Origin of the sequence: Bradyrhizobium sp. cir1, from assembly GCF_014198245.1 — a bacterium.
In the GTDB taxonomy this organism is placed as follows: Bacteria; Pseudomonadota; Alphaproteobacteria; order Rhizobiales; family Xanthobacteraceae; genus Bradyrhizobium.
On sequence record NZ_JACIHE010000009.1, the window covers coordinates 53419 to 268690 of the forward strand.

198 protein-coding genes and 3 pseudogenes (1 of these 201 cut by a window edge) are annotated in these 215272 nt (G+C 64.6%); 79 read left to right on the top strand and 122 right to left on the bottom strand.

What is annotated here, in order from left to right; genetic code table 11:
• Positions 1 to 76, bottom strand: the 5' portion of a protein-coding gene (locus GGD63_RS19565; RefSeq protein WP_183244805.1) for a hypothetical protein. It extends 284 nt beyond the left edge of the window; only the first 76 of its 360 coding nucleotides appear in the window; its start codon is at positions 74 to 76; its stop codon lies beyond the left edge, outside the window.
• Positions 77 to 259: 183 nt separating this feature from the next.
• Here GGD63_RS19565 and GGD63_RS19570 point away from each other — a divergent pair, with 183 nt between their 5' ends.
• Complete coding sequence (locus tag GGD63_RS19570; protein WP_011089440.1) at positions 260 to 484, top strand: hypothetical protein; 225 nt, start codon at positions 260 to 262, stop codon at positions 482 to 484.
• Between the two features lie 278 nt (positions 485 to 762).
• Here GGD63_RS19570 and GGD63_RS19575 read toward each other — a convergent pair whose 3' ends face one another.
• Entirely contained in the window at positions 763 to 1419 is a 657-nt protein-coding gene (locus tag GGD63_RS19575; RefSeq protein WP_183244807.1) for a glutathione S-transferase family protein, read from the bottom strand.
• A 179-nt stretch (positions 1420 to 1598) separates the two neighbouring features.
• On the opposite strand from GGD63_RS19575, the gene GGD63_RS19580 reads away from it, so the two are divergent.
• Complete coding sequence (locus tag GGD63_RS19580) at positions 1599 to 2822, top strand: polyhydroxyalkanoate depolymerase (RefSeq protein WP_183244808.1); 1224 nt, start codon at positions 1599 to 1601, stop codon at positions 2820 to 2822.
• A gap of 3 nt (positions 2823 to 2825) precedes the next feature.
• On the opposite strand, the gene GGD63_RS19585 is transcribed toward GGD63_RS19580, so the two are convergent.
• The 8 genes from GGD63_RS19585 to GGD63_RS19620 all read right to left on the bottom strand — a co-directional run bounded on the left by GGD63_RS19585 (position 2826) and on the right by GGD63_RS19620 (position 12542).
• Positions 2826 to 6200 carry an adenylate/guanylate cyclase domain-containing protein gene (locus GGD63_RS19585; protein ID WP_183244810.1) on the bottom strand — a complete coding sequence of 1125 codons (3375 nt, stop codon included), beginning with the start codon at positions 6198 to 6200 and terminating at the stop codon, positions 2826 to 2828.
• Between the two features lie 314 nt (positions 6201 to 6514).
• On the bottom strand, positions 6515 to 7030 hold the full coding sequence (locus GGD63_RS19590; RefSeq protein WP_183244811.1) for a hypothetical protein: 516 nt from the start codon (positions 7028 to 7030) through the stop codon (positions 6515 to 6517).
• Positions 7031 to 7441: 411 nt separating this feature from the next.
• The gene (locus tag GGD63_RS19595; RefSeq protein ID WP_183244812.1) at positions 7442 to 8410 is read right to left on the bottom strand and encodes an arginase family protein; all 969 of its coding nucleotides are present in this window, start codon (positions 8408 to 8410) and stop codon (positions 7442 to 7444) included.
• Positions 8411 to 8414: 4 nt separating this feature from the next.
• Complete coding sequence (locus GGD63_RS19600; protein ID WP_183244814.1) at positions 8415 to 9227, bottom strand: amino acid ABC transporter ATP-binding protein; 813 nt, start codon at positions 9225 to 9227, stop codon at positions 8415 to 8417.
• The gene (locus GGD63_RS19605; protein ID WP_183244815.1) at positions 9227 to 9946 is read right to left on the bottom strand and encodes an amino acid ABC transporter permease; all 720 of its coding nucleotides are present in this window, start codon (positions 9944 to 9946) and stop codon (positions 9227 to 9229) included. The genes GGD63_RS19600 and GGD63_RS19605 overlap by 1 nt, the downstream gene beginning before the upstream one ends.
• A gap of 4 nt (positions 9947 to 9950) precedes the next feature.
• The gene (locus GGD63_RS19610) at positions 9951 to 10610 is read right to left on the bottom strand and encodes an amino acid ABC transporter permease (protein WP_183244817.1); all 660 of its coding nucleotides are present in this window, start codon (positions 10608 to 10610) and stop codon (positions 9951 to 9953) included.
• A gap of 63 nt (positions 10611 to 10673) precedes the next feature.
• Positions 10674 to 11531 (bottom strand): transporter substrate-binding domain-containing protein, encoded by an 858-nt coding sequence (locus tag GGD63_RS19615; RefSeq protein WP_183244818.1) that lies wholly within the window; start codon positions 11529 to 11531, stop codon positions 10674 to 10676.
• A gap of 45 nt (positions 11532 to 11576) precedes the next feature.
• The gene (locus GGD63_RS19620) at positions 11577 to 12542 is read right to left on the bottom strand and encodes an agmatinase (RefSeq protein WP_183244819.1); all 966 of its coding nucleotides are present in this window, start codon (positions 12540 to 12542) and stop codon (positions 11577 to 11579) included.
• Between the two features lie 159 nt (positions 12543 to 12701).
• Here GGD63_RS19620 and GGD63_RS19625 point away from each other — a divergent pair, with 159 nt between their 5' ends.
• Complete coding sequence (locus GGD63_RS19625; protein WP_183244820.1) at positions 12702 to 13613, top strand: LysR family transcriptional regulator; 912 nt, start codon at positions 12702 to 12704, stop codon at positions 13611 to 13613.
• A 24-nt stretch (positions 13614 to 13637) separates the two neighbouring features.
• Here the strand turns inward: GGD63_RS19625 and GGD63_RS19630 are convergent, their stop codons facing one another.
• Genes GGD63_RS19630 through GGD63_RS19655 form a run of 6 tightly spaced genes read right to left on the bottom strand, consistent with a single transcriptional unit; the run spans position 13638 to position 21373 of the window.
• Positions 13638 to 15506, bottom strand: a complete 1869-nt coding sequence (locus tag GGD63_RS19630) for an ABC transporter ATP-binding protein (RefSeq protein WP_183244821.1) — start codon at positions 15504 to 15506, stop codon at positions 13638 to 13640.
• A gap of 9 nt (positions 15507 to 15515) precedes the next feature.
• Positions 15516 to 16442 carry a glyoxylate/hydroxypyruvate reductase A gene (locus GGD63_RS19635; protein WP_183244822.1) on the bottom strand — a complete coding sequence of 309 codons (927 nt, stop codon included), beginning with the start codon at positions 16440 to 16442 and terminating at the stop codon, positions 15516 to 15518.
• A 13-nt stretch (positions 16443 to 16455) separates the two neighbouring features.
• Positions 16456 to 17784 (bottom strand): FAD-binding oxidoreductase, encoded by a 1329-nt coding sequence (locus tag GGD63_RS19640; protein WP_183244823.1) that lies wholly within the window; start codon positions 17782 to 17784, stop codon positions 16456 to 16458.
• A gap of 40 nt (positions 17785 to 17824) precedes the next feature.
• Positions 17825 to 18700 (bottom strand): ABC transporter permease, encoded by an 876-nt coding sequence (locus tag GGD63_RS19645; protein WP_183244824.1) that lies wholly within the window; start codon positions 18698 to 18700, stop codon positions 17825 to 17827.
• Between the two features lie 3 nt (positions 18701 to 18703).
• Positions 18704 to 19654, bottom strand: coding sequence for an ABC transporter permease (locus GGD63_RS19650; RefSeq protein ID WP_183244825.1), 951 nt, complete (start codon positions 19652 to 19654; stop codon positions 18704 to 18706).
• 27 nt (positions 19655 to 19681) lie between these two features.
• Positions 19682 to 21373, bottom strand: a complete 1692-nt coding sequence (locus GGD63_RS19655) for a peptide ABC transporter substrate-binding protein (protein ID WP_183244827.1) — start codon at positions 21371 to 21373, stop codon at positions 19682 to 19684.
• A 219-nt stretch (positions 21374 to 21592) separates the two neighbouring features.
• Here GGD63_RS19655 and GGD63_RS19660 point away from each other — a divergent pair, with 219 nt between their 5' ends.
• From GGD63_RS19660 to GGD63_RS19670, 3 genes are all read left to right on the top strand, one after another.
• The gene (locus GGD63_RS19660) at positions 21593 to 22225 is read left to right on the top strand and encodes a cupin domain-containing protein (protein ID WP_183244829.1); all 633 of its coding nucleotides are present in this window, start codon (positions 21593 to 21595) and stop codon (positions 22223 to 22225) included.
• 135 nt (positions 22226 to 22360) lie between these two features.
• Positions 22361 to 24235: an ATP-binding protein gene (locus GGD63_RS19665; protein WP_183244830.1), complete on the top strand. Its 1875-nt coding sequence runs from the start codon at positions 22361 to 22363 to the stop codon at positions 24233 to 24235.
• A 159-nt stretch (positions 24236 to 24394) separates the two neighbouring features.
• A complete protein-coding gene (locus tag GGD63_RS19670) occupies positions 24395 to 25042 on the top strand; it encodes a hypothetical protein (protein ID WP_183244831.1) in 648 nt (215 codons plus the stop codon).
• A 62-nt stretch (positions 25043 to 25104) separates the two neighbouring features.
• Here GGD63_RS19670 and GGD63_RS19675 read toward each other — a convergent pair whose 3' ends face one another.
• The gene (locus tag GGD63_RS19675) at positions 25105 to 26130 is read right to left on the bottom strand and encodes an AraC family transcriptional regulator (protein ID WP_183244832.1); all 1026 of its coding nucleotides are present in this window, start codon (positions 26128 to 26130) and stop codon (positions 25105 to 25107) included.
• Positions 26131 to 26319: 189 nt separating this feature from the next.
• Between GGD63_RS19675 and GGD63_RS19680 the strand changes: the two genes are divergently transcribed.
• The 4 genes from GGD63_RS19680 (at position 26320) to GGD63_RS19695 (ending at position 30602) form a co-directional block, all read left to right on the top strand.
• Positions 26320 to 26769: a cupin domain-containing protein gene (locus tag GGD63_RS19680; RefSeq protein WP_024339447.1), complete on the top strand. Its 450-nt coding sequence runs from the start codon at positions 26320 to 26322 to the stop codon at positions 26767 to 26769.
• 105 nt (positions 26770 to 26874) lie between these two features.
• Positions 26875 to 28365: an NAD(P)/FAD-dependent oxidoreductase gene (locus GGD63_RS19685; protein ID WP_183244833.1), complete on the top strand. Its 1491-nt coding sequence runs from the start codon at positions 26875 to 26877 to the stop codon at positions 28363 to 28365.
• Positions 28366 to 28456: 91 nt separating this feature from the next.
• Entirely contained in the window at positions 28457 to 29530 is a 1074-nt protein-coding gene (locus GGD63_RS19690; protein ID WP_183244834.1) for a hypothetical protein, read from the top strand.
• An 88-nt stretch (positions 29531 to 29618) separates the two neighbouring features.
• Positions 29619 to 30602: an NAD-dependent epimerase/dehydratase family protein gene (locus tag GGD63_RS19695; RefSeq protein ID WP_183244835.1), complete on the top strand. Its 984-nt coding sequence runs from the start codon at positions 29619 to 29621 to the stop codon at positions 30600 to 30602.
• Positions 30603 to 30935: 333 nt separating this feature from the next.
• Here the strand turns inward: GGD63_RS19695 and GGD63_RS19700 are convergent.
• Positions 30936 to 31150 (bottom strand): annotated as a pseudogene (locus GGD63_RS19700) (amino acid ABC transporter substrate-binding protein); the annotation flags it as partial.
• Positions 31151 to 31378: 228 nt separating this feature from the next.
• On the opposite strand from GGD63_RS19700, the gene GGD63_RS19705 reads away from it, so the two are divergent.
• Both GGD63_RS19705 and GGD63_RS19710 read left to right on the top strand, forming a co-directional pair.
• Positions 31379 to 32572 carry an efflux RND transporter periplasmic adaptor subunit gene (locus tag GGD63_RS19705; protein WP_183244837.1) on the top strand — a complete coding sequence of 398 codons (1194 nt, stop codon included), beginning with the start codon at positions 31379 to 31381 and terminating at the stop codon, positions 32570 to 32572.
• Between the two features lie 13 nt (positions 32573 to 32585).
• Positions 32586 to 35738 carry an efflux RND transporter permease subunit gene (locus tag GGD63_RS19710; RefSeq protein WP_183244839.1) on the top strand — a complete coding sequence of 1051 codons (3153 nt, stop codon included), beginning with the start codon at positions 32586 to 32588 and terminating at the stop codon, positions 35736 to 35738.
• 305 nt (positions 35739 to 36043) lie between these two features.
• Here GGD63_RS19710 and GGD63_RS19715 read toward each other — a convergent pair whose 3' ends face one another.
• Positions 36044 to 37216 (bottom strand): MFS transporter, encoded by a 1173-nt coding sequence (locus GGD63_RS19715; RefSeq protein ID WP_183244840.1) that lies wholly within the window; start codon positions 37214 to 37216, stop codon positions 36044 to 36046.
• A gap of 61 nt (positions 37217 to 37277) precedes the next feature.
• Here GGD63_RS19715 and GGD63_RS19720 point away from each other — a divergent pair, with 61 nt between their 5' ends.
• Entirely contained in the window at positions 37278 to 38126 is an 849-nt protein-coding gene (locus tag GGD63_RS19720; protein ID WP_183244841.1) for a helix-turn-helix transcriptional regulator, read from the top strand.
• Positions 38127 to 38340: 214 nt separating this feature from the next.
• Positions 38341 to 39693, top strand: a complete 1353-nt coding sequence (locus GGD63_RS19725) for a malonyl-CoA decarboxylase (protein ID WP_183244844.1) — start codon at positions 38341 to 38343, stop codon at positions 39691 to 39693.
• 475 nt (positions 39694 to 40168) lie between these two features.
• Here the strand turns inward: GGD63_RS19725 and GGD63_RS19730 are convergent, their stop codons facing one another.
• From GGD63_RS19730 to GGD63_RS19755, 6 genes are all read right to left on the bottom strand, one after another.
• Positions 40169 to 40456, bottom strand: coding sequence for a GIY-YIG nuclease family protein (locus GGD63_RS19730; RefSeq protein WP_183244846.1), 288 nt, complete (start codon positions 40454 to 40456; stop codon positions 40169 to 40171).
• 194 nt (positions 40457 to 40650) lie between these two features.
• Positions 40651 to 41820: a D(-)-tartrate dehydratase gene (tarD, locus tag GGD63_RS19735; protein WP_183244848.1), complete on the bottom strand. Its 1170-nt coding sequence runs from the start codon at positions 41818 to 41820 to the stop codon at positions 40651 to 40653.
• A 163-nt stretch (positions 41821 to 41983) separates the two neighbouring features.
• Positions 41984 to 42226 carry a DUF3297 family protein gene (locus tag GGD63_RS19740; RefSeq protein WP_029674077.1) on the bottom strand — a complete coding sequence of 81 codons (243 nt, stop codon included), beginning with the start codon at positions 42224 to 42226 and terminating at the stop codon, positions 41984 to 41986.
• A gap of 11 nt (positions 42227 to 42237) precedes the next feature.
• Positions 42238 to 42714 carry a glutathione peroxidase gene (locus GGD63_RS19745; protein ID WP_183244849.1) on the bottom strand — a complete coding sequence of 159 codons (477 nt, stop codon included), beginning with the start codon at positions 42712 to 42714 and terminating at the stop codon, positions 42238 to 42240.
• A gap of 2 nt (positions 42715 to 42716) precedes the next feature.
• Positions 42717 to 44117 carry an amidase family protein gene (locus GGD63_RS19750; protein ID WP_183244851.1) on the bottom strand — a complete coding sequence of 467 codons (1401 nt, stop codon included), beginning with the start codon at positions 44115 to 44117 and terminating at the stop codon, positions 42717 to 42719.
• Between the two features lie 265 nt (positions 44118 to 44382).
• On the bottom strand, positions 44383 to 44640 hold the full coding sequence (locus GGD63_RS19755; RefSeq protein WP_183244853.1) for a DUF6894 family protein: 258 nt from the start codon (positions 44638 to 44640) through the stop codon (positions 44383 to 44385).
• 262 nt (positions 44641 to 44902) lie between these two features.
• Here GGD63_RS19755 and pqqA point away from each other — a divergent pair, with 262 nt between their 5' ends.
• From pqqA to GGD63_RS19790, 7 genes are all read left to right on the top strand, one after another.
• Positions 44903 to 44983: a pyrroloquinoline quinone precursor peptide PqqA gene (gene pqqA / locus GGD63_RS19760; protein WP_007595659.1), complete on the top strand. Its 81-nt coding sequence runs from the start codon at positions 44903 to 44905 to the stop codon at positions 44981 to 44983.
• A 130-nt stretch (positions 44984 to 45113) separates the two neighbouring features.
• Complete coding sequence (gene pqqB / locus GGD63_RS19765) at positions 45114 to 46043, top strand: pyrroloquinoline quinone biosynthesis protein PqqB (RefSeq protein ID WP_183244855.1); 930 nt, start codon at positions 45114 to 45116, stop codon at positions 46041 to 46043.
• A 20-nt stretch (positions 46044 to 46063) separates the two neighbouring features.
• Entirely contained in the window at positions 46064 to 46819 is a 756-nt protein-coding gene (gene pqqC, locus GGD63_RS19770) for a pyrroloquinoline-quinone synthase PqqC (RefSeq protein WP_210315885.1), read from the top strand.
• Between the two features lie 24 nt (positions 46820 to 46843).
• On the top strand, positions 46844 to 47155 hold the full coding sequence (gene pqqD / locus GGD63_RS19775) for a pyrroloquinoline quinone biosynthesis peptide chaperone PqqD (RefSeq protein WP_183244858.1): 312 nt from the start codon (positions 46844 to 46846) through the stop codon (positions 47153 to 47155).
• Positions 47152 to 48345 carry a pyrroloquinoline quinone biosynthesis protein PqqE gene (pqqE, locus tag GGD63_RS19780; RefSeq protein ID WP_183244860.1) on the top strand — a complete coding sequence of 398 codons (1194 nt, stop codon included), beginning with the start codon at positions 47152 to 47154 and terminating at the stop codon, positions 48343 to 48345. Before pqqD ends, pqqE begins: the two co-directional genes overlap by 4 nt.
• Positions 48335 to 49321, top strand: a complete 987-nt coding sequence (pip, locus tag GGD63_RS19785; protein WP_183244862.1) for a prolyl aminopeptidase — start codon at positions 48335 to 48337, stop codon at positions 49319 to 49321. The genes pqqE and pip overlap by 11 nt, the downstream gene beginning before the upstream one ends.
• Positions 49322 to 49343: 22 nt before the next feature.
• Entirely contained in the window at positions 49344 to 50021 is a 678-nt protein-coding gene (locus tag GGD63_RS19790; protein WP_183244863.1) for a DUF4286 family protein, read from the top strand.
• A 27-nt stretch (positions 50022 to 50048) separates the two neighbouring features.
• On the opposite strand, the gene GGD63_RS19795 is transcribed toward GGD63_RS19790, so the two are convergent.
• A complete protein-coding gene (locus tag GGD63_RS19795; RefSeq protein WP_183244864.1) occupies positions 50049 to 50489 on the bottom strand; it encodes a hypothetical protein in 441 nt (146 codons plus the stop codon).
• Between the two features lie 319 nt (positions 50490 to 50808).
• On the opposite strand from GGD63_RS19795, the gene GGD63_RS19800 reads away from it, so the two are divergent.
• From GGD63_RS19800 to GGD63_RS19810, 3 genes are read left to right on the top strand one after another with little or no spacing between them, the layout of a single operon-like run.
• Positions 50809 to 52608 carry an FAD-dependent oxidoreductase gene (locus GGD63_RS19800; RefSeq protein ID WP_183244865.1) on the top strand — a complete coding sequence of 600 codons (1800 nt, stop codon included), beginning with the start codon at positions 50809 to 50811 and terminating at the stop codon, positions 52606 to 52608.
• Positions 52578 to 54425, top strand: a complete 1848-nt coding sequence (locus tag GGD63_RS19805) for a 2-oxoacid:acceptor oxidoreductase subunit alpha (protein ID WP_183244866.1) — start codon at positions 52578 to 52580, stop codon at positions 54423 to 54425. The genes GGD63_RS19800 and GGD63_RS19805 overlap by 31 nt, the downstream gene beginning before the upstream one ends.
• Entirely contained in the window at positions 54422 to 55477 is a 1056-nt protein-coding gene (locus GGD63_RS19810) for a 2-oxoacid:ferredoxin oxidoreductase subunit beta (protein WP_183244867.1), read from the top strand. The genes GGD63_RS19805 and GGD63_RS19810 overlap by 4 nt, the downstream gene beginning before the upstream one ends.
• An 82-nt stretch (positions 55478 to 55559) precedes the next feature.
• On the opposite strand, the gene GGD63_RS19815 is transcribed toward GGD63_RS19810, so the two are convergent.
• Positions 55560 to 56132 (bottom strand): STM3941 family protein, encoded by a 573-nt coding sequence (locus tag GGD63_RS19815; protein ID WP_183244868.1) that lies wholly within the window; start codon positions 56130 to 56132, stop codon positions 55560 to 55562.
• A gap of 211 nt (positions 56133 to 56343) precedes the next feature.
• Between GGD63_RS19815 and GGD63_RS19820 the strand changes: the two genes are divergently transcribed.
• From GGD63_RS19820 to GGD63_RS19845, 6 genes are all read left to right on the top strand, one after another.
• Positions 56344 to 56964, top strand: coding sequence for a hypothetical protein (locus GGD63_RS19820; protein ID WP_183244869.1), 621 nt, complete (start codon positions 56344 to 56346; stop codon positions 56962 to 56964).
• 97 nt (positions 56965 to 57061) lie between these two features.
• On the top strand, positions 57062 to 57511 hold the full coding sequence (locus tag GGD63_RS19825) for a DsrE family protein (protein WP_183244870.1): 450 nt from the start codon (positions 57062 to 57064) through the stop codon (positions 57509 to 57511).
• Positions 57512 to 57760: 249 nt separating this feature from the next.
• Positions 57761 to 58084 carry a helix-turn-helix transcriptional regulator gene (locus tag GGD63_RS19830; RefSeq protein ID WP_183244871.1) on the top strand — a complete coding sequence of 108 codons (324 nt, stop codon included), beginning with the start codon at positions 57761 to 57763 and terminating at the stop codon, positions 58082 to 58084.
• Positions 58081 to 58500 (top strand): SRPBCC domain-containing protein, encoded by a 420-nt coding sequence (locus GGD63_RS19835; protein WP_183244872.1) that lies wholly within the window; start codon positions 58081 to 58083, stop codon positions 58498 to 58500. Before GGD63_RS19830 ends, GGD63_RS19835 begins: the two co-directional genes overlap by 4 nt.
• 41 nt (positions 58501 to 58541) lie before the next feature.
• Entirely contained in the window at positions 58542 to 58754 is a 213-nt protein-coding gene (locus GGD63_RS19840) for a hypothetical protein (protein ID WP_183244873.1), read from the top strand.
• Complete coding sequence (locus GGD63_RS19845) at positions 58751 to 59191, top strand: DUF1801 domain-containing protein (protein WP_183244874.1); 441 nt, start codon at positions 58751 to 58753, stop codon at positions 59189 to 59191. The genes GGD63_RS19840 and GGD63_RS19845 overlap by 4 nt, the downstream gene beginning before the upstream one ends.
• A gap of 233 nt (positions 59192 to 59424) precedes the next feature.
• Here GGD63_RS19845 and GGD63_RS19850 read toward each other — a convergent pair whose 3' ends face one another.
• The 4 genes from GGD63_RS19850 to GGD63_RS19865 all read right to left on the bottom strand — a co-directional run bounded on the left by GGD63_RS19850 (position 59425) and on the right by GGD63_RS19865 (position 65185).
• Positions 59425 to 60963, bottom strand: coding sequence for a SpoVR family protein (locus tag GGD63_RS19850; protein ID WP_183244875.1), 1539 nt, complete (start codon positions 60961 to 60963; stop codon positions 59425 to 59427).
• Complete coding sequence (locus tag GGD63_RS19855; RefSeq protein WP_183245000.1) at positions 60960 to 62237, bottom strand: YeaH/YhbH family protein; 1278 nt, start codon at positions 62235 to 62237, stop codon at positions 60960 to 60962. The genes GGD63_RS19850 and GGD63_RS19855 overlap by 4 nt, the downstream gene beginning before the upstream one ends.
• A gap of 19 nt (positions 62238 to 62256) precedes the next feature.
• Positions 62257 to 64200 (bottom strand): PrkA family serine protein kinase, encoded by a 1944-nt coding sequence (locus tag GGD63_RS19860; protein ID WP_183244876.1) that lies wholly within the window; start codon positions 64198 to 64200, stop codon positions 62257 to 62259.
• A gap of 298 nt (positions 64201 to 64498) precedes the next feature.
• Positions 64499 to 65185, bottom strand: coding sequence for an STM3941 family protein (locus tag GGD63_RS19865; RefSeq protein ID WP_246785564.1), 687 nt, complete (start codon positions 65183 to 65185; stop codon positions 64499 to 64501).
• A gap of 297 nt (positions 65186 to 65482) precedes the next feature.
• On the opposite strand from GGD63_RS19865, the gene GGD63_RS19870 reads away from it, so the two are divergent.
• From GGD63_RS19870 to GGD63_RS19895, 6 genes are read left to right on the top strand one after another with little or no spacing between them, the layout of a single operon-like run.
• Positions 65483 to 68332, top strand: coding sequence for a bifunctional transaldolase/phosoglucose isomerase (locus GGD63_RS19870; protein ID WP_183244877.1), 2850 nt, complete (start codon positions 65483 to 65485; stop codon positions 68330 to 68332).
• A gap of 13 nt (positions 68333 to 68345) precedes the next feature.
• Positions 68346 to 69344: a phosphogluconate dehydrogenase (NAD(+)-dependent, decarboxylating) gene (gene gnd, locus GGD63_RS19875; RefSeq protein ID WP_183244878.1), complete on the top strand. Its 999-nt coding sequence runs from the start codon at positions 68346 to 68348 to the stop codon at positions 69342 to 69344.
• 28 nt (positions 69345 to 69372) lie between these two features.
• Positions 69373 to 70884, top strand: coding sequence for a glucose-6-phosphate dehydrogenase (gene zwf, locus GGD63_RS19880; RefSeq protein WP_183244879.1), 1512 nt, complete (start codon positions 69373 to 69375; stop codon positions 70882 to 70884).
• Complete coding sequence (gene pgl / locus GGD63_RS19885; protein WP_183244880.1) at positions 70881 to 71630, top strand: 6-phosphogluconolactonase; 750 nt, start codon at positions 70881 to 70883, stop codon at positions 71628 to 71630. The genes zwf and pgl overlap by 4 nt, the downstream gene beginning before the upstream one ends.
• The gene (locus GGD63_RS19890; protein WP_183244881.1) at positions 71617 to 72159 is read left to right on the top strand and encodes a gluconokinase; all 543 of its coding nucleotides are present in this window, start codon (positions 71617 to 71619) and stop codon (positions 72157 to 72159) included. The genes pgl and GGD63_RS19890 overlap by 14 nt, the downstream gene beginning before the upstream one ends.
• Positions 72156 to 72968 (top strand): HAD family hydrolase, encoded by an 813-nt coding sequence (locus GGD63_RS19895; RefSeq protein ID WP_183244882.1) that lies wholly within the window; start codon positions 72156 to 72158, stop codon positions 72966 to 72968. The genes GGD63_RS19890 and GGD63_RS19895 overlap by 4 nt, the downstream gene beginning before the upstream one ends.
• Before the next feature lie 205 nt (positions 72969 to 73173).
• Here the strand turns inward: GGD63_RS19895 and GGD63_RS19900 are convergent, their stop codons facing one another.
• A complete protein-coding gene (locus tag GGD63_RS19900) occupies positions 73174 to 74973 on the bottom strand; it encodes a glycoside hydrolase family 15 protein (RefSeq protein ID WP_183244883.1) in 1800 nt (599 codons plus the stop codon).
• A 30-nt stretch (positions 74974 to 75003) separates the two neighbouring features.
• Positions 75004 to 76965 carry a 4-alpha-glucanotransferase gene (malQ, locus tag GGD63_RS19905; protein ID WP_183244884.1) on the bottom strand — a complete coding sequence of 654 codons (1962 nt, stop codon included), beginning with the start codon at positions 76963 to 76965 and terminating at the stop codon, positions 75004 to 75006.
• A 204-nt stretch (positions 76966 to 77169) separates the two neighbouring features.
• Between malQ and GGD63_RS19910 the strand changes: the two genes are divergently transcribed.
• From GGD63_RS19910 to treY, 6 genes are read left to right on the top strand one after another with little or no spacing between them, the layout of a single operon-like run.
• Positions 77170 to 79116 (top strand): maltotransferase domain-containing protein, encoded by a 1947-nt coding sequence (locus tag GGD63_RS19910; RefSeq protein WP_183244885.1) that lies wholly within the window; start codon positions 77170 to 77172, stop codon positions 79114 to 79116.
• An 11-nt stretch (positions 79117 to 79127) separates the two neighbouring features.
• The gene (treS, locus tag GGD63_RS19915) at positions 79128 to 82421 is read left to right on the top strand and encodes a maltose alpha-D-glucosyltransferase (protein WP_183244886.1); all 3294 of its coding nucleotides are present in this window, start codon (positions 79128 to 79130) and stop codon (positions 82419 to 82421) included.
• A complete protein-coding gene (gene glgB / locus GGD63_RS19920; protein WP_183244887.1) occupies positions 82414 to 84561 on the top strand; it encodes a 1,4-alpha-glucan branching protein GlgB in 2148 nt (715 codons plus the stop codon). Before treS ends, glgB begins: the two co-directional genes overlap by 8 nt.
• A 3-nt stretch (positions 84562 to 84564) precedes the next feature.
• On the top strand, positions 84565 to 86643 hold the full coding sequence (glgX, locus tag GGD63_RS19925; protein ID WP_183244888.1) for a glycogen debranching protein GlgX: 2079 nt from the start codon (positions 84565 to 84567) through the stop codon (positions 86641 to 86643).
• Positions 86640 to 88391, top strand: coding sequence for a malto-oligosyltrehalose trehalohydrolase (gene treZ / locus GGD63_RS19930; RefSeq protein WP_183244889.1), 1752 nt, complete (start codon positions 86640 to 86642; stop codon positions 88389 to 88391). The genes glgX and treZ overlap by 4 nt, the downstream gene beginning before the upstream one ends.
• A gap of 1 nt (position 88392) precedes the next feature.
• Positions 88393 to 91179, top strand: coding sequence for a malto-oligosyltrehalose synthase (gene treY, locus GGD63_RS19935; protein WP_183244890.1), 2787 nt, complete (start codon positions 88393 to 88395; stop codon positions 91177 to 91179).
• 3 nt (positions 91180 to 91182) lie between these two features.
• Here treY and GGD63_RS19940 read toward each other — a convergent pair whose 3' ends face one another.
• Positions 91183 to 91500: a polyhydroxyalkanoic acid system family protein gene (locus GGD63_RS19940; protein ID WP_183244891.1), complete on the bottom strand. Its 318-nt coding sequence runs from the start codon at positions 91498 to 91500 to the stop codon at positions 91183 to 91185.
• Between the two features lie 179 nt (positions 91501 to 91679).
• On the opposite strand from GGD63_RS19940, the gene GGD63_RS19945 reads away from it, so the two are divergent.
• Positions 91680 to 91844, top strand: a complete 165-nt coding sequence (locus GGD63_RS19945; protein WP_018318514.1) for a DUF3309 family protein — start codon at positions 91680 to 91682, stop codon at positions 91842 to 91844.
• Between the two features lie 121 nt (positions 91845 to 91965).
• Here the strand turns inward: GGD63_RS19945 and ligD are convergent, their stop codons facing one another.
• Positions 91966 to 94626, bottom strand: a complete 2661-nt coding sequence (ligD, locus tag GGD63_RS19950) for a DNA ligase D (RefSeq protein WP_183245002.1) — start codon at positions 94624 to 94626, stop codon at positions 91966 to 91968.
• A gap of 118 nt (positions 94627 to 94744) precedes the next feature.
• On the opposite strand from ligD, the gene GGD63_RS19955 reads away from it, so the two are divergent.
• Positions 94745 to 95626, top strand: a complete 882-nt coding sequence (locus GGD63_RS19955) for a Ku protein (protein ID WP_183244892.1) — start codon at positions 94745 to 94747, stop codon at positions 95624 to 95626.
• A gap of 120 nt (positions 95627 to 95746) precedes the next feature.
• Here the strand turns inward: GGD63_RS19955 and GGD63_RS19960 are convergent, their stop codons facing one another.
• The 6 genes from GGD63_RS19960 to GGD63_RS19985 all read right to left on the bottom strand — a co-directional run bounded on the left by GGD63_RS19960 (position 95747) and on the right by GGD63_RS19985 (position 104105).
• Positions 95747 to 96436 carry a response regulator gene (locus GGD63_RS19960; protein WP_183244893.1) on the bottom strand — a complete coding sequence of 230 codons (690 nt, stop codon included), beginning with the start codon at positions 96434 to 96436 and terminating at the stop codon, positions 95747 to 95749.
• Positions 96433 to 99156: a sensor histidine kinase KdpD gene (locus GGD63_RS19965; RefSeq protein WP_183244894.1), complete on the bottom strand. Its 2724-nt coding sequence runs from the start codon at positions 99154 to 99156 to the stop codon at positions 96433 to 96435. The genes GGD63_RS19960 and GGD63_RS19965 overlap by 4 nt, the downstream gene beginning before the upstream one ends.
• A gap of 237 nt (positions 99157 to 99393) precedes the next feature.
• Positions 99394 to 99999, bottom strand: coding sequence for a K(+)-transporting ATPase subunit C (locus GGD63_RS19970; RefSeq protein ID WP_183244895.1), 606 nt, complete (start codon positions 99997 to 99999; stop codon positions 99394 to 99396).
• A 58-nt stretch (positions 100000 to 100057) separates the two neighbouring features.
• Positions 100058 to 102175 (bottom strand): potassium-transporting ATPase subunit KdpB, encoded by a 2118-nt coding sequence (kdpB, locus tag GGD63_RS19975; protein WP_183244896.1) that lies wholly within the window; start codon positions 102173 to 102175, stop codon positions 100058 to 100060.
• Between the two features lie 24 nt (positions 102176 to 102199).
• Positions 102200 to 103903 (bottom strand): potassium-transporting ATPase subunit KdpA, encoded by a 1704-nt coding sequence (gene kdpA / locus GGD63_RS19980; protein ID WP_183244897.1) that lies wholly within the window; start codon positions 103901 to 103903, stop codon positions 102200 to 102202.
• Positions 103904 to 104015: 112 nt separating this feature from the next.
• Positions 104016 to 104105: a K(+)-transporting ATPase subunit F gene (locus tag GGD63_RS19985; RefSeq protein ID WP_038965694.1), complete on the bottom strand. Its 90-nt coding sequence runs from the start codon at positions 104103 to 104105 to the stop codon at positions 104016 to 104018.
• Positions 104106 to 104716: 611 nt separating this feature from the next.
• Between GGD63_RS19985 and GGD63_RS19990 the strand changes: the two genes are divergently transcribed.
• From GGD63_RS19990 to GGD63_RS20035, 10 genes are all read left to right on the top strand, one after another.
• The gene (locus GGD63_RS19990) at positions 104717 to 105181 is read left to right on the top strand and encodes a hypothetical protein (protein ID WP_183244898.1); all 465 of its coding nucleotides are present in this window, start codon (positions 104717 to 104719) and stop codon (positions 105179 to 105181) included.
• A 69-nt stretch (positions 105182 to 105250) separates the two neighbouring features.
• The gene (locus GGD63_RS19995; RefSeq protein ID WP_312013328.1) at positions 105251 to 105484 is read left to right on the top strand and encodes a hypothetical protein; all 234 of its coding nucleotides are present in this window, start codon (positions 105251 to 105253) and stop codon (positions 105482 to 105484) included.
• 132 nt (positions 105485 to 105616) lie between these two features.
• The gene (locus tag GGD63_RS20000) at positions 105617 to 105871 is read left to right on the top strand and encodes a hypothetical protein (protein ID WP_183244899.1); all 255 of its coding nucleotides are present in this window, start codon (positions 105617 to 105619) and stop codon (positions 105869 to 105871) included.
• A 24-nt stretch (positions 105872 to 105895) separates the two neighbouring features.
• A complete protein-coding gene (gene dapA, locus GGD63_RS20005; RefSeq protein WP_183244900.1) occupies positions 105896 to 106813 on the top strand; it encodes a 4-hydroxy-tetrahydrodipicolinate synthase in 918 nt (305 codons plus the stop codon).
• Positions 106814 to 106840: 27 nt separating this feature from the next.
• Positions 106841 to 107236: a hypothetical protein gene (locus tag GGD63_RS20010; RefSeq protein WP_183244901.1), complete on the top strand. Its 396-nt coding sequence runs from the start codon at positions 106841 to 106843 to the stop codon at positions 107234 to 107236.
• A 111-nt stretch (positions 107237 to 107347) separates the two neighbouring features.
• Positions 107348 to 107539 (top strand): hypothetical protein, encoded by a 192-nt coding sequence (locus GGD63_RS20015; protein WP_183244902.1) that lies wholly within the window; start codon positions 107348 to 107350, stop codon positions 107537 to 107539.
• Positions 107540 to 107556: 17 nt separating this feature from the next.
• The gene (locus tag GGD63_RS20020; protein WP_183244903.1) at positions 107557 to 107949 is read left to right on the top strand and encodes a hypothetical protein; all 393 of its coding nucleotides are present in this window, start codon (positions 107557 to 107559) and stop codon (positions 107947 to 107949) included.
• A gap of 90 nt (positions 107950 to 108039) precedes the next feature.
• Positions 108040 to 108168: a hypothetical protein gene (locus GGD63_RS40615; RefSeq protein WP_283811970.1), complete on the top strand. Its 129-nt coding sequence runs from the start codon at positions 108040 to 108042 to the stop codon at positions 108166 to 108168.
• 301 nt (positions 108169 to 108469) lie between these two features.
• Positions 108470 to 109105 (top strand): uracil phosphoribosyltransferase, encoded by a 636-nt coding sequence (gene upp / locus GGD63_RS20030; protein ID WP_183244904.1) that lies wholly within the window; start codon positions 108470 to 108472, stop codon positions 109103 to 109105.
• 48 nt (positions 109106 to 109153) lie between these two features.
• A complete protein-coding gene (locus GGD63_RS20035) occupies positions 109154 to 110728 on the top strand; it encodes an AMP-binding protein (protein WP_183244905.1) in 1575 nt (524 codons plus the stop codon).
• A gap of 33 nt (positions 110729 to 110761) precedes the next feature.
• Here GGD63_RS20035 and GGD63_RS20040 read toward each other — a convergent pair whose 3' ends face one another.
• A complete protein-coding gene (locus tag GGD63_RS20040) occupies positions 110762 to 111928 on the bottom strand; it encodes an acyl-CoA dehydrogenase family protein (protein ID WP_183244906.1) in 1167 nt (388 codons plus the stop codon).
• 182 nt (positions 111929 to 112110) lie between these two features.
• Between GGD63_RS20040 and GGD63_RS20045 the strand changes: the two genes are divergently transcribed.
• From GGD63_RS20045 to GGD63_RS20055, 3 genes and pseudogenes are all read left to right on the top strand, one after another.
• On the top strand, positions 112111 to 112614 hold the full coding sequence (locus tag GGD63_RS20045) for a MaoC family dehydratase (protein ID WP_409334080.1): 504 nt from the start codon (positions 112111 to 112113) through the stop codon (positions 112612 to 112614).
• Entirely contained in the window at positions 112614 to 113465 is an 852-nt protein-coding gene (locus tag GGD63_RS20050) for a CoA ester lyase (RefSeq protein ID WP_183244908.1), read from the top strand. The genes GGD63_RS20045 and GGD63_RS20050 overlap by 1 nt, the downstream gene beginning before the upstream one ends.
• A 21-nt stretch (positions 113466 to 113486) precedes the next feature.
• Positions 113487 to 113688: pseudogene (locus tag GGD63_RS20055) on the top strand (helix-turn-helix domain-containing protein); the annotation flags it as partial.
• Positions 113689 to 113728: 40 nt separating this feature from the next.
• Here GGD63_RS20055 and GGD63_RS20060 read toward each other — a convergent pair.
• The gene (locus tag GGD63_RS20060) at positions 113729 to 114148 is read right to left on the bottom strand and encodes a hypothetical protein (protein ID WP_183244909.1); all 420 of its coding nucleotides are present in this window, start codon (positions 114146 to 114148) and stop codon (positions 113729 to 113731) included.
• A gap of 565 nt (positions 114149 to 114713) precedes the next feature.
• Positions 114714 to 115505 carry a fumarylacetoacetate hydrolase family protein gene (locus tag GGD63_RS20065; RefSeq protein ID WP_183244910.1) on the bottom strand — a complete coding sequence of 264 codons (792 nt, stop codon included), beginning with the start codon at positions 115503 to 115505 and terminating at the stop codon, positions 114714 to 114716.
• Positions 115506 to 115709: 204 nt separating this feature from the next.
• Between GGD63_RS20065 and GGD63_RS20070 the strand changes: the two genes are divergently transcribed.
• From GGD63_RS20070 to GGD63_RS20085, 4 genes are all read left to right on the top strand, one after another.
• The gene (locus tag GGD63_RS20070; protein ID WP_183244911.1) at positions 115710 to 116609 is read left to right on the top strand and encodes a LysR substrate-binding domain-containing protein; all 900 of its coding nucleotides are present in this window, start codon (positions 115710 to 115712) and stop codon (positions 116607 to 116609) included.
• 181 nt (positions 116610 to 116790) lie between these two features.
• A complete protein-coding gene (locus tag GGD63_RS20075) occupies positions 116791 to 117087 on the top strand; it encodes a hypothetical protein (RefSeq protein ID WP_183244912.1) in 297 nt (98 codons plus the stop codon).
• Between the two features lie 216 nt (positions 117088 to 117303).
• Positions 117304 to 117522, top strand: coding sequence for a hypothetical protein (locus GGD63_RS20080; protein ID WP_183244913.1), 219 nt, complete (start codon positions 117304 to 117306; stop codon positions 117520 to 117522).
• Positions 117519 to 117695 (top strand): hypothetical protein, encoded by a 177-nt coding sequence (locus tag GGD63_RS20085; protein WP_183244914.1) that lies wholly within the window; start codon positions 117519 to 117521, stop codon positions 117693 to 117695. Before GGD63_RS20080 ends, GGD63_RS20085 begins: the two co-directional genes overlap by 4 nt.
• Positions 117696 to 117731: 36 nt before the next feature.
• Here the strand turns inward: GGD63_RS20085 and GGD63_RS20090 are convergent, their stop codons facing one another.
• The 11 genes from GGD63_RS20090 to GGD63_RS20140 all read right to left on the bottom strand — a co-directional run bounded on the left by GGD63_RS20090 (position 117732) and on the right by GGD63_RS20140 (position 129038).
• Entirely contained in the window at positions 117732 to 118067 is a 336-nt protein-coding gene (locus GGD63_RS20090; protein WP_183244915.1) for a hypothetical protein, read from the bottom strand.
• Positions 118068 to 118256: 189 nt separating this feature from the next.
• Positions 118257 to 118748: an Hsp20/alpha crystallin family protein gene (locus GGD63_RS20095; RefSeq protein ID WP_183244916.1), complete on the bottom strand. Its 492-nt coding sequence runs from the start codon at positions 118746 to 118748 to the stop codon at positions 118257 to 118259.
• A gap of 76 nt (positions 118749 to 118824) precedes the next feature.
• The gene (locus tag GGD63_RS20100) at positions 118825 to 119286 is read right to left on the bottom strand and encodes an Hsp20 family protein (protein ID WP_183244917.1); all 462 of its coding nucleotides are present in this window, start codon (positions 119284 to 119286) and stop codon (positions 118825 to 118827) included.
• Between the two features lie 214 nt (positions 119287 to 119500).
• Positions 119501 to 120991: an amidase gene (locus GGD63_RS20105; RefSeq protein ID WP_183244918.1), complete on the bottom strand. Its 1491-nt coding sequence runs from the start codon at positions 120989 to 120991 to the stop codon at positions 119501 to 119503.
• 16 nt (positions 120992 to 121007) lie between these two features.
• Positions 121008 to 121805 (bottom strand): xanthine dehydrogenase family protein subunit M, encoded by a 798-nt coding sequence (locus tag GGD63_RS20110; RefSeq protein ID WP_183244919.1) that lies wholly within the window; start codon positions 121803 to 121805, stop codon positions 121008 to 121010.
• Between the two features lie 11 nt (positions 121806 to 121816).
• Positions 121817 to 124204: a xanthine dehydrogenase family protein molybdopterin-binding subunit gene (locus GGD63_RS20115; RefSeq protein WP_183244920.1), complete on the bottom strand. Its 2388-nt coding sequence runs from the start codon at positions 124202 to 124204 to the stop codon at positions 121817 to 121819.
• A 2-nt stretch (positions 124205 to 124206) separates the two neighbouring features.
• The gene (locus tag GGD63_RS20120) at positions 124207 to 124692 is read right to left on the bottom strand and encodes a (2Fe-2S)-binding protein (protein WP_183244921.1); all 486 of its coding nucleotides are present in this window, start codon (positions 124690 to 124692) and stop codon (positions 124207 to 124209) included.
• Between the two features lie 27 nt (positions 124693 to 124719).
• A complete protein-coding gene (locus tag GGD63_RS20125) occupies positions 124720 to 125826 on the bottom strand; it encodes an ABC transporter ATP-binding protein (RefSeq protein ID WP_183244922.1) in 1107 nt (368 codons plus the stop codon).
• Between the two features lie 7 nt (positions 125827 to 125833).
• Positions 125834 to 126724: an ABC transporter permease gene (locus tag GGD63_RS20130; protein WP_183244923.1), complete on the bottom strand. Its 891-nt coding sequence runs from the start codon at positions 126722 to 126724 to the stop codon at positions 125834 to 125836.
• Positions 126721 to 127611, bottom strand: coding sequence for an ABC transporter permease (locus GGD63_RS20135; RefSeq protein ID WP_183244924.1), 891 nt, complete (start codon positions 127609 to 127611; stop codon positions 126721 to 126723). Before GGD63_RS20135 ends, GGD63_RS20130 begins: the two co-directional genes overlap by 4 nt.
• A gap of 77 nt (positions 127612 to 127688) precedes the next feature.
• A complete protein-coding gene (locus GGD63_RS20140; protein WP_183244925.1) occupies positions 127689 to 129038 on the bottom strand; it encodes a PotD/PotF family extracellular solute-binding protein in 1350 nt (449 codons plus the stop codon).
• Between the two features lie 195 nt (positions 129039 to 129233).
• Between GGD63_RS20140 and GGD63_RS20145 the strand changes: the two genes are divergently transcribed.
• Positions 129234 to 130754, top strand: a complete 1521-nt coding sequence (locus GGD63_RS20145; protein WP_312013329.1) for a hypothetical protein — start codon at positions 129234 to 129236, stop codon at positions 130752 to 130754.
• Between the two features lie 9 nt (positions 130755 to 130763).
• On the opposite strand, the gene GGD63_RS20150 is transcribed toward GGD63_RS20145, so the two are convergent.
• Positions 130764 to 132062 (bottom strand): MFS transporter, encoded by a 1299-nt coding sequence (locus tag GGD63_RS20150; RefSeq protein WP_183244926.1) that lies wholly within the window; start codon positions 132060 to 132062, stop codon positions 130764 to 130766.
• A 516-nt stretch (positions 132063 to 132578) separates the two neighbouring features.
• Here GGD63_RS20150 and GGD63_RS20155 point away from each other — a divergent pair.
• Genes GGD63_RS20155 through GGD63_RS20165 form a run of 3 tightly spaced genes read left to right on the top strand, consistent with a single transcriptional unit; the run spans position 132579 to position 136348 of the window.
• The gene (locus tag GGD63_RS20155; RefSeq protein ID WP_183244927.1) at positions 132579 to 133793 is read left to right on the top strand and encodes an ABC transporter substrate-binding protein; all 1215 of its coding nucleotides are present in this window, start codon (positions 132579 to 132581) and stop codon (positions 133791 to 133793) included.
• A gap of 8 nt (positions 133794 to 133801) precedes the next feature.
• Entirely contained in the window at positions 133802 to 135535 is a 1734-nt protein-coding gene (locus tag GGD63_RS20160) for an FAD-dependent oxidoreductase (protein WP_183244928.1), read from the top strand.
• Positions 135536 to 135553: 18 nt separating this feature from the next.
• A complete protein-coding gene (locus tag GGD63_RS20165; RefSeq protein WP_183244929.1) occupies positions 135554 to 136348 on the top strand; it encodes an IclR family transcriptional regulator in 795 nt (264 codons plus the stop codon).
• 183 nt (positions 136349 to 136531) lie between these two features.
• Here the strand turns inward: GGD63_RS20165 and GGD63_RS20170 are convergent, their stop codons facing one another.
• From GGD63_RS20170 to GGD63_RS20200, 7 genes are all read right to left on the bottom strand, one after another.
• On the bottom strand, positions 136532 to 137311 hold the full coding sequence (locus GGD63_RS20170; protein ID WP_183244930.1) for an SDR family NAD(P)-dependent oxidoreductase: 780 nt from the start codon (positions 137309 to 137311) through the stop codon (positions 136532 to 136534).
• A 37-nt stretch (positions 137312 to 137348) separates the two neighbouring features.
• Positions 137349 to 138053 (bottom strand): GntR family transcriptional regulator, encoded by a 705-nt coding sequence (locus tag GGD63_RS20175; protein WP_246785565.1) that lies wholly within the window; start codon positions 138051 to 138053, stop codon positions 137349 to 137351.
• A 108-nt stretch (positions 138054 to 138161) separates the two neighbouring features.
• Positions 138162 to 138905: an aspartate/glutamate racemase family protein gene (locus GGD63_RS20180; RefSeq protein ID WP_018641179.1), complete on the bottom strand. Its 744-nt coding sequence runs from the start codon at positions 138903 to 138905 to the stop codon at positions 138162 to 138164.
• 10 nt (positions 138906 to 138915) lie between these two features.
• Positions 138916 to 140181: an FAD-binding oxidoreductase gene (locus tag GGD63_RS20185; protein ID WP_183244932.1), complete on the bottom strand. Its 1266-nt coding sequence runs from the start codon at positions 140179 to 140181 to the stop codon at positions 138916 to 138918.
• A 3-nt stretch (positions 140182 to 140184) separates the two neighbouring features.
• Positions 140185 to 141846 carry a thiamine pyrophosphate-binding protein gene (locus GGD63_RS20190; protein ID WP_183244933.1) on the bottom strand — a complete coding sequence of 554 codons (1662 nt, stop codon included), beginning with the start codon at positions 141844 to 141846 and terminating at the stop codon, positions 140185 to 140187.
• 129 nt (positions 141847 to 141975) lie between these two features.
• Entirely contained in the window at positions 141976 to 142329 is a 354-nt protein-coding gene (locus GGD63_RS20195) for a RidA family protein (RefSeq protein ID WP_183244934.1), read from the bottom strand.
• 11 nt (positions 142330 to 142340) lie between these two features.
• Entirely contained in the window at positions 142341 to 143258 is a 918-nt protein-coding gene (locus GGD63_RS20200) for an NAD(P)-dependent oxidoreductase (protein WP_183244935.1), read from the bottom strand.
• Positions 143259 to 143471: 213 nt separating this feature from the next.
• Here GGD63_RS20200 and GGD63_RS20205 point away from each other — a divergent pair, with 213 nt between their 5' ends.
• Positions 143472 to 144308 carry a transporter substrate-binding domain-containing protein gene (locus tag GGD63_RS20205; protein ID WP_183244936.1) on the top strand — a complete coding sequence of 279 codons (837 nt, stop codon included), beginning with the start codon at positions 143472 to 143474 and terminating at the stop codon, positions 144306 to 144308.
• Between the two features lie 130 nt (positions 144309 to 144438).
• On the opposite strand, the gene GGD63_RS20210 is transcribed toward GGD63_RS20205, so the two are convergent.
• The 6 genes and pseudogenes from GGD63_RS20210 to GGD63_RS20235 all read right to left on the bottom strand — a co-directional run bounded on the left by GGD63_RS20210 (position 144439) and on the right by GGD63_RS20235 (position 151557).
• Positions 144439 to 145119 (bottom strand): metallophosphoesterase family protein, encoded by a 681-nt coding sequence (locus tag GGD63_RS20210; protein WP_246785566.1) that lies wholly within the window; start codon positions 145117 to 145119, stop codon positions 144439 to 144441.
• A gap of 71 nt (positions 145120 to 145190) precedes the next feature.
• A complete protein-coding gene (locus GGD63_RS20215) occupies positions 145191 to 146108 on the bottom strand; it encodes a hypothetical protein (protein WP_183244937.1) in 918 nt (305 codons plus the stop codon).
• A 36-nt stretch (positions 146109 to 146144) separates the two neighbouring features.
• Positions 146145 to 147410, bottom strand: coding sequence for an MBL fold metallo-hydrolase (locus GGD63_RS20220; RefSeq protein WP_183244938.1), 1266 nt, complete (start codon positions 147408 to 147410; stop codon positions 146145 to 146147).
• A gap of 390 nt (positions 147411 to 147800) precedes the next feature.
• Complete coding sequence (locus GGD63_RS20225) at positions 147801 to 148547, bottom strand: metallophosphoesterase (RefSeq protein ID WP_183244939.1); 747 nt, start codon at positions 148545 to 148547, stop codon at positions 147801 to 147803.
• A 150-nt stretch (positions 148548 to 148697) separates the two neighbouring features.
• A pseudogene (locus GGD63_RS20230) lies at positions 148698 to 150194 on the bottom strand (carboxylesterase/lipase family protein).
• A 22-nt stretch (positions 150195 to 150216) separates the two neighbouring features.
• Entirely contained in the window at positions 150217 to 151557 is a 1341-nt protein-coding gene (locus GGD63_RS20235) for an MFS transporter (protein ID WP_183244940.1), read from the bottom strand.
• Positions 151558 to 151763: 206 nt separating this feature from the next.
• On the opposite strand from GGD63_RS20235, the gene GGD63_RS20240 reads away from it, so the two are divergent.
• Positions 151764 to 152414, top strand: a complete 651-nt coding sequence (locus GGD63_RS20240) for a TetR/AcrR family transcriptional regulator (RefSeq protein WP_183244941.1) — start codon at positions 151764 to 151766, stop codon at positions 152412 to 152414.
• 143 nt (positions 152415 to 152557) lie between these two features.
• On the opposite strand, the gene GGD63_RS20245 is transcribed toward GGD63_RS20240, so the two are convergent.
• The 6 genes from GGD63_RS20245 to GGD63_RS20270 form a co-directional block, all read right to left on the bottom strand.
• Positions 152558 to 153343: an ABC transporter permease gene (locus GGD63_RS20245; RefSeq protein WP_183244942.1), complete on the bottom strand. Its 786-nt coding sequence runs from the start codon at positions 153341 to 153343 to the stop codon at positions 152558 to 152560.
• The gene (locus GGD63_RS20250) at positions 153340 to 154152 is read right to left on the bottom strand and encodes an ABC transporter permease (protein WP_183245006.1); all 813 of its coding nucleotides are present in this window, start codon (positions 154150 to 154152) and stop codon (positions 153340 to 153342) included. The genes GGD63_RS20245 and GGD63_RS20250 overlap by 4 nt, the downstream gene beginning before the upstream one ends.
• Before the next feature lie 68 nt (positions 154153 to 154220).
• Positions 154221 to 155267 carry an ABC transporter substrate-binding protein gene (locus tag GGD63_RS20255; protein WP_183244943.1) on the bottom strand — a complete coding sequence of 349 codons (1047 nt, stop codon included), beginning with the start codon at positions 155265 to 155267 and terminating at the stop codon, positions 154221 to 154223.
• Positions 155268 to 155289: 22 nt separating this feature from the next.
• A complete protein-coding gene (locus GGD63_RS20260) occupies positions 155290 to 156597 on the bottom strand; it encodes an FAD-binding oxidoreductase (protein WP_183244944.1) in 1308 nt (435 codons plus the stop codon).
• 14 nt (positions 156598 to 156611) lie between these two features.
• Positions 156612 to 157328 (bottom strand): HAD family hydrolase, encoded by a 717-nt coding sequence (locus GGD63_RS20265; RefSeq protein WP_183244945.1) that lies wholly within the window; start codon positions 157326 to 157328, stop codon positions 156612 to 156614.
• A 36-nt stretch (positions 157329 to 157364) separates the two neighbouring features.
• Complete coding sequence (locus GGD63_RS20270) at positions 157365 to 158447, bottom strand: ABC transporter ATP-binding protein (protein WP_183244946.1); 1083 nt, start codon at positions 158445 to 158447, stop codon at positions 157365 to 157367.
• A gap of 211 nt (positions 158448 to 158658) precedes the next feature.
• Between GGD63_RS20270 and GGD63_RS20275 the strand changes: the two genes are divergently transcribed.
• Positions 158659 to 159597 carry a LysR family transcriptional regulator gene (locus GGD63_RS20275; protein ID WP_183244947.1) on the top strand — a complete coding sequence of 313 codons (939 nt, stop codon included), beginning with the start codon at positions 158659 to 158661 and terminating at the stop codon, positions 159595 to 159597.
• Between the two features lie 133 nt (positions 159598 to 159730).
• On the opposite strand, the gene uxuA is transcribed toward GGD63_RS20275, so the two are convergent.
• The 6 genes from uxuA to GGD63_RS20305 form a co-directional block, all read right to left on the bottom strand.
• Entirely contained in the window at positions 159731 to 160921 is a 1191-nt protein-coding gene (gene uxuA / locus GGD63_RS20280) for a mannonate dehydratase (RefSeq protein WP_183245007.1), read from the bottom strand.
• A gap of 13 nt (positions 160922 to 160934) precedes the next feature.
• The gene (locus GGD63_RS20285; RefSeq protein WP_183244948.1) at positions 160935 to 161984 is read right to left on the bottom strand and encodes an L-idonate 5-dehydrogenase; all 1050 of its coding nucleotides are present in this window, start codon (positions 161982 to 161984) and stop codon (positions 160935 to 160937) included.
• Positions 161981 to 163387, bottom strand: coding sequence for a TRAP transporter large permease (locus GGD63_RS20290; protein WP_183244949.1), 1407 nt, complete (start codon positions 163385 to 163387; stop codon positions 161981 to 161983). The genes GGD63_RS20285 and GGD63_RS20290 overlap by 4 nt, the downstream gene beginning before the upstream one ends.
• Before the next feature lie 4 nt (positions 163388 to 163391).
• Positions 163392 to 163970, bottom strand: a complete 579-nt coding sequence (locus tag GGD63_RS20295; protein WP_183244950.1) for a TRAP transporter small permease — start codon at positions 163968 to 163970, stop codon at positions 163392 to 163394.
• A gap of 130 nt (positions 163971 to 164100) precedes the next feature.
• Entirely contained in the window at positions 164101 to 165060 is a 960-nt protein-coding gene (locus GGD63_RS20300; RefSeq protein ID WP_183245008.1) for a sialic acid TRAP transporter substrate-binding protein SiaP, read from the bottom strand.
• A gap of 88 nt (positions 165061 to 165148) precedes the next feature.
• Positions 165149 to 165964, bottom strand: coding sequence for a FadR/GntR family transcriptional regulator (locus GGD63_RS20305; protein WP_183244951.1), 816 nt, complete (start codon positions 165962 to 165964; stop codon positions 165149 to 165151).
• A 139-nt stretch (positions 165965 to 166103) separates the two neighbouring features.
• Here GGD63_RS20305 and GGD63_RS20310 point away from each other — a divergent pair, with 139 nt between their 5' ends.
• Together GGD63_RS20310 and GGD63_RS20315 are read left to right on the top strand one after the other, a co-directional pair.
• Positions 166104 to 167588: a mannitol dehydrogenase family protein gene (locus GGD63_RS20310; protein WP_183244952.1), complete on the top strand. Its 1485-nt coding sequence runs from the start codon at positions 166104 to 166106 to the stop codon at positions 167586 to 167588.
• A gap of 110 nt (positions 167589 to 167698) precedes the next feature.
• Entirely contained in the window at positions 167699 to 168106 is a 408-nt protein-coding gene (locus GGD63_RS20315; protein ID WP_183244953.1) for a nuclear transport factor 2 family protein, read from the top strand.
• Positions 168107 to 168173: 67 nt separating this feature from the next.
• Here GGD63_RS20315 and GGD63_RS20320 read toward each other — a convergent pair whose 3' ends face one another.
• A complete protein-coding gene (locus GGD63_RS20320; RefSeq protein WP_183244954.1) occupies positions 168174 to 168890 on the bottom strand; it encodes an HAD family hydrolase in 717 nt (238 codons plus the stop codon).
• A gap of 152 nt (positions 168891 to 169042) precedes the next feature.
• Here GGD63_RS20320 and GGD63_RS20325 point away from each other — a divergent pair, with 152 nt between their 5' ends.
• Together GGD63_RS20325 and GGD63_RS20330 are read left to right on the top strand one after the other, a co-directional pair.
• A complete protein-coding gene (locus GGD63_RS20325; protein WP_183244955.1) occupies positions 169043 to 169891 on the top strand; it encodes an SDR family oxidoreductase in 849 nt (282 codons plus the stop codon).
• 120 nt (positions 169892 to 170011) lie between these two features.
• Positions 170012 to 171280: a serine hydrolase gene (locus GGD63_RS20330; RefSeq protein WP_183244956.1), complete on the top strand. Its 1269-nt coding sequence runs from the start codon at positions 170012 to 170014 to the stop codon at positions 171278 to 171280.
• Positions 171281 to 171334: 54 nt separating this feature from the next.
• On the opposite strand, the gene GGD63_RS20335 is transcribed toward GGD63_RS20330, so the two are convergent.
• Complete coding sequence (locus GGD63_RS20335) at positions 171335 to 172222, bottom strand: dienelactone hydrolase family protein (RefSeq protein WP_183244957.1); 888 nt, start codon at positions 172220 to 172222, stop codon at positions 171335 to 171337.
• 629 nt (positions 172223 to 172851) lie between these two features.
• On the opposite strand from GGD63_RS20335, the gene GGD63_RS20340 reads away from it, so the two are divergent.
• Positions 172852 to 173430, top strand: coding sequence for a MarR family winged helix-turn-helix transcriptional regulator (locus tag GGD63_RS20340; RefSeq protein WP_183244958.1), 579 nt, complete (start codon positions 172852 to 172854; stop codon positions 173428 to 173430).
• Positions 173431 to 173447: 17 nt separating this feature from the next.
• Here GGD63_RS20340 and GGD63_RS20345 read toward each other — a convergent pair whose 3' ends face one another.
• Complete coding sequence (locus tag GGD63_RS20345) at positions 173448 to 174392, bottom strand: hypothetical protein (protein ID WP_183244959.1); 945 nt, start codon at positions 174390 to 174392, stop codon at positions 173448 to 173450.
• Positions 174393 to 175215: 823 nt separating this feature from the next.
• On the opposite strand from GGD63_RS20345, the gene GGD63_RS20350 reads away from it, so the two are divergent.
• On the top strand, positions 175216 to 175986 hold the full coding sequence (locus GGD63_RS20350) for a response regulator transcription factor (protein ID WP_183244960.1): 771 nt from the start codon (positions 175216 to 175218) through the stop codon (positions 175984 to 175986).
• A gap of 209 nt (positions 175987 to 176195) precedes the next feature.
• Here GGD63_RS20350 and GGD63_RS20355 read toward each other — a convergent pair whose 3' ends face one another.
• The 37 genes from GGD63_RS20355 to motA form a co-directional block, all read right to left on the bottom strand.
• The gene (locus GGD63_RS20355) at positions 176196 to 176654 is read right to left on the bottom strand and encodes a hypothetical protein (protein WP_018641232.1); all 459 of its coding nucleotides are present in this window, start codon (positions 176652 to 176654) and stop codon (positions 176196 to 176198) included.
• Entirely contained in the window at positions 176651 to 177163 is a 513-nt protein-coding gene (locus GGD63_RS20360) for a flagellar biosynthesis protein FlgN (protein ID WP_183244961.1), read from the bottom strand. Before GGD63_RS20360 ends, GGD63_RS20355 begins: the two co-directional genes overlap by 4 nt.
• Positions 177164 to 177204: 41 nt before the next feature.
• Positions 177205 to 177681 carry a rod-binding protein gene (locus GGD63_RS20365; protein WP_183244962.1) on the bottom strand — a complete coding sequence of 159 codons (477 nt, stop codon included), beginning with the start codon at positions 177679 to 177681 and terminating at the stop codon, positions 177205 to 177207.
• Positions 177678 to 178097 carry a hypothetical protein gene (locus GGD63_RS20370; protein ID WP_183244963.1) on the bottom strand — a complete coding sequence of 140 codons (420 nt, stop codon included), beginning with the start codon at positions 178095 to 178097 and terminating at the stop codon, positions 177678 to 177680. The genes GGD63_RS20365 and GGD63_RS20370 overlap by 4 nt, the downstream gene beginning before the upstream one ends.
• Before the next feature lie 6 nt (positions 178098 to 178103).
• Complete coding sequence (fliR, locus tag GGD63_RS20375; protein ID WP_183244964.1) at positions 178104 to 178856, bottom strand: flagellar biosynthesis protein FliR; 753 nt, start codon at positions 178854 to 178856, stop codon at positions 178104 to 178106.
• A complete protein-coding gene (gene flhA / locus GGD63_RS20380; RefSeq protein WP_183244965.1) occupies positions 178853 to 180934 on the bottom strand; it encodes a flagellar biosynthesis protein FlhA in 2082 nt (693 codons plus the stop codon). The genes fliR and flhA overlap by 4 nt, the downstream gene beginning before the upstream one ends.
• Before the next feature lie 73 nt (positions 180935 to 181007).
• Positions 181008 to 181274, bottom strand: a complete 267-nt coding sequence (gene fliQ, locus GGD63_RS20385; protein WP_018641238.1) for a flagellar biosynthesis protein FliQ — start codon at positions 181272 to 181274, stop codon at positions 181008 to 181010.
• Entirely contained in the window at positions 181271 to 181684 is a 414-nt protein-coding gene (gene flgD / locus GGD63_RS20390) for a flagellar hook assembly protein FlgD (protein WP_183244966.1), read from the bottom strand. The genes fliQ and flgD overlap by 4 nt, the downstream gene beginning before the upstream one ends.
• A gap of 15 nt (positions 181685 to 181699) precedes the next feature.
• Positions 181700 to 182110, bottom strand: coding sequence for a flagellar biosynthesis repressor FlbT (flbT, locus tag GGD63_RS20395; protein ID WP_183244967.1), 411 nt, complete (start codon positions 182108 to 182110; stop codon positions 181700 to 181702).
• On the bottom strand, positions 182110 to 182454 hold the full coding sequence (gene flaF, locus GGD63_RS20400) for a flagellar biosynthesis regulator FlaF (protein WP_183244968.1): 345 nt from the start codon (positions 182452 to 182454) through the stop codon (positions 182110 to 182112). Before flaF ends, flbT begins: the two co-directional genes overlap by 1 nt.
• A gap of 67 nt (positions 182455 to 182521) precedes the next feature.
• Positions 182522 to 183568: a flagellar hook-associated family protein gene (locus GGD63_RS20405; protein WP_183244969.1), complete on the bottom strand. Its 1047-nt coding sequence runs from the start codon at positions 183566 to 183568 to the stop codon at positions 182522 to 182524.
• Positions 183569 to 183571: 3 nt separating this feature from the next.
• Positions 183572 to 185047: a flagellar hook-associated protein FlgK gene (flgK, locus tag GGD63_RS20410; RefSeq protein ID WP_183244970.1), complete on the bottom strand. Its 1476-nt coding sequence runs from the start codon at positions 185045 to 185047 to the stop codon at positions 183572 to 183574.
• Between the two features lie 34 nt (positions 185048 to 185081).
• Positions 185082 to 186314 carry a flagellar hook protein FlgE gene (locus GGD63_RS20415; RefSeq protein WP_183244971.1) on the bottom strand — a complete coding sequence of 411 codons (1233 nt, stop codon included), beginning with the start codon at positions 186312 to 186314 and terminating at the stop codon, positions 185082 to 185084.
• A 90-nt stretch (positions 186315 to 186404) separates the two neighbouring features.
• Complete coding sequence (locus GGD63_RS20420; protein WP_183244972.1) at positions 186405 to 186986, bottom strand: transglycosylase SLT domain-containing protein; 582 nt, start codon at positions 186984 to 186986, stop codon at positions 186405 to 186407.
• A complete protein-coding gene (locus GGD63_RS20425) occupies positions 186937 to 188256 on the bottom strand; it encodes a flagellar hook-length control protein FliK (RefSeq protein WP_183244973.1) in 1320 nt (439 codons plus the stop codon). Before GGD63_RS20425 ends, GGD63_RS20420 begins: the two co-directional genes overlap by 50 nt.
• The gene (locus tag GGD63_RS20430; RefSeq protein ID WP_183244974.1) at positions 188253 to 189446 is read right to left on the bottom strand and encodes a chemotaxis protein; all 1194 of its coding nucleotides are present in this window, start codon (positions 189444 to 189446) and stop codon (positions 188253 to 188255) included. Before GGD63_RS20430 ends, GGD63_RS20425 begins: the two co-directional genes overlap by 4 nt.
• The gene (locus GGD63_RS20435; protein WP_183245009.1) at positions 189443 to 190750 is read right to left on the bottom strand and encodes a MotB family protein; all 1308 of its coding nucleotides are present in this window, start codon (positions 190748 to 190750) and stop codon (positions 189443 to 189445) included. The genes GGD63_RS20430 and GGD63_RS20435 overlap by 4 nt, the downstream gene beginning before the upstream one ends.
• 8 nt (positions 190751 to 190758) lie before the next feature.
• Positions 190759 to 191442 carry a hypothetical protein gene (locus tag GGD63_RS20440; protein ID WP_183244975.1) on the bottom strand — a complete coding sequence of 228 codons (684 nt, stop codon included), beginning with the start codon at positions 191440 to 191442 and terminating at the stop codon, positions 190759 to 190761.
• Complete coding sequence (gene fliF / locus GGD63_RS20445) at positions 191439 to 193067, bottom strand: flagellar basal-body MS-ring/collar protein FliF (protein WP_183244976.1); 1629 nt, start codon at positions 193065 to 193067, stop codon at positions 191439 to 191441. The genes GGD63_RS20440 and fliF overlap by 4 nt, the downstream gene beginning before the upstream one ends.
• 296 nt (positions 193068 to 193363) lie before the next feature.
• Positions 193364 to 194311, bottom strand: coding sequence for a flagellin (locus GGD63_RS20450; RefSeq protein WP_183244977.1), 948 nt, complete (start codon positions 194309 to 194311; stop codon positions 193364 to 193366).
• 276 nt (positions 194312 to 194587) lie between these two features.
• A complete protein-coding gene (locus GGD63_RS20455; RefSeq protein ID WP_183244978.1) occupies positions 194588 to 195523 on the bottom strand; it encodes a flagellin in 936 nt (311 codons plus the stop codon).
• Between the two features lie 263 nt (positions 195524 to 195786).
• Positions 195787 to 196527 (bottom strand): flagellar type III secretion system pore protein FliP, encoded by a 741-nt coding sequence (gene fliP, locus GGD63_RS20460; RefSeq protein WP_080135275.1) that lies wholly within the window; start codon positions 196525 to 196527, stop codon positions 195787 to 195789.
• The gene (locus tag GGD63_RS20465; RefSeq protein ID WP_183244979.1) at positions 196524 to 196967 is read right to left on the bottom strand and encodes a flagellar basal body-associated FliL family protein; all 444 of its coding nucleotides are present in this window, start codon (positions 196965 to 196967) and stop codon (positions 196524 to 196526) included. Before GGD63_RS20465 ends, fliP begins: the two co-directional genes overlap by 4 nt.
• A gap of 42 nt (positions 196968 to 197009) precedes the next feature.
• On the bottom strand, positions 197010 to 197705 hold the full coding sequence (flgH, locus tag GGD63_RS20470; RefSeq protein WP_183244980.1) for a flagellar basal body L-ring protein FlgH: 696 nt from the start codon (positions 197703 to 197705) through the stop codon (positions 197010 to 197012).
• Positions 197706 to 198464, bottom strand: a complete 759-nt coding sequence (locus GGD63_RS20475) for a MotE family protein (protein WP_183244981.1) — start codon at positions 198462 to 198464, stop codon at positions 197706 to 197708.
• Positions 198465 to 198531: 67 nt separating this feature from the next.
• A complete protein-coding gene (flgI, locus tag GGD63_RS20480) occupies positions 198532 to 199662 on the bottom strand; it encodes a flagellar basal body P-ring protein FlgI (RefSeq protein ID WP_183244982.1) in 1131 nt (376 codons plus the stop codon).
• Positions 199659 to 200135, bottom strand: a complete 477-nt coding sequence (flgA, locus tag GGD63_RS20485; protein WP_183244983.1) for a flagellar basal body P-ring formation chaperone FlgA — start codon at positions 200133 to 200135, stop codon at positions 199659 to 199661. Before flgA ends, flgI begins: the two co-directional genes overlap by 4 nt.
• Before the next feature lie 13 nt (positions 200136 to 200148).
• Complete coding sequence (gene flgG, locus GGD63_RS20490) at positions 200149 to 200937, bottom strand: flagellar basal-body rod protein FlgG (RefSeq protein WP_183244984.1); 789 nt, start codon at positions 200935 to 200937, stop codon at positions 200149 to 200151.
• Between the two features lie 18 nt (positions 200938 to 200955).
• The gene (locus GGD63_RS20495; RefSeq protein WP_183244985.1) at positions 200956 to 201285 is read right to left on the bottom strand and encodes a flagellar hook-basal body complex protein FliE; all 330 of its coding nucleotides are present in this window, start codon (positions 201283 to 201285) and stop codon (positions 200956 to 200958) included.
• Between the two features lie 2 nt (positions 201286 to 201287).
• Entirely contained in the window at positions 201288 to 201704 is a 417-nt protein-coding gene (flgC, locus tag GGD63_RS20500) for a flagellar basal body rod protein FlgC (protein WP_183244986.1), read from the bottom strand.
• 11 nt (positions 201705 to 201715) lie between these two features.
• A complete protein-coding gene (gene flgB, locus GGD63_RS20505; RefSeq protein WP_183244987.1) occupies positions 201716 to 202117 on the bottom strand; it encodes a flagellar basal body rod protein FlgB in 402 nt (133 codons plus the stop codon).
• 64 nt (positions 202118 to 202181) lie between these two features.
• Positions 202182 to 203267, bottom strand: coding sequence for a flagellar biosynthesis protein FlhB (flhB, locus tag GGD63_RS20510; RefSeq protein WP_183244988.1), 1086 nt, complete (start codon positions 203265 to 203267; stop codon positions 202182 to 202184).
• A gap of 13 nt (positions 203268 to 203280) precedes the next feature.
• On the bottom strand, positions 203281 to 204321 hold the full coding sequence (locus GGD63_RS20515; protein ID WP_183244989.1) for a flagellar motor switch protein FliG: 1041 nt from the start codon (positions 204319 to 204321) through the stop codon (positions 203281 to 203283).
• Positions 204322 to 204323: 2 nt separating this feature from the next.
• The gene (gene fliN / locus GGD63_RS20520; protein ID WP_018641265.1) at positions 204324 to 204698 is read right to left on the bottom strand and encodes a flagellar motor switch protein FliN; all 375 of its coding nucleotides are present in this window, start codon (positions 204696 to 204698) and stop codon (positions 204324 to 204326) included.
• Positions 204699 to 204774: 76 nt separating this feature from the next.
• Positions 204775 to 205089, bottom strand: a complete 315-nt coding sequence (locus tag GGD63_RS20525) for a hypothetical protein (protein ID WP_183244990.1) — start codon at positions 205087 to 205089, stop codon at positions 204775 to 204777.
• Entirely contained in the window at positions 205070 to 206011 is a 942-nt protein-coding gene (locus GGD63_RS20530; RefSeq protein WP_183244991.1) for a flagellar motor switch protein FliM, read from the bottom strand. Before GGD63_RS20530 ends, GGD63_RS20525 begins: the two co-directional genes overlap by 20 nt.
• On the bottom strand, positions 206008 to 206904 hold the full coding sequence (motA, locus tag GGD63_RS20535) for a flagellar motor stator protein MotA (protein ID WP_183244992.1): 897 nt from the start codon (positions 206902 to 206904) through the stop codon (positions 206008 to 206010). The genes GGD63_RS20530 and motA overlap by 4 nt, the downstream gene beginning before the upstream one ends.
• Positions 206905 to 207047: 143 nt before the next feature.
• Between motA and GGD63_RS20540 the strand changes: the two genes are divergently transcribed.
• From GGD63_RS20540 to GGD63_RS20555, 4 genes are all read left to right on the top strand, one after another.
• Complete coding sequence (locus GGD63_RS20540) at positions 207048 to 207836, top strand: DUF1217 domain-containing protein (protein WP_183244993.1); 789 nt, start codon at positions 207048 to 207050, stop codon at positions 207834 to 207836.
• Positions 207837 to 207839: 3 nt separating this feature from the next.
• On the top strand, positions 207840 to 208568 hold the full coding sequence (flgF, locus tag GGD63_RS20545; protein ID WP_183244994.1) for a flagellar basal-body rod protein FlgF: 729 nt from the start codon (positions 207840 to 207842) through the stop codon (positions 208566 to 208568).
• A 48-nt stretch (positions 208569 to 208616) separates the two neighbouring features.
• Positions 208617 to 209942, top strand: a complete 1326-nt coding sequence (gene fliI / locus GGD63_RS20550; RefSeq protein WP_183244995.1) for a flagellar protein export ATPase FliI — start codon at positions 208617 to 208619, stop codon at positions 209940 to 209942.
• Between the two features lie 833 nt (positions 209943 to 210775).
• Positions 210776 to 211423, top strand: a complete 648-nt coding sequence (locus GGD63_RS20555) for a MarR family winged helix-turn-helix transcriptional regulator (protein WP_183244996.1) — start codon at positions 210776 to 210778, stop codon at positions 211421 to 211423.
• Positions 211424 to 212560: 1137 nt separating this feature from the next.
• Here the strand turns inward: GGD63_RS20555 and GGD63_RS20560 are convergent.
• Entirely contained in the window at positions 212561 to 214144 is a 1584-nt protein-coding gene (locus GGD63_RS20560; protein WP_183244997.1) for a porin, read from the bottom strand.
• Between the two features lie 511 nt (positions 214145 to 214655).
• Here GGD63_RS20560 and GGD63_RS20565 point away from each other — a divergent pair.
• A complete protein-coding gene (locus GGD63_RS20565) occupies positions 214656 to 215135 on the top strand; it encodes a MarR family winged helix-turn-helix transcriptional regulator (RefSeq protein WP_183244998.1) in 480 nt (159 codons plus the stop codon).
• The last annotated feature ends 137 nt before the right edge of the window (positions 215136 to 215272 follow it).

A 215272-nucleotide genomic window follows, 5' to 3' on the forward strand; every position in this document is an offset into this window, starting at 1 on the left:
GCGCGCGGAGCGGTGCAACCGCCAGCGTGGCGAGCAGCAACGTCAGGAAATAAACGCCGGCGCTTCGAAGCGGCATGCGGGTTCCTCGGCAAATAATCACGGCAATGTGCGCCGATTGTGCGCAGCGGCGAGAGGCTACCACACTCGCACCGCATTCTCGCGTTGAGCTTGGCATGTTCCCCCTGGGACGGGGAGCAGTGAACCGCGCGCGAAGGAAGTGGGCGCTCTTTCGCGGCTTTGTTTAGGGGAGATTTTTACAATGGCAACCCGCGATAGACGTCTGGCGGAATTCGACGGCGCCGGAGAACCGCCACCCGGCCTGCCGGTCGAAGTGCTGTGCGAGGATCACAGCGGAACGTATCAGCTGCCGTTCGCCTGCCGCTATGTCGAAGGACGCTGGCAGAACCACGAGGCCGGCATCGCGGTCGAGGCGACCGTCATCGGCTGGCGCCTGCCGCGCGTGAAGCACTCCGGCGTCGCCTGACCGCGCTTATGTTCCAAAATGCGACGGGGCCGCGCTCCGCCTTAACGAACGGAACGCGGCCCGAACGAATCACGTCCGAATCAGCTGAGCGGCCCCGTACGCGGCTGTTCACGGCTAGATATCGAAACCGACCCGCGCGGCCATACAATATCTGCGTACCATAAGGGCCGCCTCGTCCCGTGACGAGCGCCAAAAGTTAACGGCTTCAATGACATGGCTGCCAAGGGCGGCGGCGTGAGGCCTCGCTCCCAAAACAGGCAGGGCGACGCCGCTCCTGCCTAATATTCGACCTCGAGCTCCTCGATCTCGGCCGGCTCTTCCTTCGCCGCCGCGATCCACTCCTTCATCTCGGGCATGGCCATGATGGTCTCGGCATAGGCCTTCAAGCTCGGCTCGAGCTTGACGTCATAGGTGACGAAGCGCGTCACGACGGGCGCGTACATCGCATCCGCCATGGTGCGCCGCTCGCCGAACAGGAACGGGCCGCCCGACTTCTCCAGGCAGTCGCGCCAGATGAACCAGACGCGATCGATGTCGGCCTGCGCGCGCGACCAGATCTTGAAGCCGGGGAAGTGGCCCTTGAGATTGACCGGCAGCGATGCACGCAGCGTGGTGAAGCCGGAATGGATTTCGCCGCAGATCGAGCGGCAATGGGCGCGCTGAACGCGGTCATCAGGCAGCAGCCCGGCTGACGGCATCACCTCGTTGAGATACTCCGCGATCGCCAGCGTATCCCACACCACGGCGCCTTCGTGCCGCAGGCACGGCACCAGGATCGACGACGACAGCAGGAGGATCTCCGCGCGCGCCGACGCATCGTCCGGCGCGGTCACGACTTCCTCGAAATCGAGCCCGGAAAATTTCGTCAGCAGCCAGCCACGCAACGACCAGGACGAATAATTCTTGCTGCTGATGGTCAGTGTCGCTTTCGCCATATGGCCCCTTCCCTCACGCCTTTGACCCACACCCCGCCCGACCGCGGACGTGCTCATTCGCTGAGCTTCCCCGTGTCCTCACCCCGCTACAGGAGCAAGCGATGTGCCAATTTTGCGGGCGGTTTGACTCCCGTCTGGCTTCGATATTGCATGACGGCACGGGACGGGGGCATTTCAGTATGATGTCGATGTATTATCAAGCCTTTCAGAACCAAATGGATCTGACGGCGCCGTGGCGGGCGGGAGCCTCGTCCGCGCTGAAATTCCTCAATCTGGTGCCCCAGGGCATGTCGGACCAGGTGGTCGGCCGGCTCTCGGCGGCGCTGGAGCTGATCTCGCGCTCCACCCTCAGCTATGACCGCCCGGCCTACGGCATCGACAGCGTCATGGCGGGCAACCGCGAGGTCGGCGTCCGCGAGGAGATCGCCTATGCGACGCCGTTCGGCTCGCTGCTGCATTTCAGGAAAGACGGCGTTCCCGAGCAGCCGCGCATGCTGCTGGTGGCGCCGATGTCAGGTCATTTCGCAACGCTCCTGCGCGGCACCGTGAAGACGCTGCTCCAGGACCACGACGTCTACATCACCGACTGGCACAATCCGCGCGACATTCCGCGCAGCGAGGGCCGCTTCGGGCTCGACGACTACACCGAGCATCTCATCGACTTCCTGGGACAGCTCGGCCCGCGCCCGCACATGGTCGCGATCTGCCAGCCCTCGGTCTCGGCACTCGCGGCCGCCGCGATCATGTGCGAGGACAATCATCCGTCGCGGCCGGCGACGCTGACGCTGATGGCAGGTCCGATCGACACCCGCATCCAGCCGACCAAGGTCAACGACTTCGCCAAGAGCAAGCCGATCGAGTGGTTCGAGCGCAACTTGATCAATTACGTGCCGATGCAGTGCCGCGGCGCGCTGCGCAAGGTCTATCCCGGCTTCGTGCAACTCACCGCGTTCGTCTCGATGAATCTCGAGCGCCACATCAAGCAGCATCTCGACCTCGCCAACCACATCGCCAAGGGCGAGAAGGAGAAGGCCGCGACGATCAAGACCTTCTACGACGAATATTTCGCCGTGATGGACCTGCCTGCGGAGTTCTACATCGAGACCGTGCGCGACGTGTTCCAGGAGCACCTCTTGCCGCAAGGCAAGCTGATGCACCGCGGCCGTCCCGTGAACACCAGGGCCGTCAGCCGCATGGGGCTGATGACGGTCGAGGGCGAGAAGGACGACATCTGCTCCATCGGCCAGACCCTCGCGGCACAAGACCTCTGCACCGGCGTGCGCGCCTATCGCCGCGTCCATCACATGCAGGCCGGCGTCGGCCATTACGGCGTGTTCTCGGGCAAGCGCTGGAACAACGAGATCTATCCGCTGCTGCGGGATTTCGTGCACGTCAATTCGTGACCGTCATCCCCTGCCCCAAGACGGCAATCCAGGGGAAACGGCACGGGCCTCATGCTCTTGCCTGAGCAGCTCTTTCGCTTCCACGAATTCCGGAAGATTTCGTTCCGCCTCGAATTCAGCGAGCACGGGAGCGAGCACTTCGGATATCGCACCGGCTCGGCCATTTGCCTTGTGCAGGCGTGCAAGTTCAAGGGCGCTGCGCAGCTCGAAAGTCCTGGTCTGCTGGCGTCGCGCGATGTCCAGCGCTCGCTTGAGGGCGTCTTCGGAACTGGATTCGTCCGAAGGGTCATGGCGCGATAAAAGCCTACCGCGGACACGATGCAGCTCGGCATCAAGCCAATGCTGGCCGGATTGTCCGGTCCCGGCGATCAATTCGTCCAGGATTTCCAGCCCGGTCTCGACTTCGCCCACCTCTGCATTCGCCAGGGCAACATGCATCCCCCAGAACGGTTCGCAGAGGTAGCAATCGTTCTCGTGCAGGAAGGTCCAGCCGTGACGCATGTCCGCCAGTCCGGCCATTCGGTCGCCGGCACGCCACTTGGCGAGGCCATTCAGGTAGGTGCCCGCGGCCACGTACAGCGGCATCGTGTGGTCGCGCGCGAGACCGAGCGCCAGGATCGTCTCTGTTTGCTGCAACATGCCGCCGCACACCCCATCGAACACAGCGCGATGAACCAGCGCATTGGCCTGGGACAGCGCCCGTTTTTCTCCCGGAGCACCCACCGCTTCCGCGGCAAGCTTGCGCGCACGAGCGATGCTCCCGAGCGGCCAGAGCACCAGGGCAAGAAATCTCATGATCACGAACGGCAGATCCAGCGCAGAAGCCCTGAAGGTCGCGGGATCGGGTTCGGCACCATAGATCGCCAGCGCCTGCTCAAGATGCGTTCTCGCATTCACGTAATCGCCTTCGAACCAGCAGGTGACGCCGCCCGTCCAACGGGCGACGACGGCGGCCACCGGCGAGTCCGGTCGTCGATCGGCCGCGCTCCTGATGGCGTCCGCCAGCTCCCGCATCGGAGCGAGTTCGCCGTGTGTCAGGCAGGCATTGAAGAGCCCCGAATGCACCGGCGCAAGTTCAACGGGATCATCGATGCCGGCTGCGAACTGGCGCGCACGCGTCCATGCCGCGACCGTTTCCGGAGCGCTGTGGCCGAGGCTGCCCCGCAAGGCACGGCCATATGCGATTTGAAGATGCAGCCTGCTCATCATCCAGCGGGGCTCGTCAGGCAACTGATCGGCGATCGCAATGGCCTTGCCAAGATGCGCGATCGCCTCGGAATAGGCCGAACGCTTCAGCGCCTGCTGGCCCGCCTTGCGCCACCATTCGAGGGCGACCTCGCTCAGCCCCGCCTCGGTGAAGTGATGCGCCAGAACTTCCGGCTCGGTCTCGGCGACGGCTGGAAACTTCTCGCGCAGGACATCGCCAATTCGTGTGTGAAGCAGCTGCCGTTTGCTCTTGAGCAGACTCTCATAGGCCGCTTCCTGAACGAGGGCGTGCTTGAAACTGTAATATGCTTCGGGCGGCGTCCCACGACGCAGCAGCAGTTCGGCCTCTTCAAGTTGTCCCAGCGCAGCGCTCAGCGTCAGATCGTCGCGTCCCGCCACCGTTTTCAGCAGCGCATACGAGAAGTCGCGGCCAATGGCGGCGCCTATCTGCGCCACCTCCTTGACCGGAGCAAGCCGGTCGAGCCGCGCCATCAGCGAATCCTGCAGCGTCGCAGGGATAGCAAGCGGCGGGAGCGGACTATTCAGGCGGTAGCGCCCGGCATCTTCGACCAGCAGCCCGGACTCCAGCACCATCTTGGTCAACTCCTCGACAAATAGCGGGACGCCATCGGTCTTATCGATGATCTGCTTCATCATCTCGCGTGGCAGCTGGCGACCGACGACCACCTGCTCGACCAGCGCGCGCGTGTCCTGCCGATCGAGCCGGTCGAGCCGCAACAGACTGACGTTGGCAAGGCCCGACCAGGACGGTTCGAACTCCGGCCGGGATGTCAGGAGCACGAGTATCGGCAGTCCCCTGATCCGATCGACCGCGAGATCGAACAGTTCAAGTGTCGTGGCATCGGCCCAATGCATATCCTCGCAGATGATCAGCAGCGGCTGGTCTCGCGCCAATCCCTCGAGCTGATCGAGAAGGGCGGCAAATGTCTGTCGCCGCTGCTGCGCCGGGCTCACGCCGAGGGGCGGGCAATGGTCGCCGGTCGGAATCGAAAGCAGCGCCGCAATGAGCGGTGTTGCCCGGGCGACCTGCTGGGTTCCCAGCGCCAGCATGGCCTCGAGCTTGTCGAGCTTTTGTTCTGGCGTGTCGTGCGAGCGGATTCCGGCGGCGCGCTCGAGCTGCGCGACAAAGGGATGAAGCGCACTGTTGGTGTGGTAAGGCGAACACTGGTATCGCACGCGACGGTGCGTTCCCAACGAGGGGCTTTCGGACAGCGTTGCCACAATGCGCGACTTGCCGATGCCCGCTTCGCCGGAAATCAATACGATCTGGCCCCGGCCCTGCCATGCCTCCCGCTGGCGCGAGAGAATGAATTCGATCTCGTCCTTGCGGCCGACGAAGCCGATCGAGCGCGCGGCGCGGACCGCCTCGAAGCGACTCTCCGATGCGGTCGCTCCTTCCACTGCCCAGACCGCGATGGGTTCGCCGATCCCCTTGACCTCGCGGCGGCCGAGATTGCGAAAGGTGAAGAGATCGCCAAGCAGCCGGCGCGTCGATGAAGCAACGACGACCGCTCCCGGTTCCGCCAGGCTCTGAAGCCGAGCGGCGAGGTTCGGTGTATCGCCGATGGTTGCGTGCTCCTCTGATGCATCTCCGCTGATGAGGTCGCCGACCACCACAAGGCCGGTCGCAATTGCGATCCGCAGTTCAACCCGTTCGCCGGCACCTGTCTCGAGCTGGCGAACCGCAGCGACAATATCGAGACCCGCTCGCACTGCGCGCTCCGCATCATCTTCGTGGGCGCGCGGATAACCGAAATAGACGAGTATTCCGTCACCGACGAACCTGGCTATCCTGCCGTCATAGGCGGCAATGACGCGCGCGCATGCGGCGCGGTAGGCCCGGATCACTTCCCACAGATCCTCGGGATCGAGACGCGCCGAGAGCGCAGTCGAGCCGACCAGATCGCAAAACATCACGGTGAGGTGGCGCCGCTCGGCGTCATGAGGAGGTGCCGGCGACGCGATCAACGCGGCTGGATCGAGCTCGGCAATGGCACGCAGCATCTTGCGGCGATGACCGAGCAGGACTCCGAGCTTGTCAAAGTCCTCATCCATCAGTTCGGGGAGGATGCCCACGTCGATCCCATTTTGGGCAAAACGCTCCGCGTATTGCCCAAGCCCCAGCTTCTCGAGCCACTCCGCAATCTGCATGGCTCCACCGTTCTTTTGGCTGGCGGTTAGCAGAATTTTGGACCACGGCCGCGCGGAAACAATATCCCAACGCCACCATGATGGCACGTCCTGTTTGTTGTGCGAAAATCTAGGTTACTCGGTACCGTACGGTTTCGTACCGAAACACTGCTCGATGCGAAACGGCTGCGCTACCAAACATCGCAGGCGTGCAGCGTTGGACGGCAGAGGTTGCGATGAGCCGTCACCGCTCACTCCAGACCTGAACCGAACCAACACTGCGGCTTGCGCTCACGTACGACGCCAAATGGACGTTTTCAGTGAGCGCACTTCCTTCATTGCTCGTTCGTGGGTGCATCGTGGCTGCGAGCCATCGTGCCCGCCGCAACTTGAAGCGAAGAACCAACCACCCAACAGCCGGCAACAAAGCCTATCAGGCCGTTAGGCAGATTTTGATCAAGGACAAGGATGCTGACGGACAGAGTTGCGGCAATCGCCGCGCTGAACGTTCCAGCCGCACTCATGATCTCAACCGGCTCGGAACCATTCCATTCTTCCGAGATGCTCGATTTCGGCCTCCGCGCGAGATTGCCGGACAAATCAATACCGACATAGTAGCTGAGAGCTCCATAGAGCATTGTTATCGGCACGATCCAGCCGCTTTCAAACAGTTCGCCTTTCTGACGCAACAGGGTCGCACCCACGTAGAGGCCACAAGAGGCCCCAACGGCTGCCAGCCCAATTCTTTCAAGAAGGTGGGCCGACTTGATCAGACTGGAACGGGCGATCCGAAGACTGCCGACGTGCTTTGTTAAGGAAAAGGTGTTGGAAATTGCGCTGCTTATCTTCATTGGGGGCTCCTTCTGAGTAAGTAGCAGCCTACCGGCCGACCCCGGATAGAGGCTGCCAGGACGCGCTTCTCGATGCCCTTGATTCCAATTTCTGAAAGATCTGTGCTGAGTGATGGGGCTGGCTTGCTCGTAAGCAAAACGAGGAGCCAATCCAAAGCTGCGAGCACGCGGCTGCGCAGGCATTGCATCTCACCCGCGTTCGTCAATGAGGTCCGGGTGCGGCAATTTCTTGCGGGAGTGGTAGTTCATATAGAGAGTGATGGAGTATGAAGCGGTTCACATATCGCTGTTTTCCTGTCGCTCCATCCGGTCACGATTTCCGGAGCGCAAGTCTGCATTGTCGCGATACTCGGGAGCGCAGCAGCGAAGCTGAAAGGCGCCGTCAGCGTCTCCCATTCATGATGTCCTGCTTCAAGCGGCGCGACGGGCGCTGCGGCGGGCTGCCCAGCGCGGCTGGGCGCAGATGTGGCCGAGGAATTCGACGACGGTCAGCGCGCCGAGATAGGCGGTGACACCGGTGCCGACATCGAGCGGCGGGTTGACCTCGACGAAGTCGAAGCCGGCGATATCGTGCCGCTCGGCAATCGCCTTCAGGCTGTCGCGCAGCTCGACATAGCTCATCCCGTTCGGCTCGGCCGAGACGCAGCCCGGAACCAGCGACATGTCCATGGCGTCGACGTCGATGCTGACATAGACGCGTGAATTGGCCGGCAGCAGAGCGGCGATCCCCTCCGCGCCGATCCGCCGGAATTCGCCCATCGGGATGATCCGGTTGCCGCCGGCGATCACCTCCTCGACCTGCGCCGGCGAATGACGCAGGCTACGGATGCCGACCTGGGTCAGACTGAGCGTGTTGTCCATGCCGGCGATATGGCGAAAGGCATGGCTGTTGGTGATGGTCAGGTCGTTCTCGAACGGCGCGTAGTCCGTGTGTGCGTCGAAGTGGATGACATGCAGCTTCTCCTCGAAGGCGCGAAACACCGGATAGGTGATCGAATGATCGCCGCCGAGCACCACGGGAAGTGCACCGCGATCGAGAATCCCGCGCACCATGGCGGTGATGTTCTCGAAGGTGCGCGGTGCATTGGCCGGATGGATATCGACATCGCCGACGTCGGCGATCAGGCCCTGCGACATCTCCTCGACCAGATATTCGCGCCGGGTCTCCGGATCATAGTAACCCTGGCCGCTGCCGTAGAAGCGCAGCGAGTGCTCGCGCAGCGCGCGCGGCGCAAGGCGGCTGCCCGGCATGAACGGCGAGCCCTCGTCGAAGGGCACACCGAGCACGGCAATGGCCGCCTCGAGCATGGACAAATCCTCGCAGATCCGCGAGCGCAGGAAGGACGGGATCCCGACATAGGGCCGGTTGACGCGAGGCATGGCATTACTCCGTGGGGTTGGCTGTTGTTCTGACGATGCGATGGTCCGTCCGCACCAGATCGAGAAAGCTCTGCAGGCGCGGCTCTTTCGGCGCAGCAAGGATGTCGCGCGCCGGCCCCTCCTCCAGGATGCGGCCGCGGTCCATGAAGGCGATGCGATCGGCGAGGCTCGCCGCAAAGCCGATTTCGTGGGTGACGACCAGCATGGTCATGCCGATATCGGCGAGCGTGCGCAGCACGGCGAGCACCTCGCCGACCAGCTCCGGATCGAGCGCCGAGGTGGGCTCGTCGAACAGCATCAGGGCCGGATCCATGGCCAGCGCGCGGGCGATGGCCACCCGCTGCTTCTGGCCTCCGGAGAGCGCGTGCGGATGGCGATCCATCCGGTCGGCAAGACCAAGCCGCATCAGCAGCTCCGCACCGCGCCGCGTCGCTTCGTCCCGCGACCGGCCGAGCACCACGGTCTGCGGCCGAACCACGTTTTCCAGTGCCGTCATGTGCGGCCAGAGGTGGAATTGCTGGAAGACGATGCCGACTTGCGGACGCAGCGCGTCGATCTGCCGGCGGCTGTGGCGGCGTACCACGCCACCCGGCATCAATTCGCGCCCCAACGGCTTGCCCGCCACCTCGATGAAGCCATCGTCGGGTTGCTCGAGCCAGGTCAGACAGCGCAACAGGGTGCTCTTGCCGCATCCGCTCGGGCCGATCAGCGCGACGATCTGCCCCGCATGGACGTCGAGATACACCTGGTCGAGCGTGGTGACGCCGTGAAAGCGCTTGGTCAGGTTGGAGACACGGAGGACGGGCACAGCGCTCATCACGTCCTCCTGGCCACCAGCGAGAGATAGCGGTCGGCGATCCGGTTGCGGCTCACGGCCTCGGCCTGCACGGCCCCGACCCGGCGTTCCAGCCGCCGCGATGCCTCCGCGATGGCGGCCGCGATCAGCCAGTAGATCGAGGCCACGGCCGCAAACACCTCGAAGGGAGCGAAGGTGTTTCCCTGCACCACGAGGCTCTGATAGGTGAGCTCCGGCACCGTGATGGAGGACAGGACGGCCGACTCCTTCATCATGGTCAGCGTCATGTTCGTGGACGGCGGCACCAGGGCGCGCAGGATCTGCGGCGCCACCACATGCCACATCGCGTTCGCCGGCGACATGCCGATGGCGCGCGCGCTTTCGAACTGGCCGCGCGGCAAGGCGAGAATCGCAGCACGCACGATCTCGGCATAATAGGCGCTGGCGAACAGCGCGAGTGCCACGGTCCCGACCAGGGTCGCCGGCAGCCGGATGCCCCAAAACGGCAGGCCGTAATAGACGACAAAGAGAATGATGATGAAGGGAATGTTGCGCAGGATCTCGACATAGAAGCCGGCGACGAGCCGCGGCAGCCAGCCCGGCGTCAGCGCGATCAAGGCGACCGCAATTCCCGCGGCATAGCCCAGCAGCAGGGCTGCAACCGACACCTGGAGGGTCAGCCACGCACCTTGCAGGAGCAGCGGCCAATAGTCGACCAGTATGGCGGGATCGAAGTGCATCGCGCTAGGCTCGTGCCGCGGCGAAGCGTCTCTCCGCCAGCCTGCCGGACAGGCTGATGGCGAGATTGATGACGAGGAACACGAGCGCCGAACCGATCATGGTCTCGAACGGCCGATAGCTGGAGCTCGCGATCTGCTGCGACGTGCGTAGCACGTCGACGACGGTGATGACCGACAGAAGCGCGGTGCCCTTCACGACGATCGTCGCCTCGTTGATCAGCACCGGCACGATGCGCCGGAACAGCTGGGGCAGCACGACCTTGAGCCAGATGGCATGCGGCGGCAGTCCGAGCGCCGTCGAGGCCTCGATCTGACCAGCGTCGATGGTGGCAAGGCCGCCGCGCATGCTCTCGCTGACGAACACCATGCTGTTGAAGGCGATGGCCGAGACGCCGGCCACTTCGGGCGAGAGGTCGAGACCGACCGCCGGAAGCACGTAATAGGCGATGAAGATCTGGATCAGGAGCGGCGTGCCACGCACGAAACTGATGACGACGGCGATGCACGCATTGACGGCGGCGATCTTCCGGGAACGGACGATCGTCAACGCGGTGCCGAGCACAAGAGCCAGCAGCATGATGATGACCGCCAGCCGCAGGTTCACGGCCGCAGCGCTGATCAGACGGGGCAGGATCGACAACAGATAATCGAGCTTGAAGCCCATGATACGGGCCTTTCCTGTCGGAAGATGCCTGGTCCCGCCGTTACCCTTTGGTCGTCGCGCCGGCTACATGGCCCCGGGCGGCAGATAGTCCTTGTCCGGGATCGTCATCTCGAAGCCGAACCACTTCTTCTGAAGCGCCGCGAGGCGTCCGTCGTCGCGCATCTTGCGGATCACCCCGGAAATGGCGTCGCGCAGATCCTTGTCGTCAGGCCGCGTCACCCAGGCGAGATAGGGGTGTACGCCGTCCTGAGGGATCGGCGCCATCAGCTCGAAGACGTCGGACTTGTCCTTGACCAGCGCAGCAAGACTCGGCAGCGGCTGGAGCACGGCGTCGACCTCGCCATTCGCAAGCGCCACGTAGCTCTCGGGGTAGGCGGTGAAGAGCTTCAGCTCCTTGAAGCCCGTGCCGCCCGCGGCCTTCAGCCTGGCATCGAGCGCACGCGCAACCGGTTCGGTCGACGAGGCCAACTGGGTTGCGACCACCTTGCCGTTGAGGTCTTCCACCTTGGCGATCTTGTCGCCCTTGCGCTTCATGGCGTAAGGCAAACCGTCGGCGATCGGCATGGTGTAGGCGTAACGCTTGGCGCGCTCCGCATTGATGCCGACCGTGGTGGCGACAAAATCGAACTTGCCGGCCAGCACACCCGGCAGGATGCCCTGCCAGGGCAGATCGAGCTGGTTCAGCTTCTTGACACCGAGCCCCTTGACCACCTCGGCGAGGATGTCGGATCCATAGCCGATGATCTTGCCGTCCTTGACGAATTCGAACGGCGGAAAGGCAGCCTCCGTGCCGACCGTCAATTCGCCGGTTCGCTTGATCTTGCCCAGCGTCGTCTCGGCGAAGGCTGGCCGGCTCACGACCAGCGCGAGGCAGGCAGTGCCGGCCAGGATGCCGAATATCGTGCGATTGGTCTTCCGCATGGCTGATCCCTCTATTTGTCTGTGGTCGCAAAGCATGCCGGCGCCTCAGGCGGGCGGCGCGTCGAAATAATTCGCCCTCACCGCCGCGCCGATCAGATTCACGATCAGGCGGCCGACCGTGATGCAGGTGATCATGTTGACGTCGATGGATGGCGTGATCTCCACGACGTCCATGCCGACCACGCGCCCCTTGCGCACGAGGCCATGGATGAGTTTGCGGACTTGATGGAAGGTGAGGCCGCCCGGCGCCGGCCCCTCGACGGCAGGCATCACGCTGGGATCGAGGCCATCGGCGTCGATCGTGATGTAATACTGGCCGCCCTCCGGAATCCGCTCGAGCACCGACTCCATGCCCTTGTCGTGCACCTCGAAGGCCGGGATGATGTTGGAGCCGTAGGCTGCCGCCGCCTCGACCTCTTCGGGCCGCGCGCTGCCCGACGAGCGAATGCCGATCTGAAAGATCTCGCCGATATGGGGCATCTCGGAGGCCCGCCGGATCGGACTCGAGAGGCCGTCGCGAACGCCATTCACCTCGTCGCGCCAGTCGATATGGGCATCGACCTGAACCAGTGTGATCGGGCCGTGGCCCTTGAAGGCGCGCAGGATCGGGATCGGAATGCCATGGTCGCCGCCGATCGTGATGGGCATGGCGCCGGCGGCAAGGATCTTGCTTACCGCTTGTTCGGCCCGAGCAGAGTGGCTGCGGAGATCGGTCATGTCGGCAGGCACGTTGCCGACATCGACCACTTTCAAAGCGCGTCCGCCGTAGATCGGGCCACCGACGTCGAAATCGTAGCGCTCCAGGCTGCGACAGATGCGATCGGTGACCGAACGGACGGCATCGGGTGCCTTCGACTGGTCGTTGGTGATCGCGGCGGCATCGTAGGCGCTGCCGTAGGGAATGCCGAGGATGGCAATGTGTGCGTCGAGAGCGTCGAGATCGGTGCAGATTGGCGACCAGAGCAGGCTCTGGTGCTTGAGAGAAGGCGGCACCGTCAGGGGCAAAGCCATACGTCCTCCAGATCACAGCAGGTTGGTCTTGCCGAACAAATCGGCATCTGGCCGCCGGGCGATCGGTCTGCGCATTGCCCGGATGTTCAGCGACGGTAACGCGGACCGGACGGCGGGCGGAATGACGTTTCCCGAAACCATGCTTGCAGGAACCGCAACATGAAGCACGTCCCACCGGCGCCCGTTCCGCCGCTCACCGAGAGCGATCTCAGATTGCTGCGCATCTTCCGCGCCGTCGCCGAAGCGGGCGGGCTAACCGCGGCGGAGGCCCAGCTCGGGATGGAGCGATCGACCATCAGCCGGCATCTGCTCGCGCTGGAAACGCGCCTCGGCAGCAGGCTGTGCTTTCGCGGCCCTTCCGGGTTCGAGCTGACCGATTTCGGCCACCGGGCCCTGCTCGCCAGCATCGTGGCCTGCGACGCGCTCGAAATGGTGCATCACGAGCTCAATCTGGCCAGGAACATCCTCTCGGGCGAACTGAAGATCGGCATCGCCGACAACTGCCTGTCCAATCCGCAGTGCCGGTTAGCGGGCACGCTGGCCCGGTTTCGCGCCGCCGCCCCCGACGTCACCCTGAACGTTGCGATCGGCCTGCCGGGCGCGCTCGTCGAGGACGTGCTGGAGCGGCGACTGCATCTTGCGATCAGCGGCCAGCCCGCCATCAACAGCAAGCTCGAATACGTCTCGCTGTTCACCGAGGAGTTCCGGCTCTACACGGCGGCCGCCAGGCCGCTTGCGCTCGACGACTTGCGCGACGGCGTGGTTCTGGTGACGCGGACAAACGATCGACGCACGCAAAATCTCGCGCGACGGCTTCACATCAAGCAACATGCCGTCGCCTTCGGGCTGGAGGCGGTCGCGACAATGCTGGTCGGCGGCGGCTTCGTCGGCTTCCTGCCGACACATTATGTCGAGATGCTGAGACCGATCCATCAATTAGCGGAGGTCGCGGGCGCCGAGGCGTTCCGCTACACGACCCAGTTCTCGCTGATCTCGGCGATCAATCGTCCCCTGCCGCCGAGCGGCCGGCTGCTGACCAGATTACTGACCGATCCACAGAGCGCGAGCTGAGGCGTCGCGCTCTGTCGTCTTCTTTCAGGACCATTCACCCCCATCCCAGACCTGCACGACGTGGCCGGGCGACGCTTCGCGATACTGCCGGCGAGGCGGCTGGTAATCCGGCGCGCGCACCGGGCTTCTGATCTCGTCGTTGGAGGCCTCGCGCTTCGTGCCGCGACGCGAGGGGTCTGGCACCGGCACGGCGGCCATCAGCTTTTTCGTATAGGGATGCTGCGGATTGCCGAACACGGAAGCGCGCGGGCCCATCTCGACGATCTCGCCGAGATACATCACCGCGACGCGGTGGCTCATCCGCTCCACCACCGCGATGTCGTGGGAGATGAAGAGATAGGCGAGGCCCATGCTGGCCTGGAGGTCGAGCATCAAATTGACGACCTGCGCCTTGACCGAGACGTCGAGCGCGGACACCGCCTCGTCCGCGACGATCAGCTTCGGCCCGAGCGCGAGCGCACGCGCAATGCAGACGCGCTGGCGCTGACCGCCGGAGAATTCATGCGGGAAACGCGCGGCCATGTCGGCGGAGAGACCAACACGCACGAGCAGGTCGGCAACCTTGTCGCGGGCCTGTGCAGCCGTGGCGAGCCCGTTGGCGAGCAGCGGAGCCGCAATCGCCGTGCCCACCGACATGCGCGGATTGAGGCTCGCGAACGGATCCTGGAACACGATCTGCATGTGCTTGCGAAAATCGCGCAAGGTGTGGCCGTTCATGGCGAGCACGTCCTTGCCGTCGATCAGGACCGTGCCGCTGTCGGGCTCCGTCAGCTTCAGGATCGAGCGGCCCGTCGTCGACTTGCCGCAGCCGGATTCGCCGACCAGCGCCAGCGTCTCGCCGGCGCGCAAGGTGAAGGAGACGTTCTCGACCGCGTGGACGCGGCCCGAAACTTTTCCGAACAAGCCCGAGCGGATCGGAAAGCGCGTCGTGAGATTGGCAACTTCGAGCAGCGGCCGCTCGGCGGTCGAGACCGTATCGGGCGTCTCGATCGGCTCGTCCGAAGTGCCCGTCACCTTGTCGACGATGGGAAAACGCATCGGCCGCCGACGTCCGTCCATCGAGCCGAGGCGCGGCACGGCGGCGAGCAGCGCGCGGGTGTAGGGATGCGCGGGGGCTGCGAAGATGCGCGAGGTGGCATCCGTCTCCACCGCCTGCCCGCCATACATCACCACCGTGCGGTCCGCGATCTCGGCGACCACGCCCATGTCGTGGGTGATGAAGAGGATCGACATCCCCTGCTCCTGCTGAAGCTCCTTCAGCAATTCGAGGATCTGGGCCTGGATGGTGACGTCGAGCGCGGTGGTCGGCTCGTCCGCGATCAGGAGCTTCGGCTTGCAGGCCAGCGCCATCGCGATCATCACGCGCTGGCGCATGCCGCCGGAGAAGCGGTGCGGATGCTCGTGGAAGCGCGACTTCGCCGCCGGGATGCGGACGCGGTCGAGCAGGCGGATGGTCTCGGCCTCCGCCGCCGCGCGCGACAGGCCGCGATGCTGGATCAGCGCTTCCGCGATCTGGAAGCCGATCGTGAGCACGGGATTGAGGCTCGTCATCGGCTCCTGGAAGATCATGGCGACGTCGTTGCCACGAATATCCGTCATGCTCGCTTCCGGCAGCGACAGCAGGTCGCGGCCGGCAAGCGTGACGCGGCCCTCGATCCGGCCGATCTCCTTCGGGACGAGCCGCATGATCGAGAGCGCAGTGACGCTCTTGCCCGAACCGGACTCGCCCACGATCGCCACGGTTTCCCGGGGCGCGATGTCGAACGAGACGTTGCGGACGACGGGAACCCACTGCCGCTCGAGCATGAAAGACGTGGTCAGCCCGGCAATCGACAGCACCGGCGCCTGCGCCTCGGCAACGATCTGGTCGGATGCGTTTGCGCCGATGCTCATGCGAAAACCCTAGTAGCCGCGATCACGGTCGACACGTCCCGGCAAGGCCTCGCCGCGGCGGTGACGCGCGATGGTATCGAGCACGTAATCGACCGCCGTTTCCGGCTTCGTCGTGCTGGCGATGTGCGGCGTCAGGAGAATGCGCGGATGGCTCCAGAACGGATGGCCTGCAGGCAGCGGCTCGGGCTCGGAGACGTCGAGCACGGCAGCCGACAGCCCCCCGCTGTCCAGCGCCGCGATGAGATCAGCCTCGACCAGATGCCCGCCCCGCCCGACATTGAGCAGCCGCGCCCCACGCGGCAGGCGCGCGAACATTTTTGCGTTGAGGATGCCGCGCGTCTCCGAGGTCAGCGGCAGCAGACAGACCAGAATGTCGGTCTGCCCCAGGAAATCCGGCAAGGCGTCCGCGCCCGCATAACAGGTGACGCCGTCGATCTCGCGCGGCGAGCGGTTCCAGCCGAGCAGAGAGAAACCGAACGATTTGAGCCGTTCGAGCACGGCCTGACCGAGCAGGCCGAGGCCCATCACGCCGACACGCCGCTCGCTCGTGTACGTCGCCGGAAGCTCGCGCCAGACTTGATCGCGCTGCTGGGCGATGAACTGCACGAGATCGCGATGCAGCGCCAGCACCGACATGCAGGCATATTCGACCATGCGATCGGTGATGCCGGGCTCCATCATGCGGACCAGCGGAACATGCGGCGGCAACTTGGTGATGTCGAACTGATCGACGCCGGCACCGACCGAGAAGACCAGCTCGAGATTGGGGAACGTCGCCGCGATGTTATCAGGGGGCACCCAGGTCACGAGATAGCGCACCTGCGCGGGATCGCCGATGTCGGGCCAGAGCCGGAACGGCATGTCGGGCGCGCGCTCCGCGAAGAAGCGAGCCCACTCCGCGCCGCGCGCCACGTTGGCCTTGTAGAGAACCGTCATGTCACGCGCATCCTCAAAACGGGCTGACCGGCGCGAGCCGGCGACCGTCGATCATGCGCTTGTGGCTGTAGGCCGCAGGATCGACCAGCGGCGTCGAGCCGGTCACGATATCGGCGGCGAGCTTGCCGGCCGCCGGGCCAATGCCAAAGCCATGGCCGGAGAAGCCGGTCGCGAGGAAGAAGCCCGGCAGCGCATCGACCGGCGAGATCACGGGAATGGTGTCCGGCGTGCAGTCGATCGTGCCGCCCCAGGCTTCCGCAACCTCGATGTCCTTGAGCTCGGGGTTGGACTTGATCAGCGCTGCCAGCGCCGAATTGACCAGCGACATGTCGGGCGCGGGATCACGTACACGCTCGGTCTCGAACGGCGACGGCTTATCAAAACTCCAATTCGTGCCGCGCATGAGCTGGTCGAAGAACGACTTGCCGAACGACATCTTCAATCCGTTGCGGCGATGCAAATAGGTCGGCCAGAACGTCCAGGCGTACCGCAGCAGATCGGGCGACAGCTCGACCGTGCCGCGGTTGCGCAGCGCCAGCGTGAAGCCGCCGTCGAGGCGGCGGCGGATGCAGTAGAAGTCGGTGCCGAGCGCGCCCAAGGTGATCTCCGGCGCCGGCGTGGTCCGGCATGCGGTGGCATTGACGAGGCCGATCGGCAGCTCGATGCCGTGACGGCGGCAGAACAGCGATGACCATGCGCCGCCCGACAGCAGCACGGACTGGGTGCGAATGGTGCCCTTCTCGGTGACGACGGCGCTGACCCGGCCGCCGGTCGTTTCCAGCCCGCGCGCGGCGCAGCCCTGATGAATGGTCACGCCGTGCTTGCGCGCGGCGGTGGCGAGCGCGGGCACGGCCATCGACGGCTCGGCGCGGCCATCGCTCGGCGTGTGCAGGCCGCCGACCCATTTGTCGGCATTGCCCGGCATGCGCTCGGCGACCTCGGCCGGCGTCAGCACGGTGGAGTGGACCTGCTGCTCGCGCGCGATCGCGGCCCAGCGCTCCCAGCCGGCCAGCTCGTCCTTGCTCTTGGTGAGGAACAATACGCCGGTGCGGCGGAAGCCGGCATCGACGCCGGCGTCGTTCTGCATGTCCTCCCACAGCCGCAGCGCCTCGCGGGCAAGCGGGATTTCCTCACGTGCGCGGCCCTGCTGGCGGCACCAGCCCCAATTGCGGCTCGACTGCTCGCCGCCGACATGACCCTTCTCGACGAGGGCGACGGAATGGCCCTTCTTCGCCAGATGATAGGCCGCGGACACGCCGATCACGCCGCCGCCGATGACGACGACGTCCACCTGCGCCGGCAGGCGTTCGTCGCTATTTATACGGTTGAGCGGCGGGGACATGGGGCACTCCTGGCATTCATTTCGGTCGAGTTCTTGCTCGTCATGGGATGTTCATCCGCGGATCGAGCGCATCGCGCAGCCCGTCGCCGAGGAAATTGAAGCTGGTCACCGCGAGCGTGATGGCGACGCCCGGCACGATCGCGAGCCAGGGCGCGCTGGTGAGATAGATCTGCGCGTTGTTGAGCATGTTGCCCCAGCTCGCGGCCGGCGGCTGGATGCCGAAGCCGAGATAGCTGACATAGGATTCGAGCAGGATCGCCTTGGCGACGTTCAGCGTCGCCGCCACCACGATCGGCGCGATCGCATTGGGTACGAGCTCGCGGAACATGATGCGCAGGTTCGACGACCCGAAGGCGAGCGCCGCCACGGCAAACTCGCGCTCGCGCAGCGATCGCACCTGGGCTTCGACGACACGGGCAACGGCCATCCAGGCGGTGGCCGCGATCAGCACGGTGGTGGTGACGAGGCCGGGCTCGGTGAGCGCCGCGAGCGCGAGCAGGAGGAAGATGGTCGGAAAGCACAGCACGGCATCGACAAGCCGCATCAGGACCGCGCCGACGGCGCCGCCATAGAAGCCGGCGAACGCGCCAACCATGATACCGATCGCCATCGCCATCACCATCGCGACGATGCCGATCGAGAGCGAGACGCGCCCGCCCATCATCAGCCGCGCCAGCACGTCGCGACCGAGCTCGTCGGTGCCGAGGATATGCGCGCCCGACAGCGGCGGCGCGAACCGCTTCATGATGTCGATATAGGTGTCGTCGAACGGCAGGAGATAGGGACCGAGCGCCGAGCCGAGGACGAGGACGAGAATGATCACCGCGCCCGCAAGCGCAAGACGATGACGGCAAAAGCGCCGCCACGCGGCCTGACCGGGCGTGCGCTGGACAGTGGAGAGGACCGCAGTCGCCATCGCCTAGCCCACCCGGATGCGCGGATCGACGACGGCATAGAGGATGTCGGCGAGCAGCGAGCCGATCAGCACCATCGTCGCCGAAAACATCAGGATGCCCATCACCACGGGATAGTCGCGGTAGCCGATGGAATCGAGGAACAGCCGGCCCATGCCGGGCCAGGTGAACACGGTCTCGGCGACCAGCGCGCCGCCAAGCAGCGTCGGAAACTGCAGGCCCGCCACGGTGATCATCGGCAGCAGCGCATTGCGCAATGCATGCACCGTGAGGATGCGCCACTCCGGCATGCCCTTGGCGCGCGCGGTGCGGATGTAGTCCTGGTTGATGACCTCCAGCATCGAGGAGCGCATGAAGCGCCCCCACATCGCGGTCTCGACCAGCGCCAGCACCATGGCCGGCGCAATCAGATGATGCACGAGGTCGAGGAAGGAGCCGTCGCCGATGGTCTGCCGGTTGCCGGCAGGCAACCAGCCGAGCTTGACCGAGAACACGTAGATGGTGACGAGGCCGAACCAGAAGGTCGGGATCGACAGCGCGATCATGGCGCCGACGGTAGCGAGCGTATCGAACACCGAATAGCGGCGCAGCGCGCCCAGCACGCCGATCCAGCAGCCGAGCAGCACCGCGATGATGGTTGCCGTCGCCATCAGCTCCAGCGTCGCCCCGAGATGCGAGGAGATCACCGACAGCACGGCCTCGCCATCGCGATAGGACTTGCCCCAATCGCCCTTCAGCATGCGGCCGAACCAGTCGAGGTACTGGATCGGCAGCGGCCGATCGAGGCCAAGCTGCCTGGTGACGCGGTCGAGATCCTCCTGCGTCATCTGGCCGGAGACGGCAAACTGCGAGAGCGGGCCGCCCGGCGCCAGATGCAGGATGGCAAAGCCGATCGCCGAAACGATCACGAGCAGCATGATCGCCTGCGCCAGGCGATTGGCGACGTAGCGGGCCATCTCAGGCGATCCAGCCGGCCTGAGACATCAGGCCCAATACCATTCGCGCATGTTCCAGCTGTTGATCGACATGTTGATGTTGGGACGGAAGCCTTGCAGCCCCTCCTTGATGCCCTCAGCGATGAAGCTTTGAAACAGCGGCAGGATCGCGAGGTCGTTGCGGATGAGCTTTTGCAGCTCGCCATAGGTCGCCTTGCGCTGCGCCAGGTCGAATTGCTTGGCGCCTTGAGAAAGCAGCCGGTCGGCCTCCGCACTCTGATATTGATAGGTGTTGTAGCCGCGGCCGCCCTTGGCGGGAATGGCACCGGAGCCGAAGCGCGGCGTCACGTCGGGGTCGCTGCCCAGCATGAAGTTCACGCCGACGATCACCGAATTGAACTTCGATTGCTGCCAGAAGTCGCCCCAGATCACGGCCGCCGGCATGTTGTTGACGCGCATCGTTGCGCCAATGGCCCGCCAGTCCTGGATCAGGAGTTGCTGGCACTGCTCGCGCACGGCGCTGCCCGCCGTCGTCGAATTGGTGAATTCGAGCTTGACGCCGCCCTTCTCGCGAATGCCGCTGGAGCCGCGAACCCAGCCCGCAGCGTCGAGCAGCGCATTGGCCTTGGCAGGATCGTATTTGTGCTGCGGCAGCCCCTGCTGGAACGACCAGGCCTGCTGCGGCACGAAGCTCTCGGTCTGCGTCGGCAGGCCGTAATAGAGCGCATCGATGATCGCCTGCTTGTTGATGCCGAGATAGAGCGCCTCGCGCACGGCACGGTCGGCGAAGGGACCAAAATCCAGGTTGGGCGCGATATGCTCCACCGACGAGGTCGAGGAGACGAAGATCTTGCGGCCCTTCAGCGTCTTCGCCTCCTGCACGAAGTTCGGCAGGATGCCCGCGAGGCCGGTGTAGTCGACCTGGCCGGTGCGGAACTGCGTGTAGAGCACGGTGAGATCAGGGATGTATTTGAAGACCACGCGTTCGACGTACGGCCCCTTGCCGTGATAGCCGGTGTGGGCATTCAACTGGATATGATCGCCAGGCACGCGCTCGGCCCAGCGGAACGGGCCGGTCCCCACCGGCGCGTTGTGGAACGGCGAGGCATTCGGATCGGACACCTTCTCCAGGATGTGCTTGGGCACGATGAAGGTGAACGAGGCCAGGATCGACATGTAGGGCGAATAGGGCGCTTCCATCCGCCAATGGATCTCGTCGGGCGCCACGACGGTGATGTCCTTGACGAGGCTATGGCCGACCCGGCTGCGCGCGCGGAAACCGGGATTGTTGATCAGCTCGATGGAGAATTTGACGTCCTCCGCCGTGAACGGCGTGCCGTCGTGCCACTTCACGTCGCTGCGGAGCTTGATCTTCCAGGTCAACCCGTCGGCCGACAGGCCGCCATTCTCGAGGGTCGGGACTTCGCGGGCGAGGTCGGGAACGAAATTCCCGTCGGGGTCGATGTACCAGAGCGGCGAAAACACCTGCCACCAGATGCCCTGATCGACCTCGATGCCCGGCATCAACGGATGGAAGACGGTCGGCTCCTGCGACAGCGCCGCGATCACCTGGCCGCGCGGCTTGCTCGGCGGGCTGGTCGGGCGCTCGGTCTGCGCGAAGGCGTTGCCCCCGAGGCTCCATCCCGCGGCCGCGCCGGCGCCGAGCTGGAAGAATTGACGGCGATTCGGAACACCGAGATGCACTGCCCCAACGCCGAACTTGCCGGTGTCGCCTGCCATGACCCACTCTCCGTTGTCGCACGCGGCACCGTCTCCCGCGCCCCCGAGACCCCGGCAAGGGACAAGGAGTGGGCTTTAGTGCTTCTAAATTTTTCGATCAAAAGTTCACCATGACTAAATACAGCTGTCAATCGCATTGCTAGTATGCGCGACCTTTTCACTGTGACTGAACCTCGGACCGACGCGGTCCCGGGGTGAGACGATGCATGGGAGAGCGACATGAATGGTCGCGGCGATACGAACGGCACCAAGGACGCCCCGGCGAACGAGGCCGACGATGCGGTCGACCAGCGCCTCGGCGAGACCGTGCGGCTGCTGCGTCAGCGCGCCGGGCTCTCGATCCAGGACGTCGCCAACAAGACCGGCCTCTCCAACGGCATGATCAGCCAGCTCGAACGCGCGCGCGCCATGCCGTCGATCCGCACCCTGCGCCTGCTCAGCATCGCGCTCGACGTGCCGATCTCCTACTTCTTCGAGACCAGCGAGCCCGGCGACGTGCAGCGCTACATCGTGCGCAAGAACGCGAGGCGCCTGCTGCGCCTCACCGCCAGCGGCGTCGTCAAGGAAGCCCTCACCCCCGACGGCAAGGGCCAGCTCGAGTTCTACGAACTCACGCTCAATCCCGGCGCCTCCTCAGGCACCGACTTCCTCCAGCACACCGGCGAGAAGGCGGGCTACATCCTGTCGGGCAGCCTGCGGCTGTGGCTCGACAACCAGGCCCATCTGCTGGAGGCCGGCGACAGTTTCCGCTTTCCGAGCATCGTGCCGCACATGTTCGACAACCCGACCCAGCAGGTGGCGCGAGCAATCTGGGTGACGACGCTGCTCCAGACCGATTCGCCGGCAGGTTGAGGCACGCGCACTGTTCCCGGCGTCCCCGGTGCCGCAAATTGACCCTCGACGGAGAGCCGGGCAGTCTGTAGCTGACATGATGCCGGCTCGTCGACGGCGCGGCGGGCGGTCCGCGGCTGACGTCTTTGGTGTGACATGAAACTCAGGGGGCTTCTGACACTCGCGATGGCCGCGCAGCTCGTCGTGACCGCCGCAGCCCTCCTCGCCTCCTATGCCGTGACCGGAACCGCCGGCGGCTTCGGCACTCCCCAGCTCATTGCCCTGCTCGCAAGCGCCGCCATTGCGGCGCTGATCGCGCGTCTGTGCCTGCGTGCGATCGAGACGACGCAGCACAAGCAGGCTGCCGCAGCCCTGGCGGATCAGACGAAGGCCATCGCCGAGAGCGCGCAGATGACGCAAGCCATCATCAAGACCGCACTCGACGCCTTCGTCCAGACCGACGAGCGCGGCATCGTCCTGGAGTGGAGCTTCCAGGCCGAAGCCCTGACCGGATGGACGCGCCACGAGGCCATCGGCGCCGACGTCGTCGACCTCCTCGTCGCCGAGCCGCTCCGGGCCGGCTTCAGGCAACGCATGATGCGGCTGTTGCCGGAACTGTCGCACGCGCCGATCGGCATCCGCTTCGAGGCGAGCCTGCTGCACAGGAACGGCGGCGAGATCCTGATCGAGGCGTCCAGCACGGCACTGCGTCTCGGGGGGCGCCAAATCATCAACACCTTCGTCAAGGACGTCACGCAGAAACGGGCCGCCGAGGAGCAGCTGATCCAGGCCCAGAAGATGGAGGCGGTCGGGCAGCTCACCGGCGGCATCGCGCACGAATTCAACAACATGCTCACCGTGATCACCGGCACGATCGAGATCCTCGCCGACGCCGTGAAGGACAATCCGCCGCTTGCGACCATCACCAAGCTGATCAGCGAGGCCGCCGACCGCGGTGCCGCGCTGACATCGAGCCTGTTGTCCTTTGCCCGCAAGCAGGCGCTCCAGCCGGCCGAGATCGACGTCAACGAGCTGCTCGAGGAACTGGCCAGGCTGCTGCTGGCGACCTTCGACAAGAAGATCGAGATCGTGACGAAGCTGGACGCCAATGCCTGGCTGGCTTTCGCCGATCGCGGTCAATTGAGCTCGGCGCTGCTCAACCTCGCCATCAACGCCCGCGACGCGATGCTCGACGGCGGCAGACTGTCGCTGACGACACGCAACGTCGTGTTCGGCGTCCGCGAGGCCGTGGCGGTCGGCGCCGGCTATGCCGGCGACTATGTCGAGATCGAGATCGCCGACACCGGCACGGGCATTCCGCAGGCCATTCTCGAACGCATCTTCGACCCGTTCTTCTCGACCAAGGAGGTCGGCAAGGGCACCGGGCTCGGGCTCAGCATGGTGTTCGGCTTCGTCAAGCAGTCCGGCGGCGGCATCAAGGTCGCCTCCACCGAAGGACGCGGCACGACGTTCACGATCTACCTGCCGAAAGCCGAGACCAGCACGCTTCGCCCGGCCGGCTACGACGAGCGCAAGGTCGTGGGGGGCAAGGAAACCATCCTCTGCGTCGAGGACGACCGCGACGTCCGCCAATACGTCACGGTGCAGCTGGAGAGTCTCGGCTACAAGGTCATCCCAGCCGCCAACGCCACCGAAGCGCTCGCCATCGCGGCGGAAGGCAAGGCGTTCGACCTGCTGTTCACCGATATCGTGATGGCCGGCGGCATCAATGGGCGCGAGCTCGCCGAGCAGATGGTGGCCGCGCGGCCCTCGCTGAGGGTGCTGTTTACCTCCGGCTACGCTTACGACTCGCCGCACACGCAGGGCCACGCCACCATGGGCGCGCCGCTGCTGACGAAGCCGTACCGCAAGGCCGAGCTCGCCCGCATGCTGCGCCGCTCTCTCGACACTGCCGTCGATTCCGCGGGCGATGCGATCCCGACGCCCTACTCGGTGGAGGCGGACGTCGAGGGCTTTCTGCGTAGGCAGGCGGCCGAAGACAGCGGCAGCACGCGATCGCGAAAGACGTAGATTTCAGTTGGCCGGCCGGACCGAGCCAATGATGGCTCATGCACAATTCTCTTGCAACCTGCGCGAGCAGCCTGAATATTGTCTGACCCGGACAACCATTTCAGAGCCAGACGTTTTCAAAAACCTAAGCCTTACTCGGCATCATTCGAGGACCAGCCGATGGCGGACGCCACAAATCAACAATTCAAAGAGCAGACGCCGAACACCTACAAGTGGGCACTGGGAGCAAGCGGCGTGGTCGCAGTCGCGACAACAGCGGCGCTGTCCGTAGCCCCTGAAGTCGCGGGTTACGCTATGGCTGGCCTGATGTTCTTCATCTTGCTGATGTTCATTGTCGTCAACTTGGAGATTGGGACCACTGCCAATACCAATCCCCTTGCGCAAAATGCGCGGCTTCAGGTGAAGGTCTTGTCCTGGTTTGCAACCGTTGCTCTCATCCTAGGAGCGACATCGATCATGTCGTCGATCCTGCTTGGATGGCCACTACAAATATCGATTGCCCAAGACACGGGATCGAAGAAGTACCTCGATTCCATCAAGCGCTATGACCTCCCGAAAAGCAGCATCGAGCGAATTGCGGCCGGCGTCTGGCAGGAAAGACTTTTGAGGGATAATTCCGTTCTCTACACATACACGGAGACGAGCTTCACGCCGCAATTCCTGACATTGTGGGACGACAAGCGAAACGTAACGGTGCGAGTTCCAACGCGGGGCGGCATGCTGGAATGGTCCATCAACGACAAATTTAAGGACTGCGACGGCGAGTATTGCTGGGGCGATGTCAACCAGGCCACGATGTTCAGATGATGATGGATCGTCCTTGTCTCTCGCTTTTCGACAAAATATTGATCGGGACGCCGGCGTTTTCTCTAGCTCATCCTCCGCCGCAGCGTGGCCGACGGCGTCTCGCCGAATTTTTCGCGGTAGGCGCCGGCCATGCGGCCGAGATGGGTGAAGCCGAGATCGAAGGCGATCTCGGTGATTGAGGCGTCGGGCGCGGCCTGCCCGAGCCGCGCGTGCAGGCCGGCAAGGCGCATGTCGAGCAGCATCTGTGAGATCGAGATGCCGAAGTGACGGCGGAAGCCGAGCTGGAGCGCGCGGATGCCGATGCCGGAGGCGCGGGCAAGCTGTACGAGGTCGAGCGGCTCGCCGGCATTGTCCTCAAGATGGTCGCGCGCGGCGCGGAGCGCCCGCGGCAGCCGCTCGGCTTGCCCCGAGAACGTCCGGATAGCATCCGACAGGCCATGACGCTGCCCATTGAGGAGGAGATCGAGCAGCGCCTCGCGCCAATCGGCCATTGCGACCGGTGACATCCTGCCGGACGGCCCGAGGCGCTCGGCAATCAGCATCAGCTCGGCAAGGCCGGTTTGCAGGCGGCGCCCGGAGGACGTGTCCAGGTCGATCGCAGCATCGAACTCGACCGCGCCAGCCGCCCTGCCCGACAGCGCCGCAGCACGCTGCTCGACCATGCGGCGGTCGAGCAGCAGGATCGCCTGCGCGCAGTCGCTCCACGCCATCCGGGTCGGGATGGTCGGCGACAGCAGCGACGCCGTCCGGCCTGGACTTGCATCGAGCTCACCGGCACCGGCACGTATGCGGGCCGAGCCCGTGAGCGGGACCTGCACCAGGAAGAAGCGTTCGAGGCAGCCGGGATCGATACTGACCGATCCGCCATAGGCGACGTAGTTGATGGAAAAGCCGTCGAAGGCCGCGCAATTGTGCCGGGCCGAGAAACCGGCCGCACGCGGCCGTGACGGTGTCAGATCGTGCGGGCAGAAGATGCGCCCGATCTGCTCGGCCGCTTCGTCGACATCGTCAGTGGTGACGCGGGCGAAATCCGCAAGCCGTTCGGCTGCAGACGTCCTTGCGCTCATTTCCTGCACGGCTGCGGACATCGTCGACCACGCTTCGCGTCACGGAATTGCTTTAAGCCTATAATAGTTCCTCAAACGCGAAAAGGGCCGCAAGGCGCAAAATCGTCGTGCTGCATGGCAATAGCCGCATCCGGATTCGTTTAGCGGATAGACAGGCGGCCCATGGCCGGCCGAAGCTCCGTCCCCGCCGGAATCCATGAGGAGCAAGCCATGACTGCACTCGAAAAGGGCATTACCGCCAACGGCACGGGCTATGGCGGCAAGAGCTGGAACATCCTTGGCCAGGTCTATTTCCCCAAGGCCGTCACCGATTCCACCTTTGCGTTCGAGACCAACAGCGATCCCGGACAGTTCGTGCCGGTGCACATCCACCCGACCCAGGACGAGTTTATCCTGGTGCAGGAAGGCACGCTCGACCTCAAGCTCGACGGCCAATGGGTCAAGGCCCATGCCGGCGACCTCGTGCGCATGCCGCGCGGCATTCCGCACGGCTATTTCAACAAATCCGACAAGCCGTGCCGCGCGCTGTTCTGGGTCTCGCCGATGCAGAAGCTGGAGGCGCTGTTCAATCAGCTGCACAATCTGACCGACCCTGCCGAGGTCGTACGCATCTCGGCGCTGCACGAGGTCGACTTCCTGCCGCCCGAGGCCAACGACTAGGCGGCAGCCTCCCCGACCACCTTCATCTGCCTGCAGGCCCTGCCGGCCGCGCTTTGCGGCCGAACGTGGCCGCTTGCGCGAAACAAATCGATTGCGAGCAATCCCATGGTCAGCCCAAAACATGTCTGCGTGATCGGCGCCGGCGTCTCCGGCCTCGCCGCCGCAAAAACGTTCGCGGCCCGCGGCCACCGCGTCACCATCGTCGAGCGCAGCGGCGATCTCGGCGGCGTCTGGGAGCCGGCACGTTCCTACCCCGACGTGCAGACCCAGAGCCCGAAGCACCTCTACCGCTACACCGATCGCGCCATGCCGGACGCCTATCCGGAATGGCCGACCGGACCGCAGGTCCACGCCTATCTCGCCGACTACGCCAGGAGTTTTGGCCTCGACCGCATGCTGCGCCTCGACACCGAGGTCGCCGGCATGGCGCGGCGCGCCGACGGCAGACCGGGCTGGACACTGACCCTGGCGAGCAAGGACGGCACCACGAGCGAAGACTTCGATTTCGTCGCGGTCTGCACCGGGCAGTTCAACGAGCCGCGCGAACTGCATTGCCCGGGCGAGAATGGCTTCCTGGCGCAGGGCGGCCAGATCCTGCATTCGTCGAAATATGGGGATCCGGCGCTGGCGAAAGGCCGCCGCGTCGTCGTGCTCGGCGGCTCGAAATCGGCGACCGACATCGCCGTGAACGCGGTGAAGTCAGGCGCGCGCGAGGTCACCATCGTGATGCGCGAGCCGGTCTGGCGCATCCCCTATTTCATCGGCGGCCTCGTCAACTTCAAGCGCATTCTCTACATCCGCGCGCAGGAGGAGATGTTCCCGGGCTGGGGCGCCAGCGCGATGGCAAGGCTTGCGCACCGCATTGCCGCGCCGCTGGTCTGGGCCAATTGGCGCGGGCTGGAGAGCCTGCTCAAGACGCAGCTCAAGCTCAAGCAGTGCAAGATGGTGCCGACGGAGCGCATCGAGGATGGCGTCAACTGCTCGGTGCCGATCGCAACGCCGGGCTTCTATCCGATGGTCGCCGACGGCCGCATCAAGGCGGTGTTCGGCACGTTCGATCATTACGAGGGCGACACGATCGTGATGAGCGGCGGCGAGCGCGTCGGTGCCGATGTCGCGGTGCTTGCGATCGGCTACAAGCTCGGCGTGCCATTCCTGCCGACGGCATATCGAGAGAAACTGGTCGATCCCGACGGGCAGTACCGGCTCTATCGCCTGATCGCCAATCCTGATGTGCCGGAGCTCGGCTTCGTCGGCTTCAACTCCTCGTTCTGCACCGTGCTCTGCGCCGACCTCGCGGCCAACTGGCTGGTGCGCTACGCCGACGGCCAGCTCGCGAACCAGCCGACGGCGCAGGCGATGCGCGACAACATCGAGATGATGCTGCATTTCAAGCGCGTCGAGCGGCCGGCGGCCGGCGTCTATGGCGGTCTCTGCGTCGCGCCCTATCACTACCGGCATTTCGACGAACTGATGGCCGATATCGGCACGAAGGAGCAGAAGCGCGGCGGACTTGCAGGCCGCTTTCAGCCGCCGGACGCGGATGCCTATGCCAAGTTCCTGGCGACCGCGCCGGAGTACCGGGCGGCGGGATGAGATCGGAGAGCCCGATTTGCGGCTCGCCAGACCACGGGTTTGATGTTTACGATCCCATCGCCAACGAATCTCCTGCGCATGGGAACCCGTCATGGGACGACGATGTCACGCCGCGACAGCCGTGGCGGTGCTTGGGCTGATCCTCGCGACACCCATCGCGAGCCAGGCGCAAGCACTGACGCCTGCGCAATTGGAAGCGCAAGCCGCATACGATCGTTCGCTCAGCGACTTCAAATCGATCCTGGCCGAACGGCGACGCCAGATCGAGACGAAGCAGCCGCTGCCGAACCTGCCGGGCCAGGCGCTTTACCTCGCACGCGTCGCCATGATCAGCGCATACAAGGATCTCACCGACGCGATGCCGTCGCGGATCGGCAAGCCGAACAAGTTCGGGATTCCGCCGGCCTATTTCGATGCCGCGATCGAGCCGCTGGTCGACGAATACGCCGACATCTTCGAGATCATGGAGGCGCCGCCCGCAAGTGCGCAGAATTCGCCGACGCCGTTCAAGGACGTCGTCGATCTCGGCACTGCGATTGCACGCGCCAAGGGGCTTTCGGATGCTGACGCCAACGCCGCGGGCCTCATCAGCCTGGGACTGTTCTATGCGGAGACCAACGGCAAGCAGAACGTCCGCAATGCGCGCTCGAACACTTATATGGGCAGCTTTCAGACCGGCCCGTCCGAGGACCGCAACGGCCAGCACAAATGGGAGGCGATCAAGGGCACGATCGCGGCCGCCGATCCCGCATTGATCGCGCACGACGACAGGGAAGAGGCCCGGTCCCGCGGCACCGATCGCCGCTTCAATCACTGGACCAATGTGCGCGACGGCCTCATGAATGCGCATGCGGAGCTGTTTGCCGAGATCCCCGCGATCGTGAAGACGCTGCCCGATCCGATCGAGCAGATGAAGCTGTTCGAGCTGATCCAGATCATCCCGACGCCGACGCGGGCCGCGCTGAGGTCCGGCGACCTCCTGAACTACAGGGTGTCGAGCCCGACGATCATGAAGCACCTGCGCAACAACAGCATCTTCGCGTTCGGCAAGGCAGACCGGGCGCGAAGCTCGGCCAGCTTCCGCGAGATTTTGGCCGCGATGTGGCTGTTCAAGCGGAAGTTCGACAAGGCGATGGTGAAATACGCGGAGATCAAGCCGCGCTGAGGAAGCGGGTTGCAACTGCTACGGGACGTCGTAGGCTCCCACTCCTTCGTCATCGGGAAGGAAGCGCCACGATATCATCGGCCATCTCATGCGCCTGCTAATCCTCGGCGGCAGCCAGTTTCTCGGGCGCGCGGTCGCCACCCATGCCTGCGCGGCCGGGCACGACGTGACTTGCGCAGCCCGCGGCCTCGCAGGACCGATCGCGGCGGGCGCCCGCTTCGTGATGATCGACCGCGACACCGTCGACGGGCTTGCGCCGCTTGCGGGCGGGACGTTCGACGCCGTGGTCGATGTCTCGCGTCATCCCGGTCAGGTCCGCCGCGCGGTGGCGGCGCTGAAGCGACCGGGCGTGCACTGGACCTTCGTCTCGACCGTCAGCGTCTATGCGGACAATCGCACGCCCGGACAGCGCGCCGACACGGCATCGCTCCGCGAGCCCGTCACGGCGGATATCGAGCACAGCACCGACGCCATCTATGGCGCCGCCAAGGTCGCCTGCGAACAGGTGGTCGGCAACGACGCCTTCATCTGCCGGGCCGGCCTGATCGTCGGGCCGGAGGATCCGACGGGACGGTTTTCGTACTGGCCGGCGCGACTGGCGCGCGGCGGCGAGGTGCTGGCACCGGGATCGCCTGAAGACGCCGTCCAGTTCATCGATGTGCGCGATCTCGCGCAATGGATCGTGCATGCGGCAGAGATCGGCCTGACCGGCATCTATGACGGCATTGGGCCGGTTCGCACGCGCGGCGAAGTTCTGGCCGAGTGCGCATCCGCGCTGAACCCGTCCTGCAAGTTCACCTGGATCGATCGCACCTTCCTTGAAGCGCACGACGTCCGGCGCTGGGCCGGTCCGCGGTCGCTGCCGATGTGGCTGCCCCTGCCCGACTTCGCCGGCTTCATGACGCGCGACACCTCGCCGGCGCGGAAGGCCGGGCTGACCTCGCGACCGCCAGCGGTCACCGCGCGCGATACGCGCAGCTGGCTCCGCACCAGCAAGGGACCTGTCGTCGGACTTACAGAGGATGAGGAGAAGGCCGTGCTCGCCGCGTGGCATGCGGGCAAGGCGAGCTAGTTCTCCGGCTTGCGAGCTGATCGCGTTCGACGGCAAGGCGCTGACCAGAACGTCCACCCTCAAGCTGCAGGTGAGCCCCGCGGGCATCAGAACCGCGGAGGCCATGAGGTCTGCGAAGTTGCGCGGCCGCTCGCTTCCAAAGAAGTTGGATGAAAAGCTCGCCCGCGGCCGATCCTTCGAGACGCCCGCCTGCGGCGGGCCCTCAGGATGAGGTCACGTTCTGCGGCGAAACATTAGACCTCATGGTGAGGAACCCGCCAAAGCGGGGCGTCTCGAACCATGCAGGCCGGGCACGTTCGGCGAGCTCTCAGCTGTTCTTGTGCGACCGCCCGCCTACTCGGTGCGGATCGGGGTGTCCGTCAGGCCGTTGTCGTCATAGCCTTGCGCAGGGTGCCGTTCGTCACCGCTTCGTTCATGAATTTGCTGGCGAAGGCCAGCGCCTGGCTGTGGCCGAGCGGGACAGCGACGGCGGTCACCGTCTTCTTGAAGGTCTCGTCGAGCACGCGCGTCCCCGGAATCTTCTGCACCATCTTGTTGAGCTGATCACGCTTCTCCTCACTTTTCTTCTTTCAACTGCTCCGCCTCTGGCACGCGGCCTTTGACACAATTCTGGTCGATCGTGCGCTCGGTGGAAAGCGATTTGTCATGACAAACCTGTCAAAGGCCACGGCGCGGTTTGCAGTGCAAGGCCCGTGACTGCCATGGCTATGGTGTTCCACGGCCGGGCGTTTGTTGGTAGCCTGCCGCACCGACAGACAATAATCGGGGACCACCGAATGACCTCAGCGAATCCCGCCTCGCTCGTCCATCGCAATGGAGCGTGGAGACATGTCGGACGGGCGCTGGCCGCCGCGAGCGCCGTGATCGCGCTCGCCGGCTGCGAGGACAAGAACACCTTCGTGGCGCCGCCGCCGCCCAAGGTGGACGTGGCGACGCCCGTGCAGCGGCCAGTGACGCGCTATGTCGAGGCCACCGGCAACACCGCGCCGATCAAGAGCGTGGATCTCGTCGCGCGCGTGCAGGGTTTCCTGCAATCGATCGACTATCAGGACGGCAGCTTCGTCAAGCAGGGCACCCAGCTGTTCACGATCGAGCCGGAGACGTACAAGCTCAAGGTCGAGCAGGCGAAGGCCGCGGAGGTCGGCGCGCAAGCCACGCTCAAGCAGGCCGAAGCCGATTACAAGCGGCAGGTCGAGCTGGTGCAGCGGCAGGCGGTCTCGCAGTCCACCCTCGACACCTCGACATCGACCCGCGACAACGCCCAGGCCAATCTCCAGCAGGCCCAGGTCAATACCAGGCTCGCCGAGGTCAATTACGGCTACACCAACGTGACCGCGCCGTTCGACGGTATCGTCAGCGCGCACCTGGTCTCGGTCGGCGAGCTCGTCGGCGTCTCCTCCCCGACCCAGCTCGCGACCATCGTCGCCATGGACCCGATCTGGGTGAACTTCACGGTCAACGAGCAGGACGTCCTTCGCATTCGCGCCGAAGCGGCCCGGCGCGGGCTGACCGTCGCCGACCTCAAACAATTGCCGGTCCAGGTCGGCCTCCAGACCGAGACCGGATATCCGCATGAAGGCCACCTCGACTACGTCTCGCCGACCCTCAACACATCGACGGGCACGCTCGCGGTGCGCGGCGTCGTGCCCAACGACAAGCGGGCGCTGCTGCCCGGTTATTTCGTCCGCGTCCGCGTGCCCTTCGAGCAGGAGAAGAGCGCCCTGCTCGTCCCCGACACCGCGCTCGGCAGCGACCAGGGCGGCCGCTATCTCCTCGTCGTCAATAACGACAATGTCGTCGAGCAGCGGAAGGTGCAGATCGGGCCGACCGACAACGGCCTGCGCGTGATCGAAAGCGGGCTGAAGCCGGACGACCGCGTCGTGATCGCAGGGCTTCTGCGCGTGATCCCGGGGCAGAAGATCGACCCGCAGGTGACGAAGATCGAACAGCCGCAGGCGTCTGCCAAGTGAGGGGCCGCCAGCCATGATCTCAAAATTCTTCATCGAGCGGCCGGTCCTCTCGAACGTCATCGCGCTGCTGATGATCCTGATCGGCGGCGTCGCGCTGTTCAACCTCGCGATCGCACAATACCCCGACGTGGTGCCGCCGACGGTGCAGGTCACCACGCGCTATCCCGGCGCCAGCGCCAAGACCGTGATCGACACCGTTGCCTTGCCGATCGAGCAGCAGGTCAACGGCGTCGAGGACATGCTCTACATGCAGTCCTACAGCGGGTCCGACGGCACCTACACGCTGACCGTGACCTTCAAGATCGGCACCGACCTCAACTTCGCGCAGGTGCTGGTGCAGAACCGCGTCTCCAGCGCGCTCTCGCAGCTGCCGCAGTCGGTGCAGAACCAGGGCGTCACCGTCCAGAAGAAATCGACCTCGATCCTGCTGTTCGTGACGCTGACCTCGCCGGACGCGAAGTATGACAGTCTCTACCTGAGCAACTACGCCACCATCAACATCCGCGACGAGCTCTCCCGCCTGCCCGGCGTCGGTAACGTCACGGTGTTCGGCGCCGGCCAGTATTCGATGCGGGTGTGGCTCGATCCCAACAAGCTGCAGGTCCGTGGCCTCGTGCCGCAGGACGTCATCAACGCAATCCAGCAGCAGAGCCAGCAGGTCTCCGCCGGCCAGGTCGGCGCGCCGCCGACGCCGCCGGGCCAGGCGTTCCAGTACACGCTCAATGTCAACGGACGGCTGGACGACACCACCCAGTTCGAGAACATCATCGTCAAGACAGGCACCAGCGGCGACGTCACGCGCGTGCGCGACGTCGGCTGGGTCGAGCTCGGCGCGCAGACCTACAGCCAGATCTTCTCGCTCAACAAGCAGCCCGCCACCGGCATCGGCGTGTTCCAGTCGCCCGGCGCCAACGCGCTCCAGGTCGAGCAAGCCGTCGAGAGGAAGATGGCGGAGCTCGCCAAGCGCTTCCCGGAGGGCATCAAATACGACACGCCGTTCGACACCACCAAATTCGTCGAGGCCTCGGTGCACGAGGTCTACATGACGCTGATCGAGGCCGGCCTCCTGGTGCTGGTCGTGATCCTTGTTTTCCTGCAGGACTGGCGCGCGATGCTGGTGCCGGCGACGACGGTGCCCGTCACCATCATCGGCGCCTTCGCCGCGATGGCGGCGCTCGGCTTCACCATCAACATGTCGACGCTGTTCGCGATCGTGCTCGCGATCGGCATCGTCGTCGACGACGCCATCGTGGTGGTGGAAGGCGCTGCGCACAATATCGAGCAGGGCATGAACGGCCACGACGCCGCGATCAGGGCGATGGACCAGCTGTTCGCGCCGATCGTCGGCATCACGCTGGTGCTGATCTCGGTGTTTTTGCCGGCCTCGTTTCTCGCAGGCCTGACGGGTCGCATCTACTCGCAATTCGCGCTGGTGATCGCGGCGACCGCGCTGCTGTCGGCCATCAACGCTGCGACCTTGAAGCCGACGCAATGCGCGCTGTGGCTACGGCCGGCAGTGCCGCCGGAGCAGCGCAACTTCTTCTACCGCGGGTTCAACAACGTCTATAACCGGGTCGAGCGCGGCTATACGCGGCTGATCACCTTCCTGGTCCGGCACGCCACGGTGTCGGTCGCGGTTGCCCTGGTGCTGATCGGGATCGGCGGCTACGGCCTGTCGCGGGTGCCGACCGGCTTCCTGCCGATCGAGGACCAGGGCTACCTGATCGCTGCCATCCAGCTGCCCGACGGCGCCTCGCTGGAGCGGACCCAGAAGGTGCTAGACAAGGCCGCCGACATCATCAAGGAGGCGCCCGGCGTCCAGCAGGTCATCACCATCGCCGGCATCTCCGCGCTCGACAGCAGCGCGAGCCTTGCCAATGCCGGCGTTGCCTACATCATCCTGAAGGACTGGGAGGCGCGCAAAGGCCCCGGCGAGGATCTGCGCTCGCTGGTCTTTGGCCTCAACGACAAGCTCGCTGTGATCATGGAGGCGCGCACCATCGTGCTGCCGCCGCCGCCGATCCAGGGCATCGGCAATGCGGCCGGCTTCTCGATGCAGGTCGAGCTGCGCGACGGCAACAACGATTTCGCCAAGCTGCAGGCGATCACCGGGGCGATGGTCTCTAACGGCCAGAGCCAGAGCGCGCTGCAGCGCGTGCAGTCCTCGTTCCGCTCCTCGGTGCCGCAATTCAACGTCGAGATCGACCGCATCAAGACCCAGACCCTGCACGTCACCACCGACCAGGTGTTCTCGGCGCTGTCGACCTATCTCGGCTCGTCCTATGTCAACCAGTTCAACAAGTTCGGCCGCGTGTTCCAGGTCTACACGCAGGCCGATCCCGCCTTCCGCGTCACCGAGCGCGACATCGCCAACATGCAGGTGCGCAACTCGAACGGCGACATGATCCCGATCGGCACCGTCGCGACGATCACGCCGGCGACGGGTCCGTCGCTGATCAGCCTCTACAATCTCTATCCCTCCTCGACCATCATCGGCCTGCCGGCGCAGGGCTACTCCTCCGGCCAGTCGCTGAAGCTGATGGAGGAGATCGCGGACAAGACGCTGCCGCCCGGCACCGGCTATGAATGGACCGCGATGTCGTATCAGGAGAAGGCGGTCTCGAACCAGATCTACTGGGTATTCGGTCTCGCGATGCTGCTGGTCTATCTCGTGCTCGCCGGCCAATACGAGAGCTGGTACGCGCCGATCTCGGTGATCCTCGCCGTGCCGCTGTCGCTGATCGGGCCGATGCTGATCCTGAGCGGCCTCAAGATCGACAACAACCTCTACTGCCAGATCGGCCTGATCCTCCTGATCGCGCTGTCGGCGAAGAACGCCATCCTGATCGTCGAGGTCGGTCTCGAGCTGCACGGCCGCGACGGCAAGCCGATCCTGGAGTCGGCGATCGAGGCGGCGCGCGCCCGCTTCCGCCCGATCCTGATGACGTCGTTCGCCTTCATCCTCGGCGTCGTGCCGCTCGTGCTCGCGACCGGCGCCGGCGCCAGCGCCCGCAAGTCGATCGGCATCACGGTGTTCTCGGGCATGCTGGCCTCGACCTGCCTTGCGGTGCTGTTCGTGCCGGCCTTCTTCGTGGTGGTGCAGCGCTTCGAGAACTGGCGCGCGTCGAAGAAGGCACCGAAGGCGGTGGCGGAGGTGAAGCCGTAGGTTTTCCGCCGGCTCAAACAAAAATGCGAAAACAACCCCATGCACAGTAGGGAGGGGGTTGAAAAGCTTGAGAAAACTTCGGTGTCCCCGAAACGACTTGCTCCGTCGGGCAAAACACTGGCAGAATGTCATCGTCGGCAGGCGTCAGGGGAGGCGCCCATCTCTTCTGTCATTCCGGGGCGCGCCGACAGGCGCGAGCCCGGAATCCATCGGGCGGCAGAAGCTGCGGGTAAATGGATTCCGGGCTCGCCGCTACGCGACGCCCCGGAAAGACGATGTGGCGCGAGCCGCCCGCCTCACTCCCCTCACGCCACCTGCGGCGTCCGGATCTCGCGGGGCAGGATCAGCGCGGCGGCGATTGCGAGCAGGCAGAGTGCGGCGAAGGCGTGCAGCATGGTGACGAAGCCGCCCTGCTCGTAGAGCCAGGCGACGAGCCCGACGGACGCGCCGGCCGCGGTGAAGCCGACGAAATAACGCACGGCATAGGCGCGCGAGCGCCACTCTTCCGTGGTGTACTTACCGACCATGGCGTCGTTCACCGTGACCTGCCCGAACGCGCCCATGACGATGCCGATCGAGACCAGGATCAGCGGCAGGTTGGTCAGGCTGGCGGCCAGATACAGGAACGGCGCCAGCATGAAGGACAGCGGCAGCGCCACCGTCTTCAGCGAGTAGCGGTCGAGCAGCCGGCCGATCGTGTACTGCGTCATCGCGCCGAACACGTAGACGCAGGCCGCGATGACCCCGAGCAGCGCCGGGCTTTTGGTGAGATCGGCGAGCCGCTCGGCGAACAGCTTTGGCAGCGCCACGGTGACGGCGTTGAAGGTCGTGGAGATCGCGATCACCACGATCAGCAGCCCCAGGATCACGCGCCACATGTCCTGTTTTGCCACTCGCGCCTGCGCTGCCGCCTGCTTCGAGCCCTTGCGGTCCTCGTGCACGACACTCATCGCGAAAACGATGCCGATCAGGACCGTGACCAGGCCGGGAACGATGAACGCAAAGCGCCAGCCGAGATACTGGCCGATCACGCCGGTCACCAGCGCCGAGGAGGCCACGCCGAGATTGCCCCAGACGCCGTTGATGCCCATCTCGCGGCCGAGCCGGTCGGCATAGGACACGATCATGGCGGTGCCGACGGGATGATAGATCGAGGCGAAGATGCCGATCGCGAGCAGCGCGGCGCCGAGCTGCACGGGCGTCTGCACGAAGCCGACCGTGATCATGGAGGCCCCGATGCCGACGAAGAAGATCAGCATCATGTGGCGGCGGCTCCAGCGGTCCCCGAGCCAACCGGTGAGCAGCGAGCCGGCGCCGAAGGCGATGAAACCGGGCGTCGCGTAAGGCAGCAGCTCCGAATAGGCCATGCCGAGCGCCGGCCCCATGATGATCACGGCGGCGGCGAAGATCAGCATCGAATAATGGTCGATGAAATGGCCTGCGTTGACGAAACTGATGACCCGGCTGGGGCTGTTCATTCCCGAATCCTCTCCTGCTCCGAAATGAGTTATATGTCCTCCCCATGACGGGGTGCCGCCAATGACTGTCTTGGAAACGCCAATCCTGCGGGAGGTCCGGAGCAACCATCGCTCGCCCGCGGGCGTGCACCTGGTCGCGCGCGACTATCCCAAGGGCATGCGGATCGATCCGCATTTGCATCGCGAGGCGCAGCTGATCTACGCGGCACGCGGCACCATGCAGGTGACGACGCCCGGGGGACGCTGGCTGGTGCCGCCGGACCGCGCGGTCTGGGTGCCGGCCGGGCTGGAGCACGCCCTCGACCTGCTCGCCGACATCGAAATGCGCACGCTGTATTTCGACCTGTCCTGGCTCAAGCGCGAAAAGCGCTATGAGGGATTGACCAGGGAATTCGTGGTGCGGGTGTCGCCGCTGCTCAATCAGGCGATCCTGGCGCTGTTCGACGCGCGCAACACGGAAGAGCGCACCGAGCTGCTGGTTCGCCTGGTGATGCTGGAACTGCACCAGGCCGAGGATTCCGCGACCTTCGTGCCGCTGCCACGCGAGCCGCGCTGCCGGCGCGCCGCTATGATCGTGCTCGACGATCCCACCGGCCTGCACGATATCGACACCCTGGCGCGCGAGGTCGGAACCTCCGCGCGGACGCTGTCGCGGCTGTTCTCGAGCGAAACGCAGCTGAGCTTCAAGAGCTGGTGCCAGCGCGCCCGCATTGCAGCCGCAATCCAGCTTCTGTCGACGGATGCCAGCGTGTCGGTGAAGCAGCTCGCGACCCAGCTCGGCTACGCCAGCGTGCCGGCATTCTCTGCGGCGTTCCGCCAGGTGACGGGGCGGACGCCGACGGAGTTTGCCACACACACGGTGTCATCGCCCGGCTTGACCTGGCGATCCAGTACTCCGAGACGGCTGTGATTGAATCGATGGGCCGCGGCGTACTGGATGCCCCGCCTGCGCGGGGCATGACAGCTTTCGTGTGGCTTCGGCGCGGCTCCCCCGGCATGACACCATTCTCCAAACGCACCGCCCAACTAAAGATGCCGCATTCGCCTGCTTGATTGTGATCGGCTTGCGCCTAAATCCCGTGTAAGCTTCCCGCACCGCACAAACCCGGATTCGAAAAGCCCAGATGGCCAACGCCTTCTTCTCCGACCTGCTCGCCACGATCTCCGAGCGCGGCCGCACGCTGCTTCGGCGCGGCGAAGGTTCTGACACCAAACAGGACGCCGACGGGCTGATCGAGCTCTGCGGCGCGCTGCTGTCGGGCCGGGGCGAAGCCTCAGGCACGGCGATGGCGCGCGAGGTGCTCGATCTCTACAGGGATCTGGATGCGGCGGGACGCCGCGCCTTCTTCGAGGCGCTGGTGCGCGATTTCGGCCCGGACCGGGAACGCCTGTCCCAGGCGATCGAGAAATGGCGCGCCGAGCCGACCGACGAAGACGCAAGCTCGCTGCATTTCGCCTCGGAGCCGCGGCGGCAGGAGCTGATCCGCCGCCTCAACCGGGCGCCCGGCGGCACCGGCGATCTCGTCGCCATGCGCGCCGATTTGCTCGGCATGATGAACGGGCACACCGATCTCGCCGCGCTCGACCGCGACGTCTCGCATCTCCTCTCTTCGTGGTTCAACAGGGGGTTTCTCGTGCTGCGCCGGATTGACTGGTCGACCCCGGCCAACATCCTCGAAAAGATCATCCGTTATGAGGCCGTGCACGAGATCAGCGACTGGGACGATCTGCGCCGCCGCATCGATCCGGTCGATCGCCGCTGCTACGCCTTCTTCCATCCGGCGATGGTCGACGAGCCGTTGATCTTCGTCGAAGTGGCGCTGACCGAAACCATCCCCGGCGCGATCGCGCCGCTGCTCGCGGTCGACCGCCAGTATCTGCCGATCGAGCGCGCGCGCACCGCCGTGTTCTACTCGATCTCCAACACCCAGCGCGGCCTTGGCGGCATCTCCTTCGGCAGCTTCCTGATCAAGCAGGTGGTCGAGGAGCTGCGCCGTGAGCTGCCGAAGCTCGACAGCTTCGTGACGCTGTCGCCGGTGCCGGGCTTCATGCCATGGGTGAAGCAGGACAAGGACCTGCCGCTGTCGGACGAGGACCGCGAGGTGCTGAAGCGCCTCGACGATCCCAAATGGTTCGAGAGCCCCGAGACGACAACGCTGCTCCGCGGCGTCCTGGAGCCGCTCGCCGCCTACTTTTTCCTGAAGGCGCGCACGCCCAAGGGCCGGCTGATCGATTCCGTCGCCCGCTTCCATCTCGGCAACGGCGCGCGTCTGGAGCGCATCAACTGGCTGGGCGACCTCTCGCCGAAGGGCCTGCGCGAGTCGGCCGGGGTGATGGTCAACTATCTCTACCGCCTCGACGACATCGAGAAGAACCACGAAGCCTACGCCAATGACGGCGAGGTCGTGGCCTCCAGCGCGGTGAAGAAGCTGCTCAAGGGCGAAGGAAGGCGGCTGCTGGACATGCGGTTGTCGTAGGGGCGCCTGCTCGCGCCACATCGTCATTGCGAGGGGCCCTTGCGACGAAGCAATCCAGACTGCTTCTGTGGAAAGACTCTGGATTGCTTCGCTGCGCTCGCAATGACGGAGTGTGTTGCAGCAGCTCGTGTACTCCAACCTGCCGTTCGCCGGGGACCAGGGCGCCTGCAATGGCGCTCGCTGCCTCCACCGTCATTGCGAGGAGCGCTTGCGACGAAGCAATCCAGACTGTCTCCGCGGAAAGACGCTGGATTGCTTCGCTGCGCTCGCAATGACGACGTGTGGGGCGGCAGCTTGAGTACCCCAAACTTCCGTTCGCCGCGGATCAGGACGTCAGCAACGGCGCTCGCTCTCTCCACCGTCATTGCGAGGAGCGCTTGCGACGAAGCAATCCAGACTGACTCCGCGGAGAGACGCTGGATTGCTTCGCTGCGCTCGCAATGACGGAGTGTGTGGCAGCCACCTGCCCCTGGAGTCAGATCAGCGTCTCGTACAAATCCATCCAGTCTGGATTGAGGCTCTCGATGAGGGCAAGCTTCTTCGCCCGGCTGCCACCCTTGATCTGCTTCTCGCGCGCAATCGCGTCGGCCATGGTCGCGTGCAGTTCGTACCAAACGAGGAGCTTGCACCCGTACTTCGACGAAAAGCCCTTCACCAATCCCTCGCGATGCTCGAACGCGCGGCGCGGCGGACTGGAGGTGACGCCCGTGTAGATCGTCCCGTTGCGGCGGTTGGCGAACATGTACACGCAGGGCTGCTTCATGATCGTACTCGGCTGAGGATAGCCTCTACGATATCACAACCAAGAGATGACTGCGAGGATTTCGCCACCTCGTCATTGCGAGGAGCCCTTGCGACGAAGCAATCCAGACTGCCTCTGCGGGAAGACTCTGGATTGCTTCGCTGCGCTCGCAATGACGGAATGGGTGGCGCGGACGTCGCGCTCCAACGATGCTCCTACTCCGCCAGCGCCTTCATCTCCTTGTAGAGATCGGACTTGCCTTCGAAGCCGATGCCGGGGAGATCCGGCATGGTGATGTGGCCATTTTCCACGCGGACGCCGTCGGGGAAGCCGCCGTAGGGCTGGAACAGGTCGGGATAGCTCTCGTTGCCGCCGAGGCCGAGGCCGGCGGCGATGTTCAGCGACATCTGATGGCCGCCGTGGGGGATGCAGCGGCTCGGTGACCAGCCGTGGGTTTTCAAAACTTCCAGCGTGCGCTGGTATTCGCACAGGCCATAGGACAGCGCGCAGTCGAATTGCAGCCAGTCGCGGTCGGGACGCATGCCGCCATAGCGGATCAAATTGCGGGCGTCCTGGTGGCTGAAGAGATTCTCGCCTGTCGCCATCGGGCCGGGATAGAATTCGGCGAGCGCGGCCTGCAGCGCATAGTCGAGGGGATCGCCGACTTCCTCGTACCAGAACAAGGGATAGTCGCGCAGCATCTTGGCGTAGGCGATGCCGGTCTCGAGGTTGAAGCGGCCGTTGGCATCGACGGCGAGCTGCGCGTCCTTGCCGATCTCTTCCAGCACGGCCTCGATGCGCTTACGGTCCTCTTCGATCGGCGCGCCGCCGATCTTCATCTTCACGACGTTGTAGCCGCGGTCGAGATAGCCGCGCATTTCGCCGCGCAGCATCGAGAGAGCCTTGCCGGGATAGTAATAGCCGCCGGCGGCGTAGACGAAGACGCGCGGATTGGCCGTGACGCCGTGGCGTTCGGCGAGCAGGCGGAACAGCGGCTTGCCCGCGATCTTTGCCACCGCGTCCCACACCGCCATGTCGATGGTGCCGACCGCGACCGAGCGCTCGCCATGGCCGCCCGGCTTCTCGTTGGTCATCATCGCGGCCCAGACCTTGTCGGGGTCGAGATTGTCGCCGGCTTCATCGAGCAGCGACTTCGGATCGGCCTCCAGGATGCGCGAGGCGAAGCGCTCGCGGAGCAGGCCGCCCTGCCCGTAGCGGCCGTTGGAGTTGAAGCCGTAGCCGACGACGCGCTTGCCGTCGCGGACGACGTCGGTGACGACAGCAACGAGGCTCGTCGTCATCCTGGTGAAGTCGATATAGGCGTTGCGGATCGGGGAAGAGATCGGTTTTGTGATCTCGCGGACGTCGACGATGCGGACGGACATGGGGATAGCCTTTTCTTTCGTCATTGCGAGCGCAGCGAAGCAATCCAGAGTGCTACTCGCGGAAATAGTCTGGATTGCTTCGTCGCAAGGGCTCCTCGCAATGACGAGGCGAGAGAGTGCGCCCCTCGCAAAGACGAGGAGACAGCGGCGCGGCCAGCTCAAACTATTTCTTGTCGCGAAAATACGGCTCGACCGGACCATGCACCTTGATGGTCAGCGGATTGCCGTGGCGGTCCTTGGCGTTCCCTGCGGTGACGCGGACCCAGCCTTCGCTGATGCAGTACTCCTCGACATTGGTCTTCTCGATGCCCTTGAAGCGGATGCCGACATCGCGCGCCAGGATGTCCGCGTTGTAGTACGGGCTGTTCGGGTCGACCGAAAGGCGGTCCGGAAATTCGTCGCTCATGATTGTCTCGCTCACAACAGGGTCTCGATTTGGTGCCGCAATCCTTCGGGCCGGGCGGTCGGCGCGTAGCGCGCGATCACCTTGCCGGCACGGTCCACCAGGAATTTGGTGAAATTCCATTTGATGGAAGCGCCTAGCAGGCCGGATTGCTGACGTTTCAGGTACTCATACAGGGGATGCGCCTTCGGCCCGTTGACGTCGATCTTCTCGAACAGGGGGAAGGTGACGTCGTAATGGGTCGAGCAGAATTCCTGGATCTCGCTCGCCTGCCCCGGCTCCTGCGCACCGAACTGGTTGCAGGGAAAACCGAGCACCGAGAAGCCCCGCGGCGACAGATCGCGATAGAGATCTTCCAGGCCGCGATATTGCGGCGTGAAGCCGCATTTGCTCGCGGTGTTGACGATCAGCAGCACCTGTCCCTCGAACCGGCGCATCGGGACCTCCTCGCCGGCAAGCGAGTTGGCCTTGAAGTCGTAAATCGCAGGCATCGCTAGCCCACGGGGTCGATCGGCGACGGCGGCACGCCGCCGGCCTCGATCGCTTCGCCTGCGAGCAGGCAGAGGTCCTCGCGGTAGCGGCCCGACACGATGTGCACGCCGACCGGCGCCTTGCCGACGAGGCCGGTGGAGACCACAAGGCCGGGCAGGCCCATGAACGGAATCGCAATCTGAGGCAGCTGCGCTTCCCAGACACGCTTGAAGGACTCGTCGTCCTCGAGGTCGAGGTGATCGGGGAACGGCAGTTCGCCGGAGACCGGCGTCAGCAGCACGGCATATTTTTCGAAGAACAGCATCCAGTCGCGGGTGAACGTGGCTCTTCGGGTCAGCGCCTTCGCGAAGTCCGCCTGATCCATCGGCGTGACCCTGCTGCGATTGCCGCGCAGGCACGCCAGCGCGCCGGGATCGCCCTCGCGTTCGGCCATTTCCAACTGCGCATCAAAGCCGTCACCGAGCCACAGCTTGATCTGCCACTCGACCGCTTCGCGCATCGGCGGGGTGTTTTCGATCACATCGACGGTCCAGCCGGCGCGCTCCAGGCGCTTGCCGGCATCGGTCACCGCGGCCTTCACGTCCGGCGTCGTGGCAAGGCCATCCGGGTTGAGGCAGAGCGCGGCACGCTTCGGCCGCGCGGGACCTTGCAGTGGCACCGGCACATACCAGGGATCGCGGATGTCGCGGGCCGACATCGCTTCGAGCGAGATACGTAGATCGTTGACGGTGCGGGCCAGCGGGCCCGACACCGCCATGATCTGCGGCCCGATCGGGCGCTCCGGCAGCACCGGGTTGAAGGCGGGGATGCGGCCCAAGGTCGGGCGCAGGCCGTGCACGCCGCAGGCATAGGCGGGGTAGCGGATCGAGCCGGCAATGTCGGTGCCATGGGCGATGTGGCCGATGCCGGCCGCGACCGCCGAGCCGGCGCCGCCGGAGGAGCCGCCCGGCGTCAGCGAGGCGTCGCGCGGGTTCTTGGTGTCGCCATGGACCAGATTGGTGGTGAACCAGCGATAGGAAAAGGCCGGGCAATTGGTGCGGCCGAGCAGAATGGCGCCCGATTTCCGGAAATTGGCGACCACCGGATTGTCCTCGCGCGCGATCAGGTCGCGCTGCAGCTTGAGGCCGTTGGTGGTGGCAAAGCCCTCCTGGTCGACATTGGCCTTGATGGTGACGGGCACGCCGGCGAGCACGCCGGGATCCTCGCCCCTGGCAATTGCGGCATCGACGGCGTCGGCCTGCTTGAGCACATCCTCCGGGCGGTGGTCGATCACCGCGTTGAGGGCGGGGTTGACCGCGTCCAGGCGGGCGAGGCCGGCCTTGGCCGCCTCCCGGGCGGACACCTTCTTGGATTTGACGAGGGCGGCGAGGTCGGCGGCCGACAGGCGCCAGAGATCTTGCATGGCTTGCTCCGTATGACCGGCGTCTTTTAGCGCCGGGAACGCGGCAAAGCCATGCGGATTTCGCAGGGGCGAAGGGCGGGTTTGGCGAGGGCTGGTGCCTCATTCTCCGTCATTGCGAGGAGCTCGCGACAAAATTGCGAAGCAATTTTGCGCTGATGCGACGAAGCGATCCAGACTGCCTCCAGGGAGGGATTCTGGATTGCTTCGCTACGCTCGCAATGACGGAGGAGAGAGCGGCGGCGCCCCTTACCCGACCGTGCCGCCTCTAATGCCGCGTCGCCGATTGGTCCGGCATGTCCAGCAGCGCCTCGGTGAAGGGAAACTCCAGCACGATCTCGCCGTCGGCGTCGGTGACTTCGATGACCGCCTCGAGCAGCGCCGGCTGGGTTCCTTCCGACTTCAGGACCTCCAGGATCATCTGGCGGGCGACCTCCCAGGCGCGATCGGGATTGCGCAGGTCCTCGCCGTCAGGATCCACGATCAATTCGTCGCCGATACGGGTGTTGAAGAAATATCTGGGCATGCCTGATCCAATGGGGTCGCCTGTCGTCGATTGGAAGCCGTTTCATACTCACAACTGGTTTATCCCGACAGGGATCACGACCTATCGACTATTTTACGTATGTCATCCGCTCGTCTTTACGGCCGCAATACGATTTCTTTGCAATGCAACAATTCCGCCGGCCTACTACCTAGGTCGGGAAAATTTCACTGGCGAACTTTTCCGCCCGCATTAATTTATCGGCGGGCGGATACGTCCCGAATTCACGAAAATGGAGAGCCAAATGGCCTGGAAAGCCCCGAAGATCGTCGAAGTGCCCTGTGGCATGGAAATCAACATGTATGTGAGCGCCACCCGCAAGTGAGCGGCTGGCGAGTTTGCGTTCTGCGCAGGTGGTTCTTTCGGTCACGATAGGTTTCTGGCAGACAGAAACCTTGTCCGAAACTGTCTCGGCCTGAGATCCACCTCGCGACGTTCCCTCCAGGAGACGGATCATGCTTCGCGTCGTCGTCCTGGGCGCCGGGGCCGGCGGCGGAGTGCCGCAATGGAATTGCGGCTGCGAGGGCTGCCGCGCGGCCCGTGCGAATGGACATGAGCTCCATCGAACCCAGGCCTCGGTTGCCTTCAGTGGCGATGGCGAGCACTGGTTCCTGATCAATGCCTCGCCAGATCTTCGCCAGCAATTGAACGCCACGCCGCAACTGCATCCCAAGGCGGGCGCGCTGCGCCATACGCCGGTTGCGGGCGTGATCCTGACCAACGGCGAAGTCGATGCCGTGGCCGGCCTGCTGTCGATGCGCGAAGGCTCGCCCTTCACGGTCTATGCGCATGAGAAGGTGCTGGCTATCCTTGCCAGCAACAGCATCTTCAACGTGCTGAACGAGAAGAACGTCAAGCGCCAGCCGGTTGGCATCGGCGAGCCGTTCGAGCCGCGGCTGCCCGACGGCGCACGCTCAGGGCTCGAGGTGCTGCCATTTGCCGTGCCCGGCAAGTCGGCCTGGTATCTGGAAGGCAAGGCCCATCCGGGCGGCGCGACCGGCGACGGCGACACGCTGGGCCTCAAGATCACCGACAAGGCCACCGGCAAGTGCTTCTACTTCATCGCCGCCTGCGCCGAGGTCACCGACGCGCTCAGGGCCGAGATCGACGGCGCGGCGCTGGTGTTCTTCGACGGCACGGTCTGGCAGGACGACGAGATGATCAGGGCCGGGCTCGGCCACAAGACCGGCAAGAGCATGGGCCATGTCGCGATGTCCGGCGCCGACGGCGCGATCGCGCGGCTTGCCGACCTCGATATCGACAAGAAGATATTTCTGCATATCAATAACTCGAATCCGGCGCTGCTGCCCGCCTCGCCGGAGCGAAAAACGGTCGAACAAGCGGGTTGGCAGATACCTGGGGATGGAACGGAGATCGTGCTGTGAATGCCGCGTCAACGACTGGAATGACTGCGCTCTCGATCGGCAAGGACATCAGGCTCACGAGCGCCGAGGAGCTCGAGGCGACGCTGCGCCATATCGGTGCGACGCGCTATCACAGCCTGCATCCGTTCCATAAGCTGCTGCACGGCGGCAAGCTGAACAAGGGCCAGGTGCAGGCCTGGGCGCTCAACCGCTACTATTACCAGAGCACCATCCCGATCAAGGACGCGGTGGTGATCTCGCGCTTCCGCGACCGCGCCACGCGCGTGGAATGGCGCCACCGCATCGAGGACCATGACGGCAACGTCGGCTCCGAGGGCGGCATCGAGCGCTGGCTCAAGCTGACCGAAGGGCTCGGGCTCGACACCGCTTACGTGGAATCGACCGAAGGCATCTTGCCGGCGACGCGGTTCGCGGTGGAGGCCTACGTGCACTACTGCCGCGAAAAGAGCCCGCTGGAGGCGATCGCGTCCTCGCTCACCGAGCTGTTCGCGCCAAGCATCCACGAAGAGCGCATCGCCGGCATGCTGCAACATTACGACTTCGTCAATCCTGACACCATGAGCTACTTCAAGCGCCGCCTGACGCAGGCGCCGCGCGATGCCAATTTCGCGCTCGACTACGTCAAGACGCACGCCACGACGCCGGAGCAGCGCGCGCAGGTGTGCAACGCGCTGATCTTCAAGACCAACGTGCTGTGGGTGCAGCTCGATGCGCTCCAGCATGCCTATGTCGAGGGCCACATTCCGCCGGGTGCATTCGTGCCCAAAGAAAACTAAGAAGGCGAGTTAAGAGGAACAGCGATGGCCGGGCCGCGTCATATCAGCGTCAGCGAGGCAAGTCGCCCCGTGCTGCCGCGGCATGCCAAGCTGAAATATGACGACACGCGGAAGGTCTGGGTGATCCTCGCGCCGGAGCGCGTGCTGGCGCCGGACGAGATCGCGGTCGAGGTCCTGCAGCTCTGCAATGGCGAGCGGAATGTCGGCGACGTTTCCGATCAATTGGCGGCGAAATACGCCGCGCCGCGCGAGGCGATCCTGGCCGACGTCATCGCCATGCTGCAGGATCTCGCCGACAAGGGCTTCCTCACCGAGGCCCGGGAGAAGGCGTCATGAGCGACGTACTCGGCAACATCCCGCCCGGGACCAGCGACAGTCTTGCCGTGCTGGAGAAGCAGCGCTCGACGGCGGAAACGTTCGGCATCCCGCTCGCGGTGTTGCTCGAGATCACGCATCGCTGCCCGCTGCAATGCCCCTATTGCTCCAACCCGGTCGAGCTCGACCGCTCGGGCAAGGAGCTGACCACGGACGAGTGGAAGAAGGTGCTGAGCGAGCTCGCCGAGATCGGCGTGCTCCAGGTGCATTTCTCCGGCGGCGAGCCGACGGCACGGAAAGATCTCGTCGAGCTGGTCAAGCATGCCAGCGACGCCGGCCTCTATACCAACCTCATCACCTCGGCCGTGCTGCTGACGCGCGAGAAGCTCAGCGATCTCGCCGACGCCGGGCTCTGCCATGTCCAGATCTCTTTCCAGGGCGTCGAAGAAGGTTTGGCCGACCGCGTCGCCGGCTACAAGAACAGTCATCGCAAGAAGCTCGAAGTGGCGAAATGGACGCGCGAGCTCGATTTGCCGCTCACCGTGAACGCGGTGATGCACCGGCAGAACCTGCACCACTTGCCTGACATCATCCAGATGGCGCTCGATCTCGATGCCGACCGGCTCGAGGTCGCCAATGTGCAATATTACGGCTGGGCGCTGAAGAACCGCGCCGCCTTGATGCCGACGGTGGCGCAGTTAGATGAGTGCACCCGCCTCGTTGAGGAGGCGCGCGAACAGCTGAAGGGCCGGCTGACCATCGACTACGTCGTGCCGGACTATTACGCATTGCGGCCGAAGAAGTGCATGGGCGGCTGGGGCCGGCAGTTCTTCAACATCTCGCCCGCCGGCAAGGTGCTGCCCTGCCACGCCGCCGAGAGCATCACCGGGCTCGATTTCGAATCGGTGCGCTCGAACCATTCGATCGCCTGGATCTGGCAGAACTCGGAGGCCTTCAACCGCTATCGCGGCACCGGCTGGATGAAGGAGCCGTGCAAATCTTGCGAATTCCGCGAGATCGATTTCGGCGGCTGCCGCTGCCAGGCCTTTGCGCTGACGGGCGATGCCGCCAACACCGATCCGGCCTGCGCGCTGTCACCGCTGCACGAGACCATCTTCAAGCAGGCCGAGCGCGAGGCCGAGGGCGAGACCAACCGCTTCCTGTATCGCAACTTCGCCGGCGGCACCCTGGAACCCGAGAATGACGCCTGACGCCGACGCGGCCAGCTCGGTCAGGCGTGCCGATCCCTTTGCGCCGTTGACCTCCGACATGCTCGATGTCGGCGACGGTCATGAGCTCCATGTCGAGAGCATCGGCCGCGCCGACGGAATCCCCGCGGTCTATCTGCATGGCGGGCCCGGCAGCGGCTGCCAGCCCGATCATCGCCGGCTGTTCGATCCCGACCGTTTCTGCGCGGTGCTGTTCGACCAGCGCGGCTGCGGCCGCAGCCGTCCCAAGGGATCGCGCGCGCACAACACCACGGCGCATCTCGTCGCGGACATGGAGAAGATCCGCGAGAAGTTCGGCTTCGAGCGCTGGATCGTGGTCGGCGGCTCCTGGGGCGCGACGCTGGCGCTGGCGTATGCGCAGGCGCATCCCGAACGGGTTTCAGGCATTGCGCTGCGCGCAACCTTCCTGGGCACGCGGGCCGAAGTCGTGACCGCGTTCACCTCGCGCCTGTCGCAATTCTATCCCGCGCTTTACGAGGATTTCCTCAGCGTGCTGCCGCTAGAAGAGCGGGACCGGCCGGTGGACGCCTATTGGCGCCGCATCCTCGATGCCGATCCTGCCGTGCATGGACCGGCGGCGAAGGCCTGGCACGACACCGAGCGCACCTTGTCCGAGCACAAGCCTGCAAAGACACGGCTCGATCTCGCCTCGCTGAACGTCTGGCGCACATTGCCGGCGACCCCGTTCATGGAAGCGCATTATTTCGTCAACGACAGCTTCATGACCGAGAACCAGCTGTTGCGAAATGCCGGCCGGCTCAAGGACATTCCCGGCATCATCGTCCAGGGCCGCTACGATCTGCTGTGCCCGCCCGAGACATCGCATGCCCTTACGAAAGTCTGGCCTGGTTCCGAACTTCGCATCGTGGAAGAAGCCGGGCATTCGCTCTATGATGGCGGCGTGAGGGACGCGGTCATGAAGTCGATCGCGGACCTTGCGTCGAAGGCCGCGCGCTGAGGCGCAATAACAGGACAACAAAATGCCGCTCGCCGGGAAAGGCATGTTGCTGACGTCGATGAACATCGACGTTTCAGATGAGGCCGAGTTCAATCGCTGGTACGATCGCGAGCATCTGGAAGAGCGCGTCGCGATCGAGGGTTTCCTGGAAGCGCGGCGCTATGTCGCGCACGCCGCCAATCCCAAATATCTCTGTCTCTATTCGACCGCGACGCTCGACGTGCTCGACAGTCCCGCCTACAAGGCGCGGCTCGCCAATCCGACCGACTGGTCGCGGCAGACCATGGCGCGTTTCAAGGACATGCTGCGCGTGGTCGCGCGCATCACGATCAGCGCCGGCACCGGACGCGGAGCTGCGCTCGGCATGGTGCGGCTGCGGCCGACGCCTGACAATGCCGCACCTTGGCGTGATGCACTGCAGGAAAAGCTGGCGCCGGAAAAGCACGACGGCATCATCTCGATGCATCTGCTCGAGAGCGAGCCGGAATTGTCGGGCGCAGCGCCTGAGATTCCGGCAGTGCGCAACGAAGGTGCACGCGACTGGTTCGTGCTGATCGACGGCATCCATGTCGGTGCGGTCTCGGCGGTCATGGCCGAGCGCTTCACCGGTCCCGCCGCATCACCCTTCCCGCCTCCCGTCTCGGTAGGCACCTACTGCCTGACGTGGGACCTCGCAAAGAGCGACATCGCGCGCGGCTGATCTCGCGCAATCGCGCCCAAGGTCCAGCTAGTTCAGGCGCTTGGGATCGCCTCGCTCGATTTCATTCACGTACTTTCGAGCTAGCTGCCTAATCTTCTGGCTGGCCCATTTTGAATCTCTGACGTCCGAAAGCAGGCCTTTCAAGGTCGCTTTTTCTGCTGCCGCAAGGAACGAGACCCAAACCATCGCAAGATCAGTCCATTGGCGTGATTTAGCATTTAGTGCGGACCCGATGAGTTTGGCGAACGGAAAAGGCGTCACTGCGCTTGCGCTGCGAGCTATCTGGTCGAGCGCAGCCTTTACCTCGGAGAAGGGTCGCTCCAGCAACACCCAAACTCGATAGAAATCGTTGATTTCCTCGAGACGAAACTCTCTACCGTCGGCCCTTATTACCCAAGCGCCCGCTTCGGTGAGGGCAATGCTTAGCCCAACATCAATCTCAAACTCGGTCGACACAGATCGATCCATCACGCGCCCCCGTGACGAAGAAAATTGAAGCCCGGATTGCATCATCCGGCGCTGATGGTACGTCGGCATACAGTAACACCGTCCACATTCGCAGGCGCAACATATTGCACCGCACGCACTGCGCGCGCGGCGCGTTAATGCTGTGCACGCGCAGCTCCCATGAAAGCGGGAAACCGCAAAACTTTGCCGTTGTACTTCGGAGCGGTTCTAATAAGCTAACCCAATGACGTCATTCAGAAACCAGATCGACGCGCGTTAAGCGTTCGCCAAGCTCAAGAAAAGGCCGCGGGGTCTTTGGGCCTGCGCGGACAGGGTAGGAATGAAACCGACCGATATTGCGGCCCCCGACTACTTTCACAAAGTGGTCGATTGCCAATGGGCCTGTCCTGCACACACCCCGGTTCCCGAATACATCCGACTGATCGCACAAGGCCGCTACAGCGACGCCTACATGATCAATTGGAAATCGAACGTGTTTCCCGGAATCCTGGGACGCACCTGCGATCGTCCCTGCGAGCCGGCGTGCCGTCGCGGACGCGTCGAGGAAAATCCGGTGGCGATCTGCCGCCTCAAGCGCGTCGCTGCCGACTTCAAGGACGACATCAAGCAGCGCCTGCCCCGGCCTTCACCGAGGAACGGCAAGCGCGTCGCGCTCGTTGGTGGCGGTCCCGCGTCGCTGACGGTGGCGCGCGATCTCGCACCGCTAGGCTATCACTGCACCGTATTCGACGGCGATCCCGAAGCCGGCGGCATGATGCGCTCGCAGATCCCGAAATTCCGCCTGCCCAATTCGGTCATCGACGAGGAGACCGGCTACATCCTGGGTCTCGGCGTCGACTTCAAGGGCGGCCATCGCATCGAGAGCATGAAGTCGCTGCTCGCGGAGAAATACGACGCGATCTTCGTCGGCTCCGGCGCGCCGCGCGGCCGCGAGCTCGACATTCCCGGCCGGAAAGAGGCCGCCGCGAACATCCATATCGGCATCGAGTGGCTGGCCAACGTGTCGTTCGGCCATGTCGACAAGATCGGAAAGCGCGTCATCGTGCTCGGCGGCGGCAACACCGCGATGGATTGCTGCCGCACCGCTCGCCGGCTCGGCGGCGAGACCGTCAAGGTGGTCGTCCGCTCCGGCTTCGAGGAGATGAAGGCCTCACCCTGGGAGAAGGAAGACGCGCTCCACGAGGACATCCCGATCCTCAACTACATGGTCCCGGTGGCTTTCAAGCATGTCGCCGGCAAGCTGATCGGCGTCACCTTCCAGAAGGTGAAGGCCGAATACGATGCCAAGGGCCGGCGCAACCTGGTGCCGTCGGGCGAACCGGACGAGACGATCACCTGCGACGACGTGCTGGTCGCGGTCGGCCAGGAGAATGCCTTCCCCTGGATCGAGCAGGATTGCGGCATCGAGTTCGACAAATGGCATATGCCCAAGGTCGATCCCAAGACCTTCGCCTCGACCAATCCAAAGGTGTTCTTCGGCGGCGACGCCGCCTTCGGGCCGAAGAACATCATCTGGGCGGTCGCGCACGGCCATGACGCCGCGCTGTCGATCCACAAGATGCTGTCGGGGGAGGACATCACCGAGCGCCCGCTGCCGGAGGTGCAAATCTCCTCGCAGAAGATGGGCATCCACGAATGGAGCTATGACAACGACATCTCCAACGACAAGCGCTTCAAGGTGCCGCATCGCGACAAGGTGATCGCGCTGAAGGACATCCGCGCCGAGGTCGAGCTCGGCTACGACGTCAAGCTGGCGCTTGGCGAAGCCGAGCGCTGCCTGAACTGCGACGTGCAGACCGTGTTCTCGACTTCGCTCTGCATCGAGTGCGATGCCTGCGCCGACATCTGCCCGATGGACTGCATCACCTTCACAGGCAACGGCGAAGAGAGTGACCTGCGCCAGCGCCTGAAAGCGCCCTCGCCCCATCCGGACCAGGACCTCTACGTCTCCAGCGACCTCAAGACCGGGCGCGTCATGGTCAAGGACGAGGATGTCTGCCTGCATTGCGGGCTGTGCGCCGAGCGTTGTCCCACCGGAGCCTGGGACATGCAGAAATATTTCATCGAGATGACTCACGCAGGTTCGACATGCCCGACAAGAAGCCGATCAGCAGCGTAAACGACTTCGTCGTCCGCTTCGCCAACGTCAACGGCTCGGGCTCGGCCAGCGCCAACGAGATGTTCGCGCGCGCGATCCTGCGCCACGGCGTGCCGGTGTCCCCGCGCAACATCTTCCCGTCCAACATCCAGGGCCTGCCGACCTGGTACGAGGTGCGCGTGACAGAAGAAGGCCATCTCGGCGCCCGCGGCGGCGTCGACATGATGGTGGCGATGAACCCGCAGACCTGGGACAAGGACGTCGCCGGCATCGAGCCCGGCGGCTATCTGTTCTACGATTCCACCAAGCCGATGCCATCGACCAAGTTCCGCGACGACATCACCGTGATCGGCGTGCCGCTGACCGCGATCACCAACTCGACCTATACCGATCCGCGCCAGCGCCAGCTGTTCAAGAACATCATCTATCTGGGCAGCCTCAGCGCGCTGCTCGACATGGACCCGAAGCTGATCGAACAGCTGATCGGCGAGCAGTACAAGGGCAAGGAGAAGCTGCTCTCCTCCAATATCCACGCGCTGCATCTCGGCCGCGACTGGGCGCTGCAGAACCTGAAATGCCCGATCGGGCTCAGGGTGAAGAAATCCGACAAGGTCGGCGACCGCATCTTCATCGAGGGCAACAGCGCCGCCGCGCTCGGCGCCGTCTATGGCGGCGCCACCGTGTGCGCGTGGTATCCGATCACGCCGTCCTCGTCGGTGGCGGAGGCTTTCACCGCCCATTGCAAGAAGTACCGGCACGATCCTGAAACCGGCAAGGCGAAATACGCCATCGTGCAGGGCGAGGACGAGCTGGCTTCGATCGGTATCGTCATCGGCGCCTCCTGGAACGGCGCGCGCGCCTTCACCGCGACCTCGGGCCCCGGCATCTCGCTGATGACGGAGTTCATCGGCCTCTCCTACTTCGCCGAGATCCCGGCCGTGATCATGAACATCCAGCGCGCCGGCCCCTCCACGGGCATGCCGACCCGCACCCAGCAATGCGACATCATCGCTTGCGCCTACGCTTCACACGGCGACACCAAACATGTGCTGCTGTTCCCGGAGGATCCGGCCGAAGCCTTCGAGTTCGCGGCCGCCGCCTTCGATCTCGCCGAGCGACTGCAGACCACGATCTTCCTGATGCTCGACCTCGACATCGGCATGAACCACCGGCTCTGCCGTCCGCTGAAGTGGGACGATGCGCGGCAATATGACCGCGGCAAGATCATGACCGCGGAGATGCTGGAAGAGGGCCGCGACTTCGGTCGCTATCTCGACGTCGACGGCGACGGCATTCCCTACCGCACCTATCCCGGCACGCACCCGACCAAGGGCTCCTATTTCACCCGCGGCACGTCGCGCGACCGCTATGCGCGCTATTCCGAGGAAGGCACGGTCTACGCGGACAACATGCAACGCCTGGTGCGCAAGTTCGAGACCGCGCAGGATCTGGTGCCGCGGCCGCTGCAGGCCAATGCGGAACGGCCGACCAAATATGGCGTGATCTATTTCGGCTCGACCTCGCCGGCGATGGACGAGGCGATCGGCCTGCTGGAGGCCCGTGGGCATCAGCTCGACCGCCTGCGCATCCGCGCCTTCCCGTTCCACTCGAGCGTGGCGAGCTTCCTCGCCGAGCACGACTTCGTCTACGTCGTCGAGCAGAACCGCGACAGCCAGCTGCGCCAGCTCATCGTCAACGAGAACGGCATCGATCCCGTCCGGCTCGTTCCGATCGTGCATTACGACGGCACGCCGATCACTGCCCGTTTCATCGCAAAAGCCATTGGCGACCACCAGGATCACCTCAAGGTGACCCCGCTCCGCAAGGCCGTATCATGACCTATATTGCCAAACCGAAATTCCATCATCCCGGCCTGAAGAAGAACGAGCTCGGCTACACGCATCGCGACTACGAGGGCAAGATCTCGACGCTGTGCGCCGGCTGCGGCCACGATTCGATCACGGCCTCGATCATCGAGGCCTGCTACGAGCTCTCGATCGAGCCGCATCGAGTGGCCAAGATCTCCGGCATCGGCTGCTCGTCGAAGACGCCGGACTATTTCCTCGGCAATTCACACGGCTTCAATTCCGTGCACGGGCGCATGCCCAGCGTGCTGACCGGCGCCAACCTCGCCAACCGCGACCTGATCTATCTCGGCGTCTCCGGCGACGGCGATTCCGCCTCGATCGGCTTCGGCCAGTTCGCGCATTCGATCCGGCGCGGCGTCAACATGACCTACATCGTCGAGAACAACGGCGTCTACGGCCTGACCAAGGGCCAGTTCTCGGCGACGGCCGACCGCGGCTCGAAAAGCAAGAAGGGCGTCACCAACACCGACAACGCCATCGACCTCGTTGCTATCGCGCTGCAGTTGGGCGCAACCTTCGTGGCGCGCTCGTTCTCCGGCGACAAGAGCCAGCTGGTGCCGCTGATCGCAGCTGCGATCGGCCACAAGGGCGCGTCCTTCATCGACGTCATCAGCCCCTGCATCGCCTTCAACAACCACGCCGGCTCGACCAAGAGCTTTGACTATGTCCGCGAGCACAACGACGCCGTGAACCGGCTCGACGTGCTGGTCGGCCGCGATCCGATTGCCGTCGACTACGCGCCCGGCACGGTGCAGGTGGTCGAGCAGCATGACGGCAGCAAGATCGCGCTGCGCAAGATCGACGCGGACTATGATCCGCATGACCGGTTAGGGGCTCAGACCTTCCTCGCGAGGCACGCGGCCAAGGGCCAGATCGTCACCGGCTTGCTCTATGTCGACCCCGATGCCGAAGACCTGCACGAGCATCTCAACACGGTCGAGACCCCGCTCAACACGCTGGAAGCGGACACGCTCTGTCCGGGCTCGGCGGTGCTGGACAAGATCAACGCCAGCCTGCGGTGAGGCACCGTGTTGTTACCTCTTCCCGTCGGGGAGAGGTGATCGAGACCGAGGCCGACACTGGTTCAACCAAAACACACGGGCTTTAATGGGCAGGCTCGGGCTCAGCTGCGGCGCGACCCGAATATGGCAGCCGGCCGGCCGTCCAGTATTGCCTGCAGGTCTCGAACAGCGCTTCACCGTCCATGGTCAGGCCGCCCGCATTGACGAGCACGCCGTCCGCGCCAACCGGCTTGTTCACCAGCGACAAGACGCGCTTCAGAAAGCCGCCGGCGAACCGATCGGCGAGAAAAGGATCGAGCTGGAGCACCACGATCCTCTGGGAGCGATACCGCCAAATCGAAATGTCCCGCACCGATCTCCAGGCGATGGTGTCGTCGGCGAGCCTGGTGTCGCGAATGCCGACGCGGGTGATGAAGAGGACCGGCTCCCTGGAGGAGATCAACGTCCAGAGCGTCTTACAGGTGGCCAGGCCGAAAAATACGACGCCGAAATCGCAGAGTACGATCTGGAACGTGGTGATGTCCTTGACGTAGTGCCAGTTGAACGCGAGCGCTGCACAGAGCAGCGTCAACACCAGGCCGGCCCCCAGGAGCCTGAGCAGCCGCGCCACGGAATAGCCGATCGCAAGGTTGGGCAAGTTCTGACTTACGGACATTTTGACCGCCACCAGCCATCTGCAGCAACCAGGGGCTTACCAGCGCCCTTCCTTCCAACTGATTAAGGTGGGAACCTTGCGCGAGGCTGCCCCCGCAAGGCGTGCGGCCAGGAACGCTTGAACGCAACGCTTCCCGCCCGCGACTAAATGCCAGTCGGCTGCCACCCCGCGCGTTGCGGATGGACGACGGTTCACAGGCCCCGGTGCGATCATGAAACTTGCTGTTTTCGTTGCGACGATCCTTGCCGCATTCGCCGGTGCCGCCCACGCCCAGGACGACGTCCATATCCGCGAAGCCACCAAGGCCGAGGCCGAGGCCTTCAGCGAGCGGGTGTTCGCCGGTCCGCCCGGCAGGAAGCTCTATGCCTGCTTCGTCCGCCGTTACGATGCCGATCACCTCGCGCGGCATCCGAAGCAGAAGGTCGCTTCGATGAAGCTGCTGATGTCGGCCGAATACGACAACGAGGTCAAGGATCTCCGCTATTCCTTTCGCCTGGGCTTCAAATACCGCCACCGCTCCGGTGATTTCGATTCCAGCGGTTCGTGCAGCCACGCCGTGTTCGAAGACAGCGGCAACGAGGTTCGTTTCGGCTGCGGCGTCGACTGCGAGGGCGGCGGCATCGGCGTGGCGCTGTCCAAGGACGACAAGTCGGCGATCGTGCGGCTCGAACGGGTCAGGGTCTGGCAGAACAACAAGCCCGATGACGACGCCGAACAATCGCTGGTGGGCGGCGCCGACGACAGGGTCTTTCGGCTCGACCGGGTCGACAACGGCGAATGCGCTTCGCTGGTGACCGACCGCAAGGAACTCGCGGCTCTCCGCCACAAATGATATCTGTCCGGCAAGTCAGGCTTAGTCGTTATTTGCGCATGATCTTTCCGGAAAACCGCTTCGCACTTTTCCGGATCATGCTTTTCGGGAGATTGCCATGAACCGCCGGAACATCTTGTGGAGCGCCATCTCGGCCTTGGGCGCTGCGTTTGGCGCCTCCCGCGCGCACGCCGCGACGGAAACCGGCGCCGGCAGCAAGCTGAAGGTCGTCTATCACCTCAGCGACGCCGAGAAGGTCAATTTCGTGCTCGGCAACATCCAGAACCACATCGATGGCGTTGGTGGACCGGCGAACGTGACGATCGCGCTGGTGATCCACGGGCCGGCGCTGAAGGCGTTTCACTGGGCGCAGGCCAACCCCGACGTCAGCAAACGCGTCGGCGATTTCTCCAAGGACGGCGTCGAGCTCGCCGCGTGCGGCAACACCATGAAGGCGCAGAACGTCACGCTGACGGACCTGCTGCCGGGCTTCGTCAGCGCGGAGAAGGGCGGCGTGGTCAGGTTGGCCGAGCTGCAGTCGCAGGGGTACCTGTATTTGCGGCCGTAGGGTTGTGCGGCGGCGCCGCGGGCTTCGTCATTGCGGGCGCAGCGAAGCAATCCAGAATCTTTCCGCGGAGGGATTCTGGATTGCTTCGTCCATCAGCGCAAAATTGCTTCGCAATTTTGTCGCGAGCTCCTCGCAATGACGGCGGAGGGGAGGCGCGAGCGTGACTGCCATATCCACCCCTTAGCACTTGACTTACCCATAACCCAACGGTTATGAATTGATCCATAACCTTCGAGTTATGGATTACCCATGTCCGCCGCCCACGACCTCCTGTTCAGGACGCTCGCCGATCCGACCCGGCGGGCGATCTTCGAGCGGCTGTGCCGCGAGGGCGAGCAGACGGTCGGGGCACTAACGCTCCGATCCGGCGTTTCACAGCCGGCGGTCTCGAAACATCTCGGCGCGCTGAAGCAGGCGGGCCTCGTGCGCGACCGCCATGAAGGACGCCAGACCCATTACAGCGCGCAGCCCGGCGCGCTCAACCCGCTGATCGACTGGACCGGCCAGATGGCCGGGTTCTGGCAGAACCGGCTCGATGCGCTGGACGATCTCCTGAAGAGGATGGACCAATGACTGAAACACGTTCCGTCGTCGTCGAGCGCGAATTCGCCTTTCCGGCCGAACGGATCTGGCGCGCGTTGACGCAGCCGCATCTGATCGAGGAATGGCTGATGAAGAACGATTTCAAGCCCGTGGTCGGTCATCGCTTCAACCTGCGCGGTGAATGGGGCGGCGTGCTGGACTGCGAGGTGCTCACCATCGAGCCGCAGAAGACGCTCGCCTACACCTGGAATTTCTCGCATGAGGACGCCGCCTTCGATCTGAAAAGCGTCGTGACCTTCACGCTGACGCCGACGGGCGCGGGCACGCATCTGCGCGTCGAGCAGGCGGGCTTCAGCCCAACGCAGAAGCAGGCTTATGGCGGCGCGCATGCCGGCTGGAAGCAGTTCTTCGCGAGACTCGACGAGCTGCTGGCGCGGCCGGATTGAGCGCAACCCTTTCGATCATTGCAGAGGAGATCCCGTTGCACATGCGGATTCGACAAATCCATCGCTGGCTGTCCGTCGCCTTCACCCTCGCCGTCATCGCGAACATCGTCGCCATGACCATGCAGCTCGACGCCGCCTGGATCGGCTTCCTGGCGCTCGTCCCGCTGATCCCGCTGCTCGCGACCGGGCTGTATCTGTTCGCGCTGCCGTATCTTGGCCGGCGTGACGATGCGCACAGCGAGGCGAGGTCATGAAGAAGGCGGTGGCGGCGAAGAAGAGCAGCGTGAAGCAAGCGGACGGAGCGTCGGCCTCAAAACTGATCGACGGCAGGATCAGGGAGCTCGGCGACTGGCGCGGCGAGACGCTGGCGCGGATCCGCGGCCTGATCAAGCAGGCAGATCCTGACGTGGTCGAGGAATGGAAATGGCGTGGCGTTCCCGTCTGGGAGCACGACGGCATCATCTGCACCGGCGAGACCTACAAGGAAGTGGTGAAGCTGACCTTCGCCAAGGGCGCGGCGCTGGAGGATCCGACCGGCCTGTTCAATTCCAGCCTCGACGGCAATGTGCGGCGCGCGATCGATCTTCGCGAAGGCGAAAAGGTCAACGAGAAGGCGTTGAAGGCGCTGATCCGGGCGGCGGTGGAGCTGAATGCGTCGAAGGAGAAGTCAGCCAAGAAGCGGCCGGCGTAGAGCACTTTAAGTCAGTGCAAATTCCTGGCGGCGGTCGGAGCAAGCGCCTCGTCCTTCGAGACGACCGCTTCCAGCGGTCTCCTCAGGATGAGGCTAAGCGGCATCTCCGACTGTCGAAATTACGGCCGCACACTCCGTCCTCATCCTGAGGGCCCGCCAAAGGCGGGCGTCTCGAAGGACGAGCCGCGGGCGAGCTATCCGCCACGTCGACGCTGCAGCCGTAGTCAGCCGCCTCAGGCGACCGCCGCCGGGATCGGGCGCGGGCTCACGACGTATTCGCGCAGGACCTTGTCGTTGGCGTCGACCTCGATCAGCGCGACGTCGTAGGTCCAGAGATCGGCGAGGTGCTGGAGCACCCGCTTGGCGTCGGTCTCGTTGAGCTGCGCGCCCTTGATGACGTGGTGATGCAGGATCAGCCGGCGATCGCCGGAGAGATCGACGTCGACCACCTCGATATTGGCGTCGATATACCCGACATCATGCTGCCGCGCCAATTCGCGCCGGACGCGGCGGAAGCCGCGCTCGTCGTGGATGGCATCGACGCGGATGCCGGCGCGCTCCTCGGGATCGTCGTGGAGATGGAACATGCGGAAGTGGCGCATCAGCCTGGGGCTCAGGAACTGGCCGATGAAGCTCTCGTCGCGGTAATTGGCCCAGACGTCGCGCAGCACGCCCATCACGTCGTTCTTGCCGGCGATGTCGGGGAACCATTCGCGGTCCTCGTCTTCCGGCCTGGTGACGATACGTTCGATGTCCTGCATCACGGCGAAGCCGAGCGCATAGGGGTTGAAGCCCGAGAAGCGCGGATCGTCGAATTCGGGCTGGAACACCACGTTGGTGTGCGACCCCAGGAATTCGAGGAAGTTGCCGTCGGTGATGCGGCCCTGCTTGTGCAGCTGGGTCATGATGCGATAGTGGACGTAGGTCGCCGTCCCCTCGTTCATCACCTTGGTCTGGCTCTGCGGATAGAAATATTGCGCGATGTGGCGGACGATGCGTAAGAGCTCGCGCTGCCAGGGCGCCAGCCGCGGCGCGCTCTTCTCCAGGAAATAAAGCAGGTTTTCCTGCGGCAGGCCGAGCAGCTTGCGACGCCGCTCGATGCTGAGCGCCGAACGGCTCTTGCTCTTACCGGCCGGCACGGTGCGCCAGAGATCGTTGAAGACCTCTTCCTCATGCTGGCGCCTGCGCCCTGCCCGCTTCTCTTCGGCGCGCAGGTCCAGCTTCTTCTTGCCGGGATAGCGATCGATGCCGTGCGACATCAGCGCATGCGCGGCGTCGAGCGTACGCTCGACCTCGGCGCGGCCGTAGCGCTCCTCGCACTGCATGACGTAGTTCTTGGCGAAATCGAGATAGTCCAGGATGCCGTCGGCGTCGGTCCACTGCTTGAAGAGGTAGTTGTTCTTGAAGAAGTGATTGTGGCCGAAAGCTGCGTGCGCGATCACCAGCGTCTGCATCGTCGCCGTGTTCTCCTCCATCAGGTAGGAGATGCAGGGCGAGGAGTTGATCACGATCTCATAGGCGAGGCCCATCAGGCCCTTGCGGTAGGAGGCCTCGTGGAACGCAAAATGCTTGCCGAAGGACCAGTGCTTGTAGAACAAGGGCATGCCGACCGACGAGTAGGCGTCCAGCATCTGCTCGGCGGTGATGACCTCGATCTGGTTTGGATAGACGTCGAGGCCGAGATCCTTCAACGCCACCTCCTCGCAGGCATCGGTGATGCGCTGCAGGGTACGGAAGTCCCAATCCGCGCCTTCGAACAATCGTTCCGTCATGGAGCGGCTTTCTCCTGAGCAGTTTCGCGGCGCTGGAACAGGTCGTGGAACACCGGGAAGATCTCGCTGCGCTCGGAGACCTTGCGCATCGAGAGCGGTGCGCCGCTGTTGCGCAGGCGCTCGTAAAGGGTCCAGAGCGAGGAGTCGGAGAGATCGAAGGCGCTGCCGCCGGATTCCCCCACCTCGAGATAGGCAAAGAACTGGCAGACCGGCAGGATCTTGTCGGTCAGCAGCAGGCCCGTGAGCTCACCGTCGGAATAGGAATTGTCGCCGTCGGAGGCCTGCGCGGCGTAGATGTTCCAGTCTGCGGGATTGAAGCGCTCGCGCACGATCTCGTGCATTGCCTGCAGCGCGCTGGAGACCAGCGTGCCGCCCGAGGCCGGGCCGTAGAAGAAGGTCTGCTCGTCCACCTCCTCGGCGCGGTCGGTGTGACGGATGAAGACGATCTCGACATGCTTGTAGCGGCGCTTCAGGAACACGTAGAGCAGCATGTAGAAGCGCTTGGCGAGGTCCTTCATGTGCTCGGACATCGAGCCGGAGACGTCCATCAGGCAGAACATCACGGCCTGCGCGACCGGCTTCGGCACCATCTCGAAGCGGCGATAGCGGATGTCGAGCGGATCGATGAAGGGAATGCGCTTGGACTTCGCCTTCAGCCTTTCCAGCTCGGCGACCAGCTCTGCCCGTTCATCCTCGTCGGTGCAGGCGGCGATCGCCGCCTCCAGCTCCTCGATCTCCTCCTTGCGGGGGCGCTTGAGCGCGATGCGGCGCGCCAGCGCAAGCCGGACAGTCCGGCTGACCGAAATGTTGGCGGGCGAACCTGACGTTGTATAGCCGGCGCGCTGGATGCCCTCGCTCTCGGTCTGCGCGATCTTGCGCTTGGCGAGATCCGGCAGCTCGAGATCGTCGAGGAAGAGGTCGACGAATTCGTCGCGGCTGAGGACGAAGCGGAAGGCGTCCTCGCTGTCGCCTTCGCCCGGACCGGAATCCTTGGCGCTGCCCTGGCCGGAGCGCTGCAGATAGTCGCCCTCGATGAACTTCTTGTTCCCGGGCAGCACCATATCCCGCGTTCCGCCTTCGCGGCGGAAGCGCGGCTCATGCATCCCGTCCAGCGGGATCGTGACCTCACCACCCTCCAGGACGTCCTTGATGTCGCGTTCCTGCGAGGTCTTCTTGACGGCGCCCTGCACCAGGGATTTGGCCCGACGCAAGAACCGCTGCCGGTTCTCAAGACTCTTGCCGCCTGGATTCAGGCGCCTGTCAATAATGTGAATGGCCACTTTCCCATCCGCCTCAACCGGCCTGCTTCACGCGCATGTACCATTCGACGAGCCGGCGAACCTGACGCTCGGTGTAGCCGCGCTCCACCATGCGTGCGACGAACTCGCCGTGCTTCTTCTCCGTCTCGCCGTCCTTCTTCGACCCGAAAGAGATGACCGGAAGCAGGTCCTCGACTTGGGAGAATATCCGCTTTTCGATCACGTCGCGAATCTTCTCGTAGGAGGTCCAGGTCGGATTCTTGCCGGCATTCTGTGCCCTGGCCCTCAGTGAAAATTTGACGACCTCGTTCCGGAAGTCCTTGGGGTTGGCGATCCCCGCCGGCTTCTCGATTTTCGTCAGTTCCTGGTTCAAAAGCTCGCGATCGAGCAGCTGGCCGGTGTCGGGATCCTTGAAATCCTGGTCCTCGATCCATGCATCGGCATAATCGACGTAGCGGTCGAACAGATTCTGGCCGTAATCCGAGTAGGATTCGAGATAAGCTTTCTGGATCTCGTTGCCGATGAACTCGGCGTACCGCGGTGCCAACTCCGCCTTGATGAACTCCAGGTAACGTTTCTCGGTTTCCTCCGGCAGCTGCTCGCGGCGGATCGACTGCTCGAGCGCATACATCAAGTGCACGGCATCGGCGGCGACCTCCTGCGGATCATGGTTGAAGGTCGCAGCCAGGATCTTGAAGGCGAAGCGGGTGGACACGCCGTCCATGCCTTCGTCGACACCGGCGGCATCCCGGTATTCCTGGACGCTGCGTGCCTTGGGATCGGATTCCTTCAGGCTTTCGCCGTCGTAAACCCGCATCTTGGCGAACACCGTGGAATTCTCGTGCTTGCGCAGGCGCGACATCACCGAGAACCGAGCCATCGTTTCCAGTGTCGACGGCGCGCACGGCGCAGACGCCAACTCCGAACCCTGGATCAGCTTCTCGTAGATCTTCTGCTCTTCGGTGACCCGCAGCACGTACGGCACCTTGATCACGCAGATGCGGTCGATGAAGGCTTCGTTGTTCTTGTTGGCCTTGAAGCTCGCCCACTCCGCCTCGTTGGAGTGCGCGAGAATGACACCGGTGAACGGGATCGCGCCGATATTCTCGGTGCCGATGTAGTTGCCCTCCTGCGTTGCGGTGAGCAGGGGGTGCAGCATCTTGATCGGCGCCTTGAACATCTCGACGAATTCAAGGATGCCCTGGTTGGCGCGATTGAGGCCGCCGGAATAGCTGTAGGCGTCGGGATCGTTCTGCGCGTAGGTCTCGAGCTTGCGGATGTCGACCTTGCCGACCAGCGACGAGATGTCCTGGTTGTTCTCGTCACCAGGCTCGGTCTTGGAGACCGCGATCTGGCGCAGCCGCGACGGCTGGATTTTTGCGACCCGGAACTGGGAAATGTCGCCGCCGAAGGCTTCCAGCCGCTTGTAGCACCACGGGCTCATCAGGCCGGTGAGGCGCCGGCGCGGAATGCCGTACTTCTCTTCCAGCATCGGCCCGAGATTATCGGGATCGAACAGGCTGAGCGGGCTTTCAAACACGGGCGAGAGTTCATCGCCGGCTTTGAGCACGTAGATCGGCTGCACTTCCATCAGCGACTTGAGCCGCTCGGCGAGCGAGGATTTGCCGCCGCCGACCGGGCCGAGCAGATAGAGGATCTGCTTGCGCTCTTCGAGGCCCTGCGCCGCGTGCCGGAAGAAACCGACGATGCGCTCGATGGTTTCTTCCATGCCGTAGAAGCCGGCGAAGGCCGGATAGGTGCGGATCGTGCGGTTCAAAAAAATACGGCCAAGGCGTGGGTCCTTGGCCGTGTCAATCGTCTGCGGGTCGCCGATCGCTGCTAGCAGTCGCTCGGCCGCGTTTGCGTATTTCATGGGATCGCTTCGACACGATTCCAGATATTCCGCCATCGACATGTCGTGCTGGCTTCTCGCCTCGAACGACCGAGCGAAAGCGTTGAATAGAGAATCGTTGTACATGATCCCTCTCCGCGTGAGTTCCGCTACAAGCTGAAACGAAAGCAGTTACCGGACCGTTCCTCAGGCCGTTTCGAATCAGCGTGAGCACATGACGATCATTGGACACCCGGGAGCCGACTCCACGCAACGCACAACGTAGGCAACCGGGTGAGTTACGAACAGGCACCTGCCTGTTATTTATGCGAATCTATGTATATCTTCGCTCATTTCCAGAAAATGTCACTCGGCCGCCACATCCGGGCATTACCGGGGATCAGCTCATCCGGCGGTGCAGCATAGCCGTCTGCCGGCGGCAGCTTTATGACGCTTGTACGGCCAAGCCTTGTGCACCTGAGCTTTGTGCGCCTGGGCCTTGCGTGCCTTGATCGCGGTCTCGCCGCAATGCGGTGCGTGCATCGCTGGCGGCATGGCACTCGCAGCAAGCGCGCAGCAATGTGTCAAAATCGGTCGCCAGCCCCTCGGTGGAGATGACGATTCGATCGTCCTGCGCGCCACGCGACGTCGCCCGGCTCCTGCCGCGAATACAGGAGAGCTGGCGCTGCAATGCAGGCGTCGGCGTCAGCACGATCATCCTGTGCCCGCGGCGCTCCTCGGTCGAAACGTCCGCGATCGACTCCCACAGCAGAAATTCATTACCGATGCGGAGATCGCGGATGCCGTAGGGGGTGACGATCACCACCGGCCCACGTTCGCCGGGAAGCTGCCAGATCAGCCAGCCGGTAATCAGGCCGAACACCGCAACGCCGGCATAGCCGGCCAGCGTGTCGTACTCGCCGAGGCCGTCCCACCAGTCGAAGGCAAGGCTCGCGCTGAACAGTATCATCGCGAAACCCGCAGCGACCAGCAGCCGCAAGCGCGTGGCGCATCGGTTGATTTCGAGATCGTGGGCCGCATCGACGTGCACGGTCGGTACGACCGATTGCGGGCTTTCGGAGACGGCGGAAGAAGGGCCGTCAGGATGTCCGTGCATGCTTTCCCCCAGCATGGCCGTACGCGACCGAGCCACAAAGAATCAGGCGTATCGGAATCCACTGACGACCTGCTGTGCAGCGGCCGACAGACGTTACGCAACGAGACCTCGGCCGAACCTTTCCCGGCCAACGACCTTTTACGCAACACCGCCACTGCCGCCTGGATCGCCATGATCGCGACGGAGTTACACTGAGAGTATGACGCTCATACCCTTGATTGGTTCCCTCCCGGGAGCATGTACGCTACAGGATAGCGCGTCAGGACCGGCGCGGAAACCCCTCGCCCGCAGGCTTGGAGAGAAATAAGCATCATGAATCCCGTCAAAGAACTGGAAAAGCACGGACAAGCCGTCTGGCTGGACTTCCTCGCCCGTGGCTTCATCGCCAAGGGCGACCTGAAGCGGCTGATCGACACCGACGGCGTCAAGGGCGTCACCTCCAACCCCTCGATCTTCGAGAAGGCGATCGGCAGCTCGGACGAATATGACGCCCCGATCGGCAAGGCGCTGAAGCGCGGCGACCGGACCGTGGCCGACCTGTTCGAGGCCGTCGCGATCGAGGACATCCAGAATGCCGCCGATGTGCTGCGCCCGGTCTATGACCGCCTCAAGGGCGGCGACGGCTATGTCAGCCTGGAAGTGTCGCCCTATCTGGCGATGGACACTGCCGGCACCGTCGCCGAGGCGCGCCGGCTGTGGAAGGACGTGGGCCGCAAGAACCTGATGGTGAAGGTGCCGGCGACGCCGGAAGGCCTGCCGGCAATCGAGACGCTGATCGGCGACGGCATCAGCATCAACATCACGCTGCTGTTCTCCAAGGCGGTCTATCTCGAGGTTGCGGAGGCCTATCTGGCTGGTCTCGAAAAATACGTCGCCGGCGGCGGCGATCCGTCGCACGTGGCCAGCGTGGCGAGCTTCTTCGTCAGCCGCATCGACTCGATGGTCGACAAGCAGCTCGACGAGAAGATCGCACGCGCCAACGACCCATCCGAAAAGGAGCGGCTCGCCGCGCTGAAGGGCAAGGTCGCGATCGCCAACGCCAAGCTCGCCTACCAGGACTACAAGCGCCTGTTCTCGGGTCCCCGCTGGGAGAAGCTTGCCGCCAAGGGCGCCAAGCCCCAGCGCATGCTGTGGGCCTCGACCGGCACCAAGAACAAGGACTACAGCGACGTCCTCTATGTCGAGGAGCTGATCGGCCCCGACACCATCAACACCATGCCCCCGGCGACGCTGGATGCGTTCCGCGACCACGGCAAGCTGCGCGACAGCCTGGAAGAGAATGTCGACGACGCCCGCCGCGTGCTGGAGGAGCTGGAGCGCTCCGGCATCTCGCTCGATGCGATCACCGAGGAGCTGGTCAAGGACGGCGTCAAGCTGTTTGCGGACGCCGCCGACAAGCTCTACGGCGCGGTCGCGCACAAGCGCGCCACCGTGCTCGGGCCGGCGCTCGACCGCCAACTTCTCTCGCTCGGCGACGGGCTCGGCAAGGCTGTCGCCAAGAGCACCGAGGAATGGCGTGCCTCCGCCAAGATCCGCAGGCTCTGGCAGCGCGACAAGTCGGTCTGGACCGGCACCGACGAGGACAAATGGCTCGGCTGGCTCGACAGCGCCGCCAAGGCCGACGTTGCCGACTACGAGGACTATGCGGGCCGCGTGAAGGGCCAGAAATTCTCCGACGCCGTTGTGCTCGGCATGGGCGGATCGAGCCTCGGACCCGAGGTGCTGGCCGAGACCTTTGGCAAAAAGCCCGGCTTCCCCAAGCTGCATGTGCTGGATTCCACCGATCCCGCGCAGGTGCGGGCGATGGAGGCGAAGATCGACCTCGCGAGCACCGTGTTCATCGTCTCCAGCAAGTCCGGCGGCACCACCGAGCCGAACGCGATGAAGGACTATTTCCATGAGCGCGTCGCGCAGGCGGTCGGCCCCAAGGTGAAGACCGGCCACCGCTTCATCGCGGTGACCGATCCCGGCTCGTCGCTGGAGAAGGCGGCGAAGAAGCTGAACTATGCCCGCATCTTCCATGGCGAGCCCTCGATCGGCGGGCGCTATTCGGTGCTCTCGCCGTTCGGGCTGGTGCCGGCGGCGACCGCCGGCATCGACGTCAAGACCTTCATCAAGCACGCGCTCTCCATGGCCCGCTCCTGCGGACCGGACGTGCCGCCGTCCGAGAACCCCGGCGTGCAGCTCGGCCTTGCCATGGGATTGGCCGCGCTCGACGGCCGCGACAAGGTGACGATCCTGTCGTCAAAGAAGATCGCCGATTTCGGCGCTTGGGCCGAGCAGCTGATCGCGGAATCGACCGGCAAGGAGGGCAAGGGCCTGATTCCGATCGACGGCGAGCCGCTGGGCGATCCCTCTTCTTACGGCAACGACCGGTTCTTCATCGACATCCGCACCGAGGGCGAGGCGGACGCGCCCCATGATTCCAAGCTTGCCGCGATCGAAGCGGCCGGCCATCCCGTCGTGCGCATCGTCATGAAATCGATCGACCATCTCGGCCAGGAGTTCTTCCGCTTCGAGATGGCCACGGCCGTGGCGGGCTCGATCCTCGGCATCAACCCGTTCGACCAGCCCGACGTGGAAGCCGCCAAGATCAAGACCCGCGAGCTCACGGCGTCGTTCGAGAAGACCGGCGCGCTGCCGGACGAACAGCCCGTGGTCAGCACGGTCGAGGCCGATCTCTACACCGACGAGGCCAATGCCACGGCGCTGCGCGCCGCCGGCGCCAATGGCGATCTCACCTCCTGGCTCAAGGCGCATCTGTCGCGCTCCAGCGAGGGCGACTATGTCGCCCTGCTCGGCTACATCGCGCGCGACAAGGCCACCATCGATGCACTCCAGGCGATGCGGCTCGAGGTGCGCGAGAAGCGGCATGTCGCGACCTGTGCCGAGTTCGGCCCGCGCTTCCTGCACTCCACGGGCCAGGCCTACAAGGGCGGGCCCGACAGCGGCGTGTTCCTCCAGATCACGGCCGACGATGCCAAGGATCTGGCGGTGCCGGGCCAGAAGGCGAGCTTCGGCGTGATCAAGGCGGCGCAGGCGCGCGGCGATTTCGACGTGCTCACCGAGCGTGGGCGGCGCGCGTTGCGTGTCCACCTGAAGGGCGGGCTCAAGAAAGGTCTCGCGGCGCTCAATGCCGCGCTCAATGACGCACTGAATTAAGGGAATCTCTCACATGCAACTCGGCATGATCGGCCTCGGCCGGATGGGCGGCAACATCGTTCGCCGGCTGATGCGCCAGGGCCATTCGACCGTGGTCTACGACAAGGACGCCAAGGCCGTGGCTGGCCTTGCTGCGGACGGCGCAGTCGGCTCGGCGACGCTGGAAGAGTTCATCTCCAAACTCGAGCGGCCGCGCACGGCGTGGGTGATGCTGCCGGCCGGCCACATCACCGAGACGACGATCGACACGATCGCGGGGGTGATGCAGGAAGGCGACGTCATCATCGACGGCGGCAACACGTTCTGGCAGGACGACGTCCGCCGCGGCAAGGCGCTGAAGGCGCGCGGCATCCACTATGTCGACGTCGGCACGTCAGGCGGCGTCTGGGGCCTCGACCGCGGCTATTGCATGATGATCGGCGGCGAGAAGCAGGTGGTCGACCGGCTCGATCCAATCTTTGCTGCGCTCGCGCCCGGCGCCGGCGACATCCCGCGCACCGAAGGACGCGAGGGACGCGATCCCCGTATCGAGCAAGGCTACATCCATGCCGGCCCCGTCGGCGCCGGTCACTTCGTCAAGATGATCCACAACGGCATCGAATACGGCCTGATGCAGGCCTATGCCGAAGGTTTCGACATTCTCAAGAATGCCAATATCGAGGCCCTGCCGGCGGATCATCGCTATGATTTCGATCTCGCCGACATCGCCGAAGTGTGGCGGCGCGGCAGCGTGATTCCGTCCTGGCTGCTCGACCTCACCTCGACCGCACTCGCCGACAGCCCGCTTCTGTCGGAATATTCGGGCTTCGTTGAGGATTCCGGCGAAGGGCGCTGGACCGTGAATGCCGCGATCGACGAGGCCGTGCCGGCCGAAGTCCTGACCGCGGCGCTCTACACACGTTTCCGTTCCCGCAAGGAACACACCTTCGCCGAAAAAATTCTCTCCGCGATGCGTGCGGGTTTCGGCGGCCACAAGGAGCCGAAGCAGCCGGGCGCTTCGAAACCAAAGTAGCCAGCAACAAAGCGAAGGCCGACAATTCGTGACAAAAGACCCGCAAGCAAAACAGAAGCCGGAAAATTGCGCCTTCGTCATCTTTGGTGTCACCGGCGACCTCACCCATCGCCTGGTGATGCCGTCGCTCTACAATCTGGCGGCCGAGCATCTGTTGCCTGAGAAGTTCTGCGTCGTCGGCGTGGCCCGCAAGGGCCAGTCGGATGACGAATTGCGCAACAGCCTGCTGAAGGGCCTGCGCCAGTTCGCGACCCGTCCCGTGGACGACGACATCGCCAAGAAGCTGCTGGAATGCGTGACCTTCGTCGAGGCCGATCCGAAGGATCCGCCTTCCTTTGATCGCCTGCGCGAGCATCTGGATTCGCTGGAATGCGCGCAGGAGACCGGCGGCAACCGGCTGTTCTATCTGGCAACGCCGCCCGCCGCGTTCGCTCCGACCGCGCGCGAGCTCGGCCGCACTGGCATGATGAAGGAGAACGGCGCCTGGCGGCGTCTCGTGATCGAAAAGCCGTTCGGCACCGACCTCGCCTCGGCGCGTGCGCTGAACGGCGAGCTGCTGAAGATCATGGACGAGCACCAGATCTACCGGATCGATCATTATCTCGGCAAGGAGACGGTGCAGAACATCCTGGTGCTGCGCTTTGCCAACGGCATGTTCGAACCGATCTGGAATCGCAACCACATCGACCACATCCAGATCACGGTGGAAGAGAGGCTCGGTGTCGGCCATCGCGGCGGTTTCTACGATGCAACCGGCGCGCTGCGCGACATGGTGCCGAACCATCTGTTCCAGCTGATGTCGCTGGTCGCGATGGAGCCGCCCGCGCGTTTCGACGCACATTCCGTGCGCTCCGAGAAGGCCGACGTGCTTACATCGATCCAGCAGCCCAGCCGGGAAGAGGCGCTGAAGAATTCGGTGCGCGCGCAATATCTCGCTGGCCGCAGCGGCGACGACGAGATCACGGACTATCGCAAGACCGAGGACGTCAAGCCCGACAGCACCACCGAGACCTTTGTCGCGCTCAAGCTGATGATCGACAATTGGCGCTGGGCCGGCGTGCCCTTCTATTTGCGCACCGGCAAGGCGCTTGGTCACAAGCGCACCGAAGTCGCGATCAAGTTCAAGCAAGCGCCGCTGTCGATGTTTTCGGGCACGGACGTTGACCGCCTGTCGCAGAACTTCCTCACCATCGGCATCGCACCGACCGAGACCATCGAGCTGCAGTTCAACGCCAAGATCCCGGGGCCGAGCATCACCATCGACGGCGTCGAGATGAAGTTCCGCTACGGCGACTATTTCCGCGCCGATCCCTCGACCGGCTACGAGACGCTGATCTACGACTGCATGATCGGCGACAACATCCTGTTCCAGCGCGCCGACGGCATCGAGGCCGGCTGGCAGGCGGTGCAGCCGTTCCTGGACGCCTGGAAGCAGGCCGGCACCAACGGCATCGAGACCTATGAAGCCGGCAGCGACGGCCCCGCTTGCGCCGACGAGTTGCTCCGGCGCGACGGGCGAAGCTGGCGGAAATTTTCGTGATGGCGGCCGGACAACCGAAGCTGATCGTCGCGGCCGATGCCGAGGCGCTGGCGCAGGCCGCGGCCGAACGAGTGATGGCGCGGATCGGCGCCAATCCCGGGCGTATCGCGATCTGCCTCACCGGCGGGTCGGGCCCGAAGAAGCTCTATCAATTGCTTGGCAGCGACGCCTGGCGCGGCAGGATCCCATGGGAGCGCGTGCACTGGTTCATCGGCGACGAGCGGTTCGTGCCCGAAAGCGATCCTCTCAACAACATGGCGGTCGCGCGGGCGACATTTCTCGATCGCAATGCGCTCCCCGGCCATATCCACCCGATGCCGACCACGGCCGAAAATCCCGATGCCGGTGCGGGAGCCTATGCGCACGAGCTGCAGGCCTTCTACGGCGCAGACCGGCTCGATCCGGCGCGGCCGCTGTTCGACGTGGTACTGATGGGCGCTGGCCCGGACGGCCACACCGCATCGCTGTTTCCCGGCTATCCCGAGATCGAGGAGACCCGGCGCTGGGTCATTGGCGTCCCCAAGGCCAATGTCGCGCCGTTCGTGCCGCGGGTCTCGCTCACGCTGCCTGCGCTGGCCTCCTGCCGCGAAATGCTGTTCGAGATTGCCGGGCACGACAAGCAGCCGATCTTGACGCGCCTGCTCAATGGCGAGAATCTGCCGGCCTTACGCGCGCGCTCGAATGGTGAGACCGTCTGGCTGGTCGATAGGGCCGCGCTTCCGGAGGAAATTCGTGGGCCGCGTTGAAGCACCTTGTGCGTTGATCGTGATGGGCGTGTCGGGTTCGGGCAAGAGCACGGTTGCAGGCGCACTCGGCGAGCGGCTCGGCTGGCGCTTCGAGGACGGCGACAGCTTCCATCCCGCCAGCAATGTCGAGAAGATGCGGGCCGGCCATCCGCTCACCGACGAGGACCGCTGGCCCTGGCTCAACGCCATCGCCGACGAGATCGAGCGGGTGTGCGGACGCGGCGAGCATATCATCATCGCCTGCTCGGCGCTGAAGCACACTTATCGTGACGTGCTGCTGCGCGGACGCAGTGACGTCCGCTTCGTGTTCCTGAAGGGTACGAAAGAGCTGATCGCCGAGCGGCTGGCGCAACGCAAGGGCCATTTCATGCCGCCCGGGCTGCTGACGAGCCAATTCGACACGCTGGAGCCGCCCGAGGCGGGCGAGCATGTTATCACCGTCTCGATCGACGAGACCGTCGAGGCGATCGTGGACGGCATCGTACGACAATTGAAACTGGGCGGCGCAATACCCAAGGTTCTGCCATGATCCCCATCTCACTCGTGGTCTCCGACGTCGACGGCACGCTGCTGACCAAGGACAAGACGCTGACCGACGGGGCACGGAACGCAGTACAGCGGCTGCACAAGGCCGGCATCGGCTTCACCATCACCTCCAGCCGCCCTGCGATCGGCATGCGTTTCCTGATCGAGCCGCTGGCGCTGTGGCTGCCGGTGGGCCCGTTCAACGGTTCCTCGATCGTCGATCCCGAGATGCGGCCGGTCGAGCAGCATCTGATTCCGCCGGGCGCCGCCGAGCGGTCCCTGCAGATCCTCCGCGACTACGGCGCCGACATCTGGCTGTTCACCACCGACCAATGGTTGATCGACAATCCCAGCGGTAAATACGTCGCGCACGAGCGGCACACGATCCGCTCCGACCCCGCCATCGTGACGGACTTTTCGCCCTACCTCGCAAGCGCCTGCAAGATCGTCGGCGCCAGCGCCGATGCGGCCGGGCTCGCAGCTTGCGAGAAGGCGATGCAGGAGGCGCTCGGCAGCGAGGCCACCGCGGTGCGCTCGCAGACCTACTATCTCGACATCACGCCGCCTGGCTTCAACAAGGGCACGTTCGTCGAGGCCATGGCCAGGCGCCTCGACATCTCGACCGACGCCGTCGCCACCATCGGCGACATGCAGAACGACCTCGCAATGTTCCGCGTCAGCGGCACCTCGATCGCCATGGGCAACGCCGCCGACAACGTCAAGGACGAGGCGACCCACGTCACCGCGAGCAATGAGCAGGACGGTTTTGCCGAGGCGATGGAGATGATTTTGACGCGGAATGGGGTTGGCTGAGGTTTGATAGCCTAAGCACTGGAAGAGCGAGCCTGCGGCCATCCTTCGAGACGCCCGCCTGCGGCGGGCCCTCAGGATGAGGTCTCGTTTCGCGGCGAAATATCAGACCCTCATGGTGAGGAGCCCGCCAAAGCGGGCGTCTCGAACCATGCAGGCCGTGTCCGTCCGGCAGCCGCTCTAAAGTACCCGCAGGGCTGGCCCATCACTACTGCGACCGCTGCATCGCCGGCTTCTCGCTGCGCTGCCTTGCCGCCGACAAATTATGTGCGGTGTTGATCAGCGCGATGTGGGTCAGCGCCTGTGGGAAATTGCCGGTCTGGCGGCGGGCCACGGAGTCGTATTCTTCGGCGAGTAGCCCGACGTCGTTCGCAACGCCGATCACGCGGTCGAACAATTCCTGCGCCTTGTCGAGATTGCCCGACAGCACATAGGCATCGGCCAGCCACAGGCTGCAGGCGAGGAACGCGCCTTCGAGCAGCGGCTGTCCCGCAGGCAGCTCGCGCGGATCGTGCCGCAGCACGAAACCGTCGCGCATCAGGCATCTCTCGACGGCGGCGATGGTGCCGCAGATGCGCGGGTCCGACGCCGGCAGGAAGCCGACCCCCGGCAGCAGCAGCACGCTGGCATCGAGCAGCTTCGTGCCGTAGGACTCGACGAAGGCGTTCTCCTCCGCGTCAAAACCGTTGTTGCAGACGTCGCGATGAATGGCTTCGCGCAGGGTGCGCCAGTGCAAGAGCGGCGCCTTGAAGCCGAAGGTCTCGGCGCTCTTGATGCCGCGGTCGAAAGCGACCCAGCTCATCACTTTCGAGAAAACGTAATGCTTGGCCTGCCCGCGGCGCTCCCAGATGCCGTGGTCGGGCCGGTCCCAGACCTCGGCGAGATGGTTGAGCACGTTGCATTCCAGCGCCCAGCTCTCCTCGTCGAGCTGCAGCTTGGCCATGCGCGACTGGTGGAAGGCGTCGATCAGTTCGCCGTAGACGTCGAGCTGGAGCTGCGCATGCGCGGCATTGCCGACGCGCACCGGCTGCGCGCCCTCGTAACCGGCGAGCCAGGCCGCCTCCCATTCCAAGAGCCGCCGCTGACCCCAGATGCCGTACATGATCTGCATGTTCGACGGCGAGCCGGCGGCGGCGCGCAGCAACCAATTATGCCAGGCCGAAGCTTCCTCGGTGTAGCCCGAGTTCATCAGCGCCAGCAGCGTGAAAGTGGCATCGCGCAGCCAGCAGAAGCGGTAATCCCAGTTCCTGCTGCCGCCGAGCTTTTCCGGCAAGGACGTGGTGGGCGCCGCGACGATGCCGCCGGTGGGGCCGAAGGTCAGCGCCTTCAGTGTGATCAGCGAGCGCATGATCAGATCGTGATAATCGCCGTCGCGGGTGCAAGGGCGGCACCAATCCTGCCAGAAATTCTCGGTCTCCCTAAGCGCGAGCTCAGTATCTATCGGTCCGGGAGGATCGAGATGCGAGGGACCGTAGGTCAGCACGAAGGGCATGGTCTCGCCTGCCCTCACCTCGAAGTCCGACACCGTGGTCAGATCCTCGCCGCGGGTCTTCGCCGGCGTGCGGAGCACCGTCATGTCCGGGCCGCAAATCGCGAGCAGGGAATGATCGATCCGTCGCACCCAGGGAATATCCACGCCGAAGCCGAAGCGGATGATGAGCTCCATCCGCATCTCGACCTTCCCGCTGACGCCGCGAACCAGACGCACGATGTCGGACGCCTTGCCGCGCGGCGGCATGAAGTCGATCAGCGCCACGGTGCCGCTTTTGGTCTCAAACCGCGTTTCGAGGATGAGGGTATTGCCGAGATAGCGGCGCGACGTCGCGGTGACGTCCTCGCTTGGCGCGACCAGCCAGCGGCCGTTCCGGCGCGTGCCGAGGATCGCGGCAAAGCAGGCGTCAGAGTCGAAGGCCGGCCAGCACAGCCAGTCGATCGAGCCGTTGCGCCCGACCAGCGCCGCGGTCTCGCAGTCGCCGATCAGCGCATAGTCCTCGATCCTTTGCATCAATGTCGTACGAGCCTGGGAAGCCCCGGCGTTTCAACTCCCGCCGGTCAGCGAACGTTCCCGCGTCGCAGCCTTCAAAGCCGCGAGATCGACCTTGGAGGCGATCTTGTCGAGCGTAACAGGAAGGCGCTGGCGCCAGTTCGGATGCTCGTCGATCGTGCCGGGAATGTTGGGCTGGTCGATCACGCCGAGCAGGTCCTCCATGGACACCGCGAGCAGCCGCGAGGGCGTGCGCGACAAGAAGGCGAGCACCGAATAGAGGTCGTTGGCGACGATGCCGTTCTGGCGCAGGATCTGGTCGAGCATGCCGAGCGCATCCCAGCGCGCCTGGTCATCCTCGCCGGGGTCTAGCCCGAGCGAGCGCTTCATCTTGAGATCGCTGAAGGAGCGCCAGCCCGCATAGGTGCACAAATCATGCGTGTTCAGCGTCACCAGAGCGTTGGGCCGGTAATGGTCGACATTGCGGAAATGGCCGGCGTCGTCGCGCTCGAACATCATGACGAGGTAGGACCAGATGCCGAAATCCTGCATGGTCTCGCGAAAGCCTTCCGGCACGGTGCCGAGGTCCTCGCCGATCACGATGCATTTGTGGGACGCGCTCTCGCGCACCACCGCGGCGAGCAGCGCCTCGAACGGCATCTGCACATAGGCGCCGTTGTCGGGCTTGAAGCCGCGCGGCACGAGGTAAAGCCGCTTCAACCCGAGCACGTGGTCGAGCCTGATGGCGCCGGCGTGGCGCATCGACGCCGCCAGCATGTCGGCGAACGGCACGAAGGACTGCGCCTCGAGGCCGCCGGCATTGAAGCCGGCGAGGCCCCAGTCCTGGCCGACGGTGTTGAGCACGTCGGGCGGCGCGCCGACGGCGAGGTGGCGGGAAATCGCGGTCTGCTCGTTCCAGGCATCGAAGCCGTTCGACTGCACGCCGACGGCGACGTCGAGATAGAGCCCGACGCGCATGCCGAGCTGGCCGGCCAGCTCCTTGGCGGCATGCAATTGGCTGTCGGCCGTCCACTGCACGAATTCGACGAACTCGACCTCGCGCCGGTCAGGCCCGTTGCGCAGCTCGGCGCATTTGGCTGCGTCCGGCTGTTGCCATTCGGACGGCCATTCCCACCACGGCCGGTTGAAGCGATGCCGCAGCACCTCGAAACAGGCAAAGCGGGACAACAGCGGCGCGCGGGCGGCGCGGAAGGCGTCAAACTCCTTGCGGCGCGCCGCGCTCGCGCTCCTCACGAAGCTGTTGAAGGCAGCGCGCAAGGCCAGCCATTTCAGCGCCGCCATGTCGGCATAGGGCACGCGGTCGCCTTCGCGCAGCCGCGCGGCGGTTGCGGCCGCATCGGGGACGAGATCGGCGGAATATTCCGGGATCGCCTCAACGTCGATATAGAGCGGATTGAGAAACAGCCGGCTGTTCGGCGAATAGGGGCTGCAATCGGCCGGCTGGTCGTCGAACAAGACGTGCAGCGGATTGAGGCCGACTCCGTCGGCGCCGAGTTGCTTAGCGAGCCGGACGAGACCGGCGAGGTCGGTGAAATCGCCGATGCCCCAATTGCGGTTCGAGCGGACGCTGTAGAGCTGCACGGCGAGCAGCCAGCCGCGGTCGAAATCACCGCCGAAGGCGCGCTCGGGCGCCACGATCATCGGCACCTCTTCGCTCACGCCCCCGGCATCCGTCAGCGTCAGGCGGTGATAGCCGAGCGGCAGGCCGTCGGGCCAGGCAATGACCGGCTCGCTCGTCTCGCCTTGCGCGATCACATTGCCGTTGCCGGAGATTTTCCATTGCAGCGGCGGCGTCCCGGTTGCCGCCAGTTCGGTGCGCGGATGCCCCAGGGCGCGGACCACGACCGGCCCGCCGACGAAGCGGTAGACCCGCTTCTCCGGCAGGGCATCGAGGATGGATTTGAGCGCCTCCGGCGCGGTGACCCGCAGCTTGCCGAGGGCGTCGATGAATTCGGATTGAACGCCCTTGATCCGGGCTTGAGCTAAAAGATCCATTCGGCACGCAGCTTGCAGGCCATGGTTTGGCCGGGGGCATCGATTTTAACGAGGTCGCGGAAGAGGTTAGTCAGGGGTAACTCGCAAACTGCGCTTGCCGTTCCCCAGGGAACCAATGACACACAAGCGGCTTTCTATAATGGTACCAAGCGTAGGTTCCCGACAAGGGAAACGGGCTCCTGCTTTCTTGTCAATGGCATCACCGTGAACAAGACAATTCAAACTGTCGAAAGTGCCGCAGCCGGCAGCGCTTTCCTCATCGAAGACGTCTATCCCCTGATCGACGGCGGCCGCTTCGCCGTGAAGCGGATCGCGGGTGAACCTATCGAGGTCTGGGCCGACATCTATCGCGACGGCGACGCCGTGATCGCCGCCGCGCTGATCTGGCGCCGCGAACAGGACCGCGAATGGCGGAGCGAGCCGATGACCCCTCACGGCAATGACCGCTGGTGCGGCGCGTTCACACCCATTGAGCCCGGCCAATATGTCTACGCGATCGAAGCCTGGACCGACGAGTTCGCCACCTGGTCGCACGCCGTCGCGCGCAAGCAGCGGAGCGGGGCCGATGTCAGCCTCGATGCGATCGAGGGCGCCGGGCTCCTGACCAAGGCGCATGGCGCGCGGCAGGACGCCGCAGCGGTCATCATCAAGCGATGCGAGGATTACCTCGAGACCGGCGACGTTACGCCGCTGCTGGCAACCGAGCTCGGCAAAGCCATGGCCGAGAGCCAGTCGCGGCCCGACCTGACGCGCTCGCCGCTCTTCCCGCTGATCGTCGACCGCAACAAGGCGCGCTTCGGCGCCTGGTACCAGATGATGCCGCGCAGCCAGAGCGAGGTCCCCGGCCAGCACGGCACGCTCCGCGACTGCATTGCACGCGTGCCCGACATCGCCGCGATGGGCTTTGACGTGCTCTACTTCACGCCGATCCACCCGATTGGCCACACAAGCCGCAAGGGCCGCAACGACGCGCCGGTGGCGAGCGAGGGCGATCCCGGCTCGCCCTATGCGATCGGCGCCGCCGAGGGCGGGCACGATGCGCTGCATCCCGAGCTTGGCACGATCGAGGACTTTCGCGCGCTGGTCGCCACATGTCTCGAGTACGGGCTCGAGCTTGCGCTGGACTTCGCCGTGCAGTGCTCGCCGGACCATCCCTGGCTGACGCAGCATCCGGAATGGTTCAAGTGGCGGCCGGACCGCTCAGTGCGGACGGCGGATGGGCCCTATTCGGACATCGTCATCCCCGATTTCGGCTGCGTCGATCGCGCCGGGTTGTGGAATGCGTTTCGCGACGCCCTGCTGTTCTGGATCGACCATGGCGTCACCATCTTCGCCATCGACAATCATGACACCGCGCCGCTTCCGTTCTGGGAGTGGCTGATCGGCGACATCCGCCGCCGGCATCCCGAGGTGATCCTGTTCTCCAAGACGTTTGCACGGCCGAAGCCGATGAAGGGCCTCGCCAAGCTCGGCTTCGCGCAGTCCTTCAGCTATTTCCCCTGGCGCACTTTGAGGTGGGAGCTGGAACAGTATCTCGGCGAGCTGACCCGTTATCCCGAGCGGGACTTCTACCGGGCGAACCTGTTCGTCAACACCGCCGACCTCTTGCCCTATCATCTCCAGAGCGGCGAGCCCTGGATGTTCAAATCGCGGCTCGCGCTGGCCGCGACGCTGTCGGGCAATTACGGGATCTTTGGCGGGTTCGAGCTGCTGGAGCACGAGGCGGTTCCCGGCCGCGAGGAATATCTCGATTCCGAGAAGTACCAGGTCAAGACGCGCGACTGGAACAGGCCCGGCAACATCAAGCCCTGGATTGCCGCGCTCAACCGCATTCGCAACGACAACGCGGCGCTGCAGCAGACCGCGGCCTTGCGCTTCCTCGGCATCGAGGATGGCGAGACGATCGCCTTTGCCAAGGAGGCGGATGATCCCGCAAACACCGTCGTCGTCGTGATTGCGCTCTCGCGCCATGCGCGCGAATTCTGGCTGCCGCTCGGCGACCTCACCGTTGACGCCGATGGACAGCGACACCATGTGACGGCACTCGAAAACCTTCTCACCGGCGAGCAGTCCCGCATCGAATGGGGCGGGATCAGGTTGCGTATCGATCCCGACCGCGATCCGGCGCTCTTGTTCCGCTGCCTGGCGTAAGGGGGCACGCCATGAATGTTCTGTCTTCCGTCGACACCAAGAAGGCCGAGGCTGCCGAGGTCGTGGATGAGCTCTGGTACAAGGACGCGATCATCTACCAGCTCCACGTTAAGGCCTTTGCCGACAGCAACAATGACGGCATCGGCGACTTCGCCGGGCTGACCGAGAAGCTGCCCTATCTCCAGGAGCTCGGTGTCACCGCGCTGTGGCTGCTGCCGTTCTATCCCTCGCCCGGTCGCGACGACGGCTACGACATCGGCGACTACGGCGCGGTCAATCCCGATTTCGGGACGATGAAGGACTTCAAGCGCTTCATCCAGGAGGCGCAGAAGCGTGGCCTGCGCGTCATCACCGAGCTGGTCGTCAACCACACCTCGGACCAGCACAAATGGTTCAAGCGCGCACGCCGCAGCCATCCGGGCTCGAGCGCGCGCAACTGGTATGTCTGGAGCGATACCGACCAGAAATACCAGGGCACCCGCATCATCTTCACCGACACCGAGAAGTCGAACTGGACCTGGGATCCGGAGGCCGGCGCCTTCTACTGGCACCGTTTCTTCTCGCACCAGCCCGACCTCAATTTCGACAATCCGCGCGTGGTCAGCGCCATCATCCAGGTGATGAAACGCTGGCTGGATGCCGGAGTCGACGGTTTCCGGCTGGACGCCATTCCCTATCTCTGCGAGCGCGAGGGCACCTCGAACGAGAACCTGCCGGAGACGCATGCGATCATCAAGCGCCTGCGCCAGGAGCTGGATTCCTATTCGAAGGGCAAGCTGCTGCTCGCCGAAGCCAATCAATGGCCGGAGGACGTGCAGGAATATTTCGGCCGCGGCGACGAATGCCACATGGCCTACCACTTCCCGCTGATGCCGCGCATCTACATGGCGATCGCGCAGGAGGACCGCTTCCCGATCACCGACATTTTGCGCCAGACGCCGGACATCCCGGCGAGCTGCCAATGGGCGCTGTTCCTGCGCAACCATGACGAGCTCACTCTGGAGATGGTCACCGACGTCGAGCGCGACTATCTCTGGACCACCTACGCCAACGATCCGCGCGCCCGCATCAATGTCGGCATTAGGCGGCGCCTCGCGCCGCTGATGGACAACGACCGCCGCAAGATCGAGCTGATGAACTCGCTGCTGCTGTCCTTCCCGGGAACGCCGATCATCTATTACGGCGACGAGATCGGGATGGGCGACAACATCTATCTCGGCGACCGCAACGGCGTGCGCACGCCGATGCAATGGAGCCCGGACCGCAATGGCGGCTTCTCGCGCTGCGATCCGGCCCGGCTCTACGCGCCGCTGATCATGGACCCGGTCTACGGCTATGAATCGGTGAACGTGGAGGCGCAGTCGCGCAGCCTGTCGTCGCTGCTCAGCGCCACCAAGCGGCTGATCTCGGTGCGCAAGTCGACGCTCGCCTTCGGTCGCGGCTCCATGACCTTCATCCGCCCGGCCAATCGCGCCGTGCTGGCCTATGTCCGGCAGTATCGCGACGAGGTGATCCTCTGCGTCGCCAACCTCTCGCGCGCGGCGCAGGCGACCGAGCTCGATCTGTCGCCGTGGAAGGACCGCATTCCGCAGGAGATGCTTGGACGGACGCGCTTCCCGGCGATCGGCGAATTGCCCTACATGATCACGCTCGGGCCTTACGGCTTCTACTGGTTCCAGCTCACCGAGCGCGACAAGTCCGAGCCGGTGACGCCGCGCGCGGTGCCCGAGTTCGAGACGCTGGTCGTGCCGGTCAATTCGAACTGGGTGTCGCTGGCACGCGAGCGCGGCGTGTTCGAGCGCGACGTGCTGCCGGGATTTTTGGCAAGGACACGCTGGTATCCGGAGCACAATCCCAAGCACATCAAGGCCTCGCTGACCTCGGCGGTGCCTTTCAGCGATATCGGCGACAACAGGCCCTGGATCGCATTCTTCGAGACCACGCGGGACGACGTCACGACGCGCTACGTGCTGCCGATGCAGATCGAATGGGTACGCTTCGACCGCGAACGCTTCAACCCGAAGGCGCTCGCCGCTGTCCGCCAGGGTGCGCGCGAGGGCACGCTGCTGGACGTCGCGACCGAGCAGATCTTCATCGGCCTGTTCCTGCGGGGTCTGTCGCAAAACCTGGTGGTGGACGAGAACGATCTGCGGCTCGAGTTCAAGGCGACCAGCCGGTTCGCCGACTACACCATCAAGGAGCCCGAACGCATCCGCGCGATCGAGCAGTCCAACAGCACCGCGCTCGTGGACAACCAATATGTCGTCAAGATCTATCGGCAGCTCGAAAGCGGCACCAGTCCCGAGATCGAGATCGGCCATTATCTCACCGAGGTGGCTCACTTCGCCAACACGCCGGCCCTGCTCGGCAGTGTCGAGCTGGTCGAGGACGATCGGCACAGCGCGCTCGGCGTGCTGCATGCCTTTGTCGAGAACCAGGGCGACGGCTGGACCGTCACCACCGGTTATCTCGATCGCTATATCGACGAGCAGCGGGTCTCGCCCGCGGGCGAGGCGCCGCGCGAGACCCAGGAGCAGGCGCCCTATCTGCACTTCATCGCGCAGATCGGCCGGCGGCTTGCCGAGTTGCATGTCGCCCTGGCCGCGGCAAAGCCGGACAATCTCGCTCCGGAGCCGCTCGGCTCCGAACATGCCGGGCGCTGGGTCTCCGACCTCAAGGCGCGGGCCGAGCGCGTTTTCGACCACCTGGCCAACAGCCGCGACGGCCTGCGGGAGGCGGACCGGCCGCTGATCGACCAACTCGGCGCAGCGCGCGCGGCCCTGCCCGACCACCTCAATGCACTATTGCCTTCCGGGATCGGCGGGTTGAACATCCGTCATCATGGCGACTTCCGCCTCGGGCAGACTCTGATCGTGAAGGACGACATCTTCATCATCGACTTCGACGGCAATCCGCGCCGGCCGCTGGCCGACAAGCGGCGCAAGCTGCCTGCCGCGCGCGACGTCGCCGGCATGATCCGCTCGATTGATCTTTCGGTTAACGTGGCCATCAATCGCGCCCTCACCGGCGCCTCCGACGAACAGGACCGGCTTGCGGCCGCGCTCGGCGAATGGCGCGAACGCGCCACCACGACGTTCCTGCACGCCTATCGCGAGGCCATGACCGACCGGCGGCTATGGCCGGAAGATCCGCAAGGTGCGCAAGGCCTGTTAAGGTTTTTCCTGCTTGATCAAGCGTTCGACGACGTAGAGTACGAACTGTCCCACCGGCCCGAGGGGCTCCATGCGCCGCTGGCCGGACTGCTTCGCATTCTGTCCAGTGCCGAGAGCGAAGCCCATGCCTAAACTGCCAGCCGAAGCCTACGCGATCATCGAGGGCCGCCACTCCGACCCCTTCCACTATCTCGGGCTGCATCCCGAGGGCGGCAAGAGCGTGGTGCGCGCCTTCCTGCCCGAGGCCACCAATGTCGAGGCGGTCGGCGAGCACGGCGAGGTCGCGCCGCTCGACCGCGTTCATGACTCCGGCCTGTTCATCGGAGCCCTGCCCAACGGCTCGAAGCACTACCAGCTGCGCGCGAAATTCGGCAACAACATCGTCGAGTTCGAGGATGCCTACCGCTTTCCGCCGATCCTGACCGATTTCGACCTCTATCTGCTCGGCGAAGGCACCCACCAGCGCCTCTACGACAAGCTCGGCGCGCATCCGATGCGGCTCGACGGCGTCGACGGCATCGGCTTCGTGGTGCTGGCGCCGAATGCGCAGCGCGTATCCGTGGTCGGCGATTTCAACTTCTGGGACGGGCGGCGTCATCCGATGCGGGTGCGCGGCAGCGGGTACTGGGAACTGTTCATCCCGCATGCGAAGATCGGCGATCACTACAAGTTCGAGATGATCGGCCCGCATGGCCATCTGCTGCCGCTGAAATCCGATCCGCTGGCGTTTGCGAGCGAGGTGCGGCCGAAGACCGCCTCGATCGTGCTCGACGAGGCGCATCTGCCGCGGCCGCGCCCGGCGCCCGACGGCATCAACGCGCTGTCGGCGCCGATGTCGATCTACGAGGTCCATCTCGGCTCGTGGCGGCGCAAGGGCAACAATGAATGGCTGACCTATCGCGAGCTTGCCGAGCAACTGCCGGCCTATGCCCGCGACATGGGGTTTACGCATCTCGAATTCCTGCCCGTGAGCGAGCATCCGTTCGACGGTTCATGGGGCTATCAGCCCACCGGCCTCTATGCCCCGACCAGCCGGTTCGGCAGCCCTGAGGATTTCGCCGCGCTGGTCGATGCCTGCCACCGCGAAGGCATCGGCGTGCTGCTCGACTGGGTGCCCGGCCATTTCCCCGACGATCCGCACGGGCTCGGCAGTTTTGACGGCACTGCGCTCTATGAGCACGCCAACCCGCTCCAGGGCCGCCATCTCGACTGGGGCACCCTGATCTACAATTACGGCCGCACCGAAGTGACGAACTTCCTGGTGTCGAACGCGCTGTTCTGGATGGAGCGCTACGGCATCGACGGCTTACGCGTCGATGCGGTGGCGTCGATGCTCTATCTCGACTACAGCCGCCCGCCCGACGCGTGGATTCCGAACCAGTATGGCGGCCGCGAGAACATCGAAGCAATCAACTTCCTGCGCCGCTTCAACACGGAGGTCTTTGCCCGCTTCCCGCAGGCGACCACGGCCGCCGAAGAATCCACCGCATGGCCGCAAGTCTCGCGCCCGGTCGAATTCGGCGGACTCGGCTTCGGCTACAAGTGGAACATGGGCTGGATGCACGACACGCTGAACTACATCAGCAAGGATCCGATCCACCGCAAATATCATCATGGCGAGATCCTGTTCGGCCTGCACTACGCGTTCTCGGAAAACTTCATCCTGCCGCTGTCGCATGACGAGGTCGTGCACGGCAAACGTTCGATCCTGGGACGCATGCCCGGCGACGAATGGCAGCGCTTTGCGAATTTGCGGGCCTATTACAGCTTCATGTTCGGCCACCCCGGCAAGAAGCTGCTGTTCATGGGCGCCGAGATCGCGCAGAGCCGTGAATGGAATCACGACCAGTCGCTCGACTGGCACCTGCTCGAATACAAGGTCCATTCCGGCATCCAGTCGCTGATCCGCGACCTCAACCGGCTCTACCGCGCGGTACCGGCGCTGCATCAGATGGACTGCGACCAGGCCGGCTTCGAATGGCTGATCACTGACGATGCCAACCGCAACGTGTTCGCCTGGTTGCGCAAGGGCTTTGACGAGCACGCGCGGTGCCTCGTGATCGTCAATTTTTCCCCCAATGTCTATCGCAACTATCGCGTTCGCGTGCCCCTGGCCGGCAAGTGGAAAGAGGTGTTCAATTCCGACTCCGCCCATTACGGCGGTAGCAATGTCGGGAACATCGGCGAGGTTCAGACCGTTGACGGCAAGACGCCCGAGCTCCGCCTCACCATTCCGCCGCTCGCCGCGATCTTCCTCGTTCCGGAAAGCTGAGATATGCGCCTGACCGCCGGATCGCCCGCACGCCTCGGCGCAAGCTGGGACGGACGCGGCACCAATTTTGCGCTATTCTCCGCCAACGCGCAGAAGGTCGAGCTGTGCCTGTTCGACACGCAAGGCCGCCGCGAGCTCGAGCGCATCGAACTGCCGGAAAAGACCGAGGACGTCTGGCACGGCTATCTCAACGACGTCTCGCCCGGCCAGCTCTACGGCTTCCGGGTGCACGGCCCCTATGAGCCCGAGCACGGCCACCGCTTCAATGCCAACAAGCTGCTGCTCGACCCCTATGCAAAGCGGCTCGCCGGGCGGCTGGTCTGGAGCGATGCGCATTTCGCCTACCGCACCGGCTCGCCGCGCGAGGACCTGTCGTTCGACCGGCGCGACAATGCGCGCGGCATGCCCAAGGCCGTCGTGGTCGACGAGACCTTCAACTGGGGCCGGCGCGAGATCCGGCCGAACATTCCGTGGGAAGACACGATCATCTACGAGGCCCACGTCAAGGGCCTGACGCAGAAGCGCGACGACGTGCCGCCGAACCTCCGCGGCAATTATGGCGGCCTGTCCTCGCCGGCGATGATCGAGCACCTGAAGAAGCTCGGCGTCACCACGATCGAGCTGCTGCCGATCCACAGCTTCGTCGACGACCGCATCCTGGTCGAAAAGAAGCTCGCCAATTACTGGGGCTACAACACGCTGTCCTTCTTCGCGCCGGAGCCGCGCTATGCCCAGGACAATGCGCTCGATTCCTTCCGCACCACGGTCGCGCGCCTGCACGATGCCGGCATCGAGGTGATGCTCGACGTCGTCTACAATCACACCGCCGAGGGCAACCACCTCGGCCCGACGCTGTGCTATCGCGGCATCGACAATGCCTCCTATTACTGGCTCAACCGCGAGAACCCGCGCTACTACGACGACTTCACCGGCTGCGGCTCGTCGGTGAACCTCACCCATCCGCGGGTGCTGCAGATGGTGATGGATTCCCTGCGCTACTGGGTCGAGGTCTGCCATGTCGATGGCTTCCGCTTCGATCTCGCCACCACGCTCGCGCGCGGGCCGAACGGTTTTGACCGCGGCAGCTCGTTCCTGACCGCGATCCGGCAGGATCCGGTGCTGGCCGCCGTCAAGCTCGTCGCCGAACCCTGGGACCTCGGCCTCGGCGGCTACCAGGTCGGCGCATTCCCCTCGCAATGGTCGGAATGGAACGACCGCTATCGCAGCGCCATGCGCCGTTACTGGAGCGGCGAAGGCAGCCTGATCGGCGACATCTCCAGCCGCATGACGGCGTCCTCCGACCTGTTCAACCACGACGGAAGGCGGCTGCGCGCCAGCATCAACCACATCACCGTGCACGACGGTTTCACGCTCGCCGACCTCTTCAGCTACAACGAGAAGCACAACGAGGCCAATGGCGAGGACAATCGCGACGGCTCCAACGACAACCACAGCAACAATTGCGGTGTCGAGGGACCGACCGACGATCCAAAGATCCTCGTCCTGCGGCGGCAGCTTCGCAGGAACGTGCTGGCCTGCCTGATGCTGGCGCAGGGCGTCCCGCTGATCCTCGCCGGCGACGAGGTCGGCAATTCGCAGTCCGGCAACAACAACGCCTATTGCCAGGACAACGAGGTCGGCTGGGTCGGCTGGGACAATCTCGGCGCGGAGGGCGAGGACATGGTCGATTTCGTCGCTCAACTCGCCGACATCCGTCGCCGCTTCTCGCAGCTTCGCAGCCATCGCTGGCTCGACGGTCGCCCCAAGGACGGCATCTCCTACGGCGCGCTGTGGCTGACGCCTGAAGGTAACGAAATGACGGAGAGCGACTGGACATTCCCGGATGGGCGGTTTCTCTCCTATGTGATGGGCCCGATGGAACCGGGCGGGGCTGCGATCTTTATCGTCCTGAACGCCGCGCCCGAAGAGATCGCATTCAAATTGCCCGAGATGACCGAATACAAGAGCTGGCAGCAGATCCTGAACACGACCGATGCCAAGCTGAACACCATCGACTTCCCGTCCGGAAGCGACAGCAAGGCGCCGCCGCGCTCCGTGCTCGCCTTCGCGGGGGCGCCATGAGACCATCCTTCGGGGCGCGGCCGACGAAAGACGGCGTGTCGTTCCGGCTGTGGGCGCCCGGCGCGCGCCGCGTCGATCTCCTGCTCGACCGCAGGCACGCGATGCAGCGCCGGCGGGATGGCTGGTATGTCGCCGAGATCGGCGGCCTCCCCCCCGGCAGCCCCTACAAGTTCAGGATCGACGACGAGATCGACGTGCCTGATCCGGCCTCCGCATTCCAGCCCGAAGACGTCTTCGGCCCGAGCGAGGTGATCGATCACGACGCCTTCGCCTGGCGCGCGCACGACTGGCGCGGCCGGCCCTGGGAAGAGACGGTGCTGATCGAGACCCATGTCGGCACCTTCACCAGCGAAGGCACCTACCGCGCCATGATCGACAAGCTCGATCATCTCGCAGCGACTGGAATTACCGCGCTGGAATTGATGCCACTGGCCGATTTCGCGGGCCGCCGCGGCTGGGGCTATGACGGCGTGCTGTGGTATGCGCCCGACAGCGCCTATGGCCGTCCCGAAGATCTGAAGATGCTGATCGACGAGGCCCACCTGCGCGGGCTGATGGTTTTCCTCGACGTCGTCTACAATCATTTCGGCCCGGAAGGAAACTACCTCGGCCGCTATGCGCCGATCTTCTTCACCGATGCGCATACGCCCTGGGGCAGCGCGATCGACTATCGCGTGCCGCAGGTGCGCGCCTTTGCGGTCGAGAACGCGCTGTCCTGGCTGACCGACTACCGCTTCGACGGCCTGAGGTTGGACGCCGCCAACCACATCATGGCTGTCCCCGGCGAACAATCGATGCTGCAGGACCTCAGCGTTGCCGCCGGCGAACTCGCCAAGGCGACGGGGCGGCACATCCATCTCGTGCTGGAGAACGGCGACAATCGCGCCAGCCTGCTCGACGCCGCACAGGAGCCGCCGAACGGAAAATATCGCGGACAGTGGAACGATGATTATCACCACGTCTGGCACGTGATGCTGACCGGCGAGCTCGCCGGCTACTACGGCGACTACCAGACCCCGCGCATGGATCTCGCACGCGCGCTTGCCTCGGGCTTCGTCTATCAGGGCGAGATCTCGGAGTTCTGGGGCAAGAAGCCGCGCGGCGAGCCGAGCGGCCAGTTGCCGCCCGCAACCTTCGTCAATTTCCTGCAGAACCACGACCAGATCGGCAATCGACCGCTCGGCGACCGGCTCGAGAGCCTGGCATCGCCGCAGCAGATCGAGGCCGCGCTTGCGGTGACCCTGCTCGCACCGATGGTGCCGATGCTGTTTCAGGGCGAGGAATGGGGCTCGAAGGTCCCCTTCCCGTTCTTCTGCGATTTCCAGGGCGGCCTTGCCGATGCCGTGCGCAAGGGCCGCAAGCAGGAATATGGCTGGGCCTATGAGAAATACGGCGACGAGGTGCCCGACCCGCTCGATCCGGCAACGCTGGAATCGGCTGTGCTCGACTGGACCGGCCGCACGCCGGAGCAGAATGCGCGGCTCGCTTTGGTGCGTGACCTGCTCGCGCTCCGCCGCAAGGAGATCATGCCGCGCTTGAAGGGCGCAAGCTTCGGTGATGCGGAGGCGGCCGACAACGGCCTGCTCAGCGCGCATTGGCGCATGGGGGACGGCACGACGCTGCGCCTCGTCGCCAACCTGTCGGATCACGAGATCACTTCCACCGTCAGCACGGGCGCGCCGATCTGGGGCGGCGCGGCCGGTGATCGGCTTCCGCCCTGGTCGGTGGTCTGGCGCCTCGGAGGTTGACATGCCTCCCGCCATTCCGCTTGCGACCTACCGGCTCCAGCTCACCGCGGATTTCGGCTTCGACAAGGCTACCGAAGTCATCCCATACCTGAAAGGGCTCGGGATCACGCATCTCTATGCCTCGCCGGTGATGAAGGCGCGCAAGGGCTCGACGCATGGCTACGACACCGTCGATCATAGCCAGCTCAATCCCGAGCTCGGCGGCGAAGCCGGCTTCGCGCGACTGAGCGAGGCGCTCAGGCAGCACGACCTCGGCCTCATCATCGATTTCGTGCCCAACCATGTCGGCGTGCATTTCGCCGACAATCCCTGGTGGCTCGACATGCTGGAATGGGGCCAGGCCTCGCCGCACGCGGCCGCCTTCGATATCGACTGGGATCTGCTGCCCCACCGCGCCCGCGGCGGCGTGCTGCTGCCGATCCTCGGCTCGTCCTATGGCGATGCGCTCGAGCGTGGGGAGATCGAGCTGCGTTACGATCCCGATGAGGGCAGCTTTTCCGCCTGGTATTTCGAGCATCGCTTGCCGATCGCGCCCGAGCGCTATGGCGAAATCCTGCGCATGACCGTGAAGGAGGCGAACGCCGCCGAGACGGACGCCGGCAAACACCTGCTCGCGCTTGCGGCGCGCTACACGGGATTACGCCGCCCCAATCGCAAGGAAGCGCCGGGCTTCAAGGCCGAACTCAAGGAGATCGCGGGCGCCGCCGACATCATCAGCCGCGGTCTTGCCGCCTATCGTGCCGCCAAGGACCGTCCCGCGCAGACGCTGGCGCTGCATCACCTGCTGGAGCGCCAGAACTACAAGCTCGGACACTGGCGGCTCGCCTCCAGCGACATCAATTATCGCCGCTTCTTCGACGTCAACGGGCTCGCTGGCCTCCGCGTCGAGGACCCCGGCACCTTCGCCGCCACGCACCGGCTGGTGAAGCAGCTCGTCGCCGACGGCAAATTGCAGGGCATCCGCCTCGATCACATCGACGGCCTGCGCGATCCCGCGCAATATTGCCAGCGGCTCCGCCGGCTGGTGCGTGATGCGCAGGGCAAGACGAAACCGTTCTATACGCTGATCGAGAAGATCCTGTGCGAGCACGAGAAGCTGCCGCATTTCGCCGGCGTCCAGGGCACCACCGGCTATGAGTGGATGAACGTCATCACGCAAGTGCTGGTCGACGCCAAGGGGCTGGAGGCGCTGGACGAGACCTGGCGCCAGATCAGCAACCACCCGCCGCGGCTTGCGCCTTACGTCAAGGAGGCCAAGCGGCGCGTGCTGGAGACGCTGCTGACCAGCGAATTCACTGTGCTGACGCGCCTGCTCGCGCGCATCGCCAACGGACACTATTCGACGCGCGACTTCTCAGCCGACAGCCTGCGGCAGGCGCTCGAACTCTACGTGCTGCATTTCCCGGTCTATCGCACCTATCTCACCACGGCCGGGGCGACGGCGCACGACCGCAAGCTGATCGAGGACACTATCGCGCGCGCCCGCGCCGAATGGTTCGCCGCGGACGAAGGCATCTTCGACTTCCTGCGCGATGCCCTGACCATGGATCTGCTCAAGCCCGGCCGGCCCCCTCACAGCACGCCGCGCGTGCGCCGCTTCGCCCTGAAGGTGCAGCAGTTCACCGGGCCGATGATGGCAAAGTCGCTGGAGGACACCGCGTTCTACCAGTTTCATCGGCTGCTGGCGCTGAACGAGGTCGGCGGCGATCCCGCGAGCGCCGGCCTCACCGTTCCCGCCTTCCATGAGGCGATGCGCGCGCGCGCCAGGGAGTGGCCGCAAGGAATGACGGCGACCGCCACCCACGACACCAAGCGCGGCGAGGACGCCCGCGCCCGGATTGCGGCGCTCAGCGAGATTCCCGGCGAATGGACCAGCGCGGTGTCGCGCTGGAAGGTCCTGAATGCGCCGCATCTTGCGCTTCACGTCAATCTGCGCGCGCCGTCGGCGACGTTCGAATACATGCTCTACCAGACCCTGCTCGGCGCATGGCCGCTGCAGGGACCGGCTGATGCCGGTTTCGTCGAGCGCATTCAGGCCTATGCACTCAAGGCCGCGCGCGAGGGCAAGGAGGAGACGAGCTGGCTCAACCCGCACCAGGGCTATGAGAGCGGCGTCAAGAGCTTCATCGGGAAGATCCTCGATCCCGCGCTGTCCGGCGAATTTTTGGAGGCGCTGCAAACCCTGGCCCGCCGCATCGCGCTGCTCGGCGCGCTGAACTCGCTGAGCCAGCTCACGCTCAAGGCGACGCTGCCGGGCGTGCCCGACTTCTACCAAGGCACCGAATTCTGGGACCTTTCGCTGGTCGATCCCGACAACCGCCGCCCGGTGGATTTTGCCGCGCGCGATACCGCGCTGGCGTCACTGCAAATACCGGACTGGAGCGGGCTGACCAGGACCTGGCCGGACGGCCGGCTCAAGCTCGCCTGGACGCGGCACCTGCTCAGGCTGCGCAACGCGCTCGCCGACGTTTTCGCGCAAGGCGATTACCAGCCGCTGGAGGTGCGCGGCGCGCATGCTGACCACGTCATCGCGTTCGCTCGCCGCCGCGGCCGCGCTGCGGCGATCGTCATCGTCGGACGCCAGTTTGCACCGTTCACGCAAGCGGGCCGCGAATGGCCAGCCCCCGAAGGCCTCGACGCGACCGTCGATATCACGGGTTATGCCGCGGCGGGACTTGCGGGCAACGCGCTGCCGATCGCACAGGCTTTCCGTGATTTTCCTGCGGCCGTCATCGAGGCTCGCGCAGCAAGCACCATCAGGCCTGCGCGGCAGCGCGTAAGCGCCTGAAACTCACTTTCCGTCGTCCTTGGTGAGCAGCAACTGCCCGCGCTTCCTGATGGTCGCCTGCGCCATCTCGGCAAAGCGCTGCAACAGCCACGGCAAGACCACCTGAACCTTGACGTGATCGTCGGCGACGTCGACCTGACCGGTCGCGATCTGTCCGAGCGCGCGGATGCGGAAATTCATGCTGTCGCCGCTCCAGCGCTCCTCCTCGACCTGCAGCACGGGAATGCTGGCCGCCGCGCGGCCAAGCCCGCTCTTGAGCCGGCGCACTGCCTCTTCGCGGCCGAGACGGTGCGGAATGGAAACGACAAGCGGTGCTGACATGGCCCTGCCCTGCGCTGATTCATCCTCACTTAGTGATTCCGGCCGCAACGATAAAGGTTCCATGCAACTTGCACCTGTCGCCCCGTTTCAAAACCGGAACTTTAAAACCTGCGGCAAGTTGCCCTCGCACACGGGACAGGTGCAAACGACCCTTTCCACAAGGGCTGGAGGAGACTCGCATGTCAATCGGCACGATCATTCTGATCATTCTGGTCATCGCCCTGCTCGGCGGCTTCAGCGGCATTGGCGGCGGCCCGTTCTACGGCACCGGTTATTACGGCGGCGGCGGCCTCGGGCTGGTCATCGTCATCCTGTTGATCCTGCTGCTGATGGGACGGATCTAAGACGAGGACTCGTAGGGTGGGTTAGCACGCGGCTGCGCGAAGCGCAGTCCGCTGGCGTAACCCACCACTTCTGTCTCTGCGGAAACCAAAGAGGTGGGTTACGCCTTGCGGCTAACCCACCCTACTTCTTCCCCGCCAGCTTCTTCATCGCCACCTTGATCGACACCGCCGCATCGTCATAGCCCTCCCAGGCCTTGGACCGTCTTAACAGGCCCGGCACGGTCCGTAGCGTATACTTCTTCGGATCGAGATCGCTCTTCACCTGCGCCCAGGTCACGGGCATCGACACGGTCGCACCGGCGCGCGCGCGCGGCGAAAGCGCGGCAACCGCGGTCGACATGCGGTCGTTGCGGAGATAGTCCAGGAAGATCTTTCCGTTCCGCAGCTTCTTCGACATGTTGAGCAGATAGCGCTCGGGGTCGTCATCGGCCATCCACTGGCAGATTCCTTGCGCAAACGCCTTGGCCTCCTTCCAGCTCACCTTGTCGCGCGCGCCATGGAGCAGCGGCACCACCACATGGAGCCCCTTGCCGCCGGTGGTCTTGCAAAAGCTCTCCATGCCGACATCGGCGAGCCGCTGCCGCATCTCCTTGGCCGCCTCGACGACGTCGGCAAAGTCCACGTCCGGCGCCGGGTCGAGATCGAACACCAGCCGCCCCGGCGTGTCATAGGCATCAGGCGCGCAATTCCAGGGATGCAGCTCGACACCGCCGATCTGCGCGACTGCGGCCAGTCCCTCGACACGATCGATCTGCAAATACGGCTTGCGATCGCCGGAGACTTTTGCGAGCTCGAGCAGGTTCGAGGTGCCCTGCATGGCATGACGCTGGAAGAACTTTTCGCCGCCGATGCCGTCGGGCGCGCGCAGGATCGAGCATGGGCGTCCCTTCAGGTGCTCGATCATCCAGCTTCCGACCGCTTCGAAATAGCGCGCGAGATCGAGCTTCGTCACGCCCTCGCCGTCGCCGTCGTTCGGCCACAGCTCCTTGTCCGGTTTCGAGATGACGACGCCCATCACTTCCGCGGTGCCGGCGTCCTTGGATCGCTTCGCGGTCTTCGCAGCGCGCTTCCTGGTCGAGGGTTCGGCGAGCGCGGTATCGACCGGCGTCTCGGCCTCGACCTCCTCGGCGGGCTTGTCCTGCCGCAAGCCCTTGAACGCGGCCTGGCGGATATTGCCGTCGGCGGTGAAGCCGGCAAATTCGATCTCGGCGACGAGCTCCGGCTTCAGCCAGTGCACCTCGCGCGTCTTCTTCGGAGCATTCTTGCCGCCGAAGGGACTCTCCTTGCTCTCCATCGCCTTCAGAGAGGGCATGATGCGCCTGACCTTGTCGGCGCCAAAGCCGGTGCCGACCATGCCGACAAAGGCGAGATGATCACCGCGATGCACGCCGGCCATCAGCGAGCGGAATTTGCCGTTGGTGGTCTTGTAGCCGCCGATCACGACCTCGTGGCCGGCGCGGCATTTGGCCTTGGTCCAGCTTTCGGTGCGGCCGGAGCGATAGGGCGCGTCGAGCTTCTTCGACACCACGCCTTCCAGCTCGAGCTTGCAGGCCGATTGCAGCACCGCCTCGCTACCGCTCTCGAAATGCTCGACATAGCGGATCTGCGCCGACTTGCGCTTGCGCGGCTCCAATAGCTCCTTGAGCCGCGCCTTGCGCTGGCCGAGCGGCAGCCGACGGTAGTCCTGATTTTCCGCGAAGAGGAGATCGAACGCGAAGAAGATGAGATCCTCGGTCTTGCCGTCCGACAGAGCGGCCTGGAGCGAGGAGAAATTCGGCGCGCCGTTGTGATCGAGCGCGACGATCTCGCCGTCGATCATGGCATCCGGCAGCGAAGTCGCCTCCTTCGCGATCGAAGCGAACTTGTCGGTCCAGTCCAGGCCCTTGCGCGTCTTCAACGTCGCCTCGCCGTCCTCGACCCGGAGCTGCACCCGGTAGCCGTCGAACTTGATCTCGTGGCACCAGCCATTGCCGGCCGGCGGCCGCTCGACCGGCGTGCAGAGCTGCGGCGCGACGAAATCCGGCATCGCCGAGACCTTCTTGGCATTCGTGGCCGTCGTCGTCTTCTTTCCCGTCTTTCCGGCCTTCAACGCCGTGCGCGGCGCCGGCTGCAAGGTCCTGCCTTTCGTCTCCTCGGTCCGATTGGACTGCCAGACCGCATCCGCCTTGGCCTTGCCCTTCGCCAGCATGAATGGCTTCGGCGCGCGGCCCTTGCCTTCGGCGATCTGCTCCATGGCACGGCCGGAGGCGACCGACTTGTCCTCGTCGAGAATGTCGTTGTCCGCGCCCTCGCGGGCGTACTCGTCGCGATGCTTGATCAGCAGCCAGTTGGTGCGCTTTTCGCCGCCGCGGTTGCGCATGCGCACAAGCACCCAGCTGCCCTGCAGCTTGTCGCCGTGAAGCGTGAACTTGAGGTCGCCTTTCCTGAAGCCCGCTTCCGGATCTTCCGCCTCCCACGTGCCGCGGTCCCACAGCATCACTGTGCCGCCGCCGTACTGGCCTTCCGGAATCGTGCCTTCGAAATCGCCATAGTCGAGCGGGTGATCCTCGACCTCGACCGCCAGGCGCTTGTCGTGGGGATCGAGCGAAGGCCCTTTCGTCACGGCCCAGGACTTGAACACGCCGTCGAATTCGAGCCGGAAATCGTAATGCAGACGCGTCGCATCATGCTTCTGGATCACGAAGCGCCGCCGGTCCGATGGCGCCACCGCGGTCTTGCCGGATGGCTCAGGCGTCTTCTCGAAGTCACGCTTCCGTCGGTAGGTGGAGAGTTTTTGCAGCACGACCGGTCCCGCTTCTCTTTTGGTTTTCAAAGCCTATCACGGCAAAAGTCCCACCCGGAACCAAAACCCGATGGCGAGGTTGGAGTTCCAAAACCTCTTGAAAACGCTGGAGAATGGAATGGCTCCCCGTGCCTATTGGAAGGGAACGCTGAAGCTCTCGCTGGTCAGTTGCCCTGTCGTGCTCTATCCCGCGACGACTGCGGCCGAGAAGACCCGGTTTCACATGATCAACCGCGAGACCGGCAATCGTCTCAAGCAGCAGATGGTCGATATCGAGACCGGCGACGTCGTCGAGAGCGACCAGAAAGGGCGCGGCTACGAATTGCGCAAGGGCAAGTATGTGGAGGTCGAGCCGGAGGAACTCGAGGCGGTGCAGATCGAGAGCAATCACACCATCGACATCGAGAGTTTCGTGCCGAGCGAGGAAATCGACCAGCGCTATCTCAACCATCCCTATTACATCGCGCCCGACGGCAAGGCCGCGATCGACGCTTTCGCGGTGATCCGCGATGCCATGAAGGATCAGGATCGCGTGGCGCTCGCCAAGATCGTGCTCACCAACCGCGAGCACATCATCGCGATCGAACCGCTCGGCAAGGGCCTGCTCGGCACCACGCTGCGCTACCCCTACGAGCTCCGCGACGAGGACCAGTTCTTCGACGACATCAAGAGCCCGAAAATCACCAAGGACATGGTCGAGCTCGCCGGTCACATCCTGCACACCAAGGCCGCGCATTTCGATCCCGCCAAGTTCAAGGACGAGTACGAGAACGCGCTGAAGGCGCTGGTCAGGCGCAAGGCGAGCGGCAAGACGATCGAGCTGCCCGAGCCGGAGGAGCGCCCGAGCAACGTCGTCAGCCTGATGGATGCGCTGAAGCAGAGCCTGAAGGGGCGCAGCAGGAAAACGTCGGCCAAGTCACACGCGCGCCGCGCAACGGGGCGGCAGCGCAGTGCGCGGAAGACGCACCGGGCAGCGGCGAGGCATCGGAAGGCGGGTTAGCACGTCATTCCGGGGCGATGCGAAGCATTGAGCCCGGAATCCATCATGCCAAGCGTGACGAGCGGAGATATGGATTCCGGGCCCGCGCCAAGGGGGCGCGTCCCGGAATGACAACGGGGCCTAATCCCCCGCCTTCAGCCGGTAGCCGATCCCCGTCTCGGTCAGCACATATTGCGGACGCTCCGGATCGGCTTCGATCTTTTGCCGGAGCTGGCGGACATAGACGCGTAAGTATTGCGCGTCGGTCAGCTCGTCCCAGAGCTCCTTGAGCAGGAATCTGTGGGTCAGAACCTTGCCGGCGTGCTGCACCAGGACGCGCAGGAGCTCATATTCCTTCGGCGACAGTTTGACGTCGCGCTCGCCGACCTTGACGATACGGCGTACGAGATCGACCGAGAGATCGCCGGTGCGAAACACCGGGCGCTCGCCCTGGACCTGGAGCTGGTGGCGCAGCGCAGCGCGCAGGCGCGCCAGAAGCTCGTCCATGCCGAACGGCTTGGTCAGGTAATCGTCGGCACCGAGATCGAGCGCCTGCACCTTGCCGGCCTCGTCGCCACGGCTCGACAGCACCACAATCGGCACGGCCTCGTTACGGGCCCGGATGGTGCGCAGCAGCTCATGGCCCTGGATGTCGGGCAGGCCGAGATCGAGGATGATCAGCGCGGGCTCTTCGGCGAGCTTTTCCAGCGCCGACTTGCCGTTTGGTGCTTCCAATATCTCATAGCCCTGCGTCGTCAGTCCCATCCGCAACAATTTGCGGATCGGCGGCTCGTCGTCGATGACCAGGACCTTGATCGCGGCGGCACTCATGCGGCGGTATCCAATGCGTGGGTCTGGGCCGGAACCGGCAGACGGATGGTGAGGATCGCGCCGCTCCGGTCATTGCGGTTGGCGGCCGAAATCGTGCCCCGCATCGCTTCGACGAAGCCGCGGGAGATCGCGAGCCCGAGGCCCGTGCCGGGACGGACATGATCGCCCTTCTGCGCACGGTAGAACTTGTCGAACACGCTCTCGAGCTCGTGGGGCGGAATGCCCTCGCCTTCGTCGGCAACCTCCACCACCACCTGATCCCGCTCGCGCCGGCTCCGGATCGAGATGGTGGTGTCGGCCAGCGAATATTTCGCCGCGTTGTCGAGCAGGTTGAACAGCACCTGCTCGAACAGCACCGCATCCAGCTGCAGCATCGGCAGATCGGCGGCCAGCACCAGCTCGACCTTGTGGGCGGTCAGGATCTTGCTGGCGCGGCGCAGCGCGCTGCCGATGATCTCGCCGAGATCGTGCAATGCCGTGTTGGGCACGATGGCACCGGATTCGAGCTTTGTCATGTCGAGGAGATTGGCGATGAAGCGGTTGAGCCGCTCGGATTCGTCGATGACGGTTGCGAGCAGATCGCGCTTCTCGGTGTCGGACAAGGCACCGGCGAGATCGCGCATGGTCGAGGCCGCGCCGAGCACGGAGGCGAGCGGAGTCTTCAGGTCGTGCGAGATCGAGGTCAAGAGCGCCGAGCGCAGCCGCTCGGATTCGACGGTGCGCTTGACGCGATCCATATCCTCGACCAGCAGCACGCGCTCGATCGCGAGCGCGCCCTGGTCGACCAGCGCATCCAGCAGCCGGCGCTGATCCGGCGTCAGCAGCGGGCCGGTGCGGTCGTTGTCCATGCCGATGACGCCGATCAGGCCGCGCCCGGTGCGCATCGGCAGGAACAGCCGCTTTGCGCCGGGCAGCGTGTCCGATCCGCGACCGGCCGGACGATCGTTGCTCCAGGCCCAATTGGCGGCGGCAAGATCGGCCTGATCGAGTTCATCCTCCGGCGGATAGCCGGATTTCACCATCAACAGCCCCTCTTCCGGCAGCAGCAGCACCACGCGGACCTTCAACATCAGCGCGATCTGGTAGGCCGTCGCCCACAGCACATCGTCGAGCGTGGCCGTGCCGGCGAGCTTGCGGCTGAAAGCATAGAGCTGCTCGGTCATCCTGATCCGGCCGATCGCCGCATCGGCCTGCGTGCGCACGCGCGCCGCGACATTGGAGACCAGCATCGCAACCACCGTGAACAGGACAAAGGCGGCGACGTTGGTCGGATCGGTGATCGTGAAGGTGTAGATCGGCGGGATGAAGAAGAAGTTGTAGCAGAGCGACGCCGCCACCGTCGCCAGCAGGGATGGCCACAAGCCGTAGCGCACGGCCACTGCCACGACCGAGGTCAGCAGCACGAGATCGACGTTCTCGATGCCGAAATAAGGCTGGATCAGCTCGGCGGCACCAAGACCTACCAGCACGATACCGAGCGCCTTGAGATAGGGCAGCGGATTGAACGGCTCGGATCGCGCTGCGGTCTGCACCGCCGTCTTGGGCACCGCCTCTGCGGAGAGCTCGTCGCCGGGGATGACGTGAACGCTGATGTTGCCCGCGCGGCGCACCAGATCATGCACCACCGAGCCGCGCGTCATCTCGAACCAGCGCGAGCGGGTCGACTTGCCGATCACGATCTGGGTGACGTTGTTGGCCTGCGCGAAATTGATGAGGTCGTCCGCGATGCGGCGGCCGACGGCGGGAATGGTCAAGGCCTCGCCGCCCAGCGATTCCGCGAGCCGCAGCGTATCGGCGAGGCGATCGCGCTCCTCGTCGGACAATTGCAGGGATCGCCGGGTCTCGATCGAGATCGCGGTGAATGGCGCATGCAGCCGGTCGGCCAGCCGCTTAGTATAGCGCACGAGGCCTGCGGCACGCGGATCCTCGCTGACACAGACCAGGATACGCTCGCCCGCGGCCCAGGGGCCGGCGATCGCATTGGCCTGCATGTGGGTGAGCAGCTGCTCGTCGACCCGTTCGGCGGTCCGCCGCAGCGCGAGCTCGCGCAGTGCCGTGAGATTGCCTGGCGAGAAATAATGCTCCAGCGCCCGCTCGGCCTGCTTGGGCACATAGACCTTGCCCTCCTTCAGCCGCTGGATCAGGTCGTCGGGCGTGAGGTCGATCAGTTCGATCGCATCGGCCCGGTCGAACACCGAATCCGGTACGGTCTCCCGCACCCGCACATGGGTGATCTGGGCGACGACGTCATTGAGGCTTTCGATGTGCTGGATATTGACGGCGGTGTAGACGTCGATGCCGTGCGACAGCAGCTCCTCGACGTCGAGATAGCGCTTGGGATGGCGGCTGCCAGGTGCATTGGTGTGGGCGAGCTCGTCGACCAGCGCGATCTTGGGGCGGCGCGCGATCACGGCGTCGAGGTCCATCTCCTCGACCGTCTGGCCGCGGTAATCCAGCCTCTTGCGCGGGACCACTTCCAGTCCCCGCACCAGCGCCTCGGTCTCGGCGCGGCCATGGGTCTCGACGAAGCCGACCACGACGTCGATGCCGGCCTTGTGCCTGGCGTGAGCGCTCTGCAGCATCTCGTAGGTCTTGCCGACGCCGGGTGCGGCGCCGACGAAGATCTTCAGCTTGCCGCTCGCGCTTTCCTCTCGGCGCGCAGCTTCCAGCAGCGCCTCGGGAGACGGACGTTGTTCGGGATCGCGGCGCTCTCGGACCATCGGGGCGGTTACGGCTCGTTAGGTTGTTCGCCTGCCTCTTCGCCTCTCCCCGCCTGCGGGGAGAGGCCGAAATTCAAGTGCAGCTTGAATTTCGGGTGAGGGGGAGCCTCCACGAGTCCAAATGTCACCGTCCTTGCGGAGACTCCCCCTCACCCCAACCCTCTCCCCGCAAGCGGGGAGAGGGAGAAAAAGGCTTCGCCCCGAATATAACCATCCGGGCACTGCGAGCCTAGACCGCTACTTGGCGGCGGCGCGATCGAGCGCGAGGTTCAATGCCAATACGTTAACGCGGGGTTCGCCCAGCAGGCCGAGCAAACGGCCCTGAACGTTGGCAGCCACGATCTGCTTCACCGCGTCCTGCGGCATATTCCGGGCCTTGGCAACGCGCGGCACCTGGAATTCGGCGGCTTCCGGTGAGATGTCGGGGTCGAGGCCGCTGGCAGAAGTGGTGACCAGGTCGACCGGCACCGGCGCATTCGGGTTCTCGGCCTTGAGCTTGTCCACATCCTCCTTCAGCCGGTCGGCCAGCGCCTTGCTGGTCGGGCCGAGGTTGGAGCCGCCCGAATTGGCGGCGTTGTAGGGCGCCGAAACCGTCTTGGTCGAATCATTCGGGTCCGGGGCCAGCGTCGCCGAGGGGCGGCCGTGGAAGTACTTGTCCTCCTTGAACTCCTGCCCGATCAGGGCGGAGCCGATCACCTTGCCGTCCTTCTCGATCAGGCTGCCCTGTGCCTTGGCGGGAAACAGCGCGCCGGCGATGCCGGTCATGGCGAGCGGGTAGGCCAGGCCCGTGATGGCGGTAAGCACCAGCAAGAGGACGATGGCGGGGCGGATTTCTCTGAGCATGTTACGTCTCCTAAGTCTTCGTCATCGTGCGGGGCGCCGTGCGTCCCGCACGTGACGATCAAGCCAGGTGCAAGGCGGTCACGACGAGGTCGATCGCCTTGATGCCGATGAAGGGAATGACGATGCCGCCAAGCCCGTAGATCAAGAGGTTGCGGCGGAGCAGCGCGCCGGCACCGACGGCGCGATAGGCGACGCCCTTCAGCGCGAGCGGGATCAGCGCAATGATGATCAGCGCGTTAAAGATGATCGCCGACAGGATTGCGCTCTGCGGGCTCGACAGGTTCATGACGTTGAGCACGTTGAGCTGGGGGTAGAACGCCAGGAACATCGCCGGGATGATCGCAAAGTACTTGGCGACGTCGTTGGCGATCGAGAACGTGGTCAGCGCACCGCGCGTCATCAAGAGCTGCTTGCCGATCTCGACCACCTCGATCAGCTTGGTCGGGTTGGAGTCGAGGTCGACCATGTTGCCGGCCTCGCGGGCGGCTTGCGTGCCGGTGTTCATGGCGACGCCGACATCGGCCTGGGCGAGCGCCGGCGCGTCATTGGTGCCGTCGCCGCACATGGCCACCAGCTTGCCCTTGGCCTGCTCGTCGCGGATCAGCTTGAGCTTGTCCTCGGGGGTTGCCTGCGCCAGGAAGTCGTCGACACCGGCCTCGGCCGCGATGGCCGCGGCAGTCATTGGATTGTCGCCGGTGATCATGATGGTGCGGATGCCCATGCGGCGGAGCTCGGCGAAGCGCTCGCGAATGCCACCCTTGACGATATCCTTGAGCTGGACGATGCCGAGCAGCTTGCCGTCCTTGGCGACCGCCAGCGGCGTGCCGCCGGACTTCGACACTTCGTCGGCAATGGCCTGGATCTCGCGGCCCAGCTCGGAAAGTGCGGCAGGCTGCATCGCCCGCGCCGCGTTGCCGGAAGCAATCGCGGTCGGAGCGCCGCCACCGACATAGTTCAGCATGGCGTCGACCGCGCCCTTGCGCACCGAAGAGCCGCCGGCATCGACGCCGCTCATGCGGGTCTGCGCCGTGAACGGGATGAAGGTGGCCCCCAGCTCGGCCATATCGCGGCCGCGGATGCCGTATTTCTCCTTGGCCAGCACGACGATGGAGCGGCCTTCGGGGGTCTCGTCCGCGAGCGAGGCGAGCTGGGCAGCGTCCGCCAGCTCCTGCTCGGTGACGCCGCGCACGGGGCGGAAGGCGGTCGCCTGCCGGTTGCCGAGCGTGATGGTGCCGGTCTTGTCGAGCAGCAGCGTGTCGACGTCGCCTGCGGCCTCGACTGCGCGGCCCGACATCGCCAGCACGTTGAAGCGCACCAGGCGGTCCATGCCGGCGATGCCGATCGCAGACAGCAGCGCACCGATCGTGGTCGGGATGAGCGTCACGAACAGCGCGACCAGCACGATCACCGAGATCGAGCCGCCGGCATAGGCCGCGTAGCTCGGGATGGTGACGGTTGCGAACACGAAGATGATGGTGAGCCCGGCGAGCAGAATGTTCAGCGCGATCTCGTTCGGCGTCTTCTGCCGCTCGGCGCCCTCGACGAGCTTGATCATGCGGTCAATGAAGGTCGAGCCCTGCGCCGCGGTGATGCGGACACGGATCCAGTCGGACAGCACCTGCGTGCCGCCGGTCACCGCCGAGCGGTCGCCGCCGGATTCGCGGATGACAGGCGCGGACTCGCCCGTGATGGCGGCTTCGTTGACGGAAGCAACGCCTTCGACGACTTCGCCGTCCGAGGGGATCGTGTCGCCCGCCTCGACCAGCACGAGATCGCCGACCTTCAGGCTCGTGCCGGGCACAAGCTTGTAGTTGCGGCCAGAGCCGCTCAGGAGCTTGGCCTGGCTCTCGGTCCGGGTCTTGCGCAACGTCTCGGCCTGCGCCTTGCCGCGGCCTTCGGCCACGGCTTCTGCCAGGTTGGCGAACAGCACGGTAAACCACAGCCAGAGGATGATCTGGAAGGTGAAGCCGAGATGCTCGCCGCCAGTAACGAGGTCGCGCAGGAAGATCACGGTGGTGAGCGCGGCCACAATCTCGACCACGAACATCACGGGGTTCTTGATCATGGCGCGCGGATCGAGTTTTGCGAAGGCGGCGCCGAATGCCGGCACCACGATCTTGGGATCCAGCATCGCCGAGACCGGCATGCGCTTGTTGGGTTTATGGACTGGTTCCATGGAGGTCACTCCGAAAGAGCTGGATCAGAAGACGTTGCCGGCGTTCATCGCCAGATGCTCGACGATGGGGCCGAGCGCGAGCGCGGGGAAGAAGGTCAGGCCGCCCATGATCAGGATGACGCCGACGACGAGGCCGACGAACAGGCCCCCGGTGGTCGGGAACGTACCCATCGACGGCGGGATGGATTTCTTGGCGGCGAGCGAGCCCGCGATCGCCATCGCCGGGACGATCATCAGGAAGCGGCCGACGAACATCGCCGATGCGCCCGTCAGGTTATAGAACAGGGTGTTCCCGGTCAGACCCGCGAAGGCCGAACCGTTGTTTCCGGTCTGCGAGGAATAGGCATAGAGCACTTCCGAGAAGCCGTGCGGACCCGCGTTCGCCATCGAGGCAACGCCCGTGGGAAGCACGACCGCCACGGCCGACCAGCCCAGGATCATCAGCGGCAGGATCAGGATCGCGAGCATCGCCATCTTGACTTCCCGCGCCTCGATCTTCTTGCCGACATATTCCGGCGTGCGGCCGACCATCAGGCCTGCGACAAAGATCGCGAGCACGACGAACAGCAGCATGCCGTACATGCCGGCGCCGACGCCGCCGACGATGATCTCGCCGAGCTCAATGTTGATCAGCGGGATCATGCCGCCGAGCGCGGTGAAGCTATCATGCATGGCGTTCACGGCGCCGCACGAGGCGGCGGTGGTGATCACGGCGAACAGCGAGGAAGCAACAATGCCGAAGCGGACTTCCTTGCCCTCCATGTTGCCGCCGGTCAGCCCCAGCGCCTGCAGCGTCGAGGTGCCCTGAGCTTCCGCCCAGTAGGCGACGGCAACGCCCGCGATGAACAGCACGCCCATCACGGCGAGGATCGCCCAGCCTTGGCGCTGGTTGCCGACCATGCGGCCGAACACGTTGGTGAGCGCCGCGCCGAGCACGAAGATCGACAGCATCTGCACGAAGTTCGAGAGCGCGGTCGGGTTCTCGAAGGGATGCGCCGCATTGGCATTGAAGAAGCCGCCGCCATTGGTGCCGAGCATCTTGATCGCAACCTGCGAGGCAACCGGGCCGACCGCGATGGTCTGCTTGGCGCCCTCGAGCGTAGTCGCTTCGACGTAGTCCCCAAGCGTTTGCGGCATGCCCTGCCAGACCAGGAACAGCGTGAACACGACACAGATCGGCAGCAGGACATAGAGCGTGCAGCGGGTCACATCGACCCAGAAGTTGCCGACCGTGCGCATGGACGCGCGGGAAAAGCCGCGGATCAGGGCAACCGCTAGCACGATGCCGGTCGCCGCCGACAGGAAGTTCTGATGCGTCAGGCCGACCATCTGGACGAGATAGGACAGCGTGCTTTCGCCGCCGTAGTTCTGCCAGTTGGTGTTGGTGATGAAGGAGATCGCGGTGTTGAAGGAGAGATCCTCGGCGACCGCGGACTGCCCGGCCGGATTGAAGGGCAACATGGCCTGCAGCCGCATCAGCCCATAGATGATGAGGAAACCGCCGACGTGGAACAGGAGCATCGCGACCGTGTAGGTCACCCAATGCTGCTCGCGCTTCTCATCGACGCCGGAAATCCAGTAGATGCCGGCTTCGATGGGCCGCAGAACCGGCGACAGGAACGTGCGCTCGCCGTTGAAGACGCGCGTCATGTAGCCGCCGACCGGCTTTGTCAGCGCGACGATGATCGCGCAGTAGAGAATGATTTGGAGCCAACCGATCACAGTCATGGCATTAACCCTTCAAGCATTGTGTCCGGCGCAAAAGCGGCAGGAGCAGCGCAAGCAGGCCAGCGACGAGCACGGCGTCGGCCAGCAGCAATTCAAGTAGCAGCAGCACGGGTCAGAACCGCTCGGGCCGCAGCAGCGCGTAGGTGAGGTAGAACAGGAGGCCGAACGAGACGGCGCCGGCGAGCGCATAATCGAAGATCATGGTATGCTCCGTCACAGCCGTTCGCAGGCGTAGGTGTAGCCGATCGCAAGGGCGAACAAAGCGAAGCCCAGCGCCAGCATCAGAATGTCCATCATGGAGATGCTCCTCAATACGAGACGATATCCGGCATTGCCTGTCTCTGGATTCCCGGTCGGCCGCTTGCTGCGAGCAAATGCAACACGTGTCTCCCCGACCGGGAACTTCACCGCGCTGAAGTGCCATTGCGCACATAGGTTTTCGAGGTGAGGCCTCTGGCGACGTTATAGGAATCTCATAAAGGCCGGGACGTCGTGCCATCCTGCATGTGACACCGACGGCGCATTCCGGGAGCACGCCCCTGGCAGGCGGTGCAGCGACGCAATTCACCGACGGCTTTGCCGCCCGTTGATACGGCAGGCCGCAGCCCAGGTCTTTTCAAAACGCCCTGCTTCTATAAGCCTCCACCTTCGGCGGAGACGACAGTCGAGACTCTGTCGGTCTTACCCGGAAGAATCCGGGCACTTATGACATCCCTATATCTCTCGCCCGCTCCTCATCTCGCTTTCAAATGTCCTTCCCGCCATCTTGGAGAGGCCGGCCGACTGACCGACGCCAATTCCAGGAGGCCTGACATGACCGCGGTTCTGCGACACAACGATCCACCGTCGCTCGGCAGCCGCTTGCGCAATACGCAGGCGATGACGCGACCGCTGATGCTCGATATCGTCAAGGCGTGCCGGCGCTTCCCGTCGCTGGGCCGGAGCGAGCGCACGGCGCGCGTCATGCGCCTGATCGATGCGGAAGCCTGGACCGATGCGGCGCTGGCACTGACGGAACTGGAGCTGCCGATGTGGCGGGTCCGCCGCATCGCCTATGACGAGGGCGAGTGGCACTGCGCGCTCTCGCGCGAGCGCGAGCTGCCGGATTGGCTCGATGCTGCCGTCGAGGGATGCCACGGCGACCTGGCGATCGCCCTGCTCTCGGCTTTCGTCGAGGTCCAGGCGCTCGCCGCGGAAGCGTCGCGGCCGAGCGTTCCCACTGTGCGCCCTGCCCCGGATTCGCTCTACGAGCCGGTTGCCTGCGAGAACTTCAGCTAAGCCAGCCGGACAGGTTCGCTCCTTGCCGCGCAACCGTCGAACACATCGCGGGCCCTGAGCCCGGCGCGGGTGATCGCGCGCTTCGCCGTGCGCGTCGTCCTGCTCGGAGCCTTTGCAGCGTTCGGCAGCATCGGCTTCGGCCGCAGCCTCGCCACCCTGCTCTGGATGTCGACCATCCTCTGCGTCGCCGTCGCGTTTTTCAGGCGCGAGCAGCTGTTTGGCGCCGTTCTCAATCATTGGGACGAATGCGCGGCATTCGGCGCGCTGTTCGCGCTGGTTCACCTTGTCAACGAGCAAGGCTGAACAGGAAGCTTTATGAGCTTCCTATGAGATCGCCACAGCGCCTCACTCGAAATCATATTCGCTTGAACAGATATTGATCGAACGGTTGCGAGCTCGCGCCCGCCACCGCTGTCAATCGGAAGGAATACATCCGTGAAACTCGTCGAACCTCCCTCGTGCAGTTCCCCTTCAACCATCGTCTTCATCGGCCGCAACCGCAGGGGACAATGGGTTGCGCAGGAGCAGAACGGCCTCTATGGCGGCCTGTTCGTCAGCCGCGCCCAGGCTGTCAAATACGCACTGTTCGAGAACGGACAGCATCCTGAGACCATCGTCGAGCTGCCGCGAGAGCTCGAGCTCGACATGGGCAGGCGCCCCGACATCATCGTCTCGCAGCGCGCCGCCTGAGCCGGCGCCAACAGGCGACATACCATGTTCATCCCTCCCTCAGCCTGGTTCACCGGCTTCATTCCGGACCTGCCGACGCCGTTCAACGCGGCTGACGCGATCGATGTCGAGGCGTTCGCCGCGCTCTGCGAGCGCCAGGTCGCGGCCGGTGTGCCCGCAATCGTTGTCTGCGAGACGGCCGGTGAGGCGCCGACGCTCTCCCCGGCCGAGCAGGAGCTCATCATCCGCACCGCGGTCGAGGCTGCCCGCGGCCGCGTGCGGATCGTCGCAGGCGCGATGTCGAATGCCACCAGCCACGCCATCGAACTTGCGCGGCGTGCGGAAGCGGCTGGCGCCGACGCCGTCATGGCGGTGGTGCCCGCCTACAACAAGCCGATGCAGGAGGGCATGCTCGCGCATTTCCGCGCCATCGCCGGCGCGATCGGCCTTCCCGTGATCCTGCACGACGTTCCCTCTCGCACGCTGCGCCCGCTCGCCGACGAAACGCTTCTGCGTCTCGTCGAATCCCGCCAGTTCGTCGGCCTGTGCGACGCAAGCGCCGACATCACCCGCCCGATGCGCCTGAACCGGCTGCTGCCGGCCGGCTTTCGCCTGCTCTCGGGCGACGACGTCACCGCCTTCGGCACCATCACAAGCGGCGGCGACGGCGCGATCTCGGAAGTCTCCAACATCGCCCCCGATCTGTGCCGCACGATCTTCTCGCAGGTCAGGCAAGGCCGCCTGCAGTCGGCACGATACCTGCACAAGCGCCTCATCCCACTCATCGCCTGCCTCTCCAAGGACAGCCCGGCGGCGCTCAAGAGCGCCCTGAGCGTGCTGGGTCTGATGTCGCCGGCGACAAGGCTGCCGATCGTGCCGCTGGACGCGGCCGCGCACAGGGAGCTGGTGCGGGCCTTCGCCGCGATCGCCGACGAGGAGCTGATCGACAGCGTCGGCGCCTGAGGCCCCGCGCTGCCGTTCGGATATCGCATGCAACCGTCAGTCGAAGACCATCACAGGCTGCTCTGCGCCTGGCAGCTGGCAGTGCTGCGCTTTGCCGTAACGCGAAGCGATTCCGACCGGCTCAATGTTGCCGCGCTCGCGGCTGAGCTCGACCGTCTCGGCGACCGGCGCAGCGGCGAGGACTCACTGCACTTCTTCCGGCGCACCAGCTCCCATCTCTGCGCGGCCATCTGCGGCCAGCGGCAGGACGCGGAGACGACCTTGGACTGCTTCTGCAAGCAGATCGACGAGCCGCGGCTACAGCTAGCCTTCGCCGCCGCCGTCGGGCTCGCGCGATCGAAGCCGGCACGATCCAAACCACAGCCGAAACGCGCCCCGAATCTCTTCAGGGGACTGCCAGCGCGACCGCCGGCGCTCTTATGACATTCCTATACAGTGAGCGCCGCGCTCATCTCGCAATCTTACGCGGCGATGGCCATCATGGAAGGCGACTGATGCGGCCGTTCCACCGCACCACAGACAAGGACTTCCACGATGTCGATGCTGACACATAGCTTTGACCGGCCCTTCGGTGAGGCCGAACGCCCGTCGCGAATCTCGCAGGCGCGCAAGGCCCAGCTCAAGCGCATCGCCCTGCAGGGGCTCGCCCTGCTCTCGATGGGCAGCGTGCTCACTGCACTGATCGCGCTGAGGACGGCAATCTATGTCTGGCACCTTCATGCCTGAGCGGCCCGGAGGCCACCATGACCTTGCAGATGTGTGAGGAGGCCGCCATGGCCGCAATTGCCCTTCAGGCCTCCCGTCACTGCCCCGACAACAGGCAGGAAGCGGCGGCGACGCTCAGGCCGCTCGATCCGGATGTCGTCAGTGCCGCCATCCCCGCCTTCTTCATTGGACGCAACCGCGCCGGCCTCTGGGTGGCGCGCGAAGCGAATGGACGCGTCGGCGGTCTGTTCCTGTTCAAGAGCTCGGCGGTGGACTTCGCCAATCGCCAGAGCGCGCCGGCGCGCTGCGCCCTGGTATTCCCCATCGAAACCTTCGAGCTCGACGTCGAGAACCGCGGCAATCCGCTGATCGTGCTGGCAGAGAGAACCATGCGACTCCTTGCGCGCTTGACCACGAGGCAGTCGACATGATCGAGCTCAAGATCGCCGTCCTGGTTGCGCTGGTGAGTGCACTGCTGCTCGGCATGCGCCTCAGTGCAACGCCCGCCTCGGACAAGTAGCGTGCAGCTGCTCAAGGGAAATCTCGAGCACGCCGTCACCACGACGATCCTGACCATGACACTGAGCATGGTTTGGGGCGCGATCCTGACGATCGTGATTACGGTGATCGCGCGCGGGCTCGGCGCCTGACCCTTACCTCTTCTCCGCCTCGATCAACCGCGCCAGTTCCGTCGCGGTGACCTCGATCCGCCGGCCGCTGCGCTCGACACGAGCCTGGATCAGCGCACCCTGCAGCGCCGACGTGCAGAGCACCGCGAGCGCTTCCGCCCGCCGTCATGCGGGCGGCGATCGACCGTGAATTGACCATGGCTGCCTATGGGGCAAGCAACCGGGCGCGCAGCGCGGTCGCGATGCCTGCCTGAGCCCCGTATCCCGCGGAAAACGCCCGGCCGATCTGGCGCACTTTCACGGAACCGTGTAGAGCGGTTTCATGAGCATCAGCACCGTCAATGTCGTCGCCCACCCCCTGGTCCAGCACAAGCTCTCCCTGATGCGGGAGAAGGACCGCTCGACCAAGAGCTTTCGCGAGATCCTCAACGAGATCGGGATGCTGCTGGGCTACGAGGTGACGCGCGACCTGCCGCTGGAGCTGGTCGAGATCGAGACACCGATTGCGGCCATGCAGGCGCCGAAGATCGCCGGCAAGAAGCTTACGCTGGCGCCGATCCTGCGCGCCGGCGTCGGCTTCCTCGACGGCATGCTGGCGTTGATGCCCTCCGCGCGCATCGCCCATATCGGACTCTATCGCGACCCCGAGACATTGCAGGCCGTGGAATATTACTTCAAGGCGCCGCAGGACCTGTCCGACCGCACCGTGATCCTGATGGATCCGATGCTGGCGACCGGCAACTCGGCCTGCGCCGGCGCGTCCCTGCTCAAGGACCGCGGTGCCCGCGACATCCGCTTCGTGTGCCTCTTGGCTGCGCCCGAGGGCATCGCGCAGTTCCAGAGCGAACACCCTGACGTGCCGATCTGGACGGCCGCGATCGACGAGCGGCTCAACGACCACGGCTATATCGTGCCGGGCCTGGGCGACGCCGGCGACCGGATGTTCGGCACCAAGTAGACGGCCATCAAGTAGACAGGTTTGCGCGATCGGGTTACTCCGGTTGCCATGAGCGCCGACGACTTTTCGCTGCAATCGCTGATCCGGATCGAGGACGCCGCCGATCCCGCCCTCGTGTTCGACGGCGTGCCGGTCTCGCGCGCGGAATTTGAGGGGAAAATCGAGCAGACTGCGGCCTGGCTTGCCGCGCAGGGTATCGGCAAGGGCGACGTCGTCGCGGTCTGGCTGGTCAACCGAATCGAGTGGATCGCGCTGCTGTTCGCCGCCGCCCGCCTTGGCGCCGTCGCTGCCGCCGTCAACACGCGCTACCGCAGCGCCGAAGTCGCGCATCTGCTTCGCGTTTCCGGCGCCAGGCTGATGGTGGTCGAGGCCGCATTCCGCTCGATCGATTTTGCCGCCATTCTCGCCGATATCGCCAGGACCGAGGTACCCGCGCTGCAAAAGCTCGCAGTCGTCGGCGCGGACGCGATCCCGGCACACTGGCCCTGCGTGCGGTTCGATGCGTTCGAGGAGCCCCATCCACCAGCTCCGCCGATCCAGGATGACGTCGACCTGCCCGTGCTGCTGTACACCACGTCAGGCACGACCAAGGGGCCGAAGCTCGTCGCGCATTCGCAGCGGACGCTGACGAGCCACGCCGTCTCTGTCGCCACGGCGCTCAAGCTTTCGCCGCAGCGTCATTCGCTGCTGGCGATGCTGCCGTTCTGCGGCACCTTTGGGATGACGAGCCTGCTCGGCTTCATCGCAGCGGGCGCGACCATCCATGTGCTCGACGCCTTCGAGGCCACTCCGGCGCTGAAGATCCTCGAAGCGCAGAAGATCACCCATTCCTTCGGCTCCGACGAGATGTTCCGCCGCATTCTCGCCCTCACCGACGCGCCACGGCCATTTCCGCATCTCGAAGTCTGCGGCTTCGCCGCGTTCCAGCCCGGCTGGCGCGAGTTCGCCGCAGCGGCCGAGGCTCGCGGCCTGCCGCTGTTCGGCCTCTACGGCTCGAGCGAGGTGCAGGCGCTGTTCTCGATTGGCCGCGCCAGCGACGCCTTCGCCGATCGCATCGAGGGCGGCGGCTGGCCGATGTCAGCGCAGGCGAAGGTCCGCGTTCGGGACACCGAAAACCGCGAGCTCGCGGCCGAAGGTGTCTCCGGCGAGATCGAGATCAGCGCGCCCTCGCGCTTCCTCGGTTACTTCAATAATCCGGACGCAACGCGCGATGCGATCACCGCCGACGGCTTCTTCCGCACCGGCGATATCGGTCGGCTGCGCGGTGATGGCTCTTTCGTCTACGAGACCCGCGCAGGTGACGCCATGCGGCTTGGCGGTTTTCTCGTCGCCCCGGGCGAGATCGAGGACGAGCTCAAATCCTGCGCCGGCGTTGCCGATGCCCAGGTGGTTGCTGTCGATCTGAAAGGACAATCGCGCTGCGTCGCCTTCGTGATTCCGACGAAGGAGCCACCGCAGCAGGAGGCGCTGACCGCGCGGCTGCGCGAACGGCTCGCCGGCTACAAGGTGCCGGCGCGGATCTATCTCGTCGATACCTTCCCCGTCACCGACAGCGCCAACGGCGTCAAGATCCAGCGCGCCAGGCTTCGCACCATGGCCATGGAGCGGATCGCCTCCGAATAGGCGCGCCTATTTGACTTGGGCCACAAGACTCGTTCAGTACGACTTCGCCAGCCCCAGCACCTTTTCCGCGATGAAGCTGAGCGCAAGCTGCGGGCTGACCGGCGCGATGCGCGGGATCAGCACCTCGCGCAAATAACGCTCGACGTGGAATTCCTTGGCGTAGCCGAAGCCGCCATGGGTCATCACCGCCTGCTCGCAGGCCGAGAAGCCCGCCTCGCCCGCCAGATACTTCGCCGCATTGGCGGCGGCGCCGCAGGGCATGCCCTTGTCGTATTGCCAGGCCGCCGACATCACCATCAGCCAGGCCGCCTCGAGCTCGACCCAATTCACCGCGAGCGGATGCTGGATGCCCTGGTTCTTGCCGATCGGCCGATTGAACACGACGCGCGTCTTGGCGTATTCGGTCGCGCGCGACAGCGCGAGTTTTCCCAAACCGACCGCCTCGGCCGCGATGAGAATTCGCTCCGGATTCATGCCTTCAAGAATGTACTGGAAGCCTTTGCCTTCCTCGCCGATCCGATCCTCCATCGGAATTTCAAAGTCCTCGAAGAACAGCTCGTTGGAATCGACGATCTTGCGGCCCATCTTTTCGATCTCGTGGACCTTGATCCTGTTGCGGTCGAAATCGGTGTAGAACAGGCTGAGCCCGTGCGTCGGCGAGCGTACCTCCTCCAGCGGCGTGGTGCGCGCCAGCAGCAGGATCTTGTGCGCGACCTGCGCCGTCGAGATCCACACCTTCTGGCCATTGACGATGTAGCGGTCGTTCTTGGCGACGGCGCGGGTCTTGAGCTGGGTGGTGTTGAGGCCGGTGTTGGGTTCGGTGACGGCGAAGCACGCCTTCTCGCGGCCCTCGACCATCGGCGGCAGCATGCGCTTGCGCTGCTCTTCGGTGCCGAACACCACGACGGGATTGAGCCCGAACACGTTGATGTGCACCGCGGAGGCGCCGGACATGCCGGCGCCGGATTCGGCGATGGTGCGCATCATGATCGCGGCTTCCGTGATGCCGAGCCCCGAGCCGCCATAGGCCTCCGGCACGCAGATGCCGAGCCAGCCGGCGTCGGCGAGCGCCTTGTGGAAGTCATGCGGGAAGCCGCCGTCATGGTCCTTCTTCAGCCAATAGGCGTCGGGAAAGCCTTCGCAGATCTTGGCAATGGCGTCGCGAATGGCTTCCTGCTGATCGGTGAGCGCGAAATCCATGGTCTTGATCTCCTCCTCGGGAGCCGCGACCGCGCCATCTCCCGTCTCTTTCCGCGTTCCCCACGCAAAGGCCGTGGCCGCCTGTTGCGCCCGGACGTGCCTTTGCCTGCGTTCTTTAGCTCGAAAAACCACATGCAGATACGTGAATTTGCCCGCGAAGTGTGTCTACCATGCATAGGGTCATGCGGCGCGAAACTATGCGCGCGCCGTTATTTCGCAGGGAGGAAACCGCGATGGCCGGACTTTATTTCGAAGACTTTTCCGTGGGCCAGGAGTTCAGGCATCCACTGACCCGGACCGTTACGGAGATGGACAACACCATGTTCAGCCTGCTGACGCTCAATCCGCAGCCGCTGCACATCGACGCGCATTTCTCGGAGAAGACCGAGTTCGGCCAGCGCATTTTCAACAGCCTTTACACCCTCGGCATCATGATCGGCATGACGGTCTATGATACGACCATGGGCACAGCCGTCGCCAATCTCGGCATGACCGACGTGACCTTTCCGAAACCGGTCTTCCATGGCGACACCTTGCGGGCGACGACGAAGGTGCTTTCGTTGAGAGAATCCAAATCGCGCCCGAGGGCGGGCATCGTCGAGTTCGAGCACCACGCCCTGAACCAGAACGACGAGATCGTCGGAAAATGCCGCCGCATGGCGATGATGCACAAGAGGCCGGTCTGATGCGTTCGATGCTGTTCGTACCGGGGGATTCCCCGCGCAAATTCGAGAAGGCGAGCGAAGGCAAGGCCGACGCGCTGATCATCGATCTCGAGGACTCCGTCGTCACCGAGAAGAAGCTGGAGGCACGCGGGCTGACGCTCGCGATGCTGAAGAGCCGTCCCGGTCCGCACCAGCTCTACGTCCGCGTCAACGCGCTCGACACCGGCATGACGCTCGCCGATCTCGCCGCGGTCATGCCGGGCAGGCCCGACGGCATCGTGCTGCCGAAATCGCAAGGCGGCGACGACGTACGGCAGGTTGCGACGTGGCTTGAAGCCTTGGAGGCTGCGGCAGGCATCGCGATCGGCGCGACCCGCATCGTCTGTGTCGCCACCGAAACTGCGAGCTCGATCTTCGGGCTCGGCAGCTATAAGGGCTGCTCCCCTCGCCTCGCCGGCCTGATGTGGGGCGCGGAGGATCTCTCCGCTTCGCTCGGCGCCACCGAGAAAGCGAGCGGCGGCGTGTTCCACAGTCCCTATCGTCTTGCGCGCGATCTCTGCCTGATGGCAGCGGCTGCAGCGGAGGTCGCGCCGATCGACACCGTCTATACCGACATCGACAACCTCGCGGGACTCGAGCAGGAGACGCGCGCGGCGCGGCGCGACGGTTTTTCGGCGAAGGCACTGATTCACCCCAAGCACGTCGACGTCGTCAATGCGGCGTTCGCGCCGACGGACGCCGAGCGCGCCTGGGCGGAAAAGGTCATCGCCGCGTTCGCGAGCAATCCGAATTCCGGCACGCTGCGGCTCGACGGCCAGATGATCGACAAGCCGCATCTTCGCGCCGCGAAGAAGATTCTCGGCCAGTCCTAAAGCAGGACGGCAAGCCTCGCCATGATCGTTCGCCAAGCGGCAAATGTCCTGGAGATCATCGGCGACGCTTGCCGAGATCGCCGATCATTTCGGCTGGCCGCGCTCGTCGACCTTCAACCTGCTGGCGACGCTGTCGGAGAAGGGCTATCTCTACGAGCCGCGGCCGCGCGCCGGCTTCTATCCGACGCCGCGGTGGCTGGCGATGGCGCGGATGATCTCGGAGGGGCTGCGGCCGAAGACCTCTGCGGCCTAAAGCCGAGGCCTTAATCGAATCCCTGAACAGGCGGCGGCGTGGTCTCCGCAGGCGCGGCAGGAGCTGCAGGCGCTGCTTGAACCGGCTGCACCGCGGGCGCGGCTTGCACCGGCGGATTGCTGGCCGCTCTCATCTGACCGTTGGCCTCCATCGCCTGGCGCGTGCGCGGCGGCGCGCCGGCTGCGCGATAAGCTTCGCGACGCGGCGGCTGCCGATGTCGTGCCGAGCGCGAATCTCCCACGCCCCATGACCGGGCGATTGCAGGTCCGGCGGTATAACCGACCACCGCGCCGGCGACGGCACCGATCGGCCCCAGCACGACGGCGCCTGACACCGCTCCGATTGCCGCAGCACCAGCACGCTCCTGTGCGGCAGCGGCCGCAGGCATGCCGGCCAGCAGAACGATGGCAGTGATCAAAGCTTTGTTCATCGGAGCGCCTCCCTCAGGGGAGATCACTCTTATCCAAATATGGCCACAGGACGTTTATCCGTTGCCCAACACGGGGCAATCGCCGACGGAACTCCGGCAATTCGAGGGCAAAGCCCAGCAGGGGTCGATCTACGCAACTACGGCGCGACGCCGGCGGTGCGCTCCCTCGCCCCGCTTGCAGGGCCGCGACGAGCTTCGCTCGCGCTGAGAGGGTTGGGGTGAGGGGGACTCTCCGCGGGGACGGTGACAGTGGTACGCGCGGAGAGTCCCCCTCACCCGGAATTTGCATTCGCAAATTCCGGCCTCTCCCCGCAGGCGGCAGGGCTATCGCATATGAAGAAGCGTGGCGGATAGCTCGCCCGGAGCCGATCCTTCGAGACGCCCGCCGATGGCGGGCCCTCAGGATGAGGACGGAGTGCGCGGCAGCAGTTTCAACGGGCGCTGACGCTGATTAGCCTCATCCTGAGGAGGCGCGTAAGCGCCGTCTCGAAGGACGAGGCGTGCGCGCAGGCCGCCGCAACGAGTCATATGCGATAGCCCTGCCGCTTGCGGGGGGAGGCGAAGGTCAGACGATCTTGATCGACATGTCCGGCAAGCCTTCGAGCTTGCACAGCAGCACGTCACCCTTCGCCACGGGGCCGACATTCTCCGGCGTGCCGGAATAGATGATGTCACCGGCCTTGAGCTCGAACGCTTCCGAGAGCTTTGCGATCTGCTCGGCGACGCTCCAGATCATCTTGCTGAGATCCGAGTTCTGCTTCACCGTGCCGTTGATCGCGAGCGAAATGGCGCCCTTCTCGAAGTGGCCGGTCTTGCTGGCCGGGTGGATCGGACCGATCACGGCGGCATGGTCAAAACTCTTGCCGATCTCCCAGGGCTTCTTCTCCGCGGCCATGCCGTTCTGGAGATCGCGCCGGGTCATGTCGAGGCCGAGCGCGTAGCCATAGACGTGGTCGAGCGCCTTATCGACCGGGATGTTGGTGCCGCCGGATTTCAGTGCGGCCACCAGCTCGACCTCGTGATGATAGTTCTTGGTCAGCGAGGGATAGGGATGGTCGGCGACCTCGCCGATCGCGACGTTCTGGATCGCGTCGGTCGGCTTCTGGAAGAAGAACGGCGGCTCGCGGTTCGGATCCGAGCCGCGCTCGATCGCGTGCGCGGCGTAGTTGCGCCCGATGCAGTAGATGCGACGGACCTGGAACACCTGGGTCTCGCCGACAATCGGGATCGCGACCATCGGCACCGGGAAGATCGGCTTGGGTGCGGCCTGCGCGGCCGCCGGTGTTGCTTCGGCGATGGAAGCTGCGGTCACGGCGGCGGCAGTCGCGAGCAGGTCCCGGCGCGTGGTTTTTTTCATCTTTTGTCCTCCCTTTGGATTTCGTTGGGCGGCGTTCATGCGCGCCGATCCGGCTGATAGTCGATATTCAATATGCCAGCAACGCTGGACGAACGTGGCATCTTCTTATTGATAAGACGGGCGCCTCGGCGGCCCTGCCCCAAGGTGGCCCGCGCGATCTGCTAGCATGGAACTTGCATAAATTCTGGGCGACATGGACGCCGCATGAACCTCATCAGCCTCGACATCCGCATGCTCCGGTCGCTGATCTCGGTGGTCGAGACCGGCAGCATCACCGAGACCGCGCGACGGCTCGGCCGCACCCAGCCGGCAATCACCCTGCAATTGCAGCGGCTGGAGGAGCTGACCGGCAAGCAATTGTTCGAGCATGGCGGCCGCAGGCTGACGCTGACCGACGACGGCACCACGGTCCTGACCTACGCAAAATCCATCCTGAGGCTGCATGACGAGCTGATCTCGCAGCTGGCGTCACAGGAGATCGAGGGCCAGGTCGTGCTCGGCACGCCCGACCTCTATGCGGCCTTCATGCTGCCGCAGATCCTCAGCGTGTTCCGAAAATCCTTTCCGCGCGTGCAGGTCGAGCTCAATTGCGCGCTGTCGACGCCGCTTGTCGGCCTCGTCAAGCGCGGCGACGTCGACATCGCGCTCGTCACCCGCATGAACGATTTCACCGGCGGCCAGGTGGTGCGGCGCGAGCAACTGGTCTGGATGACCGGCGAGCAATCCGCCGCGCACCAGGAACGCCCGATCCCGCTGGCGCTCTTGCCGCCCGGCAACATCTATCGCGACTACGCCATCGACACGCTGGAGCGCGCAAACCTGCGCTGGCGCATCGCCTGCGTCAGCGAAAGCGTCGGCGGCCTTCAGGCGGCGGCCTTCGCCGGCATGGCCGTCACCGTGCTCGGCCGTAGCGCGCTGGTGCCGGCGATGCGCGAGATCAGCCCGAACGAAGGCCTGCCGCCGCTGCCGAAGATCGAGCTTTTGCTCTACAAGTCAAGCGGCGCGACCTCGAAGGCCGCAACCGCCTTGCACGATTATCTCGCGCATTATCTGCGTCTCGACGAGGAGCTCAGCGGTCGCGGCGCGCCGATTGAGCTTTCGTGAAGTGTATCGCAGAGGTAGTCAAAAATACCCCGAAACCCAACTGCGTCCACCCATCACGCGGCAGGTCGGACATTTCGCGGTCGAGCTCCGTTTTTGATCCGTTTCATAAGTACGCCCTAGTCCAGCAGCGGTCCGGTATGCTTTGATGGGTCGGACAGGAACCGACGCAAGGGGTGGCCTGATGTTCATACTCATTCGAAAGTACACCAAGGTTCGTTCGGTCGCGGATGCTGCCCGCCGCGCCAAAAGCGGCGTCGGTCAGATCCTGAAGGAGTCGCGCGGCTTCAAGTCCTACTATGTGTTGGATGGGGGTGAAGGCGTTGGTGTCGCCGTGATGATATTTGAGGACCGCGAAAGCGCCAATGCGGCGAACGCCAAGGTGCTGGAGTTCGTTCAAGCAAGCTTGCATGACCTTGATCTTGGCGATCCAGAAATCATCGCCGGAGAAGTTTTGGTAAATATAGAGTCTGCCGCATAGATGCTCGCGTGGCTCCTCGTGAGCTACCTGCGCACGCACCGCGATTTCACCCGCGGCGCACCGATCGAGCTGTCGTAACTCCTGCGACAGCAGGCGTTCGACGACGCGCCGCAATCCTCTTGACACGGAATTCCGGCTGCATATTTTTGCGCCGAGAAAGCTGTTTCTCACCTTCAAAAACCAAAGGACCCAACGCGACCGTCTGGAGAGACGACGATGCTCGATGAGAATCTGGCCCGCATTCGTGCACACCGTAACAACATCCACCGCTACCGGCGTCTTCTGAAGACCAGGCTGTCGGAGCTTGAGCGTCAGTTCATCGAAAGACGTCTCGCAGAAGAACGCAGCGCGCTTGAAAGCCTGACGGCGGCGACCCTCCCGGTTTCCTTCGGCGGCGCGAAGACGTCGGCCGAGATGAGGACGGCGGCGCAATGAACGGCTACCGGGAGCTGCTCATTCGAGGCAGCGAGAGGGTGATCGGTCACTACGAACAGCTCCTTGCAAGCGCCAAGACCGAGCACGAGCGCGAGCTCTACCGCCAGCGCATCGAGCGCGAGCGGCGACTGATCAGCGACTTGCAGGGCGAATTGGATTACCGCGCGGCTTGAGCCATATTTCCTGGCGGCTTGACGATCAGTCTTGGGTCATGCGCCTTGCCCCTCAGCGGCGGCCCAGGGCCGCCGCAGCCGCATCGGGACGCAGCCACCGCGCGGCGGGTCGTCATTGTCATTGTCGCCGTCGAGCTTGCGCAGGGCGGCCAGGATATCGGCGAGCCGAACCGTGTGGCTCATGCCGGGGATTTCGCGCAAGGCTGGATAGGACTCGACCGCGTACATGTCGGATGCCCAGGACGACAGGATGATCCGCTTCTCCGGTGGAGAGAGTTCTGTCGCATTCAGGACGTCCGCAGGCGAGTCGTAGTGGGCGGCGGGATGAAACAGCGGATCGAGAGTGCCGGCATTGGTATTCACATTGGTCATCGGTGGTACCTCCCCTCATGCTCCTTTCCAAGGGACGGGTTTGTTGACGATGGGACGGCGGCGGCAATCGCCGCCGCCGCACTCGACGCTAGAGCATGATCCGGAAAAGTGCGAAGCGGTTTTCCGAAAAGATCATGCTCAAACAACAACCTAAAGCGCGATGACGATTCATCCCAATCTCGTCGCGCTTTAATGTGTGTTGATCGTGATGCGCTTGACGCCTTCGCGCGCCTTCTCGGATTTCGGCAGCGACACGGTCAGCACGCCGTTGATGAACGACGCCTCGGCCTTGTCTTCCTCGACGCCCTCCAGCGGGATGTGCCGCTCGAAGGCGCCGTAATAGCGCTCGGTGAAGTACCTGCCTTCGCCGTCGCGCTCCGCCTTCTTCTCACCGCGGACGGTCAGGACGCCATTGGCGACCTCGACCTGGACGTCCTTCTCCGTCAGGCCGGGAAGCTCGGCCGAAACGGTCAGCGTCTTGTCGGTCTCGCTGAGCTCGACCTTCGGCCAGCCGAAACGGCCCTCCATCAGCGGCGACAGGCTGGTCCCGCCGAAGCCGCGGAAGACGTCGTCGAACAGCCGGTTCATCTCGCGGTGAAGCGTCAGGAACGGATCGACATTCTCGCGCGCCGGCGCGAGATCCTGGTTTCTCGACCAGGGAACGAGATCACGAAAACCCATGATTGTCTCCTTCATGCATCGGGAGCGCGGCCCGCGCATCCGCGCGCCGCGTTCCGCCGTTGGATCGATCGAGCGCTCAGGCTGCTTTCTTTTGCTCGATCTGCGATGCCGCAGGAGCGCCGTTCGTGATCGCGATCCGGCGCGGCTTCATGGCTTCCGGGACCTCACGGACCAGGTCGATGATCAGGAGGCCGTCCTGGAACGACGCCTGCTTCACCTGGACATAGTCGGCGAGATTGAACACGCGCCGGAACGGACGCGCGGCGATGCCCTGGTACAGATATTCCTGCGCAGCAGTCTCGGGCTTCCGGCCCTCGATGGTGAGCGCGTTCTGCTCGGCCGTCACGGTGATGTCGCTGGCGCCGAAGCCAGCCACGGCAAGGCTGATCCGATAATGGTCCTCGCCGGAACGCTCGATGTTGTAGGGGGGATAATTGTCCTCGGTCGCCTGGCGCAACGTGCTGTCGACGAGGTCAGCCAGATGATCGAAGCCGATGGTGGAGCGCCACAGGGGCGCAAAGTCGAAACTGGTCCTCATAACCAAGTCCTCCAAAGAGCAAGATGGATACGAAGGAGCGCAGGACAGGGTATCAGACAGGTCCGACGACCAGTCCGGCGCCCGCGCCGGACCCGATCTGGCGTCCGGCACACCGCTCTCGCGGTGAAAAACGACTTAGAAAAACCGACATCGATTTCAAGGGGGCGGCCCGAAAAATCTTCGGCCGCGGGGACGCCGTCCGGTTCCGGTTCACTTACGCTTTTGCCCGCACTCGCCCTTGCTCGTTCAATGCCATTGATGGCCAGAACTTGGCCCAGGGCTGCGCTTGCTCGAACGCCGCGGCGATGCGGAAGATCGTGGGCTCGTCGAGCCAGGGCGCGACGATCTGCAGGCCGATCGGCATGCCATCGCGGTCGAAGCCGCAGGGCAGCGTTGCCGCCGGAAGGCCGGCGAGGTTGATCGGCCAGGTGAAGGGAGACCAGCCGAGATGCGGGTCCACCTCGCGGCCGTCGATCGAGCCGACACCGATCTGCCCAGCCTCGAACGCGGTCACCGCGACGGTCGGGGTCACCAGCGCATCGACGCGCTCGAACAGTTTCAGGAACGCATTGCGCGCCTGGCCGCGGCGATAACCTGCTTCGACATAGTCCGTGCCGCTGTAGTGACGGCCGGCGCTGACGACGTCGCGGTAGTCGGCTTCGGAGCTTGCGAGATCGGCCGCCGACTTGCCCGCGACGGCCGCCGCCTGCTCGGTGAAGGCGATCGGCTTCAGCGTATGCTCCAGGATGCCGGGATCGAGCGAGGGACCATCCATGGTGACCTGCGCGCCGCAGGAGTCGAGAATGGCGAGCGCCTTGCCAAACGCGGCCGTCACCTCAGGGCTGACCGCGGCATAGCCGAGATCGGCGCTGGCGCCGATACGGATTCCGTTCAACGGCGCGGCGTTGGTGTTGAAGCGGCGCGGCGGCACGGGCAGACTTGCGGCATCGCGCAGATCGTAACCCGCGATGATCTCCAGCGTGAGCGCGGCGTCCGCCACCGTGCGCGTGATCGGCCCGGTATGGGCGAGCGATGCCCAGGACGGCGGCGAGAAGCCGGGCGAGCGCGGCACGAGGCCAAAGGTCGGCTTCAGCCCGAACACGCCGCAGAAGGACGACGGCACGCGGATCGAGCCGACGCCATCGGTGCCGATCGCGATCGGCCCGCAACCGGCGGCAACGCCAGCTGCCGCGCCGCCGCTCGAGCCGCCGCTGGTGCGGCCGGGATTCCAGGGATTGCGCGTCGTGCCGGTGACCGGACTGTCTGCCGTCAGCTTGTAGCCGGACTCGCAGGTGGTGGTCTTGCACGTGATGATCGCACCGGACGCCTTCAGCGCCGACACCACGGCGGCATCGACATCGGGCACGAACGCCTTGTTCATGGGCGAGCCGGCATAAGCGGGCACGCCCGCGACAAAGACGAGATCCTTGATCGTGACAGGCACGCCGGCAAGCGGACCCTTGGCCTCACCCGCACGCATCTCCCTGGTGAGCCGGTCGGCCTCCGCCCTCGCCTGCTCGTACATCGGCGTCACCACCGCATTGCAGGCCTCGTTCGTTGCCTCGAGCGCTGCGATGGTGTCGTCGACGACATCGCGCGGGGTGAACGCCTTGCGCCGGTAGCCGGCCATGATCTCGGTTGCAGAGAGCGCGCCAAGACCAGTCGGCGCCGGCGGGAAGGCCGTTCGGCCGGAACCATCAGTCATCATCAACCCTAAAGAACTAGCTGAGCGCCACGTCGACGGCGCGCTTGGCCATCACCGTGACGAGGTGTGCACGGTAATCGGCTTCGGCGTGGATGTCGGAGGTGAGGCCGTCGTTGTCGATCTTGATCGCCGCGATCGCGGAAGGATCGAAATTGCCGGACAGCGCCGCCTCCATCGGTGGTACGCGGAACACGCCCGGCCCCGCGCCGGTGACGGCGACGCGGACGCCATCGGCGAATTTCGCGACGAACACACCGACCAGCGCGTAGCGCGAGGCCGGCGCCTTGAACTTTGCGTAACCCGCCCTCAGCGGCACCGGAAAGCGGATCGCGGTGATGATCTCGCCTGGTTCAAGCGCCGTCTCGAACAGCCCAAGGAAGAACTTGTCGGCAGCGATCTCACGCGTGCTGGTGAGAATAGTCGCACCGAGGCCGAGCACGCCGGCCGGATAGTCCGCCGCCGGATCGTTGTTGGCAACCGAGCCGCCGATGGTGCCGCGGCTGCGCACGGCGGGATCGCCGATCATCGATGCCAGCTCGGCGAGCCCGGGAATCTTTGTCTGTACCAGCTTCGAGGCCGCCACCACAGCATGTGGCGTCATCGCCCCAATGGTGATGGTAGCGCCGTCGTCGGTGATACCCTTCAGCGAGCCGAGCTTCGACAGATCGACCAGCGCGGGCGGACTGGCCAGCCGTTGCTTCAGCGTCGGGATCAGCGTCATGCCGCCGGCAACCAGCTTGCTGTCCTCGATCGAGGTCAGGAGCTTGGCCGCATCCGGAATCTGGTCCGGCTGGTGATAGGAAAATGGCTTCATTGTTATCCTCCCTATTCCGCAGCGACCGGCAGCGACGCGTTCTGCAGCAGTCGCCAGATCCGGTTCGGGGTCGCCGGCATGTCGACATGGGTGACGCCGAGATGCGAGAGCGCGTCGACGACCGCGTTGATGACGGCGGCAGGCGAGCCGATGGTGCCGACCTCGCCGCAGCCCTTCACGCCCATCGGCGTGTGCGTGCACAGCGTCGAATGGGTCGCGACCTTCATCATCGGCAGATGGTCGGCGCGCGGCATGCAGTAATCCATCAGCGAACCCGACAGTAGTTGGCCGGAACCTTCGTCATAGACCGCGTTCTCGAACAGCGCCTGGCCGACGCCCTGCACGATGCCGCCGTGCAATTGGCCCTCCACGATCATTGGGTTGATGACCGTGCCGACGTCGTCGACGGCGGTGTAATTGACCAGCGTCACCGTGCCGGTCTCCGGATCGACCTCGACCTCGGCGATGTGGCAGCCGCCGGGATAGGTGAAGTTGACGGGGTCGTAATAGGCCTGCTCCTCCAGCCCCGGCTCCAGCACCTCGAGCGGATAATTGTGCGGCACGTAAGCGGCGCCCGCGATCTCCTCGAAGGTCTTGATGCGGTCCGTGCCGGCGACGGAAAACTTGCCGGCTTCGAACTGGATGTCGGCTTCCGAAGCTTCGAGCAGATGCGCGGCGATCTTCTTGCCTTTGACGATCACCTTATCGGTCGCCTTCGACAGCGCGGCGCCGCCGACGACCAGCGAGCGCGAGCCATAGGTGCCCATGCCGAACTGCACGCGATCGGTGTCGCCGAACACGATATCGACGTTCTCGAAGGCGACGCCGAGCTTATCCGAGACGATCTGCGCGAAGGTGGTCTCGTGGCCCTGGCCGTGATTGTGGGTGCCGATCATGACCGTCACCTGACCGGTCGGATGCACCCGCACCGTCGCGCTTTCATAAAGGCCGCCGCGCGCCCCTAACCGCCCGGCGAAGCGCGACGGCGCAAGACCGCAAGCCTCGACATAGGTGGAGTAACCGAGCCCTCGGAATTTGCCTTTGCTGGCCGAGGCCGCCTTGCGCACGCCAAAGTTCTTGACGTCCGCCGCGACCAGCGCCCCGTCGAGACAGCCCATGGGATCGCCGGAATCGTACTGCACCAGCACCGGCGTCTGATACGGATAGGCCTCCTTCGGGATCATGTTGCGGCGGCGGAGTTCGACGCGGTCGATTCCCATCTCGCTCGCTGCAACATCGACGATGCGCTCCAGCACGAAGGTCGCCTCGGGCCGGCCCGCGCCGCGATAGGCATCGACCGGAACGGTGTTGGTGAAGACCACCTTCACATTGCAGTAGATCGCGGGCGTGGTGTAGACGCCGCCGAGCAGCGGTCCATAAAGATTGGTGGGGATGTTCGGCCCGAAGGTCGAGAGATAACCGCCCATATTGGCGAGCGTGTTGACGCGGAAGGCGAGGAATTTTCCGGTCTCGTCGAGTGCGAGCTCGGCCTCGGTAACGTGATCGCGGCCGTGGCGGTCGGAAACATAGCCCTCCGAGCGGCTCGCGACCCATTTCACCGGCCGCCGCACGCGCTTGGCGGCCCAGGTGATCACGGCCTCCTCGCCGTAATGGAACTGCTTGACGCCAAACCCGCCGCCGACATCGGGCGCGACCACGCGCAGCTTGTGCTGGGGAATGTTGAGCACCAGCGCACCCATCAGGAAGCGCACGACATGGGGAAACTGGCTGGTGGTCCACAGCGTGAAGCGATCGGTGCCCGGCTCGTATTCGGCGATCGCCGCACGCGGCTCCATGGGGTTGCCGATCAAGCGGTTGTTGACGAGGCTCAGCTTTGCGACATGCGCCGCTTTCTTGAAGGCGGATTCGACCGCGGCCTTGTCGCCGAGCTCCCAGTCGCAGCAGATGTTGTTCGGCACGTCGTCGAACAGCTGCGGCGCATCAGGCCGCACCGCTTCCAGCACGCCAACCACGGAGGGCAGCACCTCATAGTCGATCTTCAAGAGCTCGGCACCCGCATTGGCCCGCTCCGGAGTTTCTGCGATGACGAAAGCCACCATGTCACCGACGAAGCGCACCTTGTCCTGCGCCAGCATCGGGAACGGCGGCTCCTTCATCGGCACGCCCTTGGCGTCCGTGATGCCCCAACCGCAGGGCAGCGAGCCCAGTCCATCGTCGGCGACATCGTCGCCGGTCAGCACAGCAATGACGCCGGGCGAAGCCAGCGCCGCACTCTTGTCGATGCCGCGCAGCACCGCGTGGCCGTGCGGCGAGCGCACGAACACACCAGCCGTCATGCCCGGACGCTTGATGTCGGAGACGTAGTTGCCGCGTCCGGTGAGGAAACGCTGGTCCTCTTTCCGCTTCGGTGCGGCGCCGATGCCGATCACATTGCCCATGGTCACTCTCCCTTGGCCGCGTTCATGGCGGCAGCTCCAGCCATGACCGAGACGACGATGTTCTGGTAGCCGGTGCAGCGGCAGATGTTGCCTTCGAGGCCATGACGGACATCGGCCTCCGTCAGGTCCGGCTTCTCGGTCGCGAGCGCCACGGCCGTCATCAGCATGCCCGGCGTGCAGAAGCCGCATTGCAGGCCATGGTGCTCGCGAAACGCCTCCTGCATCAGATGCATCCGGTTGGAGCCCGGCGCGCCTTGCAGACCTTCGATGGTGAGCAGGCTCGCGCCATCGAGCGCTGGCACCAGCAACGTGCAGCTCTTCACCGGAAGACCATCGAGGTGCACCACGCAGGCGCCGCACTGGCTGGTGTCGCAGCCGATATGCGTGCCGGTGAGATCAAGCTGCTCGCGCAAGAGCTCGGCGACGAGCGTTGCCGGCTCGACATCGACAGTGGTTGGCCGACCGTTGAGAGTGAAGGATATCTGCACGATGATACTCCTGTGCGCGACGGGTCTTCAGGCGAGTGGAAGCGCGCTGCCGGTGGCCCATGTGGCCATCACGACATCGCCGACGGTGAAGGGATCTGCGAAGAAGGTCTTTTCCGGCACATAGGCGACGAACTCGTCGTCCGGCACGGTGTCGAGCATGACCTTGACGAAATAGCCCTGGTATTCGATTGCGAGCACGCGGCTCGGCAGCGACGTGGTGCAGCCCGGCGGCAGATCCTTGCCGGGCCTCACCAGCGCGACGTCGTCGCGGCGCACGGCGATATCGACCTTGTCCCCGACGCTGACGGTCGGGCGCGCCTGAAGCGGCACCTCGATGCCATCAGGCGCGGCCTGCGCCAGCGTGAAGCTCGCGCCGTTCACTTTCTCGACCCGCCCCGACAGCACGTTCTGCCCACCCATGAACTCCGCAACGTAGCGGTCGTGCGGATGAGCGTAGACGTCGCGCGCCGGGCCCGCCTGCTTGATCTTGCCCTGCTCCATCACCACGACGAGGTCCGCGAGCGCGATCGCCTCGAGCTGGGTGTGGGTGACGTGGATGAAGGTGATGCCGAGCTCCCGCTGCATCCGCCTGAGCTCCTGCCGCATCTGGACCCGGAGTTGCTCGTCGAGCGCGGACAGCGGCTCGTCGAGCAGCAGCACGCGCGGCTCGGTAATCGCGGCCCGCGCCAGCGCGACGCGCTGCTGCTGGCCGCCGGAGAGCTGGGCCGGCAGGCGGTCGGCGAATTGCGATAGCCGCACCTTCTCGATCATGGCGTCGGCCGCGCGCAGACGGTCGGTCTTGGACATGCCGCGCACGCGCAGCGCGAAGGCGATGTTCTCGCGCACGGTGAGGTGCGGGAACAGCGCGTAGGACTGGAACATCATCGCGGTGCGGCGCTGCACCGGCGCGAGTCCGACGACGTTCTGGCCGCCGATGACGATCTCGCCGGCAGTCGGGTCCTCATGGCCTGCAATCATGCGCAGGATCGTGGTCTTGCCGCAGCCGGAGGGACCGATGAAGCAGCAATAGGCACCGTCCGCGATCTTCAGGTTGACGCCGTCGACGACGTAGGTCGCGCCGTCAAAGCTCTTGCAGACGCCTGCCAGTTCGATATCGCCACGATCGTTCTTCATTCCCAGCTCAACCTTTGGACCTGCTGCCGCGCTTCTTCTGGATCAGCACGATGGTGCCGAGGCTGGCACCGATGACGATGAAGGAGACGATGGTCGTCACGGTGCCCAGCGCGTAGAGCGAGGGCGAGGTGACGTTCAGCGTCATGCTCCAGATTTCCAGCGGCAGCGTGTTGAGCGAGCCCGCGGTCTGGAGGCTGCGGGCGAACTCGTCATAAGACAATGTGAAGCCGAACAGAGCGACCGCGACGAGGCCCGGCGCCAGCACCGGGATCATCACCAGCCGGATCGACTGCCAGCGGCTGGCGCCGAGATCGTAGGCAGCCTCCTCCCAGACATGGTTGAAGCGCGACATCACCGCGAACATCACCAGCACACCGAACGGCAGCGTCCAGGACAGCTGCGCGCCGAGCGCCGAGGTGTACCAGCTGGCATTCAGCCCGAGCGCCTGGAACAGCAATCCCGTGCCGAGGCCGAGCACGAGGCCGGGTGCGACCAGGCTGCCGATCATCATGTAGAAGACGACAGTATCGCCGCGGAAGCGCTTGCGGAAACCGAGCCCGGCGAGGAACGACACCACCACCGTGATGCCGGTGACGATGACCGCGAGCTTGATCGAGCGATCGAACGATCCCTTGACGTCACCGGTCCGCACCTGGGTGAAGAGATCGACGAACCAGTGCAGCGACTGGCCCTTCATCGGGAACACGAGGCCGCCGCGAATGTCCTGGAACGACAGGACGTAGATGCAGAACATCGGGCCGTAGAGCGCGAGCACATAGAACGTGAACAGCGCCGCCAGCACGTAGAACGTCCAGGGGCGACCACCCTTGCTCGGCGCGATCGCCTTGGTGGTCGCTGGCGCAACCGCGTCGGGCATGTCGGCGAGAACCGCGCTCATCGCGTGATCTCCTGCCTGATGTCGACGGTGCGCAGGATCAGCGAGACGATCGCGACCAGCACCAAGGTCAGCAGCACGGCGCTCGCCGCTGCGGTCGGATATTGCAGCACGCCGACGTCCTCGTAGAAGGCGCTGACCACAGAGGCCGAACCGCCACCGGACATCACCTTGACCACGAAGAAGTCGCCCATCACGATCGAGACCACGAAGATGGTGCCGAGCGCGATGCCGCTCTTGGACATCGGCACCACGATCAGGCGCATGATGTCGAAACGGCTGGCACCGGCGTCGATCGCGGCCTCGATCAGCTTCTTGTCGATCCGCGCCATGGAATTGAAGATCGGCACGATCATGAAGATCGTGAGCTGGTGGACGTAGGCGATCACCACCGCGAGGTCGGAGAACAGCAGCACCTCCAGCGGCTGGCGGATCACGCCCATTCCAAGCAGCGCCTGGTTGATCAGCCCTTCTTTGCCAAGCAGCGGGATCCAGGAAATCATCCGGATGATGTTCGAGGTCCAGAACGGCACCGTACACAGCAGGAACAGGCCGATCGCGAGCAGCTGGTTGCGGACGTGGAACACCAGGAAGTAGGCGACGAAGAAGCCGATGATCAGCGTAAAAATCCAGGTCAGCACCGTGAACTTGATCGTCGCCAGATACAGCTTCAGCGTCAGCGCCGAATGCAGCACCTCGACATAGCTCGCCAGCGTGAAGCCCGGCGTCAGCCCGCCAAAGCCGTCGGTAGCGAAGAAGCTCGCGGCCAGCACCACCAGCATCGGCGCCACGAAGAACGGCACGAGCACCAGGACCAGCGGCGAGACGTAGAGCCAGCCGGCCAGATTGGATCGCGATGAAGTTGGACTTTGAGCTGGACTTGGCTGCATGTGAGCGAACGCCTCGACGTCAATCTCATCCGCCGGCGCGTCGCCGCGCCGGCGCCTTTCGTCAGGGAAACCAGGTTTTACGCCACCTTGAAGTCGTTCCAGCGCTTGTTCATGTAGGCGGCCTCGTCCATCAGCGTGTTCCAGCACGAGATGTTCTTGACGCGGTCGAGGAACGAGCCGCCGTCACGCTTGGTGCCGGCCTTCTCCATCGCAACGCCGTAGGGATCGTTGACTACCTCGGGCGCGGGCTGGCCTTCGTACCAGAACGCCCATTCCGCGGGCGTAAGGAATTTCTTCGCGGTCGAGGGCACCGGGCTGTAGTAGCCGTAGCGCGCGACGAAGCCGCCCTGCCAGCCCGAGAGGTACCAGTTGAGATATTCGTAGGCCGCATCCAGCTTCTTGCCGGAGAGATGCTTCATCAGGCCCATGCCGTTGCACCAGCCGCGATAGCCTTCCTTGCCGTTCTTGACGTTGACGGGCGCGTAGACGCAGGGGATTTCCTTGACGCGGACAGCGGCGACCGCCGGCGACCACATCGACTGGATGATGACCTCGCCCGCCGCCATCAGCTGCACCGACTGGTCGAAGGTGGTCCAGGTCGCGCGGAACTGGCCCTGCTTCTTCAGCTCGATCAGCTTGTTGCAGGTGAAGTCGATCTCCTCCTTGGTCATGTTGCCCTTGTTGCCGTACTTGATCAGCCCGGCGCTCTCGAAGCAGAGCGCGGCGTCCATGATGCCGATCGCGGGCACGTCGAGGATCGCGGCCTTGCCCTTGAACTTGGGATCGATCAGGTCCTTCCACTCGGTCACTTCATGGCCGACGAGGTCGGGGCGGTAGCCGATGGAGTCGGCGTTGTAGACCTGCGGCAGGAAGGTCGCCCATTCGGTGACGCCGTCGTTGAGGTCGGTCGCGTCGGGCTTGGCGATGTACATGGCTTCATAGGGCGAGATGCCCTGGCGCGGGATCTTGTGGCCGTCGATCTCGCCCTTGGTGAAGATCGGCAGGATGTTGTCGAACTCCTTGACCTTCTTGACCTCGATGCCCTGGATCACGCCGCGCTTGGCCGCCAGCTTGGCCTGCCAGCCCTCGAGGTCGGCGATGTCGACCGTATTAGGCTGGCTTATGAAGCGGTTGATGGCGGCGGAGGTATCGAGGTTCTGCATCGTCACCTTGAAGCCGAGATCCTTGGCGGCCTGGTCGCCGATCGCCTTCACCACCGAATAGGAGACGCCGACATGGCGGAGCTCGATGTCCTTGATCTCCTGCGCCCAGATGGTCGGGAATCCGCGGATCGCGTCCGACCCTGCGGCCGCGCCCGCAACGGCGGCCGCCCCCTTCAACAGCATGCGCCGGCTCAGCTTTTTCGTAAGCGTCGCTTCCGTTCCCGCCGGATCGGAAGTCGATGTCCCCTTAATCCTGTCAGACATGGCAACCCTCATTGGTTACGATGAACGCTCGCCCCGATCGCCATTGACCGGCTGCGGATGTGGTCAGTTGCGCGCGAGGCTAGGGGCGGGATTTTGCGAAGTAAAATTGGAAGTAAAAATTCGCGATATAAACGCGGCTAATGGATCAGACCGCTGCATTTGCTTTTGGCAGCGCGCATAAGAAGGCGTCAGGGCGTGTATACAAGGCCGGCGACTGGACGATGCATCCGCATCGTCACCATGATCGGCGCCGCATTGCTCGTCGCGGCGACAGGTGGCGCAGCGTGCGCGAGCGAAGTCGTGATCGCGCCGTGGCGCATGAAGGCGATCGGCACGATCGACGCGCGCTTCCAATCCTACAATGTCGAGATGGTGGAGGTGACGGGCGGACGTTTCTGGAAGCCTTACGCGCAAGGCGGAATGCAGCGCGATCGCTACAGCGACAGGCCTCCGATCGATCTCGCCAACGCTCGCCTGCGCAAGCTCGCAGCCGCGCTGTCGCCGGCCTATGTCCGCATTAGCGGCAGCTGGGCGAACGCGACCTATGTTGCGGATACCGAAAGCGCGCCGGCCGCTCCGCCTGCCGGCTTCAACACCGTGCTCAGCCGCGCGCAATGGCGCGGCGTCATCGACTTCGCCCGCGCCGCCGATGCGGAGATCGTGACGTCCTTTGCGGTCAGCCCCGGCAGCCGCGACGCAAATGGCGTGTGGATGCCGGACCAGGCGCAGCGCCTCATCGATGCCACGCGCTCACTCGGCGGCCGCATCGCCGCCGCCGAGTTCATGAACGAGCCGACGCTTGCGGCGAACAATGGCGCGCCGCCGGGATATGATGCAGAGGCTTATGGCCGCGACTTCGGGATCTTCCGCGCATGGATCCGGGGTTCGTCCCCGGAGACGTTGATCCTCGGCCCCGGCTCCGTCGGCGACTCCCCGTCTCCGTCAGCCAGCGGCATCCGCACGCGCGATCTGCTCGCGGCAATGGGACCGGGTCTCGATCGCTTCTCCTATCATCACTACAACACGCTCTCGCCCCGCTGCGGCGTCCATGACGACCCGATGCAGGCGCTGTCGGAAGACTGGCTGGCGCGCACCGACGCGACGCTCGCCACCTACCGTGCGCTGCGCGACGCGTTCGAGCCGGGTAGGCCGATCTGGCTGACGGAAACGGCGGACGCCGCCTGCGGCGGCAATCCTGGGGATGCGACCTTCCTCGACACGTTCCGCTATCTCGACCAGCTCGGCCGTCTGGCAAAAGCCGGCGTGCAGGTGGTGATGCACAACACGCTCGCGGCCAGCGACTACGGCTTGCTCGACGAGCGATCGTTTCGTCCACGGCCGAACTATTGGGCCGCCTTGCTGTGGCGGCGCCTGATGGGCTCGATTGTGCTCGAGGTCGGCACTGCCCCGATGCCCGGCCTTCACATCTACGCGCATTGTCATCCAGCGACGAAGGGTGCCGTATCCGTGCTCCTCATCAACAATTCGCGGAACGCACCGCACCTCGTGACACTGGCAGGCGCTGCCGAGCGCTACACGCTGCAAGCTGATCGCCTGCAAAGCGCGACCGTCCGGTTGAATGGCGAGCCCCTGAGATTGACCGCCAACGACGACCTGCCGCGCCTTGCGGCCCGTGCAGCACCAGCAGGCCGGCTCCGGATGCCACCGGCCAGCATCACCTTCCTGGTGATGCCGGACGCCGCGGCCTGTCGCTGATGCAAGCTGCTATTTCAGATCTTCGCGCGCTGTCTCCGGCGCCAGCAAGGTCGCGACGATGGTGATGATCGAGAGCGCGATGATGTAGACCGACACGGCCCAGTACGATCCCGCCCACGCCAGCAGCGCGGTTGCGATCAGCGGCGAGAAGCCGCCGCTCAGCGCCGCCGCGACGTTGGCGCCGAGCGATGCGCCGCTGTAGCGCACCTGGGTGCGGAACAATTCCGGCATGAAGGCGGCCTTTGGGCCGAACAGCAGCGCATGGGTCAGCGTCATCGTGACGACGAGCGCGAGCGTGATCATTGCCGGCTCTTTTGTGTCGAGGAACCAGAACAACGGAAACGCCAGCGCCACCGAGAACACGCCGCCAGCGAGATACAGCGCCTTGCGGCCAAAGATATCGGACAGCCAGCCGGCGAGCGGCAGCGTCGCGAACTCGACGATCGCGGCATAGACCACCGCATCCAGGATCACCTGCCGCGGCAGGCCGAGCTTCGTCGTGGCGTAGACCACGGTGAAGACGGTGAGGAGATATGCGAGCCCCACCTCGGACACCGTGATGCCGATCGCCAGCAGAAAGCTGCGCCAGTCGCGGCGAAGCACTTCCAGCACGGGCTGTGCCAGCACCTCCTTGCGCTCGACCACCCCCTTGAAGTGCGGCGTCTCGGCCAGCCTCAGCCGCACGATGAAGCCGACGCCGACCAGCAGGATGCTGATCCAGAACGGCACGCGCCAGCCCCAGCTCAGGAAATCGGCCTCGGGCAGCTTCGTCATCAAGCCGAAGATGCCTGTGGAGGCGGCAACGCCGACGGGGAAACCGATCTGCACCAGGCTGCCATAGAAGCCGCGGCGGTTGCCGGCGTGCTCGATCACCATCACGACCGCGCCGCTCCACTCGCCGCCGAGCCCGATGCCCTGGACGAAGCGCAAGGCGATCAACAGGATCGGCGCCCAGACGCCGATCTGGCTGTAGGTCGGCAGGCAGCCGATCAGGAAGGTGCCGAGCCCCATCGCGATCATAGTCGCAACCAGCATCGTCTTGCGGCCGAGCCGGTCGCCGTAATGCCCGATGATCGCCCCGCCGATCGGCCGCGCCACGAAGCCGACCGCATAGGTGGAGAACGCGACCAGGGTGCCGACGAACGGGTCGAAGCTCGGAAAGAACAGCTTGTTGAAGACGAGTGCCGCGGCCGTGCCGTAGATCAGGAAGTCGTACCACTCGATCGCGGTGCCGAGCGCGCTCGCCCACACCACATGCGCCGTCGTCGATCTCTCCGTCGCCGCGGCGACCCCCGTTGCTGCCGTCATGCCATGCCCCAAAGAATTCCGGAGGGCATCATGGCCAATCGCAGGGAGGGTTGCAACCTGCGGAGGTGGAAGCTCTCACAGAATAACAACGCGAGATTTGCGCGGCGCTGCTCCCACACCCGTCATTGCGAGGAGCCCTTGCGACGAAGCAATCCAGACTGCTTCCGCGGACAGATTCTGGATTGCTTCGCTGCGCTCGCAATGACGGTGGCGAGACAGTTGTTCATTCAGCCCCCTCATCGTCGTCCCGGCGAAAGCCAGGACCCATTACTCCGGTCAGCGTTATCAAACACGCGCTCTGGCCAAAGCGTCCGAAACAACAGCCCCTTGTGGTTATGGGTCCTGGCTTTCGCCAGGACGACAGCACCGACATTCCAACTCACCGCTCTCAGCCCCAGCCCCGTGGAACTCACCGCAGCCCTCTTATTCGCCATTGACAAACTAATTCGCCAATATCTAATTTGCCGCCAGAACAACCCGCCGCGCCAAGCGGCCCACAAATGTGAGGGAACGACGATGAGAGGGTTTTTGGCCTGCGCCATGCTCACGGCCATGACTTCGGCTGCCATGACCATTGTTGCGCGCGCGCAAGTTTCCGATGACGCGGTGCGGATCGGCGTGCTGACGGATCTGTCGAGCTGGGGCCGCGACAACAGCGGGCCGGGCTCGGTCGAGGCGGCCAGGATGGCGGTGGAGGAGTTCGGGCCGACGGTGCTCGGCAAGCCGATCGAGATCATCAGCGCCGATCACCAGATGAAGACCGATGTCGGCGTGCAGATCGTGCGCGGCTGGTTCGACAACGGCAAGGTCGACGCCGTCGTCGACATCCCCAATTCCGGCATCGCCATCGCCGTGCACAACATGGTGCGCGAGCGCAATAAGATCGCCCTGCTCTCGGGCCCCGGCGCTAGCTCGCTGACCGACGAGCTGTGCAGCCCGAACACCGTGCATTTCACCTACGACACCTATGCGCTGTCGAAGGTCACGGCCTCCGCCGTGATCAAGGAAGGCGGCAAGTCCTGGTACTTCATCACTGCCGACTACGCCTTCGGCCAGCAGCTCGAGAGGGATGCGACGCGTTTCATCAACGAGATGGGCGGCAAGGTGCTCGGCGGCGTGAAACACCCGACCAACACCGCCGACTTCTCCTCCTTCGCGCTGCAGGCCCAGAGCTCGAAATCCGACGTGGTCGCCTTCGCCAATGCCGGCCAGGACACCGACAACGCCATCAAGCAGTCCGGCGAGTTCGGCCTCGTCCAGGGCGGCCAGAAGCTGGTCGGCCTGTTGATGTTCGACACCGACGTGCACGCGATCGGCCTGAAGGCCGCGCAGGGCACCTACATGACCACGGCCTCCTACTGGAACATGGACGAGGCGACGCGGGCCTGGTCGAAAAAATTCTACGAGCGCACCAAGGTGATGCCGACCATGATCCAGACCGGCGTCTACGGCTCGGTGCTGCACTATTTGAAGGCGATCAAGGCCGCAGGCACCGACGATCCCGCCAAGGTGATGGCCAAGATGCGCGAACTGCCGATCGAGGATATCTTCGTCCATGGCGGCAAGTTGCGCGAGGACGGCCGCGTCATTCGCGACATGTATCTCGCCAAGGTGAAGTCGCCCGAGCAGTCGAAGGAACCGTGGGATTATCTGGATATCGTCAAGACCGTGAAGGGCGAGGACGCCTTCCGCCCGGTCTCCGAATCCAAATGTCCGCTCCTGAAGAAGTGAGGTGAGCGATGACCGGCAGCGAGCACAACGCAGTTGAGACTTACGAGTGCGACGTGCTCGTGGCCGGATCGGGTTGCTCCGGCATGTCGGCCGCGATCACCGCACGCTATCGCGGGCTCGACGTGCTGATCGTCGAGAAGGAGCCGCGCTTCGGCGGCACCACCGCCCGCTCCGGCGGCTGGCTGTGGATACCCGGAACCTCGCTGGCGAAAGCCTATGGCATCGAGGAGACGCCGGAGCAGGCCCGCACTTACTTGCGGCACGAGGCCGGCAACAATTACGACGCCGCGCGCGTCGACGCCTTCCTGAACGCCGGACCTGAAGCTGTCGATTTCTTCACCACCAAGACCGCGCTGCGCTTCGACATGCCGCTGGTGTTCCCGGACTACCACGCCGAAGCCCCCGGCGGCGCGCAGGGCGGCCGCTCCATGGTGACGCGCCCATTCGACGGCCGCGAGCTTGGCGACCAGATCAAGACGCTCGGCATGCCGCTGCCCGAGCTCACCGTGTTCGGCATGATGCTCGGAAGCGGCAAGGAGATCATCCATTTCATGCGCGTGACGAAATCGCTGACTTCGGCGGTCTACGTCGCCAAGCGCCTGTCGCGGCACCTGATGGACGTGCTCCGATACGGCCGCGGCATGACCTTGACCAACGGCAATGCCCTCGCGGGACGCCTCGCGAAGTCCGCACAGGATTTGAAGATTCCGATGTGGCTGTCCTCGCCGATGCGCGAGCTGACGGTCGAGAGCGGTGCAGTGACCGGCGCCATCGTCTCGCGCGAAGGACGCAATGTGCGCGTCCGCGCGCGGCAGGGCGTCGTGCTCGCCTGCGGCGGCTTCCCGCACGATGTCGAACGGCGCAAGAAGATGTTCCCGCACGCACCGACCGGCAACGAACATTTCTCGCCGGGTCCCACCGGCAACACCGGCGACGGCCTGCGGCTTGCCGAGAGCGCCGGCGGGCATATCGAGGATCGCCTGCCGAACGCGGCGGCCTGGGTCCCGGTGTCGCTGACCACGCGCAAGGATGGATCGAAGGGCGTGATGCCGCACTTCATCGACCGCGCCAAGCCCGGCGTGATCGCGGTGATGCGCGACGGCAAGCGCTTTGCCAACGAAGGCAATTCCTATCACGACTTCGTCCAGGCCATGATCAAGGCCGCAAAGCCCGGCGAGGAGATCGCTGCGTATCTCGTCTGCGATCACCGGACGCTGCGCAAATATGGCCTCGGCTGCGTGCCCCCCTTCCCGATGCCGCTGGGTCATCACCTCAATACCGGTTACCTCATGCGCGGCGACACGCTGGAGGCGCTCGCCGCAAAGGCCGGCATCGATGCGAAAGCCTTCACAGAGACGGTCAAGCAGTTCAACGCGACCGCGGCGCCAGGCCAGGACTCCGCTTTCGGCAAGGGCTCGAAGGCCTACAACCGTTATCAGGGTGACGCGCTGCACGGCCCCAACCCCTGTGTCGCGCCGGTCGAGAACGGCCCGTTCTACGCCATCAAGATGGTGATCGGCGATCTCGGCACTTATGCCGGCATCGTCACCGACGAGAACGCGCGGGCGCTCGACGCCGAGGGCCGGGTAATCCCCGGTCTCTATGCCGCCGGCAACGATATGGCGAGCATCATGGGCGGCAATTATCCCGGGGCCGGCATCACGCTTGGGCCGGCGCTGACCTTCGGCTACATTGCCGGCCGTCATCTCGCCGACAGCGCCACGAGGCGCGACGCGGCGTAAGCCAACACCTGGAGACGCATGAAGAGAGAAAGCCGCGGCATCCAGTCGATCGAGGTCGGCGGAGAATTGCTCCGGGCGCTTGCCCGCAGCGGCGAGCCGATGATGCTGCGCGATCTCGCGCGCGAGGCCGGCATGACGCCGGCCAAGGCGCATCCCTATCTCGCCAGTTTTTCGCGCATCGGGCTGATCGAGCAGGACGAGACCACCGGCCGCTACGAGATCGGCGCTTTGGCGCTGGAGCTGGGGCTAATCAGCCTGCGCCGCCTCTCCGGCGTGCGCATTGCAGGGCCGAAGATCGCCGCGCTTGCGAGCCAGATCGGACACGCGGTCTCGCTGGCGGTCTGGGGCACGCATGGTCCGACCGTGGTGCAGCTCGAAGAACCGGGCCAGCCCGTGCATATCGTGATGCGGGCCGGCTCGGTGATGGCGCTACTGGAAACCGCAACGGGCCGCGCGTTTGCGGCCTTCCTGCCGGAGAAGACGATCAATGCCGCGCTCGAAAGCGGCCTCGACCGCCATGGCGTCGGCTACAATCCGAAGCGGGCCGTGAAAGGCGCGAAGGTCGCCGACATGCTCGCCGAGGTGCGCAAGCACGGCCTCGCCCGCGCGCTCGGCGATCCCCTGCCCGGCGTCAACGCGTTCTCCGCGCCGGTGTTCGACCATGCCGGTCATGTCGCGCTGGTCATCACAGCGATGGGGCCCGAGGGAACGTTCGATGCACGTTGGGACAGCCCGATCGCGCATGCGCTACGCGACTGCGCCGGCGCCATCTCGAAGCGGCTGGGCCACGGGATGACGGTCGCGGCGGAGTGAAGGGCAAACTGCCCGCTTAACAACAAGTGTCATGCCCCGCCACCGGGTCTCGCCTTCGGCGAGCCCGATGACAGGCTCCGGCGGGGCATCCAGTACGCCGCAGCTTCTCGATTCTAGCCGCGTCGTCTCGACGTACTGGATCGCCCGGTCAAGCCGGGCGATGACAGCGGAAAATGTGGTATCCTACTTCTCCTTCACCGGCACCGTGTAGTTCAGGATCAGCCGGCCGCCATCCGGATAGATCGTCTGCCCGGTGATGTAGGACGCATCGTCGCTGGCAAGGAACGCCACGACCGAGGCTACCTCGCTCGGCTCGCCGCCGCGGCCGGCCGGCGTGCGTGACATCACGGTCTTGCGGGCATCCTCCGAGGTGTAGATCGACGACGCCACCATGTCGGTCAAAATCGTGCCCGGCCCGACCGCGACGACACGAATGTTGTGCGGGGCGAGCGCGACGGCCGCGACCGACGTCAGCTGCTTCATGCCGCCCTTCGACATCGCGTAGGTCGCGAGCGCCGGGATCGCCAGCAGCGCGTTCACCGAGGACATGTTGATGATGACCCCGCCGCCGCCTTGCGCGATCATCTGCTTCGCCGCCGCCTGCACGCCGAAGAACGCGCCTTTCAGATTGATGCCGATGATTTCGTCGAACTCCTCTTCGGTAATCTCGAGGATGTCCCGGTTGCGGGCGACACCGGCATTGTTGACCATGATGTCGAGCCGGCCGAACTCCTTCACGGCGGTCGCAACGAGCTGGTCGACGTCCGCGCGCCTCGCGACATTGCCGACGACGGTGCGCAACGCATCCGGCCGTCCCAGCTCGGCGGCAGTCGCGCCGAGGCCCTTGGCATCAACGTCCGAGATGACGACCTTGACGCCGTCGTCCAAAAACCTCTTCGCGCAGGCCTTGCCGATGCCGCGCGCCGCACCGGTGATGGCAGCAACCTTGCCATTGAGCTTCATGTGTGCGTCTCCCGAAAACAGGACGCCCTGTCGGGCGTCAATTCGCCGCCGGCCTTGCCGCGGCCGGCATGTAGATCTGCGCGTAGCCTTCCTTGATCGCGGCGGTGATGCGATCAAGGCGGCGGTCGATGTGCTTTTCCAGCACTGAGACGCAGGCCTCCTCATTGCGCGCCTTCAGGCCCTCGACGACGGCACGGTGCTCGGCTTGGGTGTTGGAGCGGTTGATGCGGTCCATGTCGATCCAGCGCACGAAGCGGATGCGGGCATTGACGTTGCGCAAGACGCGCAGCATCTCGGCATTGTTCGACATCCCCATCAGCCGCTCGTGGAAGGTCTCGTCCAGCTCGACCAGCTCCACCGAGGACCGCTCGCCGGGATCGGGGCCGGTGGCTTCGAGGAATTTCAGGAGCGCGTCGATGTCCTCGTCCTTGGCGCGCTTGATGGCGAGGCGGATCGAGGCGACCTCGATCGACTTGCGCAGCTCGTAGAGATCGAAGATCTCGTGCGCGTCGAGCTCGCGGCAGAAGAAGCCCTTGCCCGGCGTGAAGCGCAGGAAGCCTTCGGTATTGAGGCGGTTGAGCGCCTCGCGCAGCGGCGTGCGGCTGACGCCAAGGCGTTTCGCCAACTCGCCCTCGTTGAGCCGTTCGCCCGGCTTGAACTCGTAGCTCACGGCCATCGCCTTGAGCTGTTCATAGACGCGATCGACGATACTGTCGGAAGCCAGTTCCACGTTGCTCATCATCAGCTGCATTCATGCCCGAACACAGCCCAATATAACGGGGCTGTGTGGATAATGGCAATGCAAACCGGAGTTTAGCAGAGCTTGTTCAGAGCTTTGCGACAGCCGGACTCAGGCAAAGGCGCGCGGGCGCAGTCCAGCATGAAACCAAGTGATCATGGAATAGATGTCGTAAACGGGCAAGCCAACCTCGGCCTGCAAGGCCGCCGCATAAGGCGGCATGTTGGTGCATTCGAGCACGATGGCGCCGACGTCCGGATTCTTGGCAACGAGCTCCTTGCCGGCCTCGACCACGTCGCGCTCGGCCTGCGCGATGTCCATGTCGTCCTTCTCGGCCTTGATCAGGACGCGGAAGAACTCCTTGCCGTGCTCGGTGCCGACCAGGGGCGTATCGAGCGGCACGCCGGCGCCTTCGAGATGGGCCGGCGTCAGGGTCGAGCCCGACACCGTGACGAGGCCGACGCGCTTGCCGGGCGGCAGGGTCGCCTGCACCCAGGGCACCTGCATCAGTGACGAGGTCGCGACGGGAACGCCGACGGCGGCTGCGATCTCCTTCTGGAACAGCGAGAGGAAACCGCAATTGGTGGTGATGGCTTCGGCCCCGAGCCGCACCAGGTCTTTCGCGGCGTCGATGAAGTCGGGCAGCAGGCCGGCCGCGCCCTTCAGCACCACCTTCTCCGGCGAGGCGCCGCTCACCACGCGATAGAGCACGGGGAACGGCCAGGTCGTGCCGTTGCCCATGTCGCCGGGAATACGCGGAAAGCGCGCCTCCAGCATCAGAATGCCGAGCGGCGCGCCGTAGACGGCCTTGCCGCCACGGGCAATACGAGAAGGCGAGTTGGCAGGATAGGTCATGAGTGCGATCTCAGAGGAAGCGATTTGGAGAGAACGGCGCGAGCGGAATTTCGGGCTGCTTGCCGCTCAAGAGCTGGGCGACGAGACGGCCGGTGCGGGCCGAGCCGACCAGGCCGACATGGCCGTGGCCGAAGGCGTAGACGATGTCGCGGGAGGCGCGCGCATGGCCGATACAGGGAAGTCCATCCGGCATGCTCGGCCGATGGCCGAACCAGGTCTTTATGCGCGAGGCCGGAATGTCCTTCGGCAGTTTCGGGAACATGCCGAGGAGGTGGTTGCGCAGGATCTCGGCGCGCTTCCAGTTCGGCGCGGCCTCTAAGCCGGCGATCTCGACCGTGCCGGCGGCGCGCAGGCCCTTGTTGGTCCAGTTCACCACCATCTTGGCGTCGGAGGCCATCATCGAGCTGCGCGGACCGGACTCCGGGTTCTCGATCATGACGTGATAGCCGCGCTCGGTCTCGAGCGGCAGGGGATCGCCGACCGATGCGGTGAGCTGCTTCGAGCGGGCACCCGCCGCGACCACGGCAGCATCGCAAGCGATCTCGCCGCTCTCCGTGAGAACGGCCACGAGCTTGTTGCCGGACAGCTTCAGACCGGTCGCCTTGGCCCGCACTTGCTTGGCGCCACTGGCAATCGCATGTTTGGCGAGCGCAGCAACATAAGCGCCGGGATCGCGGCAGCGGCCGGCCTCTTCCACCACAACGCCAAAGGTGTAGCGCGGATGCAGGTCCGGCTCGCGCTGGCGCATCTCGTCGGCATCGAGTTCCAGCCACTCGACGCCGACCTTCCTGCGCAGGCGCCAGCCGAGATCGTTGTCGAAATTGCCGCGCGACGGGAACACATGCATCACGCCGTTGCGCTCGACGAGTTCCGGCACACCCGCTTCTTCCGCCAGCTTCCGGTGCAGCAGCGGCGCGTCCTTCAATAGGTCGCGCAGCGCGAACGCCGTCTTCTCGACCCGCGCCGCGGTCCAGCCCGACAGCAGGTACTTGATCAGCCAGGGCAGCGCCTTAGGCAAATACGACCAGCGGATCGCGAGCGGCCCGAGCGGGTCCATCAGATAGCCCGGCACCTTCTTCCAGACGCCAGGCTCGGCCGGCGGGATCACCGAATGCGACGACAGCCAGCCGGCATTGCCATAGCTCGCCGCCTGTTCGCCGCCGGGCTCGCCCGGATCGATCAGCGTGACGCGATGACCCTCGCGCAGCGCCTCGATGGCGCTGATCACGCCGACCGCGCCGGCTCCGATAATGGCGACGTGGCGGCCTTCAGGCATGGCTTACGCCTTCACCGCTGGCGTGAAATCCTTGCCGACCGAGATCGCGCGTGGATCGATGATGCAGTGGAGGATCGACGGCTTGCCCGAGGCGAGCGCACGCTCGAACGCCGGCGCGAACTCTTCGGTGCGCTCGACGCGCTCGCCATGGCCGCCGAATGCCTTGGCGTACATCGCAAAGTCAGGGTTCTTGAGCTGGGTGCCGACGACGCGGCCGGGATAGTCGCGCTCCTGATGCATGCGGATGGTGCCGTATTGCGAATTGTCCACGACGATGACGACGAGCGGCGCATCATACTGCACGGCGGTCGCGAACTCCTGGCCGTTCATCAGGAAGCAACCGTCGCCGGCGAAGGCGACGACGGTACGATCCGGATATTGGCGCTTCGCCAGCACGCCCGCCGGCACACCGTAACCCATCGAGCCCGAGGTCGGCGCGAGCTGCGACGCAAAGCTATGGAAGCGGTGATGGCGATGGATCCAGCCGGCATAATTGCCGGCGCCGTTGCAGACGATCGCGTCCTTCGGCAGCCGGTCGCGCAGCCAGGTCATGACCTGGCCGTACTGGAACGTGCCCGGCAGCTCGCGTGCCTTCTCGGTCCAGGCGAGATAATCGGCATGGGCCTTGGCCGCCTCGCCCTTCCAGGCAACGGCACCTGAAGGCTTCAGCGTCTCGACGGCGGCGGCGAAAGCGGCGGGCGTCGCCTGGATCGCGAGCGCCGGCTGATAGACGCGGCCGAGTTCTTCGGAGCCCGGGTGCACGTGGATCAGCTTCTGCCGCGGCGTCGGGATGTCGAACAGCGTGTAGGACGAGGACGGCATCTCCGACATGCGGCCGCCGATGAGCAGGATGACATCGGCGTTGTCGCTGCGCGCCTTCAGGCCCGGGCTCGGCCCGATGCCGAGATCGCCGGCATAATGCGAATGATCGGCATCGATCAGCGAGGCCCGGCGGAACGAGGTCGCGACCGGCAGATCGAACCGCTCGGCAAAGCGCGAGATGCTCTTGGCGGCTTCGTCCGTCCAGCGCGAGCCGCCGAGGATAACCAGCGGCGCCTTGGCGCCCGCAAGCATCGCACCGACGCGCTCGATGTCGGAGGGCGCCGGCCAGCTCGCAGCCGGCTCGATGCGCATGGCGTCGGCAACGGCGGCGGTCTCGGTCAGCATGTTCTCCGGCAGAGCGATCACGACGGGACCCGGGCGGCCCTGCATGGCGACGCGGAACGCGCGCGCGACCAGCTCCGGAATGCGGTCGGGACGATCGATCTCGACGGCCCATTTCGCCATGGAGCCGAACACCGCCTTGTAGTCGAGCTCCTGGAACGCCTCGCGCTCGCGCATGCCGGTGTCGACCTGGCCGACGAACAGGATCATCGGCGTCGAATCCTGCATGGCGATGTGGACGCCGTGGCTGGCATTGGTGGCGCCGGGGCCGCGGGTGACGAAGCAGACGCCGGGCCGGCCCGTCAGCTTGCCATAGGCCTCCGCCATCATCGCGGCGCCGCCTTCGGCGCGGCAGATCATGACGTCGATCGGGCTGTCATGCAGCGCGTCGAGCGCCGCGAGATAGCTCTCGCCCGGCACGCAGGTGACGCGCTCGACGCCTTGGGCGACGAGCTGATCGATCAGGATCTGGCCACCGGTGCGGGTATTGCGAATGGTCATGACAGCTCCCTGCAGGCTTTGGCGATGCGCTTTAAGGCCTCGCGCAAGTTTTGTTCCGAGGTGGCGTAGGACAGGCGGACATAAGGTGCAAGGCCGATGCAAACAGTGCAGCCGGCATCGGCATGCATGTCAGCTACGCGCAGCAATTGCGATCACTTCGATGCGGTAGGCGGGATCGGCGAGCTCGACCTTGCCGCAGGCGCGGGTCGGTGCGTTACCCGGCACGACCCAGGCGTCATAGACCGCGTTCATCGCGTCGAAATCGTCCATGGTCCTGAGCCAGACCTGGACGCTGAGCAGGCGCGACTTGTCGGTGCCGGCGCGCGCCAGCATGTCGTCGACCTTGGCCAGTGCCTCTTTTGTCTGCTCGGTGATGTCGGCGGTCTTGGTATCCGCGACCTGGCCGGCGAGGAAGACGAGATCGCCGAACACGGAAGCGCGGCTGCGGCGGGCGTTCTGGTCGATGCGGGTGATGTTAGACATGGGATGTCCTTTCACTTGCCGGTGGCGATGATGCGGCGGCAGTGATCGAGCGCGGCCCCGATAAGGTTGTCGCTCGCCTCCGGCGTGCGGAATGCCGAATGCGCCGACAAGGTCACGTTCGGCAGTTTTGTGAGCGGATGACCGGCTGGCAGCGGCTCGACGGTGAAGACGTCGAGGCCGGCATGCGCGATATGGCCCGAACGCAGCGCGTCCAGCATCGCGTCCTCGTCAACGATGGCGCCGCGCGCAGTGTTGATCAAAATGCTGCCCTTGCGCATCTGCGCGATGCGCTCGCGCGACAGAAAGCCCTTGGTCTCGTCGTTGAGCAGCAGATGCAGCGAGACGACGTGGCTTTCGGCGAGCAACTTCTCCAGCGAGACGAACGCGACGCCGGAATGGCTCTTTGGCGTCCTGTTCCAGGCGATCACCTTCATGCCGCAGCCCGCCGCCATGCGCGCGGCTTCCGCGGCGATGCCGCCGAAGCCGATCAGGCCGAGCGTTTTGCCGGTGAGCTGCATCGCGTCGCGACGCAGCCAGTTGCCTTCGCGCATGCCACGGTCCATCTCGCCGAAATTTCGCGCGGAGGCCCACATCAGCGCGATCGCGCATTCGGCGACCGCGGTGTCGCCATAGCCCTTGATGGTGTGGACGGAGATGCCGCGTTGGCTAAGTTCCTCCGGATTCATGTAGCTGCGCGCGCCGGTTCCGAGGAAGACGACATGCTTGAGCTTGGCGCACGTCCCGGCGATTGCCGTCGGCACCGCCGTATGATCCACGATCATGATCTCGGCATCGCCGAGCAGACCAGGCAGGTCGTCGGGCTTGATGGAGGGGTTGCGGTTGATGCTAACAGGCAGATTGACGGTACCCAGCAGCTTCTCGGTGACCGCGGCCAGCGTGTCGTTGGCATCGACGAAAACAGCCCGCACAGACTTTCTCCTCTCAAATCCCGGCCCCACAAACCGGCGGCATCCGCGCCCGGTCTCACGGGGTTTTCTCTTGTTTTGCCAACGGACTAGGCTCCGACTTGCCCAATCGCTCAAATCGCCGGCAAACTCGCAATACCATATTGCATTATGATCTGAATACAGAAATAGTCCGCGAGCCGGAGCTGTTGATCATTCCCCAGGGGAGCACTGACCATGAACCGCAGGGACGCACTCACCACCGTGGCGCTGGCGGGCGCCGCAATGGCCGCGACCGCTTCGGCCAGGGCCGACACCGCGCCGACCTCCACGCTCGATCGCATCAAGAAGAGTGGCGTGCTGCGCGTCGCCGTCATCGCCGGCCAGGACCCTTATTTCCACAAGGACCTCGCGACCAATCAATGGTCGGGCGCCTGCATCGACATGGCGAACGACATCGCGGCCAAGCTCGGCGCCAAGGTCGAGACGCTGGAATCGACCTGGGGCAACCAGATCCTCGATCTGCAGGCCGACAAGATCGACCTCGCCTTTGCCGTGAACCCGACGCCCGAGCGTTCGCTCGTCATCGACTTCTCGACGCCGATCCTGGTGCACTCCTTCACCGTCATCACCAAGAAGGGCTTTGCCAAGCCACAGACCTGGGCCGAGCTCAACAAGCCCGAGGTCAAGATCGCGGTCGACATCGGCTCGACCCATGAGACCATCGCGCGCCGCTATTGTCCGAAGGCGACCATCCTCGGCTTCAAGACGCGCGACGAGGCGATCCTCGCGGTGTCGACGGGCCGCGCCGACTGCAATGTCTCGCTGGCGGTGCTCTCGATCTTCACGCTGAAGAAGAATCCGACGCTCGGCGAGCTCGCTATCCCGCGGCCGCTCCTGACGCTGCCGACCAATCTCGGCATCCGTGCCGAATCCGATCGTCGCTACAAGGATTTCCTCAGCGCCTGGGCCGACTACAACCGCTCGCTGGGCCAGACCCGCGAATGGCTGCTGAAGGCCTACGAAACCGTCGGCCTCAGCGCCGAGGACATCCCGAGCGAAGTGCAGTTCTGACGGCCGTCCGAAGATGTATGTCCGGGAGTTCGCGGCGCTCAAGCCATATTGGGGCCTGATCCGGCAAGGATTCCTGAGCCGGTTTCACGAGACCCATTGAGAACGCTCGCGCGGCTCCGCGGGCAACCGGCTACAAGCGGACGAGATCGCCCATACTCGTGGCGAACATCACCGGCGCACGCCGGCGGCTCGAAAATGCCGCCGCCGTCAGCGGGCCGCCAAAACATGCGCCGGTGTCCAAATTCAACCGATTGGCCCGCAGATCGGGTCGCCCGGATGTCACTGGCGTGTGCCCGTGCACGACCAGCAACCCGTGATCATCGGCGGATGAGAGGAACGGCTCCCTGATCCAGAGCAAATCCTCTGGCGACTGAAGGGACAGCGGGACACCGGGCCGGATGCCCGCATGGACGAACAGCCGATGCCGGTCCTTGTGCATCAGCGGAAGCTGCCGAAACCATGCCAGGTGTTCTGCAGGCAGATCGCCGGGATCATCGACGCCGTAGCTCTCGAGGGTCTGTTCGCCGCCATTTCCCCACCAGTTCATCAGATCGCGGTCCGAGCGATGCCTGTCTGCGGCGCGGACCAGCATCTCCTCATGATTGCCGCGCAGGCAGATGAAACGACGCTCCTGATCCGCCTGTCGCCGGATCAGGAAATCCACGACCCGGCCGCTATCGGGTCCTCTGTCGATATAATCGCCGACGAAGATGAACCGGGCGTCCTCTTCCGGGCACGCCAAATCGCATACGGCAAGTAGCGTAAGCAGCTCGTCGAAGCACCCGTGAATATCGCCGATGGCGAACGTCAATGAATGCGCCAGATTTCGCTCCACGCGCTAGCGGTTTGATCGGACGTCATACGCAACTGCAAGCAATCGGGCTAACCCGCGAGGCGCTGCAGCAGCGTCCGGAATTCATCGAGCTTGAGCATACACGCATCGTGCATTCCATAACCTGCAAAGCTCGCAGCAAAGAAACGAAGATCAAAATGCTCGGGATCTCTGATGTCGTTCACGATGTTCAAGAGCTTCCTGCTGCGCGGGTTGTGGTTCGCCAGCAGAAAGACCACTTCAGGCCGACCGGACACAATGGCGCGGCCGTATTTCTTGTGCGGCGTGAAATCGACGAGCTCCAGCTTCATCAACTGATCGAATTGATCCTCGATCGTCTTGTTCAGACTTTCACACTTGATCGGATCGGCAAGGATCCCTTCAAGGTCTGCGATGTGCTTCGCGATGCCGGCAGAGCCGTCATAGGATCCCGTGCCGTACTTCATCTCGACAAGGACCGGCTTGCACCGGGACTCGTCCTTGCGCTGGCTGCTTGGCCATTTCAGCCCGACCATATCGAGCCTGGCGCCCTGGTCGCGGTCGGCAAACTCGATGTCCGTGATGAAGTACTCGGTGTCGTTCGATATGACCGACCTGTTGTTCTCCCACGCAGCAAGCTGCTGAAATTCGCGCTCGGATTTGCGCTTGGTCGCAAAATACGAATTCATTGCCTCCTTGAGTTCGGGCAGCGCCTCCACCCACTTGGAACAATCCCCCGCTGCCTGAACGGCGCCGAGAGACGGACCACCGGCCTTATCCTTGAAATAGTTGGTGTCAAACTTCGCGACGTATCCGTTGGCCTGCTCTGAGATGTGCAGAATGCTCCCACCGCGATAGTACACGTTGATGTAGTGACCGCGGAGCGCCAGCATCAGCGTGTCGTCACTTTGAATCTTTCTCGCCAGCTCGGATAGCAGCCCTCCGTCCTGCAGGTCCTTGATGAATTCGTCGGAGATTGCGCTGCCCATTTATATTCCTTTCTGCGGACTTGAAAAGCAGTTGTCTTAGACGTCCCACCACTCGCCGTCCTCGCGGCGCGTGACATTGGCGAAATAGTCGGAGAAACGATCGCCATGAAATGTATGGATGGGCACGAGTCGGTTCGGATTGAGCGCGCTCGCCAGCCGTTTGAGGTCGGTGATGCTGGCGTGCCCCGACGTATGGATGACTTCGAGCCCGACTCCGCGCTCCAGCAGATCGCCCCTGAGCTTCGCACCGGGGCCGGCCTGCAAATATCCGTCCCATTGGGACCAGACCGCCCTCGCGTTGTCCCACAGATTTCCGGTGTCCAGATCGCGTGCCATTGCGGGCCGAAACAGCATGACGGCCTTGTCGCCGATCTCCGCGATATGCTCGCGAAAGATCCGCGCCGACTTGTAGGGTTCGAGAAGGTCGAAGCGCCGGTTCCTGGCGATATGCCGCCGTTGGTATTCCGGGACATAGACGGACAGGTTGGGCCAACCGATATTGGGAAGGTTCGGATTGCCGGTCGCTCTCAGGATCTCCATCGCATAGAGATCAAGCAGAAGCGTTCGCCCGGTCCGCTTGCAGGCGCGGTAGATGCTGACCAGCCGGTCGATGTTCTGTGCCGATGCCGAGATCAGGACGAATCCCGGTTGGCCAAAATTTCCGACCAGCCTGGCTTCGATGACATCCTCGCTTTCGAAACGACCGTGCTCGGTCAAGCGACCGAGGCTCGATCCTTCCATCAGCATGGTGTCGATGCGCCGGGGCGGCTTGCTCACCAACCGCTCGAACAATGCCGCCTTTCGACCGTGAGCACGGACATCGCCGCTATAGAACAAACGACGCCCCGAGGCCTCGATTTCGAGGGCGTAGGCGTCATAGGCCGAATGGTCGACGAGGAAAGGCGTGATGCGGAAGGGACCGATCTGAAGGACAGTCCGGTCACTGAGATACTGCGAGACGCTCGGGACGAAGGCGTTCGGTACGAATGGCGCCGCAGCGCTCAAGATGCGCGCCGTTGCGGCCCCCATGACCACTGGAATCCCCGGCCTGCACATCGGCAGCAATCCCCAATGATCGCCATGCCCATGCGAGATGACGATCGCGTTCAAACCCGGATCTTCGCTGCGAATCCCATCGACGTTCGGCAGCAAGGCGTCCGAGACTTCGGCCGCGTCGAGAGGCAAGCCCAGATCGAGCAGAATTCTTTGGCCCTGCGCCTCCAGTTCGATACAGGACCCGCCAATTTGTTGAGCGCCGCGGTGTATCCGCGCGCGGAAAGCGCCCGACGATTCACTTCGCATCCGGGGGATCCAGAACTTGGCCTAGCGACGTAGCCGGAGATGAAATTGGCTCTCGCCACTGTCCTGCCGAACCGTGCCGTGCCGATCGAGGCCTGGTTCGGGGGAAGCGGGACGGCTGGGTGCGCTCTGCGGTCCAAAATTCATGGCGGCAACAATTCCAGGATTGGGCAATCACCCCACTATATTCAATTGAGGGCCCGAGAAATTGCGCCTTTAGACAAAGAAAAGCACAACGTTGCACTCACGCAACAGTCCGAAGCTTCGAACCGGGCCCTCGGACGAACCTTCGGGCCAGTCGCCGCAGGCGCACGCGCCCACTGGGGCTCAGCCGTTAGGCTACGACCTTCAAGGCTGATTTGGGGTCGTCGGCAATAGCGGGCCTAGGCAGATTTACTTCCCCTTCCGCTGCGCCCAACCCGTCGCAATTGCACTCGCCCAAGTAAGCATTCCCTTGGCCCGCGCCAGTGCTGCCATGGCCGTGGTGTCGTAGGGCACGTAGCGGATCATTGCGGACCAGCCTCCTCCGGCATGCTCCAGAATTGCGTAACACGCGTGTGGCGTGCCGACTTCGACCACGTAGGGAACGGGTACCTTCCCGTCATAGCCGGGCAATCCAACGCTGCCGGGATTGACGACCAGCCGGCCATCCCTCAGACGCACCACTCTTGGAATGTGCGTGTGTGCGCACAGGATGATCTCGGCGTCGATCCCTTCGGCACCCGCCTCAATCAAATCAATCCCGCTCGGACGCGGGCAGCCGTCATCGCCGATGTGGTCGAGCCAGAACGCAGCATCATTCCCCGGCGATCCGTGGCACAGGAACACCCGCTCTCTATATAAGAGCGTGGACGGCATGCTCGCCATCCAATCGAAGTGCTTGCGCTCAAGCTGCTGAAAATCGCTGCGGGCCGAGGCGCCTGCGTGCCAGAGCTCGACGAGAATCCGGTCCTGATCGCCCTGCACCGACGGAAAGCCGCGCTCAATCAACAGGTCCGCGGTTCTCGCTGCTTCGAGCGGTCCGCTGACGTGATCACCAAGGTTCACGACCTCGTCGATACCGAGCGCCGCAATGTCGGCAAGCACGGCTTCAAGCGCCGGACGATTTCCGTGCACATCCGCGATGGCAGCAAATTTCATGTGACCCTCCCCGTTCGAGATGGCCGACGATTCACGCAATGCGGGACGATGCAGGGCTAGCGGTTCTCTTTAGCTGCATTTTTAGAAGCGCCCGCAAGCTGAGGATCAAATCGGCGCTGCAAGGACGCTTATATGACCAGGCTCCGGCAATCAAGCGATCGCCGCGTCCCGCGGCGCGCCGGATTGGGCCAGCAGTTCCGCCCACAGACGGGAACGCACGCCTTCATTGAGAGGCACAATATGGAACGGCTGGCCGAAGATTGCGATCGGCTCCCTGGGCAGCTCGAACCGCGGCCAGGCTTCTGCAACGTCAGGCACACCTGATGTGACGAAGCGCAGCAAGCTCGCTTGAAACCGCGCGGCGACGTCGATATCCGCAGGCGTCATCGGCCCGCCCTTGCGCTTCAGGATCGGGCGATCGATGAAGTCAGGCAGATGTGCCCAGAGACAGGCGTTGTCCGCGCCGTGGGTCGGCCCCTGCGACAGGAACGGCTCCAGCGCCGGGCGATGGTCGAACCGGCTGAGCCACACCGCGCCGCCGGCTGCAGCATGCAGCCGCGCGAGATCGGCCATCGGGCGGTGCCAGAATGCATCCGACAGCAGCGCCTAGTACGGATCCTCGTCGGGACGCGCGGTGGCACGGTAATAGGCCAGCAGACGCTCCCAGCCGGCATCGCCGAAGGCGGCGCGCACCTGGCGCTCGGTGGTGCGGATCATCGCAGCCGGCGGGGTGCTCTTGAGGAACATCGCCATCTCGTCGCGGCACGAGCCGAGCCAGAGCGGAATGTCGCGCAAACTGCCGTCGGCGAAGACATCGCGGGGCTCGCGCGCAATCACGGTGCCGTCGAGCACCGGGCCGAACACGGTGCCCGATTCCGTTTCATCCGCAATCATGCGGCCGACGCGCTCCACTGCGGCGAAGAGCTTTGGCAGCGGCACAGACCTGATCGCGGCTGGATCGCGCGCCAGCTCGAGCTCGTCGAGCACGCGGCGTGCGACCTCGTCGGCATGATCGGCGCTCATGATGGTCCGCCCGGGCGCGCTCAGCGCGAGGGCGCGGATGAACTTGCCCCTCGCCTGCGGCAGGGTTGCGAGCGCAATGACCATGGAGGCGCCGGCCGACTGCCCGGACAGAGTGATGGCGTCCGGATCGCCGCCGAAATTCGCGATGTTGGCATGCACCCAGTCGAGTGCGGCGAGTGTATCCGTGATGGCGAGGTTGTTGGCCTCATCGAGGCCGGGGCGATGCAATTGCAGGAAGCCGAGCGGACCAAGCCGGTAGTTGATGGTGACGATCACCGCCGGACCATGCTTGGCGAGGAAGCCGCCGTCATAATCGGCGCCACCGCCGGTGATGAAGGCGCCGCCGTGAATGAAGACCATCACCGGCAGCGGCCGATCCACCCCCGCCGGCGCCCAGATGTTCAGGCTGAGACAGGCAGTCTCGTCCGCCTGATCGAGATGTCCGGGCTGCGGCGCATAGGCGCCGCAGTCCGTGCATCGGCGCGGCTCCGTCCAAGCAAGCGGCGGTATCGCCCTGGCAAAACGCCGCGCGGTCGCGAACGGCACGCCCTTGAACGTGCGTACGCCGTTTTGCTCGGCGCCGACGACCGGGCCGCTCGTGGTTGAAACTGTGTTGGTCAGCATACGATGATGCCTCGTCTCTCACTCAAGCGCGCCGCTTGCCGAGATCGGCAATGTCGACGGTGTGGGTTTCGCGCGCGGTCGCCGCGGCCGCTGCCGAGATCACACAGCAGCAAGCCACGAAGATCGCGACAGGAATCCAGCCGTTCGGCCCTTCTCCGACGAGGCTCGCGCTCACCAGCGGCGTGAAGCCGGCGGCGAGGAAGCCGAGCTGGGTGCCGATCGCCGTGCCGGAATAGCGCACGCGCGCCTCGAACATCTCCGCGTAGAACGACGGCCAGATCGCGTTCGGCGCGGCATAGACTACCCCGGACAGGATCATCGCAGCGGCGAAGATCGCGATCGCGTTGCCCGACGTCACCAGCATGAAGTACGGGAACAGCAGCACCGCGCAGCCGAGCACGCCGCCGATGAACACCGGCTTGCGGCCGATCCTGTCGGCGAGCAGCGCCCAGAGCGGCTGGGTGATCAGCGCAGTGACATTGCCGAGCACGCCGGCCCACAGCATGGTCGGACGCGCGACGCCGAACTTGGACGTCGCGTAGCCGAGCGCGAACACGGCGGTCATGGTGCTGACGGTCGCGATCAGCGCGCAGACGATGACGCGCAGCACGTCCGGCCAGTAGTCGCGCAGCAGCGCGATCACCGGGAAGCGCGCGACCTGCGCCTTGTCCTTGATGTCCTCGAACACGGGGGTTTCCGGCATAGTCCGCCGCACCAGATAGGCGACGACCAGCACGAAGAAGGAGAGCAGGAACGGAATGCGCCAACCCCAGCTCAAGAGCTGGTTCTCCGGCAGGCTCGACACCGGGATGAACACCAGCGTCGCCAGGATCGCGCCGGCCTGGGTGCCGCTCAGCGTCCAGCTCGTGAAGAAGGCGCGGTTGGAGTTGGCGGAATGCTCCAGCGTCAGCGAGTTCGCCCCACTCTGCTCGCCGGCAGCCGACAGGCCCTGCAACAGGCGCAGCAGCGTCAGGATGATGGGCGCGGCGTTGCCGATCGATTTCGCGTCCGGCAACAGGCCGATCGCGAGTGTCGAGCCGCCCATCAGCACCAGCGTGAACAGCAGCACCGTCTTGCGGCCGATGCGGTCGCCGAAATGACCGAGGATGACTGCGCCGACGGGCCGCGCGATATAGCCGATGCCGAAGCTCAAGAGCGCCAGCAGCGTCGCCGTCGAGGGATCGACATTGGCGAAGAACACCTTTGGGAAGATCAGCGCCGCCGCGGTGCCGTAGATGAAGAAGTCGTAGTATTCGAGCATGCTGCCGACAAAGCTGACGAGCGCGGCGCGCTTGGGCAGCTTGTTTTGCGTGACTTCCGCGCCGGATGACGCATGCAACGATGCGGTTGACGTCAACGTCATGAAATTCCTCCCCATGTGTCCGCCGCGGTGCGCGTCAGGCGGTCGGCCTCGCGCGCGTTCTGTTGTTCTTGTTGCCGCAGCTTTGGTTTGGATCGATAATGTACGAACTAGTACGTTTACGCAATACGCGTTGGATCGATGCCTGAGGGAGCGAAATTTGCCTTCACCTTCAAGGCGATCCATGGAAACTGGCGGGAGAAACAGCAATGCTCGAGCGCATGCCGCCCCCATCGAAGCGCACCAACGACCCCGAGCGCACCAAGCGCGACATCCTCGAGGTGGCGATGGCCGAATTCGCCTCGGAGGGCTATTCCGGCGCCCGCGTCGATGCGATTGCGGCGCGAACCCGCACGTCGAAGCGGATGATCTATTACTATTTCGGCGGCAAGGAGCAGCTCTACCTCGCAGTGCTGGAGGAGGCCTATCGCAGCATCCGCGCGCTGGAGGATCAGCTCGACATCGAAAGCTGCGACGCGCGGGAGGGACTGCGCCGCCTGATCGAGGCGACCTTCGACCATGACGAGCGCAACCCGAACTTCATCCGCCTCGTCTCAATCGAGAACATCCACCACGGCAAGCACCTGAAGCAGAATGTGCAGCTGCGCCAGCTCAACGCCAGCGTGATCGCAACCCTCGACGGCATCTTGAAGCGCGGCCGTGAGGAAGGCGTCTTCCGCGACGACGTCGACGCCATCGACCTGCACCTCGCCATCTCCTCCTACTGCTTCTTCCGCGTCGCCAACCGCCACACCTTCGGCGCCCTGTTCGACCGCGACCTCAGCGAGCCCAAAGTGCTGGCGCGGAGCCGGACGCAGATCGTGGAGATGATCTTGGCGTGGCTGGGGGCGGGGACTTAGCCACCACACACTCGCTGTCATGCCCCGGCTTGACCGGGGCATCCAGTACGCCGCGGCCTATCGAGGAATCATCGCCGTCTCTGGGATACTGGATCGCCCGATCAAGTCGGGCGATGACACCGAGGATGGCGCGACAATCACCCTCACCCACTCCTCTTCTGCCGCGTGCTCGCCAGCAGCACCAGCATGAAGGACGCTGCCGTCATCAGCGTCGAGATCGCGGCGATGGTCGGGTCGATCTCGTCGCGGAGCGCAGTGAACATGCGCTTGGTCAGCGGCTGGTACTGGCCGCCGGAGATGAACAGCGCGACGATGGTCTCGTCCATCGCCGAGATGAAGGCGAAGATGCCGCCCGCCACCACGCTGGACTTGATCTGCGGCAGCGTCACCGCGAAGAAGCTGCGCAGGCGGTTCATGCCGAGGCTGCGCGCGACCATCTCCTGCGCGGGATCAAAGCTCTGCAGACCCGCGAGCACGGAGATGACGACATAAGGCAGGCCCAGCATCACGTTGGCAAGCACGAGCCCGGGCATGGTCGCGACCAGGCCGACCTTGGCATAGACGAAGAAGATGCCGACCGCGGTGATGATGATCGGCACCACCAGCGGCAGCAGCAGCGCCATGTGGATCAGCCGCATGATCCGCAGCTTCGACTGGTTGATGGCATAGGCGGCGGCAACGCCGAGCGGGGTCGCGATCACGACGGTGAGGAGCGCAACCGTCAGCGTCACCCGCGTCGCCTGCATCCAGGCGGGATTTGAGAAATATTGCTGGTACCAGCGCAGCGAGAAGGACGGCGGCGGGAAGGTCAGGAAGCGCGCGCTGGAGAACGAGATCGGGGCGATGATCAGAACGGGGAGGATCAGATAGACCAGCACCAGCGCGCTGACCACGTAGAGGGCAATCCGTGCGGGCGAGGCGCGCATCACTTCTGCCCCAGCACGCGATCGAGCGAGATGAAGCGGCTGACGACGAAGAAGATCGCGAGCACGCCGAGGAGCAGCACGACCGCAACCGCGCTCGCAGCCCCAAACTGGTTGTAGAGCTCGACATTGCGGCTCACCAGCATCGACACCATCACGGTGCGTCCGCCGCCGAGCAGCTCCGGCGTGATGTAGAAGCCGAGGCAGAGCACGAACACCATGGTGCAGCCGGCGAGCACGCCCGGCAGCGACAGCGGCAGGAACACGCGCATGAAGGTCAGCGACGGGCTCGCGCCCAGGCTGGCGCCGGCCTGCATGAGATCGTTCGGGATCTTCTGCATGGTGGCGTAGAGCGGCAGCACCATGAAGGGCAGCAGGATGTGCACGGTCGCAACGACCGTGCCGAACGTGTTGTGGACCAGCGCGAGCGGCTCGGAGATCACGTCAAGGTAGCGCAGGAACTGGTTGATCACGCCGGTGCGCTGGAGCAGCGCCAGCCAGGCATAGGCGCGCACCAGAACGCTGGTCCAGAACGGCAGCACGACCAGCGACAGGATCAGGATGCTCCATCCCTTCGGCACCGAATTGGCGAGATAGGCCACGGGATAGCCGAGCAGCAGCGCGATTCCCGTGACCGCGAGGCTGATCTCGAAGGTCAGCGCGAAGCTGCGCCAGTAGACGTCTTCGGTGAAGACGCGGCGATAGTTCTCCAGCGTGAAGCCGTCATGATAGATCGACTGCCAGGCGAGCCAGCCGACCGGCAGCACGATCAGGGCCAGGATCACCAGCAGCGCCGGCGACACCAATGCCAGCATCAGGCCGTGCTCGCGGCGCTGATGCTTTTGGGACGGATCTGGCACGGATGTCGTCAACGCTGCCTCGCTTACTTTTGCATGAAGGACGCCCAGCGCTTCTCGGCGGCTTCGCCAGCCGGCGAGGACCACCAGGCGTAGGACATCAGCGCTTGCTTCGCCGCATTGGCTGGCTCGCTCGGCAATTGCGCGGCGCGCTCGGGCTTGATCACGCCCGTCTCGAACGCCTTGGGGTTGCCCGGACCATAATCGATGTGCAGCGGCAGATTGGCCTGGTGCACGGGATCGACGGCTTCGTTGAGGAACTTCACCGCGGTTTCCAGGTTCGGCGCGCCCTTGAGGATGCAGAGCGAGGTGCTCTGCAGGATACCCTGGTTGTAGGTGTAGGCGACCTTGGCGCCTTCCTTGGCAACCGCGCTGACGCGGCCGTTCCAGGCCATTTCCATGTCGACCTCGCCGTCGTTGAGCAACTGCGCCGACTGCGCACCCGAGGTCCACCACACCGTGATATGCGGCTTGATCTCCTCCAGCTTCCTAAAGGCGCGGTCGACGTCGAGCGGATAAAGCTTGTCGGGCGCTACGCCGTCTGCCATCAGCGCCGCCTCGAGCGTGGCAATGGGGTGATTGCGCAGCGCGCGGCGACCGGGGAATTTCTTCACATCCCAGAAATCGGCCCAGCTGTTCGGCGCGTCCTTGGGGAAGGTCTTCTGGCTGTAGGCCAGCACGCTGGAATAGAATTCGTAAGACACCGAGTATGGGTTGCGATAGGCCTCCGGCATCGCCGCCGCGTTCGGGATTTTTGAGAAATCGAGCTTCTCGATCAGCCCCTGCTCGCCGCCGCGCAGGCAATAGCCGGTCGGGGTGTCGACGACATCCCAGATCGGCTTGCCGCTGCCGACCTGCGTCTTGATCGCAGGCCAGGCGTCGGGAATGGAGTCCTGGTTGATGGTGATGCCGAGCTTCTTGGCGGAGGGATCGAGGATCGCCACTGTCTGCGCCTGCTGATAGGCGCCGCCCTGCGAGACGAAGGTGATCTGCTCGGCGGCATCGGCCGCGGTGGTCAATCCGACCGCGCCCAACAACGCGCAGCCCAGTCCAAATTTCCGCTTCATCGTCATCCTCACCTCCTCCAAATCAATCTCACTGACCGATCGCATCGAGAAACTGGTACCAGCCGGCAACCATGCGCACGGCGGGCTCACGTAGCGGATAGAACGGAATCGCCTTCATGCGTCGCGCATCGAGCAGGCCCATGTCGGGCGTCTCGCCGCGCACGAAGGCGGCGAGATAGCGGCCCATCAGGCTCGACATCGCAACACCGGCGCCGTTGTAGCCGACCGAGAACAGCGTGCGATCGTCGAGCCGGCCGATATGCGGCACCGAGTCCAGCGTCATCGCGACGAGGCCCGACCATCTATATTCGAGCGGGACATCGGCGAGATCGGGGAAGATGCCGACCATCGCCTTGCGCAGTGCGTCGAAGGCGGCGTCCGAGTCCTGCTTGCCGAAGGCGCCGCGGCCACCGAAGATGACGCGGTTGTCGACCATGCGGAACCAGCGCATCATGCGCTTGGTCTCGGTGTAGGTGCGCCCCGTCGGCATCAGCTTTCCGGCGAGATTGCGCGGCAACTTCTCTGTGGCGACCATGGCGCTGCGGAACGGAATCAGCGTGCGCTGCAGATGCGCCGTCGCGCCGGTCAGATCCGAATAGCTGTTGGTGGCGATGATCGCCTGCCTGGCGCGCACCGCGCCTCGCGGCGTTTCAGCAACGACGACGCCGTTCTCGCGCCGAAGCTTGACGACCGGCGACTGCTGGAAGATGGGCACGCCGCGGCGCGAAACGCCGTCGGCAAGGCCGCGCAGATAGTTCAGCGGATGGATGCCGCCCGAGCCGGGATTGAGCACGCCGCCGACGAAGATGTCGGAGCCGGTCTCGTCACGCACGCCGTTCTTGTCGAGGATGCGGACCTCGGCCGAGCCCATCTCGCGCGTCATCCAGTTGGCTTCGTCGATCGCGGCCTTCAGCGTCGTCTCGTTGTGCGCGGCCTTGACCTGGCCGGTGCGGGTAAGGTTCGCGCTGGTGATGCCGAATTCGGAGACGAGCTCCTCGACCATGTCGGTCGATTCATGCGCGATCTCGTACATGCGCCGCGCCATGGCGCGGCCGTGCACGGCGTCGATCTCGCGGAACGAGAGGCGAAATTTTGCGGTGATGACGCCGCCATTGCGCCCGCTCGCACCCCAGCCGGGGCGGTTCGCCTCGAGCACGACAGGGCTGAGCCCGCTTTTGGCGATGTGGTGCGCGGCGGACAGGCCCGTGTAGCCGGAGCCGATGATCACCACATCCGCCTGTTGCTCGCCCGACAGCACGGGATAGTCGCGCGCCGGCTCCGCCGTGGCTTCCCACAGCGAATTGACCGATGGCAGCGCGCTCCAGTCCCGTGTCATGCCACGGCTCTCCGTTACGCCGCCGGACCGATCGCGGCGTCGGCGAGCGCCTTCAGTGTCGGATAGTGGAAGTCCGGCTTGGTCAGCGTCTCCACCGCCGGCGTGCCGCCGAAGCCCGCGATGCCCTGGCGGCGCTCGATCCAGCACACCTTGTAGCCGAGCTTCCGCGCGATCCCGATGTCGTGATACTGGCTCTGCGCGACGTGCAGGACGTCGGACTGCTTGTAGCCGAAGGCGGACTGGCGCCCCTTGTTGTAGGCGAAGAATTCCGGGTTCGGCTTGGCAACGCCGGTGTCATCGGCACAGACGGTGTCGTCGAAGGGATTGCCGAGCGCATGCGCGTAGCACGACAGCGCGACGCGGTCGGCATTGGTCATCGCGACGAGACGGAACTTTGTGCGCAGGCGCTTGAGCGCTTCGACGGAATCGGAGAATGGCCCCCAGCGCAGCACGGCGAGCTGGAACACGTCGCAGGAGGCGTCATCTGCCGGCAGCCCGAGTTCCTGCGCGAGATAGCGATAAACGTAAAACATCACCTCGCTTGAGCGCTCGTAGTGCTTGTCGCGGCCGCGCTTGTAGGATTCGAAAATCTTGTCGTCGCTGAGCTCGGCCGGCGTCTTGCCCGAGATCCTGCGCACCGCGGCGAGCACGCCGGTCTCGAAATCGATCAAGGTGCCGACGACGTCGAAGGTGAGGACCTTGAAATTGCTGAACGCGGCTTGGGTCGACATATCAGTTTCTTCTCTCGGGTTGGATGATGTTTGAGTTCAGTCCCCCACCCTGGGGACGACAATCGTGTCCTCGGGGTGGAGCGTGACGGTGAGGCTGCCGCCGAGCGGCGGGATGCGGTGATAGGCCTGGTGGTAGCTCGGCTGGCGCAGGCTGAGCGCGATGCCGTCGGCGAGCGCGAGGAAAATGCGCAGGCTCTCGCCCTGGTAGACGATGTCGGTGACGGTCCCGGTCAGCCGGTTGCAGGCGGCATCCTGCGCGCCGTCGTCGATCAAGAGCTTCTCGCTGTGCACGGCCAGCATCAGGGCATCGCCATCGGGAATAGCGCGTGCGCTGCGCAGCAAGGCATTGCCGAGCGCGACGCTGGAGGCATCGACGCGGCGGACCGGCAGCATCGTCGCTTCGCCGATGAAGCTGGCGACGAAGGAATCGGCGGGATGATCGTGCAGGCGTTCGGGCTGATCGATCTGGATCAGCCTTCCGTCCTTCATCACGGCGACGCGGTCGCTCATGGTCAGCGCCTCGCGCTGGTCATGGGTGACATAGATGATGGTGGCCTGGATCCGCTTGTGCAGCGCGCGCAGCTCGATCTGCATGGATTCGCGCAGCTGCTTGTCGAGCGCAGAGAGCGGCTCGTCCATCAGGATCAGGCGCGGCTCGAAGATCATCGCGCGTGCGAGGGCCACGCGCTGGCGCTGGCCGCCGGAGAGCTGCGCGATGCCGCGCTCTTCATAGCCGGCAAGGCCGACCATGCTGAGCGCCGCGCGCACCTTGTCCGGCCAGGAGGATTTCGGCAGGCGCCGCGCGCGCAGGGGAAAGGCGACGTTCTCGCCGACGCTCATATGCGGAAACAGCGCGTAGTTCTGGAACACCACGCCGATGTCGCGCTTGTGCGGCGGCATCCAGGTGACGTCGCGGCCGCCGAACAGGATCGTTCCCGACGATGGCAGGATGAAGCCGCCCAAAATGCCGAGCAGCGTGGTCTTGCCGGAGCCGGAGGGGCCGAGCAGCGAGACGAATTCCCCGGCGCCGACATTGAGCGAAACGTCGTCGAGGGCGCGAACGGCGCCATAGGCCTTGCTGGCGGACCTGATCTCGACGCTTTCCGCTCGCTTGTCCAACGATCGTCCTCGCCATGTCCCTTGGCTGGCGTGCCTCACTGCGCGCCATAAGCCTGCTTTATAGACAGGGATTTGGAGCACTCACGTCCGAAGCGTGCGCTGCACCAAATCTTCTCTCGAAGTGCCTGTCTTTAGGCTGTCATGCTCATGACACCAGACTTGCCAAAACTCGGCAATTGCCAAATTCTCACCGCGCTCATAACATGACGTTATGCCCGAGCTCCGCCGCATGCTGCCGTCCGGTAACGCCCTGTTCGTCTTCGACGCGGCGGCGCGCAATGGCAGCTTCACCGCGGCAGCGGCGGAATTGAACGTGACGCAGCCGGCGGTGAGCCGGATGCTCGGCCAGTTCGAGGAGCATCTCGGCGTTCGCCTGTTCGATCGCAAGGCGGGCCGCGCGGTGCTCACCGAGGAAGGCGAGCTGCTGTATCGCCGCGTGCTCGAAGGCTTCCGCAGCATCGAGAGCGGGCTCGTCGAGATCGAGCGGCGCCGCAAGGGCACCGAGACGGTGACGCTGTCGGTCTCCTCCGCCTTCACCACGCACTGGCTGATGCCGCGCATCGACAAGCTGCAGAAGCAGTTTCCGCAGGTGGATCTGCGCTTCCAGCTCATCTCCGGTGCGCTGCGCGGGCCGGTGGAGAATGTCGATCTCGGCATGCGCTTCCGCGACCGCGACGAGCCGCCCTCCGGCGGCACGCTGATCATGAAGGAAGTGATGCTGCCGATGTGCAGCCCCGGCTATCTCGGCGAGACCGACCCGGCCGAGGGCAACACCATCATCCGCCTCGCCGAGACGCCGGGCGACTGGGCCGCGGATTACGCCTCGCTTCTCACCGGGCGCCGCGGCGCGGCCAAGGCGCTCAGCTTCACCGATTATGCCGTCGTGGTGCAGGCCGCGCTGCTCGGCCAGGGCATCGCGCTCGGATGGCTGACGGTCGCCTCGCACTGGCTGCTCACCGGCGCGCTGGTGCCGGCCTCCGACACGCTTACCACCACGCGCCGCATCTGCGAATTCCTCCCCCCGCGCAACCGGCCGATGCGCCCGATCGCGGCCGAGATCCGCGACTGGATCATCGCGCAAATGAAAAGCGAGATCGCCGCGATCGACCGGCTCTATCCGAAGCTCGGCGCGATGGACGCGTGTTATTGAGCAGGCGGCGTTGGGGTGAAGCCCCCTCTCTCCACGTCATTGCGAGCGCAGCGAAGCAATCCAGAGTCTTTCCGCGGAGGGATTCTGGATTGCTTCGCTGCGCTCGCAATGACGATGTGGAGAGAGCTTTGCCCTACCGATGCTCGATCGCGCGGATCGCGCCACGCAGCTCCGCGAGGCCGCGCAGGCGACCGATCGCGGTGTAGCCGGGATTGGTGCGCTTGGTGGCGGCGAGATCGTCGAGCATGCGGTGACCGTGGTCGGGCCGGAACACGATCCTCTTGTCGGGCGAACGCCGCGCGTTCTCCTTCAACAGCGCCTTGAGCACCGCGACCATGTCGACATCGCCGTCGAGATGGTCGGACTCGTAGAACGACAGGCCGTCCGCCTCGCGCTTGGTCGCGCGCAGATGGGCGAACGCAATGCGCGGGCCGAAGCGTTCGGCCATTTCAGGCAGATTGTTCTCCGTCCGCACGCCGAGCGAGCCCGTGCACAGGCAGATGCCGTTCGCCTTCGACGGCACGGCATCGAACAGCGCCTGATAGTCGTCGGCGCTGGATGCGATGCGCGGCAGGCCGAACAGCGGCCGCGGCGGATCGTCCGGATGCAGCGTCAGCGACACGCCGAGCTGCTCGGCGACCGGCGCAACACGCGCGAGGAACTCGGCGAGGTGCTGTCGCAAAATCTTTGGCGTGATGTCGCGATAGGTCTCGAGCCTATCGCGGAATTGCGGGATCGTCATCGGCTCGGTGGTTGAGCCCGGCAGCGCGCTGGCGATGACCATGACGAGATAGTCGATGTCGGCCTGGCTCATTTGCTCGAACAGCTTTTTCGCGCGCGCCTGCTGCTCGGGCGAATACTCCTGCACCGCCGCCGGGCGCTTCAGGATATGCAGCTCGAACGCCGCAAAGCGGTCCTGGTCGAAGCGCATGGCGCGGGCGCCGTTGGGAAGCTCCCATTCGAGATCAGTACGGCACCAGTCCACGACCGGCATGAAGTTGTAGCAGATGATCTTGATGTCGGACGCGGCCACCGCCTCCAGGCTCGCGATCCACGCCTCGATCGACTTCGTCGCCTTGCCCCCGAGCCGCTTGACGTCGTCGGGGATCGGAATGGATTCCACCACCGACCAGGTCAGCTTTGAGCGGCCAGGCTGGCCGTTCTCGATAAAATTCTTGCGTTCCTCGACCGCCTTGCGCGTCCAGGCCTCGCCGATCGGCACCTGATGCAGCGCCGAGACGATATCGCTCGCCCCGGCCTGCCTGACGTCATCGAGTGAGACCGGATCATCGGGCCCGTACCAGCGCCATCCCTCGAGCATTATGCTTCGTCTCCGATCAGTTCGCGGTCAGCACGACCTTGACGCTCTGCGAGCGATCGAGCGCCAGCCGCAGCGCATCCGGCGCGGTCGACAGCGGCCGTTCGGCGGTGACCAGCGACAGGACATCGACGCTGCCGGCCGCGATCAGTTCCACCGCGGTCATGAACTCGAAGCCGAAGCGGAACGAGCCGCGCAGGTCGATCTCCTTCGCCATCACCGCATTCGACGGCGTCGGGATCTGGCCGCCGGGCAGATTGCCGATCTGCACCACGACGCCGCCGCGCCTGACAATGCCGATCGCGCTGGCAAGGCCCGCAGCCGTGCCCGAGACCTCGAAGGCGACGTCATAGGGACGCGACGCCGCCTGTGCCTTCAGCCCTTCCTCGCCGGCAGAGACGTTCTCGACATGCGAGGCGCCGAGCCTGGTCGCAAAGGCCAGCGGCGCCGGCGCGATATCGGCCACGGTGACGTCGGCCATGCCGGCGCGGTGCGCGGCGAGCATGGTCAGAAGCCCGATCGGGCCGGCACCGAAGATGATGCCGCGCTTGCCCTCGATATTGCCGGCGCGCGCGACCGCGTGCAGGCAGACCGCGAGCGGCTCGGCGAGCGCGGCGGCCTGGTAGGAGACATGATCCGGGATCTGCACGCACTGCGCCGGGATCGCGTCGAAGTAGTTGGCGAAGCCGCCCTGCATGTGCGGCGTCTTCGACGCCGAGCCCATGAAGTAGATGTTCTCGCACAGGTTCGGCCGGCCCTCGCGGCAGGCGACGCAATGGCCGCACCAGCGCGACGGGTTGACCGCGACGCGGTCACCGACCTTCAGGTTCGCAGCAGTGCCGGAAATCTCGACGACCTCGCCCGATATCTCATGGCCCAGCACCAGCGGCGACTTCACCACGAAGTCGCCGGTGCGGGCGTGGCGGAAATAGTGCATGTCCGAGCCGCAGATGCCGCCGGCACCGAAGCGGATGCGCACCATCCCATCTGCGAGCTTGTCGAGCGGATGCTCGATCATGCGCAGGTCTTCGGGGCCGAACAGGGTTGCGGCGAGAGCAGTCGAGGTCATTTGGAAAGTCCCATGTATTTAGGCAGCCAGAGGGTCAGGTCGGGAATGTAGGTGATTGCGATCAGCGCGAGCATCAGCGGCACCAGCCAGGGCAGGATCGCGACCGTCGTGCGCTCGACCGAGAGCTTGGCGACGCGGGCGAGCACGAACAGCACCATGCCGAGCGGCGGATGCAACAGGCCGATCATCAGGTTCAGCGTCATGATCAGGCCGAAATGGATCGGGTCGATGCCGAGCTTGAGCACGATCGGCAGCAGGATCGGCACCAGGATGGTGATCGCCGCCGTGGTGTCGATGAAGCAGCCGACGAACAGGATCAGCACGTTGGCGAGCGCCAGGAACACCCATTTGTTGTGGGTGATGCTGAGCATCCAGTCCGAGAGCATCTGGGCGGCCTGCGACACCGTCAGCAGCCAGGCGAAGATCGAGGCCGCGGTCACGATGAACAGCACCGAGGCCGTGGTCTCGATGGTATCGAAGGTCGCCTTGGCAACGGTCTGGAATGTCATGGTCCGGTAACGAACAAGACCGAGGAACAACGACCAGATCACCGCGGCGACGGCGGCTTCCGTCGGCGTGAACCAGCCAAGCGTCATACCGCCGATCAGGATCACCGGCGCCATCAGCGCCATCACCGCCGAGAAATCACAATACCAGTCGATCGCCAGCAGTGCACCGAGACCGATGACGACCGCCATGTTGACCGAGAGGCCGGCGAGCACCATCAGCCAGATCGCCATCGGGAACGACAGCACGATGACGATCTCGAGCCCGGCCGAGCCGAGCTGCGGCCAGGAGAACGGCGTATCGCTGCCCCATTTGTTCCTGTGCGCGAAGTAGGTGACGGTCGCCATCATGAACAGCGTCAGGACGACGCCGGGAATGACGCCCCCCAGAAACAGCGCGCCGATCGAGACGTTCGCCATCATGCCGTAGATCACGAACGGCAGCGACGGCGGAATGATGGGCCCGAGCGTTGCCGAGGCCGCGGTGACGCCGACCGAGAACTCGGTGGAGTAGCCGTGGTCCTTCATCGCCTTGATCTCGATGGTGCCGAGGCCGGCAGCATCCGCGATCGCGGTGCCGGACATGCCGGAGAAGATCACCGAGCCGATGATGTTGACGTGGCCGAGGCCGCCGCGCATCCAGCCGACCAGCGCGACCGCGAACTTGTAGATGCGGCCGGTGACGCCGGCGATGTTCATGAGGTTGCCGGCCAGGATGAAGAACGGCACTGCGAGCAGTGGAAAGCTCTCGACGCCGGCGATCATGCGCTGCGCCAGCGTGACATCAGGGGTCACGCCGCTGACCAGGATATAGAGCAGCGACGACGCGGCCATGGCGATCGCCACGGGAACGCCGAGCAGCATCAGGACGAGGAAGCCTCCAAGCAACAGCAACATGGGATTACCCTTCAAAACCGTCGTAGGCGCCAGGACGCTCGAGGATCGAATAGCCCTGTCGCAGATGCTGCAGGGCGACCTGCACCGAGCGTGCGAACATCAGCACGAAGCCGAGCAGCACGGCGTAATAGACGTAGTCCTTGGGAAGATTGATCGTGGTCATCTGCTCGTCGCCGATGATCTGGATGTAGACCCAGACCAGCTTGATGGCGTAGCCGAAGAAGGCGATCCGGATCAGGTCGATCGCGGTCGACAGCACGCGCGCCACCGGATGCGGCAGATAGCGGTAGACGAGGTCGACCTGGATGTGCCGCGACAGCCGCACGCACATCGAGGCGCCGATGAACACCACGCCGATCAGGCAATAGGTCGCGATCTCCTCGGTCCAGGCATAGCTGTCGTTGAGCACGTACCGGGTGAAGAACTGGAGGAAGACGGCAAGCGCCATCACCCAGAAGATCGCCAGCGCCACCCAGTCCTCGAAAGCGTAGACGCCGAGATCGACCTTCGGCGTCGCCTCCTCCTCGAAGGTATGGGCGATCTCGTCCGCGGTGATCTGCCGGTGTATTTCGACGGTCGACATGGGTTACCTCTCTCCAAATCGTCGTTCCGGGGCGACGCGTCAGCGTCGAACCCGGAACCTCGAGATTCTCAGGTGCGCAATTGCGCACCGCAGTTCTCGCTTCGCGAGCCCCGGAATGACGACTACGTCGTCACTTGACGGCCTGGATCCGCTCCCAGTCGGCCTTGCGGTAACCAAAGGTCTCGAACGCAACGTTCTTCAGAACGATGTCGCGGAATTCGTTCTTGTCGACCTCGGTCACGGTCAGGCCCTTGTCCTTGAAGAAGGCGACCAGCTTGGCCTCGTTCTGCTTGATCTCCGCGGTCGCCTTGGCAGCGGCCTCCTGCGCGACGTCGGTGAAGATCTTCTTGTCCTCGTCGGAGAGCTTCTTCCAGAGCGCGCCCGCCACCACCGTGTTGAGATGGTCGACGATATGGCCGGTCAGGACGATGTGCTTCTGCACCTCGTAGAACTTCTTGGCCTCGATCGTGGTCAGCGGGTTCTCCTGCGCCTCGACGGTGCCGTTCTGCAGCGCGAGATAGACTTCGGCGAAGGCGATCGGCGCGGTGTTGGCGCCGCAGGCGCGCGGCATGGCGAGGTAGGCCGGCACGTCGGGCACGCGCATCTTCAGGCCCTTGAGGTCGGCGCAGCTCTTGATCGGCTTGTTCGACGAGGTCTGGCGCACGCCGTAATAGGTCACCGCGACGATGTGGTGGCCGCTCTTGTCCTCATAGCCCTTGGCGAGCTCCTTGAAGATGTCGCTCTTGGTGTAGGCGAGCAGATGATCGGCGTCGCGGAAGGTGTAGGGATAATAGGTCACGCCGATCGGCGCAAAACTCTTGGCCGCAAAGCTCGAGCCGGAGATGATGATGTCGACCGAGCCGAGCGAGAGGCCCTGGTTGATGTCGGCTTCCTTGCCGAGCTGCGAGGCCGGATAGACGTCGACCGTGTAGCGCCCATTGGTCCGCTTGCCGATCTCCTGCGCAGCCCAGACCGAAGCGGTGTGGAACGGCTCCGAGGTCTCATAGACATGGGCCCATTTGAGCTTGGTCTGCGCCATGCCGGCATGGGTCGTGGCAAGCATCGCCGCGGCGGAGACCGCGAGCATCATCGTCATCTTCTTTAACACTGACTTTTCCTCCATCGTTCAAGTCTGCTTCTTGTTCGCCCGCTCCCAAACGGATGCGGGCGGCCCAATCTCATCGCCGTCGCGCGCTGCTGCCCGCGGCCCGCTTCTTCTTCGATGCCGGTTTCGGCTTCGATGGCTTTGCCGGCGCTCGCACTGCACGGCCGTGGTCCGAAACCGGTCCTGCCGCGCCCTCGACGCCAAAGTTCTGCGCAAAGCGCTCTTGGGAACGCGCCAGATGATCGCGCATTGCCTTGCGCGCGGCATCCGGATCATGCGCCGCGATCGCATCGCGCACGGCGCGATGCTCGTCGAGCGCGGTGCGCCACGTGCCCGGGCTCTCGAAATAATGCGCAAGCTTCGCGAAATAGGGATTGAGACGCTGGTCGAACAGCTCGCCGACCACGCGCACCAGAACGGCATTGCCGAGGCTTCCGGCGATCGCGACATGGAATGCGCGGTCGTGCACCATCGAGGCTTCACCGGGATGCTCGACATTCTCCATCGCGAGAAGCGAGGCGTCGATGCGAGCGAGATCGTCCTTGGTCGCGACGCGCGCGGCCTGCTCGGCGATGGCGCTTTCCAGGAATTCGCGGGCGCGGAGCAGCTCGAACGGCCCCTCGATGACAGCAGCCGCTGCAGGCGCCGCAACGGCGGCGGGCTCGATCACGTAGATGCCGGAGCCAACGCGGATGCGGACGCGGCCTTCGACCTCGAGCGCGATCAGGGCTTCGCGCACCGTCGGCCGCGATACCTTGAGCTGCTCGGCGAGCTCGCGCTCCGTCGGCAAGCGGCTGCCGACCGCGTACTCGCCGCTGTCGATCAGGCTTCGCAATTGATCGGCGACCTGGCGATAGAGCCGTCTCGCCTCCACAGCTTCCAGCGGCACGCTGGCCTCCCCGAAAGGGCCGCGGGGGTCGTCCGCCCCCGGCCCGCCAATTTTGGAAAATTGGTCTTACCAATTGACCGGAGCATTGACCTGATACGGGCGCCATGTCAAGCAGCGGCAAAGCAAAGGGGAGACGTCCATGCGCCATATTTCAACGCGCCTTGGCCGCGCCAATCTCGACCGGCTGCCGCCGTCCGTGCGCCGCCCGGCCTATGAGCGTTCGCGCGTCACGCCCGGCATCGTGCATCTCGGCCTCGGGGCTTTTCATCGCGCGCATCAGGCCGTCGTCATCGACGATTGCCTTGCGAGCGGCAGTTCGTCATGGGGCATCATCGGCGCGAGCCTGCGCAGCCCGGATACGCGCGACGCCCTCGCCCCGCAGGACCATCTCTACACCGTTGCCGTCCGTGCCGCCGAAGGCACTGAGCACCGCGTCATCGGCGCCCTGCTCGACAGCGTCGTCGCGCGCGAGAAGCCGGCGGCACTGGTCGAGCGGATGGCAGATCCCGCCATCCGCATCGTCTCGCTCACGGTCACCGAGAAGGGCTATTGCCACACGCCGCAGACCGGCGATCTCGACGAGCGGCATCCTGATGTCGTGCACGACCTCAATAATTTCGACGCGCCGCGCTCGGCGCCCGGCTTCATCGTGGCAGCGCTGGCGCGCCGGCGCGCTCAGGGACTAGCGCCCTTCACCGTGCTGTGCTGCGACAACCTCGCGGCCAACGGCCACACCGTGCAGCGGATCGTGACGCAGTTCGCCGCGCTCCGCTCCAAGGATCTCGGCAAGTGGATCGCGGATGCGGCCGCCTTTCCCTGCACCATGGTCGATCGCATCGTGCCGGAGACGACGGATGCAGACCGCGATGCGGTGTCATCCGCGCTGGGCCTGCGCGACGCCTGGCCTGTGATGACCGAGCCCTTCACGCAATGGGTGGTCGAGGACCGTTTTACGGCAGGCCGGCCCGACCTCGCCGCCGCGGGCGTCGAGCTCGTCACCGACGTCAAGCCGTTCGAGCTGATGAAGCTGCGGCTGCTCAACGCCAGCCATTCGGCGCTGGCCTATCTCGGCTATCTCGCTGTTTACGAGACCATCGCCGACACCATGCGGGATCCGCACTTTGCGCGTCTCGCCGCGCGGGTGATGGAAGAGGCCGCGGTGACGCTGACGATGCCTGCAGGCACTGACCTTGCCGGCTACCGGGCCTCGCTGCTCAAGCGTTTTTCCAATCCGGCGCTGCATCATCGCACCTGGCAGATCGCGATGGACGGCTCGCAAAAGCTGCCGCAGCGCCTGCTCGGCGCGATGCAGGATCGCCTCGCGAGGGGCCTGCCGATCGCGACGCACGCACTCGCGGTGGCCGGCTGGATGCGCTACGTCACCGCCACCGACGAGCACGGCCGCGCCATCGACGTGCGCGATCCCCTTGCCGCCGAGTTTGCAGGCCTGGCGCGCGAGGCTGGTCCCGTCGCCGAACGACTCGCACCCGCATTGCTCGGCGTCGGGAAGGTGTTCGGATCCCTGGGCGCCGAGCCGCGCCTGCGCGAGGCCGTCACGGCGGCGCTCGGCCGTCTCTATCAGGATGGCGCGCGGCGGGCGGTGGAGGCGCTGGTTTCGGCCTGATCACAAAGCAGGCAGCGGCGTCCTCTATGCTGCACTGCGGTCAAAATCGAACGCAAAATCAAACGCAAGTCACGCTTGATTTTTGCCTGTCATTGCCGCACCCGAGAGGGATGGCACAGGACAGCAAGGTCATCGCCGCGAACGCGGCCTTCTATGCCGCCTTCTCCACCGGCGACATCGCCGGCATGGAGCGGATGTGGGCGGACGACGACGGCATTTCCTGCATCCATCCCGGCTGGCCGGCCATCATCGGGCGCGCCACGGTGATCGGAAGCTGGCGCGACATCCTGCAAAACCCGCAGCGGCCGCAGATCGTCTGCGCCGAACCGCAGGCCATCGTCGACGGCGACAGCGCCCGCGTGCTCTGCATCGAGATCGTCGACGGCACCGCTTTGGCGGCTTCGAATCATTTTCGGCGCGTCGGCGACGGCTGGCGCCTGGTGCATCACCAGTCGAGCCCAATCGCCCAGATTGTCGAGCAGGCTGAGGACGATAGAACGAGCCGCCGCGTGCACTGAACGGTGCGAACACGCACGCGTGATCTACTGTGCATGGGGTTGTTTTCCGACTTTTTTGTTGGCGACCTCATCCAAGCCCCGACAGATCGTCCAGCACGACCCGCGCCGCGCTGAAATCGTCGTCGCGGAAGAACATGCTGCGAGTGATGAGAACGGGAACTCCGGCGCGCGAGGCCGCGATCAGGCCGTTGGCGGAATCCTCGATCGCGACGCACATCGTGGGCTCGAGCTTCAGCCGCGCGAGAATCTCGACATAGACGTCCGGCGCCGGCTTCTTGTACCTGACATCGTCGCCGGCGACGATGGCGTCGAAATCCGCAGCCCAGCGCGTCCCCAGCGCCTGCGACAGCAGCGCATCGATGTTGCCGTACGAGGTGGTGGTCGCGATCGCGAGCCGCTGGCCGCGCGCCTTCGCCGCAGCGAGCAGTTCCGCTACGCCCGGCCGCAACGGGCAGCAGCCGGTTTCGATCAGCTCGGCGTAATGCGCGGTCTTGATGCGGTGAAGCTCGGCGATATCGCCCTCCGCCAACGGCAGAGCGATCTGCTGCCGTCCGTGATAGGCGCGCATGCGCTCCTTGCCGCCCGTCACCCGCAGCAGGTCCTTGTAGACGGCGCGGTCCCATTGCCAGTCGAGACCGACGCGGGCAAAGGCGTGGTTGAAGGCCTGCCGGTGAAGCTCTTCGGTCTCGGCCAACGTGCCGTCGACATCGAAGATCACCGCAGCCGCGCGCCGGACCAGATCCGCTGCGCCCGGTGGCGCTAGGGTCGCCGCGTCCGCCTGCATGATCGACGCCTCCCTGATCCCGGTGACGCGTGACCATCGCCCGCACTGGCGGCCGAGACAAATTGCAATATCTTTTGCCAGTCCCAAAAATCTCTTATGAGCGAGGGACGCGCAGCGCGCGCGACGGGAACTCCGACCTGCACGGGAGACGCATGCGGCTCTTCATCCTCGGCCTCGGCTACAGTGCCCGGCATTTCGTCCGCAAATTCGGCGGGGCCTTCTCGCATGTCGCCGGCACCGTGCGCGATCCCGGCGAGCGAAACGACCTGCCGGATATCGAGGTGCATGCCTTTTCCGCCAGCCGCCCAGTTGACGCGACGGTCGAACGTATCAGCGACGCCGATGTTCTTCTGGTATCGATCCCGCCTGGCAGCGATGGCGATCCGGCCATCGCGGCATTCGGCGACGTGCTGGCGGAGCGTCAGCGCAAGATCGTCTATCTCTCGACCATCGGCGTGTATGGCGATCACGCAGGCCGCTGGGTGGACGAGAGCACGCTGCCGCAGGCCGCCTTCGAGCGCACGCGCCTGCGGCTCGCGGCAGAGCAGGCCTGGACCAATAGCGGGTATGGCAATGTCGCGATCCTGCGGCTTGCCGGCATCTACGGTCCAGGCCGCAACGCGCTGGTGACGTTGCGGGCAGGAACGGCCCGACGCATCATCAAGCCGGGGCAGGTCTTCAACCGCATCCACGTCGAGGACATCGCGAGCGCGATCATGGCCGCGATTCAGCACGGGCACGGCGGCACCTGGAACGTCTGCGACGACGAGCCCACGCCGCCGCAGGACGTGATCGCCTATGCCGCGCAGCTCATGGGCGTTGCGCCGCCGCCCGAAGAGGCGTTCGAGACCGCCGAGATGTCGGTGATGGCGCGCAGCTTCTATGCCAGCAGCGCCCGTGTCTCCAACGCGAAAATGAAGCGCGAGCTCGGCGTCACGCTGGCTTACCCGACCTATCGCCAGGCCCTGGATGCGCTGTGGCGCGCAGGCGAAGGCCGATAGGTTCCGGCACGTCTGGCGCCTCCCAGACATGCCCTGCCCGCGCTTGACTTCGCTCCAGCGCGGTCGTGATCTGGGCATCGAGCGAGCCATTCGCATAACGAGCTCGCCTGGGAGGATAGAATGAACAAGACGATCGCCATGATCGCGGCGGCGGCTGCCGCCATCACGCTCAGTTCAGCGCGCGCCGCGCCGCTGCCCGAAACCAATCCCGATGATGCCGGTTTCTCGAAGCAGGGTCTTGCGCGGCTTGACAGTTTCTTCGCACGCGAGATCGCCGCCAAGCGCGTCCCCGGCGCAGTCGTCGCCGTGGCGAGGGACGGCAAGCTCGTGCACTACAAGGCCTATGGCATGCTCGATGCGGACAAGGGCACGCCGATGCCGGTCGACGCGATCTTCGCACTGGCCTCGATGACCAAGCCGATGGCGGCGGTCGCCGGCCTGACGCTGATGGAAAAGGGCCAGTTGCCGCTTCAGGCCAGGCTGTCCGAATACTATCCCGGCTTTGCCGACATGAAGGTCGGCGTGCCCCAGAGCGACGGTTCGCTCAAGCTGGAGCCGCAGGCTTCGCCAATCTTCATCCACGACCTCTACCGGCATACATCCGGATTGATGTATGGCGGCCGCCCGGACTCATCGAGCCCGGTGGCGCGGCAATACCCCGATGGCGTTGCGCCGGCGATCGAGGGCGACACCCAGGCCTTCATCGACCGCATCGCGAAGCTGCCGCTGGCGCATCAGCCGTCGACTGAGTTCGAATACGGCTTTTCGATCGACGTGCTCGGCGCTGTCGTCGAGAAGGTGAGCGAGCAGAAGCTCGGCGACTATCTCGCCGCCAATGTCTGGCAGCCGCTCGGCATGAAGGACGCGACCTTCCACCCGACCGACGCGCAGCGCCCTCGCCTCGCCCGCCCGTTCGCCAACGATCCGCTGACCGGCAAGCCGCAGGCCATCAAGCTTCTGGACACACCAACCAGGTTTGACTGCGGCGGCGCCTGCTCGTTCGCGACGGTCGGCGACTACATCCGCTTCGGGCAGATGCTGCTCAACGGCGGCGAGCTAGACGGCCAGCGCATCCTTGGCCCGAAGACCGTGCATCACATGACAACCAATCACCTCGGCCCCGAGATCAAGAACAACGTGGCGAATGTCGAGCCGCATCGCGGCGGCTTCGGCTTTGGCCTTTCGGTTGCGGTTCGCAGCAGTGAGGGCCTGTCGTCGGTTCCCGGCAATCCCGGCGAGTTCACCTGGAACGGCGCCTACGGGACGCAGTTCTTCTGCGATCCCAGGGAGCGTCTCGTCGTCGTCGTGGGCACGGCCGCGCCCGGCGAGCTGCGCAAATATTATCGCGAGCAGGTGCAGGACATCGTCTACGGCGCGATGACGAAGTGAGCGCGTCTCGATAAGGAAAGGGCGGCCACGCGGGGCCGCCCTTAAGATTCGGCGTCAGCTCAACACGCCGTATTTCTTGAACCAGGCCTCGGCCTGCTTCCAGGCATCGTCAGCCGCGTCCCTGCGGTAGCTGCCGCGATAGTCCGCGTGGAAGCCGTGCGGCGCTTCGGGGTAAATCTTGAACTCGGCCGTTTTCTTGTTCTGCTCGAGCGCTGCCTTGAGCTGCTCGACCTGAGCGACGGGAATGCCGGTATCGGCGCCGCCGTAGAGGCCGAGCACCGGCGCCTTCATCTCCGGGGCCAGCTGCATCGGGCTCTTCGGCCACAGCGGATTGGCGGGGTCGACCACCGTTCCGTAGAAGGCCACACCGGCCTTGAGCGTGCCGCTATGGGCGGCATATTCCCAGACCGTGCGCCCGCCGCGGCAGAAGCCGATGATGCCGAGCTTCGCCGTGTCGCCGCCCTGCGATCCCGCCCATGCAGCCACCGCGTCGAGGTCGGACAGCAGCTCAGCATCCGGCTTGGAGTTGACGACCGGCAAGAGGTCCTTGACCTCGGTGACCCTGGTCAGGTCAACGCCTTTGCGGAAGTAATAGTCGGGCGCGACGGCAAAGGCGCCGAGCTTGGCCAGGCGCCGCGTCACGTCCCTGATGTATTCGTGCAGGCCGAAAATCTCCATCGCCACGATGATCACCGGCGCCTTGGTGTTGCCGGCCGGGCGGGCGAAATAGGCGGGCATCTCCTCGGAGCCGACCTTGATCTTGGCATCGCCGGTCTGGAGGCCGCTGGTATCCGTCGTGATGATGTCGGCACGGACCGGACCGGCCGCGAGCGTGTAGCCAGCGGCGACGGCCGCGGTGGCGCTCATGAATCCGCGGCGCGAGAGCGGGGCGACTTTCGTCAGCCCGACGACGTCGGATGTCATGGTGGTTTCAAAGCTCATCGGTCTTTCCCTTCCTACTTCCCATGCTGATGCCCCTGGGGCGCCGCATTCGCCAATAGTCGCCGGACAAACGCAAGTCACCAGCCTGCGAGGACGCGGCTCTCCTCCCTCCGTTGGCGCGAGCAGCGGTGTCCTTCGCGCGCCACCCGACCAGATCAACCGGGGGCTGATCGTGTGCGGGCTTTAACCGCGTGGCCACACTGCGGCGCAACATCCATTAACCCAAGATTATGGTTCTCCCGCCCCACTCCACGCGGTCAGAAGTTGCCGACCTCCCGCCGCTTCGCGCCATTCGAAGCGCTCCGCCGCAACAAATGGGCTCCGCAGTGGCCGCAACGACACATCATGTTGCCCAGATGCTGCGCACCATCGGAATCCTGCAGGTGAAGCGCAGTCATTTGACTGAAATTTTCGAAAGAGTTGAGCCGAGCGATTCACCCGAACTTTCTTTGTGACGCTCTAGTTCCACGGCCGGAAGTTCCATCTCCGGCAATGGAGAAGCGTCCTCCCAGGCGCGCTCAGCCGTCCGGTCAAGGACGAACGATCGCCCCAGAGCTTCATTGTCGTCCGCCCAGATTGCGCTACCCAAAGGCTCAATTGAATAAAGCTTTATCCGATCCGGAATTGAAATGAACTTGGCTCGTGAATCGATTGAACTGGTGGAGCAGGTCGCACGGATCCTGTGGTTCGAAGGCACCAAGCACGGCTTGCGCGACCGCGAGTGGATGGCGCTGCGTTTCCTCTCCCGCGCCAACCGGTTTTCCCGAACGCCCTCGGCACTCGCGAGCTACGTCGGCACCACGCGCGGCACCGCCTCGTTCATCATCGGCGAGCTCGAACGGCTCGGCTATCTCGAGCGGAAGCGCTCGGCCAAGGACAAGCGGTCGGTGATGCTGAGCGTCACCCAGCAGGGCAAGAAGTTCCTGGCGCGCGACCCCGTCAACGTTCTCGTCGAGGCGATTGCCGTGCTCGACGAGGAGGCCAAGATCCGCTTCCGCGACGCGCTCCGCCACGTGCTGGATCAGTCCGACGCGGCCGAGCAGCGGCACCATACCGACGTCTGCAAGCGATGCATCTTCCTCCGGGAAGATCGCACCAGCGCGGACGGCAAGACGACCGTCGAGTTCTCCTGCCGCCTGTTTCGCGCGCCGATCGCGGAGCCGGAAGTCGAGCTGCTCTGCACCAGCTTCGAGCATCACCGCCAATAGCAGGCGGCAACCTTCGCCTACGGCGTTGCCTTGCGCGACGAATAGATGACGCCGCCGCTGGTTTCCACCACCAGGCGTCCGTTCTCGCTCCGGATCTCCTCGATACGGCCGAGGCCGGGCACCTGCTGTCCCAGCACGGCCTCGACGACGCCGTTCGGACTTTGCAGGATCGCGATCCCCTCATAGGCCTGGCGCACCGACCAGCCCTTGACCACCTTTCGCGGCGCCGCCGTGCGTTCGGACGCAGGCACCGATCCCGTGAATTCCGGCGTGGCGACCGAGGCCATCATCGGCATCGTCTGCGAGGGCGGCTGCGAAGCGACGGTCGCCGGCGCCGGAGCCTGGGCTTGCGCCTGCGCGAGCTTGTCGAGCTTCACGGTGGAGGACGAGCTCACCCGTTCGATGCGGTCGAGGTTCTCGGCGAACCGGCCGAAGCGGTCATTGGTTGCCTTGCTGGATTGATCGACTGCGGTCCGCAGGCCGTCGAGATTTTCGGATACGCCCGACACCTGCTTGCGCAGCTGGGCGACCGTCTCGCGCAGATTCCTGATCTCGACATTGGCCGCGACATTGTTCTGGGCGGGCTGCGTGGTGAGATAGGCGATCACGCCGGTGCAGGCGCAGACCACCAGGATGGCGGCGACCGCCAATGTCGCAAGCGGCACGACCCAGGTCGGACGGGGCGGCGGCGGCTTGGCCACGATCACGGCCGGCTTGATCACGGCCGGCGCCGGCTTGGGTATTGCCATCTTGTCGAGGCGCGCCTTGGCGCGAATGCGCTTCAGTCCCTCGAGCGCCTCTTTCGCCAGAGTTTCGTCGTTCGCCGCAGCCGACATGCGCTTTGGACTTGCTGCGGGCTTGGCTGCTTGCGTCGGGTTTGGATTGCGGGCTTCCGGAGCCGGCTTCGCCGCCGCGGCAACATCGGCGGTTGCACCAGGACGAGCTTGTCCATCGGACGACATGTGAAAATGCTCCGTTCGCTTCGATCTATCGAACGACGAATTTATTTGTCGAAGCTTGCCTGAAACGTGCGCATCGAAAACTTTTCATCGCGCGCGAAGCGACGTCGAATGAGTCAAAAGCGTCACGCACGCGGCAAGAGTGCGACTCGAAAGACACACACTCGCCAAGATTTCGCCAAGCTGGAGTCACTGCGCCACATATGAGTCGAATTGTCGCATGTGGAAATCCGGTGGATAGAGTCAATCCGGGATTGAAAACCCCTTCAAGTGCGTGACCCGCAGCACTACCCAAAATAGCTATGATTATACGGGGATGCGGAACTATAGACCCGACACGCTGCAAAACTAGTTCGGAATCTGAATCAACTGATGCGATCGGATATATCAAGAAACAACTCGCAACAAACCAACAGCATCAAACACGCATAGCAACCGCTTTGTTAGGCGCGCTTGATCGGAAATCGGCAATTGTTACGGTCCTACTCAAGTGATTCTCGCCAGTTGGCGAGGAGATCGGCAAAGTTCAGTAGCGTTCGGACGCAATAGGCAACTTGGCGCAACTGTTCTAGGTCGCTGTCTCAATCCGCCCCGCGAGGTGATCCGTAAGACACCCGCCGGGCCTCACGCAGTAAGCGTTCAGTATCGAGTTGAAGTAACAGGCCGGCGGAAAACGCAGGCACTGAATGCGTAGGGCTGCCCGCGAATATCGAAACCATAACAACGGTTCGCGGGATGGAAATATCGTCAAACAGCATGGTCGCCGAGCCGGTGCATCACAACCACCAGCCGGCCGCGACAAGTGCGAAACAGGGGCGAAAGACTGATGTATATTATCGTTGATGATCGCGAGAGCGTCACGAACAGCTACGTTGGAGGGCTCGTTCGCGAAGGCGTATCGTCGATCGGCTTCTCCTCCGGAGAATTCTGGGACTGGCTGCAATCTGTGAGTGAATCGGACCTGGCAGCGGTCGACGCCTTCCTCCTCGGGGATTGCGATGCCCGCGGAAGCCTGCCGCGGGCGATGCGCAAGCGCTCCTCGGCTCCCATCATCGCCATGAGCGGCCAGAAGATGCTCAAGAACACGCTGGAGCTGTTCGAATCGGGTGTCGACGACGTCGTGCACGTGCCGATTCATCTCCGCGAGATCCTCGCCCGAACGGCCGCAATCGCGCGCCGCCGGGTGGGTGAGTTGCCGAGGCCCTGCGAGACCAGGATCCAGGTCTTCTTCAACGGGCGTGACCCCGAGATCGCGGGCCACGCCCTCACCCTGCCCCGCCGCGAACTGCGCATTCTCGAATATATGGTCAGCAACCACGGCAAGTGGATCACCAAGACGCAGATCTTCAACGCGGTGTACGGCATCTTCGAGTCCACCTTCGACGAGAGCGTGATCGAGAGCCACGTCAGCAAGCTGCGCAAGAAACTCCGCGATCGCCTCGGCTTCGATGCGATCGTGGCCCGGCGCTACGTCGGATACCGCCTCAACATCCCGGCCGGCGAGAGCCTCGAAGAGCCGATGCAGGAGCTCGACGAGGTCGGCATTCTCCTCAACAGGGCGCTTGCCGCCCCGGCGGCGTATCCGGCCGGAAACTGACGCGGCACGGCGCCGCCACGAAACCGACAACGGCCTCCGCGGAGCATCTTCGCGGAGGCCGTTGCACTTTCAGGAGCCGAGAGCGCGGAACACAGGCCTTGCACCGCGGGCGGAGCCGCAACAGGGCGCGACGAGACGAGAATGGCGCCTCAGGAGCTCATTCGGACGTGATCCTTCCGGAAAGCCACGTCACGCCTGTCCGGTGAAGCCTACGGCTTCGACTGGAATTCTTCCTTGGAGACGTAGTTGAAGTCCTCGACCAGGACGTCCTGGACGACGTCGGCCTGCATCCGCTCGTTGACGCGCTGCTTGATGGCCGTCGTGAGGATCGAGAGATCGTAGCGGGCGAGCTTCCTGAAATCGAGGCGGTCGTCGGCATAGATCCTGCGGAACGCCTCGTCGACGACGAACGGCTCCGGCGGAACATTGAGCTGGTGCATGGTCCGCGCCTCCACGGTGTAGACGAAGCGCGCGACGATATAGCCCTGCACATTGCCGTTCTCGACCATGGGCACGCTCAGCGCCCGCGTCTTCTGGTATTGCAGCCCGTCGAGATAGGCGTCCTTGGCCGGCAAAAGGCTGCCGTTTTCCTTCCAATAGGCCACGGCGTAGCTCGTGCCCGCCGTGAGGATGCAGACCCAGAGCCCGGCGAGCACGAGTCTGATCATTTTCCGTCCTGCGTTGCGCGACCGGTATAGGTCCCGTCCGACTCGGCGTCCTTGATCGCCTTGACGATGATCGACGCAACCTCGCGCACCGCGTCGTAATGCATCTCGAGGATGGACCGGTTACGCTCGAGCTTCTCGCGCAGGCGCTGGATCTCCTCGGTGACCTCGACCTCGCTGCCGAGATGCATCCGTGCCCGCATCAGGCGGACGAACTCCAGCATGCTCCGGCTCTTGCGGGCGCTGAAGTCGTCGAAATCGATCTTCTTGCCCGTCGTGAGCGCGACCGTCTCCTCCTCGACGATATTTTCCAGCCGGCGGATCGCCGCCAGCAGGCCGCGCACCTCGTCCGATCTCACTGCATCAGCGCCGTCGATCACTGCCTCGCCGCCGACATTGGGCAGCAGCACGGGCAACAGCGCATCGGGAGATGCTGCAGCAATCGTCATCGCCTCGGTGTCCACGACCGGCGGCTCCATCACCAGGGCTGCCGCGCCTTCTTGTGCCTGCATAGGAAATTCACCCCTCAACTTCTGTCACCCGTTCCGGATCATCATCCGGCCTTCCCTGTTACGTCCGGTCCCGCCGAATTCGCTGCGGCGAGTTGCCTCGCAATGCCAATGCCCTTGCCCTTCGCGAGCTGGTTGCCGAGTTGTTCCGCCAGCATCGACTTCCAGACGCTGCCCGCGGTCCCCTTGCCGAACAGCTCCTCGGATTCCTTCGGCAGCATGGTCTCGACGAAGGTCTGGAGGATGAAGGCTTCGAACTTCCGGTAGACCTCGCCGGACGCCGGCGCCTTGATCACCTGCACCGGGGGTCCGTTCACCGCCCCCGACTGCGCTTCGGCGACCTTCGCCGCGGATTGATCAGCAGCCGCCGCGGCCTTGCCGACCTCGGCGTCCATCGTGGCGGCGAAATCGGCGTTCGACGATTTCAGCGCGTCGAGCTTCGCGGTCGCCGCGCGCTGCGTCACGGGATCGGCGGCCTCGAGAACATCGAGGACGAGGTCGGGTGTCGCAGTCACGATCATGTCTTGTTCCGGCTGGCTGGCGGTGGCATCCACGCGCGCACGGTAAGGCTTGTTCCCGTCATCTCCTCGAGCGAGCGCTTTTCGGCGTCGCGAAGCTTCTCCGCGAGCGCCGCCTTGGCAACTTCCTCGAGCTGTTTCACGCGGCGGGTCTCCGCGCGAACCTGGTCGAGCTGCCGCGAGGCTTGCTCCTTCACGGCGCGCGCGCCGACGCTTGTCCTGTTGAGCCGCCGTGCGATCGAATCGCTCGACGATCCCGCCGGCGGCTTCCCCTCGTTCAGCGCGCCGACCAGCCATTCCTGCTCGTCCTGCAAGCTGCGCTCCTGCTGCCGCAGGTGCGCGAGCTGCCATTCGGACAGCCGCAGCTGGAGCTTTACCAGCGAGACCATCCGACCGAGCTTGTCCGCGCGCGACTTCATGATCTGTCACTCCGCCAGCCACGAGGAGACGCCGAGGATGAACTGCGTCAAGAGCTCGTCGCTGGTGAGGTAGAGCAGCAGGAAACCGCCGAACAGCACGAAGGGCACCGAGATGAAATAGACCGGGATCGCCGGCGTCAGCTTGTTGATCAGCCCGACCGCGAAATTGACTATGACGGAATAGACGATGAACGGGCTGGCGATCCGCAGCGTCAGCACGAACGCCTCCGACAGGCGGCCCACGAGCTGGTCGAGCGCCATGCTGCCGCCGATCCGGCTGCCGGGATGCCAGACGTCATAGGAGTTCATCAGCCCGCGCAGCACCTGCCAGTGCTGGTCGGTCACGAAGAACAGCGTGGTGACCGACGCCATGATCAGCGGCACGAGGGCCGGTGCCGGATCGGTATCTGCGACAGGCGTTCCCGGGATGTTGCTCAGCCCGATCGCGCTCGCCATCACGGTTGCCATGGTCTGGAGCGCGAGGAAGAACACGCGCCCGCCGAGGCCGATGACGCTGCCGACCAGGACCTCCGAGCCGATCAGGAGCGCGAGCGACAGCGGCGCCGCGTTGTCCGTCAGAGGTTTCAGCACCGCGATCAGGATCGGCGTCAGCGCGAACGTCGTGACCAGCGCGATGAACAGGCGGACCTGGGCCGGGACGTTGACGCTGGAATAGCCGGGCACGAACATCAGGCAGGCGCCGATGCGGCAGAACACGATGAACGTTACCAGCACGCTGTCGGCGAGGCTGCTGATCACGATATGGCTCCGAGCGCACGGATCTCGGCGCTGCGCGCCACTTCGACATGCGACAGGATCGGCAGCGTCGGGAACACCCGTTCCAGGATCATCCTGACATAGGGACGGGCTTCGGGGGTCACCGCCAGCACCACGCTGGTGCCGTTCTCGGTGAACTTGCGGATCGCGGCGCTGGCTTCCGTGGCGAACTGCTCGATGAGGCGCGGATCGGCATCGAATTCGACGACGTCACCCTTGGCATCGCGCTTCAGGCTCTGGTGGAAGGCGAGATCCCAGCGATTGCCGAGGCGGACCACGTTGAGCACGCCGTTGTCGGAGAGGTCGCCGCAGATCTGCTGGGCAAGGCGCGTGCGCACATGCTCTGCGACCTGCTCGGAGCGCCGCACATGGGGCGCGATCTCGGCGATCGCCTCGAGGATCAGATGCAGGTTGCGGATCGACACGCGCTCGGCCAGCAGGATCTTCAGGATCGCCAGCAGGCCGGAATAGGAGATCTGCGACGGGCAGAGATCCTCGACCAGGCGCTTGTATTCGGGATCGAGCCGGTCGAGCAGCGCGCGCATGTCCTTGTAGGACAGGAGTTGGGCGAGGTTCGCCCGGAGCACTTCGCTCAAATGCGTGAGCAGCACCGACAGATTGTCGACCGGCTTGCAGCCCTGCCGCCTGACCTCGTCGGTGAAGGCTTCCGTCACCCACAGCGCCTTCATGCCGAAGGCGGGTTCGATCACCTCCTCGCCGGGCACGTCCGGCTTGCCGTCCTTGTCGACGAGCACCAGCACCTCGCCGAGCCTGAGCTCGCCGTGGGCGACGCGGGTGTCGTGGATGCGGATCTGGTAGCCCTTGGGATCGATCGACAGATTGTCGGTGAGCTTGATCTCTGGAATCACGAAGCCGTATTGCTTGGCGAACTTCTTGCGGATCTTGGCGACGCGGTGCGCAAGCTCGGTGCGCGAGCCCAGCAGGTGGACCGAAAGATGGCCGCCGAGCGCCAGCTCGATCTCCGCCGTCCTGAGCGATTCCTTGACCGATTCCTTGGCCTCGGCCTGGGCGCGCTCGTCGGCCTTGCGCGCATCTTCCTTCTGCTTCAGGGCCGCCTGCCGCTTGGGCAAGGAGTAGCCGACGAAGGCCATGACGCCGCCGAGCAGCACGAAGGGCGCCATCGGCAGCCCCGGCATCAGCGCGAGCACGAACATCATCAGCGCGGCGGCCGACACCGCGCGGGGATAGCCGCCGAGCTGCCGGAGCACGGCCTGTTCCGCCGAACCCCTGGTGCCGCCCTTGGAGACCAGCAGGCCCGCGGACAGCGACACGATCAGCGCCGGCATCTGCGACACCAGACCGTCACCGACGGAGAGCTTGGTGTAGACATCGGCGGCGCGCGACAGCGTGAGGCCGTGATGGGTAACGCCGATCACGATACCGCCGAAGATGTTGATCGCGGTGATGATCAGGCCGGCGATGGCGTCGCCGCGGACGAATTTCGAAGCACCGTCCATGGCGCCGAAGAACGCGCTTTCCTCTTCGAGCTCGCGGCGGCGGCGCTGGGCCTCCTTGTCGTCGATCAGGCCCGCGGACAGGTCCGCGTCGATCGCCATCTGCTTGCCGGGGATGGCGTCCAGGGTGAAGCGGGCGCCGACCTCGGCGATACGGGTCGCGCCCTTGGTAATCACGACGAAATTCACCGTGACCAGGATCGCGAAGATGATCAGGCCGATGACGAAGTCGCCACCCATGACGAACTTCGAGAAGCCGGCGACGACATAGCCGGCGGCCTGCTCGCCCTCCCCGCCGCGCGACAAGATGAGGCGCGTGGTCGCGATGTTGAGCGCCAGGCGCAGGATCGTCGCGATCAGCAGCACGGTCGGGAACGCCGAGAAATCCAGCGGCCGCTGGATCCACAGCGCGACCATCAGGATCAGCGCCGACAGCGCGATCGAGAAAGCGAGGCCGAGATCGATCAGGATCGGCGGAATGGGCAGGAACAGGATCGTGAGCATGGTCACGATGCCGGCCGCAAAAAAGGCGTCCGCCCCGAATCGGCGCGGGCTGGGCAGGCTAGCAGCTAACGTATCGGCCATGGGTCACCGGCAGAGGGTCCGCCCCGTAATCTGCCGCGCAAAGCTTACGCGAGGGTGGTGGCCAGCTCGCGGCTCAGAAGCCCCGCTCGATATGCGAATAGACCATCTCGGTGAAGGTGGAGAGATGGGCGCCGATGAAGGAGCCGGAGACGGCGACGACCACGAGAATGACGATGATCTTCGGAACGAAGGTCAGCGTCACCTCCTGGATCTGGGTCAGAGCCTGCATCAATGCAATGATGGTGCCGACCAGCATCGCTGCGCCGACCGCAGGCCCGGAGGCGACGATGATGGTCCAGATCGCCGCCTGGACGATGTCGAGGGCGTCCCGCTCGTTCATGACTGGCTGATCGTGAGGCCGGGCCCGACGGCGACCTTGGTGCCGTTCTCGAGGGTCGCGACGGCGCCGTCGCTGTTGATGGAGACCGACTTGACCTTGCCGGAGAAGGTCGCGCCGGTCGTGTCGGTGAAGCTCACGGTCTTTCCGATCAGTCCGTCGGCCTGCGACAACGACTGCGAGGACAGCAGCGCATCCAGCTTCGTATTGGTCTGCATGGCCTGCTCGACCGTCGAAAGCTGGGCGAACTGGCTCATATATTGCGAGGTATCCATCGGATTGGTTGGATCCTGGTTCTTCATCTCGGCGACGAGGAGCTGAAGAAAGGTATTGTAGTCGACGGTGTTGCTCGACGTGTTCGTCGTGGTGCTGGTCGACTTGCTGGTGCTGTCGGTCGCGCTGGTGACGTTCATATCGCCTCTCCGCTGTCAGGCAGCCTGGAATGGGGTTTCAGTGGTGGCGCCGGCCAGGATCGCCTGCTCCACCGGGAACAGCGCCCGGATCCGCTTGAGCGCCTCGAAGTAGCGGGTCGCCCCGACCAGTTCGTCGACCGCGGCAAGCCCCTCCAGCATCTCGCGGCTTTCGCACACCGCGACCAGGGCCGCGTGATGCTGCCCGTAGAGCGCCGAAGCGTCGCGGACGTCGGTCGGGTTCATCAGCATGAGCTGGACGATGAAATAGAGCTGCCGCATCGCCGTGGTGGCATCGGACGCCTGCATGATCTGCCCTTCGAGCAGGAACATGACGTCGTTGACGAGTTCGACGGACACCTTCCGGTCGACGCGCAGCACCGCGCCGTTGACGTAGATCCGTTCGCCCGCCCGCAAGGATATCTTCATTAGAGCGCGTCTCGGATCAGGCGGTTGATTTCGATGAGCTGCATGACGTCGTTCGACTTCTCCTCGCGAAGGCGGTCGGCTTCCTTGACCACCCACAAGCCGATCGAAATGATCTCCGCGCGCAGCTTCTCGGGAAGCCCGTTTTCCGGATGCGAGAGATCCTCGATGAAGATTGTCCACAGCCGCCGCACATAGAGCAGGCTCTGGACCTGATCCTCGAAACTTGAGCGTCCCTTCTGGAGCCGCTCGAGGCGGTCGATGCCGAGGCTGAGCGCCTGCCGCTCGCGCGCCCTCGCCTCATAGCCGCTCTCGTCGACGACCGCTGCATAGGCTTCAAACGTCATCAGGACCACTCTGCGCAGAAAACGGAATAAGACAAGGGTCGTAAACCTCGAAAAACGAGCTTCTAACTCAGAGATAGTTGATGAGGCTGATCTTCTGGAGCTGCGAGGTCAGCGCCAGCGCCGTCTGGATCTGGGTCTGCAGGGTGTTGACCCGGACCGAGGCTTCCGTCGGATCGACCTTCTCCATACCAACGATCTGGTTGTTCAGAATGTCCTGCTGCGCCTTGAGCTTGTCGGTTGCGGAGGTGATCCGCTGCTGCACCGTGCCGACGCCGCCGCCGAGCGTAGCGAGATCGGTGATTGCACTACCAACGAGGCCGATGGCCTTGTCCACGACGACCTGGAACGTCTCTTGGCTCAGTTTCGCGTTCCCGAGATCCGCCATCATGGTATAGGCCTCGGCGAGCTTGCGGAAGCCGGTCTGGTTGGCGCTGACCGACGTATCGGCGATCTCGGTCGTGGAGATACGGCTTTGCATGACCTGGTCGGTGGCCGATGACCAGTTGGTGTTCCAGGCCGGGCTCGCGAACTCGGCATCGAAGGTGGTGTTGAGGAACGTCTGCATCTGGGTCGGGGTAATGCCGCTCACGCTGGCCGAGGATTGCGGGAAACCGAAGGCGGCGTTGAAGTCGAAATCGACCTGGTTCTTGCTGGCCGAGCCCGCGGCGTAGGCCGTGATCGGCATGTTCTGCGTGTTGACGCCCGAGAAAAGATACGAGCCGTTGTAGGAGACGTTCAGCGCGCCGATCAGGTCCTGGAGGTTGGCGGACGCAGGCGGCAGGACGATCCGCCCGCCGTTGTCGGTACTGCGGGCCGCGATCAGGTCCTTGAGGAAGTCCGTTGCGGTCGTGCCGAGCTGCGTGATCCGGCTTTGCGTCACGTCGAGGCGTCCCGAGACGAGCTCGTTGGTATCGACGAGCTGATCGGCGAAGCTCCAGTCCGCCCGCAAGGTGAGGTCGCTTCCCGTCGTGGCACCAAGCTCGAGGCCAACATCGGCGAAGCGGCCGGTGGTCGCTTCCTTCGACGCCTTGCTGAGCGCAGCCTGGTTGTTCGTGATCGAGGATCTCAACGACGAAGACAGCATCAGGGTCGAGATGTAGTTCGCGCTCATCATGGCTTAATTCCCCACGGCAGCCAGCAGGCTCTGCAACATTTCGTCGACGGTCGAAATGATCTTCGACGAGGCCGAATAGGTGCGCTCGACCTGAAGCATCAAGGACATCTCGTCGTCCATGTTGACGCCGCTGACGTTGGACAGCGCCGCGGTGCTGCGGTCGAGCAGCGTTTTCTGGTAGGTGACGTTGGAGTCCGCGGTCTTGCGCTGGTTTTCGATCCAGCTCGTCGACGACGACGCGTAGTCGATCAAGCTGCCGCTCGGCTTGCCTTGCGTGGTTGCATCGAACGGCTGCGCCGCATCCATGCCGCCGATGAGCTGCTGCAGCCGGGCCGAGTAGCCGCCGTTGCCAGCGGTGTTATATTTGTATGCAGGGTTGCCGCTGATCGCGCCGTCGCGCAGCAGATTGACATTGCCGCCCAGCGCCGGATCGACTGATGCCGCGACACTGATCAGGCCGGCAAGACCGACCGAGACGGTGGCGCTCGCCGGCAGCGCCGGCGCGCCGGGATAGGTGAAGAGACCGGGAACGTCGGGCAGCGCCGCGGCGGTCTGATCGCTCTCCCTGAAGGTGTTGATCAGACCGCGCGCGATTTCGTCGAGCTGGCTCTGATAGGTGACGGTGTCTTTGTCACGCAGCTGGGCGAGCCCCGCGAGCTTGCCCGACTTCAGCGGCATCACCGAGTTGGCGCCGGTCACCGGGACGCCGTCGATATAGACCGCATTGCCCGTGGTGCCGGGTGAATAGATGTTAGTCGCCGTGAAGCTGACCGTTCGCGCCGTCTTGTCGAACAGCACGACGCCGCTGTCGGTGTAGAGCGCGGCATCGCCGTTGGTCCGGATCGACATCGAGACGCCGACCTCCTCCGACAACTTCGAGACGATGCTGTCGCGCTGGTCGAGATAGTCGGTGACGTCGTCACCGGCAATCGTCCCCTTTACGATCGCATTGTTGACCTTGTCGAACTGGGCCAGGAGCTGGTTGATGTTGGCGACCGAGGTCGCCATGTCGGCATCCGCCCCCTCGCGAACCGATTGCACGGTCTTGGTCGCCTGATTGAGCGCGGTCGCCATGTCCTTGGCGGACGTGACCGCCGCTTGCGCCAGCGTGGTGTTGTCCGGCGCGTTGGCATATTGCTGCAGTGCCTTCTTCAGCGCATTGAGCTGCGCCGTCGGCGACTGGTCGAGCTCCGTATCGTCGACCGTGGCAGATGCGATCTTCTGAAGGCCGTCATAGATCGCACCCTGCTTGGCCGACGACGAGGTCGCGATCAAGACGTTGTTGTAGAGACCCGAGCTGGCGGCGCGCTGGATCGCCGCCACATAGACGCCGGCTCCGGGAAGATTGTCCAGCACCGCGATCTTGCGCGAATAGCCGGCGGCGCTGGCACCGGCGATGTTGCGCGAGATCGTCGAGGACTGGATGCCCGACGCCATGAGCGAGGCGCGGGCGGAGTCGAGAGCGGCGGTAAGGGACATGATTTGCTCTTGCCCGGAATGCGCGCTGAAGAATTCAGCGCTTCAGGTTGACGACGACGTCGAGCAGATCAGCGCCGGTCTGGAACGATTTTGAGTTCGCAGTGAAGCCGCGCTGGGCCTCGATCATTCCGGTGAGCTCGTCCGCAAGGTCGACGTTGGAGTCTTCCAGGGCGCCCGACTGGATCGTGCCGAGACCGCCGGTGCCGGCATTCCCGGCCTGCGCATTGCCGGAATTCATATTGGTCGAATAGACGTTGCCGGGCTCCGGCGTCAGATTGTCGGGGCTCGGGACGTCGGCGAGCATGATGGTGTAGAGCGTCATCTGCTGCCCGTTCTTGAGGATCGCCGTCACATGGCCGGCGGTGTCGACATCGACCTTGTCGATGGACGAGGGAGCGCTGCCATTGACGTTCGCCTTGAAGCTGAAGTCGGTTCCGGTCTGCGTCATGTTCGACATGTTCAAGGTCATTGCCGCACCGCCGGGAACGGTAAAGGTCATACCGGTCGGGCTCGTCCCGGCCAGCGCGCCTTTGCCGACGGCGGTCGTATCGAAGGTGAAAGTCGTGGCGGCGGCGAGCGATGCACCTGTCGCGGAGTTGTAAGCCTGAACCTGCCAGGTGTCAGAGCCGGCGGCCGTCGCCGTGTGAGACATGTAGACGTCGATCGTAACGGCCTGGCCGATATTGTTGTAGGCCACGATCGAGCTCTTCGACGAATATGACGCCGGGCCGGGCGGACCGGCGATCACGGCCGCTTTCGGATCCAGATTGCCGGTCGTCAGTGTTCCCGCCGTCGACGGCACGGGCACCTGCGAAACCTGGGCAACGTTGACGATCTGCATGCCGGACAGGCTGTTCTGCGAGAAGTTGCTCACGTTACCGGGCTGACCCAGAAGGTAATAGCCGGCCGCGTTGACCAGATTGCCCTGGGCGTCCGGCACGAACGAGCCGGCGCGCGTCAGATATTGCTGCGTGTTGTTGGCGTTCGAGACCACGAAGAAGCCGTTGCCCTGGACAGCGAGGTCCGTGGTCGACGTGGTGAACTGCGTGTGTCCCGCGTCGCTGATGGCGTAGCGAACCGTCGTCTCGACGGCGCCGGAATCGTAATTGCCCGAACCGCTCTTCAGGATCAGCGAGGAGAATTCAGTCGAAGCCCGCTTGTAACCGGTCGTGTTGACGTTCGCGATGTTGTCCGAGACTGTCGACAGCTTGTTGGACTGCGCAGACATGCCGGAAACGCCGGTGCGCATAACACCATACAGGCTCATGAATTGGGCTCCTTCGGTAGGTTGCAGCTACAATGAGGGTTCTTGCTTGCGCGGGGCTGATGGTCGGGAACCTTGCACAACTTCCTGTTGTCAGGTCGTTTTCGGCTGACAGAACGAGCGCGCCTTGTCGGTCCAGGCCCCGAAGCCGCTGGAGACGAGATGAGCGACGATGTGACAGACATAGCGCTTCTGCGCCGGCTGGTTGTTGGGGCCCGCATTGTAGCGGGCGACCGCCATGGTCCAGCTGCCCTCGCGCTGCTTCAGCTCTTTCAGGAAACGCGCGGCGTAGTCGACATTCCGTGCGGGATCGAACATCGCCCGCACCGAAGTGAACTTGTCGCCGTGGTAATAGTGGTTGATCTGCATGCAGCCGAGGTCGATCAGCTTGATGCCCTTGGCTCGCATCGTCTCGAAATTCGCGATCGCATCGTTCATGTCCTTGGCGAACACGGTCTGGCCGTCGGTGCCCAGCGCATAGGGATAGAGCGCGCCGCGCCGTCCGGTCTCGGTGAGGCCGACGGCGTAGAGAATGCCGAGCGGAATGCCGTGCTGCTGGGCCGCACGCGCCATCTCGCGCTCGCACGGGCGCGCGCTGTCGGCGGCGGCCTCCGCGGCGCCGGCGTTACAGATAAACAGGGCCGCGACGAATCTGCGGCGCCACGTCCTGGTCATGACGCGTCTCCTGGTTGGACTGGCGCTCCTGCCGGGCCTGCCTCGCACCGCCGTCCGATTGTCCCGACGACGTGCTGGCGCCGTCGAACGTGCCTTGCGACTGTGAGGATGACTGTTGCTGGCCCGAGAGCTGCGGCTGCGACTGGCCGGAGCCGCTCTGGAATCCATCGAGCGAGCCGTGCTGGACGGGTGCGACGTCGGCGACGTAACCGGCCGACTGCATCAAATCGCGGATCGAGTCGCGCTGCTGGTCCAGCATCTGGCTCGTGTCCTTGCGTTCGGCCGCGAGGTGGATCGAGACCTCCGAGCCGACCAGGCGAAGGCGCACGGTGACGTTGCCGAGCGCCGGCGGCTCGAGGTTAACGGTCAGGATCTTGAGCGGCTGGTCCGGCGCATTGGTCTGGGACGCGGCGAGATCAGGGGCTGCGGACGCCGTTGATGCCGATGATTCCTTCAGCTCGGCGACCACGGCATTGGCGACCTGTTGCGGAGCGTTGAACTGCGCCGGGGGCAGATGAGTCTCCTGCTGGACCACGGTGACCTTGGTGGCCTCGGGCAATGCGTCCCGGGCCTGGGCTTTGACGGCGCGTTCGACATTCGCCGTGACGGCCTCGAAGCCCGACGTTGCGGGCAATGCCTTTGACGGACCCTCGTTGTCCTGCTGCGCGGCTACTGCCGCCTGCGAACGCGCGCCGATCGGCGCGGTAGCGCCCGGCGCAGGATCAGCGGCGGCGATCTTCGCCATGCCCGTAGCCTGAACCTCGCGCTTCGACGTGGAGGAACGCTCGTCGCGCGCGGACGCATCCTTCCCGTCACCCGCCTGCGATTGCAGCTGTGACCTCACCGCCGTCACGGCAGCGAGCTCCTGTCCGACGATCGCGGGCATGCTCGACCGGTTCGAAACATCCGCCTTTGCGGCATCGTCGACCGAACCTTGCCTCTCCGACGCGTGATCGGTCTTCTGGCCGGACGATTTGTGACTGGAGCTGGTCTCGTCGGCCAGCTCGGTGCGTTCCTGCCCCGTTTCGTCCTTCCCGGCCTGATGCGCCAGGCGCGCGCGCAGCGTTCCAGCCTTCACGGTCGTGTCGCTGGCCTCGTCGTTGAGGGCCCGCTTCGCCAGGTTCGAGACGGTGCGAAGCAGATCGTTGAACGAGGAATCCGCGTGCGATTTTGCCCCCGCGGCTTTCGCCGAACGCGACGCACCGCGCATGTTGAGGCTCTCGGCGAGACCCGAGAAGAGCTGTCCGGAGGTTCCGCTGAGTTTGGTCATGGGCGGCGATCCTTGGCAAGGAGTTCGAGTTCGCCGAGCTGCTTCTGCGCACGCGCGAGCGTCGCGGTCGATGATGCGAGATCGAGGCGCGCCGGCGTAGCCGGAGGCTTGTCGGCGGTGGCGGCGGGTCCGCTCGCGAATGGCTTGCGAACGTCGAGCGCGAGCTGCAACGTTGCATTCAGGAGGGCAACGTCGCGCTCGGGCAGCTTCGACCGGTCGAGTGCCTTCAGCTCGGCCAGACCGCCGTCATATTCGTCGGTGAGCGCCCGCGAGGCGCCGCGGAAGAAATGCGCACGCTCGCGCTCCACTGATGCATCGGCGCTGAGCCCCAGTGCGCGCTCGCCGGCCAGCCGGGTCACGCCCATCCGTCCACGCAGCATCGCGTTGCGCGCAATGACGAGATGAAGCTTGACGCGGTTGGCGCGGTCGATCTGCTCCAGCAGGGCGACGATCCGCGCAAAGCGGCGCTCGTCGAGCGCCAGGCTCGATTGCGTCAGGCCTGTGGAGAAGCGCTGCCAGAAATCGCCGGCATAGATCGAGTTGCGGTAATGGCGGATATAGGCCAGCGTCAGGAACTCGAACTTGTCGAAATCCTCAGCCTGCCCGACCAGCAGGATCTCGCGCCGCAGCGCCGCCTCTTCCACCAGCGTGCCGGGCAGGAGCAGACGCGCGTCGTCCAGCCGCTCGATCGCGAGCGATGCCTCGGTGCGTGCGAAAAGCGCACCCTGCACCAGCGCGACCTGTCCGCCCAGGCCCGACGGAAGCGTCCGCGGCTTGACGTCCTTGAGCAGCTCGCGCGCTTCGTCCTGACGACCCTCGACATAGGCGAGCGCGCCATCGAATAGTCGACCGTCGACGTTGATCTTGTCGCGCGGCAGCTTGCGGACCAGTTGCGGCGCGCCGCCGCTGAGCAGGTAGATGACGACGGCCTGGCCGTTCTGCGGATTGCTCCACACGTTTGCATCGGCGGCGAGAAACTTCTCGCCGATCTGCCGGATCAGCGCGATGTGGCTGCCATGCGCCGCGGTGTCGCCGTTGGCGATGCCGTCCTGCACCGCCTGCAAGGCACGCACGAGCTCATACGGTTCGCTTGACGTCGAGGCAGGGACCGGCGCCGGATCGGCGAGCGCGGGCGCCGCCGTCGGCGGCAACACCATCAACAAGGCGGCGCAGAGAAGCAGCCTGATCACGGACGCTTCTCCCGGATCAGGATCTCGATCCGACGATTCTGCGCGGCTGCCGGGTCGCTGGGAAGTTTCGGCCGCCGGTCGGCATAACCTTCGACATGCTCGATTCGCAGTGCATCGACGCCGGAGCGGACCAGCATGTAATAGGCCATCTGCGCACGCGCGGTCGACAGCCGCCAATTGTCGTAGTTCTCCGATTTGTACGGCCGATTGTCGGTGTGGCCGCGGACGATGATCATGCCGGGGCGCTTCGCCAGCAGCGGCCCGATCTTGTCGATCACCCGGATGAGTTCGGGCCGCGGCTCGGCCGAGCCGACCGCGAACATGCCGAAGCTCGCATCGTCGGTCAGGCTGACCAGCAGGCCTTCCTCGACCTGACGCACCTCGGCCACCGGTCCCGCACCTGCCTTGATGTCCGACAGTGCATCGGCGATCGCGGACTGCAGCTGCTTGACGGTGGGTTGCTGCGTTTGCGCAGCTTCGCGCGGTTCGGAATCCTTCTTCGCGTCGTTGGGACGCGCCTGCGCGCCGGGCTGCGCGTTCGCCTGGATGCTGCCGTCGCGGGACGACTGCGACGGCGCGGGTCCCGGCGGCAGCAGGGGCGACAGGCTCGCGGACGACGCATCCGCGTTCGGAGCGATGCTTCCACCGGCATCATCCGTCTTGGCGCGGCGCGCCTGCGGCTCGCCCTGCCCCGCGCCGGACGCGTTGTCGCGCGCGGACGCGTTGGGCTTCGGCTCGCTTTCGATGATGCGATCCGCGTCCTTCGAGGCCTGCGGCGCCAGCTTCCAATAGCCGGGGTCGAAGGGATCTCGATAGGCGTCGCCGCCCTTGAGCCCGTCCTCTTCCGCCGAGGTCAGCGAGCCGGCGCGACGCTGGCCCGAGGCCTCGTTCGCGTTGTTGGCGATCTCGGCAAGCGTCGCATAGGGATCGCGGAACAGGACCTTCTCCTCGTAGAACGGCGGCTTCTCGGCCGTCGGGGAGTCGCCGCGACGTTCCTCGCTCGGCCCACCCGGCTGACGCCGGCCCTCCTGGCCGTCGAACGTGGTCGGCTCCTTCTTGGTGAGATCCTTCAGACCTTTCGGCGCCGGCGCGTTCTCGGCGAGCTTGATCGGGTTGAAGTAGCTCGCAACCACCTGCTTCTGGTCCTGGTTGAGCGCGTTGAGCAGCCACATGACCAGGAAGAACGCCATCATCGCGGTCATGAAATCCGCATAGGCAATCTTCCATACGCCGCCGTGATGCGCCTCCTCGGCGAAGGCGCTGCGCCGGCGGACGATCACGAGCTCCTGCTTGACCTCTTCCACCATGGCTGCTACCGGCGCGCCTCCTTCAGACGTTCGCCCCAGGCTGTGATCTGCGTCTCGATCACGGTCTGGTCGGCGACGACGCGGACCTCAGAAGTCTCGGCGACCTCGTACTCGACTCCCGTGCGCCTGCTAGCCTCGAGCTGGGTTCTCACGAGGTCGAGCAGCTCGCTCGGGCCGGTGACCTTGAATACCGGCACCGGCGAATTGCCGGTCAGCGCCGCAATCTGCTCGACCAGCGATCCAACCGCCTTGTCGCGGACCGCATCGGCAAGGAAAGGCAGCAGGATGCGCGCGACGGAGCTCGCGATGTTGGTTTCGATCTCGCGGCAAGCCGCCTCGAAGCCGCCGACGATCGCGGCCGCCTGCTGGTCGGACCACTTGGCCCGCTCTTCGCCGAGCCGGATCGCGCTGCGGACGCGCTCCTCGGCAACCCTGGCATCGCCTTCGGCAACACCGGCGGCATGGCCGCGACGATAGGCATCGTCGAGAAGATTGACGGGCGGAGCTTCCGCTTCGGGCACTGGAGGCGCCGGCTGACGCTGCGGCTGAGCCTGCGGTTGCGGCTCGCGCCGGGCCTCCTTCGGCCTCGTCAACACGTCCTGGATCTTGGGCGGCGGAGGCGGCGGCGGCGACTTGACCCGGCCATTCGCGTCGAACTGCGTCAGGAGTTTTCCGATTGCCGCGTTCATGCCGCCTCCTCGCGTCGCATCCAGTCTTTAAGGATCGCTGCCGCTTGCCCCTGATCGAGCCGGACGATCTGCTCGAGCCGCTTCTGCGGTGTTCGCTGCATCTTGCCTTCGAGATCCTCAACGAGGTTGAGTTCGGGATCCTGGCTCTCGGTCAATGCAAGGGCCGCGGCGGCTTCGAGCTCGGCAGCCTCAGCCGCCTCGGTCTGCTCCTGCGCCGCACGATGGGTCAGAATGCCGTTGACCGCGGGCCGAAGTCCGAACCAGACCAGCATCGAAGCGACGGCCAGGATCGTCACCGCGTTGATGACGCTGCCGAGCTGCTTGTTGATCATCTCGACGAAGCTGATCGGCGGCACCGGCGCGAGTTCGCGCGAGCCTTCGATGAAGTCGACGGCTGTGACCTGGATCTGGTCGCCGCGCGTCTTGTCCAGCCCGCCGGCCGTCGCCGCGAGCTGGCTGATCTCGGCGAGCTTGCTGTCGACGATGGCCTGGTTGCTCTTGTCGCCGAGATCGGCGACCAGACGCGCGCGGTTGACCAGCACGGCGATGAAGAGCTTCTTGACCAGATAGCCGTCGCTCACCGTCGTCGTGGTCTTCGACGACACCTCGAAATTGGTGACGTCCTCGCGGCGGGTCTTGTCCTCGCTGGAGTTCTTGCCACCGCCGGCGTTCACCTGCTGATCGGGGAGGTTCTGTTGCACCGTGGTCGGCTGCGAACGGTCCGCGTTCTGCGACGATTCCTTCTCGCGCACGTTCCGCACCGAACGTTCGGCGCGGCTCTCCGGGTCGTAGACGGTCTCGTTGATCTGCCGCTTGTCGGTAGAGAGCTGCGGGGCGACGCTGACCTCGAAATTGTCCAGGCCCAGATACGGCGTCAGCGCCTTGCGGATGTTCTCCTGCACCATCCCGCCGACCGTCTTCTGCAGGCTCGCCATCTTGGTCGGCGCGGCGCTTGCCTCGTCCTCCTCGGCGAGCAGCATCGAGCCGTCGGCATCAAGCACCGTCACCTTGTCGCGGCTCATGCCGGGGATGGCGGCCGCGACCAGATGACGGATCGACTGCGCCGTGCGCGCCTCGATCGCGCCGTCGGTGCGCAGCACGACCGATGCCGAAGGCGGCTGCTGGGTCGCGCGGAACGAGCCGCGCACCGGCAGCACGATGTGCACGCGCGCGGCCTTCACGCCCTTCATCAGCTGGACGGTGCGCGCGATCTCGCCCTCGAGCGCGCGCAGCTTCGTCACTTCCTGCATGAACGAGGTCAGGCCGAGCGAGCCGATCTTGTCGAACAGCTCGTAACCGGAATTGGCGCTGGTCGGCAGGCCTTTCTCGGCGAGCAGCATGCGCGCCTGCATGGTCTGGCTCGGACGCACCGAGACGGCGTCACCGGCGGTATTGACGTCGAAGGCGATGTTCTGCTCGCGCAGCGCTGCGCCCATGCGCGTCACGTCTTCGCGGGTGAGGCCGGTATAGAGCGTCTCGAATTCGGGTCGGCTCAGATAGTACGCGCCGCCGACGACGGTGACGAGAACGGCAAAGCCGATCAACCCCAGGGCCATCAGCCGTCGCGGTCCAAGCTCCAGCAGATTGTTGAGCAGTTGCTGTATCTGCGCACGACTGAACAGCATATGACCTCGTACCAATGCGAACGTAGAGGACACTCCGCTGCCAACCTTGTCTGAAGGTTGCGCGAGACAACGAATGTGTCGGTTCGCGGGTGAGGCGTGGTAAATTTACAAGAAATCGAGTGACGCGGCCGCGTATCGGTGCACAGGCGGCTGCAGCACGGCGCAAGCGGCTGCGGCGTGCTGCTCGAAATCTGGCGTCAGGGGATCGATTGCAGGCACATCTTGTGCCGTCATATCCGCCGGTCATGGCGGAGACCGTGCTCCCGAGGGAGCACGGTCGTTTTCGAAGCCGCGGCTTAGCGGAACAGCGAGAGGATGCTCTGGCTGTTCTGGTTGGCGATCGAGAGCGCCTGAACGCCGAGCTGCTGCTGGGTCTGAAGCGCCTGCAGGCGCGTCGATTCCGCATTCATGTCGGCGTCGACGAGCTGGCCGATACCGCGATCCACGGAGTCCATCAGGTTCTTGACGAATTCCGTGTTGGTCGCGATGCGGTTCTTGACGGCACCGAGATTGGCGGCGGCCGAGGCAACCGTGTTGATCGCAGCGGTGACCTGGGTGATGTAGCCGTCGAGCTTGGTCTGGTCAGTCGCCGCGTCGGTCAGCGCACCGATGGCGAGCGTGTCGACCGACGCGAACCCGGTCGAGCTGCTGCCGATCACCGTATCCAGGATACCGGTCTTGGTTGCGCCGTTGACGGTGTAGAGCGCGAAGGTGGCCGTGGTCACCGTGATGGAGCCGATGGTGGGCGTACCGCCGACACGCGAGTACGACGACACGAGGTTGAAGCTCGTCGGCGTGGCCGTGGAACCGGTCGAGGTGTCGATGCTCAGCCAGTTGATGCCGTTGATCGTTGCCGAGTTGGCCTTCAGCTTCATATCCTGCTGGATCTGGGTGATTTCCGACTGGATTTTGGTCCGGTCGATACCGGCGGTCTTGGCTTCGACCAGCAGGGCCTGGAGCTTGGTCAGGCCGGAGTCCTTGTCACCGATGACCGTGTTCAGAGCGGTGTATTCGGTGTCCACCATCGCGGCCGACAGACCGAGCGAGTCGGAGACCGCGGAGAGCGCGGCGTTGTCGGAGCGCATCGAGGTCGCAATCGACCAATAGGCCGAGTTATCCGCGGCAGTCGAAACGCGCTGGCCGGTCGAGATCCGGTTCTGCGTGGTCGCGAGCTGCGAGCTGACGTTGCGGAGGGTCTGCAGCGCGGTCATTGCAGACGAGTTGGTGAGAAGGCTAGAACCCATTTTTGATGTCCCTTTGACGATTGAATTAAGTTTGGGGACATACCGGGCTTGCACCGGTACGGCAGGGCGGCGTCATGCCTTTGGGCCACGGAAATGCGTGTGAAGACCCAACCTGTCGTAGCGGTGAGGTTACCCGCCGAAGCTTGTGCGAGGCTTGTGGCCCTGTGACTCGGTTGCAACAACCGGCCTGAATCACGGCGTGGACGCGGCATCACACCGGACAAAAGAAGGGCCGCGCTTCGCGAGAAGCGCGGCCCCCCCCAGATGAGTTGGGGTTTAGCGGAACAGCGACAGGATGCTCTGGCTGCTGTTGTTGGCGATCGAGAGCGCCTGAACGCCAAGCTGCTGCTGGACCTGGAGGGCCGCAAGGCGAGTGGATTCCTGGTTCATGTCAGCGTCGACGAGCTGGCCGACACCGCGGTCCACCGAGTCCATCAGGGACTTGACGAACTCCGTGTTGGTCGAGATGCGGTTCTTGACGGCACCGAGATTGGCGGCGGCCGAGGCCACCGAGCCGATGGCGGCGGTGACCTGCGCGATATAGCCGTCGAGCTTGGTCTGGTCAGTCGCCGCGTCGGTCAGCGAGCCGATGGCGATCGTGTCGATCGAGGCGCCGGTGGAGCCGGCCACCGTATCCAGGATACCGGTCTTGGTTGCGCCGCCGGTGGTGTAGAGCGCGTAGGTGGCGGTCGTCACCGTGATGGAGCCGATGGTGGGCGTGCTGCCGACGCGCGAGTACGACGACACGAGGCTGAAGCTCGTCGGCGTGGCCGTGGATCCGGTCGAGGTGTCGATGCTCAGCCAGTTGATGCCGTTGATCGTCGCCGAGCCCGCCGTCGACTTCATCTGCTGCTGGATCTGGGTGATGTCAGCCTGGATCTTGGTCCGGTCAATACCGGCGGTCTTGGCTTCGACCAGCAGCGCCTGCAGCTTGGTCAGACCGGAGTCCTTGTCGCCGATGACCGTGTTCAGAGCGGTGTATTCGGTGTCGACAGTCGCGGCCGACAGACCGAGCGAGTCGGAGACCGCGGAGAGCGCGGCGTTGTCGGAGCGCATCGACGTCGCGATCGACCAGTAGGCAGCGTTGTCCGAAGCGGTCGACACGCGCTGGCCGGTGGAGATACGGGTCTGCGTGGTGGCGAGCTGCGAGCTGACAGACCGCAGGGTCTGGAGCGCGGTCATGGCAGTCGAGTTCGTAAGCAGGCTTGACATTGCGAATGTCCCTTTATGTACGCGTTACATTTTCACGAGGGGACATACCGGGCTTTCACCGGTACGGAGGGGCGGCATCATGCCTTTGGACTGATGTGGGTGGCGTCCAACCCGCCGTGCCGCATTGCTAGCACGCCGAATCTTGCGCCGAGATTAAGACCGACTTGAATTTCGTAGCAAAATCATATGGTTACCATTACCCTCCGGTAACCATAAGCCGGTACTTCTCGCTAACCATAACCCGCCTGCTGGCCGACGGTCCGTTACGAGAACGAGCGCACCAGTCCGGAGGCCAGCAGGTTCCAGCCGTCGATCAGCACGAAGAACAGCATCTTGAACGGCAGCGCGAGGATCGTCGGCGGCATCATCATCATGCCCATCGACATGGTCAGCGTCGCCACGATCATGTCGATGACGAGGAACGGCAGCATGATGAGGAATCCGATCTCGAACGAACGCCTGAGCTCGGAGATCATGAAGGCCGGAATGATCACGCGCAGATCGATGCGCTTGTCGTCGAACTTCTTGCGGAAGCTTTCGGCGGCGAGCGACTCGAAGGTCTGCAGGTCCTTGTCGCGGACATGGGCCAGCATGAATTCGCGGAACGGATCGGTGATCTTCAGATACGCCTCTTCCTCCGAGATCTCGTTCTTCATGAGAGGCTGGACGCCGCTCTCCCAGGCGCGGTCGAAGGTCGGCGCCATCACATAGAAAGTCATGAACAGCGCAAGGCTGACCAGCACCAGATTGGCGGGCGTGGTCTGAAGGCCGAGACCGGAGCGCAGGAACGACAGCGCCACCGCAAATCGCGTGAAGCTCGTCACCATGATGAGCAGCCCCGGCGCCACCGACAGCACCGTGATCAGCGCCATCAGCTGGATGATGCGGCCGCTGGTCGAGCCATTGCCGGGCGGCAGCAGCGAGTTGAGGTCCGGGATCTGGGCGAGCGCCACTTCGGGCAGCACGGCCAGAAGCAACGCGAGCAGCAGGACTTTCACTCTCACTGGATCACCAACGTCTCTATGATCAATTCGCGGACCTTGCCGGACGAGCGAATATTGGCGCGCTCGGTCAGATCATCGCGCAGATGCTGGAGCCCGCGCGATCCCTCGAATTGCGCCACCGAGGACGACCGCAGATAGGTCACGATGTCCTCGCTGATATGGGCGGCCAGGATGCCGGCATCCTCGTCGCTCATGCTCTCGGTCACCATGGAGGCTTCGACGCGGGCCCAGTTGTTGGCCGGCGCGGCGAGATTGGTCACGATCGGCGACAATTTTCGAAGCCGGGCGCTGCCGGCGTAGCTCGACGCGACCGGCGGCGGCGTGGCGCTCTTCTTCGAGTCGGCGACGCGCTCGGCGGCCGCAAACAGGTGCAGGCCTGCGAGTGCGCCAGCACCGATCGCAACCAGAGTCAGCGCCACGATGGCCGCAATCAGGCGCATGACGTCCCCTGCCCTCGCGGCGCGATCATGCCGCCACGAACCTCAGAACGGTGCCACGGTGTCATAGATCCGATGCCCCCATCCAGGCTGCTGCACGTCAGACAGGTTTCCGCGACCGCCATAGGACACACGCGCCTCGGCGATCTTGTCGTAGGAGATCGTGTTGGTCCGTGAAATATCGCGCGGCCGCACGATGCCGCCGACATTGAGCACGCGCATCTCGGTGTTGACGCGGAATTCCTGCGAGCCGCTGATCATCATATTGCCGTTCGGCAACACGTCGGTGACGATTGCGGCGATGGACAGCTTGATGTCCTCGGTGCGGTCGATCTGGCCGTTGCCCTTGATCTGGGTGTTGGTGCTGAGATTGGCGTTGGCTTGTCCCTTGTCGGTCCATCCCGCGACATCCATCAGCCAGTCCAGCCCGAACTTGATCTGCGAATCGCGCGAGCGATCGGTCTTGTTGTCGAGCTTGGCCTTGTCCTGCATCGAGATGATCACCGTCACGACATCGCCGGTGCGGCGCGCGCGGGGATCGCGGTAGAGATCGACGCCGTCGTCCCAGGTCGAGCGGTAGCTGACCGGCGTGCGCACGCGCGGCGTCACCGGGATCGGATCGGCCTGCGTTCTCAGGCCGCTGCCGACCGGCGACAATCGCGGACCAGTCAGGACCTCGGCCGGGTCGTTGACGCATCCGGCAAGCATCAAGAGCGACAGGATGAGGATCAGATTCTTCATCTATTTGGTCTTTCCGTCATCCACGCGGCGCATTCCGCCGAGCACGTCGGCAAGGTGCGCGGCGCGCGCCGTATCCATCTCGTTGAAAATTGCGCTCGAGCTCCTCGGGCTGAGCTTGGCAAGCACGGCTGCAGCGGTCTCGTCCGACATGCCGGCGATCTGGGTGGCCGCGGCGTCCGGCTTCATCCGCGAATAGATCTCGACGACCTGCGCTTCGGCCTTCTTCAGGAAGTCGTCGCGCAGCACCATCCACTTCTCGTACTCGGCGCGCTTGGCCTCGACCTCGGCGATCCGCTCGCGGAGCTGGGTCTCGGCCTTCTCCAGTTCCTTGATCTGCCAGGCGAGCCTCGCATCGACGGCGGGATCAGCCACGTTGCTGCAGAACAGGGCGACCTCGTTGTCGGCGGACACGGCGGCCTGCGGCGGTGCAGGCTTCGGCGGCGCCGTAACGCTGCCGGGCTTGGCCGGACGTGCGGGCGCAGGGGCTGGTGCTGGCGCCGGCGTCTCCGAAGCCGGCACTGCGCCCGTGATCGCGGGCCCGCTATCTTCGGCCGCCCACGCCGTCGCCCGCATCGACGCATTGTCACCCGGGATCGGCGTATGCGGCTTCTGCGGTCCCGGCGCGCGCGCGCGGGCGAAGGAAAGCAGGTTGAGCGGCTTCGATGGCTTGGCTTCATCCAGCGCAAGCACGGGCGAAGCGCCCGCGAGCGCCACGGCCGCGACCAGAAGGAGTTTGGCTTTGTGATCCAGCTTCAGCATCGGGCCGCGTACGATTCTCGGTCGAGACTTGAGCATTGAGCGACCAAGCTTGCACGACGCTTGTGCATCATTGGACGATGACGTCGGCCTGCAGCGCGCCGGCGGTCTTGATCGCCTGGAGAATGGCGATGATCCCTGATGGCTTGAGGCCGATCTGGTTCAGTCCGCGAACCAGGCGCTGGAGGTCGACGCCGCTCAGAATGGCCACCTGCGATCCGGCCTCGTTGGCCTCGACCACGGTCTGGGGGACGACCACCGTCTGTCCCCGCGAGAACGGTGCCGGCTGCGACACCACGGGCATCTCCGTGACGCGGACCGTCAGGTTGCCGTGCGTCACCGCAACCGTCGATATCCGCACGTCGCGTCCGATCACCACCGTGCCGGTGCGCTCGTTGATCACCACCCGCGCCGGCGTGTCCGGCTCGACGGTCAGTTCGCCGATTTCCGCCAGGAAGCGGACCGGGCCGACATAGCGCGGCTTCGACAGCACGATAGTCCGATAGTCGCGCTCGAAAGCGATCTGCGAGCGGTAGCGGCCGCCGGCGTAGCGGTTGACAGCGTCCAGGATGCGCGTCGCAGTGACGAAGTCGGGATTCTTGAGCTCCAGCACCAGGAATTCCATTTCGTGGAGGCTTCCCTGCACCTCACGCTCGACCAGCGCCCCGTTCGGGATGCGCCCGGCGGTCGGCGTGCCCTGGCTGACGTTCTGGGCCTGGCCTCCGACACTGTAGCCGGCAACCGTGACCGCGCCTTGTGCCACCGCATAGACCGCACCGTCCGCTGCGCGCAGCGACGTCATCACCAGCGTGCCGCCGAGCAGCGAGGTCGCATCGCCGAGCGACGACACCGTCACGTCCATCCGCTCACCGGGTCCGATCGAGGGCGGCAGGTCTGCCGTCACCATCACCGCCGCGACGTTGCGCGTGCGCAGCGTGGTCGGACGCGTGGGATTGGTGGTGCTCGTGGTCTCGTTCCTGACGTTGATGCCCATGTTCTCGAGCATCGATTGCAGGGACTGTTCCGTGAACGGGGCATTGCGGAGCGTGTCGCCGGTGCCGTTCAGGCCGATGACGAGACCATAGCCGACGATCTGATTCTCACGCAGCCCCTTGATATCCGCGATGTCCTTGATGCGGACGGCGGCCTGGGCGCTGGCGGCGAAAAGGACAAGGACGAGCGCAAGCAGGACCCTGGTCATGATCCGTCCACGACCTTGACGGTGCCGTCCGGCTGAACGACGCCCCTGATGATCACGCCGGTATCGGTGTTGCGCACCGGGATGAGCGCGCCGGCCGCGCCCGACTGCATCGCCGAGCCGTAAGTGACGATCGACAGGCCGCTGTCCTCGACGACGACCTTGACCATGGCGCCGCGGGCAACGGTCCAGGGATCCTCCACCGCGTTGGTCGGGATCGGCTGGCCCGGGAGCAGCGCGCGCCGGGCCATGCGACCGACCAGAACCTGGCGTCCTTCGATGAACATGGCGACGCCGAGCAGGTTCGGCGCGAAGGCGCGCTCCGTGATCATGTCGTCCCGGATCAGCTCGCCGGCTCGGATCGAGACGGCCGGCACGGGAAGCCGCTTCTCCTCGGCCACAGCGACGCGCGCGGAGACCAGAACCAGCAGCACGGCGGCCAACCCGCGTACGATCAGGCCCACCCTGTTCAACATGGACACACCGGAACTAGCGAAGGCCCTTCGATACGGTCGAGGCCATTTCATCCGAGGCCTGGATGACCTTGGCATTCATTTCGTAGGCGCGCTGCGCCGAGATCAGCTCGGTGATTTCCTTGACCGGGTCGACGTTCGAGGCTTCAAGCCATTTCTGGTTGATCTTGCCATAGCCGGCATCGCCCGGCAGCCCGACGACCGGCGTGCCGGAAGCGGTGGTCTCGCGATAGAGATTGCTGCCCAGCGGTTCGAGGCCCGCCTCGTTGGCGAAATTGGCGAGGTTGAGCTGACCGATCTGCTGCGGGTTTACCGCCGTATCCAGCTTGGCAAACACCTGTCCGGTCTGGTTGACGGTGACCTCGACCGTCCCCTGCGGGATCGTGATGGCAGGATCCAGCAGATAGCCGTCGGTGGTGACGAGCTGACTGTTGGAATTAACGTTGAACGAGCCCGCGCGGGTGTATTGCACCTCGTTGTTGGGGCCGAGCACCTGGAACCAGCCGCGACCGTTAATCGCGAGGTCGTAAGGGTTTCCGGTCTGGGTCAGCGCGCCCTGGATGTGCAGCTTTCGGATCGCCGCCGACTTGACGCCGAGGCCGAGATTGGCGCCCTCGGGGATCGGCGACGAGCCGTTGACGTTGGAGACGCCCTGCATGCGGTCCATCTGGTAGAACAGATCGGTGAACTCGGCGCGCGCCCGCTTGTACGACGTCGAATTGATGTTGGCGATGTTGTTCGCGATGACTTCGATGTTGGTCTGCTGGGCGTTCATGCCCGTGGCCGCAATGGCAAGCGATTTCACTTAACCCACTCCCTCAGATCAAATCGACATCCGGACGACTTCCTGGTAGGCCTGCACGACCTTGTCGCGAACCGCGACCGCCGTCTGCAAGGCCTGCTCGGCCGACATCAGTGCTTCCACGACCTTCCGCGTCGATTCCTTGCCCTGCATCGCCGAGATCGACGCTGCTTCGCCCGCCTTCAGCGTGCCGATCGCATCCGTCGTCACCTGCTTCATCACCGACTCGAAGCCGACATCGTCGCCGGTCTGGATCTGGGCCGTGGCAGCGGGCGAGATCGCCTGCGCCTCGGTGGCGCGCGACGCCGCCTGGCCTGCGGAAATCGCGGTGGATGAAATCGCCTCAAGCATTGTCAGCTCCTCAGAAGGTCGATGGTCATGCCCAGCATCGACCTCACCTGTTTCACGACCTGGAGATTGGCTTCATAGGACCGGTTGACTTCCCGCATGTCGGCCATCTCGATCATCATGTTGACGTTCGGCAGCTTGACGTAACCGGCCTTGTCGGCCGCGGGATGCCCGGGCTCGTACTCGACGCGGTATGGCGTGGTGTCGACGCCGACTTCCTTGATCTTCGCGAGCTGCGCGCCGGAGGCACGGTCCATCGCGGCGTCGAACGTGATCGTCTTGCGCTGATAGGGATCGGCGCCGGCGGTGCGGCCCGTCGACGTCGCGTTGGCAAGGTTCTCCGAGACGATACGCATGCGCGTCGACTGCGCCTCGAGCCCGGAGCTCGCAACCGTCAGAGAGGCGCTCAGTGCGTCCAGCATGTCAATTCACCTCAGGTTTTCACGCTCGACAGGAGCATGCGGTGGAACGAGCGCACGACCGCCGAATTCATCGAATAGTCGCGATTGACGTCGTTGCCCTTGATCATCTCCTGCTCGAGGCTGACGGAATTGCCGGAGTGAACCACTTCCCAGCTATCCTTCTTGGCAGTCGCGCGCGTGTCGGTCTCGGCCGCGGACAGCTGCAGGTGCGACGGCGATGTCGTCGCAAGCCTGACCGGCACCGTGTCGAGCACCTTGTTGAACGGCTCGACATCGCGCGCCCTGAAGCCGGGGGTATTGGCGTTGGCGACGTTGGTCGCGATGGTCGACTGGCGGAGTTCGAGGTACCGCGCCTGCGACGATGCGAGTTCGAAGAGATAAAGCGGTCCCACGACAGCCCCGTTCCGGTCCATTCGGGAGAACCCTAGGGCGTTAAGCTTTCGTCAAGCTGTTGCGCGAAGCACCATCCTCGGAAATCTACTGAACCTTCTCGGGGCGCGGTGCCTGCTTCGACTGCAGGAAGTAGATGATCTCGGCGACGGGACGGAAGAACTCCGCCGGAATCACCTGATCGACCTGAACGGCCTCGTAGAGCGCGCGCGCCAAAGCCTTGTTCTCGATCACCGGGATCCTGTTCTGCTCGGCGACCTCGCGGATCTTCAGGGCGATCACGTCCATGCCCTTGGCCACCACGAGCGGCGCCGGGTTTTCCTCGCGCTTGTAGCGCAGCGCGATCGCAAAGTGCGTCGGGTTCGCGATCACCAGCGTCGCGCGCGCGGCCGAGGCGATCATCCGCTGTCGCGAGCGATCGCGCGCCAGCGAGCGCAGGCGCGCCTTGACCATCGGATCGCCCTCGGCCTGCTTGTGCTCGTCCTTGATCTCCTGCTTGGTCATGCGCAGCTCGCGCCGCCAGTGGAAGCGCGCCCAGGCGAGATCGATCGCGACCAGGACGATGGTCGCGATGCAGATCGCCGAGACGATCCGCATCGCGATGTTGAGGATCATCTCCGGAAGCGCGACCGGATCGGTGTACATCGCCTCGAACGCCTTCGCTTCGGACGAGCGCAGCACGAAGGCGACGACGGAGGCCACCGAGCCGAGCTTGAACAGCGACTTGGCGAACTCGACGAGGCCCCGCGTTCCGAACAGCCGGCTCCAGCCGCCGATCGGCGATATCCGTGACAGATCCGGCGCGATACGCTGCAGCACCAGGCGCGGCGCATTCTGCAGCAGCGAGGCGGCGAGGCCGAACACCATCAGGATGACCACCAGCGGCACCAGGAATCGAAACGCCTGGAGCCCCACCACGGTGAGGAGGTTCTGGGCGTCGGCCCCGGTGCCGAGGGGGAATCCCTCGGGATCGTCGAGCAGGCCCTTCAACGTCGGCACCAATTGCTGCACGCCCTGGCCGATCAGGAAAGCCTGGATCACCATCAGCGCGGCCATCGAGGCGAAGATGGATGCCTCCCGAGAGACCGGAATTTTGCCCTGTTCGAGCGAATCACGGACTTTCTTCTCGGTCGGCTCTTCTGTCTTGCTCTCCTGATCGGATGTTTCTGCCATGCCCGTTCAGCGGTCAGCGGAAGACCAGCTCATCCTCCTGGTCGGGGTTGAGCTCGATTTCGCCCTTCTCCGCGAGGTCGAGTGCGAGGTCGGTGATCACGCGGCGCGCCTCGAGCACGTCGCGCTGGTTCGACGGCTCGCCGATCGCAAGCTCGTGCTCGACGACGCGTCGGACGCGCGATGCGACCGCGGACAGGATCAGTTCGCGGAAATGCTTGTCGGTGCCCTTGAGCGCGACGACGATGCGGTCGGTCGGAACCTGGTCGAAGATCATGGTGCGCGCCTTCGGCGCCAGGTTGATGACGTCGTCGAAGGTGAACAGCAGCTCCTTCAGCACTTCCGCCGACTTCGGCCGCTTCTCCGACAGGCTCTTCAGCATGTCCTCGATGTGGCCGCGCTCCATCTTGTTGATGATGTCGGCGACCCGGGCATAGGTGTCCGCGCCGAGGTTGCGGGCGAAGTTCAAGGTGAGGTCTTCGTGCAGCGTCTTCTCGAGGACCTTCATCGCGTCGTCGGCGATCGGCTTGAGGCTGAGCACACGCCGCATCAATTCGTTGCGCAGGCTGGACGGCAACTGGCTCATCACCTTGGCGGCACAGGCCGGCTTGACCTTGGACAGGATGAGGGCCGCGGTCTGCGGATGCTCCTTGGAGAGGTAGGTCGCCAGCGAATTTTCCGACACGGACGAGACACGATCCCACACCGACCGGCTCGAATTTCCGAGCAGGTCCGTCATGATCGCCGAGACCTGGTCGGCCGGAAGCACGTCGCCGAGCACGGCTTCCAGACCGCCGAGGGTGCCGAGAATATTCGCGCCCATCGAGAACTGCTGGGCGAACTCCTCGACGATTCCCTCGAGCTCCTGCGCGGTGATCGGCCGCAGCTCCGCCGCCGCCTTGGTGACGATGCGGATCTCCTGCGGCTCGAACTGCTGAAGCACGCTCGCGGCCGCCTGCCGGCCCATGGCCAGCAGGAGCGCGGCGACCTTTTCAGTGCCGCCCAGCGTGGTAACGCCTCGCTGCTTGACGGGAGCGATGCCGACCGGTGCCGCCATGGTCAGGTATCACCCTGCCCCAGCGGCCCGACGATCTCCGTGAGCGAGACGCCGAAGCGGGAATTGTCCTCTTCGACGACGACCACCTCGCCGCGGGCGACGATGCGGCCGTTGACGACAACGTCAACGGGCTCCCCGACCCGGTGATCGAGCGGAACCACCGCGCCACGGCCGAGCTTCATCAGGTTCGCCACCGGGATGGTCGCCGAGCCGAGCACCACCTGCATGGTCACGGGAATGCGCAGGATGGCGTCGACATTGGCGAACTTGCCGGTCTCCTCGGCCGTACGCTGGGCGATCTCCGCCAGCCGCTCCAGCGGGGACGTCTCGGCCTCTCCCGATGCAGGTGCAGACTCATAGTCGAAGGATTGCGCCATTTGGTATCGCCTCTTGGTATTTCCATTCCCGGAACGCCGCGGCGACCCGGTCGTCATTGCCCCGCCAGTTCGGGCTTCAGTGCTTGTTCACGTCCGCGCCGCCGGCGGCCGTGGCAGATGCGAGCCCGCTCCTGGCATCGAGCGCCGCGATCGCCTCGTGGGCCTGGTCGATCTTCGCGCTGAGCACGTTGGCGAGCCGCCCGAGATTTGCGGTGGAATCATGCGCCGCAGTGATGACCGTGTCGAAGGCGCCTGCCGTCTCGTGGACGATGGTCGAGAACTCGCCCTGGTAGCTGCGCAGGCGCGCCAGCTCGCGGTGCATCCGGGTCACCCGCATGCTGGTGAAGGCGAGCGCAATGAGCAGCACGGCATCAACGAGATAGGATATCATCGACGAACTCCCGTTTCTGATCCACGGGATCGGCCACCTGCATGGCGTAATAGCCATCAAGCTGGCCGATCTGACACCAGAACAGCACCTGATTGTTGCTTTCGAGACGGGCCAGCGTGCGCGGCGTGGCTTCGAGCTCGAGCACCTGCCCGACCTGGAACTTCACGACGTCGCCGAGGGTCACCATCTTCTCGTCGAGCACCGCGCTCAACGTCACCTCGGTGCGGTGGACCTCGCTCTCCATCTGCTCGCGCCAGCGCGGATCGGACGCCCGGCCGTCGCTGACGACGACATGGGCGAGTTTCTGGCGCAGCGGATTGAGCGCGGAGTGCGGGATGATGAGGAACATCTGGCCGCCGCGGAACAGCGCCTGCAACATGATGTTCGCGCAGATCGACATGTTGCCGCTGCGTCCGATGGCCAGCGACGCCATAGCCGTCTCGACCCGCTCGACGCGGAAGGTGACGTTGGAGGTGCCGGCAAAGGCGGATTGCAGCGCCTTGGCGAAGCGCTCGAACAGCGCCTGAACCAGGCGGATCTCGATGTTCGAGAACGAGCGCTCGACGTCAAGCGGCGGTTCAGCGCCGTCGGATCCGAACATCGCCTCGACCATGGTGAACACGAAGTCGCGGTCGAGCATAATGATGACGCGGGAGTCCCACTGCTCGGCGTAGAGCACGGCGGCGACCGCATTGCTCTCGTAGTCCTTGATGATGTCGCCGACACGGTCGTTGCTGATACCGTTGACGGAGAAGTAGCAGGGCGTTCCGGCCATCGGCTGCAGGCTGTCCGTGCACGATGCCGCCATGCGATCGAAGATCACATTGAGCATCGGCATGCGCTCGATGGAGATACCCGCCGCATCCAGCAGGTAGTTCGGCAGCTGCTTCCGCTGGTCGAGCTCGACGTCTTCCATCGTCATGCGCGCGCAGCCTTCGGTTCAGCGTCGGTCGGGACAGCCTTGGGTCCCGCGATCGTCTCGTTCTCGACGACGTCGATCGAGGGACGTTCGTTGCTCGAGATCATCTTGCGGCCGTGCTCGACCGCGATCTGCGGCATGGCGCCGTTCATGAAGGCCAGCAGCGTCTGCTTGACGATGATGTAGGGCCGGCACTTCTTCTCGCGCATCATCTTGATCTTGATCGCGAAGGGCGAAATGATGCCGTAGGACAGGAAGATGCCGGCGAAGGTGCCGACCAGGGCCGCGCCGATGAAGCCGCCGAGCAGCTTCGGCGACTGGTCGAGCGCGCCCATCGCCTTGATGACGCCAAGCACCGCAGCGACGATGCCGAGCGCCGGCATCGCCTCGGACACCGTCACCAGCGCATGGTAGGGTGCCAGCTTGCTCTTCACGATGGTGTGGATCTCCTCGTCCATCAGCGCCTCGATCTCGTGCGTGCGCGCGTTGCCCATGATGATGAGACGGACATAGTCGCAGATGAACTGGAGCAGGGACGGGTCGCCGAGCACGCTGGGGAACGCCTTGAAGATCTCGGACGACGAGGGATCGTCGATATGCGCCTCCACCTCGTTGCGGCCCTTGCCCCGCAGCTCACGCATCAGGGCATGCAGCGCCCCCAGCAGGTCGAGGTAATAGCGCTGCCCCGGCACCGCGTTGGTGATGGCCTGCATGCAGGCGACCCCGCTGTCGACGACCGTCTTCCACGGATTGGCCAGGATGAAGGTGCCGACCGCGGTGCCGATGATGATGACGAATTCCCACGGCTGCATCAGCACGGCCAGATGCCCGCCCATGGCGGCAAATCCGCCGAGCAGCGCTGCTACCGTGATGAAAATCCCCACGAAACTGCCCAACGCGCCGCTCCATCGCCGATCCCATCGGGAGTATCTAGTCGGCGACGCTTGCGCGAAGCTGGCTTCCCGCATCGCCAGCCTCGCGCAAGCAATTCGCGGCAGCTTGGGACGATGACGCAATTGCGGCCAGAGGGGCGCGTGCCATGCTATCGACCATCGCGGACTACACCAGACTGACCACGGACCTGGGCAAGTCGATGACCCAGGTCGCGCAGGAGCCGGACGTCAGCCGCGAGACCGATTATTTTCTCAGCCACATCGGCAAAGTGAAGACGATCGACGACTTCCTGAAGGACTATCGCCTCTACACCTATGCAATGAAGGCCTACGGGCTCAGCGACATGACCTACGCCAAGGCGTTCATGCGCAAGGTGCTGACCGAAGGGGTCTCGGACCAGGACGCCTTCGCCAACAAGCTCACCGACACCCGTTATCGGCAGTTCGCCACCGCCTTCAATTTCGCCGCGCTCGGCGACCAGGCGACCCAGACCACCGCAGCCACGACCGGCACGGCGACCCAATACGTCACGCAGACGATGGAGGAGAAGGCCGGCGACCAGAACGAAGGCCTGCGGCTGGCGCTCTATTTCACCCGCAAGGCCTCCACGATCACCAACGCCTACCAGATCCTCGCCGACAAGGCGCTGACGCAGGTGGTGCAGACCGCAATGGGCTGGCCGTCGACGATCAGCTCGTCCGACATCGATATCCAGGCCAAGATGATCACGGACAAGATCGATCTCACCGATTTCCAGGACCCGGCCAAGGTCACCAAATTCGTGCAGCGTTTCGCGGCGATGTGGGATGCGACCCAGGCCCAGGCCGACAGCTCGACCAACCCCGCGCTGGTCCTGATCGCCGGCGCCGCGACGTCGATCAACCTGGATACCAACATGCTCACGACGCTTCAGAACATCAAGTTCAACAGGTAAGTCATGCAATCTGCCCTCTATGTGGGATTGTCGGCGCAGGTCGCTCTCGAAAAGCGCCTCCAGACGATCGCCAACAACGTCGCCAACGTCAACACGGCGGCATTCCGCACCGACGTGGTGAAGTTCGAGACCGTGCTGTCCAAGGCCGGCGCCAACCCGGTCGCGTTCTCCTCGCCCGGCGACAACATCATTTCGCGCGAAACCGGCAGCATCACCGAGAGCGGCAATCCGCTCGACGTCGCCGTGGTGGGGCAGGGCTGGCTCGCCTTTGCCGGCCCGAACGGCACGGTCTATACGCGTGACGGCCGGCTCCAGATCGCCGCCAACGGCGATCTTCAGACGGTGTCCGGCTTCCCCGTTATCGATGCCGGCGGCGCGCAGATCACGCTCGACCCGAACGGCGGACCGGTCTCGATCTCGCGCAGCGGTGCGATCACCCAGGACAACAACGAGATCGGCACCATCGGCCTGTTCAACATTCCCTCTGACGCCAATCTCGAGCGCTACGGCAATTCCGGCGTCACGCCCGACCGGCCGGCGACCGCGATCGCCGATTTCTCCCGCGACGGCTTCAAGCAGGGCTACGTCGAGGGGTCCGGCGCCAATCCGATGATGGAATTGACCAAGCTGATGGCCGCCTCGCGCGCCTTCGACGGCACCAATTCGATGATCGAGGGTACCGAGAGCTCGCTCCAGAACGCAATCCGGACGCTGGGCGAGCCGGGCAAATAGACTTGCAAGTAGAGTGCGCCGCGTGCGCAATGAGGGTGGACGGTTTCCTTGAACGCTCTTCGGCAACTCGAGTGGGCGCTGCTGGAGCTTCAGCAGAGCACTCCCCTGGCCAGCGTCAGCGGCGCGATCTCCGAGATCGCGCCGACGCATTTCCGTGTCTCCGGCCTGTCGCGTTTCGTCAGGCTTGGTGAGCTGATCGGCGTCAACTCCGGCAGCAAGCCCCAGATCGGCGAAGTGGTCCGGATCGACAGCGACGGCATCATCGCCAAGCCGTTCGACCGGCAGTTCGGCGGCGGCCTCGGCTCCGTCGCCTACCGGATGCCGCCATTGTCCTTCGCGCCCGATCCGAGCTGGAAGGGCCGCGTCATCAACGCGCTCGGCGCCCCGCTGGACGGACAGGGTCCGCTCACGCCGGGATCGCGCGCCGTCTCGGCGGAGGCCGAGGCGCCGTCGGCCATGAAGCGCGCGCGCGTCCACAAGCCGCTGCGCACCGGCGTGCGCGTCATCGACCTGTTTTCCCCGATCTGCGCCGGACAGCGCGTCGGCATCTTTGCCGGTTCCGGCGTCGGCAAATCGACGCTGCTCGCCATGCTCGCCCGCAGCCAGGGTTTTGACACCGTCGTGCTGGCGCTGGTCGGCGAGCGCGGCCGCGAGGTGCGCGAATTCATCGAGGACGTGCTCGGTCATAACCGCAGCCGCGCCGTCACCATCGTGTCGACGGGAGACGAGAGCCCGATGATGCGGCGGCTGGCGCCGAAGACGGCCATGGCAGTCGCCGAATATTTCCGGGATCGGGGCGAATCGGTCCTGCTCATGGTCGATTCGATCACCCGCTTCGCCCACGCGGCCCGCGAGGTCGCGCTCGCCGCCGGCGAGCCCGCGGTGGCGCGCGGCTACGCGCCCACGGTCTTCACCGATCTGCCGCGCCTTCTGGAGCGCGCCGGCCCCGGCGAGGAGGGATCCGGAACCATCACCGGCATCTTCTCCGTGCTGGTCGACGGCGACGACCACAACGAGCCGATCGCCGATACCATCCGCAGCACGCTCGACGGGCACATCGTGCTCTCCAGGCACATCGCCGACCAGGCCCGCTATCCGGCCGTGGACGTGCTCGCATCGGTCTCGCGACTCGCCCACAACGTCTGGGACCCCGAGGAACGCGAATTGGTGAGCAAGCTGCGCACCATGATCGCCAAATACGAGGACACCCGCGACCTGCGCCTGATGGGCGGATACCAGTCCGGACGCGATTCGGGCCTCGACCAGGCGGTCGACATGGTTCCGCGGATCTACAGCGCCATGCGGCAGGACGCTTCGGCGCCGCCGAGCGCCGACCCGTTCCGCGAGCTCCGGGACATGCTCAAGGGCGACTAAAGCGCGATGCGATTTGGTTGAAGCGTGATCGCGCTTTAGATTGTTGTTTACGCATGATCTTTCCGGAAAACCGCTTCGCACTTTGCGCTGACGCGGCCCTCCGGGTCTGGATCATGCTTTAGCAGGCCGGGACGGGCCGCGCGGCACGCGAGCGAATCGCCGTTTCTCCGAATCGCGTCACAACAACCGCCGCGTGTAATTCCTACGGGTTCCCTCAGGCAATTCCCCCGCGCATCGCACAAGTTGTGGATGATTCATCCACACACATCGCTCTTGTCATGCACAAGCTTCGATCAACCTGCATCAACGGCAGACATCAACATGCCGTGCAATCAAACCGTCGTATAGTTGCGCGCATGTTGCGCGCGGGACAGTGTATTGCGTTCACCATCATGTGTCCCCGAGAGCGAGATTGCCTTGAACGTTACATTCGCATGCGACGACATCCAGTCTCGGAGAGCGTCTCTACTTGATTTTGTTGAGAAGCTCATTCATCGTTTCGGCGGAAGATAAGAAACGTGTGCGTGTGACTTGAACTTCAGGGGCTTCGGTTGAACAACTCCGATCCATCATCCGCTGGTGACGGCAACTCGGGCTCCCGTGCGACGACGCGATTGGTATGCCATCAGCGACGCAGCCTCGCGCTCCGGACTGCACCACGCGCATTGGTCCGTGTCGGACGCACTGCAGTCCGTGCCTTCGAGCAGAGGCCGGGCATGACATGCTCATCGGATGTCTCCAGAGGTCTGACGTTCCTCGAAGGATTCGCGAGCCAGGGCGCAAGGCGGCTTCGGGACGCCGCAGACGAAGTTCCGGGGGCGAGGTAGGAATCCATGCCATTGGCAAGAGAAGCCGTCGAGCTGCTGGTCCAGGCGGCGAGGGCTTGGTATTTCGAAGGCAATCAGCATGGGTTGCGCGATCGGGAATGGATGGCGCTGCGCTTCCTCGGCCGCGCCAACCGTTTTTCGCGCACACCGTCCGCACTTGCCGGCTTCATCGGCGCCACCAGAGCGACGGCATCGCAGATCGTGAAGACGCTGGAGAGCAAGTCCTTCCTGCAGCGAAAGCCATCGCATGAGGACAAGCGTTCCGTGGTGCTCCACGTCACAGCGCAGGGCGAGAAGTGCCTGAGCCAGCACGATCCGATCAACCACGTGGTGAATGCGGTCACGGCGCTCGGGACCGACGAGTGCATCCGCTTGCGCGACTCGCTGCGGGAGATCCTCAATCACCTCGACGCCGCGCATCAACGACTCGATGCCAGCATCTGCCGGGACTGCATGTTTCTCGCCGAACGCAGCCCAAGCCTCGGTCCGGCCGCCGCAAAGGGACGTGCAACCGCCGAGTTCATGTGCCGGTTGTATCGCGCCCCTGTCTCGCTCGCGGAGACCGAGCTGCTCTGCACCAGTTTCGAGCGCACCCGCGACCGCCCCAAGATCGAGGAGCACCTCGATCGCGCCCGCGTGGCGAGCCAGGGCTGAGGCGCGCGCAATTTCCGGGCGGCAGCGAGAGCAGGGCTTGCGGATGGTTTCACGGGCATCTGTGTAACTGCTTCATCATCGTCATTGCGGGCGCAGCGATCCAGAATTCCTCCGCAGCGGCAGTCTGGATTGCTTCGCTCCTCGCAATGACGGAGTATGTGGCATCGGCTGCGTCCTCCAAGCACCACTGTCATTCCCCGCGACCCGGCTACGCCAAGGCTTCGCCGGGGTTGAGGTCCAGGGGCGCCGAAGCTTTAGCGAAGGCGGCAGGCGGGGAATCCAGTACGCCGCGGCTTCTCGGCTTAACCACAACGGCCTCTGGAATACTGGATCGCCCGCCCCAGTGCGCAAATGCGCACAAGGCGGGCGATGACAGTGAGTGTGTGTCGCAGACACGCCTTCGCATCCTCGCGGCGCAATTCGCCCGAGCTTTGCTTCGTCGCTCCACCCTCATAGCCAAGAGGGCGCAGGGAAGGCCGGGTGCCGGCTGGCACCCGCGGTCTGCTGCGCGAAAATGTAGCGCAAAAGAACCGCGCAGCAGCATACAGGTGGTGCCAATCACTCGGCCTTCCCTGCGCAGTGGTTGGACGGCTTATGCCGCGCTCTCCCGGGAGCCGAATTCCTTCTGGCCTCCCTCACGCTCACGGAATTCACCGGCGCCGCGCCGGTTGACGCGACTGCCGCATCCGCAAGAGCTTGACCGTAGCAACGACGGCCAGGACCACACGGTTTTGCCGTACGCACGGCCCGCCATTTCGCCGCAGTTTTCCCAGCCCTGTCGACGGAGCCGGAAACTTACAGACGAGACGAACCTGTCAGCGCCGTTCGTCCACGCGAAGCCTCAGGGCTCACGGAGAGCAATCCGCCCTGCCCCTGGCCATCGCGCCCGACGCTGCCGCGTCCACCGCAAGCCCGGCTCGCGAAAATGACGACCGCATGATCGCCCCTCAAGGATGAGCCGGGATGGGCGACACATACGACAAATCCGAAATTCGGTAAAGAAGAATATTTTCGGCGCAGCGGGTTGACAGCCGGGCGACACAGCCCGGTCCCGTCGCCCCGGCCTCAAATGATCTGCGCAACAAAAAACACCCGGCGGTTTCCCGCCGGGTGTTCGTAGACGTGGTTCGTCAGATCTTACCAGTTGCGCTGAGCGCGGAGGATCATGGCGATCGAGTCCTGATCCTTCAGCTCGTAGGTCGCGGCCGGCTTGGCGGTCGTGGCAGACGGGGAGATACCAACCGTACCGGAGTACTTCTGGTCGAGATGGGTCCAGGACAGGTCGGCCGAGAAGGTCAGGTTCTTGACCGGGGTCCAGCGGGTGACGATACCGAGCTGGCCGATCGCGAAGTTCGGGTTACAGCCGGTCACACCGGCCAGGCCGCCGAACACACCGCCGGTGCCGGTGGCGCCGCAGAGCGTGGTCTTGGCGAGGGTGCCGAACTGGGCCTGAGCGTAAGCACCGTAGAGCGCAGTGTTCCAGGAGGGATCCCAGTTGTGGGTGTAGGCGCCACGGAAGCCCCAGGTCTTGACGGTTTCCTGCGAGCTGCCGGTCACGAACACCGTGTCGGGAGCGTTGGCGAAGCCGATGCTGCCATAAGCACCGGCAAGACCCGAGCTGCCGTACAGCGCGTAGCTGCTGCCCGACAGGTTCTGGAAGTTGTAGCGGGTCGCACCGTCGGTGTAGACGCCCTGGATGTTGATCGTGTCACCCGCGCCGGTCGGGATGTTCTTGATCGACAGAGCGAGCTGAACCGCCCAGCCCCACTTGTCGTCGGGGTGGCCGGTGGTTTCGGTCGCGCCGTAATAGCCGACGTGGTTGTCATGCGCAGCCACCGACGCCTGGAACAGGCCCCAGGCCTGGTCGACACGGACCTGACCAACAAGGTTCGGCGAACGCGAGCCGCCGAGAGCGTTGGTGCCGTACGAGCCGCCGATCATGCCGCCCGCGGTCGCGCCGGTCATGTTGAGGTTGCCGGCCTGATAGTACGCGGTCGCATCTTCAGCCGAGAACGACGCCGTCACGCCCTGGCCGAAATCGGCCGTGTAGGTGAACTGGGTGACGCCGGTCACGGTGCCGCTGCCGCCGACCAGGTTGTCGGTGATGTTGCCGGGATAGTTGGTCCAGGGCGCGTCGAACTGCGACACGGCCTTACCCATCGTGAAGCCGGCGAACTGGATGAAGGCGTAGTACACGCCGAGCGCACCGGCCGAGGTGTTACCGTCGGTGCCGTTCACCGAGCCAGAGCCGTTCGAACCGACGAGGCCGGTGCCCGCAGCGTTGAGACCAAGCGTACCGCTGTACTGGGTACCACCCGTTGCCGAACCGGTGGGCGTATAGTTGCCGGTCGTCCAGGTGAACACGCCGTCGAAGAAGGTGCGGACCACGCCGTACTCGGTCGCGGTGCGCGTGTCGATGTTCAGGTCTTCACGAGCGCGGAAGGTGTAGTAGTTCATCATGCGGTTGCGAGCACCCGCAGTACCGCCCTGGTTCGGATTGAAGTCCGAGTTGGTGTTCAGGTTTGCGTCAGCGCGCAGGTAACCACCGAGCTTGATGCAGGTGTCGGTGCCCGGGATGTAGTAGAAGCCGGCGCCGTACAGCGAGCAGATCTTCACGTATTCGACCGCCTTGGCCTTCACGGGGAGATCGGCTGCGAACGCACCGGAGACGGCCATCAGGCCGGCTGCCGAGCCGAGAAAGAGCGTCTTCGTCAACTTCATTAGATAAACCTCCAGGTCGGTTCAGGGGGCTCGGCTCCTCGGTGGAGGCCGCTGGACCCTCTCAATTTCCGTTCAATTCAGGTCCGCACTGAAGGTCCGGACTGAAACGACAGCGAGGTGCCCCCCCTCCGTCGTGACCTCACATATAGTTTATAAAAACAATCGCCTCAATTCATTGATTTGATGAAGCGTAAGTTCGGAAGGCGCTGTTGCCTGCGAGCAACAGGAGATAAGCAACACGGCGCAAGTATTTGAAACAAAAGAAAAAGCCCTCAGGGGGCATCCCGAGGGCTTTCTTGGAGGTCTCACATCGCTGGTCTTTGACAGCGGTCAAGAGCAGCAAATTCTGAGTGGGTGAGGCATAACTAAATAAATTGCTTTTTGCAAGCATTAAGTGGCGACACGATTTCCCCAATGAAGTGTTCCATGCACGATATGCGAGACGGCATCCCATTATCCCGGTAAAAGGCTGATCAAAGACAAAAAGAAAAATGATCAAGGGGGAGGCCACATGATCGAGAAGAAGCTCGACCGGGCGATTACGGACTTCATCTGGAATATCGTTGAAATCCACTCGCAGCTCGAGGACATCCACAGCAGCTGGGCCGGCTTGCTGGGCATTACCGAGCCGCAATGGCTGATCCTGATGGCCATCACCGAGCTGGACGAGGGGCACGGCGTCGCCGGAATCGACATTGCGAACAAGTTGCGGGTCCACCCCGCCTTCGTGACCAACCAGACCAAGAGCCTCGAGAAGGGCGGATTCCTGTCGCGACGGCCGGCGGCCGACGACGCCCGCTTCGTTCTGATGTCGCTGACGGAAAAGGCGACGACAGACATCGAAAAACTGGCCAAGCGGAAGCTCGCCCTGAATTCGACCATGTTCAACGAGCTCGACGAGAAGACCCTCGCCGACCTGAATGCCGCGCTCGCGACCATCGCAAAGAATGCCCGGCTCGCTGCACGGCTGCTGGCCATCGACGTCTCGTGATCCGCGGTCTTCCCGACGCAGGCTATCGCATATGAAGAGGACTGGCGGATAGCTCGCCCGCAGCCGATCCTTCGAGACGCCCGCCGATGGCGGGCCCTCAGGATGAGGGCGGAGTGCGCGGCGGCAATTTCAACGGG

Bases quoted from the DNA above. Each gene is read 5' to 3' on its own strand.
- GGD63_RS19570 (WP_011089440.1), top strand. From the start codon at position 260: ATGGCAACCCGCGATAGACGTCTGGCGGAATTCGACGGCGCCGGAGAA.
- GGD63_RS19575 (WP_183244807.1), bottom strand. From the start codon at position 1,419: ATGGCGAAAGCGACACTGACCATCAGCAGCAAGAATTATTCGTCCTGG.
- GGD63_RS19580 (WP_183244808.1), top strand. From the start codon at position 1,599: ATGATGTCGATGTATTATCAAGCCTTTCAGAACCAAATGGATCTGACG.
- GGD63_RS19585 (WP_183244810.1), bottom strand. From the start codon at position 6,200: ATGCAGATTGCGGAGTGGCTCGAGAAGCTGGGGCTTGGGCAATACGCG.
- GGD63_RS19590 (WP_183244811.1), bottom strand. From the start codon at position 7,030: ATGAAGATAAGCAGCGCAATTTCCAACACCTTTTCCTTAACAAAGCAC.
- GGD63_RS19595 (WP_183244812.1), bottom strand. From the start codon at position 8,410: ATGCCTCGCGTCAACCGGCCCTATGTCGGGATCCCGTCCTTCCTGCGC.
- GGD63_RS19600 (WP_183244814.1), bottom strand. From the start codon at position 9,227: ATGAGCGCTGTGCCCGTCCTCCGTGTCTCCAACCTGACCAAGCGCTTT.
- GGD63_RS19605 (WP_183244815.1), bottom strand. From the start codon at position 9,946: ATGCACTTCGATCCCGCCATACTGGTCGACTATTGGCCGCTGCTCCTG.
- GGD63_RS19610 (WP_183244817.1), bottom strand. From the start codon at position 10,610: ATGGGCTTCAAGCTCGATTATCTGTTGTCGATCCTGCCCCGTCTGATC.
- GGD63_RS19615 (WP_183244818.1), bottom strand. From the start codon at position 11,531: ATGCGGAAGACCAATCGCACGATATTCGGCATCCTGGCCGGCACTGCC.
- GGD63_RS19620 (WP_183244819.1), bottom strand. From the start codon at position 12,542: ATGGCTTTGCCCCTGACGGTGCCGCCTTCTCTCAAGCACCAGAGCCTG.
- GGD63_RS19625 (WP_183244820.1), top strand. From the start codon at position 12,702: ATGAAGCACGTCCCACCGGCGCCCGTTCCGCCGCTCACCGAGAGCGAT.
- GGD63_RS19630 (WP_183244821.1), bottom strand. From the start codon at position 15,506: ATGAGCATCGGCGCAAACGCATCCGACCAGATCGTTGCCGAGGCGCAG.
- GGD63_RS19635 (WP_183244822.1), bottom strand. From the start codon at position 16,442: ATGACGGTTCTCTACAAGGCCAACGTGGCGCGCGGCGCGGAGTGGGCT.
- GGD63_RS19640 (WP_183244823.1), bottom strand. From the start codon at position 17,784: ATGTCCCCGCCGCTCAACCGTATAAATAGCGACGAACGCCTGCCGGCG.
- GGD63_RS19645 (WP_183244824.1), bottom strand. From the start codon at position 18,700: ATGGCGACTGCGGTCCTCTCCACTGTCCAGCGCACGCCCGGTCAGGCC.
- GGD63_RS19650 (WP_183244825.1), bottom strand. From the start codon at position 19,654: ATGGCCCGCTACGTCGCCAATCGCCTGGCGCAGGCGATCATGCTGCTC.
- GGD63_RS19655 (WP_183244827.1), bottom strand. From the start codon at position 21,373: ATGGCAGGCGACACCGGCAAGTTCGGCGTTGGGGCAGTGCATCTCGGT.
- GGD63_RS19660 (WP_183244829.1), top strand. From the start codon at position 21,593: ATGAATGGTCGCGGCGATACGAACGGCACCAAGGACGCCCCGGCGAAC.
- GGD63_RS19665 (WP_183244830.1), top strand. From the start codon at position 22,361: ATGAAACTCAGGGGGCTTCTGACACTCGCGATGGCCGCGCAGCTCGTC.
- GGD63_RS19670 (WP_183244831.1), top strand. From the start codon at position 24,395: ATGGCGGACGCCACAAATCAACAATTCAAAGAGCAGACGCCGAACACC.
- GGD63_RS19675 (WP_183244832.1), bottom strand. From the start codon at position 26,130: ATGTCCGCAGCCGTGCAGGAAATGAGCGCAAGGACGTCTGCAGCCGAA.
- GGD63_RS19680 (WP_024339447.1), top strand. From the start codon at position 26,320: ATGACTGCACTCGAAAAGGGCATTACCGCCAACGGCACGGGCTATGGC.
- GGD63_RS19685 (WP_183244833.1), top strand. From the start codon at position 26,875: ATGGTCAGCCCAAAACATGTCTGCGTGATCGGCGCCGGCGTCTCCGGC.
- GGD63_RS19690 (WP_183244834.1), top strand. From the start codon at position 28,457: ATGGGACGACGATGTCACGCCGCGACAGCCGTGGCGGTGCTTGGGCTG.
- GGD63_RS19695 (WP_183244835.1), top strand. From the start codon at position 29,619: ATGCGCCTGCTAATCCTCGGCGGCAGCCAGTTTCTCGGGCGCGCGGTC.
- GGD63_RS19705 (WP_183244837.1), top strand. From the start codon at position 31,379: ATGACCTCAGCGAATCCCGCCTCGCTCGTCCATCGCAATGGAGCGTGG.
- GGD63_RS19710 (WP_183244839.1), top strand. From the start codon at position 32,586: ATGATCTCAAAATTCTTCATCGAGCGGCCGGTCCTCTCGAACGTCATC.
- GGD63_RS19715 (WP_183244840.1), bottom strand. From the start codon at position 37,216: ATGAACAGCCCCAGCCGGGTCATCAGTTTCGTCAACGCAGGCCATTTC.
- GGD63_RS19720 (WP_183244841.1), top strand. From the start codon at position 37,278: ATGACTGTCTTGGAAACGCCAATCCTGCGGGAGGTCCGGAGCAACCAT.
- GGD63_RS19725 (WP_183244844.1), top strand. From the start codon at position 38,341: ATGGCCAACGCCTTCTTCTCCGACCTGCTCGCCACGATCTCCGAGCGC.
- GGD63_RS19730 (WP_183244846.1), bottom strand. From the start codon at position 40,456: ATGAAGCAGCCCTGCGTGTACATGTTCGCCAACCGCCGCAACGGGACG.
- tarD (WP_183244848.1), bottom strand. From the start codon at position 41,820: ATGTCCGTCCGCATCGTCGACGTCCGCGAGATCACAAAACCGATCTCT.
- GGD63_RS19740 (WP_029674077.1), bottom strand. From the start codon at position 42,226: ATGAGCGACGAATTTCCGGACCGCCTTTCGGTCGACCCGAACAGCCCG.
- GGD63_RS19745 (WP_183244849.1), bottom strand. From the start codon at position 42,714: ATGCCTGCGATTTACGACTTCAAGGCCAACTCGCTTGCCGGCGAGGAG.
- GGD63_RS19750 (WP_183244851.1), bottom strand. From the start codon at position 44,117: ATGCAAGATCTCTGGCGCCTGTCGGCCGCCGACCTCGCCGCCCTCGTC.
- GGD63_RS19755 (WP_183244853.1), bottom strand. From the start codon at position 44,640: ATGCCCAGATATTTCTTCAACACCCGTATCGGCGACGAATTGATCGTG.
- pqqA (WP_007595659.1), top strand. From the start codon at position 44,903: ATGGCCTGGAAAGCCCCGAAGATCGTCGAAGTGCCCTGTGGCATGGAA.
- pqqB (WP_183244855.1), top strand. From the start codon at position 45,114: ATGCTTCGCGTCGTCGTCCTGGGCGCCGGGGCCGGCGGCGGAGTGCCG.
- pqqC (WP_210315885.1), top strand. From the start codon at position 46,064: ATGACTGCGCTCTCGATCGGCAAGGACATCAGGCTCACGAGCGCCGAG.
- pqqD (WP_183244858.1), top strand. From the start codon at position 46,844: ATGGCCGGGCCGCGTCATATCAGCGTCAGCGAGGCAAGTCGCCCCGTG.
- pqqE (WP_183244860.1), top strand. From the start codon at position 47,152: ATGAGCGACGTACTCGGCAACATCCCGCCCGGGACCAGCGACAGTCTT.
- pip (WP_183244862.1), top strand. From the start codon at position 48,335: ATGACGCCTGACGCCGACGCGGCCAGCTCGGTCAGGCGTGCCGATCCC.
- GGD63_RS19790 (WP_183244863.1), top strand. From the start codon at position 49,344: ATGCCGCTCGCCGGGAAAGGCATGTTGCTGACGTCGATGAACATCGAC.
- GGD63_RS19795 (WP_183244864.1), bottom strand. From the start codon at position 50,489: ATGGATCGATCTGTGTCGACCGAGTTTGAGATTGATGTTGGGCTAAGC.
- GGD63_RS19800 (WP_183244865.1), top strand. From the start codon at position 50,809: ATGAAACCGACCGATATTGCGGCCCCCGACTACTTTCACAAAGTGGTC.
- GGD63_RS19805 (WP_183244866.1), top strand. From the start codon at position 52,578: ATGCCCGACAAGAAGCCGATCAGCAGCGTAAACGACTTCGTCGTCCGC.
- GGD63_RS19810 (WP_183244867.1), top strand. From the start codon at position 54,422: ATGACCTATATTGCCAAACCGAAATTCCATCATCCCGGCCTGAAGAAG.
- GGD63_RS19815 (WP_183244868.1), bottom strand. From the start codon at position 56,132: ATGTCCGTAAGTCAGAACTTGCCCAACCTTGCGATCGGCTATTCCGTG.
- GGD63_RS19820 (WP_183244869.1), top strand. From the start codon at position 56,344: ATGAAACTTGCTGTTTTCGTTGCGACGATCCTTGCCGCATTCGCCGGT.
- GGD63_RS19825 (WP_183244870.1), top strand. From the start codon at position 57,062: ATGAACCGCCGGAACATCTTGTGGAGCGCCATCTCGGCCTTGGGCGCT.
- GGD63_RS19830 (WP_183244871.1), top strand. From the start codon at position 57,761: ATGTCCGCCGCCCACGACCTCCTGTTCAGGACGCTCGCCGATCCGACC.
- GGD63_RS19835 (WP_183244872.1), top strand. From the start codon at position 58,081: ATGACTGAAACACGTTCCGTCGTCGTCGAGCGCGAATTCGCCTTTCCG.
- GGD63_RS19840 (WP_183244873.1), top strand. From the start codon at position 58,542: ATGCGGATTCGACAAATCCATCGCTGGCTGTCCGTCGCCTTCACCCTC.
- GGD63_RS19845 (WP_183244874.1), top strand. From the start codon at position 58,751: ATGAAGAAGGCGGTGGCGGCGAAGAAGAGCAGCGTGAAGCAAGCGGAC.
- GGD63_RS19850 (WP_183244875.1), bottom strand. From the start codon at position 60,963: ATGACGGAACGATTGTTCGAAGGCGCGGATTGGGACTTCCGTACCCTG.
- GGD63_RS19860 (WP_183244876.1), bottom strand. From the start codon at position 64,200: ATGTACAACGATTCTCTATTCAACGCTTTCGCTCGGTCGTTCGAGGCG.
- GGD63_RS19865 (WP_246785564.1), bottom strand. From the start codon at position 65,185: ATGCTGGGGGAAAGCATGCACGGACATCCTGACGGCCCTTCTTCCGCC.
- GGD63_RS19870 (WP_183244877.1), top strand. From the start codon at position 65,483: ATGAATCCCGTCAAAGAACTGGAAAAGCACGGACAAGCCGTCTGGCTG.
- gnd (WP_183244878.1), top strand. From the start codon at position 68,346: ATGCAACTCGGCATGATCGGCCTCGGCCGGATGGGCGGCAACATCGTT.
- GGD63_RS19895 (WP_183244882.1), top strand. From the start codon at position 72,156: ATGATCCCCATCTCACTCGTGGTCTCCGACGTCGACGGCACGCTGCTG.
- malQ (WP_183244884.1), bottom strand. From the start codon at position 76,965: ATGGATCTTTTAGCTCAAGCCCGGATCAAGGGCGTTCAATCCGAATTC.
- treS (WP_183244886.1), top strand. From the start codon at position 79,128: ATGAATGTTCTGTCTTCCGTCGACACCAAGAAGGCCGAGGCTGCCGAG.
- glgB (WP_183244887.1), top strand. From the start codon at position 82,414: ATGCCTAAACTGCCAGCCGAAGCCTACGCGATCATCGAGGGCCGCCAC.
- glgX (WP_183244888.1), top strand. From the start codon at position 84,565: ATGCGCCTGACCGCCGGATCGCCCGCACGCCTCGGCGCAAGCTGGGAC.
- treZ (WP_183244889.1), top strand. From the start codon at position 86,640: ATGAGACCATCCTTCGGGGCGCGGCCGACGAAAGACGGCGTGTCGTTC.
- treY (WP_183244890.1), top strand. From the start codon at position 88,393: ATGCCTCCCGCCATTCCGCTTGCGACCTACCGGCTCCAGCTCACCGCG.
- GGD63_RS19940 (WP_183244891.1), bottom strand. From the start codon at position 91,500: ATGTCAGCACCGCTTGTCGTTTCCATTCCGCACCGTCTCGGCCGCGAA.
- GGD63_RS19945 (WP_018318514.1), top strand. From the start codon at position 91,680: ATGTCAATCGGCACGATCATTCTGATCATTCTGGTCATCGCCCTGCTC.
- GGD63_RS19955 (WP_183244892.1), top strand. From the start codon at position 94,745: ATGGCTCCCCGTGCCTATTGGAAGGGAACGCTGAAGCTCTCGCTGGTC.
- GGD63_RS19960 (WP_183244893.1), bottom strand. From the start codon at position 96,436: ATGAGTGCCGCCGCGATCAAGGTCCTGGTCATCGACGACGAGCCGCCG.
- GGD63_RS19965 (WP_183244894.1), bottom strand. From the start codon at position 99,156: ATGGTCCGAGAGCGCCGCGATCCCGAACAACGTCCGTCTCCCGAGGCG.
- GGD63_RS19970 (WP_183244895.1), bottom strand. From the start codon at position 99,999: ATGCTCAGAGAAATCCGCCCCGCCATCGTCCTCTTGCTGGTGCTTACC.
- kdpB (WP_183244896.1), bottom strand. From the start codon at position 102,175: ATGGAACCAGTCCATAAACCCAACAAGCGCATGCCGGTCTCGGCGATG.
- kdpA (WP_183244897.1), bottom strand. From the start codon at position 103,903: ATGACTGTGATCGGTTGGCTCCAAATCATTCTCTACTGCGCGATCATC.
- GGD63_RS19985 (WP_038965694.1), bottom strand. From the start codon at position 104,105: ATGATCTTCGATTATGCGCTCGCCGGCGCCGTCTCGTTCGGCCTCCTG.
- GGD63_RS19990 (WP_183244898.1), top strand. From the start codon at position 104,717: ATGACCGCGGTTCTGCGACACAACGATCCACCGTCGCTCGGCAGCCGC.
- dapA (WP_183244900.1), top strand. From the start codon at position 105,896: ATGTTCATCCCTCCCTCAGCCTGGTTCACCGGCTTCATTCCGGACCTG.
- GGD63_RS20010 (WP_183244901.1), top strand. From the start codon at position 106,841: ATGCAACCGTCAGTCGAAGACCATCACAGGCTGCTCTGCGCCTGGCAG.
- GGD63_RS20015 (WP_183244902.1), top strand. From the start codon at position 107,348: ATGTCGATGCTGACACATAGCTTTGACCGGCCCTTCGGTGAGGCCGAA.
- GGD63_RS20020 (WP_183244903.1), top strand. From the start codon at position 107,557: ATGACCTTGCAGATGTGTGAGGAGGCCGCCATGGCCGCAATTGCCCTT.
- upp (WP_183244904.1), top strand. From the start codon at position 108,470: ATGAGCATCAGCACCGTCAATGTCGTCGCCCACCCCCTGGTCCAGCAC.
- GGD63_RS20035 (WP_183244905.1), top strand. From the start codon at position 109,154: ATGAGCGCCGACGACTTTTCGCTGCAATCGCTGATCCGGATCGAGGAC.
- GGD63_RS20040 (WP_183244906.1), bottom strand. From the start codon at position 111,928: ATGGATTTCGCGCTCACCGATCAGCAGGAAGCCATTCGCGACGCCATT.
- GGD63_RS20045 (WP_409334080.1), top strand. From the start codon at position 112,111: ATGCGGCGCGAAACTATGCGCGCGCCGTTATTTCGCAGGGAGGAAACC.
- GGD63_RS20050 (WP_183244908.1), top strand. From the start codon at position 112,614: ATGCGTTCGATGCTGTTCGTACCGGGGGATTCCCCGCGCAAATTCGAG.
- GGD63_RS20060 (WP_183244909.1), bottom strand. From the start codon at position 114,148: ATGAACAAAGCTTTGATCACTGCCATCGTTCTGCTGGCCGGCATGCCT.
- GGD63_RS20065 (WP_183244910.1), bottom strand. From the start codon at position 115,505: ATGAAAAAAACCACGCGCCGGGACCTGCTCGCGACTGCCGCCGCCGTG.
- GGD63_RS20070 (WP_183244911.1), top strand. From the start codon at position 115,710: ATGAACCTCATCAGCCTCGACATCCGCATGCTCCGGTCGCTGATCTCG.
- GGD63_RS20075 (WP_183244912.1), top strand. From the start codon at position 116,791: ATGTTCATACTCATTCGAAAGTACACCAAGGTTCGTTCGGTCGCGGAT.
- GGD63_RS20080 (WP_183244913.1), top strand. From the start codon at position 117,304: ATGCTCGATGAGAATCTGGCCCGCATTCGTGCACACCGTAACAACATC.
- GGD63_RS20085 (WP_183244914.1), top strand. From the start codon at position 117,519: ATGAACGGCTACCGGGAGCTGCTCATTCGAGGCAGCGAGAGGGTGATC.
- GGD63_RS20090 (WP_183244915.1), bottom strand. From the start codon at position 118,067: ATGACCAATGTGAATACCAATGCCGGCACTCTCGATCCGCTGTTTCAT.
- GGD63_RS20095 (WP_183244916.1), bottom strand. From the start codon at position 118,748: ATGGGTTTTCGTGATCTCGTTCCCTGGTCGAGAAACCAGGATCTCGCG.
- GGD63_RS20100 (WP_183244917.1), bottom strand. From the start codon at position 119,286: ATGAGGACCAGTTTCGACTTTGCGCCCCTGTGGCGCTCCACCATCGGC.
- GGD63_RS20105 (WP_183244918.1), bottom strand. From the start codon at position 120,991: ATGACTGATGGTTCCGGCCGAACGGCCTTCCCGCCGGCGCCGACTGGT.
- GGD63_RS20110 (WP_183244919.1), bottom strand. From the start codon at position 121,805: ATGAAGCCATTTTCCTATCACCAGCCGGACCAGATTCCGGATGCGGCC.
- GGD63_RS20115 (WP_183244920.1), bottom strand. From the start codon at position 124,204: ATGGGCAATGTGATCGGCATCGGCGCCGCACCGAAGCGGAAAGAGGAC.
- GGD63_RS20125 (WP_183244922.1), bottom strand. From the start codon at position 125,826: ATGAAGAACGATCGTGGCGATATCGAACTGGCAGGCGTCTGCAAGAGC.
- GGD63_RS20130 (WP_183244923.1), bottom strand. From the start codon at position 126,724: ATGAGCGCGGTTCTCGCCGACATGCCCGACGCGGTTGCGCCAGCGACC.
- GGD63_RS20135 (WP_183244924.1), bottom strand. From the start codon at position 127,611: ATGCAGCCAAGTCCAGCTCAAAGTCCAACTTCATCGCGATCCAATCTG.
- GGD63_RS20140 (WP_183244925.1), bottom strand. From the start codon at position 129,038: ATGTCTGACAGGATTAAGGGGACATCGACTTCCGATCCGGCGGGAACG.
- GGD63_RS20150 (WP_183244926.1), bottom strand. From the start codon at position 132,062: ATGACGGCAGCAACGGGGGTCGCCGCGGCGACGGAGAGATCGACGACG.
- GGD63_RS20155 (WP_183244927.1), top strand. From the start codon at position 132,579: ATGAGAGGGTTTTTGGCCTGCGCCATGCTCACGGCCATGACTTCGGCT.
- GGD63_RS20160 (WP_183244928.1), top strand. From the start codon at position 133,802: ATGACCGGCAGCGAGCACAACGCAGTTGAGACTTACGAGTGCGACGTG.
- GGD63_RS20165 (WP_183244929.1), top strand. From the start codon at position 135,554: ATGAAGAGAGAAAGCCGCGGCATCCAGTCGATCGAGGTCGGCGGAGAA.
- GGD63_RS20170 (WP_183244930.1), bottom strand. From the start codon at position 137,311: ATGAAGCTCAATGGCAAGGTTGCTGCCATCACCGGTGCGGCGCGCGGC.
- GGD63_RS20175 (WP_246785565.1), bottom strand. From the start codon at position 138,053: ATGATGAGCAACGTGGAACTGGCTTCCGACAGTATCGTCGATCGCGTC.
- GGD63_RS20180 (WP_018641179.1), bottom strand. From the start codon at position 138,905: ATGACCTATCCTGCCAACTCGCCTTCTCGTATTGCCCGTGGCGGCAAG.
- GGD63_RS20185 (WP_183244932.1), bottom strand. From the start codon at position 140,181: ATGCCTGAAGGCCGCCACGTCGCCATTATCGGAGCCGGCGCGGTCGGC.
- GGD63_RS20190 (WP_183244933.1), bottom strand. From the start codon at position 141,846: ATGACCATTCGCAATACCCGCACCGGTGGCCAGATCCTGATCGATCAG.
- GGD63_RS20195 (WP_183244934.1), bottom strand. From the start codon at position 142,329: ATGTCTAACATCACCCGCATCGACCAGAACGCCCGCCGCAGCCGCGCT.
- GGD63_RS20205 (WP_183244936.1), top strand. From the start codon at position 143,472: ATGAACCGCAGGGACGCACTCACCACCGTGGCGCTGGCGGGCGCCGCA.
- GGD63_RS20215 (WP_183244937.1), bottom strand. From the start codon at position 146,108: ATGGGCAGCGCAATCTCCGACGAATTCATCAAGGACCTGCAGGACGGA.
- GGD63_RS20220 (WP_183244938.1), bottom strand. From the start codon at position 147,410: ATGCGAAGTGAATCGTCGGGCGCTTTCCGCGCGCGGATACACCGCGGC.
- GGD63_RS20225 (WP_183244939.1), bottom strand. From the start codon at position 148,547: ATGAAATTTGCTGCCATCGCGGATGTGCACGGAAATCGTCCGGCGCTT.
- GGD63_RS20235 (WP_183244940.1), bottom strand. From the start codon at position 151,557: ATGACGTTGACGTCAACCGCATCGTTGCATGCGTCATCCGGCGCGGAA.
- GGD63_RS20240 (WP_183244941.1), top strand. From the start codon at position 151,764: ATGCTCGAGCGCATGCCGCCCCCATCGAAGCGCACCAACGACCCCGAG.
- GGD63_RS20250 (WP_183245006.1), bottom strand. From the start codon at position 154,152: ATGCTGGCATTGGTGTCGCCGGCGCTGCTGGTGATCCTGGCCCTGATC.
- GGD63_RS20255 (WP_183244943.1), bottom strand. From the start codon at position 155,267: ATGACGATGAAGCGGAAATTTGGACTGGGCTGCGCGTTGTTGGGCGCG.
- GGD63_RS20260 (WP_183244944.1), bottom strand. From the start codon at position 156,597: ATGACACGGGACTGGAGCGCGCTGCCATCGGTCAATTCGCTGTGGGAA.
- GGD63_RS20265 (WP_183244945.1), bottom strand. From the start codon at position 157,328: ATGTCGACCCAAGCCGCGTTCAGCAATTTCAAGGTCCTCACCTTCGAC.
- GGD63_RS20275 (WP_183244947.1), top strand. From the start codon at position 158,659: ATGCCCGAGCTCCGCCGCATGCTGCCGTCCGGTAACGCCCTGTTCGTC.
- GGD63_RS20285 (WP_183244948.1), bottom strand. From the start codon at position 161,984: ATGACCTCGACTGCTCTCGCCGCAACCCTGTTCGGCCCCGAAGACCTG.
- GGD63_RS20290 (WP_183244949.1), bottom strand. From the start codon at position 163,387: ATGTTGCTGTTGCTTGGAGGCTTCCTCGTCCTGATGCTGCTCGGCGTT.
- GGD63_RS20295 (WP_183244950.1), bottom strand. From the start codon at position 163,970: ATGTCGACCGTCGAAATACACCGGCAGATCACCGCGGACGAGATCGCC.
- GGD63_RS20300 (WP_183245008.1), bottom strand. From the start codon at position 165,060: ATGATGCTCGCGGTCTCCGCCGCGGCGATGCTTGCCACGACCCATGCC.
- GGD63_RS20310 (WP_183244952.1), top strand. From the start codon at position 166,104: ATGCGCCATATTTCAACGCGCCTTGGCCGCGCCAATCTCGACCGGCTG.
- GGD63_RS20315 (WP_183244953.1), top strand. From the start codon at position 167,699: ATGGCACAGGACAGCAAGGTCATCGCCGCGAACGCGGCCTTCTATGCC.
- GGD63_RS20320 (WP_183244954.1), bottom strand. From the start codon at position 168,890: ATGCAGGCGGACGCGGCGACCCTAGCGCCACCGGGCGCAGCGGATCTG.
- GGD63_RS20325 (WP_183244955.1), top strand. From the start codon at position 169,043: ATGCGGCTCTTCATCCTCGGCCTCGGCTACAGTGCCCGGCATTTCGTC.
- GGD63_RS20330 (WP_183244956.1), top strand. From the start codon at position 170,012: ATGAACAAGACGATCGCCATGATCGCGGCGGCGGCTGCCGCCATCACG.
- GGD63_RS20335 (WP_183244957.1), bottom strand. From the start codon at position 172,222: ATGAGCTTTGAAACCACCATGACATCCGACGTCGTCGGGCTGACGAAA.
- GGD63_RS20340 (WP_183244958.1), top strand. From the start codon at position 172,852: ATGAACTTGGCTCGTGAATCGATTGAACTGGTGGAGCAGGTCGCACGG.
- GGD63_RS20345 (WP_183244959.1), bottom strand. From the start codon at position 174,392: ATGTCGTCCGATGGACAAGCTCGTCCTGGTGCAACCGCCGATGTTGCC.
- GGD63_RS20350 (WP_183244960.1), top strand. From the start codon at position 175,216: ATGTATATTATCGTTGATGATCGCGAGAGCGTCACGAACAGCTACGTT.
- GGD63_RS20355 (WP_018641232.1), bottom strand. From the start codon at position 176,654: ATGATCAGACTCGTGCTCGCCGGGCTCTGGGTCTGCATCCTCACGGCG.
- GGD63_RS20360 (WP_183244961.1), bottom strand. From the start codon at position 177,163: ATGCAGGCACAAGAAGGCGCGGCAGCCCTGGTGATGGAGCCGCCGGTC.
- GGD63_RS20365 (WP_183244962.1), bottom strand. From the start codon at position 177,681: ATGATCGTGACTGCGACACCCGACCTCGTCCTCGATGTTCTCGAGGCC.
- GGD63_RS20370 (WP_183244963.1), bottom strand. From the start codon at position 178,097: ATGAAGTCGCGCGCGGACAAGCTCGGTCGGATGGTCTCGCTGGTAAAG.
- flhA (WP_183244965.1), bottom strand. From the start codon at position 180,934: ATGGCCGATACGTTAGCTGCTAGCCTGCCCAGCCCGCGCCGATTCGGG.
- fliQ (WP_018641238.1), bottom strand. From the start codon at position 181,274: ATGAACGAGCGGGACGCCCTCGACATCGTCCAGGCGGCGATCTGGACC.
- flgD (WP_183244966.1), bottom strand. From the start codon at position 181,684: ATGAACGTCACCAGCGCGACCGACAGCACCAGCAAGTCGACCAGCACC.
- flbT (WP_183244967.1), bottom strand. From the start codon at position 182,110: ATGAAGATATCCTTGCGGGCGGGCGAACGGATCTACGTCAACGGCGCG.
- flaF (WP_183244968.1), bottom strand. From the start codon at position 182,454: ATGACGTTTGAAGCCTATGCAGCGGTCGTCGACGAGAGCGGCTATGAG.
- GGD63_RS20405 (WP_183244969.1), bottom strand. From the start codon at position 183,568: ATGATGAGCGCGAACTACATCTCGACCCTGATGCTGTCTTCGTCGTTG.
- flgK (WP_183244970.1), bottom strand. From the start codon at position 185,047: ATGTCCCTTACCGCCGCTCTCGACTCCGCCCGCGCCTCGCTCATGGCG.
- GGD63_RS20415 (WP_183244971.1), bottom strand. From the start codon at position 186,314: ATGAGCCTGTATGGTGTTATGCGCACCGGCGTTTCCGGCATGTCTGCG.
- GGD63_RS20420 (WP_183244972.1), bottom strand. From the start codon at position 186,986: ATGACCAGGACGTGGCGCCGCAGATTCGTCGCGGCCCTGTTTATCTGT.
- GGD63_RS20425 (WP_183244973.1), bottom strand. From the start codon at position 188,256: ATGACCAAACTCAGCGGAACCTCCGGACAGCTCTTCTCGGGTCTCGCC.
- GGD63_RS20440 (WP_183244975.1), bottom strand. From the start codon at position 191,442: ATGAACGCGGCAATCGGAAAACTCCTGACGCAGTTCGACGCGAATGGC.
- fliF (WP_183244976.1), bottom strand. From the start codon at position 193,067: ATGCTGTTCAGTCGTGCGCAGATACAGCAACTGCTCAACAATCTGCTG.
- GGD63_RS20450 (WP_183244977.1), bottom strand. From the start codon at position 194,311: ATGGGTTCTAGCCTTCTCACCAACTCGTCTGCAATGACCGCGCTGCAG.
- GGD63_RS20455 (WP_183244978.1), bottom strand. From the start codon at position 195,523: ATGTCAAGCCTGCTTACGAACTCGACTGCCATGACCGCGCTCCAGACC.
- GGD63_RS20465 (WP_183244979.1), bottom strand. From the start codon at position 196,967: ATGCGCCTGATTGCGGCCATCGTGGCGCTGACTCTGGTTGCGATCGGT.
- flgH (WP_183244980.1), bottom strand. From the start codon at position 197,705: ATGAAGAATCTGATCCTCATCCTGTCGCTCTTGATGCTTGCCGGATGC.
- GGD63_RS20475 (WP_183244981.1), bottom strand. From the start codon at position 198,464: ATGCTGAAGCTGGATCACAAAGCCAAACTCCTTCTGGTCGCGGCCGTG.
- flgI (WP_183244982.1), bottom strand. From the start codon at position 199,662: ATGACCAGGGTCCTGCTTGCGCTCGTCCTTGTCCTTTTCGCCGCCAGC.
- flgA (WP_183244983.1), bottom strand. From the start codon at position 200,135: ATGTTGAACAGGGTGGGCCTGATCGTACGCGGGTTGGCCGCCGTGCTG.
- GGD63_RS20495 (WP_183244985.1), bottom strand. From the start codon at position 201,285: ATGCTTGAGGCGATTTCATCCACCGCGATTTCCGCAGGCCAGGCGGCG.
- flgC (WP_183244986.1), bottom strand. From the start codon at position 201,704: ATGCTGGACGCACTGAGCGCCTCTCTGACGGTTGCGAGCTCCGGGCTC.
- flgB (WP_183244987.1), bottom strand. From the start codon at position 202,117: ATGGACCGGAACGGGGCTGTCGTGGGACCGCTTTATCTCTTCGAACTC.
- flhB (WP_183244988.1), bottom strand. From the start codon at position 203,267: ATGGCAGAAACATCCGATCAGGAGAGCAAGACAGAAGAGCCGACCGAG.
- GGD63_RS20515 (WP_183244989.1), bottom strand. From the start codon at position 204,321: ATGGCGGCACCGGTCGGCATCGCTCCCGTCAAGCAGCGAGGCGTTACC.
- fliN (WP_018641265.1), bottom strand. From the start codon at position 204,698: ATGGCGCAATCCTTCGACTATGAGTCTGCACCTGCATCGGGAGAGGCC.
- GGD63_RS20525 (WP_183244990.1), bottom strand. From the start codon at position 205,089: ATGATATCCTATCTCGTTGATGCCGTGCTGCTCATTGCGCTCGCCTTC.
- GGD63_RS20530 (WP_183244991.1), bottom strand. From the start codon at position 206,011: ATGACGATGGAAGACGTCGAGCTCGACCAGCGGAAGCAGCTGCCGAAC.
- GGD63_RS20540 (WP_183244993.1), top strand. From the start codon at position 207,048: ATGCTATCGACCATCGCGGACTACACCAGACTGACCACGGACCTGGGC.
- flgF (WP_183244994.1), top strand. From the start codon at position 207,840: ATGCAATCTGCCCTCTATGTGGGATTGTCGGCGCAGGTCGCTCTCGAA.
- GGD63_RS20555 (WP_183244996.1), top strand. From the start codon at position 210,776: ATGCCATTGGCAAGAGAAGCCGTCGAGCTGCTGGTCCAGGCGGCGAGG.
- GGD63_RS20560 (WP_183244997.1), bottom strand. From the start codon at position 214,144: ATGAAGTTGACGAAGACGCTCTTTCTCGGCTCGGCAGCCGGCCTGATG.
- GGD63_RS20565 (WP_183244998.1), top strand. From the start codon at position 214,656: ATGATCGAGAAGAAGCTCGACCGGGCGATTACGGACTTCATCTGGAAT.